The 221,423-nt window shown below is 64.8% G+C and carries 245 protein-coding genes and 7 tRNA genes (1 of these 252 cut by a window edge); 115 read left to right on the forward strand and 137 right to left on the reverse strand.

What is annotated here, in order from left to right; translation table 11 throughout:
• The first annotated feature begins 55 nt into the window (after positions 1-55).
• The 13 genes from ISP25_RS07355 to ISP25_RS07415 all read left to right on the forward strand — a co-directional run bounded on the left by ISP25_RS07355 (position 56) and on the right by ISP25_RS07415 (position 11,757).
• The gene (locus tag ISP25_RS07355; protein ID WP_404612828.1) at positions 56-277 is read left to right on the forward strand and encodes a hypothetical protein; all 222 of its coding nucleotides are present in this window, start codon (positions 56-58) and stop codon (positions 275-277) included.
• 19 nt (positions 278-296) lie between these two features.
• Positions 297-1,085 carry a hypothetical protein gene (locus ISP25_RS07360; RefSeq protein ID WP_404612830.1) on the forward strand — a complete coding sequence of 263 codons (789 nt, stop codon included), beginning with the start codon at positions 297-299 and terminating at the stop codon, positions 1,083-1,085.
• 39 nt (positions 1,086-1,124) lie between these two features.
• Positions 1,125-1,373, forward strand: coding sequence for a helix-turn-helix transcriptional regulator (locus ISP25_RS07365; RefSeq protein ID WP_404612832.1), 249 nt, complete (start codon positions 1,125-1,127; stop codon positions 1,371-1,373).
• Positions 1,373-1,681, forward strand: a complete 309-nt coding sequence (locus tag ISP25_RS07370; protein WP_404612834.1) for a CHC2 zinc finger domain-containing protein — start codon at positions 1,373-1,375, stop codon at positions 1,679-1,681. Before ISP25_RS07365 ends, ISP25_RS07370 begins: the two co-directional genes overlap by 1 nt.
• Positions 1,678-2,148 carry a hypothetical protein gene (locus ISP25_RS07375; RefSeq protein WP_404612836.1) on the forward strand — a complete coding sequence of 157 codons (471 nt, stop codon included), beginning with the start codon at positions 1,678-1,680 and terminating at the stop codon, positions 2,146-2,148. The genes ISP25_RS07370 and ISP25_RS07375 overlap by 4 nt, the downstream gene beginning before the upstream one ends.
• A gap of 31 nt (positions 2,149-2,179) precedes the next feature.
• Positions 2,180-3,529: an AAA family ATPase gene (locus ISP25_RS07380; RefSeq protein WP_404612838.1), complete on the forward strand. Its 1,350-nt coding sequence runs from the start codon at positions 2,180-2,182 to the stop codon at positions 3,527-3,529.
• 418 nt (positions 3,530-3,947) lie between these two features.
• Positions 3,948-4,274, forward strand: coding sequence for an HGGxSTG domain-containing protein (locus tag ISP25_RS07385; RefSeq protein ID WP_404612840.1), 327 nt, complete (start codon positions 3,948-3,950; stop codon positions 4,272-4,274).
• A 430-nt stretch (positions 4,275-4,704) separates the two neighbouring features.
• A complete protein-coding gene (locus ISP25_RS07390; protein ID WP_404612842.1) occupies positions 4,705-5,364 on the forward strand; it encodes a hypothetical protein in 660 nt (219 codons plus the stop codon).
• A 192-nt stretch (positions 5,365-5,556) separates the two neighbouring features.
• Positions 5,557-5,922, forward strand: a complete 366-nt coding sequence (locus tag ISP25_RS07395) for a hypothetical protein (protein ID WP_404612844.1) — start codon at positions 5,557-5,559, stop codon at positions 5,920-5,922.
• Positions 5,906-8,698, forward strand: coding sequence for a phage tail length tape measure family protein (locus ISP25_RS07400; protein WP_404612846.1), 2,793 nt, complete (start codon positions 5,906-5,908; stop codon positions 8,696-8,698). The genes ISP25_RS07395 and ISP25_RS07400 overlap by 17 nt, the downstream gene beginning before the upstream one ends.
• 63 nt (positions 8,699-8,761) lie before the next feature.
• Positions 8,762-9,349, forward strand: coding sequence for a structural protein (locus tag ISP25_RS07405; RefSeq protein ID WP_404612848.1), 588 nt, complete (start codon positions 8,762-8,764; stop codon positions 9,347-9,349).
• 258 nt (positions 9,350-9,607) lie between these two features.
• Positions 9,608-10,765, forward strand: a complete 1,158-nt coding sequence (locus ISP25_RS07410) for a tyrosine-type recombinase/integrase (RefSeq protein WP_404612850.1) — start codon at positions 9,608-9,610, stop codon at positions 10,763-10,765.
• Between the two features lie 152 nt (positions 10,766-10,917).
• A complete protein-coding gene (locus ISP25_RS07415; RefSeq protein ID WP_404612852.1) occupies positions 10,918-11,757 on the forward strand; it encodes a class I SAM-dependent methyltransferase in 840 nt (279 codons plus the stop codon).
• On the opposite strand, the gene ISP25_RS07420 is transcribed toward ISP25_RS07415, so the two are convergent.
• The 47 genes from ISP25_RS07420 to ISP25_RS07650 all read right to left on the reverse strand — a co-directional run bounded on the left by ISP25_RS07420 (position 11,754) and on the right by ISP25_RS07650 (position 40,302).
• Positions 11,754-11,945: a hypothetical protein gene (locus ISP25_RS07420; protein WP_404612854.1), complete on the reverse strand. Its 192-nt coding sequence runs from the start codon at positions 11,943-11,945 to the stop codon at positions 11,754-11,756. The genes ISP25_RS07415 and ISP25_RS07420 overlap by 4 nt on opposite strands.
• 13 nt (positions 11,946-11,958) lie before the next feature.
• Positions 11,959-13,428 carry a hypothetical protein gene (locus ISP25_RS07425; RefSeq protein ID WP_404612856.1) on the reverse strand — a complete coding sequence of 490 codons (1,470 nt, stop codon included), beginning with the start codon at positions 13,426-13,428 and terminating at the stop codon, positions 11,959-11,961.
• Entirely contained in the window at positions 13,418-14,089 is a 672-nt protein-coding gene (locus ISP25_RS07430) for a DUF2612 domain-containing protein (protein WP_404612858.1), read from the reverse strand. The genes ISP25_RS07425 and ISP25_RS07430 overlap by 11 nt, the downstream gene beginning before the upstream one ends.
• Positions 14,086-15,303 carry a hypothetical protein gene (locus ISP25_RS07435; protein WP_404612860.1) on the reverse strand — a complete coding sequence of 406 codons (1,218 nt, stop codon included), beginning with the start codon at positions 15,301-15,303 and terminating at the stop codon, positions 14,086-14,088. The genes ISP25_RS07430 and ISP25_RS07435 overlap by 4 nt, the downstream gene beginning before the upstream one ends.
• Entirely contained in the window at positions 15,303-15,659 is a 357-nt protein-coding gene (locus ISP25_RS07440; RefSeq protein WP_404612862.1) for a hypothetical protein, read from the reverse strand. Before ISP25_RS07440 ends, ISP25_RS07435 begins: the two co-directional genes overlap by 1 nt.
• Positions 15,660-15,662: 3 nt before the next feature.
• Positions 15,663-16,316 carry a hypothetical protein gene (locus tag ISP25_RS07445; RefSeq protein ID WP_404612864.1) on the reverse strand — a complete coding sequence of 218 codons (654 nt, stop codon included), beginning with the start codon at positions 16,314-16,316 and terminating at the stop codon, positions 15,663-15,665.
• The gene (locus ISP25_RS07450; protein ID WP_404612866.1) at positions 16,306-17,274 is read right to left on the reverse strand and encodes a baseplate hub protein; all 969 of its coding nucleotides are present in this window, start codon (positions 17,272-17,274) and stop codon (positions 16,306-16,308) included. The genes ISP25_RS07445 and ISP25_RS07450 overlap by 11 nt, the downstream gene beginning before the upstream one ends.
• On the reverse strand, positions 17,271-17,585 hold the full coding sequence (locus tag ISP25_RS07455; protein WP_404612868.1) for a phage baseplate plug family protein: 315 nt from the start codon (positions 17,583-17,585) through the stop codon (positions 17,271-17,273). Before ISP25_RS07455 ends, ISP25_RS07450 begins: the two co-directional genes overlap by 4 nt.
• Entirely contained in the window at positions 17,582-18,205 is a 624-nt protein-coding gene (locus ISP25_RS07460; protein WP_404612870.1) for a phage baseplate protein, read from the reverse strand. Before ISP25_RS07460 ends, ISP25_RS07455 begins: the two co-directional genes overlap by 4 nt.
• Positions 18,205-20,103, reverse strand: coding sequence for a hypothetical protein (locus tag ISP25_RS07465; protein ID WP_404612872.1), 1,899 nt, complete (start codon positions 20,101-20,103; stop codon positions 18,205-18,207). The genes ISP25_RS07460 and ISP25_RS07465 overlap by 1 nt, the downstream gene beginning before the upstream one ends.
• A complete protein-coding gene (locus ISP25_RS07470; RefSeq protein ID WP_404612874.1) occupies positions 20,103-20,255 on the reverse strand; it encodes a hypothetical protein in 153 nt (50 codons plus the stop codon). Before ISP25_RS07470 ends, ISP25_RS07465 begins: the two co-directional genes overlap by 1 nt.
• A 44-nt stretch (positions 20,256-20,299) precedes the next feature.
• Positions 20,300-20,713, reverse strand: coding sequence for a hypothetical protein (locus tag ISP25_RS07475; protein WP_404612876.1), 414 nt, complete (start codon positions 20,711-20,713; stop codon positions 20,300-20,302).
• A complete protein-coding gene (locus tag ISP25_RS07480; protein WP_404612878.1) occupies positions 20,710-21,144 on the reverse strand; it encodes a phage tail fiber protein in 435 nt (144 codons plus the stop codon). The genes ISP25_RS07475 and ISP25_RS07480 overlap by 4 nt, the downstream gene beginning before the upstream one ends.
• A gap of 1 nt (position 21,145) precedes the next feature.
• Positions 21,146-22,642, reverse strand: a complete 1,497-nt coding sequence (locus ISP25_RS07485) for a DUF3383 family protein (protein WP_404612880.1) — start codon at positions 22,640-22,642, stop codon at positions 21,146-21,148.
• Between the two features lie 75 nt (positions 22,643-22,717).
• A complete protein-coding gene (locus ISP25_RS07490) occupies positions 22,718-23,257 on the reverse strand; it encodes a phage neck terminator protein (RefSeq protein ID WP_404612882.1) in 540 nt (179 codons plus the stop codon).
• Positions 23,254-23,643: a hypothetical protein gene (locus ISP25_RS07495; protein WP_404612884.1), complete on the reverse strand. Its 390-nt coding sequence runs from the start codon at positions 23,641-23,643 to the stop codon at positions 23,254-23,256. Before ISP25_RS07495 ends, ISP25_RS07490 begins: the two co-directional genes overlap by 4 nt.
• Entirely contained in the window at positions 23,640-24,131 is a 492-nt protein-coding gene (locus ISP25_RS07500; protein WP_404612885.1) for a hypothetical protein, read from the reverse strand. Before ISP25_RS07500 ends, ISP25_RS07495 begins: the two co-directional genes overlap by 4 nt.
• 62 nt (positions 24,132-24,193) lie before the next feature.
• Complete coding sequence (locus ISP25_RS07505) at positions 24,194-24,451, reverse strand: hypothetical protein (RefSeq protein WP_404612887.1); 258 nt, start codon at positions 24,449-24,451, stop codon at positions 24,194-24,196.
• Positions 24,448-24,897 carry a DUF4054 domain-containing protein gene (locus tag ISP25_RS07510; protein WP_404612889.1) on the reverse strand — a complete coding sequence of 150 codons (450 nt, stop codon included), beginning with the start codon at positions 24,895-24,897 and terminating at the stop codon, positions 24,448-24,450. The genes ISP25_RS07505 and ISP25_RS07510 overlap by 4 nt, the downstream gene beginning before the upstream one ends.
• Position 24,898: 1 nt before the next feature.
• On the reverse strand, positions 24,899-25,294 hold the full coding sequence (locus tag ISP25_RS07515) for a hypothetical protein (RefSeq protein ID WP_404612891.1): 396 nt from the start codon (positions 25,292-25,294) through the stop codon (positions 24,899-24,901).
• A 93-nt stretch (positions 25,295-25,387) separates the two neighbouring features.
• Positions 25,388-26,506, reverse strand: coding sequence for a major capsid family protein (locus ISP25_RS07520; protein WP_404612893.1), 1,119 nt, complete (start codon positions 26,504-26,506; stop codon positions 25,388-25,390).
• Positions 26,507-26,517: 11 nt separating this feature from the next.
• Positions 26,518-27,027: a structural cement protein Gp24 gene (locus ISP25_RS07525; RefSeq protein WP_404612894.1), complete on the reverse strand. Its 510-nt coding sequence runs from the start codon at positions 27,025-27,027 to the stop codon at positions 26,518-26,520.
• Between the two features lie 3 nt (positions 27,028-27,030).
• Positions 27,031-28,731: a DUF2213 domain-containing protein gene (locus ISP25_RS07530; protein ID WP_404612896.1), complete on the reverse strand. Its 1,701-nt coding sequence runs from the start codon at positions 28,729-28,731 to the stop codon at positions 27,031-27,033.
• A gap of 333 nt (positions 28,732-29,064) precedes the next feature.
• Complete coding sequence (locus tag ISP25_RS07535; protein WP_404612898.1) at positions 29,065-29,274, reverse strand: hypothetical protein; 210 nt, start codon at positions 29,272-29,274, stop codon at positions 29,065-29,067.
• A 9-nt stretch (positions 29,275-29,283) separates the two neighbouring features.
• Complete coding sequence (locus ISP25_RS07540) at positions 29,284-30,117, reverse strand: phage head morphogenesis protein (protein ID WP_404612900.1); 834 nt, start codon at positions 30,115-30,117, stop codon at positions 29,284-29,286.
• Positions 30,089-31,558, reverse strand: coding sequence for a phage portal protein (locus ISP25_RS07545; RefSeq protein ID WP_404612902.1), 1,470 nt, complete (start codon positions 31,556-31,558; stop codon positions 30,089-30,091). The genes ISP25_RS07540 and ISP25_RS07545 overlap by 29 nt, the downstream gene beginning before the upstream one ends.
• Positions 31,559-31,561: 3 nt before the next feature.
• On the reverse strand, positions 31,562-32,944 hold the full coding sequence (gene terL / locus ISP25_RS07550; protein WP_404612904.1) for a phage terminase large subunit: 1,383 nt from the start codon (positions 32,942-32,944) through the stop codon (positions 31,562-31,564).
• Positions 32,945-32,947: 3 nt separating this feature from the next.
• The gene (locus ISP25_RS07555; RefSeq protein WP_404612906.1) at positions 32,948-33,391 is read right to left on the reverse strand and encodes a terminase small subunit-like protein; all 444 of its coding nucleotides are present in this window, start codon (positions 33,389-33,391) and stop codon (positions 32,948-32,950) included.
• A gap of 89 nt (positions 33,392-33,480) precedes the next feature.
• Positions 33,481-34,050 (reverse strand): lipase family protein, encoded by a 570-nt coding sequence (locus ISP25_RS07560; RefSeq protein ID WP_404612908.1) that lies wholly within the window; start codon positions 34,048-34,050, stop codon positions 33,481-33,483.
• Positions 34,047-34,403, reverse strand: coding sequence for a DUF6527 family protein (locus ISP25_RS07565; RefSeq protein ID WP_404612909.1), 357 nt, complete (start codon positions 34,401-34,403; stop codon positions 34,047-34,049). The genes ISP25_RS07560 and ISP25_RS07565 overlap by 4 nt, the downstream gene beginning before the upstream one ends.
• Complete coding sequence (locus tag ISP25_RS07570) at positions 34,400-34,876, reverse strand: hypothetical protein (RefSeq protein ID WP_404612911.1); 477 nt, start codon at positions 34,874-34,876, stop codon at positions 34,400-34,402. The genes ISP25_RS07565 and ISP25_RS07570 overlap by 4 nt, the downstream gene beginning before the upstream one ends.
• A gap of 4 nt (positions 34,877-34,880) precedes the next feature.
• A complete protein-coding gene (locus ISP25_RS07575; RefSeq protein WP_404612913.1) occupies positions 34,881-35,162 on the reverse strand; it encodes a dynein light chain family protein in 282 nt (93 codons plus the stop codon).
• Positions 35,159-35,416, reverse strand: a complete 258-nt coding sequence (gene lysC / locus ISP25_RS07580) for an Rz1-like lysis system protein LysC (RefSeq protein ID WP_450088483.1) — start codon at positions 35,414-35,416, stop codon at positions 35,159-35,161. Before lysC ends, ISP25_RS07575 begins: the two co-directional genes overlap by 4 nt.
• Positions 35,416-35,748 (reverse strand): hypothetical protein, encoded by a 333-nt coding sequence (locus ISP25_RS07585; RefSeq protein ID WP_404612917.1) that lies wholly within the window; start codon positions 35,746-35,748, stop codon positions 35,416-35,418. Before ISP25_RS07585 ends, lysC begins: the two co-directional genes overlap by 1 nt.
• Positions 35,745-36,272 (reverse strand): hypothetical protein, encoded by a 528-nt coding sequence (locus ISP25_RS07590; RefSeq protein ID WP_404612919.1) that lies wholly within the window; start codon positions 36,270-36,272, stop codon positions 35,745-35,747. Before ISP25_RS07590 ends, ISP25_RS07585 begins: the two co-directional genes overlap by 4 nt.
• Positions 36,273-36,384: 112 nt before the next feature.
• Positions 36,385-36,460: transfer RNA gene (locus ISP25_RS07595), tRNA-Trp, on the reverse strand.
• 9 nt (positions 36,461-36,469) lie between these two features.
• A tRNA-Met gene (locus tag ISP25_RS07600) sits at positions 36,470-36,544 on the reverse strand.
• A 70-nt stretch (positions 36,545-36,614) separates the two neighbouring features.
• Positions 36,615-37,136 (reverse strand): hypothetical protein, encoded by a 522-nt coding sequence (locus tag ISP25_RS07605; RefSeq protein ID WP_404612921.1) that lies wholly within the window; start codon positions 37,134-37,136, stop codon positions 36,615-36,617.
• Positions 37,133-37,330: a hypothetical protein gene (locus tag ISP25_RS07610; RefSeq protein WP_404612923.1), complete on the reverse strand. Its 198-nt coding sequence runs from the start codon at positions 37,328-37,330 to the stop codon at positions 37,133-37,135. The genes ISP25_RS07605 and ISP25_RS07610 overlap by 4 nt, the downstream gene beginning before the upstream one ends.
• Positions 37,327-37,503: a hypothetical protein gene (locus ISP25_RS07615; RefSeq protein ID WP_404612925.1), complete on the reverse strand. Its 177-nt coding sequence runs from the start codon at positions 37,501-37,503 to the stop codon at positions 37,327-37,329. The genes ISP25_RS07610 and ISP25_RS07615 overlap by 4 nt, the downstream gene beginning before the upstream one ends.
• A complete protein-coding gene (locus ISP25_RS07620; RefSeq protein ID WP_404612927.1) occupies positions 37,500-38,051 on the reverse strand; it encodes a RusA family crossover junction endodeoxyribonuclease in 552 nt (183 codons plus the stop codon). Before ISP25_RS07620 ends, ISP25_RS07615 begins: the two co-directional genes overlap by 4 nt.
• A complete protein-coding gene (locus ISP25_RS07625) occupies positions 38,048-38,200 on the reverse strand; it encodes a hypothetical protein (protein WP_404612929.1) in 153 nt (50 codons plus the stop codon). Before ISP25_RS07625 ends, ISP25_RS07620 begins: the two co-directional genes overlap by 4 nt.
• A gap of 31 nt (positions 38,201-38,231) precedes the next feature.
• Positions 38,232-38,624: a hypothetical protein gene (locus ISP25_RS07630; protein ID WP_404612931.1), complete on the reverse strand. Its 393-nt coding sequence runs from the start codon at positions 38,622-38,624 to the stop codon at positions 38,232-38,234.
• Positions 38,554-39,588, reverse strand: a complete 1,035-nt coding sequence (locus tag ISP25_RS07635) for a DUF1376 domain-containing protein (RefSeq protein ID WP_404612933.1) — start codon at positions 39,586-39,588, stop codon at positions 38,554-38,556. Before ISP25_RS07635 ends, ISP25_RS07630 begins: the two co-directional genes overlap by 71 nt.
• Positions 39,585-39,794, reverse strand: a complete 210-nt coding sequence (locus ISP25_RS07640) for a hypothetical protein (protein WP_404612934.1) — start codon at positions 39,792-39,794, stop codon at positions 39,585-39,587. Before ISP25_RS07640 ends, ISP25_RS07635 begins: the two co-directional genes overlap by 4 nt.
• Complete coding sequence (locus ISP25_RS07645; RefSeq protein ID WP_404612936.1) at positions 39,794-39,943, reverse strand: hypothetical protein; 150 nt, start codon at positions 39,941-39,943, stop codon at positions 39,794-39,796. The genes ISP25_RS07640 and ISP25_RS07645 overlap by 1 nt, the downstream gene beginning before the upstream one ends.
• Positions 39,940-40,302 (reverse strand): hypothetical protein, encoded by a 363-nt coding sequence (locus tag ISP25_RS07650; protein WP_404612938.1) that lies wholly within the window; start codon positions 40,300-40,302, stop codon positions 39,940-39,942. Before ISP25_RS07650 ends, ISP25_RS07645 begins: the two co-directional genes overlap by 4 nt.
• 131 nt (positions 40,303-40,433) lie before the next feature.
• On the opposite strand from ISP25_RS07650, the gene ISP25_RS07655 reads away from it, so the two are divergent.
• The gene (locus ISP25_RS07655; RefSeq protein WP_404612940.1) at positions 40,434-40,943 is read left to right on the forward strand and encodes a hypothetical protein; all 510 of its coding nucleotides are present in this window, start codon (positions 40,434-40,436) and stop codon (positions 40,941-40,943) included.
• A gap of 5 nt (positions 40,944-40,948) precedes the next feature.
• Here ISP25_RS07655 and ISP25_RS07660 read toward each other — a convergent pair whose 3' ends face one another.
• On the reverse strand, positions 40,949-41,179 hold the full coding sequence (locus tag ISP25_RS07660) for a hypothetical protein (RefSeq protein WP_404612942.1): 231 nt from the start codon (positions 41,177-41,179) through the stop codon (positions 40,949-40,951).
• Positions 41,180-41,284: 105 nt separating this feature from the next.
• On the opposite strand from ISP25_RS07660, the gene ISP25_RS07665 reads away from it, so the two are divergent.
• The gene (locus tag ISP25_RS07665; RefSeq protein WP_404612944.1) at positions 41,285-41,962 is read left to right on the forward strand and encodes a S24 family peptidase; all 678 of its coding nucleotides are present in this window, start codon (positions 41,285-41,287) and stop codon (positions 41,960-41,962) included.
• 22 nt (positions 41,963-41,984) lie between these two features.
• Positions 41,985-42,461, forward strand: a complete 477-nt coding sequence (locus ISP25_RS07670; protein WP_404612946.1) for a hypothetical protein — start codon at positions 41,985-41,987, stop codon at positions 42,459-42,461.
• A gap of 58 nt (positions 42,462-42,519) precedes the next feature.
• Here the strand turns inward: ISP25_RS07670 and ISP25_RS07675 are convergent, their stop codons facing one another.
• A complete protein-coding gene (locus ISP25_RS07675; protein WP_404612948.1) occupies positions 42,520-42,747 on the reverse strand; it encodes a hypothetical protein in 228 nt (75 codons plus the stop codon).
• A 148-nt stretch (positions 42,748-42,895) separates the two neighbouring features.
• Here ISP25_RS07675 and ISP25_RS07680 point away from each other — a divergent pair, with 148 nt between their 5' ends.
• From ISP25_RS07680 to ISP25_RS07780, 21 genes are all read left to right on the forward strand, one after another.
• Positions 42,896-43,603 (forward strand): hypothetical protein, encoded by a 708-nt coding sequence (locus tag ISP25_RS07680; protein WP_404612950.1) that lies wholly within the window; start codon positions 42,896-42,898, stop codon positions 43,601-43,603.
• A 24-nt stretch (positions 43,604-43,627) separates the two neighbouring features.
• Entirely contained in the window at positions 43,628-43,837 is a 210-nt protein-coding gene (locus tag ISP25_RS07685) for a hypothetical protein (protein WP_404612952.1), read from the forward strand.
• Positions 43,834-44,127, forward strand: coding sequence for a hypothetical protein (locus ISP25_RS07690; RefSeq protein WP_404612954.1), 294 nt, complete (start codon positions 43,834-43,836; stop codon positions 44,125-44,127). Before ISP25_RS07685 ends, ISP25_RS07690 begins: the two co-directional genes overlap by 4 nt.
• Positions 44,124-44,507, forward strand: a complete 384-nt coding sequence (locus ISP25_RS07695) for a hypothetical protein (protein ID WP_404612956.1) — start codon at positions 44,124-44,126, stop codon at positions 44,505-44,507. The genes ISP25_RS07690 and ISP25_RS07695 overlap by 4 nt, the downstream gene beginning before the upstream one ends.
• A complete protein-coding gene (locus tag ISP25_RS07700; RefSeq protein WP_404612958.1) occupies positions 44,504-44,710 on the forward strand; it encodes a hypothetical protein in 207 nt (68 codons plus the stop codon). Before ISP25_RS07695 ends, ISP25_RS07700 begins: the two co-directional genes overlap by 4 nt.
• The gene (locus tag ISP25_RS07705; RefSeq protein WP_404612960.1) at positions 44,707-44,991 is read left to right on the forward strand and encodes a hypothetical protein; all 285 of its coding nucleotides are present in this window, start codon (positions 44,707-44,709) and stop codon (positions 44,989-44,991) included. The genes ISP25_RS07700 and ISP25_RS07705 overlap by 4 nt, the downstream gene beginning before the upstream one ends.
• Positions 44,988-45,209: a hypothetical protein gene (locus ISP25_RS07710; protein WP_404612962.1), complete on the forward strand. Its 222-nt coding sequence runs from the start codon at positions 44,988-44,990 to the stop codon at positions 45,207-45,209. The genes ISP25_RS07705 and ISP25_RS07710 overlap by 4 nt, the downstream gene beginning before the upstream one ends.
• Positions 45,206-45,397, forward strand: coding sequence for a hypothetical protein (locus ISP25_RS07715; protein WP_404612964.1), 192 nt, complete (start codon positions 45,206-45,208; stop codon positions 45,395-45,397). The genes ISP25_RS07710 and ISP25_RS07715 overlap by 4 nt, the downstream gene beginning before the upstream one ends.
• Positions 45,398-45,422: 25 nt before the next feature.
• Positions 45,423-45,902, forward strand: a complete 480-nt coding sequence (locus ISP25_RS07720; RefSeq protein WP_404612966.1) for a hypothetical protein — start codon at positions 45,423-45,425, stop codon at positions 45,900-45,902.
• A 77-nt stretch (positions 45,903-45,979) separates the two neighbouring features.
• Entirely contained in the window at positions 45,980-47,128 is a 1,149-nt protein-coding gene (locus ISP25_RS07725) for a coiled-coil domain-containing protein (protein ID WP_404612968.1), read from the forward strand.
• On the forward strand, positions 47,125-47,391 hold the full coding sequence (locus tag ISP25_RS07730) for a hypothetical protein (RefSeq protein WP_404612970.1): 267 nt from the start codon (positions 47,125-47,127) through the stop codon (positions 47,389-47,391). Before ISP25_RS07725 ends, ISP25_RS07730 begins: the two co-directional genes overlap by 4 nt.
• A complete protein-coding gene (locus ISP25_RS07735) occupies positions 47,388-48,227 on the forward strand; it encodes a YqaJ viral recombinase family protein (protein ID WP_404612972.1) in 840 nt (279 codons plus the stop codon). The genes ISP25_RS07730 and ISP25_RS07735 overlap by 4 nt, the downstream gene beginning before the upstream one ends.
• A 22-nt stretch (positions 48,228-48,249) precedes the next feature.
• A complete protein-coding gene (gene recT, locus ISP25_RS07740) occupies positions 48,250-49,308 on the forward strand; it encodes a recombination protein RecT (protein WP_404612974.1) in 1,059 nt (352 codons plus the stop codon).
• Positions 49,309-49,434: 126 nt separating this feature from the next.
• Positions 49,435-49,950 (forward strand): hypothetical protein, encoded by a 516-nt coding sequence (locus ISP25_RS07745; RefSeq protein ID WP_404612976.1) that lies wholly within the window; start codon positions 49,435-49,437, stop codon positions 49,948-49,950.
• A gap of 38 nt (positions 49,951-49,988) precedes the next feature.
• Positions 49,989-50,513 carry a hypothetical protein gene (locus tag ISP25_RS07750; protein ID WP_404612978.1) on the forward strand — a complete coding sequence of 175 codons (525 nt, stop codon included), beginning with the start codon at positions 49,989-49,991 and terminating at the stop codon, positions 50,511-50,513.
• Between the two features lie 31 nt (positions 50,514-50,544).
• Positions 50,545-50,982: a four helix bundle protein gene (locus ISP25_RS07755; protein WP_404612980.1), complete on the forward strand. Its 438-nt coding sequence runs from the start codon at positions 50,545-50,547 to the stop codon at positions 50,980-50,982.
• Complete coding sequence (locus tag ISP25_RS07760; protein WP_404612982.1) at positions 50,979-52,334, forward strand: RNA-directed DNA polymerase; 1,356 nt, start codon at positions 50,979-50,981, stop codon at positions 52,332-52,334. Before ISP25_RS07755 ends, ISP25_RS07760 begins: the two co-directional genes overlap by 4 nt.
• Positions 52,327-53,265: a DNA cytosine methyltransferase gene (locus ISP25_RS07765; RefSeq protein WP_404612984.1), complete on the forward strand. Its 939-nt coding sequence runs from the start codon at positions 52,327-52,329 to the stop codon at positions 53,263-53,265. The genes ISP25_RS07760 and ISP25_RS07765 overlap by 8 nt, the downstream gene beginning before the upstream one ends.
• A complete protein-coding gene (locus ISP25_RS07770) occupies positions 53,262-53,516 on the forward strand; it encodes a hypothetical protein (RefSeq protein ID WP_404612986.1) in 255 nt (84 codons plus the stop codon). The genes ISP25_RS07765 and ISP25_RS07770 overlap by 4 nt, the downstream gene beginning before the upstream one ends.
• Entirely contained in the window at positions 53,513-53,788 is a 276-nt protein-coding gene (locus ISP25_RS07775; protein ID WP_404612988.1) for a hypothetical protein, read from the forward strand. Before ISP25_RS07770 ends, ISP25_RS07775 begins: the two co-directional genes overlap by 4 nt.
• On the forward strand, positions 53,785-53,985 hold the full coding sequence (locus ISP25_RS07780; protein ID WP_404612990.1) for a helix-turn-helix transcriptional regulator: 201 nt from the start codon (positions 53,785-53,787) through the stop codon (positions 53,983-53,985). The genes ISP25_RS07775 and ISP25_RS07780 overlap by 4 nt, the downstream gene beginning before the upstream one ends.
• Before the next feature lie 73 nt (positions 53,986-54,058).
• Here ISP25_RS07780 and ISP25_RS07785 read toward each other — a convergent pair.
• The 6 genes from ISP25_RS07785 to ISP25_RS07810 form a co-directional block, all read right to left on the reverse strand.
• Positions 54,059-54,151, reverse strand: a tRNA-Ser gene (locus ISP25_RS07785).
• A 72-nt stretch (positions 54,152-54,223) separates the two neighbouring features.
• Entirely contained in the window at positions 54,224-54,424 is a 201-nt protein-coding gene (gene csrA, locus ISP25_RS07790; protein WP_192154581.1) for a carbon storage regulator CsrA, read from the reverse strand.
• A 256-nt stretch (positions 54,425-54,680) separates the two neighbouring features.
• Positions 54,681-57,320, reverse strand: a complete 2,640-nt coding sequence (gene alaS, locus ISP25_RS07795) for an alanine--tRNA ligase (RefSeq protein ID WP_404612992.1) — start codon at positions 57,318-57,320, stop codon at positions 54,681-54,683.
• Positions 57,321-57,367: 47 nt separating this feature from the next.
• The gene (locus ISP25_RS07800) at positions 57,368-57,862 is read right to left on the reverse strand and encodes a regulatory protein RecX (protein WP_404612994.1); all 495 of its coding nucleotides are present in this window, start codon (positions 57,860-57,862) and stop codon (positions 57,368-57,370) included.
• A 393-nt stretch (positions 57,863-58,255) separates the two neighbouring features.
• Positions 58,256-59,290, reverse strand: a complete 1,035-nt coding sequence (recA, locus tag ISP25_RS07805) for a recombinase RecA (protein ID WP_192154575.1) — start codon at positions 59,288-59,290, stop codon at positions 58,256-58,258.
• A gap of 124 nt (positions 59,291-59,414) precedes the next feature.
• A complete protein-coding gene (locus ISP25_RS07810; protein ID WP_404612996.1) occupies positions 59,415-59,924 on the reverse strand; it encodes a CinA family protein in 510 nt (169 codons plus the stop codon).
• Between the two features lie 74 nt (positions 59,925-59,998).
• On the opposite strand from ISP25_RS07810, the gene mutS reads away from it, so the two are divergent.
• Together mutS and katG are read left to right on the forward strand one after the other, a co-directional pair.
• Positions 59,999-62,620 carry a DNA mismatch repair protein MutS gene (gene mutS, locus ISP25_RS07815; protein WP_404612998.1) on the forward strand — a complete coding sequence of 874 codons (2,622 nt, stop codon included), beginning with the start codon at positions 59,999-60,001 and terminating at the stop codon, positions 62,618-62,620.
• Between the two features lie 162 nt (positions 62,621-62,782).
• Positions 62,783-64,942, forward strand: a complete 2,160-nt coding sequence (katG, locus tag ISP25_RS07820; protein WP_404613000.1) for a catalase/peroxidase HPI — start codon at positions 62,783-62,785, stop codon at positions 64,940-64,942.
• An 82-nt stretch (positions 64,943-65,024) separates the two neighbouring features.
• On the opposite strand, the gene ISP25_RS07825 is transcribed toward katG, so the two are convergent.
• Positions 65,025-65,603, reverse strand: coding sequence for a response regulator (locus tag ISP25_RS07825; protein WP_404616284.1), 579 nt, complete (start codon positions 65,601-65,603; stop codon positions 65,025-65,027).
• Positions 65,604-66,017: 414 nt separating this feature from the next.
• Here ISP25_RS07825 and ISP25_RS07830 point away from each other — a divergent pair, with 414 nt between their 5' ends.
• On the forward strand, positions 66,018-69,146 hold the full coding sequence (locus ISP25_RS07830; RefSeq protein WP_404613002.1) for a TonB-dependent receptor plug domain-containing protein: 3,129 nt from the start codon (positions 66,018-66,020) through the stop codon (positions 69,144-69,146).
• A gap of 148 nt (positions 69,147-69,294) precedes the next feature.
• Here ISP25_RS07830 and ISP25_RS07835 read toward each other — a convergent pair whose 3' ends face one another.
• A complete protein-coding gene (locus ISP25_RS07835) occupies positions 69,295-69,879 on the reverse strand; it encodes a dihydrofolate reductase family protein (RefSeq protein WP_404613004.1) in 585 nt (194 codons plus the stop codon).
• A gap of 28 nt (positions 69,880-69,907) precedes the next feature.
• Positions 69,908-70,543 carry a glutathione S-transferase family protein gene (locus ISP25_RS07840; RefSeq protein ID WP_192154565.1) on the reverse strand — a complete coding sequence of 212 codons (636 nt, stop codon included), beginning with the start codon at positions 70,541-70,543 and terminating at the stop codon, positions 69,908-69,910.
• A 107-nt stretch (positions 70,544-70,650) separates the two neighbouring features.
• On the opposite strand from ISP25_RS07840, the gene ISP25_RS07845 reads away from it, so the two are divergent.
• From ISP25_RS07845 to ISP25_RS07855, 3 genes are all read left to right on the forward strand, one after another.
• Positions 70,651-71,241 carry a TetR/AcrR family transcriptional regulator gene (locus tag ISP25_RS07845; protein WP_404613006.1) on the forward strand — a complete coding sequence of 197 codons (591 nt, stop codon included), beginning with the start codon at positions 70,651-70,653 and terminating at the stop codon, positions 71,239-71,241.
• An 89-nt stretch (positions 71,242-71,330) separates the two neighbouring features.
• A complete protein-coding gene (locus tag ISP25_RS07850) occupies positions 71,331-71,585 on the forward strand; it encodes a hypothetical protein (protein ID WP_404613008.1) in 255 nt (84 codons plus the stop codon).
• A 155-nt stretch (positions 71,586-71,740) separates the two neighbouring features.
• On the forward strand, positions 71,741-72,091 hold the full coding sequence (locus ISP25_RS07855; protein ID WP_192154561.1) for a hypothetical protein: 351 nt from the start codon (positions 71,741-71,743) through the stop codon (positions 72,089-72,091).
• 139 nt (positions 72,092-72,230) lie between these two features.
• Here the strand turns inward: ISP25_RS07855 and ISP25_RS07860 are convergent, their stop codons facing one another.
• Positions 72,231-72,779, reverse strand: coding sequence for a response regulator (locus ISP25_RS07860; RefSeq protein WP_404613010.1), 549 nt, complete (start codon positions 72,777-72,779; stop codon positions 72,231-72,233).
• Between the two features lie 114 nt (positions 72,780-72,893).
• Entirely contained in the window at positions 72,894-73,310 is a 417-nt protein-coding gene (locus ISP25_RS07865; protein WP_225578107.1) for an RNA-binding S4 domain-containing protein, read from the reverse strand.
• A gap of 28 nt (positions 73,311-73,338) precedes the next feature.
• On the opposite strand from ISP25_RS07865, the gene ISP25_RS07870 reads away from it, so the two are divergent.
• The gene (locus ISP25_RS07870; RefSeq protein WP_404613013.1) at positions 73,339-73,971 is read left to right on the forward strand and encodes a trimeric intracellular cation channel family protein; all 633 of its coding nucleotides are present in this window, start codon (positions 73,339-73,341) and stop codon (positions 73,969-73,971) included.
• On the opposite strand, the gene ISP25_RS07875 is transcribed toward ISP25_RS07870, so the two are convergent.
• The gene (locus ISP25_RS07875; protein WP_404613015.1) at positions 73,968-74,873 is read right to left on the reverse strand and encodes an AEC family transporter; all 906 of its coding nucleotides are present in this window, start codon (positions 74,871-74,873) and stop codon (positions 73,968-73,970) included. The genes ISP25_RS07870 and ISP25_RS07875 overlap by 4 nt on opposite strands.
• Between ISP25_RS07875 and ISP25_RS07880 the strand changes: the two genes are divergently transcribed.
• The 3 genes from ISP25_RS07880 to ISP25_RS07890 all read left to right on the forward strand — a co-directional run bounded on the left by ISP25_RS07880 (position 74,787) and on the right by ISP25_RS07890 (position 76,929).
• A complete protein-coding gene (locus ISP25_RS07880) occupies positions 74,787-75,323 on the forward strand; it encodes a hypothetical protein (protein WP_404616353.1) in 537 nt (178 codons plus the stop codon). The genes ISP25_RS07875 and ISP25_RS07880 overlap by 87 nt on opposite strands.
• A 249-nt stretch (positions 75,324-75,572) precedes the next feature.
• Entirely contained in the window at positions 75,573-76,067 is a 495-nt protein-coding gene (locus tag ISP25_RS07885; RefSeq protein ID WP_404613017.1) for a hypothetical protein, read from the forward strand.
• A 268-nt stretch (positions 76,068-76,335) separates the two neighbouring features.
• On the forward strand, positions 76,336-76,929 hold the full coding sequence (locus tag ISP25_RS07890) for a hypothetical protein (protein WP_404613019.1): 594 nt from the start codon (positions 76,336-76,338) through the stop codon (positions 76,927-76,929).
• A gap of 120 nt (positions 76,930-77,049) precedes the next feature.
• Here ISP25_RS07890 and htpG read toward each other — a convergent pair whose 3' ends face one another.
• The 3 genes from htpG to htpX all read right to left on the reverse strand — a co-directional run bounded on the left by htpG (position 77,050) and on the right by htpX (position 80,185).
• Positions 77,050-78,933: a molecular chaperone HtpG gene (gene htpG / locus ISP25_RS07895; RefSeq protein ID WP_404613021.1), complete on the reverse strand. Its 1,884-nt coding sequence runs from the start codon at positions 78,931-78,933 to the stop codon at positions 77,050-77,052.
• 96 nt (positions 78,934-79,029) lie between these two features.
• Positions 79,030-79,236, reverse strand: a complete 207-nt coding sequence (locus ISP25_RS07900) for a hypothetical protein (RefSeq protein ID WP_404613023.1) — start codon at positions 79,234-79,236, stop codon at positions 79,030-79,032.
• 46 nt (positions 79,237-79,282) lie between these two features.
• Entirely contained in the window at positions 79,283-80,185 is a 903-nt protein-coding gene (gene htpX, locus ISP25_RS07905) for a protease HtpX (protein ID WP_404613025.1), read from the reverse strand.
• A 116-nt stretch (positions 80,186-80,301) separates the two neighbouring features.
• On the opposite strand from htpX, the gene gluQRS reads away from it, so the two are divergent.
• The 4 genes from gluQRS to ISP25_RS07925 all read left to right on the forward strand — a co-directional run bounded on the left by gluQRS (position 80,302) and on the right by ISP25_RS07925 (position 83,956).
• Positions 80,302-81,165, forward strand: coding sequence for a tRNA glutamyl-Q(34) synthetase GluQRS (gene gluQRS / locus ISP25_RS07910; protein WP_404613027.1), 864 nt, complete (start codon positions 80,302-80,304; stop codon positions 81,163-81,165).
• An 82-nt stretch (positions 81,166-81,247) separates the two neighbouring features.
• The gene (gene phbB, locus ISP25_RS07915) at positions 81,248-81,988 is read left to right on the forward strand and encodes a beta-ketoacyl-ACP reductase (RefSeq protein WP_192154545.1); all 741 of its coding nucleotides are present in this window, start codon (positions 81,248-81,250) and stop codon (positions 81,986-81,988) included.
• Between the two features lie 66 nt (positions 81,989-82,054).
• Entirely contained in the window at positions 82,055-83,416 is a 1,362-nt protein-coding gene (locus tag ISP25_RS07920; protein WP_404613029.1) for a diguanylate cyclase domain-containing protein, read from the forward strand.
• A gap of 27 nt (positions 83,417-83,443) precedes the next feature.
• Positions 83,444-83,956: a GNAT family N-acetyltransferase gene (locus ISP25_RS07925; protein ID WP_404613031.1), complete on the forward strand. Its 513-nt coding sequence runs from the start codon at positions 83,444-83,446 to the stop codon at positions 83,954-83,956.
• A 23-nt stretch (positions 83,957-83,979) separates the two neighbouring features.
• On the opposite strand, the gene ISP25_RS07930 is transcribed toward ISP25_RS07925, so the two are convergent.
• Positions 83,980-84,774, reverse strand: a complete 795-nt coding sequence (locus tag ISP25_RS07930) for a tRNA threonylcarbamoyladenosine dehydratase (protein WP_404613033.1) — start codon at positions 84,772-84,774, stop codon at positions 83,980-83,982.
• 80 nt (positions 84,775-84,854) lie between these two features.
• Here ISP25_RS07930 and ISP25_RS07935 point away from each other — a divergent pair, with 80 nt between their 5' ends.
• The 5 genes from ISP25_RS07935 to ISP25_RS07955 all read left to right on the forward strand — a co-directional run bounded on the left by ISP25_RS07935 (position 84,855) and on the right by ISP25_RS07955 (position 88,244).
• Entirely contained in the window at positions 84,855-85,244 is a 390-nt protein-coding gene (locus tag ISP25_RS07935) for a cytochrome c (protein WP_404613035.1), read from the forward strand.
• A gap of 158 nt (positions 85,245-85,402) precedes the next feature.
• Complete coding sequence (locus tag ISP25_RS07940) at positions 85,403-86,239, forward strand: alpha/beta fold hydrolase (protein WP_192154537.1); 837 nt, start codon at positions 85,403-85,405, stop codon at positions 86,237-86,239.
• A 1-nt stretch (position 86,240) separates the two neighbouring features.
• Positions 86,241-86,615 (forward strand): EamA family transporter, encoded by a 375-nt coding sequence (locus tag ISP25_RS07945; RefSeq protein WP_404613037.1) that lies wholly within the window; start codon positions 86,241-86,243, stop codon positions 86,613-86,615.
• A complete protein-coding gene (locus ISP25_RS07950; RefSeq protein WP_404613039.1) occupies positions 86,612-87,013 on the forward strand; it encodes a DMT family transporter in 402 nt (133 codons plus the stop codon). The genes ISP25_RS07945 and ISP25_RS07950 overlap by 4 nt, the downstream gene beginning before the upstream one ends.
• A 13-nt stretch (positions 87,014-87,026) precedes the next feature.
• Positions 87,027-88,244, forward strand: a complete 1,218-nt coding sequence (locus ISP25_RS07955; protein WP_404613041.1) for a DegT/DnrJ/EryC1/StrS family aminotransferase — start codon at positions 87,027-87,029, stop codon at positions 88,242-88,244.
• A gap of 179 nt (positions 88,245-88,423) precedes the next feature.
• Here ISP25_RS07955 and ISP25_RS07960 read toward each other — a convergent pair whose 3' ends face one another.
• Together ISP25_RS07960 and ISP25_RS07965 are read right to left on the reverse strand one after the other, a co-directional pair.
• Positions 88,424-89,302, reverse strand: coding sequence for a hypothetical protein (locus tag ISP25_RS07960; RefSeq protein WP_404613043.1), 879 nt, complete (start codon positions 89,300-89,302; stop codon positions 88,424-88,426).
• Positions 89,295-90,365: a GNAT family N-acetyltransferase gene (locus ISP25_RS07965; protein ID WP_404613045.1), complete on the reverse strand. Its 1,071-nt coding sequence runs from the start codon at positions 90,363-90,365 to the stop codon at positions 89,295-89,297. Before ISP25_RS07965 ends, ISP25_RS07960 begins: the two co-directional genes overlap by 8 nt.
• Before the next feature lie 95 nt (positions 90,366-90,460).
• Between ISP25_RS07965 and ISP25_RS07970 the strand changes: the two genes are divergently transcribed.
• The gene (locus tag ISP25_RS07970; RefSeq protein ID WP_192154525.1) at positions 90,461-90,733 is read left to right on the forward strand and encodes an acyl carrier protein; all 273 of its coding nucleotides are present in this window, start codon (positions 90,461-90,463) and stop codon (positions 90,731-90,733) included.
• Positions 90,733-91,965, forward strand: a complete 1,233-nt coding sequence (locus tag ISP25_RS07975) for a beta-ketoacyl-[acyl-carrier-protein] synthase family protein (protein ID WP_404613047.1) — start codon at positions 90,733-90,735, stop codon at positions 91,963-91,965. The genes ISP25_RS07970 and ISP25_RS07975 overlap by 1 nt, the downstream gene beginning before the upstream one ends.
• A gap of 265 nt (positions 91,966-92,230) precedes the next feature.
• On the opposite strand, the gene ISP25_RS07980 is transcribed toward ISP25_RS07975, so the two are convergent.
• Entirely contained in the window at positions 92,231-93,631 is a 1,401-nt protein-coding gene (locus ISP25_RS07980; protein WP_192154519.1) for an aspartate aminotransferase family protein, read from the reverse strand.
• A gap of 54 nt (positions 93,632-93,685) precedes the next feature.
• Positions 93,686-94,384: an MtnX-like HAD-IB family phosphatase gene (locus ISP25_RS07985; RefSeq protein WP_192154517.1), complete on the reverse strand. Its 699-nt coding sequence runs from the start codon at positions 94,382-94,384 to the stop codon at positions 93,686-93,688.
• A 136-nt stretch (positions 94,385-94,520) separates the two neighbouring features.
• On the opposite strand from ISP25_RS07985, the gene ISP25_RS07990 reads away from it, so the two are divergent.
• Positions 94,521-95,321, forward strand: a complete 801-nt coding sequence (locus tag ISP25_RS07990) for a MipA/OmpV family protein (RefSeq protein WP_404613049.1) — start codon at positions 94,521-94,523, stop codon at positions 95,319-95,321.
• A 75-nt stretch (positions 95,322-95,396) separates the two neighbouring features.
• On the opposite strand, the gene ISP25_RS07995 is transcribed toward ISP25_RS07990, so the two are convergent.
• The 8 genes from ISP25_RS07995 to ISP25_RS08030 form a co-directional block, all read right to left on the reverse strand.
• Positions 95,397-95,723 (reverse strand): non-heme iron oxygenase ferredoxin subunit, encoded by a 327-nt coding sequence (locus tag ISP25_RS07995; protein ID WP_192154513.1) that lies wholly within the window; start codon positions 95,721-95,723, stop codon positions 95,397-95,399.
• Positions 95,720-96,256, reverse strand: coding sequence for a GNAT family N-acetyltransferase (locus ISP25_RS08000; RefSeq protein WP_404613051.1), 537 nt, complete (start codon positions 96,254-96,256; stop codon positions 95,720-95,722). Before ISP25_RS08000 ends, ISP25_RS07995 begins: the two co-directional genes overlap by 4 nt.
• A 521-nt stretch (positions 96,257-96,777) precedes the next feature.
• Entirely contained in the window at positions 96,778-97,080 is a 303-nt protein-coding gene (locus ISP25_RS08005; RefSeq protein WP_192154510.1) for a DUF962 domain-containing protein, read from the reverse strand.
• Positions 97,081-97,090: 10 nt separating this feature from the next.
• Positions 97,091-97,960, reverse strand: coding sequence for a pirin family protein (locus tag ISP25_RS08010; RefSeq protein ID WP_404613053.1), 870 nt, complete (start codon positions 97,958-97,960; stop codon positions 97,091-97,093).
• A gap of 12 nt (positions 97,961-97,972) precedes the next feature.
• Positions 97,973-99,031, reverse strand: coding sequence for an NADH:flavin oxidoreductase/NADH oxidase (locus tag ISP25_RS08015; RefSeq protein ID WP_404613055.1), 1,059 nt, complete (start codon positions 99,029-99,031; stop codon positions 97,973-97,975).
• A gap of 54 nt (positions 99,032-99,085) precedes the next feature.
• Entirely contained in the window at positions 99,086-99,985 is a 900-nt protein-coding gene (locus ISP25_RS08020) for an alpha/beta hydrolase family protein (RefSeq protein WP_404613057.1), read from the reverse strand.
• A 171-nt stretch (positions 99,986-100,156) separates the two neighbouring features.
• Positions 100,157-100,366, reverse strand: coding sequence for a cold-shock protein (locus tag ISP25_RS08025; RefSeq protein WP_077482570.1), 210 nt, complete (start codon positions 100,364-100,366; stop codon positions 100,157-100,159).
• A 342-nt stretch (positions 100,367-100,708) separates the two neighbouring features.
• The gene (locus tag ISP25_RS08030; protein ID WP_192104674.1) at positions 100,709-100,918 is read right to left on the reverse strand and encodes a cold-shock protein; all 210 of its coding nucleotides are present in this window, start codon (positions 100,916-100,918) and stop codon (positions 100,709-100,711) included.
• Positions 100,919-101,159: 241 nt separating this feature from the next.
• On the opposite strand from ISP25_RS08030, the gene ISP25_RS08035 reads away from it, so the two are divergent.
• Positions 101,160-101,498, forward strand: a complete 339-nt coding sequence (locus ISP25_RS08035; RefSeq protein WP_404616285.1) for a hypothetical protein — start codon at positions 101,160-101,162, stop codon at positions 101,496-101,498.
• Between the two features lie 247 nt (positions 101,499-101,745).
• Here ISP25_RS08035 and ISP25_RS08040 read toward each other — a convergent pair whose 3' ends face one another.
• Positions 101,746-102,915 (reverse strand): winged helix-turn-helix domain-containing protein, encoded by a 1,170-nt coding sequence (locus ISP25_RS08040; protein WP_404616286.1) that lies wholly within the window; start codon positions 102,913-102,915, stop codon positions 101,746-101,748.
• 232 nt (positions 102,916-103,147) lie between these two features.
• On the opposite strand from ISP25_RS08040, the gene ISP25_RS08045 reads away from it, so the two are divergent.
• From ISP25_RS08045 to ISP25_RS08060, 4 genes are all read left to right on the forward strand, one after another.
• Positions 103,148-103,522, forward strand: coding sequence for a hypothetical protein (locus ISP25_RS08045; RefSeq protein WP_192154502.1), 375 nt, complete (start codon positions 103,148-103,150; stop codon positions 103,520-103,522).
• Between the two features lies 1 nt (position 103,523).
• Positions 103,524-103,691, forward strand: a complete 168-nt coding sequence (locus ISP25_RS08050) for a hypothetical protein (RefSeq protein WP_192154501.1) — start codon at positions 103,524-103,526, stop codon at positions 103,689-103,691.
• 31 nt (positions 103,692-103,722) lie between these two features.
• Complete coding sequence (locus ISP25_RS08055) at positions 103,723-104,805, forward strand: phospholipase A (RefSeq protein WP_192154499.1); 1,083 nt, start codon at positions 103,723-103,725, stop codon at positions 104,803-104,805.
• A 106-nt stretch (positions 104,806-104,911) separates the two neighbouring features.
• Entirely contained in the window at positions 104,912-105,373 is a 462-nt protein-coding gene (locus tag ISP25_RS08060; protein ID WP_404613060.1) for a GNAT family N-acetyltransferase, read from the forward strand.
• Here the strand turns inward: ISP25_RS08060 and ISP25_RS08065 are convergent.
• Together ISP25_RS08065 and ISP25_RS08070 are read right to left on the reverse strand one after the other, a co-directional pair.
• Positions 105,370-106,542, reverse strand: coding sequence for an FAD-dependent oxidoreductase (locus ISP25_RS08065; RefSeq protein WP_404613062.1), 1,173 nt, complete (start codon positions 106,540-106,542; stop codon positions 105,370-105,372). The genes ISP25_RS08060 and ISP25_RS08065 overlap by 4 nt on opposite strands.
• Positions 106,543-106,563: 21 nt before the next feature.
• Entirely contained in the window at positions 106,564-107,046 is a 483-nt protein-coding gene (locus tag ISP25_RS08070) for an FKBP-type peptidyl-prolyl cis-trans isomerase (protein ID WP_404613063.1), read from the reverse strand.
• A gap of 89 nt (positions 107,047-107,135) precedes the next feature.
• On the opposite strand from ISP25_RS08070, the gene dacB reads away from it, so the two are divergent.
• On the forward strand, positions 107,136-108,677 hold the full coding sequence (gene dacB, locus ISP25_RS08075; protein ID WP_404613065.1) for a D-alanyl-D-alanine carboxypeptidase/D-alanyl-D-alanine endopeptidase: 1,542 nt from the start codon (positions 107,136-107,138) through the stop codon (positions 108,675-108,677).
• Positions 108,678-108,683: 6 nt separating this feature from the next.
• Here dacB and ISP25_RS08080 read toward each other — a convergent pair whose 3' ends face one another.
• Positions 108,684-109,169, reverse strand: coding sequence for a glutathione peroxidase (locus ISP25_RS08080; protein ID WP_404613066.1), 486 nt, complete (start codon positions 109,167-109,169; stop codon positions 108,684-108,686).
• Between the two features lie 78 nt (positions 109,170-109,247).
• Here ISP25_RS08080 and ISP25_RS08085 point away from each other — a divergent pair, with 78 nt between their 5' ends.
• The 3 genes from ISP25_RS08085 to ISP25_RS08095 all read left to right on the forward strand — a co-directional run bounded on the left by ISP25_RS08085 (position 109,248) and on the right by ISP25_RS08095 (position 111,868).
• The gene (locus tag ISP25_RS08085) at positions 109,248-110,252 is read left to right on the forward strand and encodes a methionine ABC transporter ATP-binding protein (RefSeq protein WP_404616287.1); all 1,005 of its coding nucleotides are present in this window, start codon (positions 109,248-109,250) and stop codon (positions 110,250-110,252) included.
• On the forward strand, positions 110,249-110,932 hold the full coding sequence (locus tag ISP25_RS08090; protein ID WP_404613068.1) for a methionine ABC transporter permease: 684 nt from the start codon (positions 110,249-110,251) through the stop codon (positions 110,930-110,932). Before ISP25_RS08085 ends, ISP25_RS08090 begins: the two co-directional genes overlap by 4 nt.
• A gap of 138 nt (positions 110,933-111,070) precedes the next feature.
• Positions 111,071-111,868 carry a MetQ/NlpA family ABC transporter substrate-binding protein gene (locus tag ISP25_RS08095; protein WP_404613070.1) on the forward strand — a complete coding sequence of 266 codons (798 nt, stop codon included), beginning with the start codon at positions 111,071-111,073 and terminating at the stop codon, positions 111,866-111,868.
• A gap of 232 nt (positions 111,869-112,100) precedes the next feature.
• Here the strand turns inward: ISP25_RS08095 and panD are convergent, their stop codons facing one another.
• The 5 genes from panD to pcnB all read right to left on the reverse strand — a co-directional run bounded on the left by panD (position 112,101) and on the right by pcnB (position 116,183).
• On the reverse strand, positions 112,101-112,487 hold the full coding sequence (gene panD / locus ISP25_RS08100) for an aspartate 1-decarboxylase (RefSeq protein ID WP_192154483.1): 387 nt from the start codon (positions 112,485-112,487) through the stop codon (positions 112,101-112,103).
• Between the two features lie 101 nt (positions 112,488-112,588).
• Positions 112,589-113,434 carry a pantoate--beta-alanine ligase gene (gene panC / locus ISP25_RS08105; RefSeq protein WP_404613073.1) on the reverse strand — a complete coding sequence of 282 codons (846 nt, stop codon included), beginning with the start codon at positions 113,432-113,434 and terminating at the stop codon, positions 112,589-112,591.
• 25 nt (positions 113,435-113,459) lie between these two features.
• Positions 113,460-114,290, reverse strand: coding sequence for a 3-methyl-2-oxobutanoate hydroxymethyltransferase (gene panB, locus ISP25_RS08110; RefSeq protein WP_404613075.1), 831 nt, complete (start codon positions 114,288-114,290; stop codon positions 113,460-113,462).
• Positions 114,291-114,336: 46 nt separating this feature from the next.
• On the reverse strand, positions 114,337-114,834 hold the full coding sequence (gene folK, locus ISP25_RS08115) for a 2-amino-4-hydroxy-6-hydroxymethyldihydropteridine diphosphokinase (RefSeq protein WP_404613077.1): 498 nt from the start codon (positions 114,832-114,834) through the stop codon (positions 114,337-114,339).
• Positions 114,831-116,183: a polynucleotide adenylyltransferase PcnB gene (pcnB, locus tag ISP25_RS08120; protein WP_404613079.1), complete on the reverse strand. Its 1,353-nt coding sequence runs from the start codon at positions 116,181-116,183 to the stop codon at positions 114,831-114,833. The genes folK and pcnB overlap by 4 nt, the downstream gene beginning before the upstream one ends.
• Positions 116,184-116,327: 144 nt before the next feature.
• Here pcnB and ISP25_RS08125 point away from each other — a divergent pair.
• Positions 116,328-116,403, forward strand: a tRNA-Glu gene (locus ISP25_RS08125).
• Positions 116,404-116,929: 526 nt separating this feature from the next.
• On the forward strand, positions 116,930-117,253 hold the full coding sequence (gene fdxA, locus ISP25_RS08130) for a ferredoxin FdxA (RefSeq protein WP_192154471.1): 324 nt from the start codon (positions 116,930-116,932) through the stop codon (positions 117,251-117,253).
• A 130-nt stretch (positions 117,254-117,383) separates the two neighbouring features.
• Here fdxA and ISP25_RS08135 read toward each other — a convergent pair whose 3' ends face one another.
• Together ISP25_RS08135 and dapA are read right to left on the reverse strand one after the other, a co-directional pair.
• On the reverse strand, positions 117,384-117,944 hold the full coding sequence (locus ISP25_RS08135) for a hypothetical protein (RefSeq protein WP_192154469.1): 561 nt from the start codon (positions 117,942-117,944) through the stop codon (positions 117,384-117,386).
• A 51-nt stretch (positions 117,945-117,995) separates the two neighbouring features.
• Positions 117,996-118,889, reverse strand: a complete 894-nt coding sequence (dapA, locus tag ISP25_RS08140) for a 4-hydroxy-tetrahydrodipicolinate synthase (RefSeq protein WP_404616288.1) — start codon at positions 118,887-118,889, stop codon at positions 117,996-117,998.
• A 116-nt stretch (positions 118,890-119,005) separates the two neighbouring features.
• Between dapA and ISP25_RS08145 the strand changes: the two genes are divergently transcribed.
• The 10 genes from ISP25_RS08145 to ISP25_RS08190 all read left to right on the forward strand — a co-directional run bounded on the left by ISP25_RS08145 (position 119,006) and on the right by ISP25_RS08190 (position 127,582).
• Positions 119,006-119,566 (forward strand): glycine cleavage system protein R, encoded by a 561-nt coding sequence (locus tag ISP25_RS08145; RefSeq protein ID WP_192154467.1) that lies wholly within the window; start codon positions 119,006-119,008, stop codon positions 119,564-119,566.
• 361 nt (positions 119,567-119,927) lie between these two features.
• The gene (locus ISP25_RS08150; RefSeq protein ID WP_192154466.1) at positions 119,928-120,389 is read left to right on the forward strand and encodes a peroxiredoxin; all 462 of its coding nucleotides are present in this window, start codon (positions 119,928-119,930) and stop codon (positions 120,387-120,389) included.
• An 82-nt stretch (positions 120,390-120,471) separates the two neighbouring features.
• Positions 120,472-121,851 carry a PhoH family protein gene (locus ISP25_RS08155; protein WP_192154465.1) on the forward strand — a complete coding sequence of 460 codons (1,380 nt, stop codon included), beginning with the start codon at positions 120,472-120,474 and terminating at the stop codon, positions 121,849-121,851.
• Positions 121,852-121,859: 8 nt separating this feature from the next.
• Positions 121,860-122,309, forward strand: a complete 450-nt coding sequence (locus ISP25_RS08160; RefSeq protein ID WP_404613083.1) for a hypothetical protein — start codon at positions 121,860-121,862, stop codon at positions 122,307-122,309.
• A gap of 3 nt (positions 122,310-122,312) precedes the next feature.
• Entirely contained in the window at positions 122,313-123,098 is a 786-nt protein-coding gene (gene thiD / locus ISP25_RS08165; protein WP_404613085.1) for a bifunctional hydroxymethylpyrimidine kinase/phosphomethylpyrimidine kinase, read from the forward strand.
• A 50-nt stretch (positions 123,099-123,148) separates the two neighbouring features.
• Positions 123,149-124,102, forward strand: coding sequence for an aspartyl/asparaginyl beta-hydroxylase domain-containing protein (locus ISP25_RS08170; RefSeq protein WP_404613087.1), 954 nt, complete (start codon positions 123,149-123,151; stop codon positions 124,100-124,102).
• Positions 124,103-124,161: 59 nt separating this feature from the next.
• Entirely contained in the window at positions 124,162-125,079 is a 918-nt protein-coding gene (gene sigJ / locus ISP25_RS08175; RefSeq protein WP_404613089.1) for an RNA polymerase sigma factor SigJ, read from the forward strand.
• 47 nt (positions 125,080-125,126) lie between these two features.
• Complete coding sequence (locus ISP25_RS08180; protein ID WP_404613091.1) at positions 125,127-125,588, forward strand: carboxymuconolactone decarboxylase family protein; 462 nt, start codon at positions 125,127-125,129, stop codon at positions 125,586-125,588.
• Positions 125,589-125,744: 156 nt separating this feature from the next.
• A complete protein-coding gene (locus ISP25_RS08185; RefSeq protein WP_404613093.1) occupies positions 125,745-126,176 on the forward strand; it encodes a hypothetical protein in 432 nt (143 codons plus the stop codon).
• A 17-nt stretch (positions 126,177-126,193) separates the two neighbouring features.
• Positions 126,194-127,582: a serine hydrolase domain-containing protein gene (locus ISP25_RS08190; protein WP_404613095.1), complete on the forward strand. Its 1,389-nt coding sequence runs from the start codon at positions 126,194-126,196 to the stop codon at positions 127,580-127,582.
• On the opposite strand, the gene ISP25_RS08195 is transcribed toward ISP25_RS08190, so the two are convergent.
• The 4 genes from ISP25_RS08195 to grxC form a co-directional block, all read right to left on the reverse strand.
• Entirely contained in the window at positions 127,548-128,696 is a 1,149-nt protein-coding gene (locus ISP25_RS08195; RefSeq protein WP_404613097.1) for a helix-turn-helix domain-containing protein, read from the reverse strand. The genes ISP25_RS08190 and ISP25_RS08195 overlap by 35 nt on opposite strands.
• Before the next feature lie 123 nt (positions 128,697-128,819).
• The gene (locus ISP25_RS08200) at positions 128,820-129,833 is read right to left on the reverse strand and encodes an isocitrate dehydrogenase (RefSeq protein WP_192154450.1); all 1,014 of its coding nucleotides are present in this window, start codon (positions 129,831-129,833) and stop codon (positions 128,820-128,822) included.
• 304 nt (positions 129,834-130,137) lie between these two features.
• Positions 130,138-130,536, reverse strand: a complete 399-nt coding sequence (locus tag ISP25_RS08205; protein WP_404613099.1) for a carboxymuconolactone decarboxylase family protein — start codon at positions 130,534-130,536, stop codon at positions 130,138-130,140.
• On the reverse strand, positions 130,533-130,796 hold the full coding sequence (grxC, locus tag ISP25_RS08210; protein ID WP_192154448.1) for a glutaredoxin 3: 264 nt from the start codon (positions 130,794-130,796) through the stop codon (positions 130,533-130,535). The genes ISP25_RS08205 and grxC overlap by 4 nt, the downstream gene beginning before the upstream one ends.
• A gap of 237 nt (positions 130,797-131,033) precedes the next feature.
• Between grxC and ISP25_RS08215 the strand changes: the two genes are divergently transcribed.
• The 8 genes from ISP25_RS08215 to ISP25_RS08250 all read left to right on the forward strand — a co-directional run bounded on the left by ISP25_RS08215 (position 131,034) and on the right by ISP25_RS08250 (position 141,311).
• Positions 131,034-132,659 carry a beta-barrel assembly-enhancing protease gene (locus ISP25_RS08215; protein ID WP_404613101.1) on the forward strand — a complete coding sequence of 542 codons (1,626 nt, stop codon included), beginning with the start codon at positions 131,034-131,036 and terminating at the stop codon, positions 132,657-132,659.
• Positions 132,660-132,742: 83 nt separating this feature from the next.
• Entirely contained in the window at positions 132,743-133,432 is a 690-nt protein-coding gene (gene phoB / locus ISP25_RS08220) for a phosphate regulon transcriptional regulator PhoB (RefSeq protein ID WP_192154446.1), read from the forward strand.
• A 237-nt stretch (positions 133,433-133,669) separates the two neighbouring features.
• Positions 133,670-134,929: a phosphate regulon sensor histidine kinase PhoR gene (phoR, locus tag ISP25_RS08225; RefSeq protein ID WP_404613103.1), complete on the forward strand. Its 1,260-nt coding sequence runs from the start codon at positions 133,670-133,672 to the stop codon at positions 134,927-134,929.
• A gap of 54 nt (positions 134,930-134,983) precedes the next feature.
• Positions 134,984-137,077: a polyphosphate kinase 1 gene (gene ppk1 / locus ISP25_RS08230; RefSeq protein ID WP_192154442.1), complete on the forward strand. Its 2,094-nt coding sequence runs from the start codon at positions 134,984-134,986 to the stop codon at positions 137,075-137,077.
• Positions 137,078-137,249: 172 nt separating this feature from the next.
• Positions 137,250-137,957 carry a hypothetical protein gene (locus tag ISP25_RS08235; protein WP_404613105.1) on the forward strand — a complete coding sequence of 236 codons (708 nt, stop codon included), beginning with the start codon at positions 137,250-137,252 and terminating at the stop codon, positions 137,955-137,957.
• A gap of 104 nt (positions 137,958-138,061) precedes the next feature.
• Positions 138,062-139,579: a Ppx/GppA phosphatase family protein gene (locus ISP25_RS08240; RefSeq protein WP_192154438.1), complete on the forward strand. Its 1,518-nt coding sequence runs from the start codon at positions 138,062-138,064 to the stop codon at positions 139,577-139,579.
• A gap of 346 nt (positions 139,580-139,925) precedes the next feature.
• Positions 139,926-140,576, forward strand: coding sequence for a peptidylprolyl isomerase (locus ISP25_RS08245; RefSeq protein ID WP_192154436.1), 651 nt, complete (start codon positions 139,926-139,928; stop codon positions 140,574-140,576).
• Positions 140,577-140,582: 6 nt separating this feature from the next.
• Complete coding sequence (locus ISP25_RS08250; RefSeq protein WP_192154434.1) at positions 140,583-141,311, forward strand: UDP-2,3-diacylglucosamine diphosphatase; 729 nt, start codon at positions 140,583-140,585, stop codon at positions 141,309-141,311.
• Positions 141,312-141,420: 109 nt separating this feature from the next.
• Here ISP25_RS08250 and ISP25_RS08255 read toward each other — a convergent pair whose 3' ends face one another.
• From ISP25_RS08255 to ISP25_RS08295, 9 genes are all read right to left on the reverse strand, one after another.
• Entirely contained in the window at positions 141,421-142,041 is a 621-nt protein-coding gene (locus ISP25_RS08255; protein WP_404613108.1) for a sterol desaturase family protein, read from the reverse strand.
• Positions 142,042-142,174: 133 nt separating this feature from the next.
• Positions 142,175-143,065 (reverse strand): acyltransferase, encoded by an 891-nt coding sequence (locus tag ISP25_RS08260; RefSeq protein ID WP_404613110.1) that lies wholly within the window; start codon positions 143,063-143,065, stop codon positions 142,175-142,177.
• A 10-nt stretch (positions 143,066-143,075) separates the two neighbouring features.
• Positions 143,076-144,308, reverse strand: a complete 1,233-nt coding sequence (locus ISP25_RS08265) for a cysteine desulfurase (protein ID WP_404613112.1) — start codon at positions 144,306-144,308, stop codon at positions 143,076-143,078.
• A 193-nt stretch (positions 144,309-144,501) separates the two neighbouring features.
• Positions 144,502-145,800 carry a Fe-S cluster assembly protein SufD gene (gene sufD, locus ISP25_RS08270; RefSeq protein WP_404613114.1) on the reverse strand — a complete coding sequence of 433 codons (1,299 nt, stop codon included), beginning with the start codon at positions 145,798-145,800 and terminating at the stop codon, positions 144,502-144,504.
• A complete protein-coding gene (gene sufC, locus ISP25_RS08275) occupies positions 145,797-146,564 on the reverse strand; it encodes a Fe-S cluster assembly ATPase SufC (RefSeq protein WP_192154422.1) in 768 nt (255 codons plus the stop codon). The genes sufD and sufC overlap by 4 nt, the downstream gene beginning before the upstream one ends.
• 5 nt (positions 146,565-146,569) lie before the next feature.
• Positions 146,570-147,061 (reverse strand): transthyretin-like family protein, encoded by a 492-nt coding sequence (locus ISP25_RS08280; RefSeq protein ID WP_404613116.1) that lies wholly within the window; start codon positions 147,059-147,061, stop codon positions 146,570-146,572.
• Positions 147,062-147,110: 49 nt separating this feature from the next.
• A complete protein-coding gene (locus ISP25_RS08285; protein WP_404613118.1) occupies positions 147,111-147,749 on the reverse strand; it encodes a class I SAM-dependent methyltransferase in 639 nt (212 codons plus the stop codon).
• Positions 147,746-149,218, reverse strand: a complete 1,473-nt coding sequence (sufB, locus tag ISP25_RS08290; protein WP_192154416.1) for a Fe-S cluster assembly protein SufB — start codon at positions 149,216-149,218, stop codon at positions 147,746-147,748. Before sufB ends, ISP25_RS08285 begins: the two co-directional genes overlap by 4 nt.
• On the reverse strand, positions 149,215-149,679 hold the full coding sequence (locus tag ISP25_RS08295; protein ID WP_192154414.1) for an SUF system Fe-S cluster assembly regulator: 465 nt from the start codon (positions 149,677-149,679) through the stop codon (positions 149,215-149,217). The genes sufB and ISP25_RS08295 overlap by 4 nt, the downstream gene beginning before the upstream one ends.
• Positions 149,680-150,081: 402 nt before the next feature.
• Between ISP25_RS08295 and ISP25_RS08300 the strand changes: the two genes are divergently transcribed.
• Positions 150,082-150,420, forward strand: a complete 339-nt coding sequence (locus ISP25_RS08300) for a P-II family nitrogen regulator (RefSeq protein WP_192104717.1) — start codon at positions 150,082-150,084, stop codon at positions 150,418-150,420.
• Positions 150,407-151,750 carry an ammonium transporter gene (locus tag ISP25_RS08305; RefSeq protein WP_404613121.1) on the forward strand — a complete coding sequence of 448 codons (1,344 nt, stop codon included), beginning with the start codon at positions 150,407-150,409 and terminating at the stop codon, positions 151,748-151,750. Before ISP25_RS08300 ends, ISP25_RS08305 begins: the two co-directional genes overlap by 14 nt.
• Before the next feature lie 28 nt (positions 151,751-151,778).
• Here the strand turns inward: ISP25_RS08305 and ISP25_RS08310 are convergent, their stop codons facing one another.
• A complete protein-coding gene (locus ISP25_RS08310) occupies positions 151,779-154,742 on the reverse strand; it encodes a DEAD/DEAH box helicase family protein (protein WP_404613123.1) in 2,964 nt (987 codons plus the stop codon).
• A complete protein-coding gene (locus tag ISP25_RS08315) occupies positions 154,739-156,763 on the reverse strand; it encodes a site-specific DNA-methyltransferase (RefSeq protein WP_404613125.1) in 2,025 nt (674 codons plus the stop codon). The genes ISP25_RS08310 and ISP25_RS08315 overlap by 4 nt, the downstream gene beginning before the upstream one ends.
• 74 nt (positions 156,764-156,837) lie before the next feature.
• Between ISP25_RS08315 and ISP25_RS08320 the strand changes: the two genes are divergently transcribed.
• From ISP25_RS08320 to murU, 5 genes are all read left to right on the forward strand, one after another.
• A complete protein-coding gene (locus tag ISP25_RS08320; protein ID WP_404613127.1) occupies positions 156,838-157,239 on the forward strand; it encodes a hypothetical protein in 402 nt (133 codons plus the stop codon).
• 518 nt (positions 157,240-157,757) lie between these two features.
• Positions 157,758-158,036 (forward strand): type II toxin-antitoxin system RelE/ParE family toxin, encoded by a 279-nt coding sequence (locus ISP25_RS08325; RefSeq protein ID WP_404613129.1) that lies wholly within the window; start codon positions 157,758-157,760, stop codon positions 158,034-158,036.
• Positions 158,037-158,101: 65 nt separating this feature from the next.
• Entirely contained in the window at positions 158,102-158,401 is a 300-nt protein-coding gene (locus ISP25_RS08330) for a HigA family addiction module antitoxin (protein ID WP_192154404.1), read from the forward strand.
• Positions 158,402-158,442: 41 nt separating this feature from the next.
• Positions 158,443-159,486, forward strand: a complete 1,044-nt coding sequence (locus ISP25_RS08335; protein WP_404613131.1) for an aminoglycoside phosphotransferase family protein — start codon at positions 158,443-158,445, stop codon at positions 159,484-159,486.
• Between the two features lie 139 nt (positions 159,487-159,625).
• Positions 159,626-160,330, forward strand: coding sequence for an N-acetylmuramate alpha-1-phosphate uridylyltransferase MurU (murU, locus tag ISP25_RS08340; protein WP_404613133.1), 705 nt, complete (start codon positions 159,626-159,628; stop codon positions 160,328-160,330).
• Here the strand turns inward: murU and ISP25_RS08345 are convergent.
• From ISP25_RS08345 to queA, 6 genes are all read right to left on the reverse strand, one after another.
• Positions 160,303-161,400 (reverse strand): sterol desaturase family protein, encoded by a 1,098-nt coding sequence (locus ISP25_RS08345; RefSeq protein ID WP_404613135.1) that lies wholly within the window; start codon positions 161,398-161,400, stop codon positions 160,303-160,305. The genes murU and ISP25_RS08345 overlap by 28 nt on opposite strands.
• A gap of 357 nt (positions 161,401-161,757) precedes the next feature.
• Entirely contained in the window at positions 161,758-162,714 is a 957-nt protein-coding gene (secF, locus tag ISP25_RS08350; protein ID WP_192154396.1) for a protein translocase subunit SecF, read from the reverse strand.
• A 16-nt stretch (positions 162,715-162,730) separates the two neighbouring features.
• Positions 162,731-164,614: a protein translocase subunit SecD gene (gene secD, locus ISP25_RS08355; protein ID WP_404613137.1), complete on the reverse strand. Its 1,884-nt coding sequence runs from the start codon at positions 164,612-164,614 to the stop codon at positions 162,731-162,733.
• Between the two features lie 152 nt (positions 164,615-164,766).
• The gene (gene yajC / locus ISP25_RS08360; RefSeq protein ID WP_192154392.1) at positions 164,767-165,096 is read right to left on the reverse strand and encodes a preprotein translocase subunit YajC; all 330 of its coding nucleotides are present in this window, start codon (positions 165,094-165,096) and stop codon (positions 164,767-164,769) included.
• A gap of 206 nt (positions 165,097-165,302) precedes the next feature.
• Positions 165,303-166,427 carry a tRNA guanosine(34) transglycosylase Tgt gene (tgt, locus tag ISP25_RS08365; protein ID WP_404613140.1) on the reverse strand — a complete coding sequence of 375 codons (1,125 nt, stop codon included), beginning with the start codon at positions 166,425-166,427 and terminating at the stop codon, positions 165,303-165,305.
• 496 nt (positions 166,428-166,923) lie between these two features.
• Positions 166,924-167,955, reverse strand: coding sequence for a tRNA preQ1(34) S-adenosylmethionine ribosyltransferase-isomerase QueA (gene queA, locus ISP25_RS08370; protein WP_343227522.1), 1,032 nt, complete (start codon positions 167,953-167,955; stop codon positions 166,924-166,926).
• A gap of 100 nt (positions 167,956-168,055) precedes the next feature.
• Here queA and ISP25_RS08375 point away from each other — a divergent pair, with 100 nt between their 5' ends.
• On the forward strand, positions 168,056-168,583 hold the full coding sequence (locus ISP25_RS08375) for a PH domain-containing protein (protein WP_404613143.1): 528 nt from the start codon (positions 168,056-168,058) through the stop codon (positions 168,581-168,583).
• A gap of 45 nt (positions 168,584-168,628) precedes the next feature.
• On the opposite strand, the gene ISP25_RS08380 is transcribed toward ISP25_RS08375, so the two are convergent.
• The 7 genes from ISP25_RS08380 to ISP25_RS08410 form a co-directional block, all read right to left on the reverse strand.
• Positions 168,629-171,052: a hypothetical protein gene (locus ISP25_RS08380; RefSeq protein ID WP_404613145.1), complete on the reverse strand. Its 2,424-nt coding sequence runs from the start codon at positions 171,050-171,052 to the stop codon at positions 168,629-168,631.
• A gap of 62 nt (positions 171,053-171,114) precedes the next feature.
• The gene (locus tag ISP25_RS08385; protein WP_404613147.1) at positions 171,115-172,299 is read right to left on the reverse strand and encodes a DUF3142 domain-containing protein; all 1,185 of its coding nucleotides are present in this window, start codon (positions 172,297-172,299) and stop codon (positions 171,115-171,117) included.
• A gap of 79 nt (positions 172,300-172,378) precedes the next feature.
• Entirely contained in the window at positions 172,379-172,981 is a 603-nt protein-coding gene (locus ISP25_RS08390) for a response regulator transcription factor (RefSeq protein ID WP_192154380.1), read from the reverse strand.
• Positions 172,978-174,186 carry a sensor histidine kinase gene (locus ISP25_RS08395; protein WP_404613149.1) on the reverse strand — a complete coding sequence of 403 codons (1,209 nt, stop codon included), beginning with the start codon at positions 174,184-174,186 and terminating at the stop codon, positions 172,978-172,980. Before ISP25_RS08395 ends, ISP25_RS08390 begins: the two co-directional genes overlap by 4 nt.
• The gene (locus ISP25_RS08400; RefSeq protein WP_404613151.1) at positions 174,183-175,400 is read right to left on the reverse strand and encodes a sensor histidine kinase; all 1,218 of its coding nucleotides are present in this window, start codon (positions 175,398-175,400) and stop codon (positions 174,183-174,185) included. Before ISP25_RS08400 ends, ISP25_RS08395 begins: the two co-directional genes overlap by 4 nt.
• Positions 175,401-175,420: 20 nt before the next feature.
• On the reverse strand, positions 175,421-176,215 hold the full coding sequence (locus ISP25_RS08405) for an ABC transporter permease (RefSeq protein ID WP_192154373.1): 795 nt from the start codon (positions 176,213-176,215) through the stop codon (positions 175,421-175,423).
• On the reverse strand, positions 176,215-177,123 hold the full coding sequence (locus tag ISP25_RS08410) for an ABC transporter ATP-binding protein (RefSeq protein ID WP_404613153.1): 909 nt from the start codon (positions 177,121-177,123) through the stop codon (positions 176,215-176,217). Before ISP25_RS08410 ends, ISP25_RS08405 begins: the two co-directional genes overlap by 1 nt.
• A gap of 282 nt (positions 177,124-177,405) precedes the next feature.
• On the opposite strand from ISP25_RS08410, the gene ISP25_RS08415 reads away from it, so the two are divergent.
• The 4 genes from ISP25_RS08415 (at position 177,406) to ISP25_RS08430 (ending at position 181,898) form a co-directional block, all read left to right on the forward strand.
• On the forward strand, positions 177,406-178,902 hold the full coding sequence (locus ISP25_RS08415) for an aminotransferase class III-fold pyridoxal phosphate-dependent enzyme (RefSeq protein ID WP_404613155.1): 1,497 nt from the start codon (positions 177,406-177,408) through the stop codon (positions 178,900-178,902).
• Positions 178,903-179,048: 146 nt separating this feature from the next.
• Entirely contained in the window at positions 179,049-179,417 is a 369-nt protein-coding gene (locus ISP25_RS08420) for a PsiF family protein (RefSeq protein ID WP_192154367.1), read from the forward strand.
• Between the two features lie 252 nt (positions 179,418-179,669).
• Positions 179,670-180,308 (forward strand): uracil phosphoribosyltransferase, encoded by a 639-nt coding sequence (gene upp, locus ISP25_RS08425; RefSeq protein ID WP_404613157.1) that lies wholly within the window; start codon positions 179,670-179,672, stop codon positions 180,306-180,308.
• Positions 180,309-181,898 (forward strand): GMC family oxidoreductase, encoded by a 1,590-nt coding sequence (locus tag ISP25_RS08430; protein ID WP_404613159.1) that lies wholly within the window; start codon positions 180,309-180,311, stop codon positions 181,896-181,898.
• A gap of 7 nt (positions 181,899-181,905) precedes the next feature.
• Here the strand turns inward: ISP25_RS08430 and pip are convergent, their stop codons facing one another.
• Positions 181,906-182,865 (reverse strand): prolyl aminopeptidase, encoded by a 960-nt coding sequence (gene pip / locus ISP25_RS08435; RefSeq protein ID WP_404613161.1) that lies wholly within the window; start codon positions 182,863-182,865, stop codon positions 181,906-181,908.
• 149 nt (positions 182,866-183,014) lie between these two features.
• On the opposite strand from pip, the gene bla reads away from it, so the two are divergent.
• The gene (bla, locus tag ISP25_RS08440) at positions 183,015-184,019 is read left to right on the forward strand and encodes a class A beta-lactamase (RefSeq protein WP_404613163.1); all 1,005 of its coding nucleotides are present in this window, start codon (positions 183,015-183,017) and stop codon (positions 184,017-184,019) included.
• 4 nt (positions 184,020-184,023) lie between these two features.
• On the opposite strand, the gene ISP25_RS08445 is transcribed toward bla, so the two are convergent.
• Positions 184,024-185,412, reverse strand: coding sequence for an FAD-binding oxidoreductase (locus ISP25_RS08445; RefSeq protein WP_404613165.1), 1,389 nt, complete (start codon positions 185,410-185,412; stop codon positions 184,024-184,026).
• Positions 185,413-185,682: 270 nt separating this feature from the next.
• Between ISP25_RS08445 and serA the strand changes: the two genes are divergently transcribed.
• Together serA and ISP25_RS08455 are read left to right on the forward strand one after the other, a co-directional pair.
• The gene (gene serA, locus ISP25_RS08450) at positions 185,683-186,915 is read left to right on the forward strand and encodes a phosphoglycerate dehydrogenase (protein WP_404613167.1); all 1,233 of its coding nucleotides are present in this window, start codon (positions 185,683-185,685) and stop codon (positions 186,913-186,915) included.
• Positions 186,916-187,027: 112 nt separating this feature from the next.
• Positions 187,028-188,629, forward strand: a complete 1,602-nt coding sequence (locus ISP25_RS08455; RefSeq protein WP_404613169.1) for a methyl-accepting chemotaxis protein — start codon at positions 187,028-187,030, stop codon at positions 188,627-188,629.
• A gap of 221 nt (positions 188,630-188,850) precedes the next feature.
• Here ISP25_RS08455 and ISP25_RS08460 read toward each other — a convergent pair whose 3' ends face one another.
• Entirely contained in the window at positions 188,851-189,573 is a 723-nt protein-coding gene (locus ISP25_RS08460; protein WP_404613171.1) for a hypothetical protein, read from the reverse strand.
• A 98-nt stretch (positions 189,574-189,671) separates the two neighbouring features.
• On the opposite strand from ISP25_RS08460, the gene ISP25_RS08465 reads away from it, so the two are divergent.
• Positions 189,672-189,902: a hypothetical protein gene (locus ISP25_RS08465; protein WP_404613173.1), complete on the forward strand. Its 231-nt coding sequence runs from the start codon at positions 189,672-189,674 to the stop codon at positions 189,900-189,902.
• Positions 189,903-190,120: 218 nt separating this feature from the next.
• Entirely contained in the window at positions 190,121-192,895 is a 2,775-nt protein-coding gene (locus tag ISP25_RS08470) for a DUF5107 domain-containing protein (protein ID WP_404613175.1), read from the forward strand.
• 102 nt (positions 192,896-192,997) lie between these two features.
• On the opposite strand, the gene ISP25_RS08475 is transcribed toward ISP25_RS08470, so the two are convergent.
• From ISP25_RS08475 to thrS, 9 genes are all read right to left on the reverse strand, one after another.
• Positions 192,998-193,074, reverse strand: a tRNA-Pro gene (locus tag ISP25_RS08475).
• Between the two features lie 88 nt (positions 193,075-193,162).
• Positions 193,163-193,519, reverse strand: coding sequence for a MerR family transcriptional regulator (locus ISP25_RS08480; RefSeq protein ID WP_181301494.1), 357 nt, complete (start codon positions 193,517-193,519; stop codon positions 193,163-193,165).
• Positions 193,500-193,799, reverse strand: coding sequence for an integration host factor subunit alpha (gene ihfA / locus ISP25_RS08485; RefSeq protein WP_077481444.1), 300 nt, complete (start codon positions 193,797-193,799; stop codon positions 193,500-193,502). The genes ISP25_RS08480 and ihfA overlap by 20 nt, the downstream gene beginning before the upstream one ends.
• A gap of 1 nt (position 193,800) precedes the next feature.
• Complete coding sequence (gene pheT, locus ISP25_RS08490; RefSeq protein WP_404613178.1) at positions 193,801-196,191, reverse strand: phenylalanine--tRNA ligase subunit beta; 2,391 nt, start codon at positions 196,189-196,191, stop codon at positions 193,801-193,803.
• Between the two features lie 19 nt (positions 196,192-196,210).
• A complete protein-coding gene (gene pheS, locus ISP25_RS08495; RefSeq protein WP_404613180.1) occupies positions 196,211-197,206 on the reverse strand; it encodes a phenylalanine--tRNA ligase subunit alpha in 996 nt (331 codons plus the stop codon).
• A 294-nt stretch (positions 197,207-197,500) separates the two neighbouring features.
• Positions 197,501-197,860, reverse strand: coding sequence for a 50S ribosomal protein L20 (gene rplT, locus ISP25_RS08500; protein WP_077481450.1), 360 nt, complete (start codon positions 197,858-197,860; stop codon positions 197,501-197,503).
• Between the two features lie 17 nt (positions 197,861-197,877).
• On the reverse strand, positions 197,878-198,075 hold the full coding sequence (gene rpmI, locus ISP25_RS08505) for a 50S ribosomal protein L35 (RefSeq protein ID WP_019467379.1): 198 nt from the start codon (positions 198,073-198,075) through the stop codon (positions 197,878-197,880).
• 239 nt (positions 198,076-198,314) lie between these two features.
• Positions 198,315-198,842, reverse strand: coding sequence for a translation initiation factor IF-3 (gene infC / locus ISP25_RS08510; RefSeq protein ID WP_343227540.1), 528 nt, complete (start codon positions 198,840-198,842; stop codon positions 198,315-198,317).
• A 45-nt stretch (positions 198,843-198,887) separates the two neighbouring features.
• Positions 198,888-200,789: a threonine--tRNA ligase gene (thrS, locus tag ISP25_RS08515; protein WP_404613182.1), complete on the reverse strand. Its 1,902-nt coding sequence runs from the start codon at positions 200,787-200,789 to the stop codon at positions 198,888-198,890.
• 235 nt (positions 200,790-201,024) lie between these two features.
• On the opposite strand from thrS, the gene ISP25_RS08520 reads away from it, so the two are divergent.
• On the forward strand, positions 201,025-202,032 hold the full coding sequence (locus ISP25_RS08520) for an NAD-dependent epimerase (protein ID WP_404613184.1): 1,008 nt from the start codon (positions 201,025-201,027) through the stop codon (positions 202,030-202,032).
• Between the two features lie 21 nt (positions 202,033-202,053).
• On the opposite strand, the gene ISP25_RS08525 is transcribed toward ISP25_RS08520, so the two are convergent.
• A complete protein-coding gene (locus tag ISP25_RS08525) occupies positions 202,054-202,503 on the reverse strand; it encodes a CopD family protein (protein WP_404613186.1) in 450 nt (149 codons plus the stop codon).
• A gap of 303 nt (positions 202,504-202,806) precedes the next feature.
• On the opposite strand from ISP25_RS08525, the gene ISP25_RS08530 reads away from it, so the two are divergent.
• A complete protein-coding gene (locus ISP25_RS08530) occupies positions 202,807-203,856 on the forward strand; it encodes a hypothetical protein (protein WP_404613188.1) in 1,050 nt (349 codons plus the stop codon).
• A gap of 103 nt (positions 203,857-203,959) precedes the next feature.
• Here ISP25_RS08530 and ISP25_RS08535 read toward each other — a convergent pair.
• Both ISP25_RS08535 and uvrB read right to left on the reverse strand, forming a co-directional pair.
• Positions 203,960-204,034 (reverse strand) — tRNA-Val (locus ISP25_RS08535).
• A gap of 366 nt (positions 204,035-204,400) precedes the next feature.
• Entirely contained in the window at positions 204,401-206,416 is a 2,016-nt protein-coding gene (gene uvrB / locus ISP25_RS08540; protein ID WP_192154337.1) for an excinuclease ABC subunit UvrB, read from the reverse strand.
• A gap of 152 nt (positions 206,417-206,568) precedes the next feature.
• Between uvrB and ISP25_RS08545 the strand changes: the two genes are divergently transcribed.
• Positions 206,569-207,126 carry a GspH/FimT family pseudopilin gene (locus ISP25_RS08545; RefSeq protein ID WP_404613190.1) on the forward strand — a complete coding sequence of 186 codons (558 nt, stop codon included), beginning with the start codon at positions 206,569-206,571 and terminating at the stop codon, positions 207,124-207,126.
• 67 nt (positions 207,127-207,193) lie between these two features.
• A tRNA-Asn gene (locus tag ISP25_RS08550) sits at positions 207,194-207,270 on the forward strand.
• Between the two features lie 162 nt (positions 207,271-207,432).
• Here the strand turns inward: ISP25_RS08550 and ppnN are convergent.
• The 6 genes from ppnN to grxD form a co-directional block, all read right to left on the reverse strand.
• A complete protein-coding gene (gene ppnN / locus ISP25_RS08555; RefSeq protein WP_192154335.1) occupies positions 207,433-208,836 on the reverse strand; it encodes a nucleotide 5'-monophosphate nucleosidase PpnN in 1,404 nt (467 codons plus the stop codon).
• 271 nt (positions 208,837-209,107) lie between these two features.
• Positions 209,108-212,470: a TonB-dependent receptor gene (locus ISP25_RS08560; RefSeq protein ID WP_404613193.1), complete on the reverse strand. Its 3,363-nt coding sequence runs from the start codon at positions 212,468-212,470 to the stop codon at positions 209,108-209,110.
• Between the two features lie 317 nt (positions 212,471-212,787).
• Positions 212,788-215,280, reverse strand: a complete 2,493-nt coding sequence (locus ISP25_RS08565; RefSeq protein WP_404613195.1) for a TonB-dependent receptor — start codon at positions 215,278-215,280, stop codon at positions 212,788-212,790.
• 277 nt (positions 215,281-215,557) lie between these two features.
• The gene (locus ISP25_RS08570; protein WP_192155383.1) at positions 215,558-216,157 is read right to left on the reverse strand and encodes a MarC family protein; all 600 of its coding nucleotides are present in this window, start codon (positions 216,155-216,157) and stop codon (positions 215,558-215,560) included.
• Between the two features lie 11 nt (positions 216,158-216,168).
• Complete coding sequence (locus ISP25_RS08575; RefSeq protein WP_404613197.1) at positions 216,169-216,939, reverse strand: SDR family NAD(P)-dependent oxidoreductase; 771 nt, start codon at positions 216,937-216,939, stop codon at positions 216,169-216,171.
• Entirely contained in the window at positions 216,936-217,262 is a 327-nt protein-coding gene (grxD, locus tag ISP25_RS08580) for a Grx4 family monothiol glutaredoxin (RefSeq protein WP_404616289.1), read from the reverse strand. The genes ISP25_RS08575 and grxD overlap by 4 nt, the downstream gene beginning before the upstream one ends.
• Positions 217,263-217,369: 107 nt before the next feature.
• Here grxD and ISP25_RS08585 point away from each other — a divergent pair, with 107 nt between their 5' ends.
• The 6 genes from ISP25_RS08585 to ISP25_RS08610 all read left to right on the forward strand — a co-directional run.
• A complete protein-coding gene (locus tag ISP25_RS08585; protein ID WP_192154330.1) occupies positions 217,370-217,951 on the forward strand; it encodes a superoxide dismutase in 582 nt (193 codons plus the stop codon).
• A gap of 202 nt (positions 217,952-218,153) precedes the next feature.
• Positions 218,154-218,873 carry a UMP kinase gene (gene pyrH / locus ISP25_RS08590; protein WP_404613199.1) on the forward strand — a complete coding sequence of 240 codons (720 nt, stop codon included), beginning with the start codon at positions 218,154-218,156 and terminating at the stop codon, positions 218,871-218,873.
• 56 nt (positions 218,874-218,929) lie between these two features.
• The gene (gene frr, locus ISP25_RS08595; RefSeq protein ID WP_404613201.1) at positions 218,930-219,487 is read left to right on the forward strand and encodes a ribosome recycling factor; all 558 of its coding nucleotides are present in this window, start codon (positions 218,930-218,932) and stop codon (positions 219,485-219,487) included.
• A 238-nt stretch (positions 219,488-219,725) separates the two neighbouring features.
• Positions 219,726-220,463, forward strand: coding sequence for a polyprenyl diphosphate synthase (uppS, locus tag ISP25_RS08600; RefSeq protein WP_192154325.1), 738 nt, complete (start codon positions 219,726-219,728; stop codon positions 220,461-220,463).
• A gap of 2 nt (positions 220,464-220,465) precedes the next feature.
• Entirely contained in the window at positions 220,466-221,284 is an 819-nt protein-coding gene (locus ISP25_RS08605; RefSeq protein WP_404613203.1) for a phosphatidate cytidylyltransferase, read from the forward strand.
• 1 nt (position 221,285) lies between these two features.
• Positions 221,286-221,423, forward strand: partial view of a 1-deoxy-D-xylulose-5-phosphate reductoisomerase gene (locus ISP25_RS08610; protein ID WP_404613205.1) — the 5' portion only. It continues 1,038 nt past the right edge of the window; the window shows 138 of its 1,176 coding nt (coding positions 1-138); it begins with the start codon at positions 221,286-221,288; the stop codon falls past the right edge of the window.

Raw genomic sequence — 221,423 nt, forward strand, 5'->3', positions numbered from 1 at the left:
CTGCCATGCCGCGCCAGTTCGCCTGCTGGTGCGGCCTTTTCAGAGGGGAATCCGCATGGGAATTGCCACAGTAGGACAGTACGAAGTCAGCAGCTTGGCTTCTTGCAGGAACGCACAGCAAGGATGGCAGGGTGAGTACACCATCCGCCGTGGCGATGAGCTGATACATCGTGAAACCGCGCGTGAGTATCACCTAGGCGTGCTCGCCGCCTGCGAACACGCGCTGGAACTTGGCAAAGAATATGCGCAACGCCTGATTGACGAAGCTCTCTCTTGAAGGGCATGGAGGTAGGCGCGTGGACGAGCATGCAGCACCCCAACCACCAGCAACAGAGGATGTATGGCACCCACGACTTTCGCGAACCGAGCGACATGAGCGTTTCGCACGCAACTTCAGTGACGAGCAGATGCGCAGTCTGAAGGATCTTGGGTGCACTACGGCACAGATTGATCGTTTGCGCATTTCTCTGCGTGTCATCGCTGCCAGCACAACGCCTGCGATACCGGCACCGAAGCTGGCTGATGTGCGAGCGCCACTTGATGACCTCGCCAAGAAGGCGAAGGAAACGGCAAAAGCCTTGGAATCCCTTCTGAAGGCTCCCGAGAGCAACGATGCGCGCACTGAAGCGAAAGAACGACTTCGTGATGCGATTTTCTCGCTCTACCCTGATCGGTGCCGCCCAGATCCCCATAAGGTGGGCTTTTACAACGATTACGACGAGTGCATTGAGGAGGCCAAGCGCCTACTCGATAAGGTTCACGAGGTTGAGAAGATCGCCGCGAAGGCGCGCGAGGATATGCCCACCAAAGCCACTAGGGCGCGGATACAGACACGCCCGATTGGTCACATTCACTCCGCCTTGAGCTTCAACTTTGCGCCAACACCACGCCAGCCAAAGGAGCTCATTCCGCCGAGCGTGTCGATCACGAGTCCCTTCCGCAAGATCGTCGGCATTTGCTACGAGGCTGCCGGCGCGACCACCGCCGACCCAGAGCGCGCCATTCGCGCCTACTACAACGATCAGAAGAAGTTGGACAAAGGCTCGGAAAACTCAACCACGAATCGTCCAAGTAAGCGGAAGTGACGGCTAGCACCATCACCTCGTCCATTGAGGTGATGCCCCATGCAGCCCAAGCCGTCCACTACGCACCCCATCCCCACCGAGATCAAGCCCGCGCGCTTCCTGCGCCTGCCGGAGGTCTGCTCAACCACCGGCCTGTCGCGCACGCAGATTTACCGCCTGGCGCAGGCCAAGCAGTTCCCGGCACCGATCAAGCTGAGCGAGAAGGCGTCCGCGTGGATTGAGGGCGAGGTCGCGCAGTGGTGCGCCGACCGCATCGCCGCCTCCCGCGGCGAGAAGGCGGCCGCGTGATGAGCCGCTCGTCCAGCGCCTACCTGCCGAAGGACTGGCACGGTCGTCTGCCTGCTCCAGCCATCTACTACGCGCAGCACCTTGGCAATCTCGACCAGGCCGACGCGAATGGTTGGGCACCTGCACCGTGTCCGTTCCACGATGACCACGGCGCGTCGCTGAGCGTGAAGCTGGTCGGCACCAAGGGCGCCTATCGCTGCGACACCTGTGGCAACCATGGCGACATGGTGGCCTTCCACATGGCCTGCACCGAACTGCCGTTCAAAGAAGCGGTCCGCGACCTGATTGGGCTCAGGGGGCGCGCATGAGCGCCGCCCGCAGCTTCGTCCCCATCAACCCGGCAGACCTTCTGCTGCCTCGCCTGGATGGCGTGCGCAAGGCTGGCAGAGGCTGGATCGCGCGCTGCCCGGCGCATCAGGACCGCTCGCCCAGCCTCTCGATCACGGAGCGCGAGGATGGCGTTCTGCTGGTGCACTGCCACGGCGGCTGCGAGGTCGCTGACGTATGCGCCGCGGTGGGCTTGAAGGTCGGCGACCTCTTTCCGCGTACCGACACGCGCTCGCTCACGCCACAGCAGCGCCGCGAATTCCGCCAGACCGCCATGATTCCACGCTGCCGTGCTGCGCTGAATGTCCTGGCCACCGAGTCCACCGTCCTGCTGCTGGCGGCCGACCAGCTCAGCGACGGCCACCCGCTGAGCCCGAACGACCTGACCCGCGTCCGTGTCGCCGCCTTGCGTGTATTCGACGCGAAGGAGGTGCTCGGTGCACGCTGATTCCGAGGACTTCGAAGCCTACGCCGACAGCATGATGGGCGGCGACCCAGGCAACGTGCGCCACCTGCCCATGCCTGCCCCCACCGAGCCCGACGACGGCGAAGCGGCCAAGCGCCCGCTGAGTGCTGCGCTGGCACTCGCTCTGACCACGTACTCCGCCGAGGAACTGGAGGCCTCCGGCAGGCCCCACCCGCACGCCTTCATGGGCGGCGAGGCTGGGCTCTTCCCGATCAGTGAAGTGAGCGTGGTCGCCTCCCCGGGCCGCGAGGGTAAGACCTACAGCCTGGTGGCCATCGCCGCCGCCTACGTCCGCGGCGAGACTCTGGCCGGCCTCGACCCGATGCCGAAGCGCACCGCGGTCATCTACAGCGCCGAGGATGACCGCGCCCAGTACGCCCGCAAGCTGGGTGCATTGAAGTGGATGCTCGGCGACACCACGAACAGCATCGAATGGTGGAAGCGCATCCTCGTGCCGGACCTCGAAGATTCAGGCATCCGCGAATGGCGCGAGCTGGTGCGCGTGAGCGCACTCACGCGCCGCCCTGAAAAGTCCCAAGCCGTCGCCGCGATCATCAACGCCCTTGCCCCGCGCATGGACGACGAGGTCGCGCCCGGGCTACTGATCTTCGAGACGGCCAGCACGCTGTCGGACGCCGAGGAAGACAACACGGGACTCAAGGTGCTGGTCTCGGCACTCAAGGACATCGCCAAGGCGCTCGGCATCGCGGTGGTGCTGGTGCACCACACCAGCCAGGCCGGCGCCAGCAACCTCGCCACGCTCAACCCCACCACCGCCGACATCCGCGGCGGCACGGCGCTGACCGCCAACGCACGCCAGTGCCTCATGCTCGTGAACCTGGGCAGCGAGGACGATCCTTTCCCCGACAGTGATGCCCGCACCGTGTTACGCAAGATGTGGGCGCCCCTCGAACGCCGGCGCTTGTCGATGCTGATCTGCCTGGACAGCTCCAAGTCGTTGCCACCGCGGCCGATCGCCTTCGCCTGGGAGTCCACCCCCAAGCATGGCCCCGCGCTCAAACCCATCGGAGCGCCGCAGCACCTTATCGGCGCAAGCTGGCGCAAGGTGCGCGCCATGATCGACGGGAAGCGCGCAGACGCCCGCGCGGACGCCAAGGCTACGGAGGTGGCGGCCAAGGTCCAGAACGTCGTGGAAGCCGTCAGGAGGCTGCAGGACGCCGGCACGCCGGCCAGCGCGAAGGCTGTATCGGCAGCATGCAGTCGCACCAAGGAATGGGCCCTCCCCTACCTGCAAAACGCGGTCGAACAAGGGCTGCTGACCACGAGCACCGAACGACTCCCGCACACACGGAGCGACACGACGATCTACCGCGCTGCCAACTGGGCAAACGGGGCGATGTAATGAATCTGCCCACTGCCAGCACAAACCGCACAACCGCGCCGCTTCAACTGGGCAGGCGACTGAGCAGGCATGAATCTGCCTACTGCTACGGGAAGGAACGAGGCAGAAAGACGCGCCTTCATGGGCGCTTTCTGCCCGTTCCCTCCGCACCGTCGGATGACTGGACTGGGCAGATCTATATAGGGGTGTGGGGGATCTGCCTACCCAGACGTTCAGGCTCGGAAACCGCCTTCGGCGACGACGGAAAGCCCCGGGCCGATACCGCCCAAGGCGCCCACTTCGTGCCTGCGTGTGCGCGGGTGACTTTGGCCGAGAGCCTGACCAAGAACATGACCGAACCGGACCATGCCGTGCACATCACGCGGGTGTGCGCGCGAGTGAGTCTGGTGCGATGGATGGCGTTGCGTGAGGCGAAACCATGAGCGAACGCGAAGTAACGCGGCGTGGCATCGGCCCTGACTACGTCGGCGACGACACGAGCCTCTGCAACGCCCGCACGAAGTCCGGCCACCCATGCCGCGCCACGGCGCTGCGAGGCGGTCGCTGCAAGTGGCATGGCGGCCTCTCTACTGGCCCGACCACCGACGAGGGTAAGCGCTGTGTGGCGATGAACCTCCCGCGGGTGCGCGCCAAGCACGGCGGCATCTCTCCCGGTACGACCAGCCGAACCTCCGACGACGAACTTCAGGCCCGCGCTTATCGCTACCTCAAGGCGATCAGTCACGAATCGACCACCAAACCATGACCGCCACGGGGCCTCGCCGAATCCTTTCGCATCCGCCCGTTTCGTACTGAGACACGCGCAAAAAATGCAGGCGCACATCGCATCGACTTCGCCGCCCCATACCCAGACCCACCCATCCACCAGGCACTGACCATGTCCGACCAACAGAAGAAGCTCGAAGCCCTCACCGCGCTGGCCAAGCTATCGCCCTTCGAACTCTCCGCCGTGATGGCGAAGGTGGAGCGCGAGAAGGACTAGAGGCTCGCCAAGGCTGAAAGGGCCGACAGGCTCGCAAAGAAGACCGGCCGCCACCCCTTCGCGGTCACTGGCAACCGCTCTACCGCGTCAACGATCCGATCACCACCGAACGCGCCATGTCCCGACTCAAAGCTCAAAGCAGCGACCTCGCAGCTGCCGTCATCGACCACCTGTCCACCAAGGAGAACACCCAATGACTGATACCACTCATCAACAGCGCGTCCTAAACGCATTGGAGGCTCATCGGGGTATTGGAGCCCAGCGGCAACAGAAAATGGACGTATTGAGCCAGCTATCCGCCGCAGGGGATCCCGAGCGCGACATCCGTTCTCAGCTCGACGCCTTGGACAAGGCCGAAGCCGATGCGATGGACAAGTGGGCGGCGGCAGGGGCAAAGGGAGACGCGCCCGCGCTGGATCATGCGGCACGCGAGGCACTGGTTCGCCAACTTGCCGAGAGCCAAGCGCAGTCCGTGGCTGCAGATAAGGCCGCTCAAAAGGTGAAGGGGCAGATCGCGGAGCTCAACAAGCAAGGCGACGCGGCACTCGCACTGCACAAGGTCGAGTCGCTGGCTTACCTGACCTCATTCGCTGAAGAACTCGGCGAAGAGTACCGGCAGGCACGAATCCAGGTTGAGCGTAGTCGCGCCATGCTCGTCGCGCTCGATCGCTTGCTCGCCCAAGCCCAGACCTTGAGTGATCGGCGCACAACGGCATTTCTGCCGCTGGTGGCGCCCCACCTTCAGCAGCGCGACCTCTGCATTGAAAAGGTTCAATCCGCGGCCATGGATGCCGCCACGGAACACTGGCGCACGCTGTGGGCGCAATGCATGAGCGGCAAATTCACCGAGTAACCAGCTCAGCCACGGGCGGGACAAGTGCGCAAGTGTCCTGGCGATGAAGTCGCAAACAACACGCACAGGGGGCGGTGACCTTCATCTCCAAGGCGTTCATCAGGGTCACGCGGCCCCCAACCACTCACGTAGCCCCATCAGAAACCGAAGTGACCTGCGCACGCTGCGCTGCTGAGCGATCCCGAGGTGCACATGGAAACCCCTACTAACAAACCTACGCACGCCAGCGTCACGCTGCGCGGCAAAACCGTGGCAGTGAAGCCACTCGCCGCCACTCAAGTCGGCGAGGTGCTTGAAAGCGTCCAGGCCCTTGGAGAGTGCACGCCAACCATCCGAGTGCTGGAGCGAGACAAGTGGCCGCACCTGCTTCGTGTGATCGCCATTTCGATTCGCCACGAATTCCTCGGCTCCACGCTTGAAGAGTTGGCGTTCGAACTCGACGAGGCAATCTCGCTCGACGAACTACCACCGATCCTTCGAGTGCTCGGTGAAAGCCACCGAAACATCCCGCTGCCCATCGAAGTACACAAGGAGAATCCCGATGTCCGTCTCAGCTGACGAAATCCGCGTTCTGCTGACCGCAGACGCGTCCGAGTTGCAGGCCGGCATGGAAGCTGGCGCGGAAAGCGTCGAGCAAGCCACGGAGGCCATGCAGGCGACCGTGGCGCAGGAGGCCGCGGCCTTCAACGAAGCCGTGCAGACGAAGATCGCGGCGATGATGCGGCTCGATACCGCGATGGCCGGCAACCTTGGATCGTCCGAAGGCATGGCCGAGGCCGAGTCAGCACTCGATGCCGCGATGGCATCCGGCGCGGTTTCTGCCAGCGAGTACGCTGCGGCGCTGGAGACGCTCAACGCCGCGGAGGTCTCCACTGCAGCGGCTACCGAGGTCAGTTCCGCCGCCTTCGCCTTGAGCGGCGGCACCGCGCGCGAGCTGGGCGTGATGATCGGCGAGTTGCTGCGCGGAAACTACACGCGCCTGGAAGGCTCCACGATCACTCTGGCGAACCGTACGGGACTACTGCAGCAGGTGTTCTCACCGACCGGCGTTGCCATCATGGCGACAGCTGGGGCAGCCCTCTATCTCGGCGACCAGCTCTTGAAAGCGGAGGAGGTGGCGAGCGCCTTCAATCGCGCGATCTTGTCCACGGGCGACATCGTCGGGATGACGAGTGGCCAGTTGAATGCCGTGGCGATGCAGATCGGCACCTTCACCGGTCAGACATCACAGGCGGACGTCATCGTCCAGAAGCTGGCGCAGTCCGGCAAGCTCACCGGCCAGTCGCTGCAGTACGCCGCGCAGGCTGCTGCGAACTCCATGCAGCTCACCGGAGAATCTGCCGACCAGGCCGCGCGCGAGGTGGAGTCGCTGGCCGGCAACCCCACGCAGGCTGTCGTCGCGCTCAACAACAAGTACCACTTCCTCACGGTCGAATTGTACGAGCAGATCAGCACCCTGCAGCGCGAGGGCGACACGTTCGGCGCCACGGAGATTGCCGCCAAGGCGTTCGCGGACAACACCTCGGATCGGCTCGACAAGCTCAACGACAAGATGGGCTTCTTCGAGAAGCAGATCAGCGACTTCAAGAACGGCTTCAATGTCATCGACCAAGGCCTGCGCAAGGCCTTCGATCCGACACTGGAAGAGCAGTCGGCGGCGGCGACGCACAAGGCCGTCGAGGCGCAGTACGAGCTGCAGCAGGTCATCAAGGCCAACGCCAACCTGGGCGGCGACGATGCCAAGCAGGCCATCGAGAACGCGCGGCAGTACGCTGACGAGACGCACAAGGCGGCGATCGCGCTCCGCGACAAGGTGAAGGCCGAGCAGGATGACGCCAAGCAACAAGGCGCAAATTCGCAGAAGAACACCCAGCTTATCCAGGAGGTGCAGGAGCAGGAAAAGCTCAACCAGCACCTGAAGGAAACGAGCCTGCTGCAGGAGAAGATCGCCGAAGCCAAGCAGCGCATCGAGGACATTCACAAGAGCGATCCGAACTCCGACTCCATCAAGGGCATCAGCTTCGATGCGTCCGGCGCGATTGCAGGCGGCGAGCAGTGGGAAGCGATCCTCAAGAAGCTGCAGAGAGAGTTCGGCGAGACGAAGGCCAAGGCCGTCAACCTGCACAAGTCGCTGGAAGAACAGCTGGAGATCAGCGAGTCCACGGATCAGGTGTCATACCAGAACCGCGAGAAGTACGAGCTGGCGTTCTGGACGCAAAAGCTGGCGACGCTGAAGAAAGGCACGCTGCAGTACGCCGAGGCCTACCGCACGATTCAGCAGCTCACGAAGGAAGTGGACGACGAGCGCGCACAGGAGGCCAAGAAGGCGGACGAAGAAGAACTATCTGCGTTGCAGGAAAACGTCACGGAGGCGAAGAACAGCGCCGAGGAGAAGAAGCGCGCCAACGAAAGTGCATTCAGTGAAGGCACGATAAACGCACAGCAATACCTCGATACCGAGAAGTCCATCGATGCCCAATTGCTGGCTGCCTATCAGGAGTACATCGCCAAGAAGCGAGCTCTCGATGCCGGCAACACGGCGGCGTTGAATGCCGATGCAAAGCTCTGGTCAACGATGCAGACCGAGGTTACGGACGACGTCACGCAGGCGAACAAGAAGGCTGCGCAGAAGTCCATGCAGTCGTGGAACGACGCCGCCAAGCAGATCAGCAACGAGGTGACGCAGGCTTTCAACCAGATCATCTTCCGCAGCGGCCACACCACACAGACGATGGCGCAGCAAGCCGAGCAGGCAGCTGGCCGCATCATCGAGTCGATGGTTGATAGGGTGTTGGAAAATTGGCTGGAGGGTGAGGCGAAGAAGTTGGCGTCATCCCTTCGAACGCTCCTTGGCCTGGGCACAGCCAACGACACACAAGCGGCTACGGACATCGCCACCGATAAAGCCAAGTCGGCGGCGCTGATCGCCGATGCGGCCGCTGTTGCTGGCGCCCAAGGAATAGCATCGTTCTCCGGCGCACCGTGGCCGGTGGACATGGGTGCGCCGGCCTTCGGTGCAGCCGTGGCTGCAGAAGCTGCGGCATTCGGCTCCATGGCCTCGGCCGCTGGCGGTTGGGACAACGTGCCCGCCGATCAGATCGCGCAGATCCACAAGAACGAAATGGTCCTCCCGGCGCACATCGCGAACTTCGTACGCCAGGGGGCGGCGGGCATGCAAACGCATGGTGCTCCGGCCGCCGGCAACGCAGGCGTCACGCAACACCTCCACTTCAGCGCCGTGGACGGAAAGAGCCTGACGCGGATGCTGACCAGTAATCCGGATGCCGTCACCAAAGCGGCGCGACGGGCACTCATTCGCAACGGTCGGCGCTGATCCATGAGCAACGATGATCGCTTGCGGTAGGCATGCCATCATGCCGGCATGAGTTGGAGATTCGTGCCGGCAGAAGGTCTCTACCCTGACGAGCTACGCTACGGCCAGTTTCGCCCCGAATGGGTTGAGGCCAACAATGCCCTCACCATCGCCATCACTCAGGAGCTACCTCGAGTGGATTTGGTGACCGGTATCGCCTGGGGCGCGCCTTATCCCCGCGCGATTGCGTGGGCAACGAAGTTCGGCGCGGCTCTGGTGCTTGTAGCACCAGATGGCACGCCACTCGACCATGAGCAGCGGCGCGAGCTCCGGTTACTCATCCGCAACGCGCTGGCGACTCCGGGCATGTCCGACAAGCCATTTCCAGCTGCCATCCAGGCGTTCGGCTACAGCGAGCGTCAAGCCAAGACCATCGCAGTGACTGAAGAGAGCCTGGCGAATTGCTACGGCAGCCTTTGCGGCGCCATCGATGTAGGCATGAAGGTGAAGCGGTGGCTTGTCTCGAATGACCCCGGAATCTGCCTGGGCTGCACCGCCAACCATGCCCAAAGCTGGGTGCCGATCGATCAGCCGTTCGCTTCTGGCGCCATGGTGCCGGCTGACCATGTCGGATGTCGATGCGATGCCGTCCATGGTCTCAAACCCCGCTGAAGTCTGCGGGCATGCGCCTAAATCCAGCTTGTACGCATGTATGGGGCAACGCTGGGAACGAAACCATCGGACAACAAAAAAGCTCCTGAAATCAGGAGCTTAGTTGCTAATCTGGCGGAGAGAGAGGCCGATTCGTGGCTTCCTCGACGTTCCGTAATGTTCCGCAAACCCGCGCCGTTGTGCGGTTTTGAATCCACACCCTGCCGGATCATTCCTGTACGATCCGCACACCAAACATGGGTAGGATGGTGGGTAGGAATGGGGCGTCCGATCAACCGTCTGTCGGCACGTCAGGTCGCCACGGCGAAGGCAGGTTATCACGCGGATGGAGGCGGCCTGTACCTGCAGGTCACAGACGCCGGCACGCGATCCTGGGTGCTGCGCTACCAGTTCAAGGGGCGGCGGCGGGAGATGGGGCTGGGTGCGGTCGCGCTTGTGAGCCTGCAGGACGCTCGCCACACGGCGCTGGGTCACCGGCAAGCCCTTCTTCAGGGCATCGACCCGCTGGACGCACGCAGGGCTGCACAGGCGGTTACAGGCATGACGTGGGGTGCCTGCGTGGATGCCTTCATCGAGACGCACCGGCACGGCTGGAAGAACGACGCGCAAGCCGAGCAGTGGGAGCAGTCCCTGAAGGACTACGGGCCGGCGCGCGATGCCGAGGTCGCCCGCATCGACACGCCAGCCGTGTTGGCGTGCCTGCATCCGATCTGGACGGACAAGACCGAGACCGCCACCCGCGTGCGCGGTCGCATCGAGCGCATCCTGGACTGGGCGCGCGTGTCGGGGTATCGGTCAGGAGAGAACCCGGCGCGCTGGCGCGGGCATCTGGACAAGCTGCTGCCGCGCCCGTCGAAGGTGAAGCGCGCACAGCACCATGCAGCGATGCCCTACTCGGATCTTCCTGCGTTCATACCTGAGCTGCTGGCCCGGCGAGCGCTGGCCGCGAAGGCGATGCATTTTACCCTGCTGACCGCCGCGCGCACTGGCGAAGTGACGGGAATGCCGTGGGCCGAGCTGGACCTGGATGCGGGACTCTGGACGATCCCAGTCGAGCGCATGAAGGGCGGCGCCGAGCACGTCGTCCCGCTGGTGCCGGAAGCCGTGGCGATTCTGAAAGGTTTGCCGCGCAACAAGCCGCCGTTCCCGCTAAGCGAGAACGCTATGCTGTACCTGCTGCAGAAGCGCATGGGCAAGCCATTCACGGTGCACGGCTTCCGATCCTCGTTCCGCGACTGGGCGGCCGAGAAGACCGACTTCCCCGCCGAGGTGGTCGAGATGGCGCTGGCGCACACCATCCGCAACAAGGTGGAGGCAGCCTACCGCCGCGGCGCGCTGCTGGAGAAGCGGCGGAAGCTGATGGAAGCATGGGCCGCATACTGCGAGACAGCGCTCCAGCCATCGGACCGCGCCTGACTTGTGCGCGTCGGCTGCGCCTGACGGCCATCGGATGAGGCCTGACGACTAGGACAACATCATCTTCATGACGCCACGAAATGGATGCTGTAGGCGCAGACTAGTGATGGCGTGAGCGGTATGCTTGCCCTTCCCCACTCCAAGGATGATCAATGTCGCGCCCAGCCTTTCCAGACGGTCATTTCTATTCGCCAGTGGTTGACCCTAAGGAGGCCACGAGGGATCAGAGCCACATCTGGACAGGCGCCAAGACGGTGCGCGGAATTGATCTTAATTCTGCTAGCCATGAGCACTTGCTGCGTGACGTCTTCCCGAAGCTGATCGCCGGCTACGACTATCCGTCGAGCGGAGCTGCCGATGATGCACTCGATCACTTCTATGACTTCAACGGGCAGTTTGAGCGTCAGGATCCGCGCGTCACCTTCTGTCTGCTGCAGATGATTCGTCCGCGAAAGATCGTCGAAGTCGGATCGGGCTATTCGACGCTGCTGATGATGGACGTCAATCGCCGATTTCTGGCTAACTCGACTTCGATCACCTGCGTTGAGCCTTACCCGCGCCCCTTCTTGGAAGAGGCTCACCTGACGGGACGAATCGATCTGCAGTATTGCCGTGCCCAAGAAGCTGATGAGTCCATTTTCACCAGCCTGGTAGCTGGCGATATCCTGTTCATCGATTCATCGCACGTCTCGAAGACTGGCAGCGATGTGAACCGGTTGGTTCTGGAAATCCTTCCAGTCCTCTCGCCCGGTGTCTATGTGCACTTCCACGACATCTTCATGCCCACCGAGTATCCGCAACGCTGGGTATGCGAGCTAGGCTTCAGCTGGAATGAACAATATCTACTGCAGGCGTTTCTTTCCGGCAATCCAGACTGGGACATTATCTACGGGAGCGCCATTGCTCGCGAATGCCATATCGAGGCGCTCAGCGCCTTCTTGCAAGGCAATCCACCGCATGGTGGAAGCCTTTGGCTGCGGAAAACATCCTAGTTATTTCCGGGGCTGACGAGCAGCCCCTGTATCCAGGTGGATTGCTCATCAAAGTACGTCTTCCACCGGATATCGGATGCTTGGATGACGCTTTGATTTGGATATTGGGTCGGATCCTGTGCATTAGCAAAATAGGCGATGATGGTGCTTTCGGTGGAATCGCTGAACTGCACATTCAATTGTGTCATCTCGAATCCTCCCTTAGAAAGTATATCCAGTAATCGATAGAGTCAACGTTCCTACACCAGTATTTGGGTTTAAGGTGTAAAAGATCGCCTGTGGAGTGGCTATCGAAATACCACCGAATGGACAGGTGGCCGCACCTGAAGCACTCACAATGTATTGCAAGGTTTGCGCCTTGCTTGATCCATTAACATCCGAATTGATCGACGCAGAAACCGAAGAATTTGCCGTATTATTGGCAACAGTAATGTTGCCGCTAATGCTCAATGCATTCTTCGGAATTGCGGCCGAGATCGAAACAGATGTCGGAGTAGATGCATTCGTCGTTGTATTTACTGCCGTTACACCAACGAACTTTAGCGACCTATCATTTTGGTAGCCGATCACGAACTGACTGCTGGCATTCGTCGGCCATACGCCAATCAACGCGCTCGCGGTGTAGCCGGACGGCATGTGGCCACCCGCATAAATAGTCGGAGCAGCCGCGCTTGTCGCGTTCGTGGCCAGAATCGAGGTCGTTGCAGTGGTCGGGTTGTAGATCGCATAGAGCGCCACGAAGCCCGACACCGGCGCAGATCCTGTATCCATGCCGCCGGCGCCGGTCGTGGCGAGGTTGATGGTCTGACTGTAGCTTGGGAGCAGGTATTCCAAGCCGTTCAACGCTGTTCCAACCACCACCTGATCGGCGGCGAAGGTCGCGGAAGCCCCGGCAGATGTCACGCTCATTGAAGCGTTTCGCATCGAGCCGATCAGGCCGGTTAACTGACCGAATTGCACGGCTTGGTTCGGCTGCGTCGCCGCTCCAACTTGCATTGCAGATGGCTGCAAGATATTCGTGCCGTCGCTGTAGAGGAAAGCTGCACCACTCTGAGCCACTGCAACGCCCGTGCCTGAGGCCGTCTTGCACGTTACCGTGAACGCGCCGGAGGTACTGTTGATGACCGTCCATTCCACGCCTGCCCACGCAGGAAACACGACGTTGAGGTTGGCTGTAAGGGTTCCGGTCAAGATGATGATCGGCGATGCCGCCTGGAGCGCCGTCAGAGTCACCGCAGAGCCCGACAAGGCAACTGACGCGATCTGGCTGGATCCGCCGCAGGGAATCCAGCCTGAGCCACCCGTATCGGGATCGGTGGTATTACCGTCCGCCGTGCTGAGCCAGAAGCCGCTCAAATCGGAGCGCAGCAGCAACGCGCCCTTCGGATAGCCGCTGATTGCAGTCTGGAAGGTCGAGTTGTAGCCGAACTGGCCGCCCGCCTGCACCCATTGAACAGTCTGCGACAGCAGGTTCAGGATGCCGTTGAAGTCCGCGCCAAACGGCGGCACGCCGCCTGCGGAAATCGGCGTGAATGTAAGAGGCGGAAAGCCATCCGTCAGCGATGCCGCGCCGGCTGTGATGCCGATCTGCGAGGCAGTAGGAATGGCATTCTTGGTTCCGGAATTCGCGAACGGCAACGGAACCGATGTCGGGGGCGCGCTACTGAGCATTTTGAAGTCCCGATGAGGTAAAGAAGGTCCCCTGGCCGAAGGGCTGCAAGCCTGCTTCGTTGAAGCCAAAGGTCTGAGAGGGGGCGATCTGCATCACAGATGCGAGGACCCCTGCCGGACGTGGAACCGCACCGGAATTGATGAGAATGGCGAGCTGCACGGGGGTCAGCTCGAACTCGAAGACGAACCGGATTTGCATGCTTCCGGTGTCGACGACGTAACACCGCCCCTGTCCTTCGAACAGGACTTGCAGGAGGTTGTTGAGGCTGGGCACTGTGCAATTGGTGATGTTGGCCAGCGCCTTCACCATGATGAGCGTGCGATAGGCCTCGGTCGAAAGCTGGTAAGTCTCCGTCGCTGGCTTGCCTGTCCAGAACGGAGCCTGTCCAAAAGGCTGCGGATCCGTCGAATCATCCGTATAGGCTTCATGGAAGCCGAAATAGAGAATGTCGGATGGGATCTGGATGTTGCGGGAGATATTGACGATCTTCCCCCACACCATGAGCCCGTAGTCATTGCAGGTCTGAATGTTCCAGATCTGCTCGTAGATGCCGTCCGCGTCATCGCACGGATCGATCCACTGATTGAAGAAGTCGATGAGCTGCGTGAGGATCGGACTGTTTTGGTACTGCGCCAGAATGGTCTGTTGGTAATCGATCATGACAACGTAACCGCCACGTTTGCCGCGGTGAGTGTCGGGTTCTGATCGATGCCGAGCAGCAATGCCGTGCTGCTAGGGCTTGCGGTCGTGCCAAGGGTGATCTCGTAGATCTGGACATTGCTGTCCTGTGCGGCGACGTTGGCGTAATAGCGACCTGCGTAGAGCTGGGAGCCTTGGCGCGCACGCGATCCGCCATCCTCCCCGTTGAACGAGGCGACGACCGCGGCTTGCACGAGTGAAACGATGTTGGCCGGCAGATTTGCATTCGCCGCCAGGCTCACCGTGAAGTAAACCGGAACATTCGTCGGGATGTTCCACTCCACTGTGTACTGCGGATATGGCTGCGTCAGAGCTGCCGTGTCATAGACGATCTGCGACGTGTTGCCGTTGTAGCTGCAACCGCCGGACTTGTTGTTCCAGATCGCTAGCGCGATCTCTTCCGCAGTCCCACCGACAACGCCGACGAAAACACTGTGCGGCGCAAGCGGATAGTTCGTGGCGCCGTAGTTGACCGTGTTGCCGCTCGGGTTGTCGACGACGAAGACGTCGAGCACTCCTTCAAGGGCGAATACTGCGGCGCGGATCGACGCCACCATGTTCACCGAGTTGATCGCGACCGATTGCTTGCGACGGTATTCGAAGTCGTACTGCGACTCGACAAGATTGCCGAGCGTGCCGCTACCGTTGAAGGTGCAGCTGTCCCAGCCCGTGGTGGCCTTGTAGATCGTGAGCGCGCCACTCGGGATGGTGATCGGGCCATCCGTCTGGCATTGGAACTGTGGCGAGGCCTGTCCGTTGGAGTCGAAGGTAAAGGCCTGCGTTGCCGCCCACAGGTAGCCGGAAGCATCCTGCACCAGCACGCCGGCCTGCACCGTCTGCCCCACGAGGCCCACGCACGCGGCCGCAGTGACAGATCCGGCACCCTCGATGCGATTCAAAAAGTAGATGCGTCCGATTGCATCCTGCCAACGTCCCGACGCATTGTCCGGGTTGAGGTTGTTGACGATGCTGGCGATCTCGTTGTTCTTGTCGCCGATGATCGCGGTGTAGCTCTGCGCCTCTTGACCCGATGGACTGGTAAGGGTCGGGGTCACCGAGCCGCCGTTAGCGGTCTGCTGGTCTGCCTGCACGCCGGCCAGAATTTGGGCTTCCGTAGGCAATACGAGGCCCGTCCCCGTGAACTGAATCGCGGGGACGCTGGTTTGAATCGTCATTAGAAGTTGACCTCAATCGGAGTCGTGCTGGTTGAAGTCGTCACCACCACGGTCCCGGTCAGCTTTCGTCCGGAGATCGTGAGATTCGTGAGCGTTGCGCCTGTGACCGTGGGGACGGTCAGCGCGGCGTTCTGCACCTGCTTCTTGAGGAAGGAGGAAGCGACAGGCTGGCCGAAGATGCTTTCGAAGTACGGCATGCCCTGCGTGTTGTCGTACCAACATTCACCCTGAAAGGTGCGGATAGCCGAGCACACGTCCTGCTGGATCTGCGCAGCTCCGGTGAGCGTGACGTAATTGCCGTCCGGCCCGACGACCAGATCCCAGGTGTCAGGGTCGAGCATGAAGGTGGTGGTCATTGTTTAGCCCGTCGGCTTGCCGGTGTTGCTCGACCCGGACTGAACTCCGGTATGGACGTGCTGCGAAAGCTCAATGCCATTGCCCGTCACTTCGCCCGTGACGTTGGCCGATTCGGAAACGGTTAGGTGGCCGGTTATTGCAATGGTCGGCGCCTGCAGCGTGATCTGCGTTGGCGAAACCACCGTGATGCCGCTCGCGTTGAACTGGACGTACTGCGTGGGCGCCGATTTGCCGAGCACGCTGCACACGTAGAGCGCATCCGACAAGCTGTTGCGTCGGTTGCTTCCGGGCGCCGCTTCGCCCTGCGAGGCGATGGCACTGGAAAGGTCGCGGTCTCCAAACACGCAGACCCCAATGTCATCGACTTCGGGATCGAGAATCACGGCATTCGTGCCGCCCTGGACGCGACCGTAGGGCACGCCATAGACCGTCGGCCTGGACGTCGTATTGAACTGCCCGTCGATCTGCATCACGAGCGGCTGGACATCCACGAGGCCCGCAGGTTCGTCGCCACCGTCGTTATAGACTGCAATGACCCTCACCAGCGTTGCCGTGGCAACGTCCGCCATCGCGCGCCGGAAGAAGAACGCCAGCAACTCCTTCTGCCCCGCGCCCGATGCGCCGCTGACAAAGCCTGTGGACGAATTACCGGGCATTGTAGGGAAGGCTCGAAAGCTCAGAATGCGTGAACCATGGACCGTTCGGAATCTCTGAGGCGAGCTCGTGCGTCACTCCGATAACGGAGAAGGTGCCGTTGGCGCCGGAGATCTGGAGCGGTCCTTGGCCCGGCAGTGTCCCCGGCACCTGCAGCGGTGCATTGGCGGCCGGTGCCGGCGTGGAGCTGGTGACGTTGATTTGACGCCCCACCGCAATACTGGGGTTATAGAGGCAACTGATGTTGATGCCGCGCACGGAGTACTGCGGATAGCCCACCATGCCCGTTTCCGGGCCCACATCGATGATCGTGTCATCCGCATTCGATCCGCTGGGCCAGACGGTCAGGGTCATAGCCTGCGGGCCATTCTCGATCTTGTAGAAGATACCCGCGGCAAGACAGATGTCCTTGATCTGTTTCAGTGGCGATCCGCCCACCGCGTGGTTGCTGAGCATGGCCGTGACGCCGTTGTTGACGAACGACATGCCGGCGGCATTGCAGATCGCCTGCAGCATGGTCGCCACGCTCATCGACCCCTTGTAGCTGCTTGCCGCAATGGACTGGAACTGCAGGCCCGTCAGCGCATTGCAAACCAGGTCGACACCGACATCCGGTTGCGCGTTGTAATTGACGTTGCCCGAGGTGATCGCCCCACTGAAGGCAAGCGTCATTCCGGCCTGATCGTCGCCCGCAAAGACGTTGATCGAGTTCATCTGACCCGATGCGCCGTTGTAGTTGTTGGCGATGAAGCCAAGCGTGGAGAGTTTCGCCATGTCCGCGTTCTTCATGCCGCTGATGCGCAGCGTGGCATCGCTGGCCCATCCGCCCGTGCCGCCGATGAAGGTGTGGATCACGGCGTTCACGCGCAGACCGGAGAGCGTGATGATGTTGTTCGACCCGTCGAAGGTGTCGCCGTTGAGCGCGATCTGGACGTCAATCTTGCGTCGAATGAAGCTCATGCCATGGCTCCAGTGACATCGGATGGCGCGAGATAGAACAGCAGCCAGCGTGATCCGAGGCCGGTGTAACTCGGAGCATCGGCGCCCTGCGTGTCGACGAATACCAGATCGCCGATAAAACCCAGATAGCTCAGTCGAACCATTAATGTCCGGTTGAGGCATACAACGCACGTCATGAGGACGACGTTGTTCACCGTGAGATCCATGAACAGGCCCGTCGATTTCTGATAGAGCGAAATCTGGCAAACCTGGCCGCCGAGCATGCAGTTGAACTGCTGCGAGGCGACGGGCTGAATGTTGACCAAGTTCACTGTACGCCCACTCCGTTCTGGACCAGGCTTTGTCCCGAGCCGCTGTATGGCGCATTCGGGAAAGACACCGATACCGATCCGACTTGCGTGGGAGATGCCGCGCTCGGGCTATCGCTGTTGATGACCGGCGTTGTTCCGGTATTGCTTGAATACGTGGGACTTGCCGCTTCCATGATCTCGTTGAACACGGCATCCACAGTCAGCATGGTCACCCCGTTCTGCGCGCTTCGTACGTAGTCGTAACGTGTCAGCGACATGTTCGGCAAGAAGTCGTCGGGCGTAGCGATGTCATACAGGTTCGTGCTGTAGCGCATGATGCGCAGCGTGGCGAGGAAATCGTCGCGGCCCATGTTCTTGCCACCGCAAACAAGGCGAATGCGCAACTCTTCCGGCACCATCACCTTGTTGTAAGACTCGAAGCCGCCCTGCTCGACGGGGTAATCGCAGACGCGCGAATCGCCGTTGAAATCGATCGCGGCGAAGCTGTCCGGCAGAATGGCGGGGTTGGAAGTGCCAGTGGCGTAGATAGCCCATTGCGTCGCCCAAGCGCCCGTAATGAGGCTGATGCCGTCGGCAATAGACGAGCCAGCAAGGAGAATGGCCGAGACCTGCGAAGGCATCACTCGGCCCCCGTGTCAATGCTGGCGATCATGCCGTTGTTCTGGAGCTGAGCAGGCAGGTCACGCGCCATGCCCTTGGCATCCGTGGCCTGCGTTGTAACTGTCAACTGTCCAATGTGCACGTCGTTCTGCACGCTCTTGGAGTTTCCGCCATTCGCACGCGCCATCGCATGCTGCCGCGCGCCATACCGGAGCCCGGACTGAATATCGGCATCCGAGACGTATTTGCCATTCCCCTCTTCGTCGATGATGGCCCGCATCAGCTTAGGGATGTCCGCCACCGTCAACTGCTGATCGCCACTGCGAATGCCCATCGACCGCATCACATCGTTGATGTACTTAGCCGTGTTGTTCTTGTCACCTTTCGGTGCGTACGTGCCGATGATGCTGCTGATCGTGTCCTTGCCCCGCGCCATGTAGAGCACCAGCTGATTGGCGAGCGCAGAGATCCCGGCATCCATGCTGGAGAAGCGTGCAAACCGACCGCCCGGACCTTCAAGCGTCGCGCCATCCTGCCCCACATAGTTGAGGTTCCCCGGGTTGTCATTGCGAACGCCGCGCGGAAGACCCGCGCTCGAACTAGCAGTGCCGCCGCCGGGAAAATCGCCCGGCTGAATCTTGTTCTGCAGGATGTCACTGGCCGCCTGCCGATAGACTTCCGGTGACATCTTGTCGGCATACATGCGACCGGCCAGCAACGTTGCGGCCTGTAGGGCGCTACCCGTGTACTTCGATGGCCGTCCCTTGACGCGATTCCAAAGGTCCGCATTGCTGAAGGTAGGCATGCTGCCGGGACGCGCCGCCTCATCCTCGTAGCTTCCATCGGCGCGCTGCTTGCCGCCGAGCGATGGCGAGTAGAGCAGACCGACAGCGCCAAGAACGCTCCCTAGCGCGGCAAGGTTGATGCCGCTCAGTGCAGCACCGAATCCACTCAGCGCGCCTGCGCCACTGCCCAGCAGCGGCACCATGCGGGTGAGCGCACCGACGATACCCAGCATTGGGCTGAGCAACTTGAGTGCCAGCACCGAGCCCACCACGGTCGCCACCGTTCCCCAACCACCGAGCGCATTCACCACGGCATTGATCTGCTTGGCCAGGCCATCCCAGTCGACGCGATCAAGCCAGTTCACCAATCGCTCGATCATGGGCTCAACAGCTGCCCACGCCTTATCCTTAATGCCCTCGAACCGCGCTTGAACGAGTGCCCATTGTTTCTGCAGCCGCTCGGCTGCCTCGGTGCTTTGCTTGGTGACGCCGACGACCTGTTGAGCCTGCGCAAGGTTCTGCTGGTAGTTCGGATCCATCAGGGCGTTGAACATGCTCCCGACGCCCAGCTGGTTCGCGTCGTATTGCGCCAACGGCCGTGGCAACGACTGCAGACGCGTGGCAATCGCTTCCATGACGCCGGCATAGTCCTGATTGCGGATCATGCTGTCGGTAATGCCGATGCCCATCCGTCGCGCGGTATCGGTGAAGGCAGAGTGGCCGTTCGCCATCGCCTCGCCCAAACCTTGCTGGATGCTCATCAGCGAGCCATAGGCATCCTGCGCCTTGCCGCCCATTTCCTCCGCCACGATGCCCCACGCCTTGAGGTCGCGGGCATTCATGTTGAGGTTAGTGCTGAGGCGGCCAAGCGCGGCCTGAGAATTCATCGTGCCCAGCACGAAGTCCTTGAGGCCGATGCCGCCGGTGACAATGCCAATGACCTCCAGAAGCCCCGTCTTGAGAGACGTCAGGCCCTCGACCACTTTCTTGTTGCCCTCGGACATCTCCTTCAGCGTCTTGGTGGTGTCGTCGCGCATTTTCTTCTGCGCGTCGCTGACCTCCTTCTGGCCTTTCTTGTAGTCAGTGACGTCGAAGCCCAGCGTGATCATCAGGGCGTCGATAACGGTAGCCATCAGCTGTTCGTCCTGTTCATCACGGATTGGTTGTGGTTGTCCACGGCGATGATCTCCAGAAAGCCCCACATGTCCGTGGTACCGTAGACCGTATCCAGCTCATGCAGCGAGGCGAGGCGAGACGAGACGACCGTCGCGATCGTCTTGGGCACGTTGGTGTATTCGACCAAGTCGCGTGTGCTGTGACCGCCAGACCCTATGCCGAAGTCGATGGCTTGGCGGCCTCGGAAAAACCCGCATGCAACTTGATCAGCTCCCACTTCAGCTTGAAATGGGTGGCGATCTCGTCGATGTCGTCCTCGATCAGCTCGCGGGTAAAGCCGTTCTTCGGATCAGCGACAACCTGCACCTGGCGGTACAGCTCATCCATCAGCGGCTTCGCATCGGCGGGAGACATCTTGCCGATCTGGCTGAGAGTCAGGCGCGCCACGCCCGCCATGCCCATTTCCTTGAGGTCTTCGGGAAGTTCGACGCCACCCCGCGCCAATGCCACGAAGGCACGGAAGGCCCACCACTCGCCCTGCGTTGCCGGCATCTCCTTGAGTAGGAAGGACCGCCCCTTGTCGCGGTTGTCGTCCGTGACGGTATAGATGCGCTCGCGCCGGCTCATGCGATGGGCGCCGAGATGATGGTGCCCCATTCGATCTGCGCGCGCACCGGCTGCAGCACTTTCTTCGCCGGGGGCATGGGAGGCAGATTCTTCAGCACGCCATTCGACAGCACGAACTTCATGCCGATCGACGGAAGACTGATACTTCCGAACGCATAGACCTTGTCCACGATGGCCTTCTCGTACTGCGACCACGACCAGAACAACTGGGGCGACGACGAGGATGCGAGAAACATCAGGTCCATCTTGTACTGCTCGAACACCAGGCCGCCGACGAAGACGCCATCGACGCCCATCTGGGTTTCGGCGAGGTTGACGCCCTCGACAGTAAAGGCGTCGTCAGCAGACCATCCCTGCAGTTTCTGCGCGACAGGAAAGAGGCTTGCGACGCCCAGGGAGAACGAGGCATTGGCCGAGGTAATCGTGGACATGTTATTGCACCTCGTAGGCGGTCAGGTCGATGACTTGGACGGACTGGCCATCCACATAGAACAGGGCAAGCGGCCCACTGGTGCGCGAGACGCGGGTGCTGGAAGTCGCCGTGCCGATGAAGAGATACCAACCCTGCGAGAACAACGTGCCGGAGATATCCGTGCCTCCCGTGAGGCTGGTGATCTCTTGAATCTGGCTCTGGCTCAGCGTCACGCCATTCACGCAGCCGCCGAAGGTCGTGAACTGCGACATGACGGTGGAGACGGCCGCTTCGATCAGCGCATTGCCGTCCGTGTTGTACGGGATCGCATTGGACTGCTGCTTGGCCTTGACCAGGGCAAGCTGCAGGTTGTCGCGCAGCCATGCCTGGTTGGCGTAGGAGTCCGCCCAGAGGTAGGGGCCAGAAATCGAGCCGCTCTCGAACGAGTTGAAGTTGCCTTTTTTGGAGGCGAAGCCGCAGTAGGAGCTATAGCCGTTCGCCAGCATGTTCGTGTACGAGGTCAGGTCGCTGACATATGGCGATTGCCCGACCCAGGTTCGACCGGACAGTGTCGTTCGCCCATTCACCGCTTCGAAGTTGAGGCTGGCGTAGTACCCCATGACCTGCATCGCCTGATTGATCGTGCCGGCGAGCAGGTTGGAGCCGCTGTAGCTGCCTTGCTGGACGGCATAGCCCCAGGTTTCCGTGCTGCCCTGCTGGTTCAGGACGTTCGGATCACTGTCGTAGCCGACGTAGGCATAGCCATTGCTCTGCTCGCTGGTCCATTGCGAGAACGAGGTCTTGTCCGAGACATCCGGCTCCCACATCGTCGTGAAGGAGAACCACTGCTGGTTGACGCCGACGAGTGCGCTCATGAACGCATTGATCGTGGCCGCGGCCGCACCCTGGGACAGGACGGCGCCCGTCGCCTGCGTCAGGTTCAGGCCGGCTGCCAGCGAACCGGAGGCGTAGGTGATGGTCTCCGTCGCGCCGGTCGCCGTCGAGGTGAAGGTGAAGGCGTTGCGCTGGCTGTCGTAGGCCACGGCGAACGGCGGCGATGTAAAGGCTGCCGCGATGACCGTGGCGGCATTGCTGAAGCTCGTCGCCGACGACAGGTTGATCGAGGACGAGGTGAGCGCCGTACCGGCGAAAGTGATTGTCAGGGTCCCAGTCAGCTCCTGGAGCTGCGTCAGCGTCAAGCTGAGCGCCCCGCCGCGCAGGTATCCGCTGACGGCACTTTCGGGATACTGCGCGAAGAGGATCGACTGCGGCGTCTGCGTCGAGTTGTCCGGGCCTTGGGCGTAGAGCTGCGCCGCGGCATATTCGGGAGACGACAAGCCGAAGAAGGCGCCCACGGCGGCCGCGGAGTTGGCTGCCGAGAACGACATCACGGAGCCGATCGGCACGGCCGGGTTCTGGGTGAGGATCAACCCGTTGAGGTAGTTCAGCGTTCCCGCGGGAGCGATGACGCCCGACTGCGCGCTGGCGAGTTGCGAAATGGGGATCGAGTTCTGCATGTATCGGCTCCGGTGCGGAAACGAAAAAGCCGCCTTGCGGCGGCTTGGATGGATGTCGGCGGGACTGGTTAAGCCTTACGGCGGGGCAACCGCATCGACGCTGTTCACGCCGATGGGGAAGGTGTCGCCGAAGTTCTGCGGCACCGTGATCTGCGGGTTGTATTGCACGTTCGCGGTGAGCTTCCATCGCTGCTCGTACTGCTCTTCGCCGTCGATCAATGGCATCTGCATGGGATCATCGGCATAGAGCGGCTGGATGTTGGCCGGCATGTCGTCCGTGGCGTATTCGTCCCGAAACACAGCCTGTGTCATGGCAGCCCATGCGGCAGACGATGGGCCGTAGAAGTCGAGCTGCACGGCATACTGCGTCGCCGGCTGCATCATCTTGGTGCCGGGATTGGCGGTGCCTGGTGTGTAGTTGGTGGCGTTGTACGCCAATCGTGTCTGCCCGGCACTGGTCATGACGACGAAGCCGCCATTGGCGCCCTGCAGAGGCATCGGCACCCGGTTGTCCTGGCCCTGCACGACCTCCGTCCCTGCAGGCAGGATCGAAAGCAGCAACGAACGCACCGCGCCGAAGACATCCTGGTCGGTAATGTCAATGGTCGCGGTCATGAGGTTTGCAAGGTCACGATGACGTGCGCCCAGTCGGGCCAGGTCTCAATCACGGTAGTCACCAGCCAATTCCGCACTGGGCCGCCGGGAATCTCCGGAAATTGCAGGATGTCGCCACCCTGCTGGTCAGTGCGCACCACGCTCTGCAGGTTGCCGTACCAGTAGACAGAACGCAGGACACCCGTGATGTTCAGTGCATCGATGTGGCGAAGCAACGCCCCGGCCACGGCTTGAACCTGCGCGCTGCCCGTGTTCGTGACCGTCATCGGTGTGCGCCTGCCGTTGCTGTCCGTCGTGTAGCCGGTAGATTGCAACCACGGGACAGCCTGCAGGTTCTGGTTCACCACCTGCGTGTACCCGTTGACAAGTGCCCGCAGCTGCATCATTCGGCCTCAAACTCGGCATCGGCCTTGTTGACGGCATTGCGCACCGAGGCGATCAGGAAGCCCGTCGCATTCAGCGGCTTGTCGTCAGTGCCGGGATCAACGCCATCCTCAATGGCCTGTGCGGCTTCGCCCACAGTCTTTCCGGTAATGGTGCGACCCTCCTTCATCCATTTGCGCAGAAGCACGGTGATGGGACTCAGCTCCGGCGACGTGATCGAGGCGATTTCCTCTTGGATGTCGCCCACGGCCATGCGACCTACGCCGTCGAGTACATCGAAGGCTGATAGCGAACCTTCGCCCACCTTGCGCGCACCGTGCCCCATCAGGCGCACCCAGTCCTGCTTGTGATCGCTGATAGCAGGCTCGATGAAGGGTCGCTTCGGAATACCGACGGCCGGCGCGCCGAAGTTCTGGATGGCAGCCACATAAGCGACGGGCGTGCCGTCCTCGTATTCGAGTCCCTGTGGAAAGCCCACCTGCGCGACCATGCCGTCGAACTCTTGCGGGATGCGCGCGAGGCGAGCATTGATCTTGTCGAAGTTGAGGTCGTTCATGGCGTGGCGAAGATGTAGGCAGTGAAGATCTTCGGGACAAGAAGATCGCCGTCCGACTTGTCGCGCTCCATTTCGAACGCCTCGTTCAGGATGTAACCGGCATCAGCCAGCATGCGGAGCTGATCTCCGAAAAGCATGGCATTCACCCCGACGATCTGTATTTTCCCCTCGACACCATGGTCGATCACTTCATACAGCCCATCAGGCGTGCTGAGCACCACACCTGGGACTTTGGGAAGATTGATATTGATCATCCGAACACTCCTCCCGCCTTGCGGAACCCCGCGCGCTCGCACGACCCGCCTACGTAGAATCCCACGCTAGCAACAACGCCTAGCAACGCGCGGAGTTGCGCGCCATAGGCCGTCGTCGCCAGCCAGTACCCGAAGGCCGACTTCACTGGCGGCGGCGTCAGGGATACCGATACGGAGCCTTCCGTCGAGCCCTGCACCAATACTGACGGGACGCCGGCATTGATCAGGGTGTAGGACTGCGCGAGATGCGCCGCCATGAGGTCCAGTGCCAACTGAAGCTGCGCCGGGTTCTTCATCCAGCCCGGGCCGCCGTCCTGATTGATGTACGCCGTTCCCATCGTCCAGTAACCCTGCAACATGGCTTCGGGATAGGTCGTCGTATTGGCGAACGCCGGGAACTGCGACCGGAAGTTCCCATCGTTGTAGGCCGGCGGCGTCCAGGACATGTCAGGCGGCTTCGCGGCTCATGACCTGCTTGCCGCCCGACACCACCGCATCGACTTCCTTTTCCAGGTAGTCGGCCGGCGTCAGCGGCTTGGAGAGGTCGCGAGCATTCATATCGGTGGCGATCTTGTCGGGATCGTTGCGGCGATCGCGCACGAGGATGAAGCCGTTCCTCTTGTGTCGCTGGAAGTCGGGGTTCTTCTCCAGCCGCGCCAGATGTTCCTCGGGAATCTCCGTGCCGACACCAAGCGGAGTGATCAGTCGATCGTTCGCCACGCCCGCGCCGCCCTTGATGAAGCACTTGAAATTCGGGATCGGGATGCCTTCCGGGCTGAAATCGTAGTTGGTGTAGTTCTGGTCGTTGGCCAGTGTGGAGAACACGTGCACGGTCTTGCCCATCGGGATTCCTCCGGCTTGAAAAGAAAAGGCGCTCCGAAGAGCGCCCATAAAAAAAGCCGCTTTCGCGGCCCGTCCGATTACTGTTGCTGCGCCTTACACGCCGGAGTAGCGCACCACCGCGTAGGGGCGCTTGCACATCGCACCCGCCGTGGCGTTGGTGTAGTCCTCGACGTAGGACTTGGCCAGCTTCTCCACGCCCAGCGCCATGAACTTCGCCGGCACGCACTGCAGCCACACGCGCGAGTCGTCCGAGCCGCCGTCCTCTACCTTCTCCGCGTACAGATAGAACACGTTGGCGCCACCGTTCGCACTGTTCAGCTGCGGAGCGGAGATGATGCGCCACTTCGGGTAGGTGTCCTTGATGTACTTGATCACCGAGTAGCCGAGGTCGCTCGGGGTGGACAGGTACTGGTACACCGCCGTCGCCACGGCCAGGGTGCATTCCGTGTCCTGCGGGTTGATGGTGTCCTGCGACTGGATCTGCAGCTGAGCCGCCGCAGCCTGCAGGTCGGCGATGATCTGCAGCATGGTCTTGGTCGACCAGGTGGTGGTGGAACCCGTGCCCGAGGCGGCGACCGTGACGTAACCCGGCAGGCCCGTATCGTTCAGGAAGCCATAGGTGCGGTCGTTGCCCGAGTTGAAGCCGTTGAAGCCGATCAGGTTGCGCTGGATCTCCAGGGCGCGGGCCGAGGCGCCACGCTTGGTGGACGCCGAGTCCACGCGGATTTCGGCAGCGCGAGCCGCTTCCAGGGAGCCGACCTTCAGGCCCTTTTCGAATCGCACCACCGTGCGCCGCACGAAGTTGGTGTTCCAGCTCGACAGCGGCACGTTGGTGTAGTCGCCATAGGGCACGGCGTTGCCAACCGGCTCCAGAATGCCCTGCACCACTTCTTCGAGGTGCCACGAGCCGACGGTGCTGATACCCATCAGCTCGTCCGCCTTCATGGCGGCGGTGTTGAAGCCGACGAAGCCGGGCATCCATTCCTGCAGGAACTGGATCGGCACGCCGATGCTGGCCTGCGTCACGAGACCCTGGCTGTCCATGGCGTAGTTCGCCATCTCCCGCAAGTTGCGAGCCGCATCGCGGGGATTCTTGCCGAACGAAATGCCGATATTGGACAGCAGCTCGTAGTCCGCCACGTCCTGACCGGTCATCTGGATGGGTCGCACATCGCGCGGGGCGATATACGACAGTTCACGAAGTGCATTCATGAGTCGGTTCCTTACGCGTTGAGGTTGACGTGGATGGAGACCAGACCAGCGGCGCTGGTGTAGCTCGTCACGACGGCGCCCGAGATGAGCGCGTTACCCGTGGTCGCGGAACCGCCCGGGGCTACGGCGCTGAGAACGCCGGTGGTTTCGTTGTACTGCACCTGGTCGCCGATGTTGCCGGCACCGGTGAGGGCGACAACGATGTCGCCTTCCTTCAGGAATTCGCCCTGCGAATAGGCCGGCAGGGTGAGCGTCGGGTCCAGCGTGCCGCCGGAGTCGCCCACGGAGGCGTAGACCTTCGGATTGACCAGGAAGCCGGCCGCGACGACGGCCGAGGCAATGGTGCCGCCCTGGGTCGCAACGCCCGTGGTGTTGCTCTTGGTGAAGAAGTTGCCGATGGTGCCGCCGTTGCTGTCGATGGTCAGCGAGTCGGCACGATGCGGGGTCTTGAGGATCAACTCGCCCACGACACCGAAGCCGAGGGTGACGTTGACGGTGCTCTGGAAAGCTGCGGAAGTCATGGATTAGGCCCCCTTCTGGAAGTGGCGGTCGAGGAAGTTTCCGGGGCGACGCGCGGGCGCGCTGTCCTGGGCATGCGCGGGCTGCTGGCCCTTGCCGTTGAGGTAGGCCTGCAGGTAGGTCAGGCGCTGGCCCTTCGGTGCGTCCAGCCCGAGCTGCTTGCACCCGTACTTGGCCATCTTCGCCAGCGACATGTCGTCGTGGTCGAAAGCGCCGATGTGCGGCGAAAGGGCATCGTAGAGTTTGCGCTTGGCCGCGATGGTCTGCTCGACCTTCTGGGCGATGGCTGCAGCATCCATCCCTTCGCCCTTCTTGTCCTTCTTCTCGTCGTCCTTCTTCTCTTCCTCTTCGTCCTTGGCCTTGTCCTTGCCTTCCTTGTCACCGGAATCCTTGCCCTTGTCCTTGGCGTCCTTCTTCTCCTTTTCCTCTTCCTCCTCGGAATCCTTCGACTCCTCCTCCTCTTCTTCGTCCTCCTTGCTGGCCGCCGCGTCCATCGCGGCAATCATCTGCATGAGGCTCGGACGCAAGGTCTGGAACGCCTTGAGGGCTTCCTCTTGCGACATACCGCTATTGGCTTTGGTTGCCATGGTGAATTCCTTCTGGTCGATCGTGAAAACGAGATGGTCTTGGACCGCGACCTTGCTTCCCATGCGACCGGAGTCGACAGAAGCAATGTGATTGCCGCGGATATCACGCTGGATGTAGTCGTAGGCCTGGCCGTTGAACGTGCCCGGCGCATACTCGTAGCGGCAGCGATATCCGCACGAGAGTTCCTTCTTGCCGTTCGCAATGAGAGAAGCCATTGCTTCGGAGAAGACTTTCAAATTCCCCTTGAGCGCGCCGGATGGAAATTCCGGATCGTCCAGGGTGAAGTAGACCTCCTGACCGATGACGCCCTGCACGCCCTTGCGCTCGGCAGGGGTAAGGCCGTCATCTTCATCACCGAGCATGGTGTGGTTGTCGATCCAAGGGAGAAGCTTGAATGACTCCACGCACTCCGGGGACGCCAATTCCTCCGCGGGACGAAGGACATTGAAGAGCTTGTCGGGATCAGCATTCGGATCGATCGAGCGACCCAGGTACGGGAACACGCCGACGAGCGAAAGCGGGTTGTCCTTGACCTCGAACCAGCCGTTGGTGTCGTACTCGCGGCGATCCATGGCCGCCGCGGCACCCTCCGCGATCTTCTCCGCGTCGTCGGCGATCTTCGGGAACAGCGGTTCCGGGGCGTCCTCGAAAGGCGCCCACACGAAAGCGTCGTGCTCGTCATTGAGCTGCGGATCGAAGCGACCGTCGTTGCAGTGGAAGAGATGCACATCCCCTTCCACGTAAATCTCGGCCAGGCCCGTGCGAGGCACATAGGCCGTTTCCTCGCGGCTCTCGCGGATCGCACCCTCGATGGGGCTCTCGCCTTCCTCGACATGGCCGCCGGGAAAGCCCCACGAGTTGTCCTTCGTGCGGCGCATCCACAGGATCTTTTCATCGTCGGTGTAGATGATGAACGCCACGACCTTCGTGTCCGGCTCCGTCTTCAGGTCGCGCTGATGATCGTTGTCCGGGTTGCCATCACCCTTATCCACGCCATGCGACTTGCGGGCGTTGTTGTAGGCGATGGCGACGGCCTGGGCCTGCGGATGGCCGGCGTTGACCAGCTCGGCGATGTTTTCCGAGATGACGGCTCGGCTAGAGCCTGACTTCAGTGGCATTTCATTCGCCCAATAAAAAACCCCGCCAGAGCGGGGTTTGGTTGGTCCTGATAGTGACTTGACCGGCTAGCTATCCAGCTCGATCTTCGCTGCACAGAGTGGACAGAAATTGAACTCTTCCTCAAGCGAAGCCTTGATGACTTTCACATCTGATTCGGAGATAAGCGCTTCATCCACAGGCATTGTCGGAAGGATGGCCTGTCGGCTTTTGATGCACTGCCGAATCCGTGCAGCCTCATTACCAATTTCGCTTAACCTCAAGAGGTCATAGGAATGACCTTCCCCGGCGGTGAGTCCAATGATGTGGTCGCAAAGATCCATTGGTGGGGCTGATCAGTCTGGAGTGATGACCCTGTCTATCTTTTCCGGGTCAAACGGTTTTTTGAACACTATGTGGCGGATTAGCGACCACAAGATATATGGACCAGCCCACCAGCGAAAATCCTTCCTTGAACGATACAGCTCAACGATTCCCGCGGATATTGGAAGGACGCAACCCAAAAGGATTGCGAAGAAGCCCAGCAATTTTTCACCATCGGTCATGCGCTGATTCTACGCCCAATTGAACACCGGCTTCTGAATACACCGACAGAATGGAAGATCGCCGGGCTTGCCGCGCACCTCTTGCCCGTACATCACGCCGATGACCGGTAGATCGTCGTACCGGTACTCGTTGCCCGACATGTCGATATGATCCTTGCGCGGGTGCTTGCCACCGCCGGTATGCACCCAGATGAACGACTCGCAGCCCAAGGCCTGGAGCCGGGCTGCGGTGATGTTGCTGTAGGCCTTGCGCGTCTGATCCAGCGCCACGTTGCGCGCATGCTTGATGCGCCCGTCGTAGAGCCGATTGAGCGTCGGCACGAGGTCTTTCAATCCTTTCCCCGTCGAGATCGAGCGCATCACCGCGCCCTGAACGTCGGACAGATACTGCTCCGGAATCACCTTGATGAGGTTGGCCGCTTCCTGCGTGCTCGCCGAGATGACCTGCTCGATCCGGTCGTTGAGGAAACTCGTGTCGACCTCGAAGTCCTTGGAGATCTGGCGCAGTGACATGCCCAGCGTGACCGCCGAGTTCTTCAGCGTCTGCGCCATCATGCGATCCACGATGCGCTTCGACAGTTCGCTGAACCTCGGCTTCCACTTGTTGCCGATCTTGTTGAGACGGATGCGCGCTTGGCTGGAGCCATCTGGCGCATCCATGGCCATGTGGTCCATGCCGGCCGCATGGAACGCCGCCAACATCTCCCGCTTGATCTCTGCACCCATCTTTTCCAGCATGAGGCGCACCGGCTTGTAGAACTCCGCCGCAATGCCTACGGCCGGTCGGAGCTCGCCACCGACGGCACCGCGGGCATCAATCGGCTTTCGAAGCTTCGTCGTCATCGAAGTCGTCGAGGCCAAGTGCGTGATAGCCACTTTCCTTGTCCATGGCAACGCGCTTTTGTTCGGCCTCACTCGTGATCGCGCCGGACTGGATCAGAAGCTGACCCGTCTGCGCCTTGGTCATGTTCGTTGTCGCCAGCTCGGCGGCTGTCGGCGTGTCCAGTGGGTTCCACATGACGGACGTGGAGACATTCGCGCCGCCCAGCTTGGGCGCAATGTAGGACCGCCAGACGAGCGCCTGATGCCGCTCCAGGAAGGGCGTCACATCGTCCTGAATCGACTCCAGCTCTTCGTGATAGCTCGATTCTTCGTACTCGCCTGACGCGCCGAAGCCCTTGGGGCTCGTACCCAATAGCTTCGTCGCCGGCATGCGCGCAATCGCCGCCACCAGCTGGTATTGCGACATCATCAGCGCATCGAAGTCGGCCAGCGTGGTGTCGAACTGCTCCAGTTGATCGCCTTCCTTGTCGCCCAGCTTGACGCCATAGCTGTTGCGATTTTGAGTCCATTCCTGAAGCCGCTGCAGCGCCTCCTGCGGATTGGCCATGACCTTTTCCATGTCGGTCAGCCAGACTGTCGTGCGTTTGGTCATCGCCAGCTCAGGCGCTTCGTTCGCCACGCGCTCTGCGGCGTAGACGCGCTCCATGATCTGCTGCGGCAATGGCACGCCGCCGTACAGGTATTGCGGCTTCAGCACATCGACCGGTTCGTCATGCCGATAGATGCAGAGGTGCGAGCGGTGAATCTTTCGCCCGTTGATGATCCACCACGTCGGCTCGTAGAAGTGCAGCGAGTCGGGCTGGGACGCGGCAGGACCATCGAGCAGCGGAGCCGTCCAGTACGGATCGACCTGCACGATGCCCTTGTAGCTTCCCTTGGTCACGCCATCGAGGTTGAAGGGCTTCTCGTAGTATTCCGAGTCCGTGGAATCCACCTTGAACATCGCAATGCGGACGCCGAAGATGCGCCCCTTGCGGATGAAGTCAACGAGGTGATGGCGCAGACGAAAACGGCGGTCATACTGCTTGAACAGCTTGATCGCTTCAGGGTCCAGGTCATCGCCGTCTTCCGTGACGATGGCGTATCCCTTACGGATTGCATCGCGCGCCGGCACGGAACAGGCCTTGTTGACCAACCAGTGCTGCGCCACGATGCCGGCGAGCTGGTGGCTGATGAAGGACTGCGCCGCATACCATCCGACGATCTCGCCCGACATCAAGGCCGGCGAGTTGTTCCACAGCTTGAGGTCGTCGCCACCCCAGTCATCCATGGCCGACTTGGCACCGGATTCCTTCGGCGTCGGCAGTGAGCGCAAATAACCCTGCACATCGAATGGCGCGACATTCGCATCGTCACGCGCATGCGTGCTGAACCAGCTGGAAGCGCGGCGAATCGCCGGAGGCGCTGCCGTCTCCGGTTTGGACTTGCGAAAAAAGGCCATGGGTTATCCGAACCAGGAGCGCCGGGGAGCCATGACTTCGGCGAAGGCGCGGCTAAGCGCATCGACCTGATCGTCGTGACTGCCATTCGGGAACATCCGCATTTCGTTCACCAGCGCCTCGTTCCACGGTCCACGCAGCATCAACACGTTTCCAACGTTCACCTGAGCGGCGAGCGGTTCGGCACGTGTCACCTTGTCGCCCGTCTCCGGGCTCGTCTTGACGCGATACCCGGCCAGAGCACGGGTCATGTAAAGGGCCTGCGTCTTGCCCGCCTGCCCAGGATCTTGCGGATAGCTCACCACGACACTCTTGCCGTCCATCGCCGTCGTGTTGACGATGGCCGCGTCACGTTCGTCCGGGCCGCGCTGCAGTCGCGCCATATCGCCGATGATGTAGCGACCGTCGGCGAGCCGTCCAAGCTTGCCGCCGGCCGTCCAGTCGCCGTCCTCGGTCACGCTGGCCAAGTCCCAGCCACGGCACCAGCGGATCTCGCCAGCCGGCACCGCATCAACCACCTGCAGCTGATCCGGCTTGAAGAGTCCGCCTTCCAGCGGCGCCGGACGCTGCATGTACTGACCAGCGAACACGTATGGGCTGGCCTGCTCCATGCGGCGAAGCTCAGCCAGATCATGTTTGGCCGGCCAGAGCGGTTGCCCATCATCCCGAATCGCAGGGAGGCAGACATGCTCCCATTGCTCACCGTTACCGCCGCGCAGCAGCCAGCCCGCAAGGTCATCTTCATGCAAGCGCTGCATGATGAGGATGATCGGCGTGTCGGGACCGTTCTTACGTGATTCCAACGTGTTCTGGAACCAATCGAGCACGTTCTGCCGCTTGATGTCGCTGCGCGCCTCGTCGGCCTTGTGAGGGTCGTCGATGATGATCGCGCCGCCGAAGCCTGGTCGATGCTTGCCTGCCCCGAAGCCCGTGATCGTTCCGCCCGAGCCTACGGCGTACACGCAACCATCGACATTCGTGCGCCAGTGGTTGCGCGCCGTGCTGTCCGAACGCAATGCCATTCCCGGAAAGATCGCCCGGAACTCTTCGTGCTGCACGAGCTCGCGCGCCTGCCAGGCATTGTTCGCCGCCAGGTCGCCGCTATAGCTGGTGTGGATGAATTCGGCATCGGGAACATTGCCCAAGGCCCAGCCCATGAAGTTCACGACCGCAAGTTCCGTCTTCGAATACCGCGGCGGAACGTTGATAATCAGCCTCTTGCACTCGCCGTCGTACACGCGCATCAGTGCGTCGGTCATGACGCGATGATGCTCACCCATGCGCCAGGCATAGCCCTTTCGCTTCAGGAACATCCACTGGCTGAAGGTCAACAAGTCAGCCGGCGCGACCTGCCGGATGGCTTGGATCTCGGTGTCCGTGAATTCCACGGGTCACCCCGTCAGCTTGGGGATCGCCGCCTGCAGCGTGGCGCGAAGCTCTTCGCGCGTCAGCTGTTGAAGCACGATAGGACGCTCACCGCCCTCCAGCGAAACCTGCTGCTTGTCGCCATAGCGCCGCGGATCCCACTTCGCCAGAAGCTTCAAATCCGTCTCGACGATCAGCTTGTCGCGCTGCACATTCGTCGATGAATCCTTTCCCTTTCGATGATTGCCAGAGGCCACTTCGCGCGCATGCTTGGCAATCGCGTCATATCCATGATCACGTGCATCATCGAACTGAGCGGCAATCAATGGATCGATTCCGCGCCATTCGTCCACCGTACGCTTCGGAATGCCGAGCGATCGGCAAATGACCGTCAGAGGCTCCCCATCTGCAAGGCGTGCGCAAATGTCTTGGACCAGCTTGTCCCGGTCATACTTGCGCGGCGCAACCATGACTTAGACCCTCCAGCTCTGCAGCGCCAGCCAAATGCAGATGGCGAGCTGCGTGTGGCGAAGCTGGCCGAGGCTGCGGTGCATGGCGTTCATGGGTTGCTCAGCGCCGCGATAACGCGGTCGATGGAATGGTCGATGAGGTTGGGCAGCGACAATGCTGGCGTGCCGATCCGCGTCAGCGGACCGGGTAGCGACATGAGCGTGGGGATTTCGGTCACCAGGTCGTTGCCGTTTCGAGTGGCGAAGAACGGAACTTTCCAGACGGCGAGCATCTTGGCCAGCACGTCGTCGCCGCAGATGCGCGGCGGCTCGAAGGCGTATACCGGCACGACGTGACCCAGCTTCGCCCATTCGGCCGCTTCGAAGATCGCCAGCCCAGCGCCTTCGCTATGGCCTCCGATGGCAGATGGAGGCGGGAGTGCCAGACAAGGCTCGCGGATGTCGAGCCATGCATGCCAGATACCGGCATGCAGCTTGCCGAACGGCGTATCCACCAGCGCAATGTCGAAGTCGTGCAGCCACGACTGGATGTCGTCGCTCCCCCGGAACATGTGCACGTCGCCGTACACATGCATCCTCGAGGCGCTGTCAGCCTGCCCGATGGTCGGCGCGTCCGAATAGGCGCGCTGGGCCAGCAGGGCATAGTCGACAGGGTTCACGCGTCCACCAGTTCGGGGAGATCGACTGTCTGTCCAGCCATCACATGGCTGCAATCCGACAGAAACTGGATCCTTCCATCACGCACGAACGAGTGGCATCGCTCGCACTTGAACGACGAAGGTTCGCGATCAGGCATGCGCTCGGCCCAATCGCAATAGCAGTTTCCTGCCACCTGCGGCTCGTGCAGGTAATGCCCGCTGCGCACAAGAACGCTCGGAGAAAAGGTGGGACTCTCCATTGAGCCGTTGAACGTCCACGACAAACCCACAATGTGCTCGTCGTCGCAACCCGGGCAGTGGAAGCGATAACCCCAGAGGTTCCCGGAGCCATCGTTGACGCGCTTCAGCTTCACGGGTTAGCCGCACTCGATGCCGATACCGGCGCAGCCTTCGCTGCGGCGATCTGCTGCTCGACCACGCCGACAAGGCCCATCGCTGTTTCGGCGGCGACGAGAATGGTTTGTGCCTGCATCTGCTGCGCGGCGGTGAGCGGTAGCGCGCCGACAATCGAACCGAGCGCCGGCAATGCCTGCGTCTTCAATGCGCTGAGGTTGGTCGCCGTCACGGTCGCGCCAGCTGCGCACACCGCATCGATGGTCGGCGCATATTTGGTGAGATCGGCCTGGGCCTTGGTTGCGAACCCCGCAGAGGACGGAACAGCGGCCATCTCGGCATTGAAGGTCTTGAGCAGCGTCACGCCGGCATTGATCGATGGACACGCAACGGCAGCGATCTGCGCGGGCGATGGCGGTTTGGTGGCACAGCCGGCGATCAAGGCGAGCGAAACCATGGCGGCCAAGGCCACCAGCATGGACAGGCGTTTCATGGGATTACCCTTTGGGGTTGGTGTCGGAATCGAAGGGCTGCGGAACGGTGGGCGCGGTTTGTGCCGGCGGCTTTTGACCGGTGAGCAGGAAGCGCACTTGCGGATCGCTGAGGATGACCAGGGCGATGCCGGCGCTGGCTGAAATGATCGCCGCGATGCTCCCTGCCTCATTCGCCCATTGCTTGCACAGGACCGAGGTCACCAGAGCGACGTAGCCGTACACGCTCGACTTCTCGTTGAGCTTCGCCAGCAGCCGCTGCAGAAGCGCCAGCGTCTCAGGCTTCACGGCTTCTTCCCCTGGATCGATCGGATTGTGTCCAGCTTCGCGTTGCAGGCGATCAGCGCCTGCTTGCGCTCGTTCGCGACACGCACCACCTCGGCCACGCTCTGGTTCACCGGTAGCGCTACCGCGCAATGCTCGGTGAGGTAATCCGGCAGCGGATGGTCCTGCACGACGACCGCAGCCGAACGAGGCGCAGTGATCGGAGGTGGTGCCGTGCATCCCGCCAGCACCAGGCAGAGCAGCGCGGCGCGCATCATCACCGCAGCTTCCGTGTCGCCTGCAGGTCGTGGATGTCGGCGCTGTTGCGGTCAACCTGCACCTTCAGCTCGGCCATCTGTCGCGTCAGGCCAGGCACGTCGGCGAGCTGCTGCGTCAGGGTGGTGATCTGGCTGTTCAGCACCGCGATCTGCGTGGTCATGCCGTCCAGCGTCTTCTGCTGGTTGTCGAAGCGGCCCATCGTGGAATCGAAGATCCATCCCCAGGACAGGAACAGCAGCACAGCCGCGCCGGTCACGATGTACTTTTCGACCGGACCCAGTCGGAAGTGCCAATGGCCGTTGTCTTGCTGGTCCAAATCCATTTCCGTCATGCCTCGCTTCCGGAGACGGCCGCGAGCGCGGCGCTGTAGTTGTCGTTGAACCGCTGCCGGATGGCGGCGCGTTCGGCCGGCGTGCCGCGTGTGTAGGCGCCAGGCCCCCACGTCGCGATGTAGTAGTCGAAGGCTGCGTCCACATTGCCCAACGCTGGCAGTGGCGCCAAGTTGCACCACAGCGCCAGCCGAGCGGTGCCAGCGGCGAACAGGTCATCCGTGAGCAATGCCCAGTACATGTCCGATGCCAGCGGCGCCACGGCGCGCGACTTGCAGAGCGCGTACACCTCGGCTGAGCTGGCTTTGTTGTCGAGCAGCAGCTGCATCAGCGGTCGCTCGCACTGCCACAGGCCATGCGCCGGACCGCCCTGCTGCTGGCGCGTCCGATAGCCTGTCTCCTGCGCACCGAACGCCACCAGCAGCACGCGCGCCGGCGGCGTGTCCATCTGCGCTGGCAGCAACGCCAGCGCCGGCACGATCACCTTCGCCAACACGGTTTGTGGTGTGGCAGGAAGATCGATCATTGCCCGACTCCACACAGCGAAAAAAGCGCCCAGATGATCAGCGCCGAAAGGAGACAGGCAACCACACCCCGCGCCGCATCTATCTGGTCGTCGCGCATGGGATGTCCTGAAATGGCTAGCCGCCCAGGAGTCGAACCTGGAACCTCGGGATTTGGAGTTCCGCGCTCTGCCAGTTGAGCTAGCGACTATCGGAAAGGTGGTAGCACGGGCCGGACTTGAACCGACAACCTCCGGGGTATGAACCCAGCGATCTGCCATTGATCTACCGTGCGTCGGAAACGAAAAAGCCCCGCCGGTGAGGGCGAGGCTTTCGGAAGTGGCAACTTTGCAGCGTGGCGAAAACTAGGCGATTACCCCCTTGACGTCAAGTGCCTGCTCGCCCTCATTGCGTAGCGCGAACTCCCAGCGATCCAATGCGCCCTCGCACTTCATCCATAGCCAGCCGGCGCCGATGTTCGCCAATAGCGTGAAGTCTCGATGGTTGCGATGAATCGGCGCATCAACCTCGATGCCATGCACTGCCAGCTTGTACGCCGCCAGTGCTACCGGAAGCATGCGGTCGCGGTTTCGCTTTCCAGTCGACCCCGTGCCCTGCTCCAGCTTTCCGGCCAGCCACTCGACGATCTCGCGTTGGCGATCATCCACCTGCAGCGCCAGGCTGTAGACGATCCACGGGCCCACGTCGTCAGGATGCCGCTGCGCCATCTTGAGCGACACCAACAGCTCGGCTTCAGCTGTCAGCTTGCGCGAAGAAAACGGCGTGCCGCCACCGGAGTCTTGGTCGCGATACGTGGTTGACCCCAGTAGGCGACCCAGCCGCTCCATCAGCAACGGCCGGTCTTTGCCCCACAATTCGTTCGTCATCCCCACCTCTCCCGCTGAAACTTCGCCGGCACTTCCGGCAACTCCATCCACCCCAGCACGCCGTCGTGGCCGACGAACCTGCCGCGAACGCACCAACCGATATCCGGTCGCCAGTGACCGACCTCGCGCTTCGTCCACGAGTCCACGACGAGGTACTCGCCCTGACGTGGCGGGGCGTTGGTGTTCCAGGTCATGCACCCGTTTCCTTCGCTGCCCGCGCCGCGCGCCGTGCCAGTTTCGCCGCGCGCTTGGCCATGATCTCGGGCACATCCTTGGCCTCGGAGAGCTTCGGCGGCTGCCGCGCAGCGGATGCAGCGATTGCGCGGGCGAGCGGAGTGAGTTCGTGGAAGAAGGTGCGGCGCTTCATGCGAACAGCTCCGGCGCCACGCGCTCGACCACCAGCGGCGCAATCTCGACCTCGACGCGTGCGCCGCGATCGTCCGGCTCGCAGCGCACCAGCGCGATGCTGTGCAGCTGCTTGTCGTCCTGCCACGCGATGCCATTGAGCGCATCGCTCAGCACCTTCTCGCAGTTGCCCAGGTCGATGCAGCGCACACTGTCGGCCCAGGTGTCGGGATCCTTCCGGGCGCGCTTCGCCCAGTCCAGCGGTCGATCCGGGAACAGCCGCAGCGTCATCGCGAGACGACCTGCCATCGGCGTCACCATCGCCCGGGTCGCCAGCGTGGAGACCTCCGAGCGGTACGCCTTCGCCTCCTTCGTCGGCACGATGGTGATGTGGTTGCCGATGCGGACCGGGCGCCAGTAACGGTTGCTGCTGATCGGGTACGGCAGCACCAGCCGCACCACCGCATGGGCTTCGTTCCCCGCCTCAGGCGCGCGCGCGGGCACGAAGTGGGCGCCTTGGACGCGTTCCTCGCACGCATGCGCGAAGGCCGAATGGTCAGGGCGGGTCATGCGATTCCCCAGACGATCGTCGGACGAAAGGATCCGCCGCGCTCTTTGCTGCAAGGCAGCACGCGGCGATCCTGATGCAACTCCTGGACGGCATGCTCGACGCCCGAATGGCTGGCACTGAGCGCGCGAGCAAGCTGGTCGAAGGTCATCGGCTGCAGTCGAAGCACAGCGACGACGCGATCACGGAGTGGTTGCGGCCGCATCGCTGCCATCCTCCGGCCTGTCGTACCCCATCTGCTTCGCGATTTCGGCGAGGTGCTCCAGTCCACGCAGCCGGCGCTCCTCGTGCTCGATGCGCTTCACCTGCTCAGGGTTCGGAATGGCCGGCAGCGCGTCGAGGAGTTGCCGCGGCGCGGGCCAGTGCGTGCAGGTGCTGGCCAACGTGCGGAAGGCGATGCGGAAGCGCTCGCGGTCGCGCTGCTGGTCGAACTGGCGCCCTTCCGTGATGGCTTCGCGCCAGGCCATGGCGGTGCCTTGGATCACGTCCATGGCGGGGGTGCGGTCAAGGCTCAGCGTCGCGAGGCGCGTCAAGCCCTGGGCGATCTCGTGGAGAATCCAGTCGGGTGTGGCCATTGCCGAGTTCCTGCAGTGCGTGGATGCCTTGGAGGGTTTTGCTGGGTGCAGCGGCGCGAGCGGTTCGCGGCGGTCCTGCGGGCAGTGCGCTGGCGCCTTCGGCGTGGCGACTGCGTGCGGTCTGGATGGCCCATGCGAACGGTTTGGCCTTGCCGGCGGCGACACCCTCGGCGGCGGTGTCGCGCAGCGCCTGGGGAGTGACGCCCTCGGCCAGGGCAGCGAGCAGGTCGGGGTGACTGGGATTGGTCTGGACGCAGCCGGCCTGTCGCATCAGCAGGCACGCGCGCCCTGCCTCGGTCGGTGAACTGGGTCGCGCGGGAGGGTCTTGCGAAAGCGGCGCGTGCGGAGAAGCTTTTTGCTCTTGATCTTTAACTGTCCCTGTCCCTGTCTTAGCCATTGCAGGTGCGTTGCAGCCGTTTCCGTTCTGAAACGTTTCAGTTTCAGGTTGCGTTTCAGTTTCCGTTTCAGGTTTTGTTTCAGGAAGGTTCGCAACACGCTCACGCAGGACGTCGATCTTGGTGTCGAACGGGAGGACGATCCCATGGGCGCGAAGCGCTCTGCGTAAGGCTTTGTGCTCTGCTCGGAAGTTCTGCAACCGGGTCGATTCGTTCTCCTGACGATCCTGGAATTCCTCACGTTCCTTCCATGCTTCCAGCGCCTTTTCTGCGATGACGGGGTGATAGAACCGGCCGTCGTCACACAGCACCCAACCACGCATGCACATCGCCTTCACGCGCTTCCAGCGAGATGCTGTCCCTGACAGGTGTGCAAGAATCCGGTCGTCATTCGGCAAAGAGGCTGCCGGAACCTGCGTCCAGGACTTGCACCACAGTGCGACGGCGGCCTTGAACTCGTCGCCCGTCGAGAGCGCGAACAGGTCGGAGTCGATCAGGCGCACGGTGTCGAGCGGCATCCATGGCATACCGCGGAGATCGACTTCGGATGGAACGAGTGGACTGGTCATGCCCTCATCGTCTCAGCGTTGGCGCCGGTATCCGTGCTGCCGGACGGCGATTGAACGGGCCGCATCGAGCAATTCGCATCCGCTGGCCCGGCGAGCGCCTTCCGGAACTCTTCCGCCAGCTGCTCGTGCCCGGTGTAGTCCAGCGCGCCTTCGGGTGGCGCTGGACGCGCTGCCTGGTCGCGAAAGTCGATCGTGGTGCGCGACATCAGTGCGCCTCGATGATGTGGTAGAGGCGTCCGCCGTGCTGCCGACGGAAGGCCCGAGCGAGCTTCCGGGTGCGCAGCAGGGTCCAGTGCGTGCCGGCGATGCTGTGCGGCGTGCGCACGGCCCATGCGTAGGTTTCGCCCTCGCTCATGCGGCCTCCAGAAGGCGCGCAAGATGCTTCACCGCATCGCGTTCCGCCTCGAAGCGGTTCAGCGCGGTCTGCAGTTCGCGGAATTGCGCGAGCAGGTTGGAGCCGGTCGCCGCGCAGAGCGGCTTGACCAGCTTGTCAGGGATGGGGCGTTCACCGTTCTGCAGGCGCGAGATGTAGGCGCGCGACTTGCCTACACAGGCGCCGATGTAGTCGAGCTTGTGGTGGCCCGCGGCGATCGAGACGGCCAGGGCCTGCGCATCAGAGTCGATCTGCCGCAGCAGCTTGGCCGGCGCGTCCTTGGGGGCATGGTGCACGCCGAACGCCAACGGTAGCGACGACTGGTTGCCAAGCGTTGCCAACGGTTGCCTTTCGTTGCCAAGACCGGCTGGGCAAAAATTTTTACCCATGGCGCAGACCCCGAAAAAAGGCGGACTCCCCCGGCGGTACGATGGCGTCGCCCGACCCCATCAATACGCACCGGAGGAAATCCATGGAACCGTTCAGCTCATTCACTGCCATCGCTGGAACCCTCAAGGCGACGCAGGAGACCCTCCGTGTAGCGCTGGAGAGCCGCGATCTCATCAAGAACGCTCCCCTCCTCCAACAACTGAACGCTGCTCAGCAGAACGTGTTCGCGCTGAACGCGCAGCTCTTCGAGCTTCAGAACCAGTACCTCGAAACCGCACAAGATCTGGCCAAACTCAAACAGTCGGCGGTCGAGCGCGACCGCTATGCGCTTTCCGAAATCACCAAGGGCGTCTTCGCTCTGAAGTTCCGAGGCGCCCCAGCGTCGGTGGACGGAAGCCACGAAGGCCTGGCGGAGCCCGAGCACTTCATCTGCCAGCCGTGCCTGGACGGACGGGGGCAGAAAGTTGTCCTTCAGCGCGTCACGGATGGATGGGGATCCATCGCGCTCAAATGCCCCAGCTGCAACACCGAGCTGCTCACGGGAGAGGTCATTCGCACAGCTCTCGGGCGCAGCGTCGATCCTGGGTTCTGACGACATCACGCCGCCTCCCCTTCCTTGCTGGAGGGCGGGGGGCCGAAGATCAGCTCTTCCTTCGAGACCTTCTCGGGACCGAGGCGCTCCGTGGCTTCTTCGATGCGACGAGCGAGACTGGGACTTGGCTTGCGGCGCCCAGTGGCAAGCTGCCAGAGATAGTCGGGAATCGTGTCGCAGGCTTCCGCAAGCGCCTGGCGCCTGGGTATGTCACTGATGTAGGCATAGAGGTCCATGCAGCACATCTAGCCACATGCTATGCGAAAATGTCAAGCAATATGCTAGATTTCGCGCCAAAAGTGCTAGACGTTACTGGCCTAGCTTGTAGCTAGCATTCGCCCATGACTACTGTTGACACCATACGTCGCGCGAATCTGGCGCTGCTCGTTCAAAAATATGGCTCTCAGGCCGCTCTTTCCCGACACATCGGGAAGGATCGAAATCAGATCAATCAATGGCTTGGCAAGGGAAGTGCGCGCGACATGGACCGCGAGACCGCCCGAATGTTCGAAGACAAGTGCGAAAAGGAGCGGGGCTGGATGGATCAGCCACATGATGAGGCGACACCAGCCAAGGTCGCAGACTCTGCGACCCGACCAGACTATGTTCGCGCCGAGCAGCGCGAGGTGGATGGGGATATGGGCGATGGAAGAGTCAACGATGAGGTGCCGGAGGTGATCCGGGCAGTGGACTACACCTCCATCTTCATCCGGTCACTCATGGGCTTTGTTCCATCCCCTTCTCGCTTGAAGCTTGTGCGCGGCATCGGCGATTCAATGCGTCCAACGATTGAGCCCGGCGAATCTGTACTGGTCGATACAGGCTGCCGATCCTTCAATGGTGACGGCATTTATCTGGTCAACTCCGGCACGGGTGAACAGATTAAGCGACTTCAAGACAAAGGCGGCATTGTCCATGTCGTAAGCGACAACAAGGCCTATGAATCGTTTTCGGTTAATGAAAATACAATTATTGAGGGGCGCGTGTACCTTATTCACCATTTAGAACGCGTTACTTAATCAAATGGAATAAGGGGACAATATGAAGAAGATTGCATTAGTTGCAACCTTGTGCGGCGTGCTTCCGTTTGTCTCTCATGCGCAAGGCGAACGCCTGAATGCAGCAACATTCTCTACCTTCAAGTCCGACCCCGTTGTTCGGCAAAGCGGATGGATAAAGCTTGGCGACACTCAGACAACTGAGTATTGGTACGCGCACACCGCCGGCAATCCTTCCGTTGTAGGCATAGCCGTAAAAGCTGCCATCAAGGCCATAGGCGCCGGCGAATATTCCTCGATCCAGATCGCCACTGGATTCGTTAATTGCAGCGAAGTTCCAAAGGGATTATGGCCTCTCCATCTGCACTCCTATTCGATTGAGTCGAATGATGCACAAACAGGGGATGGTGATCCTGCCAATCAGATAGAGCCCAATGCGGAGAGCATCACCATTCCAGGCGGAACATATCTAGCTAAGGCGATCAAGCTTTCGTGTATCGCTGTCGTGTCAAGCAAGTAACTCCATAATTAACGTCGCTCGTGCATCTCACGCATAAGCCCCGCTCAAGCGGGGTTTTTCATGTTTCGAACTCGGGAATGTCTGGCACTTCTCCGCTGCGCACCAGTACTCGCGGCTCCCCATAGTACCCCTCGTCGTAGTCCTGCACCTGATACCAGGCCAGCACGCCGTCGTAGCGCTCGGTCAGCAGCTGCGCAGCCCAGCGCGCCTCGGATTCGTGCCCACGCAGTAGAAGCTGGGCCGGCCGCCCCTCCCTGAAGCTCTGTATGTAGTAGATCGTCTGCATGTAGAGAGCATGGGCGTGGGTGCGCTCAGGGGCTGCGACTGTATTAGTGAACTTTGTCGTATCGATATTCGTCTAGCTTTTTGCTTGACATGTCTAGCTTTAAGCTAGATGATTCCTCTCAACGCCCTACCGGGCTGGGAGGAACGCCATGGATCACCGCATCGCCACCAAGGTTGCAGCCGCCGCCGCACTGGCCTTGTGCGTGTCTGGCGCCCAAGCCGCTGACCTCGACCTTTCCCTGCACGCAGAGGCCGGTCTCGGCACCTCGCAGTACCGCATCGTGCCGAACGGCACCTGGTATCAGGTGGGCGCGGCGGACAACCACGTCGAGACGCGCGGCATGCCGTGGCTGGTCGGCGTCACTGGCGACATCGTTACGGCTGATCGCGCCGGGCTGAGCTACCACGCGGACTACCTCGACCTCGGTCATCTGACGTCGGCCTGCCAGTGCACGACGATTGATGCGGACTACAACCACGAAACACATCTACTCATCGCGAATGCGCCGACGGCTCGCTACGTCGGTTCCGGTGACGTGCATGGACTCAAGCTTTCGCTGGCCCCCTACCTCTCGTTCGGCGCGACGCGCATTGGCGTCGAAGCCGGCGAATTGATCTATGCGGACAACTGGCACGAGTCCGTCTACGGCTGGGGCGCAGGCATGCATCTGCAGCCTCGTAACGGGTCGTTCAGCACAGCATCCAACATTCATGCTGCGCACCTCTTAGGCATCTACGCGACACGCGACCACCTCACCGTGAGCTACGAGTGGGCGCATCTCCAGAACAACCTCTCTCAGCGCGTTCCTCCGCTCTATGTGGGTATGCACGCGCTGATGGTGACCTATTCGTTTTGACAGCGCGGCCAGGAGAGATAAGCCATGCACCAGCAAGTCAACTTCCAGGCCGAGCCGTCGGCCACCGTCGCGGGCCAGTGGATCGGCGTCGTGCGTGAGGCCGTCACGGGCAAGTTCATCACGCAGACGTCGCTGTCGTTTCCGTCGCCGAGCTGGGCCATCGTTGCCGCCGAGAAAAAGTGGCTGCGTCGTCCGGCGTTGATCCATAGCGCGATGGCGGGAGCCGCGGCATGAGCGCGCCCGTGGATGTGATGGCGGTGCTAGATAAGGCACAAGAACGGCTTTATGGCGTCGCCAATAACCAGGTTAATCCTGGTGGTGCAGAAATCTATACGAAGCTTGGAGACGACGTCTTCTGCGCCCGCGCCGCCGTGGCGGAACTGATCGGGGCAGCTATTGTTGTGCTCGCGTCCTGTCGGGCCGGCATGGAGCCCGACCTGACCGCGCTCGCCGATGCACTGAGCGGCGTCAGTTCTAAACAGACGCGAAAGGCTTCATTCGCCCGCATCGGCGGTGCAGCATGAGCCGCATCGACTGCCACATCTGCGGTGGTGATGGGCTGCACGAATGCGGGCTGCAGCATGACCCGGACGCCATCGTGTTCGAGCCCTGCCGCAACTGCAAAGGCACCGGCGAAGAACCGTGGCGCGCCGCGGGATCGCGCGACACCGGGCCGAAGCCTCCCGTGCAGTACTTGGGACCGCTCAAGAACTGGAGCGGCGACCTCCTCGAAGAACTGCAGCTGGCACGCACGCACGAGAACCGCGCCTATTACGCACGCGTCCGCCGGGAAGCCATGCGCCCGAAGGTGATGCAGCTCGCGCAGGCCGACATGCTGGCTCGCGCTGCCATGTGCGTCACGGCCGCGGATCGCGCGGTGGCGGCGTGGAGGGCGGTGGCATGAGCATCGAGTATGCATTCCCGTCTTCCGATCTCGGCATTCATGGCACGTATGGCATGACACTGCGCGACTACTTCGCAGCGCAGGCGCTTCCCGAAGTTGTACGTCGCTACCCGATCTCTACAGCAACTACTGTTGATGAAGCTGCGGAGTTGGCCTACGAAATGGCTGACGCCATGCTCCGCGCCCGCGAGGTGCAGTCATGAGCGCAACCCTCCAGAACCGCCGCGCCATCCGCGCCTACGACGAAGTGCAGCGCGATGCGATCTACGCCGTCGAGCGCGAGTCCATCCAGCGCGAACCGCAGCCGCCCGAGCCGTGCAACTTCTGCGCGTCGGACATCGAGCCGGATCGAACTGTCAAGGATTACTTGCGAGTTGCCGGCGCGTGGCTGATGAACCCAGACAACAACCCAGCCATGTTCGCTGCAGTCGTCGTGTTCATCGCGATTTGCGTCGCTCTCAGCTTCGCGAGTGTGTCGCCATGACCATGCTCGCCGATCTGCATGATCTATCCGCCGCTGAGTTCGCGGAAGCCATCGCGCCACTGCAGTCCCTGCTCGACACCTATCACGCCAAACGCGCCGATGCCCGCGCGCGTTTCGGCCAATCCTTCGCCGGCTACCGCACTGCAGTCCCTCCCTGCAGTGATCTTCCCCTGGATCGCGCGGTAGCCGGCGAATCACCCATGGAGCAAGCCGCATGAGCGCTATTGCCTGTGAATCGCCGCGCCCCTTCATTCCGTGGGGACGTCTCTCGGCCCCTGTCGATCCCGAGGAAACGCGGCAGCGCTACCTCGCCCAATCCCTCCTCTCTGGCCCGGAAATCGGCCAGTGCCCTCCTCTCTCGCTCGACCAAGCGCTCGATGTTCTGCGCTGGGCCGGACGTCTCTGACCAACACATTTCAGGAGCAGCCCGCATGAGCATCATCGACTTCGCCAAGCCCGCCATCCTCAAGATCAGCCCCGCCGGCGACATCATGCCGCTCGACGCCAAGGGCCACGCCGCCATCCGCTACCCCGACTTCGGCGTGGAGTTCGCGGTGGGCGCCGGGCTGCTCGCCCGCAACATCAAGTTCGACACCGCGGTGAAGAAGTGCCGGGATCTGCAGCACGCCGGCGACGACGGCTGGATCCTCGCGCCCGACCTGCGCCTGCACCTGCTGACCGTGGACTACTCGCGCAGCGGGCCGGCGGCTGATCCGGATCTGTTCCCCGATGCCGTGTCCGAGTGGCACTGGACCGCGCACGGCTGCGAGTGGGCCGGGAAGGATGAAGACGGGACGCCTCGCGCGTTCTGGCAGGTCTACGGCAGCAGCGGCCACGTCCTCTACGGCGACCGCGGCCGCTACTACGGTGTCGTGCGGCCGTGTCGCCTGGTGCCGCGTCCCGGTCAGTGAGTCCTCGTTTATCGATTGCGCCGTAGGCGCACACCCCATTCCACACCGCGCCGGCCGGTAGCCGGCAGGAGATTCCCATGGACACCAGCACCACCAAGGATGCCGGCAGCAACCTGACTCAGGTTGCCGAGTACACGCAGACCGCGGCCGCTCTGGCCGAGTTGCGCCAGAAGTACACCGGCCTCGTCATCGACGTCACCACGCCGAAGGGCATGAAGGAGGCCAAGGCCTGCACATTCGAGCTACGAACGCTGCGCACCAATCTGGAGAAGCGGCGCGCCGAGCTGAAGGCACCCATTCTCGCCCGCGGCAAGCTGCTGGACGATGAGGCGAAGCGCATCACCGCCGAGATCCGCGCGATGGAGGAACCCATTGATGTGCAGATCAAGGCCGAGGAGGCGCGCGCCGAGGCCGAGAAGCTGGCGAAGCTGGAGGCCGAGCGGCAGCGCGTCGAGGGCATCGCCCGTGCCATTGAAGAGATTCGCAACGTGCCCGGCAGCCTGTTCGGCAAGCCGGCGGTGATCGTCGAGGGCCAGCTGGCCAAGCTGCGCGCGCAGACGCTCGATATCGAGTTCTACGCCGAGCGTTTCCGCGAAGCCGAGGACGCCCTGGCCGCAACCATCGCCCGTGTCGAGCAGCAGCTGGCTGCCCAGCGCGAGCAGGAGGCCGAACAGAAGCGCATGGCCGCCGAACGCGCGGAGCTTGAACGCATGCGCGCCGAGAACGAACGGCTGCAGCGCGAGGCCGACGAGCGCCGTCGGGCTGACGAGGCCCGGGCCGCGGCCGAGCGGGCAGAAGCAGAGCGCCAGGCGCAAGCGGAGCGCGACCGGCTCGCCGCCGAGGAGCGCGACCGCGAGGAAGCCGAGCGCGCCGAGCGCCAGCGGCAGGAGGCAGAGGCCCGGGCCGCGCGTGAAGCGCTGGAGCGTGCCGAGCGCGAAGCCCGTGAGGCCGAGCTGGCCGCCGAGCGCGAGCGCCAGGCAGAGGAACAGCGAAGGCTGGAAGCGGAGCGCGCCGAGCTGGAGCGCCAGCGCCGGGCAGCTGCAGCGAAGGCCGAGCGCGAGCGGCTGGCGAATCTCGGGCTGCGCGAGGCGGCATCCGCTGTACTGAGCTGGCTCACTGTGAACGGGCACAGTCAGCAGCAGGTGACCAAGGACTTGATGGCGGCGCTGGAGAACGACGCCGCCCAGGTCAAGCCGGTCCGCGGCAAGCGGAGCGCCGCGGCATGAGCGACATGGGCGAAATGTACGCCGACTGGCGCGCCATGAAGCGCGAGAAGAAGGCGTCCAACCTAGCCAGCTCGACCGATCTTCTGCGCGAGCGAGGCGTCGACTTCGAGCAGAAGAACGATGGCGTGCACCTGATCGTTCGCGGCGTCGGCAACGTCGTCGACTTCTGGCCCAGCACCGGCAAGTTCATCGTGCGCGGCGGCCGCACTGGCCGCGGCGTGTTCAACCTGCTGCGCATCGTGCAGCCGAAGGCTTCCGCATGAACGCCCGGCTCCAGCAGCCCCACTCCCGCGTCGGCTACGTCGGCGGCGCGAACGTGGCCGGCATCCTCGGCATTTCCCCGTTCCGCACGCCATTGGACGAATACCTGCTGATCACCGGCGAGCGCGAGGAGATCATCACGACTGAGAAGGCAGAGTTCTTCGAGGACCGGCGCGACCTGGAGCCGTGGGCGGCAAAGAAGTTCGTGCGCCGCAGCGGCCTGGCTATCGTGCGGACGAACGAGCGCTACACCGACGCGGTGCTGCCGTGGGCCCGCGCTGAGATCGATTTCGAGGTCGAGGACGGCGGCAACGGCGAGACGAAGACGGTCCACCCCAATGCCGTGCGCGACTGGGGCGATCCGGACGCCGGCGACGAGCCGCCGATGTATGTCACGGCGCAAGCGATGTGGGGCATGGGCGTGCATCCGGCAACGCACTGCTACGTGCAGGCGCTGGTGGGCTTCGATGACTACCGCCTGTACCGCATCGAGCGCCACGAGCCGACGATCCACGAGATCCGCCAGCGCGTCGCTGACTTCTGGCGCTGGCACGTCGAGATGCGCCGGGCGCCGCAGCCGATCAACCACGCCGACGTCGTTGCCCTCTACAACCGGGACAGCGGCCGAGCCGTTGAGGCCGACCAGAACACACGCAGCGCATTGGAGAACCTCGCCACCGTGCGCCGCCGGCTGGCATGGGACGAGAACCAGCGAAACCTCGCCGAGTTCGTCATCAAGGCCTTCATGCGCGACGCCACCACGTTGCTGGTGGACGGCAAGCCGGCACTCACCTGGAAGGCGCGCGCCGATGGCGTCCGCGTGTTCCGCATCCGCTGAATCACCCCGAGGAGAAACACCGATGGCCAAGGCCAACGCTTTGCAGAACCACATGGCAGGCAATGCCGGCACGAACGTCGCAACGCAGCCGCAGGGCGAACACAAGACGCTGGCGCACCTGCTGACCGATCCGAAGATCAAGCAGCAGATCGCGCTCGCCCTCCCCAAACACATGACGGCCGACCGTCTCGCGCGCATCGCCCTCACCGAGATCCGCAAGGTGCCGAAGCTGGCGCAGTGCGACCAGACCAGCTTCCTCGGCGCGATCATGCAGATTGCTGCCCTTGGCCTGGAGCCGGGCGGCGCGCTGGGGCATGCCTACCTGATTCCCTTCGACAAGCGCGCCAAGATGGCGAACGGCCAGTGGGGCGTCGTCGGCACCGACGTGCAGCTGATCATCGGCTACCGCGGCATGATCGACCTTGCCCGCCGCTCCGGTCAGATAGTCAGCCTCTCCGCCCGCATCGTCTACGCGAAAGACAAGTTCGCGTATGCCTACGGCCTGGAGGAATCGCTGGAACATGTTCCGTTCGAAGGCACCGATCCCGGAGAGATGACCCACGTCTACGCGGTCGCCAAGCTCGTCGGCGGCGGCGTGCAGTTCGAGGTCATGAGCCGCGCGAAGGTCGAGTCGACGCGCGACGGCAGCCAGGGATACCAGGCGGCGGTGAAGTCGGCCGAGAAGTACAACAAGACCGTCGACAGCCCCTGGACCAACCACTTCGACGAGATGGCGAAGAAGACCGTCATCCGCCAGCTGTTCAAGTACCTGCCGGTGAGCATCGAGATCCAGCGCGCGGTCGGCCTTGACGAGCAGGCCGATGCGGGCCTCTCGCAACACAACGCCCTGGTGATCGACGCCGACTACACCGTGCAGCCCGGCGCCCAGCCGGCTGACGACGCTCCCACGGCTGATGACGGTCCTGGCCTCTCCACGCAGGAAGTCCACGACGCCCTCGCCGCAGCCACCACGCGCGACGCGCTGGACGAGGCGGCCTCCCTGATCGACCTGACTCCGGAAGCCGGACGCGGCGCGCTGCACGCGCTGTGGGGCGCGCGCGAGAAGGAACTGCAGGCGTAACCGAACCCTGATGCCAAGAGCCGGTTGCTCTGCGCCCAACGCAATAAGCCCACGTGGCCGCGCCGAGGGATCACGTATCAACGCCGGATGACGTAACCGGTCCCCTTCCCAGCAAGGAAAACGACCATGTTCCAGCTCACGAACCAGCAGACCAAAATCAACAGTTTCACGCCCCGCATGGAGAAGCACGGCGACGAGAACGTGCTCGCCGGCACGATGAAGTGCGAGACCACGATGCACAGCGGCGTGCTCGACATCTTCGACAAGGGTTTCCGCAAGCTTCTGTACCGCAAGCCCGCGCCGGGCGAACAGGCGCAGTTGCCGCTGGGCGACCACTCGGACGGCCTCACCGCGCTCAAGCTTCCGTGCCTCAAGCCCATCCAGTGGGACGAAGACTTTCCGGGCTACACGCTGGCGATCCAGTCGGGCCTCGCGCTCGATGAGGTGCTCAAGCTCAAGGACGTCGAGCTGCACGGCTTCAGCTTCGAGCCCCTGGAGGGCGGCAGCTGCACGGTGAAGTTCGCGCTGAACTTCAACCAGGACGGCCGCACCAGCGGAAAGCTCTGCCAGCTGATCCAGGAGACAGTGGAGATCACGCTGACGCCGCCGCCGAAGAACGCCGAACTCGATCAAGCCGCGTGAGTGCGGCTCCCCATCCCATCCTCACCAAGGACACCCGCATGAACGCTCCGCTCATTCACGTGAAGCACCTGCACCTCCACCTGCCCACTCCCGCGGTCGGCCCCATCGATCTCGGCGCGCTCGATCTGTCGAAGGCATCGAACGCAGCTGCGGCATCACGTCCGCGCTTCGAGCTGTCGCCGGATGGATCCTACGTCACCGACCACAAGACCGGCATCCAGTGGGCCACCGAGACCACCGACTACATGAGCTATGACAAGGGTATGGCCTACTGCGCAGCCCTGACGCTTGGTGGCTTGACGGGCTGGACCATCGGCCCGCTTGAACGCCGCGAGACGATCACTGATCGCACGCGCTTCAAGCCGGCAATGCCAATGCCTTTCAAGGGCGATAAGTACGAATGGACGTGCACGCCTTATCTGCCGTCCGGCAACGATGAAAACGGACAGCCTCGCGCGTTCTGGCAGGTCTACGGCAGCTACGGCGGCGTCTACTACGACGGCCGCGACGACGGCAGCGGTGTCGTGCGGCCGTGTCGCCTGGTGCCGCGTCCCGGTCAGTGAATCTCCTCGTCCCTTGTCTGCGTAACCTCCCATGACCTTCACCCTTCCAGCCGCCGTGCGTCTCGCCGAATCGCTCTCCTCAGCCATTGAGGAAGCGGTAACGCGGTTCCCGCGCAAGCATCGATATGCCTTCGGTGCGGAGTTGCGGGAGCGCGCCTGGTCCGTGCTCAGCATTGCCAATCTGGCCGCATTGCGACCGGAGCGGCGCGCGGCGTTGCTGGAGGAGCTGCGCGACAAGGTGGACGATCTGAAGCTGTCCTTGCAGCTCGGCAAGCAGATGCGGGCCTTCGTCAGTTTCCGCCAGTTCGAGGCGTTGTATCGCGACGCCGCGAAGCTGGGGCAGCAAGTCGGTGGTTGGTATCGATCCGTGATTCCCCCTCAAGGCCAGAGTGATCAGGACGTCGTTCCTGGTCAGCGCGCCAATACACTGAGTGCCCGTTCCGCCTCGATCTATGAGGCCAACGCATGACGACGCCACGCTACCTCGACGGCTGTGTGGCTGGGTCGCAAGTGAACGGGAAAGCGCCTCGCGCGTTCTGGCAGGTCTACGGCAACAACGGCAACGTCAACTACGACAACCGCGACAACAACAACGGTGTCGTGCGGCCGTGTCGCCTGGTGCCGCGTCCCGGTGAGTGTAAGGGTGGAAAGGTCAGCGTCGAGGCGCTGCACCATGCATGGAGGGCGGCACGCCGCCGCAAACAGCCCAGCCGCAACCAGCTGGCTTTCGAGGTCCGCTGGATGGACCGCTTGCTGGAACTGCAGCAGCAGTTGAACGCGGGCACCTGGAAGCCGCTGCCGACCACCTGTTTCATCGCCTCACGTCCGAAGGCTCGCGAGATCCACGCGCCGGACTTCAGCGACCGTGTCGTGCATCACTGGCTCGTGCCGCAGCTGGAGGCGATCTACGAGCCCCGTTTCATCTTCGACTCGTACTCAAACCGCAAGGGCAAAGGCACGCACAAGGCGGTGGAGCGCTTGCGTCAGTTCGTGCGCGAGGTGCACAGCGGCCAGGGTGGCGGATGGTATTTGCAGCTCGACGTGAAGAACTTCTTCCCAAGCATCCATCGACCGACGCTGTGGGCGATGCTCAAGAGGCGTCTGACGCGCGCCGGCTTGCCCGAGGTCGGGATGCGCGCCACGCACGCTCTGCTGCGCCATCCCGTGCAGGTGCAGGGCATCCGCTACCGCTGCACGGAAGCCGAGCGCGCCCGCGTGCCGATGCACAAGCGTCTGGAGAACGCGCCGACTGGGTGCGGCCTACCGATCGGCAACCTGTCCAGTCAGTTCTTCGCGAACGTGTATCTGGACAAGCTCGACCAGTTCGTGAAGCACGTGCTCAAGGCGAAGCGCTACGTGCGGTTCGTGGACGACTTCGTGCTGGTGCACCACGACCGCGCTGTGCTGGCCGAGTGGAAGGAGCGCATCGAGCAGTTCCTGGTCAGCGAGCTGCGTCTGCAGTTGAAGGACGACGTGCGCCTGCGTCCGCTGTCGGCCGGCTGTGACTTCTTGGGCTATGTGGTCTACCCGACGCATACCCGCGTGCGGCGCCGCGTCCTGAGCCATGCTGCCGAGAAGTTGGAGGCCTGGCGCAAGGAACACCTGCAAGGTCGCGTCGCCACCGGCACGCCGGCTGACTTCCGTCATCTGCAATCCGTGTGGTCGAGCTACACCGGCCACATGCGCCACGCGAACGCCCATCGACTGCAGCAAACCATCCTTCGCCGCCAGCCGTGGCTTGCGCCGCTCGCGAACACAAGACGGCGGTTCAGCCATCGGTTGGAGGGTCAGCCCGTGCGGATCGAGGTGTTCCATGGCTGACGGTGCGCAAGGCGGCCAGATCCGCGCAATCGACCTGTTCGCCGGCTCCGGACTTTTCAGTCGCGGCGCTGAGGATGCGGGAATCCGTATCGTGTGGGCTGGAAACCACTGGAAGGTGGCGACGGACTGCTATGCCGCGAACCATGCTGTCCTGCCGGCATGCCAGGATCTTCACCAGCAGGATTGGACGCAGGTTCCTGCGCACGATCTACTGATTGCCTCACCGGCATGCACCGGACACACGCCGGCACGCGGCAAGGATCGACCGCACCATGACGCTGATCGCGCAACAGCGTGGGCCGTGGTCTCGGCACTCGAATGCCATCGACCGGCGTTTGGCGTGATCGAGAACGTGGTCGCTTTCACGAAGTGGGTTCTCTTCCCGGCGTGGTGTCAGGCGGTCACTGCTCTGGGCTATGCCATTTCGCCGCACCTTGTCGATTTCGCCGATCTGGAAGTTCCGCAGAACCGGGAGCGGGTCATCATCGTGCTGTCCCGGTCCAAGCATCCGCTTGAGCTGAAACTGCCGAAGATACCCCACATCCCGGCTGCGCAGATCGTGGACTTCAGTGCCGGGAGCTGGTCGCCAATCCGCAAGCCAGGTCGTTCGCCGAAGACTATTGCGCGGATCGAAGCTGGTCGCCGCGCGCATGGTGACCGCTTCGTTGCGCCGTATTACAGCACCGGCTCTGGCACATCTGGCCGATGCCTGTCCAGACCAATCGGAACCATCACTACCGTTGACCGCTGGGCGGTCATCGATGGCGATCGGATGCGCATGCTGTCGATTGCCGAAGCGCGCAAGGCGATGACGGTCCCGGACGACTACAAGCTTCCAGCGCGGCATGCTGACGCGATGAAGTTGCTGGGCAATGCAGTTCCGCGGCTCGGGGCCATGCACATCTTCCGGGCGCTGGAGCGTGCCGCATGAGCCGCCTCCACAGCCGCAAGCTCCCGGCCCACCGCGGCACCTTCAGCTATGCCCGCGTCCCGATGGATGACGGCGGCGTGGCCTACCGACTGTTCCGTCGAGACATGCGCCGCGCGCTGCACGCGGAGCTGTGCAACTTCCACCCGGACTGCGACCGGCGCCTGATCGCGCAGCAGCTTCGCAAAGCGCGGCACCGGCTGCGCGAGACCGTGGACGACATCGACCTTCAGATTTTGGGAGTGACGCAATGAGCACAAAGCACATCTCGCAGCGTGAGGCTCGTGCACTCAAGCGCCGGGTCGCGCAGTTGGAGGCGGCCGAAGACCGTCGTCGCAACTGTTACGCGTTCGACTGGCCTGGAGGCACGCATATCGGCTCGCTGTCAGCAGATGCCGCGAGCCTGGCCAAAGTCGATATCGCGCGCCGACTCAAGCATGCCGTCGTGTGCACTGCTGTGAATGGCATCATCCAACTGTATGCGTTGCCGATCAGCACCAAGGCTTACGAGGAGGCGATGGGATGAGCGAGACTCTACTCCCGCGCCGCGAAGTGGAGCGCCGGGTCGGTCTGGGCCGTTCGGCGATCTACGCCCGCATGGCACGCGGTACCTTCCCCAAGCCGGTACACGACACTGAGACCGAAACCGTGTGGTGGGTGGAATCGGAGATCAATGCCTGGGTGCAAGCGCGCATCGACGCCAGCCGCAAGCGCGCCGCATAACATGGGTACAAGCATGGGTAGACTGACGCAAGTCAAGAAAAAAGCCGCTATTTCAGCGACTTAGTTCATGCATTGGCGGAGAGAGAGGGATTCGAACCCTCGATAAGGCTTTTGACCCTATACTCCCTTAGCAGGGGAGCCCCTTCGGCCACTCGGGCATCTCTCCGGGATTTGGTGTCGCTGCGAGCCGGCAAGGATACCTGCCGGTCGACTCGGCGTAAAGCCCGAAGGCCGTGGATCAGTGGTTTTCGTCGCCGTGCCCAGTGCCCGGCTCGTGGCCGCTCTTGATGCGCTGGTAGATTTCTTCGCGATGCACGGCAACGTCCTTGGGCGCATTGATACCGATGCGCACCTGATTGCCCTTCACGCCCAGAACGGTGACGGTCACCTCGTCGCCGATCATCAGGGTTTCACCAACCCTGCGGGTCAGAATCAACATGGTTGCTGCTCCATTGGTTCCTGGTTCCAGACCTGCAGACGATGGCGCCTCACCCCTGAGCCTCCATCACTACAGTTCGACGATCGATCCGTCGAAGGCCCTACCGCCTTCCCGGCTCACCATCCCGGCTACCTGCCGCGGCAATCATTCATTGTCCGCAAACTGCAACCGTGGGGATTCGAACGATACTAACGAGCATCCATCCTTGGCGCAATGCGCACGAGTACGCCTTTACTCATCGCAATGAATACCCTGTTCAGGCCCTCAACTGGTCCGAAACCCACAGCGGCAGGCCCGCCAGGATCGTTGACAGGTCGGGCGCGTCAATGCCGCCGCCTTGCGCCATATCTGGCCGACCGCCGCCCTTGCCGTCGATCTGCTTTGCCACGTGCGCAACCACGTCGCCGGCCTTGATGCGGCCCAGCGCGCCGCCGTGCACGCCCGCGATCAACGAGACGCGACCGTCCGCCGCACCCGCCAGCAGGACCACGCAGTCGCCCAGTTGCTGCTTGAGCTGATCCACGCTGTCGCGCAAGGCCTTGGCGTCCAGCCCCTCCAACCTGGCGGCCACCACCTTGATGCCTTGGACATCCTGCGCGTCGCCGGCCAGCTCAGCCGTGGCGGATCCGGCCGCCTTGGCGCGCAGCGATTCCAGCTCGCGCTCCAGCTTTTTCTGCTTGTCGAACAACTGACGCAGCTTTTCGACGGCATCGTCGCCGCTGCTGGAAAGCAGGTGCGACAGCTCGCCGAGGCGACGCTCCTCGTCGCCCACGAAGGCCAACGCGCCGGCACCGGTGACCGCCTCGATGCGGCGTACGCCGGAGGCCACGCCGGACTCGGCCACGACCTTGAACAGACCGATGTCGCCGGTGCGGCCGACGTGGGTGCCGCCGCACAGCTCGGTGGAGAACTCGCCCATCTTCAGCACGCGCACTTCGTCACCGTATTTCTCGCCGAACAGTGCCATGGCGCCGAAGGCGATGGCGTCGTCGTAGGCCATGTGGCGCACTTCGGCGGCCGCGTTGCGGCGCACCTCGGCGTTGACCAGGGCCTCCACCTCGGCGAGCTCTCCACGGCTCAGAGGTTTGTGGTGGGCGAAATCGAAGCGCAGGCGCTCGGGGGCCACCAGCGAACCCTTCTGCGTGACGTGCGTGCCCAGCACCTTGCGCAGCGCGGCGTGCAGCAGATGGGTGGCGGAATGGTTGAGCACGATGGACTGACGGCGTGCGGTGTCAACCTGCGCGTCCACCACGTCGCCGGTCTTCAGCGGCTGCACGCCATGCCAGGTGCCGGCATGGCCGAAGAACACGCCGCCCATCTTCAATGTATCGGCCACCTCGAAGCGGCCGCCGGCTTGCGACAACGTACCGGTATCGCCCACCTGGCCACCGGATTCGGCGTAGAACGGCGTGCGGTCGAGTATCACGAAGCCCTGTTCGCCTTCGTCGAGCTGTCCGACCTGGCGGCCATCGCGCACGATGCCCAGCACCTTGCTTCCGGTCGCAGCCAAAGCGTCGTAGCCGAGGAAGACGGTGGGTGCGAGCTGGCTGGCGAGTTCCGCCGGCATCTGGCCCTTGGCCTCGAACTTGCCCGCGGCGCGGGCGCGCTCGCGCTGCTCGTTCATCGCCTGTTCGAAACCGGCCATGTCCACCTCGAGGCCGCGCTCTCGCGCGATGTCGGCGGTGAGGTCGACCGGAAAACCGTAGGTGTCGTACAGGCGGAACGCATCCACGCCGGCGATAGTCTTGCCGGAAAGCTTGCCGGCGACTTCGTCGAACACGCGCATGCCGTGTTCCAGCGTTTCGCCGAAGCGCTGCTCTTCGGTGCGCAACGCATCTTCCACGAAGGCCTGCTTGGCCCTCAGTTCCGGGTAGGCCTCGCCCATCTCCTCGACCAGCGGTTGCACCATCTTCCAGAAAAAGTCGCCGCGCACGCCAAGCATCCAGCCGTGGCGCAGGGCGCGACGGATGATGCGGCGAAGCACATAGCCACGGCCTTCATTCGACGGCAGCACACCGTCCACGATCAGGAAGGAGCACGCACGCACGTGGTCAGCGATCACGCGCAGCGACTGGTTGGCCAGGTTCTTCGTGCCCGTGAGTTCGGCCGCCACCTTGATCAGGTGCTGGAACAGGTCGATCTCGTAGTTGGAATGCCCGTGTTGCAGCACGGCGGCCAGGCGCTCCAGGCCCATGCCGGTGTCCACGCAGGGCGCGGGCAGTTTCGACAGCGTGCCGTCGGGCGCGCGATCGAACTGCATGAACACCAGGTTCCAGATCTCGATGTAGCGGTCACCGTCCTCGTCGGGCGAGCCGGGCGGGCCACCGGCCACGTCCGCGCCGTGGTCGTAGAAGATCTCGGTACACGGACCGCAGGGGCCGGTGTCGGCCATCTGCCAGAAGTTGTCGGAAGCAAACGGCGCCCCCTTGTTGTCGCCGATGCGCACGATGCGCTCGGCCGACACGCCGACTTCCTTGTGCCAGATGTCGTAGGCCTCGTCGTCGGTGTGGTAGACGGTGACCCAGAGCTTTTCGGGCGGCAGCTTGAGCACCTGGGTGAGCAGCTCCCATGCCCAGGTGATCGCTTCGCGCTTGAAGTAGTCGCCGAACGACCAGTTGCCCAGCATCTCGAAGAAAGTGTGGTGGCGCGCGGTGTAGCCCACGGCATCCAGGTCGTTGTGCTTGCCGCCCGCGCGCAGGCAGCGCTGCACGTCGGCCGCACGCACATAGGAGAGCTTTTCGCTGCCCAGGAACACGTTCTTGAACGGCACCATGCCCGAGTTGGTGAACAGCAAAGTCGGGTCACTGGCCGGCACCAACGACGCGGAGGGCACGATGGTGTGGCCTTTCGCGCGGAAAAAGTCGAGGAAGGTCGAACGGATGTCGGCGGTTTTCATTCGTGACGGCAATGGCTGCGAGGAGGCACGCCGCTACTCCGCCGCGATCAAGTCTCCTCGTCGGCTTCGTCCACTTCGGCGTGGGTCGCATATCTTACCGTGGCGGCGGAAAAACCGCGCCGCAGGAGGAATTGCGCCCTCTTCCCCTGCTCCTCGCGATCCGCGGCGGCCTTACCGCCGTAGCGGCGGCGTAGCTGGTTGACAGCGCTCGCCTGCCAGTCCACTTCGGATTCGTCCAGCAGGCGGCGGATCGCCGCATCGGCCAAACCGTGGGTTTTCAGCTCCATGCGGATGCGCGCGGGGCCGTAGCCTTGCGAAGCGCGATTGCGCAGGAGCATGGCGGCGAAGCGTTCATCGTCCTGGTAATGCTGCTCGCCCAGCTTGGCCAAGGCTGCGTCAGACTCTTCGCCGGCGTAGCCACCCTGATCCAGCTTGCGGCGGAGTTCGCGTTTCGACTGCTCGCGGCGGGCCAGCAGGCCCAGTGCCTTGTCGTAGGCGCTGGAGCGCGGTTTGCCGGTGTTGTCGCTCTGCTTGCGCTTCATGGGAGCTTGCCGTATCGCCAAATTCGGCATTTGCCCCAGGCTAGCTCGCCTGCGGCGGACTTTCGAACGCCTGCCGCAAGCGACAGGGCAGTTTCGGCCGCCTGCCAGCGTCCGAGTTCCTTCTTTAGCTGGCGCACGCCACCGCAGGAGCGGCGGCGAACAGCGAAGCCGGCCCGAAGGGCAGAGGGCAGAGCCTGTCCCGGACTCGATCCGGGAATGCCCCGAGTCAAGAGAAGGAACCAGGAGAAGTGGCCTGACTTGACGTCGGACCTACGAGCAGGCTGTGTCGAGGACTTCGGATCGACTCACAGCGATACGACCTGCCATGCGGCCACACCGCGCCGTATCTGAAGACCGAGGATTGCGCCTCCGCGGGGCGGAGGCGCAATGCGATCAGGCTTCTTCCAGCGCCTCCTCGGAGGCCGAAGCCTTGCCTGCATTGCTCACCAGCAGGCGGACGCGCAGCTCGGCGTCGATCTCGTTGGCGACGGCGGGGTTGTCCCTGAGGAACTGGCGGACGTTTTCCTTGCCCTGGCCGATGCGGTCGCCCTTGTAGCTGTACCAGGCGCCGGACTTGTCGATCAGGTTCTGCGCCACGCCCAACTCGATGATCTCGCCTTCGCGCGAGGTGCCTTCGCCATAGAGGATCTCGAACTCGGCCTGGCGGAACGGCGGCGCCACCTTGTTCTTGACCACCTTGACGCGAGTCTCGGAACCGATGACCTCTTCGCCCTTCTTCACCGCGCCGGTGCGACGGATGTCCAGGCGCACCGAGGCGTAGAACTTCAGCGCATTGCCGCCGGTGGTGGTTTCGGGGCTGCCGAACATCACGCCGATCTTCATGCGGATCTGGTTGATGAAGATCACCAGGCAGTTGGATTTCTTGATGTTGGCGGTGAGCTTGCGCAGCGCCTGGCTCATCAGGCGGGCATGCAGGCCGACGTGGGAGTCGCCCATCTCGCCTTCGATTTCGGCCTTGGGCGTGAGCGCAGCCACCGAATCCACCACCACCACGTCCACCGCACCGGAACGCACCAGCATGTCGGCGATTTCCAGCGCCTGTTCGCCCGTGTCGGGCTGGGAGACCAGCAGGTCGTCCACGTTCACGCCCAGCTTCTGGGCATAGGTGGGATCGAGCGCATGCTCGGCGTCGACGAAGGCCGCGGTGCCGCCGTTCTTTTGGCAGTTGGCGATCACCTGCAGGGTGAGGGTGGTCTTGCCCGAGGATTCCGGTCCGTAGATTTCGACCACGCGGCCGCGCGGCAGGCCACCCACGCCCAGCGCGATGTCCAGACCCAGCGAACCGGTGGACACGGTTTCGATCGCCTCGTTGGTGCGATCGCCCATGCGCATCACGGCACCCTTGCCGAACTGCTTTTCGATCTGGCCGAGGGCAGAGGCGAGCGCCTTGCGCTTGTTGTCATCCATCGTCTTGGTTCCGGTTGGCTGCGAATGTGGGGCCATGATGCCCGGGCTGCATCTCACGGGCTGCGATCACGGCGAACATGAAGTATCCCACACCGGTCAAGCCTTACCGTCGGCAGGCAACGCCTCACTCGGTCAGGGTTTTCCGCAGGCCGGCGAGCGCGGCGGCCACGGTCTGGCGGCGCACCGCTTCGCGGTCGCCGGTGAACTGGAACAGTTGTGCATGGGCATAGCCACCGCGCCGCTTCCAGGCGATCCAGACGGTACCCACCGGTTTGTCCGCGGTGCCGCCGCTGGGGCCGGCGATGCCGGTGACTGCCACCGTCACACCGGCGCCGAAACGGGCCAGCGCGCCGGCAACCATCTGCAGTGCGACCTCCTCGCTCACCGCGCCGACACGCTCCAGCGTGCGCGGATCGACACCCAGCAGCGCCTGTTTGGCCTCGTAGCTGTAGGTCACCACGCCGGCGGCGAACCACACCGAGCTGCCCGGCAGGTCGGTGAGCGTCTTGGCGATCCAGCCGCCGGTGCACGATTCGGCGGTGACCAGCATCAGCCGCTGGCGCTGGGTCTCGTCCGCCACTGACTGCGCCAGCCCGCGCAATTCGGCATCGGTAGGAACAGACGACAACTCCATGCGAGACTCCCGCTCTTCAAGACCGGCACGTTAACGCGGATCGGCCACCCTGTTCCACCCACGCGCAATTACGCATGAGCCAAGACGATCTCTCCCTGCACACCCCGCTGATGCGCCAGTACCTCACCGCGAAGGCGGCGCATCCCGACGTGCTCCTGTTCTTCCGCATGGGCGATTTCTACGAGCTGTTCTACGACGATGCGCGCAAGGCGGCACGGCTGCTGGACATCACGCTGACCCAGCGCGGGCAGTCGGCGGGTGCACCGATCCCGATGGCGGGCGTGCCCTACCACGCGGTAGAGAACTACCTGGCCAAGCTGGTACGCCTGGGCGAGTCGGTGGCGATCTGCGAACAGATCGGCGACCCGGCGCTGGCCAAGGGCATCGTGGAGCGCAAGGTGGTGCGCGTGGTCACGCCGGGCACGGTGACCGACGCCGCGCTGCTGGAGGAACGTCGCGACAACCTGCTGCTGGCGATCAGCGCGGGCGCGAAGGACGGCTACGGTCTCGCCTGGGTGGATCTCTCCAGCGGCCGTTTCTTGCTCAGCGAAGTACCGGGCGCCGAAGCGCTGGCCGCGGAACTCGCGCGCCTGCAGCCGGCCGAGACGCTGGTGGACGAAAGCGTGGCCTGGCCGAAGCTGGTTTCCGCACTGCCCGGCCTGCGCAAGCGGCCCCCATGGCATTTCGAGAGCGACGCCGCACGGCGCGAACTCAACCGCTTCTTTGGCACGCGCGACCTCGGCGGCTTCGGCGTGGACCAGCTGCCGCTGGCCATCGGCGCCGCCGGCTGCCTGCTCGGCTACGTCGAGGAAACCCAGAAGAGCGCCCTGCCGCATCTCAGCGGCATGGCCGTGGAATTCGCCGGCGAGACCATCGCGCTGGATGCCGCCACGCGCCGCAACCTGGAACTCGACACGCATCCCAGCGGCCGCACCGAACACACCCTGCTCGGCGTGCTGGACGAAACCGTGACGCCGATGGGCGCGCGCCTGCTGCGCCGCTGGCTCAACCGGCCGCTGCGTTCGCGCGCGGTGCTGCGCGCGCGCCATCAAGCCACCGGCGCGCTGATCGACAACCGCCAGTACGAGGCATTGCGCGATCAACTGCGCGGCATCGGCGATCTGGAGCGCATTCTCGCGCGTGTGGCGCTGCGTTCGGCAAGGCCGCGCGATCTCTCCACCTTGCGTGATGGCTTGTTGGCAGCGCCCGTAATCAGTGCGCTCATCCATGAGTGCGAAGATCAAGAAGCGGCCATCCATGGCCGCACTCTTCAACAAGAGCCCGCTCCGTTGCTGCAATCGCTGGTGAAGCGTATCGGCGACCACGCCGACAATGCCACCCTGCTTGCAGGCGCCATCGTGCCGCAGCCACCGGTACTGCAACGCGACGGCGGCGTCATCGCCGACGGCTACGACGCCGAGCTGGACGAATTGCGCCGGCTGTCCACCCACGCCGACCAGTACCTGGTGGAACTGGAAGAACGCGAGAAGACTGCCAGCGGCATCCCCACGCTCAAGGTGGGCTACAACCGCGTGCACGGCTACTACATCGAGATCAGCAAGGCGCAGTCGGACAAGGCGCCTACTCACTACACGCGCCGCCAGACCACCAAGAACGCCGAGCGCTACATCACCGAGGAGCTCAAGCAGTTCGAGGACAAGGTACTCAGCGCGAAGGAACGTTCGCTGATGCGCGAGCGCGCGCTGTACGAGGCGCTGCTCGACACGCTTACCGGGCAACTGGAACCGCTGAAGCAGGCTGCCGCCGCCATCGCGGAACTGGATGTGCTGGCCACGCTGGCCGAGCGCGCCGAGACGCTGGACTGGGCAGTGCCAGAACTCGCCGACGAACCCGGCATCGCCATCGAGCGCGGCCGCCACCCCGTGGTGGAAAAGGTCCGCCAGGAACCGTTCGAGCCGAACGACCTCGCCCTCGACGACGCCCGCCGCATGCTGGTCATCACCGGCCCCAACATGGGCGGCAAGAGCACCTACATGCGGCAGAACGCACTGATCGTGCTGCTCGCCCATATCGGCAGCTACGTGCCGGCCAGCCGCGCCGTGATCGGTCCTGTCGACCGCATCTTCACCCGCATCGGCGCGGGCGACGACCTTTCGCGCGGCCAGTCCACCTTCATGGTGGAGATGAGCGAAACCGCCAACATCCTGCACAACGCCACTGCGCACAGCCTGGTGCTGATGGACGAAGTGGGCCGCGGCACCAGCACCTACGACGGCCTAGCGCTGGCGCGCGCTGCAGCGGTGCATCTGGCCGCAACGAGCCGGGCCTTCACGTTGTTCGCCACACACTATTTCGAGCTGACCGAACTCGCCAACGAATTTTCCGGCATCGCCAACGTGCATCTCGACGCCGTCGAATACGGCGAGCAACTGGTGTTCATGCACGCAGTGAAGGAAGGCCCCGCCAACCGCAGCTTCGGCCTGCAGGTGGCAGCACTGGCCGGCCTGCCGAAGGCAGTGATCGCCGATGCCCGGCGCACGTTGGCGGAACTGGAGCACGGCATGCATGCGCACGTCGGCGCACCGGCACCTGCCGCCGATGCCTCGCCGCAGCTCGGCCTGTTCGCTCCGCCGGCGCCCTCGGCGGTGGAACATGCGCTGGATGCCATCGACCCCGATACGCTGGCGCCGCGTGACGCGCTGGAAGCGCTCTACCGGCTCAAGCAGCTGCGCTGAGAGCGGCATCGACACCTCTCCATCACGGCCTGCCCGACATACTCGCGGCTTCACGCCAGGCGATAGTCACGCACTATCGCCGGTATTGGAATATTCGAATTCCACGAATGGCTGGAGCTGCGTAGATTGGTTCGGGCCACCCCACGCACGAGGAGAGAGCCCATGTCCGCCGAAGCGAAGTGCCCCTTCCACCAGACGATCACCGGGACCACCAACCGCGACTGGTGGCCGAACCAGTTGCGGCTCGACCTGTTGAGCCAGCATTCCGAAAAATCCAGTCCGCTGGGCAAGACGTTCGGTTACCGCGACGAATTCAAGAAACTCGACTACACCGCGCTGAAGAAGGACCTGCTGGCGCTGATGACCGATTCGCAGGACTGGTGGCCCGCCGACGGCGGCAGCTATGCCGGCCTGATGATACGCATGGCCTGGCACAGCGCCGGCACCTACCGCGTCGGTGACGGGCGCGGCGGCGCGGGGCGCGGGCAGCAGCGCTTCGCCCCGCTCAATTCGTGGCCGGACAATGTCGGCCTCGACAAGGCGCGCCGCCTGCTGTGGCCGATCAAGCAGAAATACGGCCAGCGGATTTCCTGGGCCGATCTGATCGTGCTGGCCGGCAATGTCGCACTGGAATCCAGCGGCTTCCGCACCTTCGGCTTCGCCGCGGGACGCGAGGACGTGTGGGAACCCGACCTCGACGTGTCCTGGGGCAACGAAACCGAATGGCTGGCGGCGAGCGGCACGCCAGGTAGCCGCTATTCGCACGGCAAGCCCGGTGAGCGAGCGCTCGACAATCCGCTGGGCGCCGTGCAGATGGGCCTGATCTACGTGAATCCGGAAGGCCCCGACGGCAACCCCGACCCGCTCGCCGCCGCACACGACATCCGCGAGACCTTCGCGCGCATGGCCATGGACGACGAGGAAACCGTGGCGCTGATCGCCGGTGGCCACACCCTCGGCAAGACCCACGGCGCCGCGCCGGCCAGCCACGTCGGCGACGTGCCGGAAGCCGCCTCGCTGGAGCAGCAGGGCCTGGGTTGGGCCAGCACGTTCGCCAGCGGCAAGGGCAAGGATGCGATCGGCTCCGGCTTGGAAGTCACCTGGACGCGCACGCCGTCGCAATGGAGCAACGACTTCTTCAAGTTCCTGTTCGACTTCGAGTGGGAGCTGGAAAAGAGTCCGGCCGGCGCGCATCAGTGGGTCGCCAAGGGCAGCGACGCGATCATCCCCGGCCCTACCGCCGATTCGCCGAAGCGTCGACCGACCATGCTCACCACGGACCTGTCGCTGCGCTTCGATCCCGCCTACGAAAAAATCTCGCGCCATTTCCGCGACGATCCGCAGGCGTTCGCCAACGCCTATGCGCGCGCGTGGTTCAAGCTGACCCATCGCGACCTCGGCCCCAAGGCGCGCTACCTCGGTCCGGAAGTGCCGACGGAAGATCTGCTCTGGCAAGACCCGCTGCCCAAGGCCACGCATCACCCCAGCGCCGCCGACATCGCCGACCTCAAGGCGAAGATCGCCGCCTCAGGCCTCAGCGTGTCGCAACTGGTTTCGCTGGCCTGGGCTTCGGCCTCCACCTTCCGCGGCGGAGACAAGCGCGGCGGCGCCAACGGCGCGCGCATCCGGCTGGCTCCGCAGAAGGACTGGGCGATCAACGCGCTGGCCATCCAGGCGCTGCCGAAGCTGGAAGAAATCCAGAAAGCCTCCGGCAAGGCTTCGCTGGCCGACGTGATCGTGCTGGCCGGCGGCGTGGGCATCGAGATGGCGGCCAAGACGGCGGGCATCGCCGTCGAGGTGCCGTTCTCGCCGGGCCGCGTGGATGCCGTTGCCGAACAGACCGACGTCGAATCCTTCGGTTATCTGGAGCCGTATGCCGACGGTTTCCGCAACTACCTCAAGGCGAAATCGGATGTCCCTGCCGAGCATCTGCTGATCGACAAGGCGCAACGGCTCACCCTGACCGCACCGGAGATGACCGCATTGGTCGGCGGCCTGCGTGTGCTGAACGCCAATCATGACGGCAGCACGCACGGCGTGTTCACCGGCAACCCCGGCGTGCTCAGCAATGATTTCTTCGTCAACCTGCTGGACATGGCCACCGAATGGAAACCAGCCGGCGACCTGTTCGAAGGCCGCGACCGCAGGACCGGCGTGACGAGGTACACCGGCACCCGCGTCGACCTGGTATTCGGCTCGAACTCGGTGCTGCGTGCGCTGGCCGAGGTCTACGCCAGCTCCGATGGCAAGGAGAAGTTCGTGCGCGACTTCGTGGCAGCGTGGGCCAAGGTCATGAGCCTCGACCGTTTCGATCTGGCCTGATCTGCGGCGCGGCGTTGCAGATAAAGAAACCGGCGTCACGCGACACCGGTTTCCTTTTCCATTGCCTGGCGACCCGAGGCGCCTATGAATTGCCAAGGACCGGCGGCGCCGCGTGCGCTTCGTCCGGCATCGCGATATCGGGAATCGCATCCCATTCGGCCTGGCTCACTCCGTGCGGCAGCCCGGGCTCCGTGGTCGATGTGCGCGCCGGCAGGCGCCCGGCCACCACCAATTGGCAAATGCGCTCGAACACTTCCTCGCGACCGAACGGCTTCTTCATGAAGTCGTCGGCGCCGTAACGCTGCACGTAGAACTGTTCGGTAGCCTGCACGTTGCCGCTGATCATCACGATGGGAACATGCTGGGTGGCGGCCTCGCGCCGCAGGGTACGCAACACCTCGAAGCCGGACATGCCAGGCAACACGATGTCGAGGAAAATCAACGCCGGCTGCTCGCTCCGCGCCAGCGCCAGCGCGGCTTCGCCATCTTCGGCCTTGAGCACCTCATAGCCGTCCTGCGCGAGCATCTTGCCCAGCACCGCGCGAATCGTCGCGGAATCGTCCACCACCAGCACACGGGTGGCCACCGGCGCACGCACGCGAGGCTCGCTGAGGCGACGCTCGCTGCCAACCAGCCGCTTGAACAAACCAAAACCAGCCATCCCCTGCCCCTTCGCGAACACCTGCATCCGCGTCAAGCCAGTTTCCGTGCCGGCATGGGATAGCGCAAGTTGCGGCCTTAAGTGGGGGCATCGCGGCAACGCGCTCCCGCGGCCTGGACCGTTGACGCCGAGCCGGCATCGCCCTCAACGAAAGGCAAAGTCCAATAATCGGAAGATATATATGCTTTCACAAAGTTTTGTTATTTGCTTTTTCCTTTCGATACTCGTAGGTTCGGTTTGCCCGAGGTCAGTCAAGGGGTGCCTCTCAACGAGGCGGATGCTCCGGGCAATTCCAGGCCAGGGACTGGTCCCGTTCGCCTGGCTTTTCCAGCGCGAAGAGAAACGTGCTGGGTCAGATGGCAATCCGACCATCGCAACCGAACCAAACAGCAGTTTGGCCATGAGGGGTATTCGATGAATAGCAAGCAGCAAGCGTCGTCGCACCACATCACACGCCGCACCGCACTGGCCGCGGCCATCGCGATGGGGGCAAGCCTGTCCGGGCAGGCACTCGCCCAGGCGACCACCGGCACCATCTTCGGCAGTGCACCCACGTCCGGCACCACCGTGCAGGTCATCGGCGGTGCGGGCTTCAACCGCACCGTGCCGGTCGACAGCACCGGCCACTACTCGGTGACCGTGCCGGTCGGCGACTACACGGTCAACCTCATCCAGAACGGTGCCGTGGTGCAGACGCACAACCACGTCAATCCAAGCGCAGGCGGTGCTTCCGAGGCCGACTTCGCGCAGCCCGGTGACAAGGACACCAGCACGCTGAGTTCGGTAACCGTGACGGCGAACGCGCTGCCTGCGATCGACGTGACCTCCACCAGCCAGAACCTGACCATCACTTCGCAACAGTTGACGCAGTTGCCGCTGGCGCGGAACTCGGGGGCCATCGCCCTGCTGGCGCCGGGTACCATCTCGGGCGCATCCATGCTCGGCGCAGGCCCCACCGGCGAGCCGCTGGTTTCGTTCGGCGGCTCGTCCATCGTCGAGAACGCGTACTACATCAATGGCTTCAACACCACCGACCCGCTCAGCAACACCGGCGGCATCACGCTGCCCTACGGTGCCATCGACCAACAGCAGACGCTGACCAGCGGCTACGGTGCCCAGTACGGTCGTTCGGCCGGCGGCGTGATCAGCCAAGTGGGCAAGAGCGGCACCAACGACTGGCACTTCGGTGGCCAGGTGCTGTGGCAGCCGGCCTTCGCGCAGAGCAGCGCCGACAACATCTACTGGAACAATCCGCTGAGCACCACGTCCGGCGAGGAGTACGGCGATCTCGAGCAATACCGCCAGGCCAACAGCAGCTGGAACACGGTCTACGACGCCTATCTCGGCGGCCCGCTGATCAAGGACACGTTGTTCATGTTCCTGGCGGCCGAGGTCGACAAGACGCAGGGGCAATCGGTGGGCACCGTGAACGCGGGCAACATCGGCTACTACAAGGACAGCGATCCCAAGTTCTACGGCAAGCTGGACTGGAACATCAATTCCAGCAACATCCTGTCGCTGACGAGCATCTACAACTCGGCGCAGAACACCCCCGAGCAGTACTACAACTACGACAACACCACGCGCACGGCGAACTCATTCGAGACCGAAGGCGATCGTTCCAAAACCGCCTTCAAGATCTGGATCGCCAAGTACACCTCGTACATCACCGACAACCTGACGCTGAACTTCCTGTACGGCAAGATGGACGGCACGTATTACACCGGCTACCCGGGCTACGACCCCAGCCTGACCTATGTCGGAGGCACTGCCAACGAAAACCCGGCCTACCTGTCGTGCGCCTCCTGCTACGTCCACAATTCGAGCCTTTACCTCAATCTGAACAACCCGGCCCACCGTTCCGAGGTGCGAAATCTGCGTCTGGATCTCGATTGGAAGCTGGGCAACCACGATATCCAGTTCGGCATCGACAACGACACCAGCATCGACAGGGACGACGGCGTGTCGATGAGCGGCCCGGGCTATTCCTGGAGCTACGGGCAGACCGGCGCGCCCGGCGCCGACATCATCCAACTCAATGGTGTCGGAACGGCCGGACCGGGTACGCCCTGCGCGAACAACAGCGCGGGCTGCTACGTGGAAAAATACGTATTCACCAGCAGCGCCTCGGTGGAGGTGATGCAGCGTGCGGAGTACATCCAGGACAACTGGCAGATCACGCCGAATTTCCTGCTGAACCTCGGCCTGCGCGACGATCAGTTCACCAATTACAACCCTGAAGGCGAGGCCTATCTGCGCCTGACCAAGCCGCAGTGGGCGCCCCGCATCGGCTTCAGCTGGGACGTGTTCGGCGATTCCAGCATGAAGGTGTTCGGCAATGCCGGCCGCTACTACCTGGCGATGCCCACCTCCGTGGCGCTGCGCGAGGCCAGCGACCCGCTGTACACGGAGCAGTTCTACACCTACTCGGGCATCAACGCCGACGGCACGCCGGTCAATCCGGTGCTGGTGCCGAACACCTTCCCGAACAACACCTACTACGTCAACAGCGAAAACGGCACGTCGATCCCGGCCAAGGAGACCACCTCCGCGAACCTCAAGGCGGAGTACCAGGATCAGTTCGTGCTGGGCATGCAGCAGCAATTCAAGATGTTCGACCAGAGCTGGGTGTACGGCGCCACCGGCACCGTCAACAAGCTGGGCCGTGCCATCGACGACTGGTATGGTTCCGAAGGGGCGAATACCGCTGCCATCGAACGTGCCGCCGCAGCGCAGGGAGTCACCATCGACCCGAGCGCCATCCTCGGCAGCCTGCTGATCAATCCGGGCGTCGCCAACACCCTGAGGATCGCGAACGGCAGTGGCGGCTATAGCGAAGTGAAACTGAGCAACGCGGATTTCGGCTTCCCGCAGCTCAAGCGCAATTACTACTCGCTGGACCTGTACCTGGAGCATCCGTTCGACGGCAAGTGGTACGGCAAGATCGACTACACCTTCTCGCGCAGCTACGGCGACACCGAGGGACCGGTGGAGTCGAACATCGGCCAGGGCGGCAGCTCGCAGTCGATCACCGAGCAGTGGGACTTCGCCCAGATCATGTCGTATGCCAACGGGCTCCAGGCGAACGACCAGAAGCACCAGTTGCGCCTTTACGGTTCGTACCAGATCACGCCGGAGTGGAGCGTCGGCGGCACCTACCGCATCGCCTCGGGCACGCCGATATCCTGCCTCGGCTTCTACGGTCCCAACCAGAGCGATCCCGGCGGTTACAGCTCGTCCTACCACTGGTGCAACGGTGTACCGACGCCGGCCGGAACCACCGGTTTCACGTCGTGGACGCATCAGTTGAACCTGCAGCTGGATTACCGTCCGGCCTTCGCCAACCACAAGCTGGATTTCCAGTTGCAGGTCCACAACGTGTTCAACGAGCAACACGTCACGCAGTACTACGGCCAGTACAACCAGGGCTTTCCCACCGTTGAGAACGGCAAGGTGGTCACCTCGGTCAATCCCCAGTACCTGTTGCCGTACAGCCTGGAAAGCCCGCGCTACGTGCAGTTAGGCATCACCTACGACTATTGATGCTCCGTTCGAACCAGGCAGACAAGAGGGCCGTCAGGAAATCCCTGGCGGCCCTCTTCGCATGCAAGCTCGAAATCGAAAATCCCCACACGCAGCTCCTTCGCCAGTGCTTGTGCCGTTATGGCGGCATGAACGCAAGCATGCAACCTCAACGTTCCGCGGCGCGCGCCTGCGGTTCGTAGCAGATCAGCATGTTGCCGTTGCCAAAGCGCCGCGACTGGACAAGACGCAAGTCCATGGCGCCTTCGAAGCCGCCGAACAGCGACCTGCCGCGCTTGCCAAGCACGATCGGGATGATCACCAGCTGGTACTCGTCGATCAGCCCGGCGTGCCCCAGCGAAGCCACCAAACGGCCGCTACCGAGGATCACCAGGTCTGCTCCGGGTTCCCGTTTGAGCGTCTGCAGTCGCGACACTGCATCGCCTTGCAGCAGTGTGGTGTTGTTCCATTCGGCCTCATCCAGCGTGTGCGAGCAGACGAACTTCGGCACCGCGTTCATGCGTTCGGCCACCAGCGGTTCGTTCTGCGCCGCCGCTGGCGAGGGCCACCAGGACGCCATCATCTGATAGGTGACGCGCCCGAACACCAGTTCGCCGCCACTGCCTGCGTTGCCCTGCACGAAAGCATCCCACTCCGCGTCGCGTTCCCGCCGGTGGGTCCAGCCGAAGTCGCCGTCCGTGCGGGCGTAACAACCGTCCAGCGTCACCATTTCGAATGCAATGAGTCTGCGCATAATGGATACCCGGATGATGTGAATGGGATCAGGCCGCGGCGCCGACGGCAGTCGTGCTCGGGAAGGGTTCACGCCACGCCGGCATGGCCTGCAACTGCCTATGCCAGCGCGCAAGATGTTCGAAGCCCTCGAGCGGCAAGCGGGCTTCCTTCGCCCAGCCCAACGGAGTGGAAACGGCGAAATCCGCCACGCCAAGCCGGTCGCCCACCAGCCATTCGCGCTTGGCCAGGTGCGCGTCGAGGACGGCCGCGAAATGCCGGAAGAACTTCTCGGCCTCCGCCACGGCGGCCGCATCGGGTTCGCCCAGGCCCAGCCAGGGCTTGATCAGATGCTCGAAATACAGCGCACCGCCGTGCCGCAGGAAGTGCGCCTGGTTCCAGGACAGCCAGCGCAGCACCTCGACCTGCAGCGTAGGAACGGTTGGCCACAGGTCCGAGCCAGCCAGCGTCGCCAGATGCACCATGATCGCGTCCGCCTCCCACAGGTGCAGCTCGCCATCGACCAGCAGCGGCACCTTGCCGTTCGGATTCAGCGCGAGATACGGCGGCTGGCGGTGCTCGCCGCGCGCGAGATCGACACGCACATAGTCGACCGGCGATTCGAGATACCGCGCCACGGCACAGGCTCGGCGAGGGTTGAAGGTCTCGGCGTAGTACAGCTTCATGGGATGCTCCTCGGTGATGGAGGAGCACAGTCTGCGTCGCATCTATATATGTTCAAGAACATATTCAGCCTCGGCGCTACGCTGTGCCGGTACCGGAGGAGACCGCCATGCCATATAGCGCCGAACACAAGCAGCAGATCCGCTCACGCATCGTCGAGTGCGCCCGTGTGCTGTTCAACCGCAAGGGTTTCACCGAGGTCTCGATCGACGAGATCATGGCCAGCGCCAAGCTCACCCGCGGCGGCTTCTACAACCACTTCCGCACCAAGGAGGAACTGTTCGTGGAAGCGGTTGCGGCCTACCAGGACTTCAACCCGGCCGATCGCTGGCCGGAGCTGAACTTCGATTCGGGGCGTTGCGGGGCGGCATTCGCCCGCCAGATGGTCGACGTCTATCTCTCCCGCGAACACCTGGACGACATCGAGGGGCACTGCCCGATGATCGCCCTGCCGTCCGACGTGGCGCGCGCCAGCCCCGGCGTGAAACACGCTTATCGCGGATTGCTGGAACGCATGGCCGGCATGTTTGCCCAGAGCGCCGATGCATCTGCCGACGCACACGTCGCTCGGCGGCACGGACTGGCCCTCGCTGCGCTGTGCGTCGGCGGCATGGTTCTGGCACGCACAATCGAGGACGACGCTTTCCGCGAGGAAATACGTGCGGCAACGCGTGCCACGGCACACGACCTGATCGACTGAACCACGCGGCGCCGCAGGTTTCTCGGACTTCCTCCGCTCGCTGGCGCCACCGGAACGCTTAAGGCCGCCATGCCGGGCACCTCACCGGCATGGCAAGGATCGCAATCCGCCTGCGCCCTCACTTCGACCGGACACGACAGCCGTTCCGGCTCCACCCACGCCTCGACGCCGCCCCGCGCTTCGGCGTGACCGAATGGCTTCTTATGGAAGGGTCACTGCGACATTCGCCGCCTGCCGTCACCGGCACAGACAACGAAAGCTATGCGCAAACTGAACCGAACAAAATCTTCACCGGAATGGCTGTCAACACCGATGGCAGCGGCTCGTTATCGGCAACTGCGTGAGTCAAGGGCACCCGATGGGGCAGGATGCGGGAGGAATCCATCGGCTAGACAGTGAAAATGCTGGCCCACTCAACGCATGTGTGCTGCTTTCCCCGGCAACGGCGAAGCGGCGGATACCACTACAGCAAATCCGCTCACTCGAAGGAAAAATTGCCATGAATGCAAAGTCGAAGATTGCCCTGTTTGGCCTGGTCATCGGCGCCGCCATGATTTCCGGCCAGGCGATGGCGCAGACCACCCCGCAGACCGATGTGCCGGGCCACCCGCGCGTCAACGAGGTCAACAACCGCCTGACCAACCAGCAGAACCGCATCAACAACGGCCTGAAGAACGGCACCATGACGCAGAAGCAGGCCGCCCGCGACGAATCCCACGATGCGAACATCGCGCGCCGCGAAAGCGTGGACGAGGCCAAGCACAATGGCCACCTGACCAAGCAGGAGCAGAAGAACCTCAACCGCTCCGAGAACCGCGACAGCCGCCACATCTACAAGCAGAAGCATTGAGTCCCTGCCGTCGCCTGATTCCGGTCCGTTGCCCGCAAGGGCGGCGGACCGGAATGCAATGGCGGTGACCTGTCGGAAAAAAAGCCCGAGGGCCTGTGTCCCCCGGGCTTTTCGCTGTCGACAAAACCTGCGTTGTCGGTCAGGTGGCCAGGCTGGCCAGACCAGCCACGTGGACGCCCTTCTGCAGGTCTAGCGCGGCGGCCCGCTCGAATGCGACGTCGCGCGCCGGCAACCGCCCCGAACGGACCAGTTGGTCGATGCTGCTCGTTACGTCGTTGCGGCCGAACGGCTTCTTGATGAAGTCGTCGGCGCCGAAGCGTTGCGCGTAGAACTGCTCGGTGGCCTGGGGATTGCCGCTGATCATCACGATGGGTATATGCGCGGTGCGCGCATCGTGGCGCAACGCCCGTAGCACGGCGAAGCCGTTGATGCCCGGCAGCACGATGTCGAGGAAGATCAGCTCGGGCGCCTCGGCTCTGGCCAGTTCCAGCGCGCGTTCGCCGTCGGCGGCCTTTTGTACCGCGTAACCGTCCTGCTCCAGCATGCGGCCAAGCACCGCGCAGATCGTCGGCGAGTCGTCCACCACCAGCATGCGCATGCCCTGCGTTGCTTGCCGCCGAACTTCCGGCCGTTGCGCCGAATCTCCGGCACCACCCAGCCAACGCTTGAAGAAACCCATGCCGTTCATTGCGATGCTCCCCTGGCTACGCCGAGTCGGATTGCGCTTGAGCGCCTACCGACATTGCCGCGCATGGTGCGGCAGAGTTTCCGCACAATCTGCGATGCACTGCTCAGGGACGACTCAAAAGCTGCCCGGATCGTCTTTAAAGCGACGCAGTTCACGGCGCGCGTGCTTGTCCGGCCGCTGACGCGGCGCCTGCGTGCCGACCAGGCGACGTTGCTCATGCCGCGCCTCACGCGCGAGGCGGCTCGTCTCGCTCTCGCGGTACAACGCCTGCGCCGTGCTGGCCGGCCCACGCTTGTCGGCCAAGGCCAGCACTTCGATTTCCAGCTTTTCCTCACCGCGGCTGATCTTCAGCAGATCGCCCGCACGCAAGGACTTCGCCGGTTTGCAACCACCGCCATTGACGTCGATCTTGCCGCCGTCGATAGCCTGCTTGGCGAGGCTGCGCGTCTTGAAGAAGCGTGCGGCCCACAGCCACACGTCGGCGCGCATCTCGGTCGGATCATCGGCATGGGTGGCTTTCATCGATGGCATTATCGCCCGATCCCCGCGGAGCCCAGCCATGGCCGACAGTCGGAATTCACGCTTGCTGCTCTATCTGCTGGACCTGGCAGGCGTCGCCGTGTTCGCGGTCAGCGGCGCGCTGACCGCAGCGCGCACCGGCATGGATCTGCTGGGCGGGCTGGCACTGGCGACGATCACGGCGATCGGCGGCGGCACGCTGCGCGATCTGTTGCTGAATCGCCATCCGATCTTCTGGATACGCGATGCGCGCTATCTCGTGGTGATCGTGGCGGCCGCCCTGCTCTCCATGCTCTGGAGCGCCTGCCTACCGCCGCTGAGCCACGCCCTGCTGGTGGCCGATGCGCTGGGCCTGGCCCTGTTCGCCATCAGCGGCGCGCAGGTGACCGAGGCCGACGGGCACTCGCCCATCGTGGTGGTGCTGATGGGCACCATGACCGGTGCCGCCGGGGGCATGCTGCGCGACATGATGATTGCGCAGGTGCCCCTGATCTTCCGCCAGGACATCTATGCCAGCGCAGCCGTCGCCGGGATCGTGGTCTATCTGCTGTTGAAAGCCGCCGGTCTGCGGTCACGCTGGGCCATCACCGCTGGCGTGCTGGTCATTCTTGGCCTGCGCATGGGTGCGGTGCTCTGGGGTTGGCATCTGCCGCGGCTGCATCCCGTCGGTTAACCTGCCGGCAACCACAGGTTCATCAGCGGCACCGTGAGCAGCGACAGCACGATGCCGGCACCCAACACGGTGTTCGCCAGCTCCGGATCCAATCCATGCTCGTCGGCGAGGATGGCCGCGGAAATCATCGGCGCCATCGCGGCCTGCAACACGCCCGTGGTCAGCACCAGACCGTTCACCCCCGCGGCCGCGCCCAGCAACCAGCACAACGCTGGCGCCAGCAGCAGTTTCCAGCCCAGTCCGCAGACCAACGGTCCAAGCTGGTGGCGGACCGCTTGCAAGCGGAACTGCAGGCCCACCGAGAACAGCGCCAAGGGCGTCAGCGTGCCGCCAAGCGAATGGAGCACGCCCGCGAGCGGACCAGGCCAGCCGCCCAGCAAGCCGATCACCACACCCGCCAGCAAAGCGAGGAAGGCAGGAAAGACCAAGATCCTGCGCACGACCTGCCATGGCTCGGCAGCACGCCCCGCATATATGCCGGCCACCAGCACCCCGGCCGAGGCGAGCAAGGGGAAACAGCCGAGCTGGTCGGCCACCACGGCCAGCGCCAGCCCTGCCTGCCCATGCAACGCCTGCAGCATCGGATAGCCCATGAACGAGGTGTTGCCGAATCCACACACCAGTACCAGCGCGCCGATGCGCCCGCGCGACCAGCCCAACCGTCGCCCCAGCCAAGCGAACAGCAGCCATGCGCCGAAGAAGGCCACCCAGGTCGCCACCACCGGAAACCACAGTTGCACATTGGGTTTCACCGCCGGGATCAGTTCCAGCACCAGCGCCGGCAGCGCGATGTTGATCACCCACCAGTTCAAGCCATGCACGATCCCGGCCGGCGGCTGCGCGAGACGACGCACCACCGCGCCCAGGGCCAGACAAACGAACAACAGCAGCAGGGCACTCATCGGCTAGGCTTCGCAGGAACCAGCACCGCATTAGACGGGATCCCGCCAAACACCGGAAGGCCGTCGTACAAGGCGTTGGCATGCGAAAATAAGCCATCTCCGCACCACCATGCCTGCATCATGAATTCCAAGCCTTACGATTTCCGCCAGTTCCAGGCCGAGCTTTCCGCGCTCGACCAAGGCAAACCCGAGCCAAAAGCCGAGCCAAAAGCCGAGCCAAAGCCCGAAGCCAAGCCCGAGCCGAAGGCCAAGCCCCTGGGCAAGAAGGCGGCGGAAGCTGCACGCGTCGCCCGCGCCCGCGAGGAGTTCCTCGCCCTGCGTGAGCGCTACCAGTTGAGCGTGGGCGACGTGGTGGCCTTCTTTCCCGAGGAGGAAGGCATCGCTTACCTGCAGCAGCTGCTGGTTGCATCCGAGCGGAAACCGCGGAAACGAAAGAACGCTTCAACGTGAAAGACCAAGACTAAATGTCGAGCCCATCGACGATACTCCCATGCCTATATTCTCGGCAGTCGCACGGGCTCGTTTCATCAAGATGAGCTCCTGCTGACTCTTCGATAGCAAATCCCTCAATTCGCATCGATGTCGCTTCTTCGCAAATATTTAGTGCACTTGACTTAGCGTAGAGTGGCACGTAGAACGTCCAATATTCATTGGATGAAGGGGATGCGGATGAGCACTCGAACGCAGTTGCTGTCCCTCATGACCATCGCGCTGCTGAGCGGCACCAGTGCCGTTGCCGCCGACTCGACGCCAACTCCTCCAGATGTCCCGAGGATCGAGTCGGTGCTGGTGCAAGTGGATGCGCAGGGCAAGGTCACTGAAACCTCACCGGCTTATGCACTTTCGCCATCGCTCACCCAATTGCTGGATGCCAATGTGAGGCAAATGATCCGCTCTCCGGGAACCGACAAGAACGGCAAACCGATACCCACTCAGTTTCTGATGAATCTGTCGCTGGAGAGCAAGCCAAACAGCGCGGGCGGGTACGATGTGCATTTCGCCTACGTCTCGAGCAAACCCCTGCCGTTTGGTTCTTGGTATTGGACGCGACTCCCTGACGACCGTGTGGAGTTGGCCAACGCGGCGTCCCCCTCTTCAAGGGACTCGACGACTGAGGAGGCCCCGCCACCGTCCAGCGCGGGCTCCCGCTCCTCCTCCCCACCATCCAACTCATCGCCAGGCAGCCATCACTAGGGTCTAGTGATCGGATATATCCGCAAGAAACTCATTGCACGCGACGCACTGCCGCTGCCCGCGCTATGAAGCCTTTCCCGAGGCGGAAGACGTCGCTTGGCAGTGGTAACTGCCGGTGGCTTCGGGAAGGAACCCGCCGAGCAGGAAAGTTCCAGCGGGGTGAAGCTACGCTGTCGGACCTATCGCAACCACTCTTCACGCCGGGTCGCTTGACCCGGTTCGCGGAGCAGCGTAGATAGGCGCTATCCATTGTCACAAGGAGACTGACATGAGGATGCAACTGCTTTCTGCCGCAGCCGTCGCCCTGCTGGTCAACACGGGCGCCATCGCCAACGACCTGATGACGCTCAACCCGTTTCCGCATCGGGTGGAGCCGGTACTGGTGCAGGTAGATACCCACGGCAAGGTTACCGAAGCCTCGCCGGCCTATTCGCTTCCCCCGAAGATGGGCCGCCTGTTGAACACCAACTTGGGTGAGATGATCCACGCGCCTGCCATCGACAAGAGCGGCAAGCCGATACCGAGCCAGTTCGTGATGAATGTGGCCCTGCAGGCCAAACCGAGCGGCGCGGGCAATTACGAAGCCCACTTCGCCTATGTCTCGACCGAGCCCGTGCCGCCGGGCAGCTGGTATTGGGTGCATCTCGATGGCGACCGTCTTGCGCTGGCCAGCCGCGACCGCTTCCCGAGCGGCAGGCGCTTCATGCCTATGGAGCATTACCACGGCGGCTACCAGCCAAACTACCGGGGCAGCAATCGGCCTTCGCCGGCCACCGCCACGCCGGCGGTCCAGAACGCGACCTACAACAGCCCGAATACTTCGAATACCTCTTCTTCGTCGCAGTCCAGCCATACACGGTGAGTCCGTGCAGGCAGACAGGAATCGCACGCAGCGATTTCGGGCACCTGCCAAGACGATGGTGATCACAACAAAAAGCCCGTCGCGAGCGACGGGCTTTTTGTTGTGCGGAATTCCACGCGCTCAGGCGTTCAGCAGCACCCGGTTCATGCGCTGCACGAAAGCCGCGGGATCGGCCAGCTGCGCACCAGCGGCGATCTCGGCCTGCTCCAGCAGCAACGTGGCCAGATCTCCAGCCTTCGCCTCGTCCGTTTCGCTCTCGACGCGCTTGAGCAAAGCGTGCTGCGGATTGATCTCCAGCGTGGGCTTGCTCTCGGGCAACTCCTGTCCGGCTTCGCGCAACAGGCGCGCAAGGTGCGGGGCCATCTCGTAATCGCTGAGCGCGAGGCACGAGGGCGAGTCGGTGAGCCGTGCTGAGACCTTCACATCGCCCACGCGATCGCCGAGCAGTTCCTTGAGCTTCTTGAGCAGCGGCTCGGCCTGCTTGGTGGCTTCTTCCTGTTTCTGCTTGTCGGCCTCATCCAGCGGCAGCTCACCCTTGGCGACGTTGCGCAGCTTCTTGCCTTCGTACTCGCCGAGGTAGCCGACCATCCATTCGTCGATACGGTCGAACATCAGCAGCACTTCGATGCCCTTGGCGCGGAACGCTTCGAGTTGCGGACTGCCGGCGGCGGCGACGTAGCTGTCGGCAGTGATGTACCAGATCGCGTCCTGGCCCAACGTCATGCGGCCGATGTAGTCGTCCAGCGATATCGTCTGTTTCGCGCCATCACCTTTGGTGGAGGCGAAGCGCAGCAACTTGGCGATGCGCTCGCGGTTCGTCGCGTCCTCGCTGATGCCTTCCTTCAGCGTGTTGCCGAAGGCCTTGCAGAAGGTGACGAACTTTTCCGGCTCGTCCTTGGCAAGCTTCTCGATCAGGTCCAGCACACGCTTCACGCAGGCTGCCTTGATGCGCTCCAGCTGGCGGTTGTGCTGCAGGATTTCGCGGCTGACGTTGAGCGGCAGATCATCGGCGTCCACCACGCCGCGCACGAAGCGCAGATAGTTCGGCAGCAGCTCCTCGGCCGCGTCCATGATGAAGACGCGCTTGATGTAGAGCTTCAGCCCCTTGCGCTCGTCGCGTCCGCCCATCATCAGATCGAACGGCGGTTGCTCGGGGATGTACAGCAGCGTGGTGAAGCTCTGGCTGCCTTCGACGCGGTTATGCGTCCAGGCCAGCGGATCGTTGAAGTCGTGGCCCAGCGACTTGTAGAAACCGATGTAGTCCGCGTCGCTGATCTCCGACTTCGGCTTGGTCCACAGCGCGGAGGCGTCGTTGACGGTCTCCCACTCGCCCGTGGGCTTGCCGTCCCCGTTCTTGTCGGACTCGTCCTTCGGCATGCGGATCGGGAAAGCCACGTGGTCGGAATACTTGCGGATCAGCGACTTCAACTGCCAGGCCTTGAGGAACTCGTCCTCGTCGGCCTTGAGGTGCAGGATCACCGCCGTGCCGCGCCCGGCCTGTTCGACCTGCTCCAGCACGTACTCGCCCTTGCCGTCGCTTTCCCACTTCACGCCCTCGCCTGCCGGGGCATCGGCGCGACGGGTGAGCACGGTGACCTTGTCGGCCACCACGAAGGCGGAATAGAAGCCCACGCCGAACTGGCCGATCAGGCGAGCATCGGCCTTCTGCTCGCCGCTCATCGCCTCGAGGAAGCGACGCGTGCCCGAGCTGGCGATGGTGCCGATGTTCGCCACCACTTCCTCGCGCGTCATGCCGATGCCGTTGTCGCGCACGGTGATGGTGCGCGCGACTTCGTCCCAGCTCACGTCGATGTGCAGTTCGCTGTCGCCACCCAGCAGTTCGGGCTTGCCCAGCGACTCGAAGCGCAGCTTGTCGCAGGCGTCCGAGGCGTTGGAGATCAGCTCGCGCAGGAAGATCTCCTTGTGCGAGTACAGCGAATGGGTGACCAGATGCAGCACCTGGGCGACTTCGGCTTCGAATTTGCGGGTTTCGGTAGTGGTCATGGAGGCAGGATTTCAAAAAGTAGCGTTAAAGAATATCGACCTGATTTTCACGTGGTTACGTTGCAGGTCGCCAGCAGGAGCCCGGCATCATGACGGTCATCCATAGACCTTGATGCCAAGCCAGATGAACAGCAATCCACCGATGACGTAGGCGATGCCCGCCCAGACGGCAGCGATTCCCGTGTAGGTGGTTTTCGGACCCAATCGCCATCCGTCGGTCAGGCTTTTGACAACGATCCCACGCACACCAATCGCCACAAGGGCGACCCCTGCCCAAACAAACAAAGTCCCGACTTTACTCACGACACGCCCCCCTTCTGGCACCATGTGGACGGCAGACTGGCAAGCATCAGGCGTGCGGCGTCGCGTTCTGCAGCGCTGCGATGCGCTCGTCCAGCGGCGGATGGCTCAGGAATAGACGCTGCAAGCCGCTGCCCATGCGATCGGAGATGCCGAACGCGGCCAGGGTCTTGGGCAGGGTGTTTTCGCCGTGGTCGGCCTGCAGCCGCTGCAGCGCGGAGATCATCGCGCCGCGGCCGGCCAGCTTCGCGCCGGCGGCATCGGCGTGGAATTCGCGCCAGCGCGAGAAGGCCATCACGATCATCGAGGCGAACAGGCCGAACACCAACTGCAGCACCATCACGGTGACGAAATAGCCGATGCCCGTGCCGCCGCGATTGTCGTCGCGACCGCCGGACAACCAGCTGTCCACCAACCGGCCGACCACGCGCGCGGCGAGGATCACCAGGGTATTCAGCACGCCCTGGATCAGGGTCATGGTCACCATGTCGCCATTGGCGACGTGGCCGACCTCGTGGCCCAGCACGGCAGCCACCTGCTCGCGATCCATCTGCTGCAGCAGGCCGGTGCTCACCGCCACCATGGCGCTGTTCTTGCTCATGCCGGTGGCGAACGCGTTCATTTCCGGAGCGTCGTAGATCGCCACTTCGGGCATGCCGATGCCGGCGTTCTGCGCGTGTTGGCGTACGGTGTCCAGCAGCCAGCGCTCGGTTTCGTTTGCCGGCTGTGCGATGACCTGGGCACCGGTCGTCATCTTGGCCATCCACTTGGACATGGCCAGCGAAATGAAGGCGCCGCCCATGCCGAACACCGCGGCATAGATCAGCAGGCCGGTGCTGCCGCCAAACCCTTGGGTGGCGGCCATCTGATCCACCCCGAACAGGTGGCAGACGATGCCGAGCAGCAACAGTACGGCGAGGTTGGTACCGAGGAACAGGATGATGCGGCGCATGGCTGTCTCTTTGGCAGTCACGAGGATCTTGGCGATGAGTGTAGGCGTGGTGGCCTGTTTTCAAGCATCGGGCGCCACCACTCGCCAGCGGCCTCGCGGATGGGCAGACTTCCGCGATGGACTACCGCGGACGCTTCGCCCCCTCGCCCACCGGCCAGCTGCACTTCGGCTCACTGGTCGCCGCCGTGGGCAGTTGGCTGTGCGCGCGACATGCCGGTGGCAAATGGCTGTTGCGCATGGAAGACATCGATCCGCCACGCGAGGTTCCCGGCTCGGCGAACGCCATCCTCGCCGCGCTGCCTGCGTTCGGCCTCGTCGCGGACGAGCCGGTGCAGTTGCAGTCGCAACGCAAGGCCGCCTACGACGACGCCTTCGCCCGCCTGCGCAGGATCGGCGCGGTCTTCCCCTGCTGGTGCAGCCGCAGCGAACTGGCCGCCAGCGGGCCGCACCGGGACGGCCGCTGCGCCAGCGCGCCCGACCCAGGCCGCGAACCCGCATGGCGGCTGCACACGCCGGACATCGACATCGCCTTCGACGACGCCCTGCAGGGCCCGCAACGACAGAACCTGCGCGAAAGCGCGGGCGACTTCGTGATACGCCGTGTCGAGGGCCTGTATTCCTACCAGCTCGCCTGCGTGGTGGACGATGCGTACCAAGGCATCACCGACGTGGTGCGCGGCTGCGACCTGCTCGACTCCACGCCGCGGCAGATCCACCTGCAGCGGCTGCTGGGCCTGCCCACGCCGCGCTACTTGCACCTGCCGCTGGCGCTGGATGCGCAGGGGCGCAAGCTGTCCAAGTCGACGCAAGACTTGCCGGTCGATCCCGCCGACCCGCTGCCGGCACTGCGCGGCGCACTGGGCTTCCTCGGCCAGCTGGTACCGGCGGATGCCGCCGATGCGCCGGAAGTGCTGGCTGCCGCCCTGTCCCGTTTCGATCCGACCCATATGCGGCAACGCAGTGGTTGCTTTGTCATCTGAACAGTTATAAATCCTCGGTGGGCCAACGCCGGTCGCCGACCAGCGCGCCATGCGCCCGCCATCATCCCCAAGGAGACTCGACATGACGCAACGCACGGCTTTGGTCACCGGCGGCACCGGCGGCATCGGCAGCGCCATCGTGCGCTACCTCGCCCGACAAGGGCATCGGGTCGCCACCAATTACCGCAATGCGGAGAAAGCCGAAGCGTGGCGCAAGGCCATGGCCGATGACGGCATCGACGTCTGCATGGTGTCCGGCGACGTCTCCGAACCCGCTTCCAGCGAGGCGATGATCCAGGAGATCACAAGCAAATGCGGCCCGGTTGACATCCTGATCAACAACGCCGGCATCACCCGCGACACCACTTTCCACAAGATGAGCTACCAGCAGTGGACGGAAGTGCTGAACACCAACCTCAACGCCTGTTTCAACGTCACCCGCCCGGTGATCGAAAGCATGCGTGACCGCAAGTGGGGCCGCATCGTGCAGATCAGCTCCATCAACGGCCAGAAGGGCCAGTACGGCCAGGCCAACTACGCCGCCGCCAAGGCCGGCATGCATGGCTTCACCATCTCGCTGGCGCAAGAAAATGCCAAGTTCGGCATCACCGTCAACACCGTTTCGCCTGGCTACGTGGGTACCGACATGGTGATGGCCGTGCCCGAGGACGTGCGTGCGAAGATCGTGGCGCAGATCCCGGTGGGACGCCTCGGCCGCCCCGACGAAATCGCCCACGCCGTAGCCTTCTTCACCGGTGACGACGCGGCATGGATCACCGGCGCGAACCTTGCCATCAACGGCGGTCATTACATGGGGTGGTGATCGCCAGACTCACTGGGCGAGGCAGACTCAGCTGGGCCTGCCTCGTCCAGGCGCAATGCCAATTCGATGGCACGCCCCGTGCTTCTCGATCCCGACACGAATGCCGTGCCGCGCCGGACCCTGATGGAAACGCCTGTCTCCGCCCCGCTGGGGAAAATCCTCGACCTGCTGCTGGATGCCATCTGTGTGGTTGACGCAGAAGGGCACTATGTATTCGTCAGTGCCGCTTTCGAACGCATCTTCGGCTACGCCCCCGACGAGGTGATCGGCAGGCGCATGATCGAACTGGTGCACCCCGAGGATCGCGAAGTCACCCTGCGCACCGCGGCGGCAATCATGGACGGCAAGCATGCGTCCAATTTCCAGAACCGCTACGTGCGCAAGGACGGCCGGATTGTGCACATCATGTGGTCGGCACGCTGGTCCGAGGTCGACCGTGTGCGGATCGCCGTTGCCCGCGACATCACCGAACTCAAGCGTGCCGAGTCGATGCGCCTGGCGCTGCACGCGATCTCCGAAACGGCGCACGCGGCGCAGGACCTGCCTGCGGTCTTCGGGCAAGTGCACCAGATCGTCGGTGGCATCCTGCCCATGACCAGCTTCATCGTCGCCTTGCGGAACCCGGCGGATGGTCGCCTGGAAGTTCCCTATGCGGCCTGCGGCGGCGAGGCGCCCCCCACCGCGGGGAACCTTGCCGCCGAGGTGATCCGCAGCAACAAGGCCGTGCAATCGACCACCGGCGGCTCGAACTGGCTGGGCGTGCCGCTGTACGCAAAGGAAAACCCGATCGGCGCACTGGTCGTGGAGCGCCAAGGTGAAAGCAGCCACACCAAAGCCGACACCGAGCTGCTCGAGTTCGTCGCCACCCAGTTGGGCACCGTAATCGAGCGCAAGCAGGACCAGGTCCAGCTGCACCACCTCGCCCTGCACGATCCGCTGACGGACCTGCCCAACCGCACCTTGTTTCACAACCGCCTGCAGGCCACGCTGGTGAGTGCGGCGCGCGCGAAGACATTGGCAGCCCTGCTCTATATCGATCTGGACGGCTTCAAGCAGGTCAACGACCTCCATGGCCATGCCGTCGGCGACCTGCTGCTTTGCGAAGTCGCCGCCCGCATCCGCGGCTGCCTGCGCGAGCACGACACCGCGGCGCGCATCGGCGGCGACGAATTCGTCGTGCTGCTCGATGCGTTGGCCGCGCCCGCGCACGCCATTGAGATCGCGGAGCGGATCCGCACCACGCTGACCCAGACGTTCCTGCTGCAAGGCCAGATGATCCGCATGTCGGCCAGCATTGGTGTGGCTACGTTCCCGCTCGATGGCGAGAACAGCGAGCAGTTGGGCAAGGCCGCCGATCACGCCATGTATCGGGCGAAAAAGGCTGGCGGCAACCGCACCCATGCCTCGGACAAATCGATCCCGGGCTGACTTCGACGAACCGGACGCCTGATCGCCATGGCCGTATCGATCCGCCCCTTCGAAGCATCCGATTGGTCATTGCTGTGGCCGCTGCTCCATGCCGTTTTCGCGGTGGGCGACACCTATACCTTCCCGCCCGATGCCAGCGAGGACGAAATCTTCGCCCTGTGGATCAAGCTGCCCCAGGCCACCTTCGTGGCCTGCGACGAATCCGGCGCCATCGTCGGCTCGTACTACATCAAGCCCAACCAGCCAGGCCACGGGTCGCATGTGTGCAACTGCGGCTACCTGGTGGCTAAGGCGGCGCGCGGCCAAGGCATCGCGTCGCTGATGTGCGAACACTCCCAGGCCACGGCGCTGGCCTTGGGCTTCCTGGCGATGCAGTTCAACTTCGTGGTCTCGACCAACCGCAGCGCCGTCCGCCTGTGGCAGAAGCACGGCTTCAACATCGTCGGCACGTTGCCGAAGGCATTCCGCCATCCGCAGGCAGGCCTCGTCGACGCCCACGTCATGTACAAGTGGCTGGCGGGCGGAAGCGACGCTCCCTGACGGAATGCCCGTGGCAGCGCGGATCAGGTCTCGCGTTCCGCCAGCAGCTTCTCGATCACCTTGCCCACCGCCGCGAATGCGAACGCGCCGGTGACATGCGTCGCCGCGCCCAGGCCGCCGCCACAGGCGAGGTTCAACGCGTCACCGCCGGGCGGGCGGTTGCCGCACACGGTGCCGTCGGGCTGCGGGTATTGCACGTTCTGCAGCGAATAGACCGCCGACACGCCGAAGTAGCGATCCGGGTTGCGCGGAAAGCCGAAGTCGGTGCGGAGCTTCTTGCGGATCAGGCTGAACATCGCGTCGTGTTCGGTGCGCGAGAGGTCGCGCACGCGGATCTGCGTGGGATCGGTGCGCCCTCCGGCCGAGCCCACGCTGACGATGGGCAGCTTGCGACGGCGGCACCACGCGATCATCTCCAGCTTCACGCGGAAGGCGTCGCAGGCGTCCAGCACCGCGTCGTAACCGCGGTCCAGCAGCTCGTCCAGCGTGGAGGTGGTGAGAAAGCGCTCGATGCCTTCCAGTCGCAAGGCCGGATTGATCGCATGCAACCGCGCGGCCATCACGCCCACCTTGGGCTTGCCGAACTCGCCGTCCAGCGCATGCATCTGGCGGTTGGTATTGGATACGCAGACCTCGTCGGCATCGATCAAGGTGAGTCGCCCCACTCCGGTGCGCGCCAGCGCCTCGGCCGCCCACGACCCCACGCCACCGACGCCCACCACGCAGACATGGCGCTGCGCCAGCTTCGCCACACTGCCGATGCCGTACAGGCGCTCGACGCCGGCGAAACGTTCGTGGGGGAATGCGATGTCGCTCATGGGACGTGACCTTGCTGCGAGACGCGAGATTCTATCGCCGGCCGGGTTATGCTCGCCCCTCCCAATCAAGGATTACCGCAATGCGTGCAGCGCTCCTGATCCTGCTCGGCCTCGCCATCGGCGTGATCGGCACGTCCCAAGTGATGAATGCGCTCGCTGCGCGCAACCCCATGCCCAAGGCGGTGATGCACACGCTGGGCTACCACGCTGGCGAATTGAAGCAGGCGATGAAATCGCAGCAGTGCGACGCGGCGAAAATCCAGCTGCATCTGCTGCGCCTGCAGTCCACGTCCACCGACATCGTGCCCACGTTCGGCATCGCCGACCAAGGCTTCACCGACGCCGCGAACAAGCTGCAGACGACCCTCCAGCAGGCCGTCGCCGCCGCGCCCGCCACCTGCGCATCGCTGGCCACGGCGCTCAAGCCGGTGGGCGAGGCTTGCCAGAGCTGCCACCAGAAATACCGCTGAAGCACTTTTCGCGAAGTGACAAGGGGCCCGGCAAGCCCCCCGAGAAGCGCGTCGTTGCTGGTGAAGAGCCGCCCCCGAAAGACTGAAGAAACCGCCTGCTGCCACCCTTTATCCGTGAAATGCCGCCACTGCGGCCTGACTTTTCCCGGGTACCCCACGTGATCCAACAGACCGATTTCTTCTTCGAAGGCGGCCGCAGCGGCGTTCTGCTGATCCACGGCCTCACCGGCACGCCGATGGAGATGAAGCTGCTGGGCAAGGGGCTGAACCGCGCCGGCTACACCGTGCACGGCATGCAGCTGGCCGGCCACTGCGGCAACGCTGACGATCTGCTCGCCACCGGCTGGCACGACTGGTACGCCAGCGTGGAGCGCGCGGCCGACGCGCTGCGCGAAAAGGTCGACCACCTGTTCGTGGGCGGCCTGTCGATGGGCGCCCTGCTCTCGCTCAAGCTCGCCGCCGACCGCCCCGATCAGATCGCCGGCGTGGGCGTGTACGGCGCCACCTTCCGCTATGACGGCTGGAGCATCCCGCGCACGGCGCGCATGTCCTTCCTGCTGCCGCTGCTGAAGAAGCTCGGCATCGGCCGCAACCGCAGCTTCATGGAACAGCCGCCCTACGGCATCCGCGACGAGCGCCTGCGCGCGCAGGTCAGTGCGGCGATGCTGGGCGGCGACAGCGCCGCCGCCGGGCTGCCGGGCAATCCGTGGTATTCGCTGGCCGAGATGTACGAGCTGTCGGCCACCGTGCGCCGCCAGCTTTCGCAGGTCACCGCGCCCTGTTTGGTGGCACACGCCAGCGAGGACGACGTGGCCAGCATCAAGAACGCCGAACTGGTGATGCGCGAAGTGAGCGCGCCGGTCGAGCTGCTGTTGCTGGATGACAGCTACCACATGATCACCATCGACAAGGAACGCCGTACCCTGATCGAGCGTTCCGCCGCGTTCTTCGACCGCGTCGCCGCGGCCGACATCTGCCAGCGCGTTGCCGCCTGACATGCCGACGGGTTCCATCACTCCGCTCATCGCCCTGCTGTGGGTGTTGAACGTGGTGCTCGACACCGGCGGCCAGCTCGCCTTCAAGGCGGCCGCCGGCGATCCCAATGCCGGCGACGGACTGGCACGCTGGCTGTACATGGCGCGGCGCCCGTGGATCTGGCTGGGCATCGCCAGCTACGTGGTCGAGTTCCTGATCTGGATCGCCTTCCTCTCGCTGCTGCCGCTCTCCGAGGCGATCCTGCTCGGTTCGATCAATATCGTGGCGATCATGGTGGCCGGGCGCTTCCTGTTCGGCGAGAAGCTCACCCGCATGCGCGTTGCCGGCATCCTGCTGGTGACGCTTGGCGTGGCGATCGTGGGAGTCGGCGGATGAAGCGCAGCTGGTTCTACCTGATCGGATTCCTGGTGCTGGTGCTGTTCGACTCGGTGGGCGCCATCAGCTTCAAGTACGCCGGCATGCATGCGCTGCCGGTGGAAGTCAACACTGCCTGGCTGTTGCGCCTGTTCGGCAGGCCATGGATCTACGGCGCCGTGGTCGGCTACATCGGAGCCTTCTTCACCTGGATGACCCTGCTCAAGCACGCGCCCATCGGCCCCGCCTTCGCCGCCTCGCACCTGGAAGTGGTATCGGTGATGCTGTTGTCGATATGGCTGTTCAACGAGCCGCTCAGGCTGCCGCACGTGCTGGGCGCCATCGCCATCGTCGCCGGTATCGTCTGCCTCGGCTTCGCCGAGAGCCGCGAGCACGTGCCGGAAGAAGGCGAAGCCTGACTCCGCCGCGCGCATGCTGCCCCGTCGCCGCCACGAATTGCCACCCACCGCCGGGCTGCCGCTGAAGCTGGCCGACCTGCGCCCCGGCAGGGCATCGCTGGCCGCCGACGTCGCCGCACAGCTTGGCACGCCGCCATTGGCGCTCACCTGCTCCGGCACCGCCGCATTGCTGATCGCACTGGCCGCGCTGCGCGAACTCAAGCCCGCCTGCCGTCGCGTGGTGATGCCCGCCTACACCTGCCCATTGGTGCCGATGGCCGTGCACCAGGCCGGGCTGGAGTCCGTGCTCTGCGACCTGCGCCCCGGTCATTACGACATGGACCCGGATGCGCTGCGCGCAGCCTGCGACGAGCGCACGCTGGCGATCCTGCCCACTCACCTCGCCGGCCGCGTGGCCGACGTGGACGACGCGCTGGCCGTGGCCAACAACGTCGGCGCCTTCGTGATCGAGGATGCCGCGCAGGCACTGGGTGCGCGGCGCGAAGGCAACAGCGTGGGCCTTGCCGGCGACCTCGGCTTCTTCAGCCTGGCTGCAGGCAAAGGGCTGTCGATCTACGAAGGTGGCCTGTTCGTCGCACGCGATCCCGAATTGCGCGAACGCCTTCAGCGCACCGCCAGGCGCATCGCCCCGTTCAAGCCAGGCTGGGAACTCCGCCGCAGCACAGAACTGCTTGGCTACGCCGCGCTGTACCGCCCACGAGGCCTGCGCCTCGCCTACGGCAATCCGTTGCGCAGTTCGCTGCGCCGTGGCGATCCGGTAGCCGCGGTCGGCGACGATTTTTCATTGCCGCTTCCTTTGCACTCCGTAGGCCGTTGGCGGCAAGCCGTCGGCGCGCATGCGGCCACGCGGCTGCCTTCCTTCATCGAACAATGCACGGCGCGTGCGCAGCGCTATCTGCCTCGCTTGCGTGCCATTGCAGGCGTCAACGTGCTGGACGACCCCGCCGGCGCGCAAGGCACATGGCCGTTCTTCATGTTGCTGCTGCCCGACCAGGGCCGCCGCGACGCCGCGCTGGAACAGCTCTGGCAAGCCGGCCTCGGTGTGAGCCGCCTGTTCATCCATGCCCTGCCCGACTACGCCTATCTGCGCGGCATCGTGTCCGCGGTCGATGTGCCGAACGCCCGCGATTTCGCCGCGCGCAGCCTCACCGTCGGCAACAGCCCGTGGCTCATGGAGTCGGACATGGATGCGATCTGCATCGTGTTGGAAACGGCGCTTCGCAAAGCCTGATCTTGTTGAGGATCCCTTGGGGTTACCCGTAACCCAGGCGCTGGCGCGGGGAGCCTCAGGAAAGCGAAGCAGGTCACCCAGTTGCCGCCACGGCCATTGCATGCCACGTGGTCGCTGGATTCCGGCCTGCGCCGGAATGACGGGCAGAAGCCAAAAGCCATCACTCGCAGGGTGCGTTGCTACCGCTTTGCCGTGATGGCGTCCAGCAGCTTGAGGTTCAACGCATGCTGCTGCGCCTGCCAGCCGGCGACCTGGGCGGGATCGATCGCGGGCTGCTCGTCCATCGCGGAGAGCTTGCGCTTCCACCACGTGCTGTAGCGGTAGTGCGAAACCTCGCCGTTGATGTCGCTGCCAGCCAGCCCGTTGCGCAGGCTGGCGATCAGGGTCAATGCGTGATCGAGCTGCAGGCGACCCTGGTCCCAGTTGGTGTGCGCCACTTCGGGCGCGAACGCATCCTTGTCGATCGTGAGATAGCTCGGCAGAGTTTGCGCACGCTGATGTTCGACGAAGCCGTCGACCAGCGCATCCGGCGTGTCGAAACCACGGAACGCACGCGCAATGCCCAGCCGGCGCGACCAGGCTGTGTCCACGCCCATGCTCCAGTACGTGAGCCTGCCGCGCAGCAGCGGCGTGAGGTAGTTCTCCCACGCATGCCCGGCACCGATGTCGTGGGACGTGATGCCGAGCACGTGCACGTGGTCGACGAAGGGCAGCGCGGCCACGCGGCGCACCCAGGAGCCGCAGTGCACGCCGAACGGGAAGCGCATGTTGTCGGGATGGTTGTCCAGCACCACCACCTGGATGGGCGTGGCCGGTGCAAGCCGCGCGATCAAAGGCCAGCTGAGGTGATGGAAATCGCCGGAGCCGGTGAATACCGTGCCATGGCATGCAGGCAGCTGCGCATCCAGCAGCCTGCGGAAACGGCGCATGGTGGCCAGCGAACAGCCGAAGCGGATCGCTTCCTGCCACTCGGCCAGATCCAGCACCAGGCCATCGGCCAGCGGCCCCACCGAGCGGTCGATGTCGAGCACGACCGGGCGATGCGCAGCGTCATTCATCGTCTTTCTCCGAAGCTTCCTGCCAGCTGCGGTCGCTCTCGAAATGGCCGCCCAACCTGCGCAGCAGCGCCCGCAGCACGGGGTTGCGCGCGTATACCGCGTGGCAGGTGAAGGTCATGCTGGCGCCTAGGAAGGACTTCACTTCCGGGTCGGTCCAGCCGGCCACGTAGTGCGTCAAACCGCGTTCGCGCGCGTAACCCAGGTTGTGCATCCAGCTCACAAAGTACAGGTTGTGCTCGCGCGCCTCGGGGTAGGCGAAGCCGATGTACTTGTCGATCAGCTTGCCGCCGTGCTCGTAGCAAAGATTCCAGCCGATCAGCTTGCCAGCATGGCGGTAGACGAACACCACGCCGCCGCTGCCACCGTCCTGCAGCAGCAGGCGGAAGTAGTCCAGGCCCAGCCGGTCGAAATGGATCTCGCTCTGCGCATACACGTTGTCGAACAGCCCGTAGTACGCGGCCAGCGTGGCCTCGTCGTGGAAGCGGGCGTCACCGGTGCGCACGACCTCGATGTCGAGGTCGGCGCGCGAGCGCAGCTTGCGGCGGATGTTCTTCCGGCGGCTGTAGCTGAGTTTCGCCAGATACTCGTCGTCCGAGGCGAAGTCGATCGGCACCCAGGCCAGCGCCTGCCCTTCGAGCAGCACGAAACCCTCCCCCTCGCAGGCGTCGGCGAAGGCGCGCGCATGGGTGTTCTCGGCCTCGGTCAGCAGCGGCGAATCCTGTGCGATGTCCTTCACGATGAGCAGCTTGCACTCGCGGGCCCATGCGGACTTCAAGCCTTTCGCCAGTTCGGCCGGCGGCACGCCCGGCGGCAGCGGCGCGTATTCGGTCGCCGTGCTGCCGGCGAAGCGCGTGCGCCAGCGCAGCAGGCGGCTCCAGTGCCGGTACAACGGCAACCCGGCCACGCGCTTGCGCAGTTCATCGTCCGCCGTGGTCAGCAAGTCGAACGGCGCCACGAAGCCCGGCATGCCTTGCGGCGAGCGCCCGGCCGTGAAGCCGACCGGTGGCTGCGCCATGAACGCCTCGAGCAGCGCATCCGGTTCGAGTTGCGAAATGAAAGGCATGAGTAAGCGAGTTTGCCTAGACTGTGCGGGTCAGGAGCTTGACCGGCACACCTTGCGCCGGCCTTCCATTGTCGCCCGCCACCGAGGACTCCGTCATGCCCGGAACGACCCAGCAGCAAGTGTTCGAGATCATCGCCAAGCAGGCCAAGGTCGACGTGGCGAACGTCACGCCCGAGTCCACGCTGAAGGACCTGGGCGTCGCCTCGCTGGAGGCCATCGAGCTGATCTTCGACATCGAGGAACACTTCGACATCCACTTCCCCGAACAGCAGGGCGCCAACTTCGACAGCGACACCGCACAGAGCCTGGTCGACGCCGTGCAGAAGGCGCTGGACGAAAAAGCCGCCGAAGGCGAAGGCGGCAAGTAATGCCCACCATCGAGACACGCCGCGTCGTCATCACCGGCATGGGCGCGATCAGCCCGCAGGGCGTGGGCGCCAGGGCCCTGTGGCACGGCTTGAGCGAAGGTCGCTGCGCGATCGGCCCGCTGCGCCACAAGGACGGCGAGGTGCTGCGCGTGAAGATCGCCGCACAGGTGCCGGAAAGCTTCGACCCGGCCACCGGCATCGACGAACGCACCCTGCCCCTGCTCGACCGCACCTCGGAGTTCGCGTTGCATGCGGCGCGCGAGGCCATCGCGCACTCGGGCATCGATTTCACCCGCGACGGCCTGGGCCAACGCACGGCAGTGATTGTGGGCACCGGCGTGGGCGGCGAAACCACCCAGGACGAGCAGAGCCGCCGGCTGTACGCGGAAAAGGCCAGCCGCACTCATCCGCTCACCATCGTACGGTTGATGACCAATGCCTCCGCTAGCCAGATCAGCATCGCCTATGGCCTGCGCGGCGCCACCTACGCGGTGGCCAGCGCCTGCGCCTCGGCCAACCACGCGATCATCCAGGCAGCGCAGATGATCCGCTTCGGCATGGCCGACGTGGCCGTCACCGGCGGCACCGAGGCCTGCCTCAGCTACGGCGCACTGCGCGCGTGGGAAGCCATGCGCGTGCTGTCCGACGACACCTGCCGCCCGTTCAGCGCCAACCGTCGCGGCCTGGTGCTGGGTGAAGGCGCCGCCATCTTCGTGCTGGAATCGCTGGAACACGCACGGGCGCGCGGCGCCACCATCCTCGCCGAACTCGCCGGCAGCGGCATGAGCGCGGACGCCAGCGACATCGTGATGCCCAGCGCCGACGGCGCCGCTTCCGCAATGCGCCAGGCGCTGGCGGAAGCCGAACTCAACCCCGAAGACGTGGACTACATCAACGCCCACGGTACCGGCACGCAGGCCAACGACAGCACCGAGACGCGCGCGATCCGCCTCGCCTTCGGCGCGCATGCCGACAAGCTGGCGGTGTCGTCCACCAAGTCCATGCACGGTCACGCGCTGGGCGCCTCCGGCGCGCTGGAACTGGTGGCCGCGATCGGCGCGCTGCGCGAGAGTGTGGTGCCTCCCACCGCGAACCTGGACAAGCCCGACCCGGCCTGCGATCTCGACTATGTGCCGAATGTGGCGCGCGAGATGAAGGTACGGGCAGTGCTCAGCAATTCGTTCGCATTTGGCGGGCTCAATGCCGTGCTGGCGTTGAAGCGGGCGCCGTAACCACCAGCCCGTTCGTCCTGAGCGTAGGCCCGCAGGGCTGAAGCCGAAGGACTACCGCCAGTCCGTAAAGCAGTTTCGGGCGCCGGCAGGCGCACGAAACCGCTTTGTTGCTTGCGTAAGCACACAAGAAAACCCCTCTCTCGCAGGTCACAAGAAAACCAAATCATCGCGAGCCCCCACCCTTCACCCCGAAGGGAGAGGGAGAAAAAGCAAAAGGCCCGGCGGTTTCCCGTCGGGCCTTTTGCTTGTGTCACGCGACCGACGATCAGCCCTTCTTGGCCTTCGTCAGCAACTGATCCAGCAGCGACATCGCCAGATCGATCTCCTCGTGCGTGATGTCCAGCGACGGCGCGAACGTGATCACGTTCTTGTACCAGCCGCCCACGTCCAGCACGAGGCCGATCTTCTTGCCGTTGTGCTCCAGGTCGCCGGCGAGGCCGATGTCGACCATCTTGTCGAGCAGCGCCTTGTTCGGCGTGAAGCCGTCTTCGGTGCAGATCTCGGCGCGCAGCGCGAGGCCGAGGCCATCGACGTCGCCGATTTCCTTGTGCTTCTTCTGCAGCTCGCGCAGGCCTTCGAGGAAGTGCGCGCCCTTCTTCGGCACGGTGGTCTCGTAATCCAGCTCGTAGCCCATCTTGATCACTTCCAGACCCAGCGAAGTACCCAGGGGGTTGGAGTTGAAGGTGGAGTGGGTGGAGCCCGGCGGGAACACGGTGGGGTTGATCAGCTCTTCGCGTGCCCACAGGCCGGACAGCGGATTCAGGCCGTTGGTCAGCGCCTTGCCGAACACGACAATGTCCGGCGTCACGCCGAAGTTCTCGATCGACCACAGCTTGCCGGTGCGCCAGAAGCCCATCTGGATCTCGTCCGACACCATCAGGATGCCGTACTTGTCCAAGACCTTCTTCAAGCCCTTGAAGAAATTCATCGGCGGCAACACGTAGCCGCCGGTGCCCTGGATCGGCTCGACGTAGAACGCGGCGTATTCGCACTGGCCGGTCTTGGGATCCCACACGCCGTTGTATTCGGTTTCGAACAGCCGCTCGAACTGGCGCACGCAGCTGTCGGAATACTCTTCAGCCGTCATGCCCTTGGGGCGGCGGAACGGATACGGGAACGGCAGGAACATCGCGCGCTCGCCAAAGTGGCCGAAGCGGCGGCGATAGCGGTAGCTCGAAGTGATCGAGGAGGCGCCCAGCGTGCGGCCGTGGTAGCCGCCCTCGAAGGCGAACATCAGGCTCTTGCCGTTGCTGGCGTTGCGGACCAACTTCAGCGAATCCTCGATCGCCTGTGCACCGCCGACGTTGAAATGCACGCGGCCGTCGAGCCCGAACTTCTTCTTCGCGTCCAGCGCGATGGTCTTGGCCAGCTCGATGCGGGTCTGGTGCAGGTACTGGCTGGCGACCTGCGGCAGCACGTCGATCTGCTTCTTCAGTGCGTCGTTGAGGCGCTTGTTGCCGTAGCCGAAATTGACTGCCGAGTACCACATCTGCAGGTCGAGGAACGGCGTGCCGGCGGTGTCGAACATGTAGCTGCCTTCGCCGTGACGGAAGATCTTCGGCGGGTCAACGTAATGCACGGTGTCGCCGAAGGAGCTGTACTTGGCCTCGTCGGCGAGCAATTGCGCGTCGTCGATGAAACCGACGGCGTTCTTGTCGATGTTCATGGTCGGATTCCGGGGAACGGTTTTGAGGGATGCAGCAAGCAGCAAGACGGCCGATCAGGCCGCCGCCGCTTCGTGATAGCGCGCGTGATGCACCAACGTGCCGTCGAGCAGGCGCGGCAGGTATTCCAGCGCATCCTCGAAGCCGGTGATCGGCATATAGGGGATGCCGGCGGCGCGGCAGTGCTCGATCAGGCGATGCTTGGCGAACACGAAGTCCACGCGGTCGGCCGCGCAGAAGTCCGAAGCGCCGTCGCCGATCAACAGGGTCTTCGCGCCCGTGGTACGGGCCTGGGCCACACAGGCGCACTTGCAGGTGCCGCTGCGGCAGCCCTCGGCCTGGAACGGCGAGGTGAGCTGCCACTGCTTCGGCGGCGTGGCGGGCGAAAGATGGTTCGCGGCCAGCGGCAGGTCGTCCAGGCCGTAGCGGCCGAGGATCTGGTGGATCGCGTAATCGAGCCCATCGCTGACGATGCGGATCGGCACATTGAGCTCGCGCGCCTTCGCCACGAAGCCGGGAAAGGCGTGATCGATCCACAGCTCGCGCAGGTGCTCGTCCAGCTCCGGGCGCGTCATCTGCAGCAGCTCGACCTGGCCCGACATGCATTCGCGCGAACCGATGCGACCGGCACGCCAGTCCTGCTCCAATACTTCCCAACCGGGACGGCCGAAGCGATCGAGCAGCGAGTCGATCACGTCTTCGACGGAAATGGTGCCGTCGAAATCACACAGAATGGTCCAGCCAGACGGGGACATCGGGAATCCACACCTATCAACGATGACAGGCAGGTTAGAAACCCTGCCTTTCGGCGCCCTTTCCCCCAACGGGTACCGAACAACCCGCAGCCCGCCAGGCGGCAAACTGCCCATTCGGCTTTATCATGCCGCCCCCATGACCCGCCTATCCCCGACTACGGGCCTGCTCCGTCGCCTTGTCCTGTCCGCCTGCCTGCTCATCGGCCTGCCATGGGCGCGGCACTGCCATGCCGACGACGGCGAGCAGCCGACCTACGCCATCGGTGCCGGCATGGAGCGCATGGCGGCGTGGCCCGGCGCCCATGACGCGCGCAACCAGCCGATCCCCTTCGTCGACATCGAGATCCCCAACCGTCTCAGCCTGTCCACGCTGGATGGCCTGCAGCTCGATCTGATTGGCGGCCCGGTGTTGCATGGCGGCCTTTACGGCGACTACCAGTGGGGGCGCGACAGCGAAGACCTCGGCGTCCTGCGCGGCAGGATCGCGCCGCTGTCGCCACGCCTCACGTCGGGCGGCTACCTGGAGTGGCAGCTCACGAAGCAGGTCGACGTGGGCACCGACCTCAGTCATGACATCGACGGTGCGGGAGCCTACTTCGATGTCTACGGCGAGTGGGATCTGCCGCCGATCTGGCTGCTGCAGCATTCCTTCGAGCTGCGCTGGCAGGCGATGAACGGCGCAGCCATGGATCGCTTCTTCGGTATCACACCAGCGCAAGCCAAGGGGCTTGCCGTGCCTACCTGGCGCCCCGGCGCCGGCAGCCAGTCGACCTCGCTGGAATACGACCTGTTCGTCCCCACCAGCCAGCACACCGGCCTCGCACTGGCGCTGAGCTGGGAACGCCTGCTGGGCGATGCAGGCAGCAGCCCGTTGGTGACGCGGTTCGGCTCACGCAACCAGCCTTCCGAATCCTTGGCCTTCGTCTACCACTTCTGAAAGATGCGGCCAGGGACGGTCGCCGGTTTGATCTCAGCGATCTCAGCGATCGAGGGCAATCGCAAAAACTCCCTCTCAGCGGTCGTCGCGCGTCCAGATCGCGCCGTCTTCCTCGCGCACGGGAAAGCACGCGATCGGCTCGTACGCCGGCGGGCATGTCACCGCGCCGGTGCGCAGATCGAAACGCGCCCCGTGGCGCGGGCATTCCACCTCGAAGCCGTGCACCTCGCCGCCGGCGAGATCGCCACCGTCGTGCGTGCAGACGTCCTCGACGGCATATAGGTCGCCGTCGATGTTGTACACGGCGATGGGGGTGTCGCCGTCGAACACCACCCTGAACTCGCCCGGCAGCAACTCGCTGCGCGCGCCCACGCGCACCCAGCCTTCGGCCGCCGGGTTCATGCGAGGTCCTTGCGCAACACTTCGAAACGCAGGTCGTCGCGGCGCGGAATGCCGAAGCGCTCGTCGCCGTAGGGGAATGGCTGGAATTCGCCGGTACGGCGGTAGCCGCGGCGTTCGTAGAAGGCGATCAACTCCGCACGCTGCACGATCACCGTCATGTGCATCGCGCGGCACTGCCACTCCTCGCGCGCGATGCGCTCGGCTTCGGCCAGCACCGCCTTACCCAAGCCGTCGCCCTGGCGCAAGGGATCGACCGCGAACATGCCGAAGTAGCCCGAATCCCCCTGCCGCTCCACATGGCAACTGGCCATCAACACACCGTCGCGCTCGGCCAGCAGGACTACGCCATGCGGCTGGTCCAGCAAGGCGGAAACACCTGCAACATCGGTGCGCTGGCCGTCCAGCAGGTCGGACTCGGTCGTCCAGCCGCGGCGGCCGGAGTCGCCGCGATAGGCGGATTCGACCAGCGCCACGATGGCGGAAACATCGGCTGCGATGGCCGGGCGGAAACGGAGGGGGGTGGGTTCGGACATGCGCGAATGTTAAAGCCAGCAACCCGCGCGCGCATTAGAACCTGTTCAAGATCACTTGATGCTCTTGCTTCTGGGCGCGGAGAAAAGGGGTAGCGCCAGGCAGTACTCGGAGCAACGCCACTGGATCTCGGCTTGATGGCCCTTCAGCTGTCGAAAATCGCCTCGTTGGAATCAGCCGCGGGGAAGCCCTCAGTTTCCAGATACGGCGTCGTGTGCGCACCGTCCATCGCATAGGCAGGAATGGTTCCGATGTCCTCGTTACAGTCCGCTCGCGCAGCATCGACGGATGAATCGGGCCGTTTCTCTTAGTCTCTTCCGCTGACTCCGGGCACCCTGCGCTACCCGCTTCAAGCCGGCTTCGCCGTTCGCCACTGTTCCTGCGACACGTGGGCCAGCAAAGAGAAGAAATTCTGGCGTTGGCGGTCGGCCGAAGCCACGCCATCCCTTGCGACGGCGGGAGCGGCATTCCCCAGCTCCCACCCATTAGGAGGCGGTGCAAGTTGGAGCCTTTGAGGAGGCTCTCAAAAACTCACCTTCCCGCGCAGCATCTGCGAGTACATCACCCAGTCACCCATCAGGCTGTAGAGCGGATGCCGGAAGGTAGCCGGGCGATTCTTCTCGTAGACGAAGTGGCCGATCCAAGCGCAACCGTAGCCGGCCACCGGCAGCAACCACAGCCACGCCAGCCGCCCACTTGCGATCGTCAGCAACAGGATCAGCAACACCAGCGTGCTACCCACGAAATGCCAGCGGCGGCACAGGCGGTTGCCGTGTTCTCCAAGGTAGTAGGGATAGAACGCGCGAAAGCTGGCGAATTCGGCCATCTCGGTTTCCTCAACCCGGCAGCGGGATGAATTCCTGCTCGTCGCCGGGCACGACGGGAAAGCGTCCCTCGCGCCAATCGGCCTTGGCCTGTTCGATGCGTTCGGTGCTGGCGGCTACGAAGTTCCACCACAGGTGACGCTCGCCATCCAGCGGTGCGCCGCCGAACAGCATCACGCGGCTGGCGCGGTTCGCCCTGATGCTCGGTGCCGCGCCCGACTGCACTGCCATCCGACCCTCGATCACGGTCAGGTCGCCCCATGACAATTCGCCCTCTATCACGTGCACGCCGTGCTCGGCATGTTCCGATGGCAGGGCGAGTTCAGCGCCGGCATCAAGTCGCGCCTCGGCGAAGAACATCGGCGCAAACACCTTCACCGGCGACGCCACGCTCCAGCCCGTGCCGGCGATCAACACCAGCTCGACACCGGGTTGCCGGATGCGCGGCAACGCATCCGCCTCATGATGATGGAACTCGGGTGCAACCTCTGCCTGCCCTCGTGGCAGCGCCACCCAAACCTGGATGCCGTGCATGCGCTGGCCGGTGGCGCGCACTTCCGGCGGCGTGCGTTCGGAATGCACGATGCCCCGGCCGGCGGTCATCCAGTTCACCGCGCCGGGACGGATGTCGGCAAGGCTGCCCAGGCTGTCGCGATGACGAACCGTGCCGTCGAACAGCCACGTCACGGTGGCCAGCCCGATGTGCGGATGCGGCCGCACATCCATGCCACGGCCGGGCGCGAAGTCCACCGGCCCCATATGGTCGTAGAACACGAACGGCCCCACGTGGCGGGCGTCGAGTACCGGCAGCAGACGCCGTACGGTGAAGCCGTCGCCCAGATCGTGCAGGCGACCGTCGATCAGGATGGGTTGCGCGTCCATCGATTGCTCCCTTCACCAGGCGCGTTGATATTGCACCGGCGCGTGAAGCTGCGCACCCAGTTCCTGTGCGGCGCGACGTGGGAAGTAAGGATCGCGCAAGCTCTCACGCGCAATCAGCACCACGTCGGCCTCGTCGTTCGACACGATGTCGGCGGCCTGTTTCGGTTCGGTGATGAGGCCCACCGCGCCGGTGGCGATACCTGCCTCGCGGCGCACGCGCGCGGCGAACGGCACCTGGTACCCAGGCCCCACCGGAATCCTCACATGCGGTATCAGTCCGCCACTGGAAACATCGACCAGGTCCACACCCAGCGCCGTCATCCCGCGCGCCAGTTGCACGCTCTGCTCCACATCCCAGCCGCCCTCGGCCCAGTCGGTGGCCGAAATGCGCAGCCATAACGGCAACTCCTCCGGCCATACCTCGCGCACGGCAGCGACCACTTCGCGCAGCAATCGCGTGCGGTTCTCGAAGCTGCCGCCATAGGCGTCGTCGCGCCGGTTGCTCAGCGGCGACAGAAACTGGTGCAGCAGATAGCCGTGCGCGGCATGTAGTTCAATCAGCCTGAAACCGGCGGCCAACGCGCGCTGCGCGCTGGCGCGGAAATCGGCGATCACCTGACGGATACCCGCAGCATCCAGCGCCACCGGCACATGCCAACCCGTGTCGAACGGCAATGCTGACGGCGCCACCGTGGTCCATGCGCCCTGCCCCGCCGCGAGCGCACCTCCGCCCTCCCAGGGCCGCTGCGCACTGGCCTTGCGGCCGGCATGCGCGAGTTGCACGCCGGGTACCGCTCCCTGCCCAGCGATGAAGGCGGCAATCGGTTGCCATGCCGCGACCTGGGCCTCATTCCAGATGCCGGTATCGCCCGCCGAAATGCGCCCCTGGGCCGACACCGCGCTGGCCTCGGCAATCACCACGCCCGCGCCGCCCACCGCGCGGCTGCCCAGATGCACCAGATGCCAGTGGTCGGGCACTCCGTCGGTGGCGGAGTACTGGCACATCGGCGACACCACGATGCGGTTGCGGAGGCTCAGGCTGCGCTGCGGGAAGGGTTCGAACAGTTTCATCAGGCGACCGGCGGGGAGAGGAAACACCTACAGTGCCGGCATGATGCAGCTACATCAAGGGCTGGAATGGTGCGGTGTTGTGAACACCGCGTCGTCTGTGGCAATCCATTCGACCATGCGCGCAGCGATGCTGCCGGGTGCCTTCATCCAGCTGAAATGATCGGCGGGGGCGCCCCCGAGATCGTCGGGCGTAACCTGTTTGTGCCGACGCAAGGCATGCGGCATCTTTCCCAGCAGCCAGTCCAGCGAGGCGGCCGGGCCCAGCCAGTCGTCGCGCATGCGCTGTGCCAGTACCGGCAGTTCCAGCGAGGCCAGCCTTTGTTCGAAATCCTCGGCCATGCCCGCTGCCGCATAACGGCCGGTGCGCCCGCTGCGCGCCCAGTCGGCAATGACACCGCGCGCCTCGTTGCCACCAAAACCGATGCGCCGACCGGGCAGATGCCCACGCAGTGCCGCCAGCAGGGGCGCCAAAACATAGGCCATACCGACCAGCGTGCCGTGGCGGAATCGCCGCCAGTACGGCGCGCCACTGGCCACCAGCGCGATGCCCGCCATGTCGCCGGGATGCAGCGCGGCATACAGACAAGCCAACTGCCCTCCCAGGCTGTGACCGCCCACCCACGCGCGTGCCTGCGGCCAATGCGCACGCAAGGCGGCCATGCCGGCAGGCAGGTCGAGCTGCAGCAACTCGCGATAGCTCCAGTTGCAGCGATGGCTGGCGCGCAGGCTGCTGGAACCGATACCACGCCATTCGTGCAGTGCCACCGCCACGCCCCGCGCCGCCAGCGCGGTAGCCAGCGGCAAGTAATGCTTGGCCGGCATACCCATCGCCGGCAGCCAGAACACGGCGTCGCGCGGTTCGCCATCCGGTGCCACGCACAGCAGCTCGGCGCGCGCGCCGTCGGCCATCGTCAGCGGCAGCACGGTGGGTTCAGTAGCGGTTGTGGGGCTCATTGAAAAGTGCGGCCGTGGATGGCCGCCCATTTGATCCTAGCGATCAAGGATGATTGCAAGGGCAACGGCCAGCCATGGACGGCCGCCCGTTTGATCTTCGCGATCAAGGACCGTCGCAACAGAAAAGAAAAGGCCGGCTTGCGCCGGCCCTTTCCGCTTGCAAGGCAGCGATCACGCCGGAGCGACTTCTTCGGCCTGCAGGCCCTTCTGGCCCTGCACCACCTTGAACGTCACCTTCTGGCCTTCCTGCAGGCTCTTGAAGCCCGTGCCGGTGATGGCACGGAAATGCACGAACACGTCAGGGCCATTCTCGCGGCTGATGAAGCCGAACCCCTTGGCGTCGTTGAACCACTTGACGGTACCCGTTTCACGATCCGACATGACTCACTCCGATCCAAATCCAGACGCTTGAGACGAATCGACCTCCCTAGGGCCGACGGCTTACTGGGCATGCCGGGGTCGGGTGTAGCGACATGGAATCGAAACGGTTCCACACCGGGCACGCACGTGGCCAAGCAGACGCAGTAATCCAAGCATAACGGAAATTCAGGAATGCGAGGGAAGTGTCAAGCAGCTCCTAAAAAAAGACTGCCACGGACATAAAAAGTCGCCGGAAGCGATTTTCGAAACCGTGCTGGCGAAGCCCGAGAGGCGTACGCCATGGATGCCGGGCACAAAAAAACCGGGCGTTGCCGCCCGGTTTCGTTTGACGCTTGCAGGCAATCAGGCGGCGCTGACTTCGTCGGCCTGCAGGCCCTTCTGGCCCTGCACCACCTTGAAGCTGACCTTCTGGCCTTCCTGCAGGCTCTTGAAGCCGTTGCCGGTGATCGCGCGGAAATGCACGAACACGTCCGGGCCGTTGTCACGGGCGATGAAGCCGAAGCCCTTGGCGTCGTTGAACCACTTGACGGTACCGATCTGACGATCAGACATTTGAATCACTCCACATGGGTAAAAAGAGACTCGACCGCCGCGAAATGCGGCAGCCGGCTTACTGGTATGCAAAGGAAAACAACCCCGGGGTGAACTGATGAGGCAGATCGTGGATCGGCTGCATCGGGTCACCGGTGCTTGGCGACCCCGGCAAACGCAGTCCCACCATGATAACCGATAACCGCGCGATACCGTCCGATGCGAGAATCGGCCATCCCGCACCGAGGATTGCCGCTTGAATATGCGCCCGCTGCTTCCGCTGTGCACCGGCCTGCTGCTGGCCGGCTGCGCCACCACCAAACCGCGCCCGGCCGAACCACCCCCGGTCGCCGCTACCGGCGTAGCCTCTTGCGATGCCTATCTGTCCAGCTACCTGGCCTGCCATCGCGCAGCGGGGATCTACCCGGCGGATCAGCTGCAGGCGCGCTACCAGGCCATGCGCGACACCTTGCTGCAGGCTTCGCAAAGCCCGCAGGCACGCCCCTACCTGGATGCGCGTTGCCGGCTGCTGGCCAACCAGATGAGCCAGAACCTGCAGGGGCGTTCTTGCGATGCGCCGATTGCTGCGAGGGCGCGTTGAGCTGGCGGAGGTTCCTTCGCTTTTAAGCTGAGGAGTCCCTGCATGATTTGCCGTCTTCGCAAGCCACAAGGCGGTTCGGACACCTGCCGGCACCCGAGTTCCTTCTCTTCGCCATTCGCACGCATTCCGGTGCGGGCGTAGATACACAAGAAAGTAGCTCGTCCACCCACAGTGACCGAAAGCGTTTTGTCGCCTGCGCCCCACTTCCCAAATGGAAGAAAAGCGGAAGCCCGGTGACCAGCCGAATCTACTTCCACTCAGCCCGCAACATCGCCCCCAACGCCGCCGGCCGACAACGCCCCAGACGGACCCTCGGCGTACCGTGCCAATTTGCGGTGCGCACGATAGCTGCAGCCAACTCCCCGGCTAGGCGCGGCGAGGGTTCCACAGCAGGCTCCAGGAACAAGGCCTTGATCTCGAACACCCCTTCGGCACGATGCGCCTTGGCATCCAGCCGACCGATCAGCGCGCCACGATGCAGGATCGGCAGTACGTAGTAGCCATAGCGCCGTTTCGGCGCAGGCACATAGCATTCGATGCGGTAATCGAAATCGAACATCGCCAGCGCACGTGCGCGATCCCACACCAAGGGGTCGAACGGTGACAGCAGCGTGGTGTGCGTGGCACGCAGGCGTCCGCCGCGCGCCCGCTCCAGCACAGTGGCATGTTCGCGATGCACGTAGCCTGGAGCGTCCCAGCCGCGCACCGCCACTTCCAGCAGTTCGCCCTCGGCCAGGAGGGGAGCCAACTCGCGCGCCGTCACTGCCGGCTTGAGTCGGAAGTAGTCGGCGATCCAGCGCGCCTGCGTGATGCCCAGCGCGCGCACGCTGTCGAGGATGAAGTGCCGGCGCAGCTGTTCCGTATCGAGTTCACTGGGGGAGAACGGTGGATCGAGCGTGGCCAGCACACGCTCGGCGAGGTCGTATACGCGCTGGAAGCGTTCGCGCCGCGTCACCATCAGGTCGCCCAGCGCAAACCATGCTTCCAGCCAGCGTTTCTCCGGCTTCCATTCCCACCAGCCGGAGGCGCCGCGATCCTCGCGCGGAAAATCCGAGGCAAGTACCGGCCCTTCCCCGCGAATGCGCGCAAGCAGCGCGTCCATCGACGGCTTGTGTTCGCGATGCATGCGCTCGGCATGGCGCTGTGCCCAATGGCTGCCGCGCTCCCGCCATGCACGATGCACGGCGAGATCGCGGGCGCCGACGAAGCAGGCTTCGTGCGCCCAGCACTCGGCGATGCGGCCGTCGCCCAGCGCCTCGTCCAGCCACGCCACCGGGTAATCGCCAAGGCGCGAGTGCAACACCATATACGGGCTGCGCGCGACCACGTGGATGGAGTCGATCTGCAGCAGACGCATGCGCTCGATGGCTGCCACCACGTCCTCGCGACGCGGTTTGCGGCGCGGCGCCTGCAGCATCCCTTGCGCATGCAGTTGCAGCGCACGTGCCTGCGACAGGCTCAACGGGATCGCGCTTGCTGAAGCCGCGTTCAACGACACACCGCCTTCACGCCAGCTCCACAAGAGTATTGCGATGGCATTTACGCTACCTCTGCTAGGGTCGATCACGAGCCGGGCCGATGCCTGATACCGCCTGTGATCGCCAGCAGGGCCTGCGCTCCCTCAGACATTCTGGCATGGAGAAATGATCATGAAAGCACGCAACGCGTTGTTGCCCGTTCTCGCTACCGCCACCCTGATCTTCGCTGGCGCGGCTTTCGCACAAGACCAAACCGGCCAGACGCAGCCGCCACCGTCGCAAGACAGCATGCAGCAGCCACCCGCGCAAACGGCCGCGCCGGCGCCGATGCCGCCGCCCGACGTGACCGTGCGCAGCGTGCCGCCTGCCGCACCGCAGCTTGCTCCGGCGCCCCCCTTCAGCCAGCTCTCCGGCGGCGGCAAGTCGATTACCGAGGAGCAGGCCGCCGCCTACCCGCCGTTGGCCAACGACTTTCTCAACGCCAGCCATGGTGCCCAGCGCATCAACAAAACGCAGTACGAAGCGTGGGTGAAGCAGATGCAGTGACATGCTGGAATTCAAATCGGCCGCATTCGATGCGGCCGATTTTTTTTTGCAACCACCATCCATAAAATTCGGCCTTGGAAGTTGCCTGCGCGAGGCCGTTGCCGCGATGCCAGGTTCGCCCCGGCGATTTGCGTCGCTGATCGGAGAGCCATCGCCGCACATGGCCTAGACTTCACGCACATCCGTGCGACGGAGTCGTCATGAAACAGCTTCGCCTCCTGCTTTTGATCGGCGCTTTCGCCGCCGGCATCTGCCACGCGCAAAATCCCAACCCGCTGGATATCCGTGCCTGCACCGCGATCGAAAGCGACTCGCAGCGACTGGCCTGCTACGACCGCGCCACCGGGCGCGACCGGTTGCCGAGCGCGCAGAAGCGCAAGGATCAGCCCGCCGCAGCGAATGCCGGCGTGTTCGCCCACGACAGACAAGCCACGGTCGCCGCACCGGAATCCGCCGAGGTATCGACGCCCATGTCGCTGCTGGACAGCCGCTGGGAGTTGTCCCCCCAGAGCAAGCTCGGCACCTTCAACCTGCGCGGCTACCAGCCGGTGTACGCGATGCCGGTGTTTGCCACCAGCAACCAGAACAACATGCCGCACAGCCCGAACCCAGACAACACCGTGCAGACGCCCCAGCAGCTGCAGAACGTCGAGGGAAAATTCCAGCTGAGCCTCAAGACCAAGATATGGCAAGGAGTGTTCGGCGACGTGGGCGACCTGTGGGTGGGCTACACCCAAAGCTCGCGTTGGCAGGTGTACAACGCCGAGATATCGCGCCCGTTCCGCGAGACCGACTACGAGCCCGAGGCGTTGCTGGTGTTCGACACGAACTACCAGCTGCTGGGCTGGGACGGTCACATGTTCGGCATTGGCGTCGACCATCAGTCCAACGGCCGCAGCAATCCGCTCTCGCGCAGCTGGAACCGCGTGATCGCCGACTTCGGCTTCGAGCGCCCCGGCTGGACCATCGTGTTCCGCCCGTGGTGGCGGATTCCCGAAGCGCGCAGCGACGACGACAATCCGGACATCAGCAAATACATGGGCCGCGCCGACGTGCAGATCATCCACGAATGGAACGGGCAGGAATTCGGCCTGATGCTGCGCGACTCGCTGAGCCTCGGCGACGACAACCACGGCGCCGCGCGCTTCACCTGGAGTTTTCCCATCGCCGGCAACCTGCGCGGCTATATGGAACTGTTCAAGGGCTACGGCGAAAGCATGATCGACTACAACCACAACGCCACCTATTTCGGCGTGGGGGTGTCGTTGCTCGATTGGTACTGAGCAATCGCACCCTCTCGCTAGTTTTCGCTCATCCATGAGCGCGAGGATCAAGCCGCGGCCATCCTTGGCTGCACTCCTCAACAAGGCACGCAATCGCGAGCAATCCATGAACGACACGCTATCGATCCGCCCCGTGACCGCCGACGACTATGCCGCGTGGCGACCCTTGTGGGACGGCTACAACGCGTTCTACGGCCGCAGCGGCCCCACCGCCCTGCCGGAAGAAATCACCCGCACCACCTGGGCGCGCTTCCACGATCCCGACGAACCGGTGCACGCGCTAGTGGCCGAACGCGACGGCGCGCTGCTCGGCCTGGCGCACTACCTGTTCCATCGCAGCACGATCCAGATTGCGCCGACTTGCTACCTGCAGGACCTCTTCACGGCGCCGGCCGCGCGGGGCCTGGGCGCGGGTCGCGCCCTGATCGAGCGCGTCTACGAACTCGCGCAATCGGCGCGCGCGCCGCGCGTGTACTGGCAGACCCATGAGAGCAACGCTACCGCGATGCGGCTCTACGACCAGGTCGCCGAGAAATCGGGCTTCGTCGTTTACCGCAAGATGCTCTAGCGCCACCAGCCCTGCTTGGTACCCGTGAGGATGCGCAGCATCTGCCCGCGCGCCAGCGGGAAGCGGCCCAACGGTCCGAAGGCGAGATCGCGCAATTGGGCCAGACGGTCGTGCTTCGACTGGAACAGCGGCGTGAGCCAGCGGCTCATGGACTGGTACACCTGCAGATGGCGGCGACGCGTGCGCACATGCGCACGCAAGGCGAGTGCGAGGTCGTCGTGTGCGGTCAATGCATCCGCCAGCGACTGCGCATCCAGGAGTGCCATGTTCACGCCCTGGCCAAGCTGCGGGCTCATCGCATGCGCCGAATCCCCGAGGAATACCACGCGACCGCGATGCGGCACCCGCATCACCACGTCGCGATAGCGCGCACGATGCAACTGCTCCGGCGCGTCGATACGGGCCAGCAGCGGCGACGCCTCGGGCCACAGCACCGCTACCCGCGCTTGCAGGCGTGAAAGCGCCACAGCATCGAAAGCATCCACCTGCCCGCCCGGCAAGCTGAAGTAGAAGGTCAACCAGCGACCGTCGCGGTCGACACGGTGCCCCACCGGCAACAGGCCGATCATCTCGCGCGCGCCGGCGTAGCGCTGCTGCAAAGTATCAGCATGCGCCCAGTCCCCGGCGGGCAGCAGGCACCACACCGCACCCCATGGATAGACCACGTCGCGCGCGGCCAGCCCAGGCAGGCCAGCACGCAAACGCGAGCCTGCGCCATCGGCGGCCACGATCAGGTCGAACGGGCCGTGCCTTCCGCTGTGTTCGTCGAACAGAAGGCCGGCTTCGGCATCCACGCCGACGATGCGTGTGCCGACATGGATATCGTCGGCCTCGGCATAGGCATCGCGCAGCAGGGAAAACAGGCTGCCGCGGCTCATGCCCAGGCCGAAGCAATCCGGCGCATGGTCGGCGTAGCGCATGGCCATCACCTGCCGGCCACGCGTGTTGCAGCCATGCAGCGACTCGATGCGCTGGCCTTGCGCCAGCGCCTGCTCGTGCAGGCCGAGCCGGGCCAGCACCGCCAGTCCGGTGGGCTGCAGCAGGAAGCCCGCGCCCACCGGCCCCGGCGCGCTCGCTTGCTCGAACACACTCAGGCGATGCCCTTGCCCGGCCAGAAACAACGACGCCGCCTGACCGGCGGCGCCGTAACCCACGATGGCGATCTTCATGCGTCCCTGCATGATCGTGCGTCAGTGGTGATGGCCACCTGCGCCATGCACATGGCCGTGCGACAGCTCTTCGTCGCTGGCTTCGCGCACGCCGGTGACTTCGATGGCGAAATGCAGCGGCTTGCCGGCCAGCGGATGGTTGCCGTCGATGTGCACCTTGTCGTCCTCGACCTTGGTCACGGTGACGTTGATGACACCCTGCGGGCCATGGCCCTGGAACTGCATGCCGGGCTGGATGTCGGCCACGCCCTGGAACGCCTCGCGCGGCACTTCCTGCACCAGTTCCTCATGGCGCACGCCGTAGCCTTCCTCCGGCTCCACGTGGGCGTCGAACTTGTCGCCGATCTGGCGGCCCTCCATCTGCTTCTCCAGACCCGGCACGATATGGCCATGGCCATGCAGGTAGGCCAGCGGCTCGCGGCCGGCGGAGCTGTCGACGACCTGGCCGTCGTCGTCGGTGAGCGTGTAGTGGAAGGTGACGGCGGCGTTCTTGGCGATCTGCATGACGGTGTTCCGGTATCGGTAAAAGAGCCGGTTTCGTGCCGGCATGAACATACAAGCCTAGCAGATGGCGACTTTGCGATACTCCGCTCATGAAAGCCGCCCTGTGGATCGCCGTGCTGCTGTGCCCGCTGACCCTGCCGTGCGCCGCGCTCTCGGCGGCGGCATCCGCCACCGCGCCTGTCGCTGCGCAAAGCCGCCGGTCGCTGAGCACGCAAATCGACGCGGTCATCCGCCAACCACGCTACGCCGCCGCCGACTGGGGCATCGCCGTGGCGTCGCTGGACAGCGGCCGCACGCTGTACGCGCACCAGTCCGGCAAGCTGTTCGAACCGGCATCCACCGCCAAGCTGTTCACTGCGGCGCTGACGATGGAAACGCTCGACCCACAATCCCGCATCCCCACGCGTCTGCTCTCGGCCGCCCCCATCCGCCACGCAAGGCTGGATGGTCCACTCCTGCTGTACGGCATGGGCGATCCCACGCTGGGCACACCGGGCGCCAATCCCGATTGGGCGGATGACCTTGCCGCGCAGCTGGCCGCACGCGGCATCGAAGAGGTGCATGGCGACCTGGTCGCCGACGCTACGTATTTTTCCGGACCTCCACTGGGCAAGGGCTGGGAAGCCAGTGACCTGCTGGGCTGGTTCGCCGCACCGGCTTCGGCGCTAAGCGTGCACGAGAACACCGTGGCGCTGACCGTGACGCCCGCCACCGTTGCCGGCCAACCGCCACAACTAAGTTTCGCCCCCGGCGTGGCAGCACCGCCGCTGGCAAGCACGCTGACTACTGCGCCACCACGGACGCCCGACGACTTCAATCTCTATCGCGCTCCCGGCGACGCGCTGCTGCATGCCTTCGGCAGCATTGCCGAAGGCGCGGCGGCGCGAACCTACCAGCTGGCGATTCCCGACCCGGCGCAGCAAGCGGGCGAGGAATTGCGCGCGGCACTGGCACGCCACGGCATCCGGTTGACCGGCGGCCTGCGCGTGCTCGCGTGGCCGGAACGCGACGATGCATTGCGTGCCAACGCGAAGGTGCTGGCCGAAGTGCTGTCGCCGCCGGTGAGCGGCATCCTCGCCCAGGGTCTCAAGCGCTCGCAGAACCTCTATCTGCAGAACCTGCTACAACTGGATGGCATCAGTGCACAGGCCGCGGCTGCAAACCAGCCTGGCGCGCCCATCGGCTTCCTCAGCAGCGAAGCGTGGGGGTTGCGCGCGCTGCACGACCTGCTGGAACGCATCGACATCGCGCCGTCTTCGGTACTGATGGAGGAAGGCAGCGGCCTGTCGCGCAGCGATCTGGTGACACCTGCCGCAATGACGCGCCTGCTGCAGGTCATCGCCATGCAGCCGTGGGCAGGCGCATTGCAGGCCATGCTCCCGGTGGGCGGCGTGGACGGCACGCTGGAATGGCGGATGCGCGACGGCGCTGCCACCGACAACGTGCATGCCAAGACCGGCAGCATGGCCTACGTGCACTGCATTGCCGGTTACGTCACCGCGGCGGACGGCCAGCGACTCGCCTTCACGATCATGCTCAACAACTACCGTCGCGATGACGGCGAGCCGTCGGCCAACCACGACGTCGATGCCATTGTGCAATTGCTGGCCGGCTGGCGCGGCAGCGACTGAGTCAGCTCACGTGCCGGGCAGGCGCTCCAGCTCCTTGCCGATCTTTTCCGGCGTATCGGTAGGCGCATAGCGCTTCACCACCTGCCCCTGGGCATCGACCAGGAACTTGGTGAAGTTCCACTTGATCGCCTCGCTGCCGAGGATGCCCTTGCCCTCGCTCTTGAGCCACTTGTACAGCGGATGCGCATTCGCGCCGTTCACCTCGACCTTGGCGAACATCGGAAAGCTCACGTCGTAGCTGGTGCTGCAGAAGTTGCGGATTTCCGCCTCGTCGCCCGGCTCCTGGTGGCCGAACTGGTCGCAAGGGAAGCCCAGTACCACCAGGCCGCGCTCGCGCCATTCGCGCCACAGCTTTTCCAGCCCGGCATATTGCGGCGTGAAGCCGCATTTGGAGGCCACGTTGACGACCAGCAGGGTCTTGCCCCGCCATTCGGCGAACGAACGCTCGTTGCCTTCGATGTCGCGGGCGCTGAAGCCATAGATGTCGCTCATCGCGTGATCCTCGTGTATGGCCGTATGGAAGGCCGGACAGCGGGTAGAATACTCGCCCGACCCGACGCCATGACTTCCGTGATCCGCTTCCTCGACGTACACAAGTCCTACCGCGTGGACGGCCGGGAGGTTCCCGCGCTGCAGCCGTTCAACCTCGACATCGTGGATGGAGAGGTGTTCGGCATCATCGGCCATTCCGGCGCGGGCAAGTCCACGCTGATCCGCCTGATCAACCTGCTGGAACGGCCCAGCGGCGGACGCATCCTGATCGGCGACACCGAGATGACCGCGCTGCCCGAACCCGCGTTGCGCGCGCAGCGGCAGCGCATCGGCATGATCTTCCAGCACTTCAACCTGCTGGCCTCGCAGACCGTAGCCGACAACGTGGCGTTCCCGCTGCGTCTTGCCGGTGAACGCGACGCGACGAAGGTCCGCGAACGTGTGGACGAACTGCTCGCCCGCGTCGGCCTCAGCGAACATGCAGGCAAATACCCTTCGCAGCTCTCCGGCGGCCAGAAACAGCGCGTGGGCATCGCGCGCGCGCTGGCGAACCGCCCCGACATCCTGCTGTGCGACGAGGCCACCAGCGCACTCGACCCGCAGACCACGGCTTCTGTGCTCGACCTTCTGGCATCGATCAATCGCGAGCTGAAGCTCACCATCGTGCTGATCACCCACGAGATGGACGTAGTGCGCCGCATCTGCGACCGCGTCGCGGTGCTCGATGCCGGCTGCATCGTGGAAAGCGGCACGGTGGCCGACGTGTTCCTGCATCCCCGGCATGCCACCACGCGGCGCTTCGTGGAAGAGGCACTGCCCGAGGAAGCTGCCACGGCGCAGGCGCCGGGAGTCGCCGGCCGCGTGATGCGGCTGACCTTCCGCGGCGCCGCCACGCTGCAGCCGGTACTGAGCCGCGTGATGCGCGAGCACGGCGTGGATTTCAACCTGCTGGCCGGCCGCATCGACCGCATCAAGGACCTGCCCTACGGCCAGCTCACCCTGGCGCTGGAGGGCGCGGACACCGACGCCGCGCTGGTCGCCCTGCGCGCAGCCGGCATCGAGATCGAGGAGATGGGCGCATGATCGCCTCGCCGCTGCAAAGCCTGTTCCCCAACATTGACGACTGGGGCGAACTCGGCCATGCCTGCATCGACACCCTGCTGATGCTTGGCGGCTCGTTGGCGCTCACCGTGCTGATCGGCCTGCCGCTGGGCGTGCTGCTCTACCTCACCGGCAACGGGCAACTGCGCGCGATGCCGAAGTTCTACGGCGTCGTCTCGCTGCTGGCGAACGTGCTGCGTTCGGTGCCCTTCATCATCCTGATGATCGTGCTGATGCCGGTCACCTATGCGCTGGTGGGCACCAAGCTGGGCGTGCGCGGCGCGATCCCGCCGCTGGTGATCGGCGCCGCGCCGTTCTTCGCGCGACTGGTGGAAACCGCGCTGCGCGAGGTACAACAGGGCGTGATCGAGGCCGCGCAGGCGATGGGCGCCAGCACCTGGCAGATCGTACGCCACGTGCTGCTGCCCGAGGCGCGCGGCGGCATCGCCGCCGGCATCACGGTCACCGCCATCGCCCTGGTGGGCTATACCGCGATGGGCGGCGCGATCGGCTCCGGTGGCCTGGGCGACCTGGCCTATCGTTACGGCTACCTCAGCTACAAGTCCGACTACATGCTGGTCACCGTGGCGCTGCTGGTGGTGCTGGTGCAGCTGCTGCAGATGATGGGCGACCGCATCGTGGCGCGTTATAAGCGCCACTGATCTGGTTATTTCCCCGCCAAGGTTTGGCTATCTAGTCTGGAACTCCTCCCGGAAACCGCCATGATCCATGCTGCTGCTCGCCTCCCTCTCCGCCATCCTGTCGTTGCTGCTGCTCGCTGGCGTGGCGCGCAAACCCTCGTGAGGCGCGCGTTACGCGTCGCCGGTGCCGCGGCCGTCGCCCTGTTGCTCGCGGCCTGCTCCGCGCCGAAGCAGGATGCGGACACGCTGGTCGTGGCCGCCACCGCCGTGCCGCACGCGGAAATCCTGAAGCAGGCACAGCCCATCCTTGCGAAGGAAGGCGTGAAGCTGGAGATCAAGGTATTCGCCGACTACGTGCAGCCGAACACGCAGGTGGCCGAGAAGAACATCGACCTCAACTATTTCCAGACCGGGCCCTATCTCGACGCCTTCAACCGCGAACACGGCACCAACCTGGTGCCCGTCGTGGGCGTACACATCGAGCCGTTCGGCGCCTATTCGCGCAAGATCAGGAGCATCGACCAGTTGCCGGACGGAGCCACCGTGGCGCTGCCGAACGACCCCAGCAACGAGGGCCGCGCCCTGTTGTTGCTGGCGAAAAACAGCCTGATCACGCTGAAGGATCCGGCCAACGCGCTGGCCACGCCCAAGGACATCACGGCGAACCTGAAGCACCTGCAATTCAAGGAACTGGAGGCGGCGATGCTGCCCCGCACGCTGGACGAAGTGGACCTGGCGCTGATCAACACCAACTACGCGCTGGCGGCAGGCCTGAACCCCACCAAGGATGCACTGCTGATCGAGAGCAAGGATTCGCCCTACGTGAACTACCTGGTGGGTCGCCCCGACAACCGGAACGATCCGCGCGTGCAGAAGCTGGCGCAGGCGCTGACCAGCCCGGCGATCAAGGCGTTCATCGAGCAGAAGTACCGGGGCGCGGTGCTGCCCGCGTTCTGAGCCATCGCGGCGCCATGACTCGGGCGCGAAGCATCGTCATTCCGGACACAGGCCGCACAAGCAGAAGCGCTTAGAACGCCCGCAGGGCGGCCTCGAAGGGGCGAGCGTAGCGAGTCAGTAGCACCGGCTCATACAAGCCATATCGTCACTGGATTCCGGCCTGCGCCGGAATGGCGGGCGAAATGCAGAAGCCCCCTCAAGCAGAGAGGGGGCGCCCCAGGTCAACCGTCGCTCAGGCGGCCGCCATCTGCTTCGGGATCGAGCGATTGGTGTGGGTGATGCGGTTCTTCTCGTCCACGTAGACGCAGGTGGGCTGGAACTGCGCCAACTCTTTCTCGTCGATCTGCGCGAACGCGGCGATGATGATGAGGTCGCCCACCTGCACGCTGCGTGCGGCGCTGCCGTTCACCGAGATGATGCCCGAGCCTTCTTCGGCACGCAGCGCATAGGTGACGAAGCGCTGACCATTGTCGATGTCCCAGGCATGGATCTGCTCGTACTCGCGGATGCCCGCGGCGTCGAGCAGGTTGCCGTCGATGGCGATCGAGCCTTCGTAGTGCAGCTCGGCGTGGCTGACAGTGGCGCGATGGATCTTCGCCTTGAACATGTTCAGGTGCATGACTTCGATTTCCTGCGGGGACGTCCCGCGTCGATGCGCATTATCGAACTGCCGACATTGCACTGCAACATCAGCGATTATGGCCCGGAAATGGGGGCGATTCAGTCAAACGGAAGGTTGTCGATCAAACGCGTGGTGCCCAGCCGCGCGGCGATCAGCGCCACCAGCCCCTCGCGCTCACCGTCAGCCGGCTCGGCCAGGTCCTCGGCGCGGCGGATCACCGCGTAGTCGGGCAGGAAACCCGCTCGCTCCAGCTTCGACTGCGCGGCTTCCTCGATGATGCGCCGCGCGTGCCCCTTGTCCAGCAGGTCACGCATCTGCTGCAGGGTCTGCCGGATCAGCGGCGCCTGATTGCGTTCCGCTTCGGAGAGGTACTGGTTGCGCGAACTGAGCGCCAGCCCGTCGTCGGCGCGCAGGGTGGGCGCGCCCATTACCTTCAGCGGCAAGCCCAGGTCGCGCACCATGCGCTCGATCACCTTGAGCTGCTGGAAATCCTTCTGGCCGAATACGGCCAGGTCCGGCTGCACCAGGTTGAACAGCTTGCACACCACGGTGGCCACGCCGTCGAAATGGCCGGGACGATGCGCCCCCTCCAGCGTGTCGGTGATGCCCGGCACGTGGATGCTCACGCTCTGTGCGGCGCCGAACGGGTACATGGTGGCCACTTCGGGAGCGAACAGCAGGTCGCAGCCATGCTCCGCGAGGCCAGCCTGGTCCTGCACCAGGGTGCGCGGATAGCGCTCGAAATCCTCGTTTGGGCCGAACTGGGTGGGGTTGACGAACACCGTGGCCACCACGCGGTCGGCGCGCGCGCGTGCCAGCTTCAGCAGCGAGTGGTGCCCCGCATGCAGGTTGCCCATGGTCGGCACCAGTCCGACCGTCTGGCCCTGGGAGCGCCAGCCGCGGATGGCGGCGCGCAGCGCCGGAGCGTCTTGCACGGTTTGCATGGCGTGTTTCTCGGTCGATGGAGGCTTAGTTGAAGCAGTGCTCGGGGGCGGGGAAAGCTCCGCTTCGCACGTCGGCCGCATAGGCGGCGAGCGCAGCCGCCACAGAATCGCGGCCGGCGAGGAAATCCTTGCTGAACTTGGGCCGCTTGCCCGGCGTGATGCCAAGCATGTCCTGGATCACCAGCACCTGGCCGTCGCAGTCCGGGCCGGCGCCGATGCCGATCACCGGAATCTTCAGTTCCTGGGTCACCCGCTTGCCCAGCGCGGTGGGCACGCCCTCCAGCACCAGCAGGTCCGCGCCCGCGGCCTGCACGGCCTGGGCTTCGGCGAAGATGCGGTCAGCCGTTTCCTGCTCGCGGCCCTGGATGCGGAAGCCGCCGAACTTGTGCACCGACTGCGGCGTGAGGCCCAGGTGCGCACAGACCGGGATCGCGCGCACCACCAGCGCGGAAATCGCCTCCAGGATGTGCGGTGCGGCACCCTCGATCTTCACCATCGCCGCGCCCGCCTCGCCCACCAGCCGCGCACCGGCCTGCAAGGTGTGCGAAACATCGCGGTCGGCCATGAACGGCAGATCGGTCACCAGCAGCGTGGCCGACAACCCGCGCGCCACCGCCTGCGTGTGGTAGACCATATGGTCCAGCGTCACCGGCAAGGTGCTCTTGTGGCCCTGCACCACCATGCCCAGCGAGTCGCCCACCAGTGCCACGTCGATGCCGGCCAGTTCCACCTGCGCGGCGAGGCTGTAGTCGTAGGCGGTGAGCACGGTGATGCGACGGCCTTCGGCCTTCATGGCATGCAGGCCAGGAACGGTGACCGGTTTGCGCGCTGGAACAGTGGCGGGATCCACGTACACGATGTTGTCTCGAATCAGGAGTCCGTCGATTATCCGCTGCGCCGCATCATTCGGCCAGCCGGCCTTCGTCCAGGCACTCGCAGCCTTGCGCATCCACCACGGCGAGCAGGTCGGCCACGCGACCCTGACCCGGCAACACGAGGTCTGGCGCCAGGTCAGCCAGCGGCAACAGCACGAAGGCGCGCTCGGCGATGCGCGGGTGCGGCAGCGTCAGGCTGGCACCACCGAGCTGCACGCCGGCCATGTGCAGCAGATCGAGGTCCAGGATGCGCGGCCCGTTGCGTTCGGCGCGCACGCGACCGGCGCGTTGCTCGATGGCGAGCAAGGCCTCCAGCAACGCGTGCGGCTGGAGGCTGGTTTCCAGCAAGGCGGCGGCGTTGACGAAGGACGGCTGCTCCAGCAAGCCCCACGGTGGCGTGCGGTACAGGCGTGAACGGCGGAGCAGCCGCGTGCCTGGCAGGTCTGCCAGCGCATCCACGGCATCCAGCACCTGCCTGCGCGGATCGCCCAGATTGCTGCCCAATGCGACGTAGGCGGCGGTCACACCGGTTTCGATTTCGTTGAAGGCTTGCGCCGGCGCCGCTTGCGCGCGGGGCTGGTCGCCGCCGCGGGCATCTCGGGATCGTTGCCGCCGCCGTGTGTCGGCAAGGCGGCCGCCAGCGTGTCGTGCGGCAACTGCTGCGCGTGATCCCACCACAGGCCCAGCTCGCGGATCGCCGACGACTCGTGCGCGCGCAGCAGCAGGAAATCGAACGCGGCGCGGAACCGCGGATGCGTCAGCAGGCGCAGCACCTTCTTGCGCTGGATCTGCTCGAAGCGCGGCTGCAGCGACCAGATCTCTTCCATGGTGAGTGTGAAACGCCGGGGGATCGCCACGCGCTGGCACTGTTCGGCCACCACCTGCATCGCGGCTTGCGTCCAGGCTTCATTGGCGTCCTTGCCGCGGGCGATCTGGTGGTGCGCCAGATCGCGCACCTCGCCCCACAGCAGCACGGCGAACAGGAAAGCCGGTGTCACCGACTTGCCCTCCACCACGCGTTCGTCGGTGTTCGCCAGGCCCTGCTCGACCAGTGCGCGCAGTGCCTCGTCGCCGCGCTTCAGCGCACGCGCCGTGGCAGGGAACAGGAACTGCAACAGGCCGCATTGTTCGAGCATGCGGAAACTCTTCAGCCCGTGTCCCGCGAGGAACATCTTCAGCGACTCGTCGAACAGGCGCGCTGGCGAGGCCTCCAGCAACAACGAGCCCAGCTCCGCGAACGGCGCGGAAGCGGCCGCATCGATGGTGAAGCCGAGCTTGGCGGCCAGCCGCGCCGCGCGCAGCATGCGCACCGGATCCTCGCGGTATCTCGTGACCGGATCGCCGATCAGGCGCAGCACACGGTCTTCGAGATCCTGCATGCCGCCCACGTAGTCGCGTACCGAGAAATCGTTGACGCCGTAGTACATCGCATTCACGCGGAAGTCGCGACGCAGCGCATCCTCCTCGATCGAGCCCCACACGTTGTCGCGCACGATGCGGCCGTCGACGATGTGCCGCTCGCCCTCCGCCCCCTCTTCCTCGCCGGTACCCCGGAAGGTGGCCACCTCGATGATTTCCGGCCCGAACACGACGTGGGCCAGGCGGAAACGGCGGCCGATCAGGCGACAGTTGCGGAACAGCTTTTTCACCTCGTCCGGCGTGGCGTTGGTAGCCACGTCGAAATCCTTGGGTCGGCCACCCAGCAGCAAATCGCGCACGGCGCCGCCGACCAGGAAGGCGTCGTAGCCCGCCTCGTTGAGGCGGTACAGCACGCGCAGCGCGGCCTTGCTGATGTTCTTGCGGGAAATCGTGTGCTGCTCGCGCGGGATAATGCGCAGCGCGGGCCTGGCGTCGTTCCTGGCTTCGGGATTCAAGCGGCTGGGATTCCTGGCGGGTACTTGTCCGGCACGCCGCTTCGCGACGGCGCGACGGCCTGCAAGCCGTGGATGATAGCCGTCATCGCCGCGGCATTGCCGAGCGTAACAATTCCGCTATACTACCGCGCTCCGTAAGACTGCGCTCCCATCGTCTAGCGGTCTAGGACACCGCCCTCTCAAGGCGGGAACACGAGTTCGAACCTCGTTGGGAGCGCCATTTATTTGTGCGATTCGTCCGGAATCGCCGCCTGGCGTGGCGAAATGGCAAGCTTCTGGCAGCCGCTCCGCCCGAACGCCAACCGCGGCCATCCATGGCCGCACTTTTCAGGAGCAGCCGGCACGATCAAGCGATCGTGCCGTTTGTTTTTGAAGCAACAGCCACGCTGCAGTCTTAAGCTCGGTCCCGGCACGCGGCGCGGCATGGTCGCATCGTCTATCGCACGGGAGAGGTTGGGTCCCACATCCTCGAAATGTCCCTGCTTGTAGTTTCGGCGGATCGAGGCAGACCATTTGTCTGGGTTACTTCTTTTGGGCCTATCTCGAGGTCCATGCAAGGCGGCAAAGAGAAGTGACGCGGGCTCCGACAATCGGCCGGAACCGCTTTGTCGCTGGCGAAAGCGCATAAACAAAAGGGCGCCTCCCCAACCCCTCCCACGCAGGGGGCAAAGGAACCATGCGCGACTTTTCACTCGACGCGCATTGCAGTCATACTTGCCAACGCCTCAACGCAAGAGCCCCACCCCATGACCTTCGTCGTCACCGACAACTGCATCAAGTGCAAGTACACCGACTGCGTGGAAGTCTGTCCGGTCGATGCCTTCCACGAAGGCCCGAATTTCCTCGTGATCGACCCGGACGAGTGCATCGACTGCACGCTGTGCGAACCGGAGTGCCCGATCAACGCGATCTATCCGGAAGACGACGTACCCGGCGGCCAGGAAGGTTTCGTGGCACTGAATGCCGAGCTGGCCAAGGCGTGGCCGGTGATCACCGAGCGCAAGGACGGCCTGGCCGACGCGAAGGAATGGGAAGGCAAGCCGGACAAGCTCGAGCTGCTGCAGCGCTAAGAACCGGAATCGCCTTGCGATCATCCAGGATCGCGAAGATCAGACGGGCAGCCACCCTGGCGCGCTGCTCAACAAAAATGCCGCCCGATGGGCGGCATTTTCGTTTGCGGGAATATCTGCGGATCAGCGATCAGCTGCCAATGCCTTTCTTCAACGCGTCGATGAGCTTGGCGACCGCGCCTTCGTCACCCTGCACGCGCACTTCGCTGGCACTGTTTCCGCTGGGGTTCACCGTGACCTGCACCACATGCGTGGCGGTGTCGGCCGTGCTCTTGTCGTGGTGGAACATGCGGCTAAAGAAACCACGCTTCTTCGCCACCGCTTCGCCGCCCACCACATTCACCGTATAGCTGTGTGCGCTGTCGTCATGGCTGGTCACCTGGCCTGCGCTGCCAGTGGCAGCCAGCAGCTGCCCCACCTTCTGGTAGGCACCGTCGACGGAACCGGACACCACGAAGGCATCGGAGATCGCGCCGGGTATGGGCGCAGGCTGGATCTGGCCCGAACCCGGCGGCGGGATCACCAGCGCAGCGGTCGCCGGCGGCGTGTCCATGCCCGGCGGGATTTCCAGCGGGGACTCCTGCTTGGCCGTTTCCCACGATTTCGTGGATCGGAACATGCCGCAACCGGAAAGCAGCAGGCCTGCGAGGGCCAATGCCGGCAGGGTCACGAGTAGCGAGGATTTCTTCATGCAAGGGTTTTCCGTGGAAGGTTCGTTGATGGCCGCCTAGGCGGCTTTCGATCAGGCAGCGCGTGCCAAGGATGCCAGAGTGGACAGTGTCTCGCGCAAACGGGCACGCTCCGGGCCTTCGGCCAGCTCCACCAACGGCAGCCGCGGCAACGCCAGACCCAGCCCCAGCTCCGGCAGGCCGGCCTTTACCGCAATCGGGTTCGGTGCGCAGTTCAACGCCTGCATCAGGGGTGCCAACGCATCATCGCAACGTGCCGTGGCAGCCCGGTCGCCACCGATGGCCGCGTCGCACAGCGCACGGAACATCTTTGGCACCAGATTCGCCACCACCGAGATTGTACCGGCGGCACCGGCCAGCATGGCCTGCCCGGCCGTACCGTCGTCGCCGGAGAGATAGACGAAATCCGGGCGCGCAAGTTCCGCGAGCGCGGCAATGCGCTCGGCGTCGGCACGCGCTTCCTTGATGCCGACGATCGCCGGATGTCCGGCAAGCTGCGCCACCGTCTCCGGCAACAGGTCGCAGGCGGTGCGCGTTGGCACGTTGTAAAGCAGTACCGGCAGGCCGCCGTGCTCGGCGACTTCGAGGAAGTGGCGGCGCATGCCTTCCTGCGTGGGACGCACGTAATAGGGCGTCACCACCAGCGCAGCATCGGCCCCCAAGGCCTTGGCGCGGCGCGTGACCGCCACGGTTTTCGCGGTACCCGCCTCGCCGGTTCCGGCGATCACCGGCACGCGACCGGCGACATGCTCCACCGCGAACGCAAGCAGACGGTCGAACTCGTCGTGTTCGAGCATGTGCGCTTCGCCGGTGGAGCCCGCCACCACCAGCGCCTGCGTGCCGCCGGCGAGTTGATGGTCGAGCAGGCGCGCGAACGCCGCCAAGTCGAGCGCGCCGTCGGGCGCGAACGGCGTGGCCAGCGCGCAGATGCTTCCGCGAATGTCCAAGGTCGGATACCGCTTGATAAACCAGCCTTGCATGTTACTTGCGGGCTTGCAGGAGCGGCAAGTAAGCTGGCTGGCGCGATTCCCGCGCCGCGCGGGTTCCGGCACAGGCCACTCCATTGAAATCGACGCCCCACGCCCGTTCGGGCAGCGACAATCAGCTGCTGATCCATGCACTGACCTCGGCCGCCCATTCGCCACTCACCGCACTGACCCGCCGCATCGCCGACGCCGGCTGCAGCCTAGCCGAGTCGCGTGTGGCCACGATAGGCAACGAAGTGTCGATCATGCTGCTGGCCAACGGCGCCTGGGACGCGCTGGCCAAGCTCGAAACCGCCCTGAACAAGCTGGCTCGCGACGAGAACCTGCGCCTCGCCCACTACCGCACCACGCCGCGCGAACCCAATTCGCACTTGCTGCCGTACATGGTGGAGATCATCTCCGCCGACCGCCCCGGCATCGTGGCGCGGATCGTGGAGTTCTTCAGCCAGCAGGGCATCAGCGTGGAGCAGTTGCACTCCACCCGTTACCTCGCGATGCAGACCGGCGCGGAGATGTTCCAGGCGCAATTCACGATTGGCATTCCGGCCGACGTGCACATCGCCGCCTTGCGCGACGACTTCCTGGAACTGTGCGACGGGCTGAATCTGGATGCGATCATGGATCCGGTGAAGTTCTAGAGTCTGTTTGCGCTCTCCGCATGGCCCGCGCCGGGATCCGCCTGCGCGCGGACCAAAGGAAGAAATGGGTGAGCGCACGTCAGTCCAGGAACGAGCAGTGACGCAGGGATGCGGGCAAACAGACGGACCCTTCGGATTGCCCTGCCCCGGCGGCCACCCGGCAGCACGCGGATTGACCAGGCAGGCGCTGCGCCATGCGATGCCACCTGACGGCCGCGGCAAGGCAAGCAATGCCGGGTGCGCAAACAGACACTCAGGATGCTCCGCCGATGACCGCCTGACAAGGCTGTCATCCGTAACATTCATCGCGCTAGTCTCTCCACGCACAGCAGCGAAACCCCACCGGGTTTCCGGAGAGACCATGCCAGACATCGGAAAGAAGGCCCCCGCCCTGAGCGGCACCACCGGCGACGGCAGCACGCTGAAGCTCGCCGACCTCAAGGGCCAATGGATCGTGGTGTATTTCTACCCCAAGGATGCCACCCCCGGCTGCACCAACGAAGCCAAGGACTTCCGCGACCTGTACGCGAAGTTCAAGAAGCGCAACGCCGAAGTCATCGGTATCTCGCGCGATTCGGTGAAGTCCCACGCCAACTTCGCCACGAAGCAGGAACTGCCGTTCCCGCTGGTATCCGACGCGGACGAAACCTGGTGCAAGGCCTTCGACGTGATCCACGAGAAGGTGCTCTACGGCAAGCGCCACATGGGCATCGTGCGCAGCACCTTCCTCATCGACCCGGACGGCAAGCTCGCCGCCGAGTGGCTGGGCGTGAAGGTGCCAGGCCACGCGCAGGCCGTGCTCGACGCCATTCCCGCCAAGTGACCGCGCCACTTCAAGCCATCCTCCCCGCGGCATCCGCGATGCCGCGCTCCCTTCGTCTCGTCCCACGCGAGGTTCCTGCCGCATGACCGCAAGCAAGCGCATCTACGTTCTGGACACCAACGTGCTGCTGCACGATCCCACCTCGTTGTTCCGCTTCGAGGAACACGACGTGTTCATCCCGATGACGGTGCTGGAGGAACTGGACGAGAAGAAGAAAGGCGGCTCGGAAGTTTCGCGCAACGGCCGCCAGGTCAGCCGCTTCCTCAACGAACTGATCGTGCGTGGCAACGGCCACGGCATCAGCAACGGGCTGGAGCTGGCCAATCCGCAGGGCGTCAATCTCAAGCGCGGTGCCGCGGTGGGCCGGTTGTATTTCCAGCAGCGCACCACCGCCAACCACGGCAAGGCGGACAACCTGATCCTCGCCGCGGTGATCGAGTTGCGCGACCAGAACCCCGAGCGCTCGGTGATCCTGGTCAGCAAGGACATCAACCTCCGCATCAAGGCGAAGATCTACGGCATCGACGCGGAGGACTACGAGAACGACCGCGCGCTGGACGACTTCGCCCTGCTCTACACCGGCTCCACCGCGCTGCCCGAGAACTTCTGGGACGCGCACCCGGAAGTGGAGTCGTGGAACGAGCGCGGCCGCACCTACTACAAGCTTTCACGCCGCGAAGACGAGGACTGGTATCCCAACCAGTGCCTGTACCTGCCCGGCGAAGGCGGCGTGGAGCTGCGCGTGCTCAAGCTGGACGAAGACAAAGCCACGCTCGCGCTGATGGACGACCACAGCCATGCCAACCACCATGTCTGGGGCATCGCCGCACGCAACCGCGAGCAGAACTTCGCGCTCAACGTGTTGATGGATCCGGACGTGGATTTCGTCACCCTGCTCGGTACCGCCGGCACCGGCAAGACCCTGCTTGCGCTCGCGGCAGGCCTGGCGCAGGTGATGGACCAGCAGCGCTATCGCGAGATCATCATGACCCGCGCCACGGTGAGCGTGGGCGAGGACATCGGCTTCCTTCCCGGCACCGAGGAAGAAAAGATGACGCCGTGGATGGGTGCGCTCACCGACAACCTCGAGGTGCTCGCCAACCCCGAGGAAGGCGGCAGCTGGGGCCGCCAGGCCACCAACGACCTGCTCGCCTCGCGCATCAAGATCCGCTCGCTCAACTTCATGCGTGGACGCACCTTCCTGTCGCGCTACCTGATCATCGACGAGGCGCAGAACCTCACGCCCAAACAGATGAAGACGCTGATCACCCGCGCCGGGCCCGGCACCAAGATCGTGTGCCTGGGCAATGTGGAGCAGATCGACACGCCCTACCTCACAGAAACCACCTCCGGCCTCACCTACGCGGTGGACCGCTTCAAGCAGTGGGAGCATTCGGCGCACGTCACCCTGCGGCGCGGCGAACGCTCAAGACTGGCGGATTTCGCATCCGAGGCGTTGTAGGCTTCACCATGAAATACCTGATCGCTCTCGCAAGCTTGGCGCTGTCCTTGACCGCCAGTGCCGCCGATCCGCCAAGCTGGCTTAGTCCGGCGCCGTCGAACCTCAACGGCCCTACCAGGCAGATTCCGGACGCCGCCTTTTTCGAGGTGCCGGTTTCGAAGTTCGATGCCGCTGCCGCCTGGTTACAAGACAAGGTGTTCATCAGTCAGAGTGCAAAAGAAGCGAGATATTTTGGTCATGCCAACTTTGTGTGCTCCGGCGGCAGCAAGCCCTATCTCGTTCGCGCCCTGTATGAAAACGGCGGCACAGGCGTATTTGAACTCGCATGGGTTGGTGATGCATTGATCGTCCAACATGAATCGCTCGGCTCCGAAGGGACGATCATGAAATCAGCCTTGTTCGCCTGCCTTTCCAAAGAACCGACGCAGGTATACAGCGCTATCGGTGGAGCCATGTGATCCATGGTTTCCAGCCCTCCCCCAACCGCCCTCACCATCGCCGGCTCCGACTCCGGCGGTGGCGCGGGCATCCAGGCCGACCTGAAGACCTTCCATGCGCGCGGCGTGCACGGCTTGTCGGCCATTGCCGCGATCACCTCGCAGAACACGCGCGGGGTGGCCGCCGTGCATCCCGTACCGCTGGCGCACATCCGCAGCCAGATCGCCGCGGTATTCGACGACTTCCCCATCGGCGCCGTGAAGACCGGCATGCTGGGCAGCGCGGCCATCGTGCGGCTGGTGGCGCGCGAGATGGCGTTACGCAAGCCGGCGTGGCTGGTGGTCGATCCGGTAATGATCGCCACCAGCGGCGCGCGCCTGCTCGATGAAGGCGCCATCGCAGTGCTGGTGAACAAGCTGATCCCGCTGGCCGACGTGCTGACGCCCAACCTGCCCGAGGCCGAGGCGCTGCTGGGCTATCCGATCCGCAGCGCGAAGGACTGCACGCGTGCCGGCAACGAGTTGCGCGAACTGGGCGCCAAGAGTGTGCTGCTCAAGGGCGGCCACGGCAGCGGCCGCGACGTGGTGGACCGCTACTTCGACGCGCGCGGTGTGATGGAACTGCGTCACCTACGACTGAAGCTGGAGGCCCACGGCACAGGCTGCACGCTGGCCTCGGCGGTGGCCGCCGAGCTGGCGAAGGGGCAATCGCCACGCAGCGCCGTGCGCCGCGCAGTGGCCTATGTGCAACGCGCGCTGGCGCAAGGCTACCAACCCGGCAGCGCGCCCTTGCGCGTACTGGCGCACTAGGCCGGCAACCGGCGTCATTCACGACGGGGCGGTAGAATGGCGTGTCGCCCATGCCCTTCGAACCGATGACCCTGCGCCTCGTCCTGCTGATCCTGATCCTGCTGTTCGTGCTGTGCGTGCTGCTGGTGCATCTGCGCGGACGCGTGCGGCTGCGCTTCGACCGCCAGCTGGTGGACCACTCGGCGATCTTCGCGCCCTACAACCTGCTGATGTACGCGTTTTCCGCAGTGCCGGCGCGACCCATCCTCGACCGCCGCGGCTTTCCCCAGCTCGATCTCCTGCAGGCCAATTGGCAAACCATCCGCGAAGAAGCGCTGTCGCTGTTCGACGAGGGTCACATCCGCGCGGCGCATAGTGGCAACGACGCCAGCTTCAACAGCTTCTTCAAGCAGGGCTGGAAGCGCTTCTACCTGAAGTGGTACGGCGAGCCGCTGGCCTCGGCCGAAGCCTTGTGCCCGAAGACCGTGACGCTGCTGAAATCCATCCCCAGCATCAAGGCGGCGATGTTCGCCACGCTGGCGCCCAACAGCCGACTCAATCCGCACCGCGATCCGTTCGCCGGCTCGCTGCGCTACCACTTGGGCCTGATCACGCCGAACTCGCGCGACTGCCGCATCTTCGTCGATGGCGAGGAACACGCGTGGGGCGATGGCAAGGACGTGGTGTTCGACGAGACCTACGTGCACTGGGTGGAGAACAAGACCGACCAGACCCGCGTGATCCTGTTCGCCGATGTGGAGCGCCCGCTGCGCACGCGCTGGATGGACGCGATCAATCACCGCGTGGGGGCCTTCATGGGCAAGATCACCGCTTCCCCGAATACCGAATCGCCGGAGGAGAAAACCGGCTTCGTCAACCGCGTGTTCGCGCTCAACCAGCGCAACCGCGAGCGCAACCGCGCGTTCAAGAAGAAGCATCCCAAGCTGTTCCGCACGCTGAAATACCTGGGCATGCTGGTGCTGGCGTGGCTGATCGTCTGCGCGCCGTGGCCGTTCGTGCGCTGAGGCTGTAACGCCAGCGCGTGTCTGCGCGTCCTTGCTGCGATCCCTTCAAGGAGACCACCGTGGATACGCAAACCGCCCTGTTCCAGCAGCACCGCCAACGCCTGTTCGGGCTGGCCTACCGCATGCTCGGCGCGCCCGCCGATGCCGAGGACGTGCTGCACGACGCCTGGCTGCGCTGGCACGCCCAGGACACCGCCGCGCTGGACGATCCGGAAGCCTGGCTGGTCACGGTAACCACGCGCCTGGCGCTGGATCGCCTGCGCCGCGCGAAGACCGAACGCGCGCATTACCCGGGCCCGTGGCTGCCCGAACCGCTGGTGGACGAGGATGCACAGCCCGTCGCCGAAACTCCCGAAGCGCTGCTGGAGCGCAACCAGACCCTTACGCTGTCCTTCCTCACCTTGCTGGAACGGCTGGGACCGGACGAACGCGCCGCCTTTTTGCTCAACGAAGTATTCGATTACAGCCACGCCGAGGCGGCGTCCATCCTTGGCATAACCGAGAACACCTGCCGCCAGCGCGTGCATCGCGCCAAGGCGCGCCTGCGCGAGGATCGCCCGCGCTTCAGCGTGGATGCCCGAGCCCAGCAGCGCCTGCTGCAACGCTTCGTAGCCGCCATGCAACAACCCACGCTGGAATCGCTGCAGGCACTCTTCGCCGAAGATGCCGTACATGTGAGCGACGGCGGCGGCGTGGTCGCCGCTACCCTGCACCCGCTGCACGGCGCCGAGCGACTGGCGCGGCTATATCTGCAGATCGCCCACAACACCCGCCTGCAACCGCTGCGCTACAGCATGCTCACGCTCAACGGGGCACCAGCCCTGCTGGCCTGGTCCGGCGGCACGCTGACCACCGCCATCTGGGTCGAAGGCGACGGCGAGCGCATCACCGCCATCCACGCGCTGCGCCATCCAGGCAAGCTCGCACGGCTGGCGGCGACGGTAACGAATCCGCCGGCCGACGCGTCCTTGCAATGAACGGCCTGCTCGGGCCGTCGTTCCCCAACTGTCGAAGGAATTCCCTCATGAGCCGTTTCTCCATCCAACGCCACTACGCCACCATGCAGCCGCTGATCCAGCTCGGCCAGGAAATCCGCGGACGCGGCCACCTGGACGGCAAGCTGGTCGAACTGGTGCTGATGCGCTGCTCGCAGATCAACGGCTGCGCGTTCTGCCTGGACATGCACAGCAAGGACGCCCGCGCCGCCGGCGAAACCGAGCAGCGGCTGTACCTGCTGTCGGCCTGGCGCGAGACCGCGCTGTACAGCGAAAGCGAACAGGCCGCCCTGGCGCTCGCCGAGGAGCTCACCGAGCTGCCCTCGCACGAGTCGGTGTCCGATGCGCTCTACGAGCGGGTGCGCGAGCACTTCGAAGAGGCCGCCGTGGTCGACCTGGTGCTGCTGATCGGGATGATCAACACCTGGAACCGTCTCAACATCGCCGCCCGCACCGTGGGCGGCAACTACAAGCCTGTGGCGCACCACTAAGAGCCTGTTCGCTGCATCCGGCCGGCGCCTGACGGGTGCGAACCGGCCGGATCGCACCTCCGGAAACCGCGCTGCCGTACGGTTCCGCCGCCTCGGACGAAGCCCGACGCTCGCCCTCGCATGCTGACTGCACCTCCCAACGAACAGGGCAGCCGCATGCACGAACGATCCATCCGCAGCCGACTCCCGCGCCGCATTGTCATCGCGGCGTTCGGTGCGCTTTCGGTAGCCGTCGTCGCCCTGTCGGTGGCACAACACACGCAGGGCGCTGCCGCCACCGGCGCAGCACGGGTCACCCGGGCCGTGGCCTGGTCGTTTTGCATGGGCAACGGTATACGCCACACCGTGGCTGGCGACTCCGCCAGCCTTCGCCGCCGGGGGTGCCGCGCCGACGCACTGACTTTCGCCGCGGTAACGCGGCGGCTGACTCTCGCCGCCGGCATGGCGCTCCATCTGCCGCGCCTGCCCATCCATGTCCACGCGACCGGGGCCCGTTGGCCGATCAACCTGGCCGCATGCGCAGCCCTGTTGCACTGGTCCGCCATCGGGCCGTACCCATCTGTCGCCGCTACGGCAGCACAATCGTGAAACGAAGGAAGAGCCTCATGACTGCACGCATCCCGAAAATCGTCCTCAGCCTCCTGCTGGCCGTCATACTCCTTGGCGCCGTCTGGTTGGGCACTGCAGGGCGGCCCTTGATGCTGCTCGCCACCGGTTCGGTCAGCCACGGGCTGTGCGACGCCGCGTTCGTCAGCCACGTCGACCCCGACCGCGTGTTCCGCGAGCAGCACGCGCCGCAGATGCGCGGCATCGCCTGGGCAATCCACTGGCGCGTGGATCCCACACAACATGAGGCGCACGCCAGCGTGCTGGGTGCCTTCGGCGCACGCGCAGTGTTCCGCCCCGGCCTGGGTTGCGTGCTGATGCATGGCGACGGCCCGGTGCCCGAGGCAGCCGGCTTCGCACCCGAACCCATCGCCAGTCCCTATCCAGAGCATGCCGTGGTCGCTGACGACCCCGCCATCCAGCATGCGCTGGACCGCGCCTTCGCCGAACCCGATCCCGCGCATCCGCGCAATACCAAGGCCATCGTGGTGCTGCACGACGGCCAGCTGATCGCCGAACGTTATGCCCCCGGCTATGGGCCGGACACGCCGATCTGGGCGCATTCGTTGACCAAGTCGCTGACCAGCGCGCTGATCGGCATCCTGGTGCGTGAAGGCAAGCTGCACCTGGAACAGCCCGCGCCAATCCCCGGCTGGCGGTCCACCCGGGACCCGCACCATGCGGTCACGGTCGACCAGTTGCTGCGCATGGACAGCGGCCTGCCCTTCGACGAAACCGACAATGTGTTGAACCCCATGGCGCGCATGACCTTTCTGGAGAGCGACATGGCCGGCTATGCCTCGCGGATGCCGCTGGCCCACCCGCCCGGTACAACATGGGGTTACAGCAACCTGGGCTACGTACTGCTCGGCCGCATGGTCACCGACGCAGCCGGTGGCAGTGCGGTGGACGCTGAGCGCTTCGCACGGCGGGAGTTGTTCGCGCCGCTGGGCATGGCCCACACCACCATCCAGACCGATGTCCGCGGCACCCTGATCGGGGCGAGCGACAGCTACGGCACGGCACGCGATTTCGCCCGCTTCGGCCAGCTTTATCTCGACGACGGCGCAGCCGGCGGCAAGCGCATCCTGCCCGAGGGCTGGGTGGCCTACAGCCGTTCGCAGACGCTGGATACCGGCTATGGCGCGGGCTTCTGGCTGAACCTCAAGAACGACACCCGGGTGCCGGTGTGGAACGCCCCCTGGGGCATGCCGCAGTTGCCGAAGGACATGTACTACGCGCGCGGCGCGTTCGGGCAATACGTGGTAATCGTGCCGTCCGAGCGGCTGGTGGTCGTGCGCATGGGCATCTCGCTGGACTACGGCGACGCCACCGGCGACCTGGTGGCCGCGATCATCGCCGCTCTGCACCGTCAGCCGCAGCCTTGAGCGGCCTGGCGGCCTTGCGATAGCTGCTGGGCGTGTCGCCTACCTGACGCTTGAAGGCGGCATTGAAGGTGGACTTGGAGGTGAAGCCGCAGGCATAGGCGATATCGAGGATGCTGCGCGTGTCGCCGGCGTCGGCAAGGCAGGCGCGCGCCGCTTCCACACGCAGCCGGTTGATGTAGTCCCAGAACGTGCCGCCGAACCGGCGGTTGATCACTGCCGACACCAGGTATTCGGGATAGCCGCTGCGCTTTGCCACCTGGCCGATGGTCAGCGCCGGCTCCATGTACAGGGGATCACCACCGTCCATCAGCGAGGCAAGGCGTGCCTGCACCACGTCGTAACGCATATCTTCAGGTTCGTTGGTCGTGGCCGGGGCAACCGTTTCGTCGCCCACGGGCCCGACCTCCGGTTCAACCGCCAGCGGCGGCTGTCCCAGGCTGAACCAGCCCACCACGCAGATCCAGCCCGCAATGGCTCCGAACAGCAGCCCGTAATTGAGTATTGGCAACTCCACCAAGGCCTGCACGATGGCAATGCACCAGATCACGACCTGGCATGCCGCCATCGTGTCGATCCAGCGCAGCGACAAGCGATCGGCATCGGAACGCCGCTCGCGCAGACGCCGGCGATAGCGATGCACCTGAACCAGCGCCGCTGCCACATAGGACAGGCTGTAGAGGAACAACGCGATGTCGAACCAGTGGCCGATCGAACGCTCGCCCGCAATCCAGCTTGCCGACATCGCTTGCAACCGCGCCGTACTCGCCAGCAGCACATGGCCGGTGACCAGCAGCATCGCCACGAAACCGAGCAGGTGCCGCACATCGCGCCAGCGGAAGCCCAGCCCCCGGGTCAGCGCCCGCACATAAAGGAAGAACAGGCTGCCGTACAAAAAAGGAAACAACGCCACGAAGCGGTAGGCGCGAAACCACTCCGGCGACAACATGTGCCAGTAGGCCGCCTTCACCGCCAGATCGATGCCCGCCAGCGCCACCCATGCGGCGAGCAGGCGATTGGCCTCGCGGTTGGCGGAACGGCGCCACAACGCCAGCGCCAGCAGCGCGGCCTGCACGGCAGCGGCGATGTAGACGAAAACCCAGAACGCAATATCCATCGGATGGTCTGCACAAGAACGGCGGCAAGCATGGGGCGCCCATGCTAGCAACCGATCCGCATGATCCAGAAACGACAAGGCCGCGGACGACGCCGCGGCCTTGCGTGTCGATGGGGCCGGCGCTCAGCCCTTGACGCGCTTCGCGATGGCCTCGCCGAAGCTCTCGGTGCTGCCCTTGCCGCCGAGGTCCGGCGTCACGCTGTCGCGGTCGTTGGTCATGGTGTCGCGAATCGCGGCGCGCAGCTTGTCGCCCTTGGCCACCATGCCGAGGTGGTCGAGCATGTCGGCCGCGGCCAGCAGCAGTGCGCAGGGGTTGGCGATGCCCTTGCCGGCAATGTCGGGAGCGGAACCGTGCACGGCTTCGAAGATCGCCGCGCCCTCGCCGATGTTGTCGCCGGGCGCGAGGCCCAGGCCGCCTACCAGGCCCGCGCACAGGTCGGAGAGGATGTCGCCGAACAGGTTGGTGGTGACGATCACGTCGAACTGCTCGGGCTTCATCACCAGTTGCATGCAGGTGTTGTCCACGATCATCTCGTTGAACTCGATCTGCGGGTATTCCTTGGCGACTTCGCGTGCCACGTTGAGGAACAGGCCCGAGGCGGTCTTGATGATGTTGGCCTTGTGCACGGCCGTGACCTTCTTGCGGCCCTTCCTCACCGCCAGCTCGAAGGCGTAGCGCACGATGCGCTCGCTGCCCTTGCGCGTGTTGCGGATCATCGAAACCGCGGTCTGGCCGTCCTCGGACAGCGACTGCCCTTCGGCCAGGTACGCGCCCTCGGTGTTCTCGCGCACCGTGATGATGTCGATGTTCTCGAAGCGCGCCTTGGTGCCGGGAAAGCTGATCGCCGGACGCACGTTGGCGTACAGGTCGAAGTGGCGGCGCAGGGTGACGTTGATCGAGGTGAAGCCGCCGCCGATCGGCGTGGTCAACGGGCCCTTCAGCGCCACCTTGTGCTCGGCGATCTTGTCCAGCGTGGCCTTGGGCAGCAGGTCGCCGTGCTTCTCCAGCGCCACCATGCCGGCGTCGGCGAAATCGTAGGCGAGGCCGCAGTCCAGCGCGTCGAGCACGCGCAGCGTGGCGGTCATGATCTCCGGGCCGATGCCGTCGCCCGGGATCACCGCGATGGTCTTGCTCATGAGGGGGAACTCCGTGGGGAAGAATGCCGTCGATCCCGCTGCGGCAAAGGCAGGCAGGGATCGGTATCGCTGCAATTATCGCCGATCCATACGGAAGCGAACAGGCGAGAGCCGGCTCGCGGCGTTGAAAATCCTCGCACGGAGCATTGCGGGAAATGGCACGTCGCCTTGCCTCCCTTTCCAGGGACAGGACCGGGGTGGCATGGCAATCTCGTGCGGCGAGCATCCGGCGGAGCGCACTGGGCGGCCATTCGAGCGAGAGCTGCCCGTCAGCACGACCCCGGCACGGAGAGCAACTACGCCGTCAGCCGTGATCGGCGCAAGCCACATCGGTCGCGGCCTCGCCCTCTTCCAGCTTGTCGAGGAAATCCACGGCTCGGCGCAGGTGCGGGATCACGATGGAACCACCCACCACCAGACCCACGCTGAAAGTCTCGAAGAATTCCTCGCGGGTCACCCCGGCCTCCTTGCACTGCGCCACGTGGTAACTGATGCAGTCGTCGCAACGCAGCACCATCGAAGCGACCAGGCCAAGCAGCTCCTTGGTCTTCACATCCAGCGCGCCGGGCTTGTAGGTCTGCGTGTCCAGCGCGAAGAAACGCCGCACCACCTGATTGTCCTCGGCCAGGATGCGTTCGTTCATGCGCTGGCGGAACGCGGTGAACTCGGCGACGCGATCCTTTTCGCCCTGTCCGCCGCTCATGCGCTTGCTCCCAGCAGCTCGGCCAGCTTGCCGCTGCGGTCGGCCGCGACGAGGTCGTCGTAACCACCCACGTACTGGTCGTTGATGAAGATCTGCGGCACGGTACGGCGGCCGCCGCTGCGCGCCAGCATGGCATCGCGCTGCGCAGGGTCGGCGTCCACGCGCAGTTCGCTCCACTCCAGGCCCTTGGACTTGAGCAGGTTCTTCGCGGCCACGCAGTACGGGCAGACCGCGGTGGAATAGACTTCGATCTTGGACATCACGTAACTCCGGTTGCCTGCGCACAATGTGGGGGTAAAAAACCCTTGGAACAAGCTTCCACATGAGCGGTCAACTGAATGGTTGAAAAGTGCGGCCGCGGATGGCTGGCCCGCTTGATCCCGCGATCATGGATGATCGCAAAAGCAGCAGAAGTACGGCCACGGCTGGCTGCGCGTTTGCTCTCCGCGATCATGCTTGGTCGCAACCCTTCACATTATCCGCAGATACCCGCCCTCATGGCACCACGACGCCCCGTCAAGCGCCTGCCGATCGTCCTGATCCTCGCCAGCCTCGCCTTCGCCGCCGGCGCGCAGGACAACTCGCGCCTGCCGGACCTCGGCAGCTCGGCGGACGCGCTGATCTCGCCGCAGGAAGCGCAGGACTACGGTGCCTCCATGCTGCGCCAGATGCGCGCGCTGGACATGGTGGTGGACGACCCGCTGCTGGACGAGTACATCAACGATCTCGGCTTCCGGCTGGTCGCCGCCTGCGCCAAGCCGCGCGACCACTTCCAGTTCTTCATCGTGAAGGACGAGGAAATCAATGCCTTCGCCCTGCCGGGCGGCTACATCGCGGTGAACTCCGGCCTCATCGCCATTACCCGCAACGAGGACGAACTGGCAGGCGTGCTGGCGCACGAGATCGGCCACATCACGCAGAACCATCTGCAGCGCGCATTCGAGGATTCGAAGAAGGACGCGCCGCTGCTGGCACTGGTGGTGCTGGGCGCGATCGCCGCCGGCGCCGCGGGCCGCAGCGCCGGCGATGCACCCATCGCGGTGCTGGCCGGCGGCCAGGGCCTGCTGGCGCAGAAGGAGATCAACTTCACCCGCAAGGACGAAATCGAAGCCGACCGCGCCGGCATCAAGACGCTGGCCAATGCCGGCTTCGACCCAAACGCGATGGCCGCGTTCTTCCAGCACATGGAGGACGTGATGAGCACCGGCGCAGGCGGCCAGGTACCGTCCTTCCTGCAGGACCACCCGGTCACCAGCGACCGTATCGCCGATGCGAAATCCCGCGCCGACGCCCTGGTCACCGCACAGAAACTGCACCCCGGCGGCGACAACCTGCTCGACGGCCAGTGGGAGCAGATCACCACGCCGATAGCCTTCGTGCGCGGGCCGATCCGGCTCGGCGCGGACACCGCCAGCCCGGGCGGCCTCAATACCTACGAACTGATGCGCGAACGCGCCCGCGTGTTGAGCGGCAATCCCGTGCGGCTGGTCGACTACTACGCCGGCAACCTCAAGAACAAGGCCGGCTTCGACACTCCGGTCAACCGCTACGGCTACGCGCTGGCGCTCACCCGCAGCGACCGTGGCGCGCAAGCCGTGGCGCAACTCGAGCCGTTGCTGAAAGCGCATGCCGGCAGTCTGATCCTCACCCTGGCGCTGGCCGACGCCCGGCTGCAGGCCGGTCAGCGCGACGCCGCGCTTGCGCTGTACCAGCCGCTCAACCGGCAGTCGCCGCGCAACCGGGCGGTGGCGCTGGCCTATGCCAACGCGCTCACCGACCGTGGGGACAAGCAGCAGGCATCCACCGCCGCCGACCTGCTGCGCCCCTTGTTGGAAAACAGCGACGATCCCGCGCTGTACACCGCCTACGCCCGCGCCAGCGACAAGGCCGGCGACGACGAGCGCGCCGGCGAGGCCTGGGCCGACGCCAGCTATTACGCCGGCCGTCCCTTCGACGCGATGGAGCAGCTCCAGCGCCTGCTCAAGCGCAACGATCTCAGCTACTACTCGCGGTCGCGTATCCAGGCCCGCATCGCCGAACTCACCCCGCTGGTGCTGGAGCTGCGCAAGCGCAGGATCGACACGCCGGACAATCCCGCGACCGGCAACAGCTCGCAGCAATGACGCAGCGCAGCGACACGCATGTCATCGCCGCGTAACATTCCTGCATTGCAATATCCCGGTCATAGTCCAACGGATCTTTCCGCGTGCACAAACGCATCCTGATCGTCGAAGACGAGACCTCGATCCGCGAGATGATTGCCTTCGCCTTGCGCAAGGCCGACATGGAGGCCATGCAGGCCGCCGACGCGCGTGCCGCCCAGCTCGCCATCTCCGAGCAGGTGCCCGACCTCATCCTGCTTGACTGGATGCTGCCGGGCATGAGCGGACTGGAACTGGCGCGCCGCCTGCGCAAGGAAGAGCTGAGCCGCGAGATCCCCATCATCATGCTCACCGCACGCGGCGAGGAAATGGACCGCGTCAACGGCCTGGAAGCCGGCGTGGACGACTACGTGGTCAAGCCCTTCTCCACGCGCGAGCTGCTCGCGCGGATCAAGGCGGTGCTGCGCCGCACCCATGGCGACGACGGCGACGGCATGGTGGAACTGGGCAAGCTGCGCATCGACGGCCCCGCACATCGCGTGTTCGCCGGCGACGAACCGGTGACCATCGGCCCCACCGAATACCGCCTGCTGCATTTCTTCATGACCCACGCCGAGCGCGTGTACTCGCGCGCACAGCTGCTCGACCATGTGTGGGGCGGCAGCGTGTACGTGGAGGAGCGCACGGTGGACGTGCACATACGCCGCCTGCGCAAGACGCTTGAGCCGTGGAAGCTGGAAGACATGGTGCAGACCGTACGCGGCAGCGGATATCGCTTCTCCGCAAGCGTCTGAGCGACCCAGCGCCTGCATTTTGCTCGTCATTCCGGCAAAGGCCGGACAGGCGCGAAGCGCGCAGAACGCCCGCAGGGCAGCCCCGGAGGGGCGAGCGCAGCGAGTCATCCAGTGACTGTGCGGCTTGAGCAAGCGATATTGCTACTGGATCCCGGCCTGCGCCGGGATGACAGGCAGAACGCATCAGTAGGCACGCTGTAAGCTCCACATCCAGCCAGCCAGACACCCTGCCTTTCGATGCCCATTCCCTATCGCTGGAAACTGCCTGTCATCTGCTTTGCCGGCCTGTGCGCGGGCGCGCTGCTCGGCTGGCTGGCGGGCGACCGCATCGCGGCGGGAGTGGCCTTTGTCGCCGTGGCGGAAATCGTCTTGCTGTTGTCGCGGGACGGTCATACGACGCGTCACATCATGTCGCCGGCCACCATCACCGCGAAACACGACCGCCTCGTCATGCGTACCCACCGCCTCGCCTCCAGTCTGCGCGACCTGCGCCGCACCGCCAGCCAGTTGCCCGACGCCGTGGTGCTGCTCGATCCCGATCAGCGCGTGCGCTGGTTCAACCACGCGGCGGAGAACCTGCTCGGCCTGCGCGCTCCGCACGACCGCGGCGCATCGCTGGAGCAGCGCCTGCAAGCCTCGGAACTCGCGGACTGGCTGCGCCAGGACGAGCACGAGCCGCTGCATGACACCGTGGCGCCGGGCCGTCCCGACAGCCAGATCAGCGTGAGCCTGCTGCCATTCGGCCGCCGCCAGCAGGTGCTGCTGGCGCGCGACACCAGCCATGTCACGCGACTGGAACAGATGCGCCGCGACTTCGTGGCCAATGTCTCGCACGAGCTGCGCACGCCGCTCACCGTGATCCACGGCTATCTCGAACTGCTCGATCCCGAGGACGCCCCCGCGCTGGCGCCGGTGCTCGGCGAGATGCGCGCGCAATCCCGCCGCATGGGCCAGATCGTGGAAGACCTGCTCACCCTGTCGCGGCTGGAAACCCAGCACCACGTCGAGGATGAGCGCGTGCCGATGGCGCCTCTGCTGGCCACGCTGCGCAAGGAAGCCGAAGCGCTGAGCCAGGGCCGGCACCAGGTCACGGTGGAAGCCGACACCGACCTCGACCTGCTCGGCTCACCCAAGGACCTGCACAGCGCGCTCTCCAACCTGGTCAGCAATGCGGTGCGCTACACCCCCGCCGGCGGCAGCATCGCGATACGCTGGCGGCGCAGCGCGGAAGGTGCGACCTACTCGGTCAGCGACACCGGCTACGGCATTCCCGCCAGCCATCTCTCCCGCCTCACCGAACGCTTCTATCGCGTGTCCTCGAGTCGATCGCGCGGCACCGGCGGCACCGGGCTGGGATTGTCCATCGTCAAGCATGTGCTGAACCTGCATCAGGCAAGGCTGGGCATCGAAAGCGAACCGGGCCGCGGCTCCACCTTCTCCTGCCACTTCGCGCCCGAGCGCCTGCTTTCGGCCACGCGCAGCCGCGACGAAAGCTGAAGCGCTGCACGCCACGGCGCGCACCAACCGCCGCGCATGCGCCAGAATGCGTGCATGCGACGCACCGACGCCCAGACTCCCAAGCCCCCAGACCTCTCCGCTCCCGAGCTCTACCTGAGCCGCGAATTGGCCGCACTGGAATTCAACTTCAGGGTGCTGGCGATGGCGCGCGATACCACGGTGCCGCTGCTCGAGCGACTGCGCTTCCTCAGCATCGTGGCGAACAACCTCGACGAATTCTTCGAGGTGCGCGTGGCGATGCTCAAGCACCACCACGCCTTTGGCTCGGCCGCGCCGGGGCCGGACGGCCTGTCGCCGCCTGAGCTGCTCGCGCGCATCCGCAACCGCGTGCTGGAGCTGGTCGCCGAACAATATGCGATCTGGCAGCAGGAACTGCGCCCGCAGTTGAACGCCGAGCGCATCCACATCCTGACCCGTACGCAGTGGACCACACGCCAGAAGCGCTGGTTGCAGGGCTATTTCGAGCACGAGGTGCTGCCCGTGCTGTCGCCGCTGGGGCTGGACCCGGCCCATCCGTTCCCGCGCATCCTCAACAAGACGCTGAACATCGCGGTGGTGCTGAAGGGCCGTGACGCCTTCGGCCACGAAGGCCACATGGCGCTGGTGCGCGCGCCGCGCTCGCTGCCGCGCATCATCCGCGTGCCCGCCGAGGTGTGCGGCGAGGGCGATCACTTCGTGTTCCTCGCCGAACTGCTGCACGCCTTCGTCGACCAGATGTTCCCCGGCTTCAAGGTGGTTGGATCCTGGCAGTTCCGCGTCACCCGCAACAGCGAGCTGATCGTGGAGGAAGCCGAGGTGGAGAACCTCGCCCTCGCGCTCAGCGAGGGACTGGTGGGACGCGGCTACGCACGGCCGGTGCGGCTGGAGATCGCCAGCGACTGCCCTCAGTCCATCACCTCGATGCTGACGCACAACTTCCAGCTGGAAGAGGCCGACGTCTACCGCTGCGACGGCCCGGTCAACATCATCCGCGCCGGGCTGATCTACGACTGGCTGGATCGCCCGGAGCTGAAGTACCCGCGCTTCACCCCGAAGCTCCCCGCCGAGCTGGAAAGCAGTCGCGACAAGTTCGAGCAGATCGCCCAGCGCGACGTGCTGCTGCACCACCCCTACCAGAGCTTCGCCGCCGTGGTGGACCTGCTGCGCCAGGCCAGCACCGATCCCAACGTGCTGGCGATCAAGCAGACCCTGTACCGCGCCGGCGAGGACACCCCGCTGGTTGATCTGTTGGTCGAGGCGGCACGCCACGGCAAGGACGTCACCGTGGTGATCGAATTGCGCGCGCGCTTCGACGAGGAGGCCAATATCCGCCTCGCCACGCGCCTGCAGGAGGCCGGCGTGCAGGTGGTGTACGGCGTGGTGGGCTACAAGACCCACGCCAAGATGATGCTGATCGTGCGCCGCGAGGGCGACACGCTGCGCCGCTACGCCCATCTCTCCACCGGCAACTACCACCAGATCAACAGCCGCACCTATACCGACATCGGCCTGATGACCGCCGACCCCGAAATCGGCGAAGACCTGCACAAGGTGTTCCAGCAGCTCTCCGGCCTGGGCCCGCGCATCGCGCTCAAGCGCCTGCTGCATTCGCCTTTCACGCTCTACGCCGGCGTGATGGAACGCATCGGGCGCGAAACCGAACTGGCCCGCGCAGGCCGCCCCGCACGCATCGTGGCCAAGCTCAACGCGCTGAACGAGGCGCACGTGATCGAGGCGCTGTACCGCGCCTCGCAAGCCGGCGTGGAGATCGACCTGATCGTGCGCGGCGCCTGCACGTTGCGTCCCGGCCTGCCCGGCATCTCCGAGCGCATCCGCGTACGCTCCATCGTGGGACGCTTCCTGGAGCACAGCCGCGTGTACTGGTTCGGCAACGATGGCGCGCCGGAACTCTACTGCGCCAGTGCCGACTGGATGGAGCGCAACCTGATGCGCCGCATCGAGATCGCCTTTCCCATCCGCGACCCCGACCTGTCCACACGCATCTACGATGAAACCCTCGCCAACAGCCTGGCCGACAACACCCAGGCATGGCTGCTCGACGGCAACGGTCGCTACACCCGTGCCACGCCGGGCAAACAGGCTCCCTACAGTGCACAGCAGACGTTGCTGGAGAAGCTGTGCCCGTGAGGCGGAGGACGCCAGGCAGAACATCCTGCCCGTCGCATCCCTCGACGAGGATATCCGCCGATGGAGACATCCATCAGACCACCTTCGCCAACTGGGGCCGGGCATGTACGGGTTACCTGTGAAAATGAGGCGCGTGCTGGGGTTTGCGATGGGCATTGCCAGCATCGCCGGCATGTCATCGACGGCCCTGGCCGCCAGCGAGACAACCGGGATACCCGCCCCCGCCAGCTCGGCACCGAGCGACGCCGAACTGGCCGGCGCCGCATGCGCGATCGGCGAAGAACAGTTCCTGCCGGGTGATTACTACTACTGCCTGGGCACGCAAAGCTACGGTCTGCAGCATTACGGGCAGGCACAGAAGTTCTTCGCCACGGCGGCCAGCTGGGCCAGCAAGCCAGCGCAGTACGTGCTCGGCATCATGGCGCTCGATGGCGACCACCAGCCGGCAAATCGTCCGTTGGCGGCGGCCTGGCTGGCGCTCGCATCCGAGCGTCCGCAATCGGACTTCGCCGCTGCATCCGCCACGCTTGATGCCTCGCTCACGCCGGCCGAACGGAAGGCGACCGATCAATTGCTCGCACGTATGCGCCCCACCTATGGCGACGCCACGGCGGCGGTGCGTGCCGAGAAGCGCTACGAGCAGGGCATGGCCCGGCTGGCCCATCTGACCGGTCCCGGCGGCCACTACTGCATGGCGGGAATCACCACGCCTGCCGACCCGAGCATGGCAAGCAACCCTGAGCAATGCCCGCCCATCCAGATGATGACCAAGGCCATCGACCAGGCGGCCGTCAAGGTGTTCGAGGGCTGGAGCGGCCACGTCACGGTAGGGCCGCTGCAACAGGTGAACGGGGTGCCAGCGACACACAATCCCGGTTGAATCGCCGGCATTCCGGGCCGCACCTCACGCATGCGAGGAAAGCGGCGGGCGAATACGGCATGATGCGCATTGCCGCCCCACCCGCGTCGACCAGGAACCCGCGCTTGAGCCAGGCCGAACACACCCCGATCCGCGATGGCGAGCTGCTGGCCGCCGTGGACATGGGCTCGAACAGCTTCCACCTGATCGTTGCGCGCATGGAGCACGGCGAACCGCGGGTGATCGATCGCCTGCGCGACAGCGTGCGCATGGCCGCGGGCCTGCGCAGCGATGGTTCGCTGGACGCCGATCGCCGCGCCCGCGCCATGGATTGCCTGGCCCGCTTCGGCCAGCGCATCGCCGGCCTGCCTTCGCAGCGCGTGCGCGCGGTGGCCACCAACACGGTGCGCCGGCTGGCCGCACCGCATGCGTTCCTTACCGCCGCCGAAGCCGCGCTGGGCCACCCGATCGAAGTGGTGTCGGGCCGCGAGGAAGGCCGCCTGATCTTCCTCGGCGCCGCGCACGACCTGCCTGCCTCGCGCGAGCCGCGGCTGGTGATGGACGTAGGCGGCGGCAGCACCGAATTCATCATCGGCCGCGGTCTCGCCCCCTTGCACACCGAGAGCGTGCAGGCCGGCTGCATCGCCTCCACGCTGCGCTTCTTCCCCGGCGGCAAGCTCAACCGCAAGCGCTGGCAGCGCGCGCGCGGCGAGATCGGCGTGCTGTTGCAGCAGTTCGCCGAGGACTATCGCGAATCCGGCTGGCAGGAAGCGTTTGGCTCCTCCGGCAGCGCCAAGGCAATCGGCGCGGTGGTGCAGGCGATGAAGCTCAGTGACGATGGCATCACGCCCGCGTCGCTGGCCGGGCTGCGCGACGCGATCCTCGCGCAGGGCTCGATCGCCACGCTCAAGCTGCCCGGCCTGGCCGAGGAGCGCGCGCCGGTGCTCGCCGGCGCGGTAGTGATCTTCGAGGCCGCGTTCGAGGCGCTGGGGATCGCGCGCATGCGCGTGTGCGAGAGCTCGATGCGCGAAGGTCTGATGTGGGACCTGCTCGGCCGCGCCGTCGGCAGCGACCCGCGCACCGGCAGCATCGACGCGCTGGCCACCCGTTACGGCGTGGATCGCGCGCAGGCGCGACGGGTGGAATCCACTGCGCTGCAGCTGTTCGACCAGGTCGCGAAGGCATGGAAGCTGGACGGCGAAGCACGCGAATGGCTGTCGTGGGCCGCCCGCGTGCACGAGATCGGCCTCGCCATCGCACACAGCCAACACCATCACCATGGCGCTTATATCCTGCGACATGCCGACCTCGCCGGCTTTTCGCGGCAGGAACAGCAACTGCTCGCCGCCGTGGTCGAGATGCACCGGCGCAAGCCCGACAAGGCGGTGATCGCCACCCTGCCGCAACGCTATCGCCCGCTCGCCCGCTACACCACGGCGCTGCTGCGTCTCGCCGTGCTGTTCCGCCGTGGCCGTCGCGCCGAGTCGCTGCCGCCGATGAAGCTCTCCGCCACCCGCCAACGGCTGCGGCTCTCGCTACCTGCCGCGTGGCTGGAGCAGCATCCGCTCAGCGAGGCGGACCTGCACCAGGAACAGGCGCCGATGATCGAGCTGGGGTTGGAGCTGGAGCTGTCCACGAGTTGAACCAGTGCGATTCGTCCGGAATCGCCATGGCGTGGCAGGTAGCTGCAAGTTTCAAGTTCTCGCCCTGCTCTTGCGCCACCAGCGGCCATCCAGAGTTTTGCGATCGTCCCTGATCGCGAAGACCAAACGGGCAGCCATCCACGGCCGCACTTTGAGTATCAGTGCGATTCGTCCGGAATCGCCGTAGCGTGGCAGGTAGCAGCGAGCCTCAAGCCCATCGCCCTTCCCTGACGCCACCAGCGGCCATCCGTGGCCGCACTCTTCAAGAACCCATCCTGAACCCCGAAAGGCGCATGCGGCCATGGGGCCGCGTATCATGCGCGGATACTTCGAACGGCCTGCCTCCATGTCCAAGCCCAAGCTCGCCCTGCTGCTCCTATCCACTGCCCTGTTCGCCCCTGCGCTGTGGGCGCAGAACGCCAAACCGGCGGACACGGCCGACCCGCAGGTGGTGCTGCACACGTCGCTGGGCGACATCACGCTGGAGCTGTTCCCGGACAAGGCGCCCAAGAGCGTGGCGAACTTCCTGCAATACGTGCACGACGGCTTCTACGCCGGCACGGTGTTCCACCGGGCCATCCCCGGCTACCTCGTACAGGGCGGCCTGTACACGCGCGAGCTGCAACCCAAGCGCACGCATCCGGCCATTGCCAGCGAGGCGGACAACGGCCTGACGAACCTGCGCGGCACGGTGGCGGTGGCGCGCGGCGCCGATCCGAACTCGGGCACCTCGCAATTCTTCATCAACCTGGTGGACGACCGCCGGCTCGATTTCACGGGCAACCAGAGCGGCCTTACCTGGGGCTATGCGGTGTTCGGCAAGGTCGTCAAGGGCATGGATGTGGTGGACAAGATCGCCGCCACGCCTACCCACGGCATCGGCCCGTTCACCGCCGACGTGCCCAACCCGCTGGTGGTGATCGAAGGCGCGCAGGTGCTGGGCGAAGCCGCACCCGCCGCCGCTGCCAGTGCGGCCGCGCCGACCAAGGTACCCTGATCGGTCATGGCCAGTCTGTTCATTGCCGACCTGCACCTTGACGACAGCCGTCCGCGCATCACCGAACTGTTCGAACGCTACCTTGCCAGTGACGAAGTGCGCCGCGCCGACGCGCTGTACATCCTCGGCGACCTGGTGGAGGCCTGGGTCGGCGACGATGACGACGCCGAATTGCCGCAGCGCATCGCGGACGCCACCCGCGGCGTGCGCGACGCCGGTGTGCCGGTGTACTTCATGGTTGGCAACCGCGATTTCCTGCTGGGCGAAGCGTTTGCCCGCCGCGCCGGCTTCGAGTTGCTGGAAGACGGCACCGTGCACACGCTGCACGGCCGCCCCACCCTGCTGATGCACGGCGACGTCCTGTGCACCGGCGACGTGGCCTACCAGACCGTGCGCAAGCAGGTTCGCACGCCGGAATGGAAGGCGCAGATCCTCGCCATGCCGCTGGAGGCGCGCCGCGCCTTCGCCGCCAAGTCACGCGCGGAAAGCCGCGCGCACACCGGCAGTGCGATGGAAACCCTCATGGACGTCGACGCCGGTGCCGTGACGCAGGCCATGCGCAACGCCGGTGTCACGCGACTGATCCACGGCCACACCCATCGCCCCGCGATCCACCGCTTCGAACTGGACGGCGCGCCCGCCGAACGCATCGTGGTGGGCGACTGGTACGAACAAGGCTCGGTGCTGCGCGTGGACGCCGACGGCGTCGAGCTGCGCGGCTTGCCATTGGGCTGAGAACCACCTGTAGAGCGCACAGGTTGCGCCTACAAGGCGCGCTTCTCTGAAAAGTGCGGCCATGGATGGCCGCCCGTGTGATCTTCGCGATCAGGGATGATCGCAAAAATCACCTGACCTTGCTCTTGGACACGTACCACGTGCCCAGCAGGAAATCCCACAACGGCGAGGTGACGCCGTAATTCTTGTCGGGATGATGGTGGTGCACGTGATGCACGGCAGCCCACTTTCGCACCAGCGGATGGTTGAAGCGGCCGCGCCGGTGGATCACGAGGTGGCTGAAACCGTACAGCGCATAGCCCAGCGCGATCGCACCCGAAAGCAGCAAGGCGGTCGCCGCGGGCAGCGCCAGCGCCAGCGCCGCTGCGAGCAGCACCACCACCGCGGGCGGGAAGAAGAACGGCAACGAGTCGTAGCCCAGCGGCTGTTCGTGATGGACGGTGTGTCCGCGCTCGAACAAGCGCAGCGCACCATGGAACAGCCAACGGTGGAAGGCGTACTCGATGAAGCTGAAGATGAACAAGCCGAGCAGGAACACCAGCGCCGACAACAGCGGCCGGCTGTGATCCAGCCAGAACGAGGCGCCGAGCAGGGCAAAGCTGACCAGGAAATCGGTAGCGTGGCCGACCCAGTAATTCGTCCGCGTGGACGACATGCGCGCAATCGCCTGCAACACGCCCGCAGCGCGTGCTCCGCCCGATCCCGCCGGTGCGAGCTTCGCCTCACTCATGGTGTGTATCGCTCCAGCGCCATCCTTAACCCCCATTGCCCGCCTGCATGACCACGTGGCGGCTACGCCGCCAAGTCTACCTCGCCGTCATGCCGAGGCGAACGGCGTGCCATCCTTCCGCCTCACGCGGTATTCAGGCATCCAGCAAGCGCGTCAGCCGCGCATCCTGCTCCTGCCAGAGCTCGTTGACCCACGCCTGAAAACGCAGGCGGAAGGCCTCGTCGCGCTCGTAGTCCCCGCGCAACTCCGGCGTGATCGCCCGCTGCAGCAAACTCACCCGCACCTCGCGCAGGCGCCCGGCAATCAGGTCGAGGATGCTGCATGGGCCATCAGGATAAACGATCGCGACTTCGAGAATAGCGTCAAGCCCTTCGCCCATCGCATCGAGGACGAAGGCCACGCCGCCGGCGCGCGGCTTCAGCAGGTGGCGGTACGGCGAACCCTGCGCATCGTGCTTGGCCGGCGTGAAGCGCGTCCCCTCCACGAAGTTCATTACCGACACCGGCAACTGGCGGAATTTGGCGCAGGCGCGGCGGGTGGCTTCCATGTCGCGACCGGCCAGTTCCGGGCGCCGGGCCAGCGTTTCCCGCGAGTAACGCTTCATAAAGGGGAAATCCAGCGCCCACCACGCCGGCCCCATCAACGGTACCCAGATCAATTGGCTCTTGAGGAAGAAGCGCAGAAACGGGATGCGCCGGTTCAACAGCTTCTGCAGCACCGGGATGTCCACCCAGCTCTGGTGGTTGGCCAGCACAAGGTAATTGGCATCACGGCGCAGGCCATCCAGCCCGTCCACCTGCCAGTGGATGCGCGTGAACAGTGCGAACAACGCGTTGTTCCCGGCTATCCAGCTCTCCGCGATCGCCACCAGCACACGCGAGCAGGCGCGACGGAACCCGGCCACGGGCATCAGCAGCTTCAGCAGGGTGAGCGCGAACAGCGGCAGCACGTGCAGCAGCACGTTGAGCGCCAGCAGCAACACCACCAGCGGCACGCGGATCAGAGCGGGGAGGGAGGCGAGCATCGGGACCCTTTCAGCGGAGCAGGCGCCGCACCTTGAGCAGGGCCGCCACGAAGGCATCGACCTCCTCGTGCGTGTTGTAGAACGCCAGCGAGGCGCGCAGCGTGGCCGGCACCCCATAGAACTGCATCAGCGGGTGCGCGCAATGATGGCCGGATCGCACCGCCACGCCTTCCAGGTCCAGCAAGGTGGCAAGGTCGGTGGCCTGAGCGCCTTCGACCAGGAAAGAGATCACCGGCTCCTTGTCATTCGCCTCGCCGAAGAGACGCAGGCCCGGGACTTCGCGCAGTTGCGCGGTGGCGTGGTCGAGCAACGCACGCTCGTGGGCGCGGACGGCGTCGAAGCCCAGCGCATCGTAATAGGCGATCGCCGCAGCCACACCGGCGAAACCGGCGATGTTCGGCGTGCCCGCCTCGAAGCGGTGCGGCGGCGCGGCGAAGGTGGTGCCGGAGAACTTCACCTCGCGGATCATCTCGCCGCCGCCGAAGAACGGCGGCATGGCTTCAAGATGTTCCTTCTTCGCCCACAGCGCGCCGGTGCCGGTGGGCGCCAGCATCTTGTGGCCGGTGAGCGCGTAGAAATCGCAGCCCAGCGCCTGCACGTCCACCGGGCGGTGCGGCATCGCCTGCGAGCCATCCACGAACAGCGGGATGCCGCGCTCGCGACAGGCCTTTGCCAGCTCGCGCACCGGGTTCACCGTGCCCAGCACGTTGGAGACGTGGGTCACGCAGGCCAGCTTCACCTCGGGCGTGAGCAGCTCGATGAACTTTTCCACGATCAGTTCGCCGCGCTCGTCGATCGGCGCCGCCTTCACCGTGGCGCCCGCACGCGCGGCCACGATCTGCCACGGCACGATGTTGGCGTGGTGCTCCATCGTGGTGGTGAGGATGGCATCGCCGGGCTTGAGCCGCGGCAGCGCGAAACTGTAGGCCACCAGGTTGGCCGCCTGCGTGGTGCCCGAGGTGAGCACCAATTCATCGCGCGAAGGCGCATGGATGAAGCGTGCGAGTGCGTCGCGCGCGCCCTCGTAAGCCGAAGTGGCTTCCTCGCCCAGCAGATGCACGGCACGCGACACGTTCGCGTTGTGTTCGCGGTAATGGCGGTCCACCGCCTCGATCACCGCCAGCGGCTTCTGGCTGGTGTTGGCGTTGTCGAAGTACACCAGCGGCTTGCCGTGCACCGTGCGCGCGAGCAAGGGGAAATCCGCGCGAACGCGCTGGATGTCGAAAGTGGCGGATGTATTCATCGTCAATGTGATCCGTATTTCCCGGTTGGCCTTTTGCTTGTCATTCCTGCGCAGGCAGGAATCCAGTGTCTTTGCTCTCAATGATTCCCAGGCACTGGATGACTTGCTGCGCTCGCCCCTCCGGGGCCGTCCTGCGGGCGTTCTGCGCGCTCTGCGCTTGTCCAGCTTTTGCTGGGATGACGGGCATGAAACGTCAGGCGGGCAACTCGACCGCCAGCAGCGCAGCCAGATGCTCGCGCAGCGCCACGTCAGGCAGATCGTCCAGCACCGCACGGCAGAATGCAGCGGTAAGCAGCGCGCGTGCCTCAGCCTGCGGAATGCCGCGCGAACGCAGGTAGAACAGCGAACGCTCGTCGAGCTGGCCCACGGTGGCGCCGTGCGCGGCCTTCACCTCGTCGGCGTGGATTTCCAGTTCCGGCTTGGTGTCGATCTCGGCGTTCGGCGACAGCAGCAGGTTCTTGTTGCTGAGGCTGGCATCGCTGCCATCGGCCCCCGGCGCCACCAGGATCGCCCCACGAAAAACGCCGCGCGCCCGCTGGTCGGCCACGCCTCGCCACACGGAATCCGACGTCGTGCCCAGCGCCTGGTGGCGTATCGCCAGCTGCGTGTCGATGTGCTGGCGGCCGCGCGGCATGAAGACGCCACGCGTGGTGAAGGATGCGCCATTGCCCGCCAGGTCGGCGTGCAGGTCGTGGCGCGCCAGTGCACCGCCCAGTTCCAGCACGTGCGAGATGGTCCGGGCGCGCGAACCCAGATGCAATTTGCTGCGCCGGATCAGGCTGCTGCCGGTGGCCGCCTGCTGCAACAAGAGTTGCCGCAGCACGGCGCCGTCGCGCAACACGATGTCGCTCATCACCGTGGCCAGATGCTGCTGCTCGCCACTGGCGGCGTGGTGTTCCACCAGGGTGAGTTCGGCGCCTTCGCCCAGCTCGATGACGTTGCGCAGATGCCAGGCCAGGTCGCCTTCGGCAGGCGCGCCGAGGAACACCAGGTGCACCGGCTTGGCCGGCTTCGCGCCGGCCGCCAATTTCAGCAGCACGCCGTCCGCGGCGAACGCCGCGTTGAGCCGCACGAAGGCGTCGCCCTGCTCTGCTTCGTGCCGTGACAGCACGAAGCGCAGCGGCTCGGCATCCTGCCGCAACGCCTGCGACAGCGGCTGCAGCGTGAGGCCGCCGGGCAGCGCATCCAGTATGGAAAGATCGGCGCGGAACACGCCGTTGACGAAGACCAGTTGCGGCCCGTCCATACCGGGCAAGGCAAACGCAGCCGGATCGACCACGCGGGTCGCCGCTTGCGCATCGCCGACAGCAAAGCGGCGCTGGCCCAAGGCGCGCAGCGCGGTGTATTTCCACGCTTCCATACGCGTGTCAGGCAAGCCGATGGCCACGAAGGCATCGAGTTGTTCACGGCGCGACGCGTCCAGCCATGCGATGCCGCTGGCCGGCAGCGGCGCCGCACCGAGTGCCTCGACGAAGGGCAGCGCCTGGCTCATGCCGATGCGCCCGCCGGTTCGCCGTGCTCGCGCACCCAGGCGTAGCCGTGCTCTTCCAGCTTCAGCGCCAGCGTCTTGTCGCCGCTTTCCACGATGCGGCCACCGGCCAGCACATGCACGAAGTCCGGCTCGATGTAGTCGAGCAGACGCTGGTAGTGGGTGACGACAAGGAAGGAACGCTCGGGCGAACGCTGCGCGTTGACACCCTGCGCCACCTGCTTCAGCGCATCGATGTCCAGCCCCGAATCGGTTTCGTCGAGGATCGCCAGCTTCGGCTCCAGCACCGCCATCTGGAAGATCTCGTTGCGCTTCTTCTCGCCGCCGCTGAAGCCTTCGTTCACCGCGCGGTGCAGCAGCTCATCGGAGATCTGCATCACCTTGAGCTTCTCGCGCACCAGCTTGAGGAACTGCATGGAATCCAGCTCCTTCTCGCCGCGCGCCTTGCGCTGCGCGTTGAGTGCCGCGCGGAGGAAATAGGTATTGTTGACGCCGGGGATTTCCACCGGGTACTGGAACGCCAGGAACACGCCGGCAGCGGCGCGCTGCTCGGGCTCCAATGCCAGCAGATCGATGCCGTCGAAACTGACCGTGCCGGCGGTGACCTCGTAGCCGTCGCGGCCGGAGAGCACGTTGCCCAAGGTGGACTTGCCCGCGCCGTTCGGCCCCATGATGGCGTGCACCTCGCCCGGGTTCACGGTGAGCGTGAGGCCCTTGAGGATTTCCTTGCCCTCCACGCGGGCGTGCAGATTTTCGATGCGGAGCATGCTCATCACTTCTTGGTCTTCTCGATCAGTTGCAGGATGCACGGGCCCTTGCCCATGACCTGGAGGTCGCCGGCGATCGCGCTGGTCTTGCTGTCCACCGCGAGATCGCACATGGCGGACACGGGGGCCTGCGGCACCACGCCCAGCATGGCCGGATCCGACAGCCAGCCGGCATGCCACGTCTTGTCGTCGGCGGAAAGGCGCAAGCCCCACGGCACGGTGTGCAGGTCCACCCGCTTCGCCTTGCGGTAGAGCGGACCGACGGTGAAGTGACCCTGGCCGTCCGTCACCACTTCGTCCTTCTCCGCATCGGGCAGCGGCGCGCCGGCATCGTCGAACGCCTCGACCAGCTGTACGTGCACGCCCGGCACCGGCAGGCCGGCACGGGTCACGGTGCCGCTGATCTGCGGCGCCACCGGATCGGTGTGCTTGACGTGGATGCAACCGGCAAGCATGGCGGCCGCGGCGCCCGTCAGCAGGAGGGAAAGCGATCTCATGGAGTGTTCCTCGAATCGGCCAGAAATACCGTGCGTGCGCGCGGCGATGTCATGCGTCCACGCCATCGCCGCAACGCTGCAGCACGACGTAGGTGAAGGCTTGTTCACTGCCGGACGGTGTGCGGTGCACGTCGCGGCTGTGGGAAACCAGCCGGAAGCCCGGCACGAAGATCGCAGCCAGTGCCGACGCGTCGTAGCGCGCCACGGCGAGACCGCTGCAACGTTCCGGGCCATCGGCGGCAAACGTGCCGATGACCAGATAGCCGCCTGGCCGCACCGCATGCCTCGCTGCCGCGACGTAGCGTGCGCGCTCATCGGCGTCGGTGAGGAAATGGAACGCCGCGCGGTCGTGCCACAACCCGAAGTGCGCCGCAGGCAAGGCAAGGTCGACGACGTCGCCGGCCATCCACTTCACCGAGTGCGCCCTGGCACCGAGCCGCCGCCGCGATTCGGCCAGGGCGACAGCCGAAATATCGAGCACGCCCACGTCCGTGAAACCACGCGCCAGCAGGTCATCGGCCAGGGTGGAGCGACCGCCGCCCACGTCCAGCGCCGGCTGGTCACTCGGCATGTCCAGCGCATCGATCAGGCGCAGCGACTCGTCGAGATGCGGACGGAACCAGCTGGTCTGGCCCGCCGTCCTCTCGCGGTACACCGCATCCCAATGTGCGCCGCGGGCGACACTCATCCCACCGCCCCTTCCAGCGACACCTCGAGCAGCTTCTTCGCTTCCACCGCGAACTCCATCGGCAGTTCGCGGAACACCTGCTTGCAGAAGCCGTCCACGATCAGCGACACGGCGTCTTCCTCGCCGATGCCGCGGCTGCGGCAATAGAACAGCTGGTCGTCGGAGATCTTCGAGGTGGTGGCCTCGTGTTCGACGATGGCGCTGGGGTTCTTCACTTCCATGTACGGGAACGTGTGTGCGCCGCACTGCTTGCCGATCAGCAACGAATCGCACTGCGTGTAGTTGCGCGCGCCCTCGGCGCCCTTCTCCACCTTCACCAGGCCGCGGTAGCTGTTGCTGCTGCGGCCCGCGCTGATGCCCTTGGAGACGATCTTCGACTTGGTGTCCCGGCCGATATGGATCATCTTCGTGCCGGTGTCGGCCTGCTGGCGATGGTGGGTGAGCGCCACCGAGTGGAACTCGCCCACCGAGCGGTCGCCGCGCAGCACCACGCTGGGGTATTTCCAGGTGATCGCCGAGCCGGTTTCCACCTGCGTCCAGCTGATCTTGGAATCCGCGCCGCGGCAGTCGCCGCGCTTGGTCACGAAGTTGTAGATGCCGCCGACGCCGTTCTCGTCGCCGGGGTACCAGTTCTGCACGGTGGAGTATTTGATCTGCGCTTTCTCCAGCGCGACCAGCTCCACCACTGCGGCGTGCAACTGGTTCTCGTCGCGCTTGGGCGCGGTGCAGCCCTCGAGGTAGGAGACATGCGAGCCTTCCTCGGCGACGATCAGGGTGCGCTCGAACTGCCCGGTGTTTTGCGCATTGATGCGGAAATACGTGGACAGCTCCATCGGGCAGCGCACGCCCTTGGGAATGAACACGAAGCTGCCATCGGAGAACACCGCCGAGTTCAGCGCGGCGAAGAAGTTGTCGCCCGTGGGCACCACGCTGCCGAGGTATTGCTGCACCAGTTCCGGATACTCGCGGATCGCCTCGCTCATCGAGCAGAAGATCACGCCGGCCTCGGCCAGCTTCTTGCGGAAGGTGGTACCCACCGAGACGGAATCGAACACCGCGTCCACCGCCACGCCGGCCAGCGCGGCGCGCTCGTGCAGCGGCACGCCCAGTTTTTCGTAGGTTTCCAGCAGCGCTGGATCCACCTCGTCCAGCGACTTCGGCCTGGCCTTGGGTGCGGCGTAGTAGCTCAGCGCCTGGTAGTCGATGGGATCGATCTTGAGCTTGGCCCAGTCCGGCTTCGGCATGGTCAGCCAGTGGCGGTACGCGGCAAGGCGCCACTCGGTCATCCATTCCGGCTCGCGCTTGATTGCGGAAAGCTGGCGGATCGTCTCCTCGTCCAGCCCCGGCGGCAGACCGGTCATCTCGATCTCGGTGACGAAACCGGCGCTGTAGTTGCGTCCCAGCGCTTCGGCGACCTCGGCGTTGTCGCGCAACGCGGTGGCGGCGGTGTCGATGGATTCGCTGCTCATGCCATGGTCCTGCCTTTCAAGGTGCTGATGTCCACCGTCACTTCGTGGCGGCGCGGTGCCGGGCGCAGCATGTCGGCCAGGGTCACCGCACGCAGCGCGTTGTCGAGCACGCTGCTGATGCGCTGCCAGCTGCCGCGCACGCCGCACTGCGCCTCGCGCCCGCAGTTGCCCTCGGCGACGACACCGCATTCGGTCATGCCGATGGGGCCTTCCATCGCCTCGACGATCTCGGCCAGTGTGATCGCACCGGCCGGTCGCGCCAGCCGATAGCCGCCATTGACGCCACGGAAGGATTCCACCAGCCCGGCATGGCCCAGCGACTTCAGCAGCTTGCTCACCGTGGGCAGTTCCAGATGCGTCTCGTCGGCGATCTGCGCCGTGCTCAGCACGTCGGCCGGGTGGGCGGCGATGCAGGTCATCACCACCGCGGCGTAATCCGTGAGTCGGCTGACACGAAGCATGATGGGAGAGGGAAACGGCTTAATTCAGACCAAAATGGTACTGATTATGGGCGATCCGGTCAAACCGGCATACCCGTAACCGTCATTCCGGCGCCGGCCGGAAGCGCGTCGCAATAGCGAAGTTGGCCATCCCGCGGAGACCGTGCTCGTTCAGGCCGTGCGGTCACTGGATGACTCGCTGCACTTTCCCCGCGAGGCCGCCCGGCAGGCGTCCTGCACGTCTGTCCGGCCTGCTCCGGGCGACGAACGCTGGGCGACTTGCACCAACAGAAGGCATGACTTGCACCAGCTTTGCCGCTAGCCGATGCATTTGGACGTCCAGACGGCCACGCAGCGCGCCCCGCGGCGCTGGCACGCATCCTGCTGAGCGCGATATGGGATCAATCGCGAAGGGGTTGCCGCATGCAGTGGATCACCGCCGTCATCAAGCCGTTCAAGCTGGACGAGGTACGCGAGGCATTGGCCGAGGCCGGCGTGCACGGCATGACCGTCACCGAGGTCAAGGGGTTCGGCCGCCAGCACGGCCACACCGAGCTGTACCGCGGCGCCGAGTACGTGGTGGATTTCCTGCCCAAGCTCAAGATCGAGGTGGCGGTGAGCGACACGCAGCTCGACCGCGTGATCGAGGCCATCGCCGGCGCCGCGCGCACCGGCAAGGTGGGCGACGGCAAGATTTTCGTGCACCCGCTGGAGCAGGCGATCCGCATCCGCACGCAGGAGGTGGACGATGATGCGCTTTGACGCAAGACGGCTGGGCCGCCAGCTCGCCGCTTTGGGCCTTGCCGGCCTGTTCGCCCTGCCCGTCTTCGCCCAAGGCACGCCGCCGCTGCATGCGGACAGCGGCGACACGGCGTGGATGCTGGTCGCGTCCATGCTGGTGCTGATGATGACGATACCCGGCGCAGCGTTGTTCTATGGCGGCATGGTGCGTGCCAAGAATCTGCTCTCGGTGATGATGCAGTGCTTCGCCATCACCGCCCTGGTGACCGTGCTGTGGGTGCTCTATGGCTACTCGCTGGCCTTCAGCACCGCAGGCATGCAGGCCGCCACCACGAACTGGCATTCCATCATCGGCGGACTCGACCGCGCGATGCTGGCCGGACTCACACCCGACACGCGCTACCAGACCGTGCCGGAAAGCGTGTTCGTGATGTTCCAGCTCACTTTCGCGATCATCACGCCGGCGCTCATCATCGGCGCCTTCGCCGAACGCATGAAGTTCAGCGCGATGCTGTGGTTCAGCGGCCTGTGGCTCACCTTCGTCTACCTGCCGATGGCGCACATGGTGTGGAGCGGCCCCGGCTCGCTGCTGGGCGACATGGGCGTGCTCGACTTCGCCGGCGGCACCGTGGTGCACATCAACGCCGGCATCGCCGGCCTGGTCGCCTGCCTGGTGATCGGCAAGCGCCGCGGCTGGCCGCAGACGCATATGCCGCCGCACAACCTCGGCTACACCGTGATCGGCGCCAGCCTGCTGTGGCTGGGCTGGTTCGGCTTCAACGCCGGCTCCGCCGTAGCCGCCAACGGCAGCGCTGGCATGGCGATGCTGGTGACGCAGATCGCCGCCGCCGCCGCGGCCATCGGCTGGACGGCAGTGGAATGGGCCATCCACAAGCGCGCCAGCGTGCTCGGCATCGCCTCCGGCGCGGTGGCCGGACTGGTCGCGGTGACGCCGGCCGCCGGCACCTGCGGCCCGGGCGGCGCGCTGTTGATCGGCCTCGCCGCCGGCGTCGTCTGCTTCTTCACCGCCACCCGCCTCAAGCACCGGCTGGGCTACGACGACACGCTGGACGTGTTCGGCGTGCACGCCATCGCAGGCATCGTCGGTGCCCTGCTCACCGGCCCGTTCGCCGCGGCCAGCCTGGGCGGCTACGGCCACGTGGCCTCGGCATGGGGCCAGTTGTGGATCCAGGCCAAGGGCGTGGGCTTCACCATCGCGTGGAGCGCAGTGCTCAGTTGGGTGATTTTGAAACTCGTCGACCGTGCGGTCGGCTTGCGTGTGGATGCCGAGCAGGAGCAAATGGGGTTGGATCTCGCCGAGCACGAGGAGCGGGCGTACAACCTCAGCTAGCCGTGCTGCCACGCATGGGGGACGGCGCTCAGAAACCGTCGCCCAGTGCAAGGCCGCCCTGCGACTGTGCCGTCGGCGTCGCACGCACCTTCGAATACGCCAGCAATTCGCCGAGCCGCGCGCCGTTCTGCCGCCAATCGTGGAAGATCGATTCGCCGACCAACGCGTAATGCCAAGGCAGGCCGCTGCGCAACTCCGGCGGCAACGCATTGATGCGCTCGCACCAGGCAGCCGCAGCCCTGCGTTTGCGCTGCACATTCGGGTGGCTGGTCTGGTCCTGCGCCTTGGTCTCGACCAGATAAATGGCATCCGCCATGCGCACCAGGAAATCCGGTGAATAGAACGCCGGCATGCCGCTGTCCTTGACGTACCGTAGCCGCGCGAAGTCATGCCTGGTCTCGCTGATCTTGCAGAACGCCGCCACGCTGGCATCGTGCAGAGCCCATTCGATGAAGGTCCGTTCGAGGCCGCCGCTGCGGCTTGGGTACGGCAAACGCGGATAGATGCACTTCTCTACTTCCAGCGACGCACTCTCGCGCATCGGCAGCCGGCTCACCTCGGACAAGCGGCGATGGCGAACCTCGATCTCGCCGCTCGTATTGTGGTCTTCCGCATTTCGCAGCGCCAACGCGAATACTTTGATCACGTGATCGACCACCGGCTGCAGCATCAGCAGGCGCCAGTTCTCGTTCTCGAAAGGCTCGAACTCTTCGCGGAACAGCCGTGAACGGATATAGTCGTCGATGGCCGTGGCCATCACCGCCGAACCCACCTGTGTGTACGGCTTGGCCAGGTGATACGCGACCTTGCCTCCTACCGGCAACGGCTGGCTTAATGCTTGGGTGATCCGTCGGGTCAACCTGGACAGCCATTCGTTGTAGCCGCCAACATTCATCACCGCGCCGTCCACGCGGTAGTCGCCGAACAAGGTACTGCTCTGCAGGTCGTGCGACGTGAACACATCGCCCTTGCCGACCAGGTCGCTCAATTGCTCGCGCGTCATGCCGCCGAATGGCTGCAGGTCGGCGATGTCGATCGGCATATGCTCAAGCGTTTCTTCCGCCTCGCGCAGGATAAAGGGGATCGCGAAATCGTATTTCTGATAATCCGGCCGCAATTCCACAAGGATCTGGTCGCCGATGTTGCTTTCCAGATCGTCGCGGATTTCGCCTACCAACTCCTTGCCAAGCTGCTCGTCATAGAAGCTCTGGAACGCCGGATGCTCGACGATGGAGAGGATGTCGATCAGCGAATCCGGTTCTTCGCCGCGATTGATGCGCTCACGGTTCTCGCGCTTGCTGTCGATGTATTCCGGTTCACGCCACATCAGCCGCAGGCCGCGGCCTATGGTCTGCTCCAGCAGGATCTGCGCCTGCGAGGAACGCAACGGCACGATCACGCAGATGTTGTTGACGTCGAAGCCTTCGCGCAGCATCAGCACGCTGACGATCACGCGCGGCTGTGCTCGCCGGTCCACGTCGAACAACTGCTGGCGAACGCGCGCCCATTCCTTTTCGCCAATGTCTTCCTTCTTGCCGGAATCCACTGTGAGCACGTCGCTCTCTTCCAGCCCCTGATCGCGCAGGAAATCCGACACCAGCGGCGAGACCTTGGTGTCCTCGCACACCACCAACATCTTCGGCTTGCGCACCGGATCGAGCTTTGCGAAATCGGCCTCCAGCTTGCGCAGCTTGTGCAGCCCAGCACGCAGCATCACGCGCTGACCTTCCGACAGGGTCGCGTTGCCGTTCTCGTCGCGCTCGGCCTTGAACTCCAACGGCAGTGCGCCAATCTCCTTGCGCTTGTCCAGCACCAGCGACTTGACCAGCCCTGCACGCATCGCGTCCTTCAGATCGAAATCCACCACGATGTGCGGGAAATACAGTTTGCGCTTCTTCTTGCCGCCACCGACGTCGTTATAGGGCGTGGCCGAGAAATCCACCTGTACGAAATGCCGCCCCTTACCGGCTGCGATGCGCGACAGGCTTTTCTGCCATTCGACCTCGTCGGCCTCGCCTTCGCGCTTCAGTTCATGGATATGGTGCGCCTCGTCGTTGAACACCATCAGCCTGGGAATGCCGGCCAGATACGCCAGCACGTTGCCGCGCGCCCAGCGGCGGTCCAGCACGTCCAGGCTGTTGCCCGTTGCGCGGCCCGGCGTCAGCGGCAGCAAGTCGTAGGCCACGGCGGCGGCATCCGCCACCATGCCAGGCGTCGCCAGCGATGCGTCCTCGGCTTCCTGCTGCTCTTCTTCCGCTTCGGCATCAACCAACAGATGCCAATTCGTGATGGCGATCATGCCGCCGCCGGTCGCCTTCAACCCAATCTCTTGCTTGGTGCAGACGTTGCCGCGCACGAACTGTTCGACCTGTTCGCGATATCCCGGCGGCACGAACAGCTCGCGGCAGACCGCCACATCAGACGTCTCGAAGCGCCGCTGCCCATCGGCGCCTTCCTTGCCGAGGAAGGCATCCAGCAGGCGCTCGTACACGATCAGCCCCGGTGCGACGATCAGGAAATGCCGGGTGAAGCGCGGATCATCGATTCCAACCGCCAGCCCGGCCGAACGGTTCAGCATCTGCCAGACCAGCAGCGCCTGCAGCACCCAGGTCTTGCCGGTGCCGGTGGCCATCTTCAGGCAGTATTTCGGATGCGCGTGCTTGCCCTGCTCGACTTCGAGGAGCCGGCCATCCTTCAGCAGCTCGTCCGCGCACACCTGCCGGTACAGGTCGGCGAGGTTCGGGCTGTCCAGCACCTCGTGCGCCACGATGGTGTTGAGGATGGCCTGGCGCTGCCCCGCATGGAAATTGAAGGCGCGCGACTGGCAGGCGTCCGCGCTGAACCACCAGCCCAGCAGTTCCGCTGTCGTCGGCGTGACCAGTTCGAGGATTTCCGCCTCGCCGTGCTCCAGCCCAAGGCAAAGCAACTGCACGCGCTGGGTGAGCGCCCTGGCCAGCGCGAGTTGGTCGTCGGGAGATGCAACGCGGCTCATGGCGTGCACTCCGCTACGACTTGCACCACCTCCGCCTCGAAACCAAACACGTCCACCACGCGCACGCACACGCGGCGCGCGCCGTCCCTGCGCGGCGCGTCGAAGCGCGCCTCGGTCGCCACGCGCAGCGTATCGTCGTCGTTCGCGGTATTGCCGCGATAGTCCTGCCACACCGAGCGGAACACCCGGCCGTCGTAGTCCGGGTCCACCGCCCAGTACTCGATCAGCGCCAGCGGCTCAGCGTTCATCACCCTGTGCAGCTTGGCTCGGTTGGCCTCGTCCAGGTTGATCGCTTCCGGCGAGAGCAGCACGTAGTTGTCCAGCGTCACTCGCAACTGCTCACTGTCACCACTGCACAGGCGCCGCACTGGCTTGATGGTGAGGTACTGCAGACTGGAGAAGCGCACCTGACCGCGCAGCTTCTCGACGCCGCCCTTCTTGCGCAGGCGGTCGAGCAGGTCAGGGGGGATCACCAGCACTTCCAGTCGGTCGTCGCTGAGCGCGGCGATGCTCTGGCCGATGGCGGGTTCGAAATTCCAGCCCAATACCACCACGCGATCCCAGCCACCCATTAAGTTATCGCGCTGAGCAATCGCCTTGCGCAATGTGGCATCGCCGGTGAGCTTGTTTGGCGAATCCACTAGCACCAATGTTTTCTTACCGGCGAACACCACTTTACCAAGGTTGCGAATTGGATTGTCGTCGGGGTCGAGCGGCTGCGCTCCATACAGCGATAGAACGATGGCAGACAGGTCACCTACGCGGAATTTGCGGCCCAGCTCGTTCTTCGCTGCCTCTACTTGGTAGTCACCGATGGCTTGATACAAGAACGGCCTGGCGTCCTGATCAATTAACCGCTTACGCATGATCATGCAGGCAGGTTTACCCAAATCAGATGTGATCCAGCGACGACCGAGTTTCTCGGCAACAGCTGCCGTGGTGCCTGATCCGCCATTAAAGTCGACAACGAGACCATTATCCGGACAAGAATGTTCGACGATGCGCTCCAGTAACCGGACCGGCTTCTGGGTCTCGTAGCCAGTAATCTCCGAATGCTTCGACTGATTTTCCTTATATGCGCGCGGGTCAGCATAGATCTGCTTTATGTCCGTCCATACTGTCGAAGCCGGCAATCCTTTGCTTTCGTCTAGATATTGTCGATCAACAATGTTCTCGCCTTCTTCGTCTTTGCCACGAAGCCGAATTCGATATCGTCGACCATCATCGTCCGTGTACTTGAACCAGTCTTCTATGTATTTCTGCTCATAGGGTAAATACACTTTTTTTGTGTAACGACTGTCGTAGCATTTCGAGTAATGCGCGATGTACTCATGAATTTTGACCATTTTTGGACCGGCCGCTCGTCCACCAGAAGGTGATCCGTATGCCCAAATGACTTCCTGTACGAAGTTTCCCTTGCCGAAAACCTCGTCCATCAAGATTTTCACGTAATGGCTAACCTGAATCCCCAAATGGACATAGATCGAACCCGTATCAGAAAGTAACTCACGCATGAGGATCAGCCGCGGCGTGATCATCGCCAGATACGACGCCGTCCCATCCGACCATGTATCGGAATACGCGAACTGCTCGATCACCGTAGGCTTCTGCTCCAACTCCGCGCCCGGCAGCAATACCTTGGTGCGGTAGTCCGCCTTGGAGTCGAACGGGGGGTCGATGTAGATCAGGTCAACCTTGCCGCGCAGGCTGGGCGTGAGCTCGTCGCCGGCCAGCAGAGCGGCCATAGCCAACATGTTGTCGCCGTAGATCAGCCTGTTGGTCCAGTCGAAGTTGCCCTCCTCGCTGAGATGGGCCTGCCGGTTCATCGTGCTGATCCAGTCGCTGTCGCGCGTGTCCTTTGACGGCAGAACCCATTCGCGCGTCTGCAAGCCGACTCGATGCCGCCCTTCCAGGCTCTCCAGGATCTTCTCCGCCTGCTGGCGGCCGCGGGCGATGATCTCGGGCAACTGTTCGAGCAGGGACTTGGGCATGGCGGCGGCCGTAAGGAATCCAATCGCCATGAAAGCAAATCTTTCGATTCTTATAAAGCATGAATTTCCTTTGACCAGGGAAGTGCCGCCTATGGTCTCCGCCCATGAAGACCGAACAGTCCGCCTTCGCCAAGCGTCTGCTCGCCGCGCTCGGAGCGGCGGGCATCGAGGCAAGCCCTGCCTTGCTGGAGAAGCTGGTGCCCAAATACGGTGGCGAAGCCGTGACCTCGCAGGCGGTTTCCGGCTGGCTCACCGGCAAGCATCTGCCCAAGCAGGCGAACATGCAGGCCCTGGCGCATATCGTGGGCGTCCCACCGCATGAGCTGCAGTTCGGCACGTCGGCGCACAAAGGCGTACGTGAAGCGAACTTGGCATGGCCGGATCATGTCCGCGGCCACGATCGCCTAGCCTTCGAGGCCTTTCTCGCCCTGCCGGAGGGACGACGCAAGCTGGTTCGCGAGTTGATCGCCGTGCTTGGCGCTCCGATACCCAAGCGACCGGCTTGAGGATTCCCGGCCGGTCATGCGCTCAGGCCGCTGCCACCGCGATCTTGAGGCCATGCGTACGCACCACTTTGCTGACGGCGGCAGAGCTTGGGGTTGCCCGTGCCGGACAGCGCCTTGCAAAGCCCCATGTGGGTCGGCCTGGTCTTGACCTCACGGAGGACGCTTCGCGAACGCACCACGTCCCAAGGCAGCAAGGAACAATGCTGGATCGCCTCTTCCGCAGAGGCTACGGATAGGCCGTGATGTCCTTCTCGGTCCCGAGGTAGTCGGCGTTGTAGTAGCGCGAGAAGGTTTCCTTGACGGCAACCATGCTCGATTCTCCCCACATTCGGCAAGCCATCCAGAGCCTCGGCGACCAGTCGCGTGAAGGCGTTGGCCCTGGCTTGCGCTAGGGCGATAGGCGCAGCCAGACCCTCCCGTGCTTCGTGTGCCATCCGACATGTTTGAAGCTCGCCAACGCAACGCGCTTTTCACATTCCCAGCTTGCAATCGATCGCTTATCGACATACGATAAACATGTGATCAAGACCTTCGCCGACAAGGACACGGAAGCCCTCGCGAACGGCAAGCGCGTGCGCCGCTGGGCGAGCATGGAAAATGTCGCTCGCCGCAAACTTGCACAGCTCGATGCGGCGGCAACGCTGGACTTCCTGCGGATTCCTCCGGGCAATCGACTGGAGGCCCTGAAAGGCAATCGCAACGGACAGTACAGCATTCGCATCAACGACCAGTTTCGCCTCTGCTTTGTCTGGAGGGACGGCGATGCCCACCGCGTCGAGATATGTGACTACCACTAGATGGCGCCGATTTCGATGATCGACGACGCAACGTCTAGAACATTCCGCAACAGACAGGACAAGCCATGACCGCCAAGAAATCCCTCCCCCCGGTACACCCTGGCGAGATTCTGCGCGAGGAGTACATGAAACCCTTCGGCTTGTCGGCGAACGCCTTGGCGAACGCCATCGGTGTCACCGCCGCCCGCGTGAACGAGATTGCGAACGAGCGGCGCGGAATCACTGCCGACACCGCCTTGCGGCTTGCCGCGTACTTCGGCACCGACGCGCAAAGCTGGCTGAACCTCCAGAAGAACTACGAACTCGAATGCGCCCGCACCGAACTGGCCGCCGAGTTGAAACACATCCAGCCGCGCGCGGCCTGAAGCGCGCCGGGTGAGGCTGGTAGATGCCTTACCATCGCCGCATGACTGCCACCGATCTCCGCGCCGCTGCCCGCCTCGCATGGACCCGTACCACCCTCGGCGACGATACGCTCACGCTGGAATCCGCCTCCTCCGACGCCAGCTTCCGCAGCTATTGGCGCACTACGCACGGAGGGCGGAGCTGGATCGTGATGGACTCGCCGCCAGAGCGCGAAGACCCCCAGCCTTGGCTGGCGATAGGTAGGCGGCTTGCTGCCGCGGGGCTGCACGTACCTGGGGTGGCGGCGCAGGATCTGGACCAAGGCTTCCTGCTGATCGAGGATCTCGGCTCGCAGCTGTATCTCGCCGCATTGGACGACGCGAACGCCGACAAGCTCTATGGTGACGCCATGGACGCACTGCTCGCGATGCAGAACCGCGTGGCCAGCGACGACCTGCCGCCGTTCGACCATACCGTGCTGGTGAACGGGCTGGAAGTGATGCCCGAGTGGTTCCTCAAGCGTCATCTCGGCCACGCGCCGGACTGCGAGGAATGGGACGTGCTGGAAGCGGCGTTCGACGTGATCGTGCGCAATGCGCTGGCGCAGCCGCGCGTGTTCGTGCACCGCGATTACCACAGCCGCAACCTGCTGGTGGTCGGCGAGAACAACTCGGGGATCATCGCTCCCGGACTCTTGAGTCCGGGAATTCTGGATTTCCAGGGCGCGCTGCATGGACCGCTCACCTACGACCTTGCTTCGTTGCTGCGCGATGCCTACGTCGCATGGCCGCGCGAGCGCGTGGAAGGTTGGGTGGAGTCGTACCGGCAACGGCTGCTGGGCGCGGGCATGATCGATGGCAAGGTGGACGCCACGCGCTTCCGTCGCTGGTTCGACCTCACCGGCCTGCATCGCCACGTGCGCGTGCTGGGGCAGTTCTACCGGCTGTGGTATCGCGACGGCAAACCGGCTTACCTCAAGGATGTGCCGCAGGTGTATCGCTACGTGGTCGAGGTGGCGCGCAGTTATCCTGAATTGGCGGATTTCGCGGCATTGCTGGAACGGCATGCGTCAGGCCGCGACCTGACGCAGGTGGCGTCAGCATGATGGAAATGCCCGGGCGTCCCATCTTCGTCGTCCCGGCGAAAGCCGGGATCAAGTGCCTTGCCCTGGACCTACGGAAAAGCCGCCGGATTCCGGGCCTCGCCGGAATGATGACGAAGAGCCAACAAGACAGGGGCAAGCCATGAGGCACGCGCTGATCTTCGCCGCCGGCCTGGGCGAACGCATGCGTCCACTCACCGACCGCACGCCCAAGCCATTGCTATGCATCGGCGGCAAGCCGCTGATCGTGTGGCACCTGGAGAAGCTGGCCGCCATCGGCATCAACTACGTGGCGATCAACACATCGCACCTGGCCGGGCAATTCCCCGAGGTGCTGGGGGACGGTTCGCGCTGGGGCCTGCGCATCCGCTATGTATACGAAGGCCCGACCCCGCTGGAAACCGGCGGTGGCCTGCTCAACGCATTGCCCATGCTGGGACCGGAACCGGTGCTGGCGATCAGCGGCGACGTGTGGTGCGACGCCGACCTCACGGCCCTGCCTGCGGAACCGGAAGGCGCCGCCCACCTGCTGATGGTGGACAACCCCGCGCATCACCCCGGCGGCGATTTCCGGCTGGACGCACAAGGCCGCCTGCACGCCGACGGCGAACCGCGCCTCACCTACAGCGGCATCGCCGTGTTCCGTCGCGAATTGCTGGATGGCTGGCGCACGGCAGTGGGCGACGCGCCGGATGCCGACGCAAAGCCGCCACGCTTCAAGCTGCGCCCGCTGCTGGAAGCAGCCATGGCGCGCGGCGCATTGACCGGCTCGTTGCACCGCGGGCGCTGGACGGACGTGGGCACGCCGCAGCGCCTCGCTCAACTGGACGCCGAACTCTGCGGCTGAGCGCTCGCATGCACCAGCGGAACCTGGCTGGCTTCCAGCGCATGCAGGTCGAAGTCCCGCACCGATATCGGCGCATAGCTCTCGTCGAAAGCCACGTCGCCCGGCCGCCAGCCGGCGCGACGCCGCAGTGCGCCCCAGAAGCGACGCAGCACGTAGAGCTGCTGGCCGACGATGCCGCGGCGGTTGTCCGCATCCACCATCGGATCGCCCACCCCGGTGGGCCGCGCCGGCTCGCCGAACAGCGCGGTGCCGAACACGATGTCCCAGAGCGGGAAGATGAAGGCGAAGTTGCAGTAGTGCAGGTTGGGCCGATCCGGATCCACCCGCATGTGGTGCAAGCGGTGGTAGCGCGGATCGACCAGCAGCTTCTCCAGCACCGGGCCGAAGCGCAGCCGGACATTGGCATGCCCGAGGTTCTGCAGCAGCTCGCCGCTGAGCACCAGCAACGCATAGTCGGTGGGCGACACCCCGATCAACAGCGCGGCCAGCGCCACGATCAGCGCCTCCAGCAAGTCGTCGAGGTAGTGGTCGCGATCGTTCGACCAGCAGTTCAGCTGGCGCTGGCTGTGGTGCAGGCTATGCAGCGCCCACCACCACGGGATCGAGTGCTGCAGGCGGTGGATGCCGTAGTACACCAGGTCGTAGATCGCGTAGTAGACCAGGAACAGCGGCACCGGATGGCGGCTCAGCCAGGGCACCATAGCCTGCACGCTTAGCAGGCCGGCCGAATCGTCGCTGGCGCCGGCGCCGCCTATCCATTGCGTCACCGGCGAAAGTACGAGGTAGGTGAACAGCGGCAGCACGCCGAACAGCTTGAGCAAGGTGTAGGCGCGATCGATCAGCGTGGCGCGACGGTCCTGCCATTGCTCCACCGGCCACAGGCTTTCCATCGGGCGGAACACGCAGGCGATGATCGCCACCTGGATCGCGGTGAGCAGGAAATACTGCGCGATCTCGCGCGGTGAGTCGACGACATAGTGCGCGAGGTGCAGCACGGCCAGCACCGGCTTGACTGCATGTAACGTCAGCCAGTCGACCGCAGCCGCCCAGAGATCGGAGATGGCGTGCATGGTGGGGTGAGGAGCGCATGAACCACGGGGCGGCGCATACGATGACGCGGTGTAGCTGAACCTTTTTCTGCCACAAGATTTCGCGAGCGGGCGCCCGGAATCTGTTCAATATCTGCGATCTCCCTTCTCCGCTCGCAGGACCGCGGACGAAGGGAAAGAACGTTTCCGCGGAGACGGGAACAAGGCGATTTCAGTCGTCTGCCGGTACGGGATTCCTTCTCTTTGCCGACCTGCATGGAGCCGGAGAGAGAGGCCCACACCAAAACGCGAACGGCCCGGATTGGTTCCGGGCCGTTCGCAAACCGCACAGGTTTTCCCCTCCCGGCCTCATCGGCAGGCAGCAGGCAGGGAAACGTATCAAGGACGCCGTGCGAGCTCCGGGTTCTCCCTGGTCACCGGCATCAGGTCCTTCTTCGACACGCCCAGCCACAGCAGGATGGGGCTGGCCACGAAGATCGAGGAAAGCGTACCCACCACGATGCCGATCAGCATGGTGATCGCGAAGCCGTGCACCGCCGGACCGCCGAAGAAGAACAGCGCGGCCATGGTGATGCCGGTGAACAGCGAGGTGATGATGGTTCGCGACAGCGTGCTGTTGATCGAGCGGTTGAGGATCTCCTCCGGCTCGGCCTTGCGCGCGAGGCGGAACAGCTCGCGGATGCGGTCGAACACCACCACCTTGTCGTTGATCGAGTAGCCGATCACCGCCAGCACCGAGGCCAGCACGGTCATGTCGAACTCGCGTCCGGTCAGGGCAAGGATGCCCAGCGTCACCAGCGTGTCGTGGATTTCGGTGGCCACCGCGGCGATGGCGAAGCGACGCTCGAAGCGGATCCACAGGTAGGCCATGATGCCGAGCATCACGAACACCGCGGCCAGCATGCCGTCGCTCTTCAGCTCTGCGCCCACCGCGGCACTGACCGAGGAACGGCTCTTCAGTGAGGCATCGGCACGGGCCGCCTTCAGCGGTTGCATGACCACGCTGGCCACCTTGTCCAGATCCACCTGGCCCTTGGCGTCGAGCATGGCCTTGTCGGGCTGGATGCGGACCGACACCTCGCGGGTGCCGCCCACGCTCTGCACCACCGGATCGACGATGCCGCCCTTCTCCAGCGCGTCACGCACATCGCCGGTCTGCACCGGTTGCGCATAGTCCACCACCAGCGAGACGCCGCCGGTGAAATCCAGGCCATAGGTCAGGCCCTTGGTGGCGAGCAGCGCGACGGAGGCGAGCATCAGCACCACGGCGATCGCGATGCTGTACACGCGGATGCGCAGGAAGTGGATGTTGCTGTTGTGATTGAAGATTTCCATGGATTGAATCCCGCCCTTAGACCGACAGGGTCTTGAGCTTGCGGCGGCCGTGAATCAGCGCAGTGAACGCGTGCGTCATCACCACCGAGGTGAACATCGAAGTCAGGATGCCGATGCCCAGCGTGATGCCGAAGCCGCGGATCGCGCCGGTGCCCATCGTCATCAGCGCCAGTGCGGCGATCAGGTGGGTGACGTTGGCGTCGAGAATCGTGGCCCACGCCTTGTCGTAACCGGCGTGGATCGCCGCGTGCGGCGTGGAGCCGTTGCGCAGTTCCTCGCGCACGCGTTCGCAGATCAGCACGTTGGCGTCGATCGCCATGCCCAGGGTCAGCACGATGCCCGCGATGCCCGGCATGGTGAGCGTGACGCCGATCATCGACATCACCGCCACCAGGATCAGCAGGTTGAAGAACAGTGCGATGTCGGCAACGAGCCCGAACAGCTTGTAGTAGATCGCCGCCGCCAGCAGCACCAGCGCGAGGCCGAGCATCACCGAGTCGAAACCCTTCTTGATGTTTTCCTGGCCGAGGCTGGGGCCGATCACGTATTGCTCGACGATGTCCATCGGCGCGGCCAGCGCGCCGCTCTTCAACAGCAGCGCCAGGTCGGAAGCTTCCTTGGGGCTGCCCAGGCCGTTGGTGGAGAACTCCTTGCCGAACGGGCTCTGGATGTTGGCGTAGTTGATCACCTTGGTGATGGTCTTCGGCGTGCGCACTACCTTGCCGTCCACCGTACTGGTTTCGTACTCGGTGTTGATCAGCAGCACCGCCATTGGCTTGCCGACGTTGTTGTTGGTGAACTCCTGCATCTTCGCCGCGCCGGAGGCGTTCAGCGTCACGTTCACCGAAGGCGTGCCGTTCTGCTGATCGACGCCGGAGCTGGCATCCACCAACTGGTCACCGGTGACGATGGGGCGCTTGCCCACCAGCACTGGCTCGTTGGTTCCAGCTTCGTAGTAGAGATTCGCATCGGGCGGGATACTGCCGCTCTGCGCAGCCTCCCTTGCTCGTGGATCAGGGAATTTGCTAATGCCCGGACGATATTCCAGCGTGGCGGTGGCGCCGATCAGCCTCTTCGCACCGGCAGGATCCTGCACACCGGCCAGCTCGACCACGATGTGGTCTTCGCCCTGCTGCTGGATCAGCGGTTCGGACACGCCCAGCGCGTTGATGCGGTTGCGCAACGTGGCGAGGTTCTGCTTGATCGTACCCAGCGAGAGGTCGCGCAGCTTGGTCGGCTTGATCGCGGCGTACAGCACGAAGCGGTCGCCGGTGCTGGGGCCGTCGGTCACCACCAGGTCCGGCGAATTGCCGGCGATCAGGTCGGCGGCGCTGGAGCGGTCGGCATCCGAACGCAACACCACCACGATGCCCTGGCCGGCCACTGTGCTGCGGACCACCGACTCGTAGCGGATGTTCTTGTCGCGCAACTGGCCGCGGATGTCGTCGGCATAGCTGTTCTCCAGCTTGTCGAGCACGCCGCTCTGGTCCACCTGCATCAGGAAGTGCACGCCACCCTGCAGGTCCAGGCCCAGCGGCATGGAGTTCGCATGGATGGAGGTCAGCCAGTTCGGCACCGTGGACTGCAGCTTGAACGCCACGGTGTAGTTGTCGCCGAGCAAGGCGCTGATCGCGTCGGCGCCGCTCTTCTGGACGTCGGCGTTGGCGAAGGTGGCGAGCAGATGGTCGCCCTGCACCTCCACGTCCTTCGCCACCACGTGGCTCTTGACCAATGCGTCGGCCACCTTCTGGCGCAGCGCATCGTCGGCCGGCGCAGCGCCCTGGTTGGGAGTGACTTGCACCGCCGACAGCGGCCTAAAAGCGTTGGGCAGCGCGTAGAGGATGCCGAACAGCATCGCCAGCACAACCAGTGCGTACTTCCAGCGGGGGAAATCGCTCATCGATAATCCTTTGCAGCCATCCGTGTTGCAGACGTCATCCAGCCGATCGTCCGTGGCCGAACTCAAGAGGTTTGCGCTCGTCCATGATCGCCGGAATCAAGAAGCGGCCATCCCTAGCCGCACCATGCGTAAAGCGCCGGATACCCAGCCTCTCAGGCGGACTTCAGCGAGCCCTTGGGCAGCACCTGCGACACCGCGCCCTTCTGCAGCTTCACCTTCACGTTCGGCGCGATCTCGATGGTGATGAAGGTCTCACCGATTTCGTCCACGCGGCCGGCGAGGCCGCCGTTGCTCACCACTTCGTCGCCCTTGGCCAGGGCGGAGACCATGGTGCGATGCTCCTTCTGCCGCTTCATCTGCGGGCGAATCATCATGAAGTACATCAGGCCGAACAGCACCACCATCATGATGATCATGGACAGGCCGCCACCCTGGGCGCCCGGGGCCGCCTGGGCCAGCGTGAAAGACATCGGAAAACTCATCGGTTCGTCTCGCAAGTTATGGCGCCAGCAGGTTTTTTTGCCGGGCGCCTAGAGTAAAAGACCGTGGATTATGCCACGCCCCCCAAGGCCATGCACTGCGCCACAAGGCGCTTGTGCGGCCACTTCCGTCCCGGTATCGGGGCAGCCGGCGCACGAAACAAGAGAGCCGTCTGCACGATCCGCAGGTTTTCCCGCATGACGGCCGGCTAGACCCTCGCCCCAGCCCGGCTCGCGTGGAAGCCCGCAACGAAGTCACCCAGAGTGCCTGCCGCGATGGCTTCCCGCAAGCCGGCCATCAACCGCTGGTAGTGGCGGAGGTTGTGCATGGTGGCGAGCTGGCTGCCCAGGATCTCGTTGCAACGATCGAGGTGGCGGAGGTAGGCGCGCGAAAAGCCGTTGGCGCAGGCATGGCAGTCGCAACCTTCCTCGATCACCCGCGTGTCGTCCGCGTACTTCGCGTTGCGGATGCGCAAGGTGCCCTCGGCGGTGAACAGGAAGCCATTGCGCGCATTGCGGGTGGGCATCACGCAATCGAACATGTCGATGCCGCGGCACACCGCCGCCACGATGTCCTCCGGCCGGCCTACGCCCATCAGATAGCGCGGCTTGTCCTGTGGCAGCAGATCCACGGTGAAATCCAGCGTATGGTTGCGCGCCTCTTCCGGCTCGCCTACGGCAAGGCCGCCCACCGCATAGCCGTCGAAGCCGATCTCCACCAGCCGCTCCGCCGAGCGCCGGCGCAGCGGCTCGTACACGCTGCCCTGCACGATACCGAACAGATTGTTGGGGTTCTTCAGGTCGTCGAAGGCACGGCGCGAGCGCTCCGCCCAGCGCAGGCTCAGCTCCATCGAGTCGGATGCCACCTTTTCCGTCGCCGGGTACGGCGTGCACTCGTCGAAGATCATCGCGATGTCCGAATCCAGCGTGCGCTGGATCTGCATCGACACCTCCGGCGAGAGGAACACCTTGGAGCCGTCCACCGGCGAGGCAAAGGTCACACCTTCCTCGGTGAGCTTGCGCCGGTGTGCCAGCGAGAACACCTGGAAGCCGCCGGAATCGGTAAGCATCGGCTTGTCCCAACCGATGAAGCGGTGCAGTCCGCCGAACTTCTCCACGATCTCCAGGCCGGGCCGGAGGTACAGGTGGAAGGTGTTGCCGAGGATGATCTCCGCCCCCGTTTCACGCACGTCGCGCGGCGTCATCGCCTTTACCGAACCGTAGGTGCCTACGGGCATGAAGGCTGGCGTTTCCACGGTGCCGCGGGGGAAGGAGAGGCGGCCGCGACGGGCGCCGCCGTCGGTGGCGAGAAGGTCGAATTTGAGGGAGCTCATGGCGGGATTATCGCAGGTCGATGCAATGTCTCCTCCTATGGGGAAGACTTGGGGCAAGTGATGGGGACTGGCGAAGACCGTTCCCTTGCGTGCACTCGCTCGCCTGCGGGGGCTTTCGGTCGATTGCCGCCAGCGACAAAGCGGCTTCGGATGCCTGCCCACGCCCGAGTTCCTTCTTGCTGGCCTCATCGCATCTTGAAATTGAGGGCCCACAGCCAACCGAGAGCCCTCACCGTTCGTCATTCCGGCGCAGGCCGGAGGAGCTCTACAACAGCGAAGCTGGTCATCCAGTGACGGTATGGCATGGATGAGCGTGATCGCTGCTGGATCCGGGCCTGCGCCGGGATGACGAGCAAAACCCTCGGTGCTTCACGCAGCTTTGGCTTTGGCTTTGCTCGTGCTGTTGTTTTTGCGCGCTGGAAACGCTGCTTTTCCGGGGCCCCTCGGCAGCGGCGAGGCGTGGACGATCAGGCCGCGCAACGGGCCATAGGGAAACTCAATCATCCCCCGGCAAGATCAACATCGCATCCCCGTACGAGAAAAACCGATACCGCTGCTCCACCGCATGCCGATAGGCATCCAGCATGAACTCCCGGCCCGCCAACGCCGACACCAGCATCAACAAGGTCGATTGCGGCAGATGGAAGTTGGTGATGAGGCCATCAATGCTGGTGATGCGGTAGCCGGGGAAGATGAAGATCTGCGTCTCGCCCGCGAACGGGTGCAGCTCGCCTTCCACTGTGGCGCTCTCCAGCGCGCGCACCACGGTGGTGCCGACCGCGAACACACGGCCACCGGCGGCACGGGTGCGATGGATCTGCTCGACGAGGCCTGCACCCACGTTGAGCCACTCGCGGTGCATGTGGTGCTCGCTGAGGTTCTCCGTGCGCATCGGCTGGAAAGTGCCTGCTCCCACGTGCAGGGTGACGTAGCCGAAACCCACACCGCGTTCGCGCAGTTGCGCCAGCAAGGGTTCGTCGAAATGCAGGCCGGCCGTGGGTGCGGCCACTGCGCCGGGCTCGCGCGCGAACACGGTCTGGTAGCGCTCCATGTCGGTGCTGTCGGCGTGGCGCTCGATGTACGGCGGCAACGGCATCTCGCCCAGCTTGAGCAGCAGCTTCTCCAACGATTCGGGTGCCTCGAAGCGCAGGCGGAAGAAACCTTCGTCGCGCCCAAGCACCACCGCATGGCTGCCGTCGGCCAGTTCGATGCGACCGCCTTCCTTCGGCTTCTTGCTCACGCCCAGCTGCACGGTGGCCTCGTGCGCGCCGGTGACGCGCTCGATCAGGATCTCCACCGCGCCGCCGCTTTCCTTGCGCCCGTACAGGCGCGCCGGCAGCACGCGGGTGTCGTTGAACACCAGCAGATCGCCGGGCCGCAGGAATCCGGGCAATTCGCGGAACATGCGGTCCTCGCGCCGGTCTTCCGCCACATCCAGCAGCAGCAGGCGGCTGGCCGAACGTTCGGCCAATGGCGCCTGGGCGATCAGTTCGGGCGGCAGGTCGAAATCGAAATCGGACTTTTTCACGGGGGGCGGGTTCGAAGCGTGCGACCGTAGATTATCGCGCAGGTGGGGCACGCAGGCGCGCCGGCTTGTCCACGCCACGCCGTGCGGCGAGAATCCGCGGATGCAAACAAGTCGACCTGCCGCGCCCTGGGGCACCTTTCTCAAGGGCATCTCGATCGCCGTCACCCTGCTCCTGCTGGGAGTATTCCTGCTGGTGGCGTACTTCGTGCCGGGCCAGACGCTGCCGAGGGTGCGCACCGTAGTCATGGTGCTGCCTACGTCGATCCTGCTGATCTCCCTGCTCTTCGTAGTGCGTGACTACACGGTGCACGGTGGCGTCCTGCACGTGCGCCGGCTGCTCTGGACGACGCGCGTGGCGCTTGGCGAATTGCGCGAGGCGACCATCGACCCGAACGCCGGCGCCGGTTCGATCCGTCTGTTCGGCAACGGCGGACTGTTCTCGTTCTCGGGCTGGTTCCGCAACGCCAAGCTGGGCCGCTACCGCGCCTTCGTCACCGATTGGCAGCAGGCCGTGGTACTGCGCGGAGATCTGTGCACCGTGGTGCTTTCGCCTGCCGATCCGTCCGGCTTAGTGCGCGACTTGCAGGCATCTGTCACACCAAAGGTGCCGCCGCGCACCCTCTCCTGACACGAGGCAGCGCGGCGCTTCCGCTCGAGGCAACCCCAACGGGCATCAGGCTGGAGCCTTGCCTCGCCGCCGGCGCACCAACAAGGTCACGACTCCCGCGACGACGAGCACCAGCCCGCCCAGCTCAAGCGGGAACCAGCGACGCACGGCATGCTTCACCGCGCGCACTTCCTGGGACCGCTGCAACGCACGGGCGCGGTTGAAATCGGGCTCTTCGCAATGGTCGCCAAAGTCGCTGGCCCAATCGACGTAGGCGCCTTGCTTCACATAGCGTGCGTAGTACGCATCGGCGCGGCGCCTGCGCTCGGAAATCCCCTTCGGTGCCGGCTGGCCATAATTTGGATAGTTGTCGTCGTAATCCGGCGGCCCTTGCTGCATCCAGCCCGTGGCCTGGCACAGCACCGCAGCGAACGCCTGCGAACGCGGCGGCAGCAGATCGGCCGCCTGCGAAGCCTCGTCCGCGGCGATGTAGCGATAGTGGAAGCGATAGTCGGGCCTGGCTACGCTCGCCGCGTAGCGCTGCCGTTCGCCATCGGTGACGTAGGCCTGCTTCAGCGAGTCGGGCGTCTGGCCACTGCCGTCCTGGAACGCACCGTCGCTGTCCTGAAAATCCGGCCCCTGCTGGTAACCCAGGATTTCCATGCCGTCCGTGCGAGCGATTACCGCAGCGGCGTACAAGGCTTGCGCCTTGCCGATGTCCGTCCATGTGCGTGCGGCCTGATGCATGGCATCGGCATAGGCGCGCGCCTTGCTGCGCAAGTTGGCGGCCTGCCTGTTGCCGGCGTCGTCCGTGAAGGCAATGCGCGGATCGTCGTCCTGGGGGAAATACACCAGGGCCTCGTCGTAACGACCCTCGCGCATCAGGCGGCGCGCCAGCAACCAGCGCAGGTTGTCAGCCAGGGGAAGCGAGCCGACCGTCTGCTTGTCGCCGGAAGGAACGGGGGACGCGGGTGCGTGCGCATCGACGAAATCTTTCAGCTCATCGACCGTCAGCACACGCTCGGCGACATAGGCGGCGTCGTTGCCATACCCCCTGCCCGAGCCATCGTCGGTGTATTCGTTGCCATCGCCGCCGGCCGCGGAAGCCGCGTCATACAAGTGCCCCATCGCCTCGACATAGTCGCCGCGCGCCAGCGCAAGCACGCCTTGCTCGCCCGTGACCAGGCGGACGTTCTCCGGCTCGATGGCGGCCCTCGGATCGTCCGCCTTCGGGAAGGCCTTGGCCGCGGCGGCGTAAGCCGCAGCCGCAGTCGCCAGGTCGCCCTTCTGCAGTGCGAGTTTCGCGCGCAACCATTCGGCCAGCGGGCCGGCCGAATGGTCCACCAGCTTGGCGGCCAGGTCGTAGTCGCCGATCTGGTAAGCGAGCGAGGCCAGCCGATCGGCTCCCGCGACATGGTCCAGGCCACGCTTCTCGATGGCCTGCACGAGCGCGACGAGGCGCGGGTCGGCCTTCGGCCTTGGGGCGCCGGCTACCGTGTCGTCGGATCCATCGCCGATCCGGGCCAGCGCGTAGGCGACCAGCAGGCGCTGCGGCACCGGGCTGTCGATCAGCGCCTCGGCAAGCTGCGGCTGGCGCAGGACGAAATCGGCCACCGCGGCGAGCGAGTTCACCGCGCCGTCGGATTGATGTCCCGCCTGCGCCGCGTACAGCGTGATCGCCTTCTTGAGGTCGTCCGGCGACAGGCCTGTGCCGCAGGCGGGGGCAGTGTCCTTGGCCGTGGCACTGGCCTCGCCACTGTCGTCACTGGATGTATCTGGCGACACACCATAGAGCTCAGCCCAACTGCACTGCGCGCCGTGGTCGTAGAGCCACAGCCGCGCTTCGTCGCCGAAACTGGCGACGGCCAAGCCCTGCGTGTCGGAAGCACCCTCCACCGCGCGCGTGCGCACAAGCTCGAAAGCCTTCGCGGCCGCCGTGCGCTCGTTCGCAAAAGCTGGGGCATCGGCTGTCGCGTCATGTGCCTTGGCGGCATGGATGCGGCCCAGCATGTATGCCGCCCAGGTGGCGCGCAGCTTCGCCTGCTCAGGCGGCAGAGCAAGCACCTGCTCGAAGCGCGCAGCCGCCTTGTCGGCATTGCCCTTGGCGTAGTCCACGGCACCGGCGGTGTAGAGGCGAAGGTCCTCCGGCAGATCCTTGCCCTGCTCGTAGGCCGCATCGCCGCTGTCCAGCGTGCGCAACGCCCTGGTGCTCGCGAGCTGCGCCACCGACACACCCAGCGATTTGGCTTCGGTCGCGTCGTCCTTTTTGGCGGGACCGGAGTCGTCTGGCGACGATTCGTCTCCGGCCAGCTTGTCCGTCGCCGGCAGCAGGCGCTGCGCCTCGAACGCGAAGCTGTTCTGCGGCACGGCCTTCAAGGTTGCGCCACGCCGATCAAGCAACTGGTTGGGGAACATCGGGCCGCACGCCCAGGCAACGGCGCCGGCAAAAGCCGCCGCCACGACGGCAGCGATCCATGTGCGCTTGAACATGGTTTCCCCTGACAGACGGGCACCCTCGGCCCGGGTCGCCCAATTATGTCGGAAACCACCCTTCACGAGCCGATGCGCAGCCCTGGAGCGACCTCGCAGCGCAACCATCCTACGGTCAGTTGCCGCCCCGCGCGAAGCACTCCAATCCGCGTACGTTGCAGAGACTGGCCACGGCCGTCGTGCTGCAATCCATAACCGTTGACGCCATCCGCCGCCATGCAGGCGCCGTCGACGCGAATCGACGGCGGCAAGGGCAGGTCGGCGTCGCCCTCATTGCGCAGCAGGACGTCGTAGCGACGCGGATCGTCCGTAGCGACGGCGACCACGGCCAGCGACGCACGCAAAGGCGCTCGGGCAAGCACGGCCTGCCAGCTCGCCTCGCTCCACGCCCGCACGTCGTCGCCAGTGGGCAGGCGGAACCACACGATGCCCGCGAGGTGGTCCGGTGCGTCCTGTTCCAGTGAAGCGACGAACCGCTGCATGGTCTGCGGATCGACGAAGAGTTCGTTGGAACGCTGGTCGCCCAGCAACATGGGACGCTCGCTTTCGATGGCGACCACGCGGCCGTCCTGATCCCAGCTCACTCGCGTGCCATAGGCGGGCAACGCCACGCGCCATGGTTTGCGCGTGTGCCGGGCGAAAGCGTCCAGCCACGCGCGCGCCACGGCAGGATCGAACAGGCCGGCGCGCGGCGACTGCACGGCATGCACCTGCAACACCGTTTCGTCGGCCTGCGCGAGCAGCTTGTCTAAGCCTGGGCTACCCATCCATGTCGGCAACGCCGTTATCGAGAGCTTCTCGCGCGGCAACAAAGACGGGTGCAACGACTGCAGGAAGTGCGCATAGGCAGCCAGGCGCGAGGTGGCGCAATCGTGATCGATCTCCACACCGGCGAACGCGATTTTCTGCTGCCGCCACAGCGCCAGCACCGCACGCACGTCCGCCAACAGCGTCGCTTCGTCCCAGTGCTGCAGTTGTCCCTCGATGCGCACCACCGCGACGACCGGCTTGCCGCTCGCCGCCAGTGCACGCCAGTCCGGCGCGAACAGGCGCCACTGGCCCTGTGCATCCATTTCGCCGGTAAGCACGCGCCATTCGCGCACCGATCGCCCATCGTCCGACAACGCGTGCACGAGCGCAGGCGTCCATTGCCGTTGCCACACATAGGCATCGTTGGCCAATGGCGTGGGTTTGCCGCTGCAGGCCGCCACGCAAGCTGCCAGCAGCAGCCACGCCAGTCGGTGCATTCGTCGGGATAGGGAGGCAATCAAGAGCGCGCTCGCCAGGAGTTCCGGACGACATTGCACCCGAACGCGTGCGCGCTTGCTACAACCAGCCCTTCTGGCGCGCCAGCCGGTATGCCTCGATGCGATTGGCCACGCCGAGTTTGCCGATGGCTTCGGAAAGGTAATTGCGCACCGTACCGTGCGAAAGATTCAGGGCGATGGCGATGTCGCCCGCGCTCTGTCCTTCGCCGGCAAGGCGAAGTACCTGGCGTTCGCGATCGTTCAGCGGGTCGGCCTCCGACCATGCCTCCAGCGCCAGCTGTGGATCGATGGCGCGACCGCCGCGGTGCACGGTGCGCAGGGCATCGGCCAGGTTCTCTGCGGGCGCGTCCTTGAGCAGATAGCCGGAAACACCGGCATCCAGCGCGCGGCGCAGGAAGCCCGGGCGCGCGAAGGTGGTGACGATGATGATCTTCATCGGCAACTCGTGCCGCTGGATGCGCTGCGCCAGTTCCAGGCCGGTAAGACCGGGCATCTCGATGTCGGTGACCAGCACGTCGGGCTTCAACCGTTGCAGCTCGCGCCAGGCCGCCTCGCCATCGCAGGCCGAGCCCAGTACCTCGATGTCGGATTCGAGGTTCAGCAGCGCCGACAACGCGCCACGCACCATGGCCTGGTCTTCGGCCAGCAGCACGCGGATCATGCCGCGTCTCCCTGGCTTGCCAGCGCCGGCAACAGGTGCGCATCCACGACAACGGATTTCGGCGCCGCGCGCGAGGGCACCTCGATGTCTAGCGTGGTGCCGCGCCGCACGGGCGAATCAATAGTGAGCGTGCCGCCCAACGAGCGCACGCGCTCGCGCATGCCGCTGATGCCGTTGCCGTGAGCGGCGAGGCCGCCCCGTCCGTTGTCGCTGATACGCATGTGGAACCTTTCCGTCTCGCATGAAAATGACACCCGCGCCGCCGTGGCATGCGCGTGGCGGTGGATGTTGGTGACCGCCTCGCGCAACACCAGCGCAAGCGACGCTTCGACCTCCGGCGGCAAACCGGCCAGCGCCAGCGTGCCCGCCTCGAACGCGATGTTCGAGGCTTCGAGCATCAGCCGCGCCGAGGCCAGCTCCGCCGTCAGGTCACTGCGGCGCATACCGGTGACCGCGGCGCGCACTTCGGCCAGCGCATGGCGCGACACGCGCTCCACTTCTTCCATCTCGCGCTGGGCGCGCGGCGGATCGGCCAGCGCCAGCTTGCGCGCCAGCTCGGACTTCAGCGTCACCAGCGACAGCGTGTGGCCGAGCAGGTCGTGCAGGTCGCGGCCGATGCGCTCGCGCTCGGCGAGCACCGCCAGCCGGCGTATCTCTTCCTGCGACAAGCGCAGCGCGGCGTCCTTTTCCTTGTTGATGCGCTCGACCAGCATGATCACGCTGATCACGATGACCGAAGCCGGCATGATCACCAGCACGCTGGTCGGATAGCCGATCCACCAGGCCAGTCCAAGCAAAGCCACGTTGAGCAGCACCAGCTGGAACAACTGGGCGCGCAGGCGCATCCGGCAATGATTCAGCATCACGCAGGCATAGACGAAATAGCTGAGGCCGCTCGGATACCAGCGCAGCAAGGCGAAGCACAACACCGCCATGGCCCAGGCATACAGGTACGCCGTGCGTTGCGGCGCCAGCTGGATCTTGGCGAAGAGCAACAGGAACAGGGGATAGGACGCGGCCGTGAACAGCAGCCAGGTCCGGGTGTAGCCCGCGGTGCCGTTATCGAACAGCGGCGTGATGAAAATCCACACCGACCACAACAGATGCACGCTGTCGGCCCACGGCGACTTGCCGCGCCGGATGTCGTCGGCCACGCCGGAATCCGGCGCGGGCGTGAACCAGCGGACAAGCAAGGCGGGAATCATGTGGCGTGCCGCATACAGGCGGAGACCGGCGCCTCGACCCTGGGCATGCCGACGGCATGTGCCGCAATCGTCGCCACGAGCGGCACCTGGACGTCCAGCCGCGTGCCGCCGCCCGGAGGCGAATCCAGCCGCATTGTGCCGCCCAGTGCCAGCACCCGCTCACGCATGCCGCGCAGGCCGTTGCCGGCGGCGTGGATGCCGCCGCGGCCGTTGTCCTCGATGCACAGCTGCAGGCCACCGTCCGTGCCGGTAAGCGACACCCGCGCCAGCGTCGCGCACGCATGCCGCGCAATGTTCGTCACTGCCTCGCGCAATACCAGCGCCAACGCACACTCGACAGGCTCGGGCAGGTTGAAGGCCTGCAGGTTCTGGTCGAGCTGCACGCCGGACGTGCGCAGCAACAGCGTGGCCGACGCCAGTTCGGCGGCAAAGCCCGCCGCGCGGATGCCGGTGACCGCCGAACGCACTTCCGCCAGCGCGTGGCGCGCCACCTCTTCGGCCTCGGCCAGTTCGCGCCGTGCCGTCTCCGGGTCGCGGTCGAGCAGCCGGCGCGACAACTCCAGCTTCATCGTGATCAGCGACAGCGTATGGCCGAGCAGGTCGTGCAGGTCGCGGCCGATACGCTCGCGCTCCGCGGTGGCGGCAAGCTGGCGGATCTGCTCGTGCGACATGCGCAATTTGTTGTTCTTGTCCCAGTTCATGCGCCCGACCAGCGCGCCGACGCCCGAGCTGGTGCACACGCCAACCAGGATCACGAAGGAGTACCAGTCCCAGTGCAGGAAGATGCCCTCCAGCACCAGCAGGGCCTGGATCACCCCCATCCTGATGGCGTTGGTCAGCCATGAACCTTCGTACGGCAACATCGCGCAGGCGAACACGGCGTAAGTCCACCCGGCGGGATTCCACGGCATCGACAGCGCGGTGAGTATCACCAGCGCACCGATATAGCCGCTCACCTCGGTGGTCGGCCGTATCCACGAGAGCAGGAAGAGCAGCAGGAAAAGTGGATAGCCCACTACCAGCGACCACCAGAAGCCCTGCCCCACATGCTGGAACAACGGGCCGAGAAACACCCAGAACGACCACAGCAGGTTCCATGCATAGGCCCAGGGCGAATGGCCCGCGGCGCGCATCGCCGCCGCGGCAGAACCGGGCGCCGGGTGCAGCCACGCAGGCCATTGCCTGTGGTCGGAACGGTGATCCATATCGCTCATGGCCGAATGCTACCGCCAGTTCAGCCGTACCGGCGCAGCTGCCGCACCGCCAATGCAAAGAACGCGGCGGCGAAGCCGGCCAGCACCAGCACGTGGGGCAGCACCGGCTCATGCACGATACCCGCCGCGACCAGCGCGATGCGGTCAAGGTGATAGCTCGGCCACACCGGCGCGAATTGCTGCAGGGTCTTGGGCAGCATCGACAGCGGGAACCACAGCCCTGACAGGAAGGACATCGGCAGATAGACCAGCTGCAGCATGCCGGGCGCGCCCTGCCCCTTGATCAAGGTGCCCACCAGCATGCCCAGCGCACAGAACGGCAGTACGCCCAGCATGCCGGTGGCGAGCAACGCCGCGACCTGCGCCGGTGCCAGCACCACGTGCGCGAGGCCCATGGCCATCGCCAGCAGCATCAGCACCACCACCGCGGCTGCGCCCATCGCCATCAGCATCTTGCCCAGCAGGTAGGCGCCCGGCGGCATCGGCAGCGCGCGCTTCCAGGTCAGCAAGCCGCCGTCCCGCTCCAGCGACAGCGACACGCCGAAGCCGAACAGGCCCGGACTCATCACCCCGAAGACGCTGTAGCTGGCCAGCAGGTAACGTGCTGCATCGGCGCCTTCGGACTTGCCCATCAGCACGCCGAACACCAGGTAGAACAATCCGGGAAACAGCAGGATGGGCAGCAAGAAGCCCGGTGCACGCATATAGCGCAGGCACTCGCTGCGCGCTTCGGCAAGGTAGGCGCCGAGCACGCGGCGCGGCGGCATGACGGAAGTGACGGCCGGCGATGCGGCGACAACGGCAACGGTGTTCATCAGGCGGCCTCCTGCTCGACGGTGGTTTCGCGGGTAAGTTCGGTGAAGGCCTCGGCAAGGCCCGCGCGCTGCACTTCCAGTTCGCTGAGGGCAGGATCGGCGTCGAGCAGCCGGCGCACCACCGTCTCGGCTTTGGCGGTGGCGATCCACAGATGGCCGTTCTCGCGCGTCGCGGATGCCACGCCCGACCATGCGGCGATCGCCTCCGCATCGAGGTCGCTCACGCAACGGATGCGGGTGAGCGCGACGCGCTTGCGCAGGTCGTCCACGCTGCCTTCGCTGAGCACGTGTCCCTGGCCGAGCACCACCACGCGCTGGGCCAGCGCCTCGGCTTCTTCGAGGTAATGCGTGGTGAGCACCACGGCGCAGCCCTCGGCGACCAGCGCGCGCATGGCCGACCAGAGCTTCTGCCGCGCATCGATGTCCATGCCCACGGTGGGTTCGTCGAGGAACAGCAGCTCGGGTCGTCCGCACAGCGCCAAGGCGAACTGCACGCGCCGCTGCTGGCCGCCCGAGAGCTTGCCGTAAGGCCGCAGCAACAGGTCGGCGACGCCGGCCAGCGCGGCGGTTTCGTCGAAATCACGCGGGTTCGGGTAGTAGCTCATCGTGAGTCGCAACAGTTCGCCCACGCGCAAGGTGGGCGGCAGGTTGGCGGCCTGCAGCATCACGCCGATGCGACGGCGTGCCTCGATGCGTTGCGGGTCGAGTCCGAACAGTTCGGCGCGGCCCGCATCGGGGCGGATCAGTCCCAGCAGCAGACTGATGCTGGTGCTCTTGCCGGCGCCGTTGGGGCCGAGCAGGGCCAGCAGTTCGCCTCGCCGCACGGCGAGATCCACGCCATCCAGCGCGGTTAGTGAGCCGTAGCGTTTCGCGGCGGCGGCGAGTCGGGCAACGATGGTGTCGGTCATGGCTTTTCCTCCGTGCTACACACAGTAGATAGCGGGCCCTGACAACCCCAGTCGCCGCCGTCAGCCATCGCGTGTGACAGGCGTCACCCGCCTGCAAGGTGTTGCAGTGCAAGGCGTTTTGCTGCAGCCAGGGGGTACCGGGCCACCTGCCCGGCAGGTTATCCTTAGGGTTCGTGGATGCGCGCTGCCGCCAAGCCGGATCACCCCGCCGCGCATCACGCAAAACACGTCGGCCTGCTTCGCGCTGGGTGCGGGGCGCCGACGGATTTCGAGGAGAGCACCATGGGTTTGATCGATCAGCTGCGCGAACTGCGCGAATTCGGCGGCAAGCTGCGCACCACCGGTCTGGACGACGCCAGCATCGAGCGCATGGCCGCAACCGACGCCATGCTGGGCGAGGCCGTGGCCGCCGCGGTGGCTCGCCACCGCGAACTGCGCACCGAGCTGGGCGATTTCCTGAAGCTGGACGAGTCTGCGCAACTGGCGCAGGCGCAGGCCGGCTTCGTCAACTTCTATCCCGACGACGCGATCAATCCCTACCTGCCGGCTGCCGCGCGCGGCCCGTGGGTTGTCACGCTGAAAGGCGCGGTGGTGCACGACAACGGCGGCTACGGCATGCTGGGTTTCGGCCACAACCATCCGGCCATCGAGGCCGCGCTGGCCCGCCCGCAGGTGATGGCCAACGTGATGACGCCCAGCATTGCGCAACTGCGCCTGGTGCAGGCGCTGAACCGCGAACTGGGCCAGAACCGCGGCAGCAATCCGTATGCGCACTACCTGTGCCTCAACTCCGGCTCGGAGTCGGTGTCGCTGGCCTGCCGCATCGCCGACGTCAACGCCAAGCTGATGACCGACGTCGGTGGCCGCTACGCCGGCCGCACCATCAAGCGTCTCGCGGTGAAGGGCGCCTTCCACGGCCGCACCGACAAGCCGGCGCTGTATTCCGATTCCTCGCGCAAGACCTACCAGCAGCACCTCGCCAGCTATCGCCACGAGGACAGCCTGCTGACGGTCGAGCCGTACAACATCGCCCAGCTCGAAGCCGCGTTCGCCGACGCCGACAAGCATGGCTGGTTCATCGAGGCGATGTTCCTCGAGCCGGTGATGGGCGAAGGCGATCCGGGCCGCGCGGTGACGCCGGAGTTCTACGCCACCGCACGCAAGCTCACCGAAGCGCACGGGACCCTGCTGCTGGTCGACTCGATCCAGGCCGGCCTGCGCGCGCACGGCGTGCTGTCGCTCACCGACTACCCCGGCTTCGAGAAGCTGCCCGCGCCGGACATGGAAACCTTCTCCAAGGCGCTCAACGCCGGCCAGTACCCGCTATCGGTGCTGGCGGTGAGCGAGCGTGCCGGCAACCTGTACCGCAAGGGCATCTACGGCAACACCATGACCGCCAACCCGCGCGCGCTGGATGTGGCGCTGGCCACGCTGGGCGAGCTCACTGACGGGGTGCGCGCAAATATCCGCGAGCGCGGCAAGGAGTTCGTGGACAAGCTCAACGCGCTGAAGGACGAGCTGGGCGGCCTGATCACCAAGGTGCAGGGCACCGGCCTGCTGTTCTCCTGCGAGCTGGCCCCGCAGTTCAAGTGCTACGGCGCCGGTTCCATCGAGGAATACATGCGCGAGCGCGGCATCGGCGTGATCCACGGCGGCGTCAACTCGCTGCGCTTCACCCCGCACTTCAACGTCACCAGCGCCGAAGTGGACCTGGTGGTCGCGCACGTGCGCCACGCCCTGCTGGAAGGCCCGCGCAAGAGCGAAAGCAAGGCTGCCTGACCGGCGTGATGCACACCAGCGCCCACCGCCGACCGAGCGGTGGGCGCCAAGCCTACGCCTGTCTTCCGCCGTTCAGCTTCAATGCTTCCTCCGCAGCGATAGACTGCGCACGCCGGCAGCCGCCGGTCACCTCGGGAGGAATCATCATGACCTTGCGTTTCAGCCAGATCGCCGCCTGCGCCGTGCTCGCCTTTGCCACCACCGTCGCGTTCGCCGCCACTCCGCAGGCAGCCACCGCCACCGGCAAGACACTCACCCCGCAGCAGCAGCGCATGAGCGACTGCAACAAACAGGCTACCGGCAAGAGCAGCGCCGACCGCAAGACCTTCATGAGCTCCTGCCTCAAGGGCGAAAGCGCCGCCGCGGCGCCGACCGCCAAGGCCACCCAGCAGGAAAAGATGAAGAGCTGCAATGCCGACGCCAAGACCAAGGCGCTCAAGGGCGCCGATCGCAAGACCTTCATGAGCTCCTGCCTCAAGGGCGATGCCGCCGCAGCTCCCGCCGCCGCGCACTGAAGCCGCCGCACCGTTCCATCCAAAGCGCCGCCGCAACAAGGCGGCGCTTTGTTTTTGCGATCATCCTTGATCGCGAGAATCAAACGGGCGGCCATCCATGGCCGCACTCTTCAGAAAATGCCGCCCGAAATCGCTCCATGCGATTCTTGTAGGTAGGCGCACCCTGTGTGCGAATGCTTTTGCTCTGATCCAGCATCAAAGCCATCGCGCACGGGTGCGCTCCTACGCGTGCTCCGCGGCTATGCTTGGACGATGAAAATCGTCGAAGTCCGCCACCCGCTCATCCAGCACAAGCTCGGCCTGATGCGCCGTGCCGGCATCAGCACCAAGGAATTCCGCGAGCTGGCCGGTGAAGTCGCCGCCCTGCTTACCTACGAGGCCACCAAGGATCTGGATACCGTCGAGGAGCACATCGAAGGCTGGGCCGGCCCCCTCGTGGTGCATCGGATCAAGGGCGCCAAGATCACCATCGTGCCCATCCTGCGCGCCGGCCTCGGCATGCTGCCGGGCGTGCTGGACATGATCCCCGCTGCCAAGGTCGGCGTGGTCGGCCTGCAGCGCGACGAGCAGACGCTCAAGCCCATCGCCTACTACGAGAAGCTCACCGGCCGCATGGACGAGCGCATCGCGCTGATCGTCGACCCCATGCTCGCCACAGCAGGCACCCTGGTCGCCACCGTGGACATGCTCAAGGCCGCCGGCTGCACGCGCATCAAGGGGCTGTTCCTGGTCGCCGCGCCTGAAGGCTTGAAGCGCATCGAAGCCGCGCATCCCGACATCGAGATCTACACCGCCGCGATCGACGAGCGGCTCAACGAGCACGGCTACATCCTGCCGGGGCTGGGCGACGCGGGCGACAAGATCTTCGGCACCAAGCAACTGCCGGGCTGAATGCGCGAACCCAGGGGAGCATTCGACTTCATCGTGGTGGGCGCCGGCCCTGCCGGTTGCGCCACCGCGACGCGGCTGGCCACGCTCAAGCCGGATGCCAGCGTGCTGCTGGTTGAAACCGGCCCGGCGAAAAGCGGCATGCGCTCGGACGTGCCGCTGGGCATCGCCACCCTGGTGCCATTCCGCAATGCGCGTAACTACAGCTACCGCACCGTGCCGCAGGCAGGCCTCGGCGGGCGGCGCGGCGTGCAGCCACGTGGACGCGGACTGGGCGGGTCCAGCCTGATCAACGCGATGATCTACACCCGCGGCCAACCCGAGGATTACGATGACTGGGCGCGGCTTGGCGCCACCGGCTGGGCCTGGCGCGACGTGTTCCCCTACTTCCTGCGCAGCGAGCACAACACGCGCGGCGCCGATGCCTGGCACGCCACCGGCGGCCCGCTGACAGTGAGCGATCTGGCCAGCCCCAGCGATTGCACCCGCGCCTTCATCGAAGCCGCTGCTCAATGCGGTCACTCCTTCAATCCGGATTTCAACGGCGCCAGCCAGGAGGGCGTGGGCGCCTACCAGGTGTTCCAGCAACATGGCCGCCGCTGGAATGCAGCACGCGCCTACCTCACCGCATTGGCACCGAAGAATCTCACCGTGCTCGCGGAAACCCCGGTGGCGCGGGTGGCGATCGAAGACGGGCGTGCCACCGGCATCGCCTGTGCGAACGGCGGCAGTTATGCCGCACGCGCCGAAGTGGTGCTTGCCGCCGGCGCCTTCGGCACGCCGCAGCTACTGATGCTCTCGGGCATCGGGCCGGCCGCGCACCTGCGCGAACTGGGCGTCGCGGTACATCGCGACGCCCGCGGCGTGGGTGCCAACCTGCAAGACCACGTGGATTTCGTCATCAGCCGCAAGGTCGACGACCGCGGCCTGTTCGGCACAGTGCCAGGCATCCTGCCGCAGGTGCTGCGCGCGATCGGCCCGTTCCGGCGCGGCACCGGCCTGCTTACCGGCAATGTGGCCGAGGCCGGCGGCTTCCTGCGTACGCGAGCGGAACTGGCACGGCCCGATATCCAGTTGCATCTTTGCATCGGCATCGTGGACGAGCACAGCCGACGCCTGCATGCCGCACGCGGCCTGTCATTGCACACCTGCGTGCTGCGTCCGCATAGCCGCGGCAGCGTGCGCCTCGCCAGCGCCAATGTGCGTGCGGCGCCGCTGATCGACCCGGCCTTCCTGAGCGATCCGCGCGACATGGAGACGCTGATCGCAGGTGTGGGCCTGGCCCGCCGCATCCTTGCGGCGCCCGCCTTCGCGCGCTACGCGGGGCCGGCGTTGTACGACGCCGAGACGGACGACGAAGTCCGCCTGCGCGAAATCATCCGCCGGCATGCCGACACCATCTATCACCCGGTGGGTACCTGCCGCATGGGCAGTGATGCGAATGCCGTGGTCGATCCCGAGCTACGCGTGCGCGGCGTGGCCGGCCTGCGCGTGGCCGACGCCTCGATCATGCCGACGCTGATCTCCGGCAATACGCAGGCCGCCTGCGCGATGATCGGCGAGCGGGCGGCGGAATTCCTCGCGTGCGGCTGATGCCTCCTCAGCTGCGACCGAAGCGATCGGTGGCTTCCACCAACTCATGGATATTGCCCGGCTCGAACGCCGAGTGGCCAGCATCCTGCACGATGCGCAGGTCTGCTTCCGGCCACGCGCGGTGCAGATCCCAGGCGCTGCGGATCGGGCAGACCACGTCGTAGCGGCCCTGCACGATCACGGCAGGGATCTTGCGGATGCGATCGACGTTACGCAGCAACTGATCGTCGTGCGCGAAGAAGCCGCCGTTGACGAAGTAATGGCATTCGATGCGCGCGAAGGCCAGCGCGAATTCGTCCTCGTCGTGCGCGCCGATGCTGGCCGGATCCTGCTGCAGGTAGCTGGTGGAACCCTCCCACACCGACCACGCCCGCGCCGCGGCGACGCGCACGGCCGGGTCGTCGCTGGTGAGGCGGCGATGGTAGGCGCTCATCAGGTCGCCGCGTTCGGCTTCGGGAATCGCCGCGAGATAGGTTTCCCAGGCGTCCGGGTACAGCGCGTCGCAGCCCTTCTGGTAGAACCACTCCAGCTCCCAGCGGCGCAGCATGAAGATGCCGCGCAGCACCAGTTCGGTGACCTTGTCCGGGTGCGTCTGCGCATAGGCCAGCGCCAGCGTGGAACCCCACGAGCCACCGAACACCTGCCAGCGGTCGATGGCCAGGTGTTCACGCACGCGCTCGATGTCGGCTACCAGATCCCAGGTCGTGTTCTCGCGCAATTCCGCATGCGGGGTGGATTGACCGCAACCGCGCTGGTCGAACAGCACAATGCGGTACACCGCCGGATCGAAGAAACGCCGACACTTGGGATTGGTGCCACCGCCGGGGCCGCCGTGCAGGAACACCACCGGCTTGCCGTCCGGGTTGCCGCACTGCTCGTAGTACAGCGTGTGCAACTCCGAGACCTTGAGCATGCCGCGATCGTACGGTTCGATTTCGGGGTACAGCGTGCGGCGTTCCTGCGTCATGGACATGCTCGGATTACTAACATCCCAAAAGGCTAACACGGCGACCCGAGGCAACGGACCGTGCGGCGCATTGTCCAGTCATGCACACGCTATCGCGCCGCCCTTTTCATCTGGGAAGCTGGTGCCTTCCTGCCAACCAGAGCCCCCGCATGCAACCCAAATACGTCCGCCTGCCTCGACTGCTCGCCCTTGTCCTCGCCTTCATCGCACCAATGGCCATGGCGACATCGCAACCAGCGGACGTCCATGCAGCGCTGCAAGGCAAGTTCGACGCGCTGTCCAGGCACGCGCAGCCCGGCGTGTTCGGTATCGTCGTGCTCGACCCGCAGAGCGGCGAGCGCTGGCGCGTCAACGCCGACCGCACCTACCCGATGATGAGCGTGTTCAAGGCGCCGGTCGCCGCTGCGGTATTCGCGCAGATCGACAGCGGCAAATTGTCGATGGAACAAACCGTCACGCTGACGCGTGCGGATGTGGTCGGCGGTTCCGCCGTGCAATCCATCGGCGCGCACTTCCATGGCGAACGGATGACGTTCACCGTGCGCCAACTGCTCGCGGCAGCCGTCAAGGACAGCGACAATACCGCCGTCGACGCCCTGCTGAAGCTGGTCCCGCCGCAGGAGGTCACCGCGTTCCTGCGCGCGCACGGCATCACCGGCATGCGCGTGGACATGGGCGAGGCCGGCTTCGACCGCGTGTTCGAACAATTAGCGCCCGGCCAGCAGCCGCCTGCGAACGAAACGGCACAAGCAGAGGAGTCGCGCCTGCAACGCGGCTACCGTGCCTATCTCGCCGATCCGCGCAACCGCACTACGCCGGATGCCGCCGCGGACTTCCTGCGCCAGTTGCAGCGCGGCGCCCTGCTCTCGCCGTCATCGACGCACGCCTTGCTCGCACTGATGCAGGCGCAGACGCAACCGAACCGCATGCGGCAGGGCTTGCCCCACAACGTGCAGTTCGCGGACAAATGCGGTACGTCCTACACGCTGGACGGGCTGACCGCCGCCTACAACGACATCGGCATCCTGACCTGGCCTAATGGCCACAGCGTGATCGTGGCGGCTTTCCTCACGACCTCGCCCGCCTCGAAGGCCGAACGTGATGCGCTGTTCGCCGTCCTGGCACGCACGGTCGCGGACACGCTGCATCCCTGAGCGTTCATTCCACCTCGAACAGCTTGCCCGGATTGAGGACGCCATTCGGGTCGAACACCTTGCGCACGCCGCGCATCAGCGCGATCTCCGCCGCGCTGCGCGTGCTGTCGAGGTAGGGCCGCTTGACCAGGCCGATGCCGTGTTCGGCGGAAATGCTGCCGCCGTGCTCCTTCAGCGTGGCGGCCAGCAGCTTGGTGACGTGCTCGCATTGCGCGATGAAATCCGCATCCGCCATGCCTGCCGGCTTGAGCACGTTGATGTGCAGGTTGCCGTCGCCGATGTGGCCGAACCACACCACCTCGATGTGCGGATACTCGCGCGCCAGCAGCGCCTGCATCGCGTGCAGGAAGGCCGGCACCGCGCCGATGCGCACCGACACGTCGTTCTTGTACGGCTTGTACGGCGCCAGGCTCTCGGTGATGCCCTCGCGCAGCCGCCACAGCGCGGCGGCCTGGGCCTCGCTCTGCGCGATCGTGCCGTCGACGATCCAGCCCTGCTCCATACCTTCGCCCAGCACCGCCAGTGCGGCGTCCTGCGCGGCTTCGTCCGGCGCGTCGAACTCGGTGACCACGTAATACGGATGCTCGCCGTCCAGCGCGCGCTGCGCGCCATGCGCCAGCACGTGTTTCAGCGCCACGTCGGTGAAGAATTCGAAAGCCTGCAGCGAGAGCTTCGCGCGGAACAGACCGAAGACCGCCAGCACCGCGTCCATGTCGGGCAGCGCCAGCAACATGGTCTGCGCGGGCGGCGGTGGATCGGTGAGCCTGAGCGTGGCTTCCACCACGATGCCCAGCGTGCCTTCCGAGCCGATCAGCAGTTGGCGGAAGTCGTAGCCGCTGGAGTTCTTCACCAGCGCACGGTTGAGGTCGAGCAGCTCGCCATTACCGGCCACCACCTTGAGCCCGGCAATCCACTCGCGCGTGTTGCCATAGCGGATCACCCGGATGCCGCCGGCATTGGTAGCGATGTTGCCGCCGATGGAGCAGGAGCCGCGCGCGGCGAAGTCCACCGGGTAGATCAGCCCGTGTTCGCGCGCCGCCATATGCACCGCCTCCAGCGGCATGCCCGGCTGCACGGTGAGCGTGCGGTCGGCGGCGTCGAAGCCCAGCACGTGGTTCATCCGCTCCAGGCTCAGCACTAGCTCGCCGTTCGCCGCCACCGCACCGCCGGAAAGCCCGGTACGACCGCCGGAGGGAACCAGGGCCACACCGTGCTCATTGGCCCAGCGCACGATGCCCTGCACTTCCTCCACCGTGGCCGGCAGTGCGACAGCCAGTGGCGCAGGCGTCCAGCGACGCGTCCAGTCGCGACCGTAATGCTCGAGGTCGCCGGGCTCGGAAAGCAGGCGCAGCCCGGGCAGGCGGCGGGCGAGATCGTCCAGGGTGGTGCTCATGAGGTCTCCGTTGGATTATCAGGAGCCTGCGCGGCAAAAATCATCCGGGCTGCACAGCTCGCCGTGCGGTGCATATTTCCGCCGCTTCTTGGCCCATAGAACCACTACGGGCCGGCGAACCGTCGAAAATCAGCCTTCGCACCGCAGGCTTTTCGCCTCGGATGTTTCCACCACGCAGGCTCCTTGCGTGGCGTTCGGACGTCCAAACGGCGACGTGCTGCGTTGCCGCAATTCTGGCATAGTAGCAGTTCATTTCGCGCCGGAGCCCCCATGAAGACCTCGTTCCCTCGGCAAGACATCAAGGTGCTGCTGCTGGAGGGTGTGAGTCGCACCGCGGTGGAGGTTTTCGAGCGGGCGGGCTACAGCAACATCGAATACCACCTGAAGTCGCTGCCCGAGGCGCAACTGCTGGAACGCATCGCCGACGCCCACATCGTGGGACTGCGCTCGCGCACCCAGCTCAGTGCCGAAGTGCTGCGCCACGCCAAGCGGCTGATCGCGGCGGGCTGCTTCTGCATCGGCACCAACCAGGTCGACCTGGGTGAGGCGGAGCGGCTGGGCGTACCGGTGTTCAATGCGCCCTACTCCAATACGCGCAGCGTGGCCGAGCTGGTGATCGCCGAGGCCATCATGCTGCTGCGCGGCATCCCGCAACGGAGCGCGCAATGCCACCGCGGCGGTTGGAGCAAGTCCGCCGCCGGCAGCTACGAGGCGCGCGGCAAGGTGCTGGGCGTGATCGGCTACGGCCACATCGGCACCCAGGTGGGTGTATTGGCCGAAGGCCTGGGCATGCGCGTGATCTTCCACGATGTGGAGACCAAGCTGGCGCTGGGCAACGCGCAGGCCGCGGCCAGCCTGCACGACCTGCTGCAGCGCTCCGACGTGGTGACCCTGCACGTGCCGGAAACGCCGGCCACTAAGCTGATGTTCGGAGCGACGGAAATCGCCGCGATGCGCAAGGGCGCGGTGCTGATCAATGCCTCGCGCGGCAGCGTGGTGGAGATCGACGCGCTGGCCGAGGCATTGCGCTCCGGGCACGTCGCCGGCGCCGCGGTGGACGTGTTTCCGGTGGAACCCAAGGGCAACGACGATCCGTTCGTCTCGCCGCTGATCGGCCTGGACAACGTGATCCTCACCCCGCACATCGGCGGCAGCACGCTGGAGGCGCAGGACAACATCGGCATCGAGGTCGCCAGCAAGCTGGTGCGCTACAGCGACAACGGTTCCACCCTGTCCGCGGTGAACTTCCCCGAAGTGTCGCTGCCGGAACACCCGAAGAGCCGGCGCCTGCTGCACATCCACCGCAACGTGCCTGGCGTGCTGTCGCGCATCAACGAGCTGTTCTCCGCCGGCAACATCAACATCGACGCACAATTCCTGCAGACGGACGCGGAGGTGGGCTACGTGGTGATCGACGTGTCGGCCGACGAAATCCAGGCCAATGCCTTGAGGGACAAGCTCGTGGCCATCCAGGGGACGTTGCGCACCCGAGTGCTGTACTGACGACGCGCCGCCGTCTGGCAGCGCAGGGCCTGCCACCCATGCCGGGGGCGATGCTCAAGCCGCAGCTTCGATCTGCCGATAGCCAAGTGTCCTGTCCAGCTTGGGTATTGCCATGACGTTCCGGTTACGCGACTTGCGCATCGCCCTGCGGCTCGGCCTGCTCGGCTTCGTGATGCTGGTGGCCACTGCCGTGGTCGGCTTCGGCGGGTGGCAGGGCCTGGAACGCACCCACGAACTGCAGATCCGCGCCACCCACACCGCCACCGCCTTCGCTGCCGCCGTGGACACCGCGCGCGTGGCCCAGGTCGATTTCAAGAAGCAGGTGCAGAGCTGGAAGGACACCCTGCTGCGCGGTGCGACACCCGAGGCATTCAAGAAATATCACGACCAGTTCGGCACCAGCAGTCAGGCCGTGGACCGCGACCTTGCCTCCCTCAAGCAGCAGATGACCGCGCTCGGACTGGACAGCCGCGGCGTCGACGCCGCACTGTCTACCCATGCCGAGCTGCAGAAGCGCTACGAGGACGCCCTGCAGAAGTACAACGGCAGCAAACCGGAAAGCGTGCACGTGGTGGACGCTCTGGTGGCCGGCATGGATCGCCCGCCCACCGACGCCATCGATGCGCTGGTGGCCGGCATGAAAGACCAGGCCGCGGCCGAGGGCCGCAGCATCGACGCGGAAAGCGAGGACGCCTACCGCGGCGCCTGGCACCTGCTGGCGGCGGTGGTGTTCTGCGCGCTGGTTGCCTGCACGCTGCTGATCTGGCTGCTGGCATACAGCATCACCATGCCGATCCATCGCGCGGTGAAGATGGCCGAGGCCGTGGCCGACGGCGACCTGCGTACGCGCATCGAATCCGCCAGTCGTGACGAGACCGGCCAGTTGCTGGCCGCCCTGGATCGCATGAACCGTCAGCTGCTCCAGGTCGTCGGTACGATCCGCAAGGGTTCGCACGAGATTTCTTCCTCCACGAACCAGATCGCCAGCGGCAACCACGATCTTTCTTCGCGCACCAGCGAGCAGGCTGCGGCGCTGGAGGAAACCGCCGCGTCGATGCAGGAATTCACCGAGAGCGTCAATGCGAACGCCATGCGTGCGCAGCAGGCCGCCCAGTTGGCTGCCGGGGCATCCAATGTGGCGCGCGAGAGCGGCGCCGCCATGAGCGAGGCGGTCAAGGCGATGGAGCGCGTCCAGGACGTCTCCGGCCGGATCAACGAGATCACCGAAACCATGGCGAAAATCGCGACCCAGACCCATATCCTGGCGATCAACGCATCCGTGGAAGCGGCCCATGCCGGCGAGGCCGGCAAGGGGTTCAACGTGGTGGCATCCGAAGTGCAGTCGCTGGCGCGCAGCTCGCGTGCGGCATCCGACCAGATCCGGGCGTTGATCGAGGAATCGATATCCATCATCGACGGCAGCACGCAGAGGATCGGTCATGCCGAAGCTATGGTCGGCAAGCTGCTCGGAAGCGTGGACGAGGTCGTCGATACCGTCAATTCCATCGCCCTGCAAAGCCGCGAACAGGCGACCGGCATTCAGCAGGTCAACCAGGCGGTGAGCCAGATGGACGAAGTCACGCAGAGCAACGCGGCGCTGGTGGAGGAAGCCGCCGCTGCGGCCGAGGCCGTGCAGTTGCGTGCCGGATCGCTGGTCAGGAGCGTGGCCTTCTTCAAGGTGGACGAAGAAGAGGAGCTGGCGGAAGCCGCCTGAACTACCGGGCGGTGCAACGCCCGCCCCTCCTATCCAAGCGCCTGCTCAAGGCATCGCTACGGCCTGCTCCGTTGGCTTTGAGCTGACGCCGCGGGTGCTCTCAAGCCCTGTGCGAACGCCCCGGACGAGCTCTCGTCGGGGAGCGCGTTGCGCAGCCGTGCATCGCATCGAAAACGGATTCGGACGACGCGCCTTCCGGCATGCTGCAACAGGGTTGTCGCTCAGCTGCCCGTGCGTTTCGAAGCTTTCACCGTCATCTTGCGGGTAGCCGGCTTCTCCACCGCTTTTTTCGCCGCCCCCTGCTTTGGCGCCACCGCCGCGCGTTTGCGCGTACTGGTGGCGTGCCGCCGCTCCACTTCGTGCTGCTCGCGGAAGGCGGCGGCATAGGCCTTCAGTTCGTCCTTGAGCTTCGCGCCCAGCCCGGGCGTGTGCTCCATATGTTGCTCCATGCGCTGCAGCAGGTCGTAGTCGTGGTAGTCGCGGTAGGGCTTGAGGTCGAGATCGGAGGGCACCTTCTGCAGCCGTTCGTCGCCGATGGACTTCACGTATTTCTGCATGAAGCGGTCGTAGGCCTTCCAGGTAACGCGTTGCGCGTTCACGGCGGCCTCCTCGGCACGGGTGGCAATCTGGTGGGCGTGGAGGTAATGCAGGCCGAGCTGGTCGATCAGGGTCTTCTCGACTTCCTCGTGCAGGATCAGAAAGCGATCCACATCAATGATGCGGCCGCGGAACATGAAACTCTTCGGCAGATGGCGGTCGATGTAGATGGTCTTGCCGTCCCGGCTGTAGCCGGCGAGATAGGGAATGTCGTGTTCGCGGTCGAACTTCTTCACGCGGCGCAGGATCGCGTCCAGCGCACGATCCATCATCAATGCCGAAACGTACCAGTCGGGCGCCTTGAGCTTCTCGTGCGGCGCGTTCGGGTGGCAGCTGTTCGACGACATGCGGCATCTCCTGTGGATGGACCCGTGGCCGCAGCCTACCCGGCCCGCACTGCAATTTCCTGCGCCTTCCGCAACGGATACCACGACCCACGGCAGACATGCCCGATGAAGCGAACTGCGCCAGCACATTGCCGCAGCGGCAGACCACCGAGCCGTCATCCGACCCTAGTGTCGATGAAGCGAGCCGCCATCCTGGGGATCCAAGGTACTTGCAACCGCATTTCTTTCGTTTATATTCGAAAAACATCAGTTTGCTTTCCTTTTATTCAAATCCGGCAATAAAACCGCCGCCGAGAAAAGAAATAAAAGAAATCATGCATGAGCCATGAGGGAGCGAGTCCATGTTTCGAAACATCAGGATCCAACCGCCGCGTGGCCGGTCGCAGCGAAGCAGCGGCTCACGCCTCGCCGTCCAATCCCGCCTCTCAGTCTGTTCAATGCCTACCGACAGCCAGCGTGGCCCTGCCGCGGCGGCTGGGCCACGGCACCTGATGCGGCGCCTGGCTGGCGGGCAGATCAATCGTCCACATCCGGCATGGTGAAGGTAATGACGCGTTCACGGTTGAGTCTCTGCATCCTGTTTCTGTTGGGTCCGCTTTCGCTGCATGCACAGGTTCGCGTCTGGCAAGGCCAGATGCCGCTTGCGGCATCGGAGGAAGGTCCACCCGACGAGAACCCGCCCTTCGACATCTATGGCACCGCCAATTTCAGCTACCCCTACACGCTGCGCGAGGATGTGCGCAACACCGAAGCCAAGCATCTCTGGCGCGCGCTTTTTCTCGAGAACGAATACCTGAAGTGCACGATCCTTCCCGATCTTGGCGGACACATCTATACGTGCGTCGATAAGATCAACGGCAAGCCGATGTTCTACGCCAACCCCACGCTGAAAAAGGCGCTGATCGGCTATCGCGGCGCGTGGTCGGCATTCGGCGTCGAGTTCAACTTCCCCGTTTCGCACAACTGGGTTTCTCTCTCGCCCGTCGACTGGTCCTACGCCCAGGACCCAGACGGAAGCGCGTCGGTGACGATCGGCAACCGCGATCGCGTCTACGGCATGGAGTGGACGGTCCAGCTGGTCCTGCGCCCGGGCAGCACCGTGCTGGAAGAACGCGTGACGCTGTCCAACCCGAGCGAACTGCGGCACCGGTTCTACTGGTGGAACAACGCAGGGGTGCAGGTCCATGACGACTCGAAGATCTGGTACCCGATGCAATTCACGGCCAGTCATGGCTTCAAGGACATCGACACCTGGCCGGTGAATGCGAAAGGCATGGACCTCAGCATCGTCGGCAACCACAAAGACGGCCCCGTGTCGCGCTTCGTCTACGGCAGCCGCGAACCGTTCATGGGCATCTACGACCCGGATACGGATGCCGGCGTTGTCCACTACGCCAACTATGCGGATCTGTCGGCGAAGAAGATCTGGACCTGGGGCACCAACGCGGATGGCCTCGCCTGGCGCCATGTGCTTTCGGACAACGACAGCGCGTATGCGGAAGTGCAGGCCGGCCTTTTCCGCAACCAGGAAACCTACGGCTTTCTCCAGCCCGAGCAGGTCATCCACTTTTCCGAATACTGGATGCCCGTGCATGAGATCGGCGGCATCTCGCGCGCCAACTTGAATGGCGTCGTGTTCATGGCCAGGAAGCGCGATGCTGACGGACATGCGGCATTGACGGTGGCCTTCAATGCCAACCGCCGGTTCCCCGATGCAAGCATCCGGATACTGGACGGCACCAAGACGGTCTTCCAGGGAACGGCGACACTCGATCCGGCGCAGACCTGGCAACACACGTTCGACGATCTTTCTCCGTCGAAGAAATACACCTTCGTGCTCGAGAGCGACCAGCACGAAGTGCTCCTCGAACACACGGAAGACCAGTACGACTGGACCCCGCGCAACGAAGTAAAGACCGGCCCCCAGAAGACCTATCAACCACCCGATACGAGCGACGGCCTGCTCGAACGGGGCAGGAACGAAGAGCTTCAGGGCCAATTGATCACTGCCCGGAAAACTTATGCGCAAGCGCTTGCGGCGGCGTCGGACAGCCTGCCTCTCCTGAAGGCGCAAGGCCGCCTGGACGTGGACCTGTTCCGCTTCGAAGACGCGTCGCGTCTGTTGAAGCAGGTCGAGGACCGCGCCACCTGGGACGGAGAGACGCATTACTACCGCGGCATCGCGGAAGCCTTCCTCGATCATCCGCGCGAGGCGCGCCTCGAATTCGAGGCGGCCTATCGCGATCCGTCCCATCGGGCTGCAGCCGGCGTGTTGCTGGCCGAGCTGCTCATCAAGGACAAGGATTTCGCACGCGCACACGATGTGCTGACCCGCGTATGCCACCCGGATACGGCCGACACGGTCGCCCAGCGCTGCATCGAAGACGTGGTGGCGGTGCGGCGTGCGCTTGGGCCTGCTGATCGCGCACGACAGCTTGTGGCCACGGCGCTGGCCACCTATCCCACGAGCGATTTTCTGCGCAACGAGCAATCCATCCTGGGTCATCCGGATGCACAGCTCGATGCACATCTCGCTGCCGACCCCAACCGGATCCTCGATCTGGTGATCCAGTACAACCGGCTGGGGCTTTATTCCGATGCACTGGCGCTACTCACCCGCCACTATCCCGCCGTGCCGGCCGATGAGTCCGAGCCGGGTACGGTGCTGCCCGACAGGAATCCTTTGCTGGCCTACTACCGCGGGTATTGCCGCGAACAGATGGGCCAATCCGGCGTGGCCGACTATCAGGCCGCTTCGCGCATGCCGCTGCGCTACGTGTTCCCCGAAAGACGCGAAACGCTTCTGGTCCTTCGCGCGGCGCTTGCGAGGAATCCTTCCGACGCATCCGCGCACTATCTGCTGGGAACGCTGCTGTTCTCCAAGGGCATTACCGATCAGGCCATCGCGGAATGGCGCCGCGCTTCGTCGCTCAGGCCCGATATTCCATCGCTGGATGCGAGTCTTGGTCGCGCGCTGCTCGAGATCGACCACGCGCCCGCGGACGCCGCCACCGTGTTCCAGCATGGATTCCAGGTCGATCCGGCCAACCCCGCGCTCTACACCGGCATGGACAAGGCCATGCAGCAAACGGGCAAACCCGCTGCCCAGCGCGTCGCCATGCTCGAGAAGTTCCCCGCAGACGCGGACATGCCTGCCGATCTGGTACGTGCCTTGGTCAATGCATTGCGTGAAGACGGCAAGGACGACCAGGCGGATGCGTTGCTGGCCAAGCACTTCCTGCCGCGCAAGGAAGGCGCAGCGCCGCTCGTGCCGGAACCCAAAGACAAGCCGGCGGGCGTTCCGGCGCGTCAGCGTCCGTAATCCGCCTGCGGACGCGCCGGATAACACAAATAGCGCAGCCAACAAAAAACCGCGCCAAGGCGCGGTTTCCGGGATATCCAGGGTTGCCTGGAGTCATCCAATTGGTCGGGGCGGCCGGATTCGAACCGACGACCCTTTGCCCCCCAGGCAAATGCGCTACCAGGCTGCGCTACGCCCCGACTTGGACTGGAAAGGCGGCAACGTGGCCGCCTTTCGTGCTTCGCGATCATGCGATCGGGAAGCGCGAACTATAGCAGAGGAATGCGCTCAACGGCGCAGCAGGGCGAGTACTTCTTCCAGCTCGAGCCGTACCTGATGCACGATCTGGTGCGACATGCTCGCCTCCACCCGCGCCTGCGGGCCTTCCAGCCGTGCACGTGCACCGGTGATGGTGAAGCCTTCGTCGTACAGCAGCGCGCGGATCTGGCGGATCATCAACACGTCATGGCGCTGGTAGTAGCGACGGTTGCCGCGGCGCTTCACCGGATTGAGCGCGGGGAACTCCTGTTCCCAGTAGCGCAACACGTGCGGCTTCACCCCGCACAACTCGCCTACCTCACCGATGGTGAAGTAGCGCTTGGCCGGGATCGGCGGCAGTTCGGTGTTATTCCCTTGGTCCAGCATAGCCTTCGACTCGCACCTTGAGTTTCTGACCCGGTCGGAACGTCACCACCCGGCGCGCCGAGATCGGGATCTCCTCGCCGGTTTTCGGATTGCGCCCGGGTCGCTGGTTCTTCTCGCGCAGGTCGAAGTTGCCGAAACCGGACAGCTTCACCTGCTCCCCCCTCTCCAAGGCCTCGCGGACCACCTCGAAACAGGCGTCCACGAATTCCTTGGCTTCCCGCTTGTTAAGGCCTACGTCGAGGAAAAGCCGCTCGGCCATATCCGCCTTGGTCAGAGCCATCTCATCCTCGCAACTTGGCCTTGCACGTTTGTTCCAATGCGGCAATGGCCTGCCGCACGCAGCGGTCTGCGTCTTCGTCGGTAAGGGTGCGGGAAGCATCCTGCAAAATCAAGCCCATAGCGAGACTTTTTCGGCCCACTTCGACCCCCTTGCCACTGTAGCGATCGAACAATCGCAGCTCCACCAGCAGCTCGCCGAGGCTGCCGCTGACCGCCTGCTCGATCCGTGACCAGGTCACCTCATCGGACACCTCGACCGCGATGTCGCGGCGTACGGAGGGGAAACGCGCTACCGGTTGTGCCTTGGGCAGACGGCGGGCCAGCAGCGGCTCCAGCGCCAGTTCCAGCACATGCACGTCCGGGCCCAGGTCCAGCGCCTTGGCCAACTGCGGATGCAGGGCGCCCAGCCAACCGGCTGTCTGGCCGTCGCGCGCGAGCCGCGCACCGCGGCCCGGATGCAGCCAGGCCGGCAGACCGTCGGCATGGATCGTCCAGCGGTGGGATTCGCCCCCCCAGGCGAGCAAGGCGTCGAGGTCGCCCTTGAGGTCGAAGAAATCCAGGGCGCGGGACGGCTCGCCCCACTGTTCGGCATGGGCGTTGCCGCTGACGACGATGGCCACGCTGGGGGTTTCCACAGGCGGGTTGCCCGCCGCGAAAACGCGGGCGACTTCGAACAGGCGCACCCGTTCCTGCTGGCGCGCGCGGTTGTGGCGCAAAGCCTCCACCAGCCCCGGCAGCAGCGAGGGGCGCATCACCGCCAGATCGGCCGACAGCGGATTGGCCAGCGGTACGCCCTGCCCTTCGAAACCCCAGCGCGCCAGCAGCTCGGCGGAGACGAAGGACAGGTTCACCGCCTCGAAATAGCCGTGCGCGGCCAGTTGCTCGCGCAGCGCCAGTTCGCCGATGCGGGCTTCCGGCTCGGCGACGAGGACCAATGCGCCCGCCGGCGTGGCGGTAGGGATGCTGTCATAGCCGAAAATGCGCGCGACTTCCTCGATCAGGTCTTCCTCGCGCTCGATATCGAAGCGGCGACTGGGCGCAGTGACCCGCCACCCTTCGGCCAGCGGCTCGACCTTCATCCCAAGCGCAGTGAAGATGCGCAGGACCTCGGCATCGGCAACTGCCAGGCCGAGCACGCGCACAAGGCGCGCGCGCCGCAGCAGGATCGGCTGCGGTGCCTGCACCTGCCCGGGCAGCGTGACGTCGAGCAACGGACCGGCCACGCCGCCGGCGATATCAAGGATCAACCTGGTCGCGTACTCGATGGCGATGGGCGGCAGCTCGGGATCGACGCCACGCTCGAAACGGTGCCCGGCGTCGGTGTGCATGCCCAGCCGGCGGCTGCGGCCGATGATGGCCGACGGAATCCAGTGTGCGGCCTCCAGGAACACGCTGCGAGTGGTATCGGTCACGCGCGTTTCGGAACCACCCATGATCCCGCCCAGCGCGACCGCGCGTTCGCCCCGGCCGCCGTGGCCGTCGGCGACGACGAGGAAATCCCCGTCCAGCTCGACGGTGCGGCCATCGAGCAGTTGCAGCGACTCGCCGGCACGCGCCGGACGCACGACGATCCCACCCTCCAGCTTGTCCTTGTCGAAGGCGTGCATCGGCTGGCCCAGTTCCAGCATCACGTACTGGGTGACGTCGACCAGGAAGCTGATCGGGCGCAGACCGCTGCGGCGCAGGCGTTCGGCCATCCACACGGGCGTCGCCACGCGTGCGTCCACCCCATCGATCACGCGGCCGGTGAAGCGCGGAACGCGCGGGCCGGCTTCCAGGGCGATTTCCATCGCGGCGTCGCTACCGGCGGATACCGGCGCGGCATCCAGCGGCAGCACCTCGCCGCCCAGCGCGGCGGCGACGTCGAATGCGATGCCGCGCACGCTGAAGCAGTCGGCACGGTTGGGCGTGAGCTTGATCTCGATGCTGGCGTCCGGCAGGCCGAGGTACGCCGCGAGCGGCGTGCCCACCGGGGCATCGGTCGGGAGTTCGAGCAGCCCCGAGGCATCCGGGTCGATGCCGAGCTCCTTGGCCGAGCACAGCATGCCGAACGATTCGACGCCGCGCAGCTTCGCCGGCTTGATGGCGATACCGCCCGGCAACGTCGCACCCACGGTCGCGAGCGGCGCCACCAGGCCCGCGCGCGCGTTGGGCGCGCCACAGACGATCTGCACGGTGCCGTTGCCCGTCTCCACCTCGCATACCTGCAGGCGGTCGGCCTCCGGGTGTTTTTGCGTGCTGACGATGCGCGCCACGACGACGCCATCAAGCGAATCGCCCAGCGCGGCAACGTCTTCGACTTCCAGGCCGATGGCCGTCAGCGTCGCGGAAAGTTCGTCGCGCGACGCCTTGGTCGGCACATGCTGGCGCAGCCAGTTCTCGGAGAATTTCATGTCACGGTTCCTGCGGCGTTTAGGCGAACTGCTTGAGGAAGCGCAGGTCGTTCTCGAAGAACGCGCGCAGGTCGGAGACGCCGTAGCGCAGCATCGCGAAGCGCTCCACACCGAGGCCGAAGGCGAAGCCGGTGTAGCGCTCCGGATCGATGCCGCAGTTCGCCAGCACGTTCGGGTGCACCATGCCGCAGCCCAGCACTTCCAGCCAGCGCGATTCGCCGTCCTTGGTCTCCCAGCGGATGTCCACTTCGGCCGAGGGCTCGGTGAAGGGGAAGTAGCTGGGGCGGAAGCGCATCTCGAAATCGCGCTCGAAGAACGCGCGGATGAACTCGGCCAGCGTGCCCTTGAGGTCGGCGAAGCTGGAAGTTTCGTCGACCAGCAGGCCTTCGATCTGGTGGAACATCGGCGAGTGCGTCTGGTCCGAATCGCTGCGGTAGACCTTGCCCGGCGCGATGATGCGGATGGGCGGCTGGCGCCCCTTCATCGAGCGGATCTGCACCGGCGAGGTATGCGTGCGCAGCAGACGCCCGTCGCCGAAGTAGAAGGTGTCGTGCATGGCGCGCGCCGGATGGTGCGGCGGGAAATTCAGCGCCTCGAAGTTGTGCCAGTCATCCTCGATCTCGGGGCCGTCGGCACGCTGGTAGCCCAGCCGCGCGAAGATCGCGGCGATGCGCTCCAGCGCACGGGTGATCGGATGGATGCCGCCGCGCTCGCCGTCGCGACCGGGCAGCGTGATGTCGATGGTCTCGGAAGCGAGCCGGCGATTCAGCTCAGCCTGCTCCAGCTCGGCCTTGCGCGTAGCCAACGCATCGGCAAGGCGCTCCTTGACGCGGTTCACTTCGGCGCCACGCGCTTTTTTTTCTTCCGGCGGCAACGAGCCGAGCGTCTTCAGCGCGGCGGTGACGATGCCGCTCTTGCCGAGCAGGCCGACGCGCAATGCTTCAAGCGCGTCCAGCGTTTCGGCCTTGTCGATTTCAGCCTGCGCTAGCGCGGCGCGGCTTTCCAGATCGTCCATCGATGCGACTCTCTCTTGTCCCCTCTCTCCCGCGGGGAGAGGGCTAGGGTGAGGGGCGGCTCTTGCAGCGTCGCGCCTTCGAAGTGTGCTTCGATTGAAGCCGGGGCCAGACGTATCCCCCACCTCAATCCTCTCCCCCGCAGGGGAGAGGAAGCGGACGCCGCAAGCATTATCCAAATAAAAACGGGGAGGAGGCTTTAGGCCTCCTCCCCGCAGACGTTACGCGCATCCCTTGAAGAGTGCGGCCGTGGATGGCCGCTTCTTGATCTTCGCGATCAAGGATGAGCGCACAGATTACGCTGCCAGTGCGGCCTTCGCCTTTTCAGCAATGGCACCAAAGGCCTTGATGTCGTGCACGGCGATGTCGGCCAGCACCTTGCGGTCGACCGTGATGCCGGCCTTCAGCAGGCCGTTGATGAGGCGGCTGTAGGACAGTCCGAACTGACGGGCAGCAGCGTTGATACGCACGATCCACAGGGCGCGGAACTGGCGCTTCTTCTGCTTGCGGCCGATGTACGCGTACTGGCCGGCCTTGATGACGGCCTGGTTGGCTACGCGGAAAACCTTGCGGCGGGCGTTGTAATAGCCCTTCGCGCGGCCAATGATCTTCTTGTGACGACGACGGGCGGTAACGCCACGCTTGACACGAGCCATGGTCTAGTCCTCCCGGTTCAGAGATACGGCAACATGCGAGCCACACCCTTGGTGTCGCACGCCTTGACGTGGTTGGTGGCGCGCAGGTTGCGCTTACGCTTGGTCGACTTCTTGGTCAGGATGTGCGACTTGAAGGCGTGACCGGCCTTGAACTTGCCGGAAGCGGTCTTGCGAAAACGCTTCGCCGCCGCCCGGTTGGTCTTGATCTTGGGCATGGAAATGCTCCTTGATGGGGTCGCCCTCCTTACGGGAGCGGCCCGGTTTCTGACTGATTCGGCGGCGACCGCAAGGCCGCGCTTTCCATCCTGCCGACATCGGTTCACGACCCTTCCTGGCGGGTCGAACTGGCAATTGTACGGAGAAATCGGGACCGGCGCCAGCCTATGGCGCTGATCCGGGCAGGAAGGCCGCCCATCGCCTCATGCGAAACGGCAGCCCGCAAGCCGCCGTCGCCTTACTGCTTCTTCTTGGGGCCGATCATCATGACCATCTGGCGGCCTTCCAGGCGGGGAAAGGATTCCACCTGGCCGTTCTCGCCGATGTCGACCTGGATGCGCTTGGCCATTTCCTGGCCCAGGTCCTGGTGCGACATCTCGCGGCCGCGGAAGCGGATGGTGACCTTGACCTTGTCGCCTTCCTCGAGGAAGCGAAGCATGTTGCGCAGCTTGATCTCGTAGTCGCCCACGTCCGTGACCGGACGGAACTTCACTTCCTTGATCTCGACCTGCTTCTGCTTCTTCTTGGCGGCCTGGGCCTTCTTCTGGGCTTCGAACTTGAACTTGCCGTAGTCCATGATGCGGCAGACCGGCGGATCGCCGTTCGGCTGGATTTCGACCAGGTCCATCCCCGCTTCCTGCGCCAGAGCCAGCGCCTCGTCGCGGGTGAGGATGCCCAGCTGCTCAGCGTCGGCGCCGATCACGCGCACGCGCGGAACGCGGATTTCCAGGTTACGGCGATTACCCTTGTTGTCGGTGGTAGCGATACCACTATCCTCCAGAAGAAGTTTTGATTAGGCCGTGCAACGCCTTCAGCGTTGCGTCTCGGCCTGCAGTCGTCCGATGAAGTCGGCCAGCGGCATGCTGCCCAGATCCTCACCTGAACGGGTACGCACAGAAACGGTTCCCGCTTCCTTCTCGCGGTCACCGACCACCAGAAGATAAGGGACTTTCTGCAACGTATGTTCGCGGATTTTATAGCCGACCTTCTCGTTGCGCAAATCGGCCTCTACCCGGAAGCCTTTATCGACAAGGGTTTGCGCTACCTCGCCAGCATATCCGGCCTGGGCGTCGGTAATGCTGAACACCGCGGCCTGCACCGGCGCCAGCCAGGGCGGCAGCAGGCCGGCATGGTGCTCGATCAGGATGCCGATGAAGCGCTCCATCGACCCCACAATGGCCCGGTGCAGCATGGCGGGGCGCTGGCGCTGCGACTGTTCGTCGATGTATTCGGCACCCAGCCGCTCGGGCATCATGAAGTCCACCTGCATGGTGCCCACCTGCCAGGCGCGGCCGATGGAATCCTTCAGGTGGTACTCGATCTTGGGTGCGTAGAAGGCGCCCTCGCCCGGCAGCTCCTCCCAGTTCACGTTGGCCGCGCGCAGTGCACGACGCAGCATGTCTTCGGTGCGATCCCAGAATTCGTCCGAGCCGATGCGCTTGTCCGGACGCAGGGCCAGCTTGACCGCGATATCGGTAAAACCGAAGTCGGCATAGACCTTCATGGCCTGCAGATGGAACGCCGTGACTTCCGCCTCGACCTGATCGGGCGTGCAGAAGATATGGCCGTCGTCCTGCGTAAAGGCGCGTACGCGCATGATGCCGTGCAGCGCGCCCGAGGGCTCGTTGCGGTGGCAGGCGCCGAATTCGCCGTAACGGATCGGCAGCTCGCGGTAGCTGTGCAGGCCGGTGTTGAAGATCTGCACGTGGCCGGGGCAGTTCATCGGCTTCAGCGCGAACGTGTGCTTCTCCGATTCGGTGAAGAACATGTTTTCCTGGTAGTTGTCCCAGTGGCCGGACTTCTTCCACAGCGACACGTCCAGCACCTGCGGGCAGCGCACTTCCTGGTAGCCGCTCTGGCGGTACACCCGGCGCATGTACTGCTCCACCTGCTGCCAGATCGCCCAGCCACGGGGGTGCCAGAACACCATGCCGGGACCTTCCTCCTGCTGGTGGAACAGGTCCAGCGCCTTGCCGATCTTGCGATGGTCGCGCTTCTCGGCTTCTTCCAGCTGATGCAGGTAGGCCTTGAGGTCCTTGTCGTTCAACCACGCCGTGCCGTAGATGCGCGTCAGCATTGCATTGTTGGAATCGCCGCGCCAATACGCGCCGGCCACCTTCATCAGCTTGAATGCACGCAGCTTGCCTGTGTTGGGCACGTGCGGGCCGCGACATAGATCGGTGAACTCGCCCTGCGAGTAGAGCGAGAGTTCCTCGTTGGCCGGGATGCTCTCGATGATCTCCGCCTTGTACGCCTCGCCGATGCCACGGAAGAATGCCACCGCGTCGTCGCGCGACTTCACGTTGCGCGTCACCGGCAGCGCCTCCCTGACGATCTTCTCCATCTCCGCCTGGATCTTCTCCAGGTCATCGGGCGTGAAGGGGCGCTCGTAGGCGAAGTCGTAATAGAAGCCGTTGTCGATCACCGGGCCGATCGTGACCTGCGCGCCCGGATAAAGGCGCTGCACCGCTTGCGCCAGCAGGTGCGCGGTGGAGTGGCGCAGGATTTCCAGCGCCTCTGGGCTTTTCTCGGTGACGATCTCGAGGCTGGCGTCGTGCTCGATGGGGAAGCTGGCGTCCACCAGCTTGCCGTCCACCTTGCCGGCCAGGGTGGCCTTGGCCAGGCCGGCGCCGATGGAGGCAGCCACGTCCTGCACGGATACGGGATGGTCGAACGGGCGCTTGCTGCCGTCGGGTAGCGTGATCTCGATCATGGGATTCTCTGAAAACAAAAAAGGCGCTTGAGCGCCTTTGTGGAGCACAAGGCGGAAGAGTCGTCAGCGAGGGTCACGGGTAGTTGCCATGTCACACGCTCGGCCGGCGCGTTGGCGCGGGCCACCTTGGTCACTGGAATGGATAGCGAGACGCTAGTTTAGCCCATCGCGCGCTGTCAATTCAGCGCCCTGCCGCCGACAATAGACCGGCCTCCACCCCTCAAAGGCTTTGCCCATGCGCCTCCTCGTCACCGGCACCGCCGGCTTCATCGGCGCCGCGCTGACCGAACGCCTGCTGGCGCGCGGCGACGAAGTGCTGGGCATCGACAACCACAACGATTACTACGACCCGGCGCTGAAAGAGGCTCGCCTCGCCCGCTTCGCCGGGCATGCCGGTTACACCCACCGTCGGGCCGACCTGGCCGACGCCGCTTCGGTGAACGAGGCCTTCGCCAGTTTCAAGCCGCGACGCGTGGTGAATCTGGCCGCGCAGGCCGGTGTGCGCTACTCGCTGAAGAACCCGCAGGTCTATGTGCAGAGCAACCTGGTCGGCTTCGGCAACGTCCTCGAAGCCTGCCGCCACAGTGGCGTCGACCATCTGGTCTACGCATCCTCCAGCTCGGTCTACGGCGCCAACCGCAAGCTGCCGTTCGCGGTGGAGGACGCCGTGGACCACCCGGTGAGCCTGTACGCCGCGACGAAGAAAGCCAACGAACTGATGGCGCACAGCTACAGCCATCTCTATGGCCTGCCCACCACCGGCCTGCGCTTCTTCACCGTGTACGGGCCGTGGGGGCGGCCGGATATGTCGCCGATGCTGTTCGCCGACCGCATCAGCCGCGGCGAAGCCATCGACGTGTTCAACTTCGGCGACCACAGCCGCGACTTCACCTACGTCGACGACATCGTGGAGGGCGTGATCCGCACCCTCGACCGTCCTGCCACACCCGACCCGGCCTACGACGCGAAGTCGCCGAATCCCGGCACGTCGAATGCGCCCTACCGCGTCTACAACATCGGCAACGACCAGCCGGTGCAACTGCTGCGCTTCATCGAACTGCTGGAACAGCACCTGGGACGCAGCGTGGAAAAGAACCTGCTGCCGATGCAGTCGGGCGACGTACCCGACACCTGGGCGGACGTGTCGGCGCTGCGCCGCGACGTGGGCTACGCGCCGGGCACCTCCATCGAGGAAGGCGTGGAACGCTTCGTGGCGTGGTACCGAGGGTATTTCAACCGCTGACCAGTCGCCCTTGAATCGGGGCTAGAAAGGCTTGGCCAGCACCAGGAAGATCACGCCCAGCAGCAGCAGCACCGGCAGCTCGTTGAGCAAGCGGAGCGTCTTCGCAGGCGGCAGCGCAGCGCCCTTCTCGCAACGCTTGAGCATGCGCCCCGTCCACACGAAATAGGCCAGCAACACGACTACCAGGGTGAGCTTGGCGTCGATCCAGTGCAGGCCCGCGGTCACGTCCGGCAGCTTCGACGGCAACAGCCGCCAGCCTTGCCACAGGGTCAGGCCGAACAGGAAGGCGATGCCGAACATGTTGTGGCCGAACCTGTACAGCCGCCGCCCCATCAACAGCAGCCGCGCCTTCACTGCGGGTTCGTCGCCGGCCTCGGCCAGGTTTACCAGAATGCGCGGCAGGTAGAACACCGTGGCCATCCACGCGATCACGAACAGCACGTGGAAGCTCTTGACCCACAGGTAGACCATCGCATCGCTCCGGCAAAAAGAAACGGCGCGAAGCGGAATCCGCGCCGTTGCATGGTATCCGGTGGGCGACGCCAGGGTCGAATTCATGCTGCGTCCCAGACCAAGCACCCTGTGCCTACATGCGTTGCCTCTCGCTCGAAATGCACACCATGGACTGCGCTCGCCACACACAGCAGGCCCGAGGTGTAACCAACCAGGCCAATCGTTCGAATAACTGGTGACCGACGCGCGCGGTCGCTGATTAGCGACTTGTCGCGGCAACGCCTGTTGCCGCATACCTAATGCCCATATCGAGGAACGATCATGAAAAAGACGGTCTTTGGATCGGCGCTGCTTGGATTGATGGTTGCGGGAACCGTCAATGCGCAGGCTGCCGCACATTGGAACGATGGCGACCTGGTGGTTACGTCGTCGAACACAGCCAACAATGAATTGCTGGTCTATGACACCCGCGGTGCACTGGTCGAGCAATCCCCGACCGGAGGATCCGGTGGAGTCACAGGCAATGCCGGCGGCATCGCACAGAGTCACGATCGCCTTGCCGTGGTCAATTTCGGATCGGGCAATGTTTCGGTCTTCCAGAAAGGCTGGACAGGCATTCCGCTGCAACTGGAGAAGCTCGTCCCCGCCCTCAACAACCCGGTCAGCGTCGCCTTCGGCCACGGCCATCTCTACATCCTGACCGCCACCTATATCGAATCGCACCCGATCGACCGCCATGGCGTGAATTCCATCGCCGACGGCAAGGCGCGGCTGGCCGTTGCCGATGGCTCCGCGGCCCAGGTAGGCGTCATCGGCGGCCAACTGGTCATCAGCGAGAAGAGCAATGCCATTGAAACGGTCGACCTGACAGACCAGGGCAGCGTGTCAGGCACGACCAGGCTGGTGGCGAACATTCCCGCCAACGTCAACGCACCGTTCGGGCTCGCCACCCGCGGCAACGATGCCTACGTCACCATCGCGCACGCGAACGAGATCAGCCTCGTGCGCAACGATGCGGTGCTGACGGTCACCGGCTCCGGCACCCAGATGGCTCCTTGCTGGGTCACCCTCGACGGCTCCTTCCTGTTCTCCGCCAATTCGCCCAGCCACTCCGTATCCCGCTACCTCGTGTACGGCCGCAAGATCGTCCAGGACGCAGCGGTGGTGGCCTCGTTCAATGGCGCACCGACCGACATCACTTACCGCGACGGCCTCGCCGCGGTCATCGACGGCACCGGGTCGGCCTCGCACGTCTCCATCTTCAACGTGGACGGCGATGGCAATTTCGACCTGAAGAGCGTCGTCACCATCGACAGCGGCACCGCCAACGGCGTTGCGATCGTGCGGGGCGACGACGGCTTCGACCACTGACCGACCGAGGTTCCCCGGCCTCGCAGGATCAATCCGGCACCAGCCGGGCGTCGGAAACAACAACGGCGCGTGCCCGAAGGCCGCGCCGTTGCCGGATTCAAATTGGTGGGCGGTACAAGGATCGAACTTGTGACCCCTACCATGTCAAGGTAGTGCTCTACCGCTGAGCTAACCGCCCGATTCGCACGGCTGCAAGCCGCGCGAGCCGCGCAGTATAGGCGACTCCCTGCCCCGCGACAAGCTTAGAGCCTGTTCAACATCTCCACGTTCCCGCGCCGGGAGCTGTTTGCGCGCAGACCGGGGAAAAGTGAAGGCACGCGGGAAGAATCCATGGATGGGCACTGCCCTGAGGAGCGAGGAGTGGACGTCCGTCCACGACCGGGTGACGACGCCGGCATGTGGGCAACCAGCCTCGACCCTTCGGTTTGCCTGCCGTGACCGCCATGCGACAGCGCGCGGCTAGACCCGCCAGCCTGCGCCATGCACTAACACCTGACGGCCACGGCAAGGCAACGTGGGCTATGCGGAGATATTGAACAGGCTCTCAACGCAAGGCCTGCTCGCGCAACTGATGGATCTGGTCGCGCAGATGGGCCGCCGCCTCGAACTCCAGGTTCTGGGCGTGCTTGTACATCTGTGCCTCCAGCTTCTTGATGGCGACGGCGGCCTTAGCCGGATCCATGGCTTCATAACTCGCCGGCGATTCGGCCACGGCACGCGCCCTGCCCTTGCCGCCGCGACCGCGCGGCGACTCGCTGCGGGCGCCCTCCATGATGTCGGCGATACGTCGTTCCACCGTCCTGGGCGTGATGCCGTGCGCCTCGTTGTAGGCAACTTGCTTCTCGCGGCGGCGGGCCGTTTCGTCCATTGCCGCCTGCATCGAGCGAGTCACTTCGTCGGCGTAGAGGATGGCCTTGCCGCGCACGTTGCGGGCAGCGCGGCCGATGGTCTGGATCAGCGAGCCGGTGGAGCGCAGGAAGCCTTCCTTGTCGGCGTCGAGTACCGCCACCAGCGACACCTCGGGCATGTCCAGGCCCTCGCGCAGCAGGTTGATGCCCACCAGCACGTCGAACTCGCCCAGGCGCAGGTCGCGGATGATCTCGCTGCGCTCCACCGTCTCGATGTCCGAATGCAGGTAGCGCACCTTCACGCCGTGCTCGGAGAGATATTCGGTCAGGTTCTCGGCCATGCGCTTGGTCAGCGTGGTGACCAGCACCCGATCGCCCATCGCGATGCGCTTGTTGGCCTCGCCCAGCAGGTCGTCCACCTGGGTACGCACTGGGCGCACCTCCACTTCGGGATCGACCAGGCCGGTGGGGCGCACCACCAATTCGACGATGGCGTCGCCGGACTTCTGCAGCTCGTACTCGCGCGGCGTGGCGGAAACGTAGATCGCACGTGGCACCCGCGCCTCCCACTCCTCGAAGCGCAAGGGCCGGTTGTCCAGCGCGGATGGCAGGCGGAAGCCGAATTCCACCAGCGTCTCCTTGCGCGAGCGGTCGCCTTTGTACATCGCGCCGACCTGCGGCACGGTGACGTGCGACTCGTCCACCACCAGCAGGCCGTCGGCCGGCAGGTAGTCGAACAACGTGGGCGGCGGCTCGCCGGGCGCACGCCGGGATAGATGGCGCGAGTAGTTCTCGATGCCCTGGCAATAACCCACCTCGGCCATCATCTCCACGTCGTAGCGGGTGCGCTGGTCCAGTCGCTGCGCCTCGACCAACTTGTTGTCGCGGTACAGCACCTCCAACCGCTCTTTCAGTTCGTCCTTGACGGTGTCGATGGCGTTGAGCACGCTCTCGCGCGTCGACGCGTAATGCGTGCGCGGATACACCGTGTAGCGCGGCACCTTGCGGACGGTTTCGCCCGTCAGTGGATCGAACAGCGCCAGGCCTTCCACCTCGCCATCGAACAGCTCGATGCGCAGCGCTTCGGTTTCCGATTCGGCAGGAAACACATCGATGATCTCGCCACGCACGCGGTAGGTGCCGCGGCGCAGCTCCATCTCGTTGCGGGTGTACTGCAGTTCGGTGAGCTGGCGGATCAGCTGGCGCTGATCGATGCGCTCGCCCTTCGCCAGGATCAGCCGCAACGACAGGTAATCCTCCGGATTACCCAGGCCGTAGATCGCCGAGACCGTGGCCACGATGATCGCGTCGCGCCGCGAAAGCAGCGCTTTGGTGGCGGCCAGCCGCATCTGCTCGATGTGGTCGTTGATCGAAGCATCCTTCTCGATGAAGGTGTCGGACGCCACCACGTAGGCCTCCGGCTGGTAATAGTCGTAGTAGCTCACGAAGTACTCCACCGCGTTGTGCGGGAAGAACTCCTTGAATTCGCCGTACAGCTGCGCCGCCAGCGTCTTGTTCGGCGCCATCACAATGGTGGGCCGCTGCACCTGCTGGATCACGTTGGCGATGGTGTAGGTCTTGCCCGAGCCGGTGACGCCCAGCAGGGTTTGCGCGGCCAGACCGGCCTCGAAGCCCTCGCTCAGGCGGCGGATCGCCTCGGGCTGGTCGCCGGCAGGCTGGTAGGGCGCGACAAGTTCGAATCTATCGTTCATGGCCAACGACATGCGGGCGGAGACTTGCATATTAAATCGAGGCTGCTGACATACCCTGTCAGCAGAGTCCGACGCCATGCTCCCCTGCCGGACGGCTGGCCGCGTGACCATGCCTTCCTAGCATGACACCTCCGCCCGTGCAGGAGCGCATCATGGCGATGCGAAAGGCTTGCTGTTCACGCGACAGGCCGCGTGGCGCCACCCTGATCGAACAGATCATGGTCGTGGCGATTCTCGGTGTGCTCACGGCCATCGCCGCGCCTTCGCTGGCACGTTTCGTTCGGCATAACCGGATGCAAGTCGCGCAGATGGATTTCATCGCCGCCTTGCAACACGCACGCGGCATCGCCGTCACCACCGGCAAGACCGCCTTGTTTTGCCCCAGCCGCGACGGCATGCGCTGCAGTGGCGAGACACGCTGGGAGTCCGGCTGGCTGGTCGGCCACGACCAGGATCGCGACGGCCAGCCAGATGCCGCACCCCTGCGCACCAGGGCCGGCTACACCGGCATCACCGTCCTGGGCGACAACGGCCGCCAATTCGTGCGCTTCCGCAGCGATGGCAGCGCCAGCGGCACGACCAACACGCTGCGCTTCTGCAGCCGGAACGACCCGGATCAGGCCCTGGTGGTGGTGGTCTCCAACATCGGCCGCATCCGCGGCGCGCCGGCCAGCACGGCGGAAGCCGCCAGTTGCGCCGCGGCACAATGATTGCGGTTTGTTGAGCAAGAGAGCCGCTTGACAGCTCCCCGCCCGATCGACAAACTACGCAGCTCCCGCCCGAATAGCTCAGCTGGTTAGAGCACTTGACTGTTAATCAGGGGGTCGCTGGTTCGAGTCCAGCTTCGGGCGCCAGATACATCGAGGGCTTGCAGAAATGCAGGCCCTTTTCTTTTGGATTGCGCGTAATTCGACGCGTAAATCGTGATGCGCAAGCTGTCAGGGCGCATCTGCAAACTGGCACGAAAAGGCCGGCAGCAATGCCGGCCTTTTTGCATGCGGCTCTCGACGACCTCGTCAGCTCGTGATCACGCGATAGCACGGCACATAGGCCGTGCCGCCGGGCAGCTTCATGCGATGCTGCGCCACGAAGGCCTGCAGCAGCTTGTCCAGTGCCTGCATGATGTCGCGGTCGCCGTCGATGTCGAACGGACCGTTCTTCTCGATCGCCTGCACGCCTTCCTCTTTCACGTTGCCAGCCACGATGCCGGAGAACGCACGGCGCAGGTCGGCCGCCAATTCGTGCAACGGACGGCCATGATGCAGCTGCAGGCCGCGCATCGCTTCGTGCGTGGGCGCGAACGGGCTTTGGAACTCCAGGGGGACGCGCAAGGCCCAGTTGAAGAAGAACGCGTCCTTGGTGTCGAGACGATTGTTGCGCACCTTCTCGATGCCCTTGGCCATCGCCTTTGCCACCGCAGCCGGATCGTCCACGATGATCTGGTAATGCGCCGCCACCGCATCGCCCAGTGCGAGGCGCAGGAATTTGTCGATCTGCTCGAAATACGCAGCCGACTGCTTCGGCCCGGTAAGGATCAACGGGAACGGAATACCGGCGTTTTCCGGGTGCAGCAGGATGCCAAGCAGGTAGAGGATCTCCTCCGCCGTGCCCACGCCGCCGGGGAACACGATGATGCCGTGTCCCATGCGGACGAAGGCCTCGAGGCGCTTCTCGATGTCCGGCATGATGACCAGCTGGTTGACGATGGGATTCGGCGACTCGGCCGCGATGATGCCCGGCTCGGTGACCCCGATATAGCGGTTGTTGCGACGCCGCTGCTTGGCGTGGGCAATCGTGGCGCCTTTCATCGGCCCCTTCATCGCGCCCGGGCCGCAGCCGGTGCAGATGTCCATGCCGCGCAGGCCGAGCTGGTAGCCCACCGCCTTGGTGTACTCATACTCATCGCGCGAGATCGAGTGGCCACCCCAGCACACCACCAGGTTCGGGTCGATGTGCGGCTTGAGGATGCGTGCGTTGCGCAGGATCTCGAACACGGCCTGGGTCAATGCATCGGAGGGCTCGAGATCGTCGCTGCCGATCTGTTTCAGCTGCGTGGACACGTAAACGATGTCGCGCACCACGGCTACCAGCAATTCGTTGATGCCACGGATGATCTGGCCGTCCACGAAGGCCTGCGCCGGAGCGTTGGTCAGCTCGATCTTGATGCCGCGATCCTGCTGCTGCACCTGGATGTCGAAATCCGGATATTGCTCAAGGATGGCCCGCGGGTCGTCGCTGATGGTGCCCGAAGTCAACACCGCCAGGGCGCAACGGCGCAGCAGGCCGTGCAGGCCCGAATCGCTCGCCCCGCGCAGACGCGCCACTTCGTGACGGGAAAGAATGTCCAGGCCGCCGGCGGGCGAAATGCGTGCGCTCACCGCGGCTTTGCGACCGGCAACGCCGGTACCTGCATCGTTCATCGATATCTCCAACCACTGTCCCGCGGGCACACGCCCGCGTAGATGCGGCGACCGTGAAGCTTCCTGCCTGGGCTGCGGCACAGTCAAGCCAAAATGCCTGGCTGCCCTCGTACTTGCACGGGGGCATTCACAGAACACGCCACGACGCGCGACAGGACTGCCGCCGTGCGCCCATGGCACGTCCGCGGAATGACATGCTGGCAAGAATGTGTGACATGAAAAAGCCGGCGCCTCCGTGGGCACCGGCTTCCCGTGACATCCGGCAGCGTACTCAGAACGTGTAGCGGACCGTCAACATCGCCGACCAGCGCGAGACCACATTGGTCTTGGTATAGGTACCGGCGTCGTACACCGTGTACTGCTCCGGCTGGTAGTTGCCGTACTTGTCGGTGTAGAGCTTGTAGATGTACTTGCCGTCGGCGCCTACGCCGGCATAGTCGGCGAGGTTGCGCGTCTGGTAGAAACCCAGGTCGTGCTCCTGGCCCCAGCGCTTGTCGACCAGGTTCAGCACGTTGTAGACGTCCAGGCGGACCTCGCCCTTGTTGCCCTTGAAGAGGCCAGGGATTTCCTGGCGCACGCTCAGGTCGAGGTCGTTGACCCAGGCGGCGCTGGCGGCGTTGCGCTTGGCGATCTGGCCCTGGTGCCTGCTCAGATACGAGTCGCTCTGGATGTAGCTGTAGAACTGCTGGATCTGCGCGGCCGTGGCCGGCTTGCCGTTCGGCTGCAGCAGGGTCACTTCGCCGTTGCGCGGGATATAGACCAGGTCGGTGCCCTGGCCGAAGCCGTCGCCGTTGGCGTCGTTGCCGAAGGTCCAACTGTACGGCTGGCCGGTATGGCCGTCGTAGAACGCGCCGATGCTGGTGACGTAATCGCCAAAGAACCGGTGCTGCCAGGTGACCGATGCATTGACGCGCTGGCGCACCGCGCGGTTGGAACGCGCCACTGTCTCGTCGTTCGGGTTCACCCAGGCGCTGTTCGACAGGTTCGAGCTGGCCTGGCTGGAGGTACCCGGATTGACCTCGGTGGAGTCGCCGAAGGTCACGCCCAGGCTGCCGAACCAGCTGTCGGAGAACGGCTTCTTCAACGACAGGGTCAATGCGTCGGCATGGCCTTTGTGGGTGTTGGTGAGGTAGGTGGAGTTGTAGGTAAAGCTCTTGCTCGCGTTGGCACGGGCATCGGCACTGGCGCCGGCTTCGCCCGGCGTCTTCCAGTACTGTGCGCGGCCGTCGGGCATCGTGCCCGTGGGCGAGCCGAGGTTGAGCATCTGGTACCAGATGCCGTTGCGCACCTTGACGTACTGGTACTCGGCCGAAAACACCGTGCCCCACCACGGCAGTTCGCGGTCGAGCGCCAGGCTGTACTTCCACACGGAGGGCAGCTTGAAGTTCCGGTCGATGGTATCCACGTTCATCGAGCTGCTCGCCGGCGGCGGCAGGTTCTGGCCGTATGGATTCGGACTGAACACCGGCAGGCTGTTGCCCTGCCCCGGCTGAACACCGTAGTCGTTGTAAACCTGATACACGGTGGTGGTAATGCCGTTGTTCTGGAACGGGTTCGTCATCCACACCGTCGGCGGATTGGACTGGAACAGTCCGAAACCGCCGCGCAGCTGCGTCATCAGCTGGGTGTCGAAGGCATAGTTGAACGACACGCGCGGCTCGACGATACGCAGACCGTCGATGGTGTTGTTGTTGCGCAACGGGGTGATGTTGCTGCCCGACGGATAGTTCACCACGACCTGGCCGTTCGCATCGATGCCGAAGGTCTTGGTGACCGCGGGGTTGTAGACCGGACGGTCGCCGGTGTTGGCCTGGTCGACGCGGATGCCGTACTGCAGCGACAGGTTGTTGTTCACCTGCCAGGTGTCCTGCAGGAACAGGCTGGTCTGGCGCAACGTCCACTGCGCCGCCACATCGTTGAGCGTATAGCCCGTCGACGGCTGGTAGATGTTGTACGAGCCGTAGATGCCCTTCTCGAAATTGTCGATGCCGTAGAAGGTGTAGGCGCCGAACTCGGTACGGCCGAACAGGTTGTAGATCTTGTTCTGCTGGAAGTCGACGCCGCCCTTGAGGGTGTGGTCGCCCAGATACCAGGTGGCCGCCTCGAACAGGCTCCAGGTCTTGATGTTCAGTACGTTGTAGTGGCTGTACTGGTCCTCGCCCAGGTCGACGTAGGGCGTCGAGCCGGTCTGCTTGCCGGTCTTCGGATTCGTGCTGACGCCCACATCGACGAATACCTGCGGCTGCTGCTCGGCGACGCTGCGCACCTGCGAGAACTGGCGGTAGCCGAGCTTGGTTTCAGTGGAAAAGTCCTCGTTCCAGTCGTCGAAGAACTGCAGCACCGCATTCTTGGTGTCGCTGTTCTTGGTGTACCAGTAACTGGTCAGACCGATCGAGTTGCTGGAGTTGCCCTGCACGATCGGCTGGACTTCCTTGGTGCGCTGGTAGCTGAAGCTGGCGCGGTGGTTGTTGGTGATGTTCCAGTCCAGCTTGGCCAGGTAGCGCTCGTCGAGCAGATCTACGTTGCCGCCGCTGAAATTGCCCGGTTTCAGCCCCAGTGCGTTGGCGGCGTTGATGATGCGCTGAAGGTCGCCCGGCGACACCTTGTTGGAGGTGGACGAGCCGTTGCCGAGAGTGGAATCGAGACCGTTGGCCGAATCGGCGCCGAGGCCGATGGTCTTCTCTTTCTCGTAGTTGACGAAGAAGAACAGCTTGTCCTTGACGATCGGTCCGCCCAGCGTGGCGCCCGCGGTCCAGTCGCGCTTGTAGCCGGCGTAGTCGTAACCCGGCTGGTCCTTGTTCAGCCAGCCAGCCGTGCCGACCAGCTTGTCGGCATTGCGGTAGGCGTAATACACCGAACCGTGGAAATCGTTGGTGCCGCTCTTGGTGACCGCGTTGATGTTGGCGCCCACGGTGTCGGAAGCCACGTCGAAGTTCGCCGTGGAGATGTTGTATTCCTCGATGGTGTCGGCCGAGATCGGCGAACCGATGTAGGGCATGCCGTTGGAATTCAGGCCGAACGGATCGCCCACGCCGGCGCCGTCCACGGTGATCGAGTTGTAGCGGTTGTTCATGCCCATCGTGGAGATGGCGCCTTCACCGCGATCGGAAATGCTCACGCGCGGATCGAGGCGGGCGATGTCGGCAATCGAGCGGCCGGGCGACGGCGCAGCCTGCAGCTCGCGCTGCGAGACATTGGTGGACATGCCCTTGTTGTCGGGCGTGAAGGTCTGTGCCAGCGCGTTGGCCGACACGGTGACGCCGCCGAGATTCTTCGCCTCCTTGACCTGCTCGGCACCCATGGCCAGGTTGACCGCAGTGTCCTGCGCCAGCTGCAGGTAGACGTTCTTCTGTTCGGCCTGGGGCATGCCGCCTTTGGACACGGTGACATCGAACGGGCCTCCCACGCGCAGGCCCTGCGCCGAATAGCGGCCATTGGCATCGGTAGTGGCGACCTTGGTGGTGCCTGACGGCTCGTGCACGATCTGCACGGTGGCGCCGACAACCGGCTGGCCGCTGCCGTCGAGCACCCGGCCGCTGATCGAGGACGAGGTGTCCTGCGCCAGGATCGGCGAGGAAGCCAACAGTGCGGCGATGGCCATCGGCAGCAGTTTGGCGCGATTGGTGTGTTTCATAGAGACGTCGACCCTCATGGCGGTTCGCAACAAGCAACGAAGTGAAGGCAGCAGACCGGACCATCCGTCGCCCCGGCATGCCGGGCGCGGTACTGGCTCCTCTGCTGCCCCTGGGAATGCAGCGGCCATGGGCGGAGGCTCCGGCCGAGGCTGCTACGCAAAAAGTTACGCGCAAGATATTACATTATCGTAACAATTTGCCTGATCGCTGCTTCGTTGCCGCTTCCGGGGGTGATTCCGGCAACAAAAAAGCCGGCACCCGAAGGTGCCGGCTTCGCTCCCCACGCTGTGTCAGCCGCAGGTGATGGAACGCAAGGTCAGTGGATCGAAACGCCGAAGGTGATCATGTAGGTACGGCTCTGCAGGATCGAGTAGGTCGCCGGCGTCGCGTAAGCCGAGGGGTTGGTGCTCTGGCCCGAAGACGCCAGGAACGGGTTGGCGTAGGACCAGGTAAGCGCCTGGTGGTCGGCTATGTTGAACACGTTGAACTTGACGTAGGGCTGGGTGAAGTCGGTCGAGAAATCCGGCAGGTGGTAGCCCGCGCTCAGATTGAAGGTGGTGTAGCCGCCCACCTTTTCCGTGTTCGACCAGTCGCCCCAGATCGCGCCGCTGTACTTCGCGTTCAGGCTAGCCCACAGCGGCCCCTGCTTGTAGTCGAGGCTTGCGTAGGCCGCATTGCGCGGCGTGTTGATCAGGGTCTTGCCCTGGGTGAAGTAGATGCCGTCGCTGCCGGAATTCACGTTGTCCTGCTGACGCGCCACGGTGTAGGTGTACGAACCGTACAGGGTGAACTGATCGGTCAGCTTGACGCTGGCTTCGCTGTTCATGCCACGCATGTGGACGCTGGGCAGGCTGGTGTACACGGTCTGGCCGCTGTTCTCGTCGTAGCCGCTGACCTGCTTGTTCTGGAAGTTGGCAGCATAGGCATCGATGTTGACCGACACGCGCGGAGCATAGAAACGCCAGCCCAGATCGGCACTGGTCGCCGTCTCGGGCTTGTTGACCGCGGTGAAACTGCCCGACTCGGGGTGATTGGCATTCAGGTCGGCCGCCGCGCCGTTCTGCGCCAGTGCGCCGTTGACCGGCGTACGGAACGTCCGGCCCATGCCGAAGTAGAGCTGGTTCTCGTCGTTCAGCTGGAACTTCGTGCCCACCGTCGGCGACCACTTGTGGTAGGTGGCCTCGAACGGGCCGCCGAACTGCTGGTCGTAGTACGGACCATAGTTCGAACCCGGGTACTCGTAGTCGAAGCCCTTGCGCTGGGCCCAGAGGTAGGAGATGCCGGCGGTCACCGTCCACTGGTCGCTGGGCGTCCAGGTGTTGGTGGCGAAGGCCTTCTCGGTAGTGGTGGTGGTGTATTCGTCGTATGCCGCCTGCACGCGGCCGTCCGGATAACGGATCAGGTCGGTCTGCGCCCAGATGTCCGACGGCGTGCCGGTGCTGGTATCGATCGGCGTAAACACTTCGTTCTGCTGCTCGCGCGGACGCTCCCACCACACGCCGTAGACTAGTGTGTCGTTGAGGCCGAGATCCTGGCTCAACTTGGCGATGACGCCGGGACGGTAGGTGATGTTCTGGCTGAGCGAATAGACCAGGCCCTTGGTACCGTTCTTGATGAGGCCGTCGCCGTTGAGGTCGGCATTGACATAGCCGTACTCATTGTTGTCGGAGGTGCTTTCCTTGAAGGCCGAGGCGCCGCTGCCGCCGCCGTCGCCGTACTGGAAGTAGGGCACCACGGACAGGTGCAGGCTGTCATTCAGCGTGAACTCGCCGTCGGCACTGCCCATCCAGCTGATATACGGATTGGTGTGCAGCTTGTAATAGCAGACGTTGTAGTTGACGTTCGGACCGCAAGAGCTGGTGCTGGTCGACTTCACGTTCTCCGGGACTGTCCAGATGTCGGAGTAGTTGTAGTCGTAGTCCGTAGCCGCCTGCGCCTTGGTCGGATGCATGTAGCTGTTCTTCACTTCCCGGTTGTACTGCATCGAGAAGGAGATCGAGTTGCGGTCGTCGATGGTCCACAGCACCTTGCCGTCGACCTTCGTCACCTTCTGCTGGCCGGGGCCGTCCCAGATATCCGCGTCGTTGTCCGAGTACGAAATCCAGGAGCGCACCGGACCCATGTCGCCGGTGTTCAGGCGCACGAAGGTGCGGTGGTAGCTGTTGCTGCCGAAGGTCTGGCTGAGATCGACGCCGCCCGTGTGCGACGGATCGATGGTCGCCCAGCCGATGGAGCCGCCGGCCGCGCCGGAGATCGGCTGGTCGACGTCCGGCCAACCCTGCTGCACGGTGATGTCGCCCATGTTCTCGGCGTCGCCGTACTCGGTGGCGTACACGCGGTAGTTGCCGCTGTCATTGATCGGCGCGCCGTTGACGGTGGTACCCACTTCGTCGCTGGTGAAACCGCGGATGGAATAGTTGCCGTCGTTCAGGCCGGTGAAATCGTCGGTGGACGTGAACACGCCCGGGATGCTCTGGATCGCCTGCACGAAGGTGCCGCCGGGCGCTCCCTGCTGGATCGCCGCACGCGTGATGGTGGACACCGCCTTGGGCGCGTCCTGCTCGGACATCAGGCCGCCGCCGAGGCTCACGGCCGTTGCCGTCACTTCGACGGACTGCAGCTCGCGCGCATGCTTGGTGGCCACCGCCGACACCTTGGAGGTGCTCGACACGCTGGACTGGCCACCGCCGCCCTGCTGGGCCGTGGCTTGCGCAGGCTGACTGTTGCCGGTCGTGGTCTGCGCCAGCGCCATCGACGACGCCATGCCAAGAGAGAGTGCAATCGCTGCAGAGAGATAAGCTCGCTTCATGTGTAATCCCCGTAATGCAAGTTCAAGCCAGTAATGACTGGGTCGCGGCGGTAACCAAACGCGTTTCGAAAGAAAAAACGAATATTTCGGGCACAAAAAAACTCGACCCTTCCGGATCGAGCACTAGCAGCTCGTAATGCGAATTTTCTTGCGACACCCTTCTATTGAATTGCGTCGCCCGCCGTCCAAAGCCTTTGATATTGTCTCCGGCTTATTTTACAGCAATTTTACATTAGTTCCATCGTGACATTCGCCACGGTATGTCGCGATCGACTCGTCAAAGCGCCAGATGCAGAAACGCGGCCACGCCGCCCATGAACATCTGCACCGACAGGGCAATCAGCAGCATGCCCATCACGCGTTCCAACGCAGTCAGCACGCTCTCGCCGAGCCAGCGGAACAGGTAGGTGGAGAAGAACAGGATCATGGCCGTGGCCAGCCATGCGCCGATCAACGCGATGGCCCAGTCCGCGGTACGTCCCGGCTGGGTATTGGTGAGCAGCAGCAACGCCGCCATCGCGGAGGGGCCGGCAACGCCGGGAATCGCCATAGGCACGATGAAAGGTTCGCCGCCGCCGCTCTTGCCGAAGATGCCGCCGCCATCCGCCGGCGGGAACACCATGCGGATGCCGATGAGGAACAGCACGATGCCGCCCGCGATGCTGATCGAATCGGGCTTGAGTTGAAGCAGGCTGAGCAGGTGCTGGCCACCGATCAGGAAACCCAGCAGCACACCCAGCGCGATCAGCAGCTCGCGTACCAGCACGCGGCGCCGCCGCTTCGGCGGTACATCCTTGAGCAGGCTGAGGAAGATCGGGATGTTGCCCAGCGGATCCATGATGAGGAACAGCATGATTCCCGCCGACAAGGTGGTCATCTGCGTTTCCATCACCCCTCTCCTCGCAGATCGAGCACATGGCCACGTGCAGGCAGACCATGCGCCCCGAGCAACCAGACCATCGCCGCAGCCGCGGCATCCGGCAGGGGGCGCTGCATGGCATCCTCACCGAAATACGCCTGCCTGCGCAGCATGGTGCGCATCGGCGCAGGCAGCAACGCATGCACGCGCAACGGGCTTTCGTCGGTTTCCTCGTGCAGGATTTCCGCGAAGCGTTCCAGCGCCGCCTTCGATGCGCCATAGGCGCCCCAGTGCGCCCGCGCCAACCGTTGCGGATCGTCCAGGACGAACACCACCGCGCTGTCCGCAGCCTCCTGCAACAACGGCAGGCAGGCCTGGGTGAGCGCGAACGGCGCATTGACGTTGACATGCATGGCACGCAACCAGCCGTCGGGCTTGTGCATGGAGATCGGCGTGAGTCCGGCGAAGCTGGCTGCACAGTGCGCGATGCCGTCCAGGCGACCGAAGTCGTGGCGCAGACCGTCGACCAGCGCGGCGTATTCGCGCGGCGTGGCCGTCTCCATGTCCAGCGGATGGATCACCGGCTCGGAGAGGCCGTCGGCCAGCATGGCGTCGTAGAGTTGTTCCAGCTGGCGCTTGCGCTTGCCGCTGATGATGACGGTGGCGCCCGCACGCGCGGCTGCGCGCGCCACCGCGCCACCGAGGCCGCCATAAGCACCCGTGACCAGCACCACGCGGCCGTCCAGCGTGTCGCTGGCGGGCATCCAGCCCGCGGGGAGTCGCGCTGTCGGCAACGTCATTCGTGCACAGTCCCGCTCACGTCTCCGGCCATGCGCGCCAGCTCGCCGGAAGCCTCGAGGTCGACGACGATGTCACAGCCGCCAATGAGTTCGCCCTCGATGAACAGCTGCGGGAAGGTCGGCCAGTTCGCGTAATGCGGCAGCGCCGAGCGGATCTCGGGATCGGCCAGCACGTTCACCGCATGGAACGGTGCACCTGCCCGCTGCAACGCCTGCGCGGCACGGCTGGAGAAGCCGCACATCGGAAACTCCGGCGTGCCCTTCATGAAGAGCACGATGGGGTGCGCAGCGAGCAGCGACTTGATTCGCTCGTTTACGTCCATAGGTCGGGTATTCATCTTTACAATGCGGACAGACCGGTATTGTATCAGTCGGCCAGGCGGCCACCGGCCGCCGCGATCCCTTCCCAGCCACCGTCAAGGAGCCACTCATGGCGATCGAACTTCCCCCGTTGCCCTACGAAAAGAACGCCCTGGAGCCGAACATCTCGGCCGAAACGCTGGAATTCCACTACGGCAAGCATCATCAGGCCTACGTGACCAACCTCAACAACCTGATCAAGGGCACCGAGTTCGAAGGCGCCGCGCTGGAAGACATCATCCGGAAGTCCTCCGGCGGCGTGTTCAACAACGCCGCGCAGATCTGGAACCACACCTTCTACTGGCACTCCATGCGCAAGCCGCAGGAGAACAATGCACCCAGCGGCAAGCTGGCCGATGAGATCAACAAGGCGTTCGGCTCGCTGGACAAGTTCAAGGAGGAGTTCACCAAGTCGGCCGTCGGCAACTTCGGCTCGGGCTGGACCTGGCTGGTGCAGCGTCCGGACGGCACGCTGGGCATCGTCAACACCTCCAACGCCGCCACGCCGATCACCGGCAGCGACAAGCCGCTGTTCACCATCGACGTGTGGGAGCACGCCTACTACATCGACTACCGCAACGCCCGCCCGAAATACGTGGAGTCGTTCTGGAACCTGGTGAACTGGGAATTCGCGGCGAAGAACCTCGCCTGATTCGTCTTGCGCCAACCCCAAAGGCGGGGCCCTCGCGGCTCCGCTTTTTTTATGGCGCATACCTGTGCCGGAACGCCTTGGTGGGCGCGCAGAATGGCGAGTCCCGCCATCTTGAGCCGCCCTCGCCGCGCGCATGAACTCGCCGCGTCCGGCCGCAATCGTTACAATGCGTCGGTTTGCGCCATTACAATCCGGAGACCCCATGAGCGACCAGCCCAAGTACCGCCGCATTCTGCTCAAGCTCTCCGGTGAAGCCCTGATGGGCGAGGCCGATTACGGCATCGACCCCAAGGTGATCGGGCGGCTGGCCGATGAAATCATCGAGGTGGTCAGGGCCGGCGTAAACATTGGCGTAGTCATCGGCGGCGGCAACATCTTCCGCGGCGCAGGCCTCGCTGCCGCCGGCATGGATCGCGTCACCGGCGACCACATGGGCATGCTGGCCACGGTGATGAACGCGCTGGCGATGGCCGATGCCATCGAGAAGCGCGGCGGCTACGCCCGCGTGATGAGCGCGATCCAGATCCACGACGTGGCCGAGGATTTCATCCGCCGCCGCGCGATCCGCCACATCGAGAAGGGACGCATCGCGCTGTTCGCCGCCGGCACCGGCAACCCGTTCTTCACCACCGACTCGGCCGCCGCGCTGCGCGCGGTGGAAATCGGCGCCGACCTGCTGCTCAAGGCCACCAAGGTGGACGGCGTGTACACCGCCGACCCGGCCAAGCACGCCGACGCCACCCGTTACGACCAGCTCACCTACGACGAGGTGATCCAGCGCAATCTGCAGGTGATGGACACCGCCGCCATCGCGCTGTGCCGCGACCATCGCATGCCCCTGCGCATCTACGACATGACCGTGCCTGGCAACCTCATGCGAATCATGCACGGAGAAGCGGTGGGCACCCTGGTGCACAACTGAGCCTTCGACCCGCGCTGCTATACTCGGCGGCTAGCCAGATTTTCCGGGGAACGCCCATGATCAACGACATCAAGACCGATGCCCAGACCCGCATGAGCAAGAGCATCGACGCGCTCAGGCACGAGCTCACCCGCCTGCGCACCGGCCGCGCCAGCACCGCGCTGGTGGACGGTATCCGGGTGCCTGCCTACGGTTCCGAGATGCCCCTGAACCAGGTGGCCACGGTGGCACTCGCTGATGCGCGCTCCATCGTCATCACGCCGTTCGACAAGAGCCTGGTCGGCCCGGTCGAGAAGGCCATCCTGGGCTCGGACATCGGCATCACGCCGACCACCGCCGGTACCGTGATTCGCCTCAACCTGCCGCCGCTCACCGAGGAGCGCCGCCGCGAACTGGCCAAGCATGTGTCGCACGAGGGCGAGAACGCGAAGATCGCGATCCGCAACGTGCGCCGCGATGCCATGCAGAAAGTGAAGGACCTGCTCAAGGACAAGCAGATCAGCGAAGACGAGGAGCGCCGCGCCGACGACGAGATCCAGAAGCTCACCGACCGCTTCGTGAAGGACGTGGATGGCGTGGTGAAGACGAAGGAAGACGAGTTGATGTCCATGTAACGGACGCCACAGCGGAACCCGCGATTCCGGGCAACGGCCGCGCCCGGAAAACGAACCCGCACGGCACCACGCGTTCCCCTCTCTTCCCCGAGGAGAAGGCAAAGGCAGAGGAGACAGTCTTGCGGCACCCTTTCGGCTCGATTCGCCTTGAGCCGCGGCGCGGCAGACATCCGCCCCTCATCCGCCCCTCCGGGGCACCCTCTCCCCAGAAGGGGAGAAGGACACAAAAGCCCCGCCGATGACCAAGACTCCCGCCATCCCGCGCCATATCGCCATCGTGATGGATGGCAACGGCCGCTGGGCGAAGCTGCGCCATCGCCCGCGCAGCTTCGGCCACAATGCCGGCCGCAAGGCCGTGCGCGAAGTGGTGGAGGGCTGCCTGCGCGAAGGCGTGGAGGCGCTTACCCTGTTCGCCTTCTCCAGCGAGAACTGGCAGCGCCCCGAAGAAGAGGTCGGCGCGCTCATGGGCTTGTTCGTGCGGGCGCTGGACAAGGAAACCGACGAACTGCATGCCCAAGGCGTGCGGCTGCGCTTCACCGGCGACCTGACTGCCTTCGACGAGCCACTGCGCGAGCGCATGCAGGCCTCGATGGCACGCACCGCCGGCAACCACAAGCTGCACCTCAACATCGCAGTGAACTACGGCGGCCGCTGGGACATCGCGCAGGCCGCGCGCGATGCCGCTTGCGCGGTGGCGCGCGGCGAGCTGCGCGCCGAGGCCGTCGACGAGGCCGAACTGGGCCGTCGCATGTGCCTGGCCGAACTGCCGCCGCTGGACCTGTTCATCCGTACCGGGGGCGACTGCCGGCTCAGCAACTTCCTGCTGTGGCAGGCGGCCTATGCCGAACTGCATTTCACCGATACCCTGTGGCCAGACTTCGACCAGGCCAGCCTGCACCGGGCGATCGAGGACTACGGCCGGCGCGAACGCCGCTACGGCCGCACCGGCGACCAGGTCGCCATGGACAAGGGGTAAGCATGTTGCAACAGCGCGTCCTCACCGCCTTGCTGCTCGCGCCGCTGGCGATCGCCATCATCCTGCTGCTTTCCACCCCATGGATCGCCCTGGTGGGCGCAGCGGTATTCCTCGGCGCAATGGAGGAGTGGACTCGCCTCGCCAACGTGCAGAAGCCCGCCTCACGCATGGCCCTGCTCGTGTCCGCCGCAGTGCTGTTCGCACTGCTGTGGATGGGGCACGCCGGCGCGCTGATGCCTCTGCTGCTGGTGCTGGGCGTGGCTTGGTGGCTGCTGGCCTGCCTCTGGCTGCGGCACTTCGCCTTCGGTGCCGCGCCCACACCGGAAAACCGCACGCTGAAGCTCGCAGCCGGCGCCTTCGTGATTTTCCCGGCGTGGGTCGCGCTGATCGCGCTGCACGGCCGCGAGGTGCATGGCCACTGGTGGCTGCTGCTGGCGTTGGTGATCGTGTGGGCAGCCGACATCGGCGCGTACTTCAGCGGACGCACCTTCGGCAAGCGCAAGCTGGCGCCGCAGATCAGTCCCGGCAAGACCTGGGCCGGCGCGTACGGCGCGATGGTCGCCGGCGTGCTGGTGGCTCTGGCCGGCGGCTGGCTGCTGGACGTGCGCGACACGGCGCTGCTCGGCCTCGGCGTACTGGCCGCCATTACGGTAGCCGTCTCCATCGTGGGCGACCTGCTGGAGAGCCTGATGAAGCGCCATGCCGGCATGAAGGATTCGGGCAGCGTCTTCCCCGGCCACGGTGGCTTGCTGGATCGGCTGGACAGCGTGTTCGCGGCTCTCCCGGTGTTCGCACTGGGCTTGCAGTTGCTGGGTCTGTGAGATGAAGAAAGTCGCCGTCCTCGGCGCAACCGGTTCGATCGGCGCCAGCACGCTGGACGTGATCGCGCGACACCCGGACCGTTTCCGCGCCAGCATCCTGAGCGCTCACAGCAACGTGGCCGCACTGGCCGAGCTGTGC

The sequence above is a fragment of the Rhodanobacter hydrolyticus genome, from assembly GCF_044904645.1.

Coding starts and splice junctions, on each gene's coding strand:
- ISP25_RS07355 (WP_404612828.1), top strand. CDS start 56: ATGGGAATTGCCACAGTAGGACAGTACGAAGTCAGCAGCTTGGCTTCT.
- ISP25_RS07365 (WP_404612832.1), top strand. CDS start 1,125: ATGCAGCCCAAGCCGTCCACTACGCACCCCATCCCCACCGAGATCAAG.
- ISP25_RS07370 (WP_404612834.1), top strand. CDS start 1,373: ATGAGCCGCTCGTCCAGCGCCTACCTGCCGAAGGACTGGCACGGTCGT.
- ISP25_RS07375 (WP_404612836.1), top strand. CDS start 1,678: ATGAGCGCCGCCCGCAGCTTCGTCCCCATCAACCCGGCAGACCTTCTG.
- ISP25_RS07380 (WP_404612838.1), top strand. CDS start 2,180: ATGATGGGCGGCGACCCAGGCAACGTGCGCCACCTGCCCATGCCTGCC.
- ISP25_RS07385 (WP_404612840.1), top strand. CDS start 3,948: ATGAGCGAACGCGAAGTAACGCGGCGTGGCATCGGCCCTGACTACGTC.
- ISP25_RS07390 (WP_404612842.1), top strand. CDS start 4,705: ATGACTGATACCACTCATCAACAGCGCGTCCTAAACGCATTGGAGGCT.
- ISP25_RS07395 (WP_404612844.1), top strand. CDS start 5,557: ATGGAAACCCCTACTAACAAACCTACGCACGCCAGCGTCACGCTGCGC.
- ISP25_RS07400 (WP_404612846.1), top strand. CDS start 5,906: ATGTCCGTCTCAGCTGACGAAATCCGCGTTCTGCTGACCGCAGACGCG.
- ISP25_RS07410 (WP_404612850.1), top strand. CDS start 9,608: ATGGGGCGTCCGATCAACCGTCTGTCGGCACGTCAGGTCGCCACGGCG.
- ISP25_RS07415 (WP_404612852.1), top strand. CDS start 10,918: ATGTCGCGCCCAGCCTTTCCAGACGGTCATTTCTATTCGCCAGTGGTT.
- ISP25_RS07420 (WP_404612854.1), bottom strand. CDS start 11,945: ATGACACAATTGAATGTGCAGTTCAGCGATTCCACCGAAAGCACCATC.
- ISP25_RS07425 (WP_404612856.1), bottom strand. CDS start 13,428: ATGCTCAGTAGCGCGCCCCCGACATCGGTTCCGTTGCCGTTCGCGAAT.
- ISP25_RS07430 (WP_404612858.1), bottom strand. CDS start 14,089: ATGATCGATTACCAACAGACCATTCTGGCGCAGTACCAAAACAGTCCG.
- ISP25_RS07435 (WP_404612860.1), bottom strand. CDS start 15,303: ATGACGATTCAAACCAGCGTCCCCGCGATTCAGTTCACGGGGACGGGC.
- ISP25_RS07440 (WP_404612862.1), bottom strand. CDS start 15,659: ATGACCACCACCTTCATGCTCGACCCTGACACCTGGGATCTGGTCGTC.
- ISP25_RS07445 (WP_404612864.1), bottom strand. CDS start 16,316: ATGCCCGGTAATTCGTCCACAGGCTTTGTCAGCGGCGCATCGGGCGCG.
- ISP25_RS07450 (WP_404612866.1), bottom strand. CDS start 17,274: ATGAGCTTCATTCGACGCAAGATTGACGTCCAGATCGCGCTCAACGGC.
- ISP25_RS07460 (WP_404612870.1), bottom strand. CDS start 18,205: ATGCCTTCGCAGGTCTCGGCCATTCTCCTTGCTGGCTCGTCTATTGCC.
- ISP25_RS07465 (WP_404612872.1), bottom strand. CDS start 20,103: ATGGCTACCGTTATCGACGCCCTGATGATCACGCTGGGCTTCGACGTC.
- ISP25_RS07475 (WP_404612876.1), bottom strand. CDS start 20,713: ATGAGCCGGCGCGAGCGCATCTATACCGTCACGGACGACAACCGCGAC.
- ISP25_RS07480 (WP_404612878.1), bottom strand. CDS start 21,144: ATGTCCACGATTACCTCGGCCAATGCCTCGTTCTCCCTGGGCGTCGCA.
- ISP25_RS07485 (WP_404612880.1), bottom strand. CDS start 22,642: ATGCAGAACTCGATCCCCATTTCGCAACTCGCCAGCGCGCAGTCGGGC.
- ISP25_RS07490 (WP_404612882.1), bottom strand. CDS start 23,257: ATGACCGCGACCATTGACATTACCGACCAGGATGTCTTCGGCGCGGTG.
- ISP25_RS07495 (WP_404612884.1), bottom strand. CDS start 23,643: ATGATGCAGCTGCGGGCACTTGTCAACGGGTACACGCAGGTGGTGAAC.
- ISP25_RS07500 (WP_404612885.1), bottom strand. CDS start 24,131: ATGGTCGCGCAGGTGGGCTTTCCACAGGGACTCGAATACGAGGACGGC.
- ISP25_RS07505 (WP_404612887.1), bottom strand. CDS start 24,451: ATGATCAATATCAATCTTCCCAAAGTCCCAGGTGTGGTGCTCAGCACG.
- ISP25_RS07510 (WP_404612889.1), bottom strand. CDS start 24,897: ATGTCCTGGACGCCGCCGGCCTACAACGATGGGAACTTCCGGTCGCAG.
- ISP25_RS07515 (WP_404612891.1), bottom strand. CDS start 25,294: ATGGGCAAGACCGTGCACGTGTTCTCCACACTGGCCAACGACCAGAAC.
- ISP25_RS07520 (WP_404612893.1), bottom strand. CDS start 26,506: ATGAATGCACTTCGTGAACTGTCGTATATCGCCCCGCGCGATGTGCGA.
- ISP25_RS07525 (WP_404612894.1), bottom strand. CDS start 27,027: ATGACTTCCGCAGCTTTCCAGAGCACCGTCAACGTCACCCTCGGCTTC.
- ISP25_RS07530 (WP_404612896.1), bottom strand. CDS start 28,731: ATGCCACTGAAGTCAGGCTCTAGCCGAGCCGTCATCTCGGAAAACATC.
- ISP25_RS07535 (WP_404612898.1), bottom strand. CDS start 29,274: ATGACCGATGGTGAAAAATTGCTGGGCTTCTTCGCAATCCTTTTGGGT.
- ISP25_RS07540 (WP_404612900.1), bottom strand. CDS start 30,117: ATGACGACGAAGCTTCGAAAGCCGATTGATGCCCGCGGTGCCGTCGGT.
- ISP25_RS07545 (WP_404612902.1), bottom strand. CDS start 31,558: ATGGCCTTTTTTCGCAAGTCCAAACCGGAGACGGCAGCGCCTCCGGCG.
- ISP25_RS07555 (WP_404612906.1), bottom strand. CDS start 33,391: ATGGTTGCGCCGCGCAAGTATGACCGGGACAAGCTGGTCCAAGACATT.
- ISP25_RS07570 (WP_404612911.1), bottom strand. CDS start 34,876: ATGAAACGCCTGTCCATGCTGGTGGCCTTGGCCGCCATGGTTTCGCTC.
- lysC (WP_450088483.1), bottom strand. CDS start 35,416: ATGATGCGCGCCGCGCTGCTCTGCCTGGTGCTGGCGGGATGCACGGCA.
- ISP25_RS07585 (WP_404612917.1), bottom strand. CDS start 35,748: ATGACGGAAATGGATTTGGACCAGCAAGACAACGGCCATTGGCACTTC.
- ISP25_RS07590 (WP_404612919.1), bottom strand. CDS start 36,272: ATGATCGATCTTCCTGCCACACCACAAACCGTGTTGGCGAAGGTGATC.
- ISP25_RS07605 (WP_404612921.1), bottom strand. CDS start 37,136: ATGACGAACGAATTGTGGGGCAAAGACCGGCCGTTGCTGATGGAGCGG.
- ISP25_RS07610 (WP_404612923.1), bottom strand. CDS start 37,330: ATGACCTGGAACACCAACGCCCCGCCACGTCAGGGCGAGTACCTCGTC.
- ISP25_RS07615 (WP_404612925.1), bottom strand. CDS start 37,503: ATGAAGCGCCGCACCTTCTTCCACGAACTCACTCCGCTCGCCCGCGCA.
- ISP25_RS07620 (WP_404612927.1), bottom strand. CDS start 38,051: ATGACCCGCCCTGACCATTCGGCCTTCGCGCATGCGTGCGAGGAACGC.
- ISP25_RS07625 (WP_404612929.1), bottom strand. CDS start 38,200: ATGACCTTCGACCAGCTTGCTCGCGCGCTCAGTGCCAGCCATTCGGGC.
- ISP25_RS07630 (WP_404612931.1), bottom strand. CDS start 38,624: ATGGCCACACCCGACTGGATTCTCCACGAGATCGCCCAGGGCTTGACG.
- ISP25_RS07635 (WP_404612933.1), bottom strand. CDS start 39,588: ATGACCAGTCCACTCGTTCCATCCGAAGTCGATCTCCGCGGTATGCCA.
- ISP25_RS07640 (WP_404612934.1), bottom strand. CDS start 39,794: ATGTCGCGCACCACGATCGACTTTCGCGACCAGGCAGCGCGTCCAGCG.
- ISP25_RS07645 (WP_404612936.1), bottom strand. CDS start 39,943: ATGAGCGAGGGCGAAACCTACGCATGGGCCGTGCGCACGCCGCACAGC.
- ISP25_RS07655 (WP_404612940.1), top strand. CDS start 40,434: ATGGAACCGTTCAGCTCATTCACTGCCATCGCTGGAACCCTCAAGGCG.
- ISP25_RS07660 (WP_404612942.1), bottom strand. CDS start 41,179: ATGGACCTCTATGCCTACATCAGTGACATACCCAGGCGCCAGGCGCTT.
- ISP25_RS07665 (WP_404612944.1), top strand. CDS start 41,285: ATGACTACTGTTGACACCATACGTCGCGCGAATCTGGCGCTGCTCGTT.
- ISP25_RS07670 (WP_404612946.1), top strand. CDS start 41,985: ATGAAGAAGATTGCATTAGTTGCAACCTTGTGCGGCGTGCTTCCGTTT.
- ISP25_RS07675 (WP_404612948.1), bottom strand. CDS start 42,747: ATGCAGACGATCTACTACATACAGAGCTTCAGGGAGGGGCGGCCGGCC.
- ISP25_RS07680 (WP_404612950.1), top strand. CDS start 42,896: ATGGATCACCGCATCGCCACCAAGGTTGCAGCCGCCGCCGCACTGGCC.
- ISP25_RS07685 (WP_404612952.1), top strand. CDS start 43,628: ATGCACCAGCAAGTCAACTTCCAGGCCGAGCCGTCGGCCACCGTCGCG.
- ISP25_RS07690 (WP_404612954.1), top strand. CDS start 43,834: ATGAGCGCGCCCGTGGATGTGATGGCGGTGCTAGATAAGGCACAAGAA.
- ISP25_RS07695 (WP_404612956.1), top strand. CDS start 44,124: ATGAGCCGCATCGACTGCCACATCTGCGGTGGTGATGGGCTGCACGAA.
- ISP25_RS07700 (WP_404612958.1), top strand. CDS start 44,504: ATGAGCATCGAGTATGCATTCCCGTCTTCCGATCTCGGCATTCATGGC.
- ISP25_RS07705 (WP_404612960.1), top strand. CDS start 44,707: ATGAGCGCAACCCTCCAGAACCGCCGCGCCATCCGCGCCTACGACGAA.
- ISP25_RS07710 (WP_404612962.1), top strand. CDS start 44,988: ATGACCATGCTCGCCGATCTGCATGATCTATCCGCCGCTGAGTTCGCG.
- ISP25_RS07715 (WP_404612964.1), top strand. CDS start 45,206: ATGAGCGCTATTGCCTGTGAATCGCCGCGCCCCTTCATTCCGTGGGGA.
- ISP25_RS07720 (WP_404612966.1), top strand. CDS start 45,423: ATGAGCATCATCGACTTCGCCAAGCCCGCCATCCTCAAGATCAGCCCC.
- ISP25_RS07725 (WP_404612968.1), top strand. CDS start 45,980: ATGGACACCAGCACCACCAAGGATGCCGGCAGCAACCTGACTCAGGTT.
- ISP25_RS07730 (WP_404612970.1), top strand. CDS start 47,125: ATGAGCGACATGGGCGAAATGTACGCCGACTGGCGCGCCATGAAGCGC.
- ISP25_RS07735 (WP_404612972.1), top strand. CDS start 47,388: ATGAACGCCCGGCTCCAGCAGCCCCACTCCCGCGTCGGCTACGTCGGC.
- recT (WP_404612974.1), top strand. CDS start 48,250: ATGGCCAAGGCCAACGCTTTGCAGAACCACATGGCAGGCAATGCCGGC.
- ISP25_RS07745 (WP_404612976.1), top strand. CDS start 49,435: ATGTTCCAGCTCACGAACCAGCAGACCAAAATCAACAGTTTCACGCCC.
- ISP25_RS07750 (WP_404612978.1), top strand. CDS start 49,989: ATGAACGCTCCGCTCATTCACGTGAAGCACCTGCACCTCCACCTGCCC.
- ISP25_RS07755 (WP_404612980.1), top strand. CDS start 50,545: ATGACCTTCACCCTTCCAGCCGCCGTGCGTCTCGCCGAATCGCTCTCC.
- ISP25_RS07760 (WP_404612982.1), top strand. CDS start 50,979: ATGACGACGCCACGCTACCTCGACGGCTGTGTGGCTGGGTCGCAAGTG.
- ISP25_RS07765 (WP_404612984.1), top strand. CDS start 52,327: ATGGCTGACGGTGCGCAAGGCGGCCAGATCCGCGCAATCGACCTGTTC.
- ISP25_RS07770 (WP_404612986.1), top strand. CDS start 53,262: ATGAGCCGCCTCCACAGCCGCAAGCTCCCGGCCCACCGCGGCACCTTC.
- ISP25_RS07775 (WP_404612988.1), top strand. CDS start 53,513: ATGAGCACAAAGCACATCTCGCAGCGTGAGGCTCGTGCACTCAAGCGC.
- ISP25_RS07780 (WP_404612990.1), top strand. CDS start 53,785: ATGAGCGAGACTCTACTCCCGCGCCGCGAAGTGGAGCGCCGGGTCGGT.
- csrA (WP_192154581.1), bottom strand. CDS start 54,424: ATGTTGATTCTGACCCGCAGGGTTGGTGAAACCCTGATGATCGGCGAC.
- alaS (WP_404612992.1), bottom strand. CDS start 57,320: ATGAAAACCGCCGACATCCGTTCGACCTTCCTCGACTTTTTCCGCGCG.
- ISP25_RS07800 (WP_404612994.1), bottom strand. CDS start 57,862: ATGAAGCGCAAGCAGAGCGACAACACCGGCAAACCGCGCTCCAGCGCC.
- recA (WP_192154575.1), bottom strand. CDS start 59,290: ATGGATGACAACAAGCGCAAGGCGCTCGCCTCTGCCCTCGGCCAGATC.
- ISP25_RS07810 (WP_404612996.1), bottom strand. CDS start 59,924: ATGGAGTTGTCGTCTGTTCCTACCGATGCCGAATTGCGCGGGCTGGCG.
- mutS (WP_404612998.1), top strand. CDS start 59,999: ATGAGCCAAGACGATCTCTCCCTGCACACCCCGCTGATGCGCCAGTAC.
- katG (WP_404613000.1), top strand. CDS start 62,783: ATGTCCGCCGAAGCGAAGTGCCCCTTCCACCAGACGATCACCGGGACC.
- ISP25_RS07825 (WP_404616284.1), bottom strand. CDS start 65,603: ATGGCTGGTTTTGGTTTGTTCAAGCGGCTGGTTGGCAGCGAGCGTCGC.
- ISP25_RS07830 (WP_404613002.1), top strand. CDS start 66,018: ATGAATAGCAAGCAGCAAGCGTCGTCGCACCACATCACACGCCGCACC.
- ISP25_RS07835 (WP_404613004.1), bottom strand. CDS start 69,879: ATGCGCAGACTCATTGCATTCGAAATGGTGACGCTGGACGGTTGTTAC.
- ISP25_RS07840 (WP_192154565.1), bottom strand. CDS start 70,543: ATGAAGCTGTACTACGCCGAGACCTTCAACCCTCGCCGAGCCTGTGCC.
- ISP25_RS07845 (WP_404613006.1), top strand. CDS start 70,651: ATGCCATATAGCGCCGAACACAAGCAGCAGATCCGCTCACGCATCGTC.
- ISP25_RS07850 (WP_404613008.1), top strand. CDS start 71,331: ATGGCAAGGATCGCAATCCGCCTGCGCCCTCACTTCGACCGGACACGA.
- ISP25_RS07855 (WP_192154561.1), top strand. CDS start 71,741: ATGAATGCAAAGTCGAAGATTGCCCTGTTTGGCCTGGTCATCGGCGCC.
- ISP25_RS07860 (WP_404613010.1), bottom strand. CDS start 72,779: ATGAACGGCATGGGTTTCTTCAAGCGTTGGCTGGGTGGTGCCGGAGAT.
- ISP25_RS07865 (WP_225578107.1), bottom strand. CDS start 73,310: ATGCCATCGATGAAAGCCACCCATGCCGATGATCCGACCGAGATGCGC.
- ISP25_RS07870 (WP_404613013.1), top strand. CDS start 73,339: ATGGCCGACAGTCGGAATTCACGCTTGCTGCTCTATCTGCTGGACCTG.
- ISP25_RS07880 (WP_404616353.1), top strand. CDS start 74,787: ATGCACGATCCCGGCCGGCGGCTGCGCGAGACGACGCACCACCGCGCC.
- ISP25_RS07875 (WP_404613015.1), bottom strand. CDS start 74,873: ATGAGTGCCCTGCTGCTGTTGTTCGTTTGTCTGGCCCTGGGCGCGGTG.
- ISP25_RS07885 (WP_404613017.1), top strand. CDS start 75,573: ATGACCATCGCGCTGCTGAGCGGCACCAGTGCCGTTGCCGCCGACTCG.
- ISP25_RS07890 (WP_404613019.1), top strand. CDS start 76,336: ATGAGGATGCAACTGCTTTCTGCCGCAGCCGTCGCCCTGCTGGTCAAC.
- htpG (WP_404613021.1), bottom strand. CDS start 78,933: ATGACCACTACCGAAACCCGCAAATTCGAAGCCGAAGTCGCCCAGGTG.
- htpX (WP_404613025.1), bottom strand. CDS start 80,185: ATGCGCCGCATCATCCTGTTCCTCGGTACCAACCTCGCCGTACTGTTG.
- gluQRS (WP_404613027.1), top strand. CDS start 80,302: ATGGACTACCGCGGACGCTTCGCCCCCTCGCCCACCGGCCAGCTGCAC.
- phbB (WP_192154545.1), top strand. CDS start 81,248: ATGACGCAACGCACGGCTTTGGTCACCGGCGGCACCGGCGGCATCGGC.
- ISP25_RS07920 (WP_404613029.1), top strand. CDS start 82,055: ATGGCACGCCCCGTGCTTCTCGATCCCGACACGAATGCCGTGCCGCGC.
- ISP25_RS07925 (WP_404613031.1), top strand. CDS start 83,444: ATGGCCGTATCGATCCGCCCCTTCGAAGCATCCGATTGGTCATTGCTG.
- ISP25_RS07930 (WP_404613033.1), bottom strand. CDS start 84,774: ATGAGCGACATCGCATTCCCCCACGAACGTTTCGCCGGCGTCGAGCGC.
- ISP25_RS07935 (WP_404613035.1), top strand. CDS start 84,855: ATGCGTGCAGCGCTCCTGATCCTGCTCGGCCTCGCCATCGGCGTGATC.
- ISP25_RS07945 (WP_404613037.1), top strand. CDS start 86,241: ATGCCGACGGGTTCCATCACTCCGCTCATCGCCCTGCTGTGGGTGTTG.
- ISP25_RS07950 (WP_404613039.1), top strand. CDS start 86,612: ATGAAGCGCAGCTGGTTCTACCTGATCGGATTCCTGGTGCTGGTGCTG.
- ISP25_RS07955 (WP_404613041.1), top strand. CDS start 87,027: ATGCTGCCCCGTCGCCGCCACGAATTGCCACCCACCGCCGGGCTGCCG.
- ISP25_RS07960 (WP_404613043.1), bottom strand. CDS start 89,302: ATGAATGACGCTGCGCATCGCCCGGTCGTGCTCGACATCGACCGCTCG.
- ISP25_RS07965 (WP_404613045.1), bottom strand. CDS start 90,365: ATGCCTTTCATTTCGCAACTCGAACCGGATGCGCTGCTCGAGGCGTTC.
- ISP25_RS07970 (WP_192154525.1), top strand. CDS start 90,461: ATGCCCGGAACGACCCAGCAGCAAGTGTTCGAGATCATCGCCAAGCAG.
- ISP25_RS07975 (WP_404613047.1), top strand. CDS start 90,733: ATGCCCACCATCGAGACACGCCGCGTCGTCATCACCGGCATGGGCGCG.
- ISP25_RS07980 (WP_192154519.1), bottom strand. CDS start 93,631: ATGAACATCGACAAGAACGCCGTCGGTTTCATCGACGACGCGCAATTG.
- ISP25_RS07985 (WP_192154517.1), bottom strand. CDS start 94,384: ATGTCCCCGTCTGGCTGGACCATTCTGTGTGATTTCGACGGCACCATT.
- ISP25_RS07990 (WP_404613049.1), top strand. CDS start 94,521: ATGACCCGCCTATCCCCGACTACGGGCCTGCTCCGTCGCCTTGTCCTG.
- ISP25_RS07995 (WP_192154513.1), bottom strand. CDS start 95,723: ATGAACCCGGCGGCCGAAGGCTGGGTGCGCGTGGGCGCGCGCAGCGAG.
- ISP25_RS08000 (WP_404613051.1), bottom strand. CDS start 96,256: ATGTCCGAACCCACCCCCCTCCGTTTCCGCCCGGCCATCGCAGCCGAT.
- ISP25_RS08005 (WP_192154510.1), bottom strand. CDS start 97,080: ATGGCCGAATTCGCCAGCTTTCGCGCGTTCTATCCCTACTACCTTGGA.
- ISP25_RS08010 (WP_404613053.1), bottom strand. CDS start 97,960: ATGGACGCGCAACCCATCCTGATCGACGGTCGCCTGCACGATCTGGGC.
- ISP25_RS08015 (WP_404613055.1), bottom strand. CDS start 99,031: ATGAAACTGTTCGAACCCTTCCCGCAGCGCAGCCTGAGCCTCCGCAAC.
- ISP25_RS08020 (WP_404613057.1), bottom strand. CDS start 99,985: ATGAGCCCCACAACCGCTACTGAACCCACCGTGCTGCCGCTGACGATG.
- ISP25_RS08025 (WP_077482570.1), bottom strand. CDS start 100,366: ATGTCGGATCGTGAAACGGGTACCGTCAAGTGGTTCAACGACGCCAAG.
- ISP25_RS08030 (WP_192104674.1), bottom strand. CDS start 100,918: ATGTCTGATCGTCAGATCGGTACCGTCAAGTGGTTCAACGACGCCAAG.
- ISP25_RS08035 (WP_404616285.1), top strand. CDS start 101,160: ATGCGCCCGCTGCTTCCGCTGTGCACCGGCCTGCTGCTGGCCGGCTGC.
- ISP25_RS08040 (WP_404616286.1), bottom strand. CDS start 102,915: ATGCTGCAGGCGCCGCGCCGCAAACCGCGTCGCGAGGACGTGGTGGCA.
- ISP25_RS08045 (WP_192154502.1), top strand. CDS start 103,148: ATGAAAGCACGCAACGCGTTGTTGCCCGTTCTCGCTACCGCCACCCTG.
- ISP25_RS08050 (WP_192154501.1), top strand. CDS start 103,524: ATGCTGGAATTCAAATCGGCCGCATTCGATGCGGCCGATTTTTTTTTG.
- ISP25_RS08055 (WP_192154499.1), top strand. CDS start 103,723: ATGAAACAGCTTCGCCTCCTGCTTTTGATCGGCGCTTTCGCCGCCGGC.
- ISP25_RS08060 (WP_404613060.1), top strand. CDS start 104,912: ATGAACGACACGCTATCGATCCGCCCCGTGACCGCCGACGACTATGCC.
- ISP25_RS08065 (WP_404613062.1), bottom strand. CDS start 106,542: ATGAAGATCGCCATCGTGGGTTACGGCGCCGCCGGTCAGGCGGCGTCG.
- ISP25_RS08070 (WP_404613063.1), bottom strand. CDS start 107,046: ATGCAGATCGCCAAGAACGCCGCCGTCACCTTCCACTACACGCTCACC.
- dacB (WP_404613065.1), top strand. CDS start 107,136: ATGAAAGCCGCCCTGTGGATCGCCGTGCTGCTGTGCCCGCTGACCCTG.
- ISP25_RS08080 (WP_404613066.1), bottom strand. CDS start 109,169: ATGAGCGACATCTATGGCTTCAGCGCCCGCGACATCGAAGGCAACGAG.
- ISP25_RS08090 (WP_404613068.1), top strand. CDS start 110,249: ATGATCGCCTCGCCGCTGCAAAGCCTGTTCCCCAACATTGACGACTGG.
- panD (WP_192154483.1), bottom strand. CDS start 112,487: ATGCACCTGAACATGTTCAAGGCGAAGATCCATCGCGCCACTGTCAGC.
- panC (WP_404613073.1), bottom strand. CDS start 113,434: ATGCAAACCGTGCAAGACGCTCCGGCGCTGCGCGCCGCCATCCGCGGC.
- fdxA (WP_192154471.1), top strand. CDS start 116,930: ATGACCTTCGTCGTCACCGACAACTGCATCAAGTGCAAGTACACCGAC.
- ISP25_RS08135 (WP_192154469.1), bottom strand. CDS start 117,944: ATGAAGAAATCCTCGCTACTCGTGACCCTGCCGGCATTGGCCCTCGCA.
- ISP25_RS08150 (WP_192154466.1), top strand. CDS start 119,928: ATGCCAGACATCGGAAAGAAGGCCCCCGCCCTGAGCGGCACCACCGGC.
- ISP25_RS08155 (WP_192154465.1), top strand. CDS start 120,472: ATGACCGCAAGCAAGCGCATCTACGTTCTGGACACCAACGTGCTGCTG.
- ISP25_RS08160 (WP_404613083.1), top strand. CDS start 121,860: ATGAAATACCTGATCGCTCTCGCAAGCTTGGCGCTGTCCTTGACCGCC.
- thiD (WP_404613085.1), top strand. CDS start 122,313: ATGGTTTCCAGCCCTCCCCCAACCGCCCTCACCATCGCCGGCTCCGAC.
- ISP25_RS08170 (WP_404613087.1), top strand. CDS start 123,149: ATGCCCTTCGAACCGATGACCCTGCGCCTCGTCCTGCTGATCCTGATC.
- ISP25_RS08180 (WP_404613091.1), top strand. CDS start 125,127: ATGAGCCGTTTCTCCATCCAACGCCACTACGCCACCATGCAGCCGCTG.
- ISP25_RS08185 (WP_404613093.1), top strand. CDS start 125,745: ATGCACGAACGATCCATCCGCAGCCGACTCCCGCGCCGCATTGTCATC.
- ISP25_RS08190 (WP_404613095.1), top strand. CDS start 126,194: ATGACTGCACGCATCCCGAAAATCGTCCTCAGCCTCCTGCTGGCCGTC.
- ISP25_RS08195 (WP_404613097.1), bottom strand. CDS start 128,696: ATGGATATTGCGTTCTGGGTTTTCGTCTACATCGCCGCTGCCGTGCAG.
- ISP25_RS08200 (WP_192154450.1), bottom strand. CDS start 129,833: ATGAGCAAGACCATCGCGGTGATCCCGGGCGACGGCATCGGCCCGGAG.
- ISP25_RS08205 (WP_404613099.1), bottom strand. CDS start 130,536: ATGAGCGGCGGACAGGGCGAAAAGGATCGCGTCGCCGAGTTCACCGCG.
- grxC (WP_192154448.1), bottom strand. CDS start 130,796: ATGTCCAAGATCGAAGTCTATTCCACCGCGGTCTGCCCGTACTGCGTG.
- ISP25_RS08215 (WP_404613101.1), top strand. CDS start 131,034: ATGGCACCACGACGCCCCGTCAAGCGCCTGCCGATCGTCCTGATCCTC.
- phoR (WP_404613103.1), top strand. CDS start 133,670: ATGCCCATTCCCTATCGCTGGAAACTGCCTGTCATCTGCTTTGCCGGC.
- ppk1 (WP_192154442.1), top strand. CDS start 134,984: ATGCGACGCACCGACGCCCAGACTCCCAAGCCCCCAGACCTCTCCGCT.
- ISP25_RS08235 (WP_404613105.1), top strand. CDS start 137,250: ATGTCATCGACGGCCCTGGCCGCCAGCGAGACAACCGGGATACCCGCC.
- ISP25_RS08245 (WP_192154436.1), top strand. CDS start 139,926: ATGTCCAAGCCCAAGCTCGCCCTGCTGCTCCTATCCACTGCCCTGTTC.
- ISP25_RS08250 (WP_192154434.1), top strand. CDS start 140,583: ATGGCCAGTCTGTTCATTGCCGACCTGCACCTTGACGACAGCCGTCCG.
- ISP25_RS08255 (WP_404613108.1), bottom strand. CDS start 142,041: ATGAGTGAGGCGAAGCTCGCACCGGCGGGATCGGGCGGAGCACGCGCT.
- ISP25_RS08260 (WP_404613110.1), bottom strand. CDS start 143,065: ATGCTCGCCTCCCTCCCCGCTCTGATCCGCGTGCCGCTGGTGGTGTTG.
- ISP25_RS08265 (WP_404613112.1), bottom strand. CDS start 144,308: ATGAATACATCCGCCACTTTCGACATCCAGCGCGTTCGCGCGGATTTC.
- sufD (WP_404613114.1), bottom strand. CDS start 145,800: ATGAGCCAGGCGCTGCCCTTCGTCGAGGCACTCGGTGCGGCGCCGCTG.
- sufC (WP_192154422.1), bottom strand. CDS start 146,564: ATGCTCCGCATCGAAAATCTGCACGCCCGCGTGGAGGGCAAGGAAATC.
- ISP25_RS08280 (WP_404613116.1), bottom strand. CDS start 147,061: ATGAGATCGCTTTCCCTCCTGCTGACGGGCGCCGCGGCCGCCATGCTT.
- ISP25_RS08285 (WP_404613118.1), bottom strand. CDS start 147,749: ATGAGTGTCGCCCGCGGCGCACATTGGGATGCGGTGTACCGCGAGAGG.
- sufB (WP_192154416.1), bottom strand. CDS start 149,218: ATGAGCAGCGAATCCATCGACACCGCCGCCACCGCGTTGCGCGACAAC.
- ISP25_RS08295 (WP_192154414.1), bottom strand. CDS start 149,679: ATGCTTCGTGTCAGCCGACTCACGGATTACGCCGCGGTGGTGATGACC.
- ISP25_RS08300 (WP_192104717.1), top strand. CDS start 150,082: ATGCAGTGGATCACCGCCGTCATCAAGCCGTTCAAGCTGGACGAGGTA.
- ISP25_RS08305 (WP_404613121.1), top strand. CDS start 150,407: ATGATGCGCTTTGACGCAAGACGGCTGGGCCGCCAGCTCGCCGCTTTG.
- ISP25_RS08310 (WP_404613123.1), bottom strand. CDS start 154,742: ATGAGCCGCGTTGCATCTCCCGACGACCAACTCGCGCTGGCCAGGGCG.
- ISP25_RS08315 (WP_404613125.1), bottom strand. CDS start 156,763: ATGGCGATTGGATTCCTTACGGCCGCCGCCATGCCCAAGTCCCTGCTC.
- ISP25_RS08320 (WP_404613127.1), top strand. CDS start 156,838: ATGAAGACCGAACAGTCCGCCTTCGCCAAGCGTCTGCTCGCCGCGCTC.
- ISP25_RS08330 (WP_192154404.1), top strand. CDS start 158,102: ATGACCGCCAAGAAATCCCTCCCCCCGGTACACCCTGGCGAGATTCTG.
- ISP25_RS08335 (WP_404613131.1), top strand. CDS start 158,443: ATGACTGCCACCGATCTCCGCGCCGCTGCCCGCCTCGCATGGACCCGT.
- murU (WP_404613133.1), top strand. CDS start 159,626: ATGAGGCACGCGCTGATCTTCGCCGCCGGCCTGGGCGAACGCATGCGT.
- ISP25_RS08345 (WP_404613135.1), bottom strand. CDS start 161,400: ATGCACGCCATCTCCGATCTCTGGGCGGCTGCGGTCGACTGGCTGACG.
- secF (WP_192154396.1), bottom strand. CDS start 162,714: ATGGAAATCTTCAATCACAACAGCAACATCCACTTCCTGCGCATCCGC.
- secD (WP_404613137.1), bottom strand. CDS start 164,614: ATGAGCGATTTCCCCCGCTGGAAGTACGCACTGGTTGTGCTGGCGATG.
- yajC (WP_192154392.1), bottom strand. CDS start 165,096: ATGAGTTTTCCGATGTCTTTCACGCTGGCCCAGGCGGCCCCGGGCGCC.
- tgt (WP_404613140.1), bottom strand. CDS start 166,427: ATGAGCTCCCTCAAATTCGACCTTCTCGCCACCGACGGCGGCGCCCGT.
- ISP25_RS08375 (WP_404613143.1), top strand. CDS start 168,056: ATGCAAACAAGTCGACCTGCCGCGCCCTGGGGCACCTTTCTCAAGGGC.
- ISP25_RS08380 (WP_404613145.1), bottom strand. CDS start 171,052: ATGTTCAAGCGCACATGGATCGCTGCCGTCGTGGCGGCGGCTTTTGCC.
- ISP25_RS08385 (WP_404613147.1), bottom strand. CDS start 172,299: ATGCACCGACTGGCGTGGCTGCTGCTGGCAGCTTGCGTGGCGGCCTGC.
- ISP25_RS08390 (WP_192154380.1), bottom strand. CDS start 172,981: ATGATCCGCGTGCTGCTGGCCGAAGACCAGGCCATGGTGCGTGGCGCG.
- ISP25_RS08395 (WP_404613149.1), bottom strand. CDS start 174,186: ATGATTCCCGCCTTGCTTGTCCGCTGGTTCACGCCCGCGCCGGATTCC.
- ISP25_RS08400 (WP_404613151.1), bottom strand. CDS start 175,400: ATGAGCGATATGGATCACCGTTCCGACCACAGGCAATGGCCTGCGTGG.
- ISP25_RS08405 (WP_192154373.1), bottom strand. CDS start 176,215: ATGAACACCGTTGCCGTTGTCGCCGCATCGCCGGCCGTCACTTCCGTC.
- ISP25_RS08410 (WP_404613153.1), bottom strand. CDS start 177,123: ATGACCGACACCATCGTTGCCCGACTCGCCGCCGCCGCGAAACGCTAC.
- ISP25_RS08415 (WP_404613155.1), top strand. CDS start 177,406: ATGGGTTTGATCGATCAGCTGCGCGAACTGCGCGAATTCGGCGGCAAG.
- ISP25_RS08420 (WP_192154367.1), top strand. CDS start 179,049: ATGACCTTGCGTTTCAGCCAGATCGCCGCCTGCGCCGTGCTCGCCTTT.
- upp (WP_404613157.1), top strand. CDS start 179,670: ATGAAAATCGTCGAAGTCCGCCACCCGCTCATCCAGCACAAGCTCGGC.
- ISP25_RS08430 (WP_404613159.1), top strand. CDS start 180,309: ATGCGCGAACCCAGGGGAGCATTCGACTTCATCGTGGTGGGCGCCGGC.
- pip (WP_404613161.1), bottom strand. CDS start 182,865: ATGACGCAGGAACGCCGCACGCTGTACCCCGAAATCGAACCGTACGAT.
- bla (WP_404613163.1), top strand. CDS start 183,015: ATGCAACCCAAATACGTCCGCCTGCCTCGACTGCTCGCCCTTGTCCTC.
- ISP25_RS08445 (WP_404613165.1), bottom strand. CDS start 185,412: ATGAGCACCACCCTGGACGATCTCGCCCGCCGCCTGCCCGGGCTGCGC.
- serA (WP_404613167.1), top strand. CDS start 185,683: ATGAAGACCTCGTTCCCTCGGCAAGACATCAAGGTGCTGCTGCTGGAG.
- ISP25_RS08455 (WP_404613169.1), top strand. CDS start 187,028: ATGACGTTCCGGTTACGCGACTTGCGCATCGCCCTGCGGCTCGGCCTG.
- ISP25_RS08460 (WP_404613171.1), bottom strand. CDS start 189,573: ATGTCGTCGAACAGCTGCCACCCGAACGCGCCGCACGAGAAGCTCAAG.
- ISP25_RS08465 (WP_404613173.1), top strand. CDS start 189,672: ATGCCCGATGAAGCGAACTGCGCCAGCACATTGCCGCAGCGGCAGACC.
- ISP25_RS08470 (WP_404613175.1), top strand. CDS start 190,121: ATGACGCGTTCACGGTTGAGTCTCTGCATCCTGTTTCTGTTGGGTCCG.
- ISP25_RS08480 (WP_181301494.1), bottom strand. CDS start 193,519: ATGCTGGACCAAGGGAATAACACCGAACTGCCGCCGATCCCGGCCAAG.
- ihfA (WP_077481444.1), bottom strand. CDS start 193,799: ATGGCTCTGACCAAGGCGGATATGGCCGAGCGGCTTTTCCTCGACGTA.
- pheT (WP_404613178.1), bottom strand. CDS start 196,191: ATGAAATTCTCCGAGAACTGGCTGCGCCAGCATGTGCCGACCAAGGCG.
- pheS (WP_404613180.1), bottom strand. CDS start 197,206: ATGGACGATCTGGAAAGCCGCGCCGCGCTAGCGCAGGCTGAAATCGAC.
- rplT (WP_077481450.1), bottom strand. CDS start 197,860: ATGGCTCGTGTCAAGCGTGGCGTTACCGCCCGTCGTCGTCACAAGAAG.
- rpmI (WP_019467379.1), bottom strand. CDS start 198,075: ATGCCCAAGATCAAGACCAACCGGGCGGCGGCGAAGCGTTTTCGCAAG.
- thrS (WP_404613182.1), bottom strand. CDS start 200,789: ATGATCGAGATCACGCTACCCGACGGCAGCAAGCGCCCGTTCGACCAT.
- ISP25_RS08520 (WP_404613184.1), top strand. CDS start 201,025: ATGCGCCTCCTCGTCACCGGCACCGCCGGCTTCATCGGCGCCGCGCTG.
- ISP25_RS08525 (WP_404613186.1), bottom strand. CDS start 202,503: ATGGTCTACCTGTGGGTCAAGAGCTTCCACGTGCTGTTCGTGATCGCG.
- ISP25_RS08530 (WP_404613188.1), top strand. CDS start 202,807: ATGAAAAAGACGGTCTTTGGATCGGCGCTGCTTGGATTGATGGTTGCG.
- uvrB (WP_192154337.1), bottom strand. CDS start 206,416: ATGAACGATAGATTCGAACTTGTCGCGCCCTACCAGCCTGCCGGCGAC.
- ISP25_RS08545 (WP_404613190.1), top strand. CDS start 206,569: ATGGCGATGCGAAAGGCTTGCTGTTCACGCGACAGGCCGCGTGGCGCC.
- ppnN (WP_192154335.1), bottom strand. CDS start 208,836: ATGAACGATGCAGGTACCGGCGTTGCCGGTCGCAAAGCCGCGGTGAGC.
- ISP25_RS08560 (WP_404613193.1), bottom strand. CDS start 212,470: ATGAAACACACCAATCGCGCCAAACTGCTGCCGATGGCCATCGCCGCA.
- ISP25_RS08565 (WP_404613195.1), bottom strand. CDS start 215,280: ATGAAGCGAGCTTATCTCTCTGCAGCGATTGCACTCTCTCTTGGCATG.
- ISP25_RS08570 (WP_192155383.1), bottom strand. CDS start 216,157: ATGACCACCTTGTCGGCGGGAATCATGCTGTTCCTCATCATGGATCCG.
- ISP25_RS08575 (WP_404613197.1), bottom strand. CDS start 216,939: ATGACGTTGCCGACAGCGCGACTCCCCGCGGGCTGGATGCCCGCCAGC.
- grxD (WP_404616289.1), bottom strand. CDS start 217,262: ATGGACGTAAACGAGCGAATCAAGTCGCTGCTCGCTGCGCACCCCATC.
- ISP25_RS08585 (WP_192154330.1), top strand. CDS start 217,370: ATGGCGATCGAACTTCCCCCGTTGCCCTACGAAAAGAACGCCCTGGAG.
- pyrH (WP_404613199.1), top strand. CDS start 218,154: ATGAGCGACCAGCCCAAGTACCGCCGCATTCTGCTCAAGCTCTCCGGT.
- frr (WP_404613201.1), top strand. CDS start 218,930: ATGATCAACGACATCAAGACCGATGCCCAGACCCGCATGAGCAAGAGC.
- uppS (WP_192154325.1), top strand. CDS start 219,726: ATGACCAAGACTCCCGCCATCCCGCGCCATATCGCCATCGTGATGGAT.
- ISP25_RS08605 (WP_404613203.1), top strand. CDS start 220,466: ATGTTGCAACAGCGCGTCCTCACCGCCTTGCTGCTCGCGCCGCTGGCG.